Below are 170897 nucleotides of genomic sequence, written 5' to 3' on the forward strand. Positions count from 1 at the left end.
GCTCGATGGCCCAGACCAGCGCCTCAGGCCGCGCCGCCTCGATGGCCGCCGCATCGCTCAGGCCGAAGTGCCGCAACCACTGCGCCACGATGGCCAGGTACTCGTCCTGGCTGAAGGGGTAGAAGCTGACCCACAGGCCGAAGCGCTCGGACAGCGAGATCTTCTCCTCGACGACCTCGCCAGGGTGCAACTCGCCATCGGTGCCGCGCGAGTAGGTCTTGTTGTCCGAGTGGTACTCGGGCAGCAGGTGGCGCCGGTTGGACGTGGCCACGATGAGCACGTTCTCACCACTGGCCGAGACGGTGCCGTCCAGGATGGACTTGAGCGCCTTGTAGCCCGGCTCGCCCTCGTCGAAGCTGAGGTCGTCGCAGAACACGATGAAGCGCTCGGGGCGCGCACTGACCAGTTCGATCAGGTCCGGCAGGTCGATGAGGTCGACCTTGTCCACCTCGATGAGGCGCAAGCCCGCGTCCGCATGGGCGTGCAAGGCGGCCTTGACCAGCGAGGATTTGCCCGTGCCACGCGCGCCCGACAGCAGCACGTTGTTGGCGGTGCGACCGGCCACGAACTGCGCGAGGTTGCGGGCGAAGCGCTCCTTTTGCGTGTCCACCTCTTTCAGGTCGGCGTAGGCGATGTGCGCGACGTGCCGCACCGGCTCCAGCCAGCCTGCGGCCCAGGCCGCGCTGCTGCGCTTGCGGTAGCGAAAAGCCACGGAGGCCGACCAGTCCGGCGCCAGCACGGCCTGCTGCGGCGAGGGCAGCAGGGCGTCGAGCCGGGCCACGAGGGCCTCGGCGCGGTGCAGCAAGGAGCTCAGTGCGGGGTCCGGGACGGATGCGGATGCGGATGCGGATGAGGGCGCAGGAGAGGTCATGCTGCTCAGTTTAGCGGCGGTGCCACGATGGCCTGCAGCGTGGCGCGCAAGAGGCCTTCGTAGAGCTGGTCCACCGGCTGGCGCTGCCCCGTGGGCTCGCTGGCCACCTGGCCAAAGCGCTCGCCGACCACCTGACGCAAGCGCGAGATGGGCACCACGAGCTGTGCGCCATCGGGCACCGGCACGGCCAGACCGAGCAAGCGGCCGCTCATGTCGAGCACCGGCCCGGCGCCCTGGCCTTCGGGCAAGGGGATGCCCAGGCGTCGCCAGCTCACCGGCACAGGCTGGGGTGCGGGCTGGGGTGCAAGCTGGATTGAGGATGCGTTCATGGTCGGCGGGGCAGACGCCGCCTCGAAGGCCGGCGCCGGCACCGGCGCGCCCAGGAAGCCCACGCTCAGCAAGGGCCAGGCGGCGTGGGGCTGGACACTGTGCGCATGGCTCATCACCACGGCGGGCGTGCCAGGGAAGGCATCGCGCAAGGGCACTTGCCACAAGGCGGCCATCGCCTCGTCTTTCGGGTCGGCCAAGGGCTCGCGCAGGTGCACGAGGCGCAGGCCGATGTCGGGGAAGGCCTTCTCAGGCGTGGCCTGCACGGTGCGGCCCAGGCCGTTGCGCAGCCACAGGCGCGTGCCCGGGGCGTCCAGCGGCATGGCGGCCAGGGGCAGCAGGGCGTGCTGGCCATCGGGCAGCAGCCAGGCCGCGCCAGCCACGCGGGCCTGCCCGACGGGCACCGCGCCATGGGGCATGGGCGCCAGCCTCATCGGCGGTTGCAGCAATGTCCCGTCAAGCGCCAACTGCTGCGCTTGCAGGCGCTGCGAGACCTCGGTCAGCAGGCGCACCGACGGCGCCTCGCGCTGCGGCGGGCGCACCTGCGCGAGGGTCTGGTCCAGCAGCTGGCGCGCCACCGCGGGCTGCCCGCCCAGGTGCAGCAACCAGGCGTACAGGCCCAGACCCGAGATGTCTTCCGGGTGAGCGCCGGCCGTGTGGGCCGCGAAAGACAAGGCGCGGCGGTAATCACCGGCCTGCATGTAGGCGCGCACCAGGCCCATCTCGGTGTCGGCGGCGTGCAGCATGCCGGCGGCGCGGTCCAGCGTCTTTTCGGCGGCCTGGGCGTTGCCCTGGGCCAGCTCGCCTTCGGCCTGGGCCAGCAGGTCCGCACGGCGCGACATCGTCCCCGGGTCCAGGCGACGCGGGTCCTGGATGAGCTCCGCCTTGCGCTGCGCGGCGGTCTTGCCCCGAGGCTGGGCGACCGCGCTGGCGGCCGGCGCCATCGGCGAAGCTTTTGGTGCCGATCCGTTCGCGTGGCCGGGCCCGTCATGCGCGTGGTCGTGGTCCTGCTCGGCCGCGCCGGCCGAGGTGCTCACACCCGCCATCACGGCCACCGCGGTCACGGTCGCCAGGGACACCCTCATCGCCCAGACATGCGGCCTCGCCATCCACCCACACAGCTTGCGTTCCAACATCACCCACTCCGATCCACAACGGCAAAGGCCCGGCAGCATGCCAGGCCCTGTGAAACCACCCGGCAGGCAAGGCGTCCGCGAGGACGCCCGCCTGCCCGGCTCAACCCTGCATCACTGCTTGGTGATGCGGGGCTTTTGCAGCGTGGCTGCGGTGGGGTTGTAAGGCGTGACCAGGTAGTCGGCCAGGTACGCCGTCAGCGCGTCGATGTCCTGTGCGCCGCCCACGGGGCTGGTGCCACCGATGAAGGTGGTGAAGCCGTCGCCGCCGGTTTGCAGGAAGTTGTTGATGGTCACGCGGTAGGTCTTGGCGGCATCGACGACTGCACCCGAAGCGTCCACGATCTGCTCGATCACGGCGCCGCTGTTCACGTCCACCAGGCGCATGTTCTGGATGCGGCTGTCACAGGCGTTGGCCGCGACGTAGGTGTACTTGAAGCCAGCCGAGGGCACCAGGATGCGTTGTGTGCCTTGACCGCGGCAGCCCACGAACTGCTGCTCCAGCGCGTTCTTGAGTTGCTGGGCGCTCAGGGTCACGGTGACCAGGGTGTTGCCGAAAGGCTGGGCCGTGAAAGCCTCGCCGTACGTGACGTTGCCGTTGCCTTCACCGGCCGCGCTGGAGGCGAAGGTGAAGCCCGGAGCGCGCACACCACCCGGGTTCATCAGGGCGATGACCGCGCCGCCGAAGTCGGGCGCCGAGGTGGCGGCCAGCTGGGCGTCGGCGATCAGCTCACCGGCGGGCATGTTGCCGGCGCCGTTGCCCGAGGTGTCGGCCGAGTTGGGCAGGTCGGTGGTGATCTTGCCGATCACGCTGTTGGCCAGGGGCGAGACCAGGGCGTCGTAGCCCGTCACCAGGCTGGTGACGGCAGCGGTCGGGGCCACGGTGGCACCCTTGTTCTGCGCCACGAGGCGGTTGGTCGGGTTCACCGCGGTGATGTTGCGCGTGACGGGGTTGATGGTGACGTCGATGTCGGTCAGCACGCGGCCGAAGGCGCTGGCGCTGGTCACGGGGATCAGGCGACCGGCCTTGTTGGGCAGACCGGTGGGACGCGGCGTGACCGAGGTCACGGTGTTGCCAGCGGCGTCCTTGAGGGCCACGCCAGCGGCGTCACGCACGGTGGCGGTGGCGACGGTGGCAGCCGAGCAGTTGTAGGCCGAGTGGGTGTGGCCGCTCACCACCAGGTCCACCGCGTCATCGAGGCGGGCCACGATCTTGGCGATGTCAGAAGGGCTGCCATCGGCGTTCTTCAGCTCGCCGTCGCAGCCGTTGATGTCGCCGAGGTTGGGGCTGGTCTGGAAGCCGCCCTGGTGCACCAGCACCACGATGGATTCGATGCCTTGGGCGCGCAGCCGTGGCACCAGGGCATTGACCGTGTCGGCCTCGTCCTGGAAGCTCAGGCCGGCGACGCCGGTGGGCGTGACGATGGACGGCGTGGCCTTGAGGGTCATGCCGATGAAGGCCACCTTGACGCCGTTGAAGGTCTTGACGCCGTAGGCAGGCAGCAGGGTCTTGCCGGTGGCGGTGTTGGTGACGTTGGCCGACAGCCACTTGAACTTGGCGCCTTCGAAGGGCACGGGGGTGCCAACCTGGCCGCCGCGGCAGCTGTTGGGGTCTTGCTGGCCGCCAGCGGTCAGCTTGCAACCGCCGTTTTGCAGGCGCAGCAGTTCGGCCGCGCCCTTGTCGAATTCGTGGTTGCCGACGGCGTTGAATTCCAGGCCGATGCGGTTGAGTGCTTCGACGGTGGGCTCGTCAAAGAACAGGGCCGAGATCAGCGGCGAGGCGCCGATGAAGTCGCCAGCGCCCACGACCACGTTCAGCGGGTTCTGGGCCTTCAGGTTGGCGATGTAGCCCGCGACGTAGTCGGCGCCGCCCACGGTGGGGCGGTTGGCGGCGATCACATTGGTGTTCTGGCCGAAGGTGCCCGGGCTCTTGAGGGTGCCGTGGAAGTCATTGAAGCCAATGATCTTGACGGTGAAGGGGGCCTTGGTCGCGGTCTGAGCGACGGCGCAACCAGCGAAAGACGAGAAGGCCAGGGCGAGGCTGGCGCAGATCAGACGGACTTGCATGGGGAATTCCTTGGGATGCAGTGGGTTCAGCGTTCGGTGCAGGCGAAAGCAGGCGCAGATCGGACGCGCAGGTCAGCCGCGGGCGCGGCGACGCGACACCACACCGACGACGCCAGCAGCGGCCAGCACCAGGGCCAGGCTGGTGGGCTCGGGCACGGCGGTGACGGACAGGCCGCCAGAGGTGGCGTTCAGGGCGAAGCCGTCCACGGTCACCGACTGCAGCAGCGAACCCGTCACGGTGTAAGTGCCAGCATCCAGCGTCAGCGTGAGCTGGCTGAAGTTGGCGCTGTCGGCGAAGGCGCCGTCGTAGCTGTCGTTGAAGGACGGCGGCACAGCGTCGCTCAGGTCACGGGCGGCCACGCTGCTGGAGGTGTAGGCCGTGCTGCCCGACGCCGAGGCGATGAACAGGTTGTAGGTGTCGCCAGCGGTGTAAGCGTCCACCAGCTTCAGGATGGCCTTGTCGGCCACGGTGAAGGTGAAGCTCAGGGCCTGGAAGTCACCGGCGCCACCGCTCAGGTCGTGGTCGGAATCGATCCATTCCACGCCGCCGGACTGGGCCGACAGGGCGTCCACGGTGAAGGCGTACCAGCTGCCATCTTGCGTCACGGGGATGACGGTGGCGGCTTGGGCGGCGATGGCCGACAGGGCGAAAGACGCGGCGACAAAGGACGAGCGCAGGATGGACATGGACAACTCCGGTGAGGGTGAATTGCCATGGATGAGACCAGAGCGCCGTGACGCCGTCGTGGCGCCCGCGTGAGCCGAAAGCGGCTCCGAAGATCGGCTCAGCAGCGGCGCAGGCCCGCCTGAGCGTGACAGTTCACCCCAACAGCAGGCGCAGCGTGGCGTCGAGGTGCTCGGTGGGCTTGCGCGCAAAACCCGTGCGCGCATGGCGCTGCCAGCGGCCCAGCACCAGGCTGATGGCGGCCGAAGCGGCAGCCTGGGCGTCCACCGTCGGGGACTGCGAACCACGCGCCTCGGCCAGGGCGCGGCAAGGCTGGCGCAAGATGGATTCAAGCCGGTCGATGCACTGGTTGATGCGCAGGTTCAGCCGCGCGTGCTCGAACACCAGCGCGTCGCCGGCCAGCACGCGGCCCATGCCGGGGTTTTTCTCGGCGAACTGCAGCAGGGCCGAGACGATGCGGGCGAGTTGCGCGGCCGGGTCGGGTTCGCGCTCCAGCACCTGGTTGGCCAGGGTGAAGAGGCTTTCTTCGATGAAGGCGATCAGGCCCTCGAACATCTGCGCCTTGCTGGCGAAGTGGCGGTACAGCGCTGCCTCGCTCACGTCCAGGCGGGCGGCCAGGGCGGCGGTGGTGATGCGGTCGGCCTCGGGCGCTTCCAGCATTGCGGCCAGGGCCTGGAGGATCTGCAGGCGGCGCTCGCCGGGCTTGGGGCGGGTGCGCTTGGCCGCAGCGTTGGCCGCGGCATCAGCCGGTGCATCGACAGGGTCAACAGGGACGTCAGGTGTCATGGCCAAGCGTGCAGCGACCTCAGTGATCTGATTCTGGCACACACCCAGGACGGGCGGCCGTGCAGCGAGATGCCCGCATCCGGCCCATGCGGGTTGCGGCTGCCATGGCTGTGCAGGTAGTGCTGCATCCACACCGTGCGCATCCCCAGGCGGCGTGCGCTTTTCAGGTTGGCCACCGTGTCTTCCACCAGCACGCATTGGTGTGCCGGCAGGCGGTGGCGCGCCAGGATGGCCCGCAGGCTGCGCACATCGGGCTTGGGCCGCAAGGCGCCGAACACGCGCATGTGCTCGATGGCGATGATGCCTTCGAAGCACCCGGCCAAATCGAGCGCCGTGAGCACGCGCTTGGCATACGCGGCCGGGGCGTTGGTGAGCAGGAATTTGCGCCCGGGCAGGCGCTTCAAGGCGGCGCGGTCGGCCGGGGGCATGCGCAGGTTGGCCTCCAGCCCGGGCAGGGTGTGGGTCTGCGCCAGGAAGTGGGCCGCGCGCACGCCGTGGTGGCGCTCCAGGCCGAGCAGCGTGGCCCCGTAGCGCCGCCAGTAGTGCAGGCGCAGGGCGTCGGCCTCGGGGCGCGGCAGGCCCAGGTGCTGCTCGATGTAATCCGTCATCGAGCCATTCAGCCTGCCGAACACCGCGTGACTGGCGTCATGCAGGGTGTTGTCGAGGTCGAACAGCCAGATGGGCGTCATGCCAGCTCAATGGCTGCGGATCATCGTGCCGTAAGCGGCCTCGGTGAGGATCTCCAGCAACATCGCGTGGGGCACACGGCCGTCCACGATGTGCACGGCATTCACGCCACTCTTGGCCGCGTCCAGTGCACCGGCGATCTTGGGCAGCATGCCGCCGCTGATGGTGCCATCGGCGATCAGCTCGTCGATGCGGCGGGCCGTCAGGTCGGTCAGCAGGTTGCCTTCCTTGTCGAGCACGCCCTTGATGTTGGTCAGCAGCATGAGCTTCTCGGCCTTGAGGATCTCGGCCAGCTTCGAGGCCACCAGATCGGCGTTGATGTTGTAGCTCTCGTTGTGCTCACCGAAGCCGATGGGGCTGATGACGGGGATGAACTGGTCGTCCTGCAGGGCCTTGACCACGCTGGGGTCGATGGCCTCGATCTCGCCGACCGAGCCCACGTCGTGCTCCTTGGCCGGGTCTTCCAGGTCGATCAGCTTGAGCTTGCGGGCACGGATCATGCCGCCATCGCGGCCGGTCAGGCCCACGGCCTTGCCGCCCGCCGCGTTGATCAGGCCGACGATGTCTTGCTGCACCTCACCGGCCAGCACCCACTCCACCACTTCCATGGTTTCTTCGTCGGTGACGCGCATGCCCTGGATGAACTGGCCCTTCTTGCCGATCTTGTTGAGCGCAGCGTCGATCTGCGGGCCGCCGCCGTGCACCACCACCGGGTTCAGGCCGACCAGCTTGAGCAGCACCACGTCTTCGGCGAAGTCCGCCTGCAGCTCCGGGTCGGTCATGGCGTTGCCGCCGTACTTGATGACGATGGTTTTGCCGTGGAACTTGCGGATGTAGGGCAGCGCCTGCGCCAGGATTTCGGCCTTGTCGCGCGGGGCGATGTGGGCAACGAGGTCGGTGGCGGCCGCGGGGTCGGTGTGGGGCATGGCAGTCGGCAGGCTGGGGTGGTCGAAGCCAGCATTCTAAAAGCCTGCGCGGTGCGTGCCGATGTCATGGCACCGCGCGCGTTTGTCGCCGCATGGTCATGCGGCTTTGGCTACACTGAGGCAATGCGCCATGCTGCACCCGCACGCCACATCGCCCGCCCCCGGCAGCCCGCCGGCTGGCGCGCGGCCTTGCTGTGCCTGCTGATCGCGCTGTTGCCGGTGCGCAGCTGGGCCTGGACGTCCATGGCCGTGCAGACTGCGGTGACCGCGGCAACAGCGGCAGCAACAGCGGCGGTGGCCGAGGCAGACGCCACACCGCCCTGCCACGCGCATGCCGAGGTGGCATCGGCCGAGACGCCATCTTCCGACACCACCCACCCCCCACACCACGGCTGCAGCTTGTGCGACCTCTGCCACGCTGGCGTGCTGCCGCCGCCGATGTGGCTGTGGTCGGGCACCGCTGTGCCACCCGGCAGCGCCCCCGGCTGGACGCCTGCCACCGACACGGGTCGCCAGGGCACCGACGGCCTGTTCAGGCCCCCCCGGGGCTGAGCCCCCCTGCGACGGCGCCCGGCACATGCCCCGGCGCCATCGCCCCCATGCGCGGGCCCCGTGCTGCGACCGCCCATCGGTCGGGCCCATGCCGCGCCCCCGCTCCCGCCACGTGATGTCGCCGCCCTGCGCGGCCCACCCGCCATGACCCACCGCTCCTTCCCCCTTCTGTGGGGTGGCGTGCTGCTGGGGCTGAGCGCCTGCTCCGCCCTCACCCCGCCCGCCCGCCACCCTGCCGAGCAAGCCCTGCGCGATCGCCTGCCTGCCGATGCGACCTCGCCCAGCTCGCAGGCATTGCCCTCTGCCGCCGCCACGGGCCCGAGCCTGCAACTGCCTTGGCCCACGGCGACGCCATCCCATCGGACGAGCGCCGACCCAGCGCCACCGCCCGCGCCCGAAGGCCCGCTCTCGCAAGACCAGGCCGTGCGCCTGTCGCTGCAGCGCAGCCCCGCCTTGCGCGCCCTGCTGGCGCAAAGCCAGGCCCAAGAGGCCCGCACGCGCGCCGCCGCCCGGCCTGGCTTCTTCGGTCTGTCGCTGGAGCGCCTGCGTCAGGGCGACGAGGTCGAGGTCAGCCGCACCGTCACCCTCGGCCTGCTCGACCTGCTGACCTGGCCGCTGCGCGATGCAGCCGCCACACGGCGCATCGAAGCCGAGCAGCAGCAATTGGCTCGCCAGGTGATGGCCCAGGTGCAAAACGTGCGCGTGCAGTGGGTCCACGCGGTCGCCGCAGCGCAGCGCGTGCGATACCTCGGCGACGTGCAAAGCGCCGCGGCCACGGCCGGCGAACTGGCCCGTCGCATGCAGGCCGCTGGCCACTTCAGCCTGGCCCAGGCCAGCGTGCACCAGGCAGCAGAAGTGGAAGCCCGCCTCGCCACCACCCAAGCACGTCGCCAGGCCCTGGCCCAGCGCGAAGCCCTGGTGCGCCTGCTGGGCCTGCAAGGCGAGGAAGCCCAGCGTCTGACGCTGCCCCCGCGGCTGCCCGAGGTGCCGGCCGAAGCCAGCGCCTGGACGGCCGACAGCGTCTCCGAGGCCGCCCGCCAGCGCCACCTGGACCTGCGCCTGGCAGAGGCCCGCTGGCAGGCCACACGGCGCAACGCCACGGCCATCGCCAGCCAGAGCGTCATCGACCTGGAGGCCGGCTGGCAGCGCAACACCGCCAGCGGCCAGCCCGTTCAACGCGGGCCCGAGTTGGGCATCCGCCTGGTGGCCATCGACTTCGGTGTGGCCCGCCGCCAGGCCGCCGCGCTCGACGAACAAGCCGCCCTGGCCCAGTGGCAGCAGACCACGCTGGCGGCCGAATCCAGCCTGCGCGAACGCCTGAGCGACCAGCAGGCCACGCTGGACACCGCCCAGCAAGCCGCCCGCGTGCTCGGCCCCGTGCGCCAGCGCCTGCTGGGCGAACGCCTCAAGCAATACAACGGCATGCTGACCGGGCCCTTCGAGCTGCTCAACGAAGCACGCCTGCACACCGGGGCGGTGCTCACCGCGCTCGATGCGCAACGCGACTTCTGGCTGGCCGATGCCGCCCTGCAAGCCGCCATCGACGGCATCGACATGGCCCCTGCCGCCATGCCTGCCGCACCTTCCGGCAACGTTGCCACCACCCCGCCAGCGAGCCACTGACATGACCTCCCGCCGACACTTCCTCAGCGGCGCCTTCGGTGGCGCTGCACTCACGGCCACCGCCATGGCCACGGCCGCCAGCGCAGAGCGCGTGCGCCGCACCAGCCTGCTCGGCTTGCCCGAACCCGTCGAACAAAGCCACGCCGACACGCAAGCCCCGCTGACGCCCCCCACGGGCCGCCCCTACCGCCCCGTGCTCACCCTCAATGGCTGGACCCTGCCCTGGCGCATGAAAGACGGCGTCAAGGAGTTCCACCTGGTGGCCGAGCCCGTGCTGCGCGAGATCGCCCCCGGCATGACCGCCCGCCTGTGGGGCTACAACGGCCAGAGCCCCGGCCCCACCATCGAGGTGGTCGAAGGCGACCGCGTGCGCATCTTCGTGAGCAACAAGCTGCCCGAAGTCACCACCGTGCATTGGCACGGCCAGCGCCTGCCCAACGGCATGGACGGCGTCTCCGGCCTGACGCAGCCGCCCATCCAGCCGGGCGAAACATGGGTGTATGAATTCACCGCGCGCCGCCCCGGCACCTTCATGTACCACCCGCATGCCGACGAGATGGTGCAGATGGCCATGGGCCTGATGGGCTTTTGGGTCACGCACCCCAAGGCCCATCATCCCCTCATCAGCGAGGTGGACCGCGACATCTGCTTCCTGCTCAATGCCTACGACATCGAGCCCGGCGCCAGCAGCCCCAAAGTCAACACCATGCTGGACTTCAACCTCTGGACCTGGAACAGCCGCGCCTTCCCCGGCATCGACAGCATCAACGTGCGGCACAACGACCGGGTGCGCATCCGCATCGGCAACCTGACGATGACCAACCACCCCATCCACATCCACGGCCACGAGTTCGAAGTGACCGGCACGGACGGCGGCCCTGTCCCGAAAACCGCACGCTGGCCCGAGGTCACCACCGACATCGGCGTGGGGCAGATGCGCCAGATCGAGTTCATCGCCGACGAGTTGGGCGACTGGGCCTTCCACTGCCACAAGAGCCACCACACCATGAACGCCATGGGCCACAACGTGCCCAACCTGATCGGCGTGAAGCAGGACGACCTGGCCCGCGAAATCAACCGCCTGGTGCCAGGCTACATGGCCATGGGCGAGACCGGCATGCACGAGATGACCGAGATGGACATGGCACTGCCCGACAACACCCTGCCGATGATGACCGGCACCGGGCCGTTCGGCGCCATCGGCATGGGCGGCATGTTCAGCACCGTCAAGGTGCGCAAGGACCAGCCTGCGGCCCACCACCCCGATGGCCACCGCGACCCAGGCTGGTTCCGTCATCCGCCGAGCAGCGTCGCGCGTTTGTGGCAAGGTGAAGGCACATCAGCACCCACCGCACCGAGCCCATCGCATCCGACGGATGCATCCCCGTCGCCGGTCGAGCTGACCGTGCGCAAGCCCGCAGGCCACAGCGGCCACGGACACTGACCCCTCACACGCCAAGGAAGCCCACCATGTCACGCATCCGCCACATCGCCACCCTGACGGCCACCCTGGTCGCCACCGCCCTGCTCAGCCTGGCTGCGCACGCCCAATCGGTCGATGGCGAGGTCAAGCGCATCGACCCCGACAGCGGCAAGGTCACGCTCAAGCACGGCGAGATCAAGAACCTCGACATGCCCGCCATGCAGATGTCTTTCCGCGTGGCCGACCCCGCCTGGCTGAAAACGCTGCAGGTGGGCGACAAGGTCAAGTTCGATGCGGCCAAGGTCAATGGCCAGTTCACCATCACGGCCATCACTGTGGCCAAGTGAGCCTGAGGTCTGGGGTCGCCTCAGACCACCCAGAGCAGGAAGCCCGTCATCGTGAGGTAACGGGCGAACTTGCCCACCGCCATGTAGGCCACGCAGGGCCAGAAGGGCAGGCGCAACCAGCCGGCCACGGCGCACAGCGGGTCGCCCACCACAGGCAGCCACGAGAGCAGGCAGGCCTTGGGGCCGAAGCGCGCCAGCCACTGCATGGCGCGTTGATCGGCACGCGAATGCGGGGCCGGCGGCGGTGCTTCGTGGCGGTGGCGCAAGCGATCGGCCGCACGGCGCGCGCCCTCGCCCATCCACCACGTCACGGCGCCGCCCAGGGTGTTGCCCAGCGAGGCCACCAGCACGGCCGGCCAGAACATCTCAGGCTGCAACTTGACCAGACCGAACACCGCGGGCTCCGAGCCCATGGGCAGCAGGGTTGCCGACACGAAAGCGATCGCGAACACCGCCCCCAACCCCACCTGGGGAATGGCCAACCAAGCCAGGGCCGCGTGCATCAGGTCTGTCATCCAAGGTTCCATGAAACCATTCTGGTCGTAAAGAATTGTCATTTCGCTGACTTCAAGATTTTTTACCGTGCAGGCCAGTTCGTTGTCACAACCTTGAAATCTGCAGTCCCATGAAGTACCTCATCGCATCGCTGGCCCTGGCCGCCACCCTCACCCCGGTGGCCCAGGCCGCCACCACCTTCACCCAGGCCTGGACCTTCAACCACACCACCGCCGGCACCGGCCAGACCTCCGAAATCGTCAGCCATGACAGCGCGACCAACACGCTGTGGATCGCCGGCCTGGTCGGCGTGGACGTGCTGAACGCCAGCACCGGTGCCCTGATCGAGCACATCGACACCACCGCCTGGGGTGGCACCAACAGCGTGGCCGTGCACAACGGCATGGCCGCCATCGCCATCGAAAACAGCCTGGACCGCAGCCAGCCCGGCGTGATCAAGCTGTTCGACACCACCACCCGCCAGCTCGCCGCCGGCACCCACTCCATCACCGTGGGCTCCCTGCCTGACATGGTGACGTTCAGCAAGGACGGCAGCCGCCTGCTGGTGGCCAACGAAGGCACACCCAACCTGGTGGGCACCGCTTACACAGGCACAGACCCCGCTGGCAGCGTCAGCATCATCGACATGGCCACCCGCACGGTGACCGCCACCGCAGGTTTCGCCGGCGTGAGCACGACCGGCAGCAATGTGCGCGGCCAGTCCCTGATCGGTGTCGATTTCGAGCCCGAGTACATCGCCGTCAACAGCGCGGGCACCAAGGCCTTCGTGACACTGCAGGAAGCCAACGCCGTCGGCGTGCTGGACCTGCAAACCAACAGCTTCACCAAGGTCATCGGCCTGGGCACGAAGGACTTCGCCCAGCCCGGCAATTACATCGACCCCAACGACCAGGACAGCGTCAAACAATTGCGCTCGACCAACGTCAAAGGCCTCTACCAGCCCGACGGCATCGCCTTGTACGAGCGCAATGGTCAGGCCTACATGGTCATGGCCAACGAGGGCGACACCCTTGAAAGCGAAACCGACAAGAAGCGCGTGTCGGCCGTGACGGCCCTGAAGAACAGCTCGCCGTCCGATGTGCAGCGCCTGAACATCTCGGTGCCCGACTCCAGCGCCGGCAACCTGGTGACCTTCGGTGCGCGCTCGTTCAGAATCACCGATGAGAACGGCAACGAGGTGTTCGACAGCGGCAGCCAACTCGACGACGAAGCCATCAAGCGCGGCATCTACGACGACGCCCGCAGCGACGACAAGGGCGTCGAGCCCGAGGGCGTGACCCTGCTGGAAATCGGTGGCCGCACCTATGCCTTCATCGGCCTGGAGCGCACCACCAAGGGCGCCGTGGCGGTCTATGACATCACCGACCCGGCCCACGCCGCCTTCATCGACATGATCGTGACGAACGGCGACGTGTCGCCCGAAGGCCTGACGACCTTCTTCGCCAACGGCCAGGCATATTTGGCGATCGCCAACGAGGTGTCGGGCACGACCACGGCTTACGCCATCCACTCGGCCGTGCCGGAGCCCGAGACCTGCGCCCTGGTGCTGGCCGGCCTGGCCGTGCTGGCTGGCGTGCGCCGCCGCCAGCGTCAAGGCTGATCAGGCTTGAGCCAGCCTCCTCAGAAGCTGTAGCCCACCGAGGCGGACCACACCGTCGGCGTGAAGCGGAACGACGCTTCCTGTCGGCTGTGTGCCGTCTCGATGACCAGTTTGTTGTCCACACGGGCGGTCAGCACGCTGGCGTGGAGCGACCAGTGGGCGTCCAGCTTGTAGGACACGCCCGCCTGGACGGCCGGGCCGTAGGAATCCGACAGGCGGATGTAGGGGTTGCCGTCGTTGTAAACCTTGTCACCCGCCTCGTTCGTGCTGGACTTGAAGCGCGTGACGTTGAGCCCCACGCCCACGAAGGGGCGCAGGCGCGCCGACGGCTCGAAGAAGCGGTAGTTCACGAAGAAGGTCGGCGCCCATTGGCGCACGGTCGCCACCACCACGCCGTCGTTGCGGTTGAGTTTTTGGGCCGTCAAGGCCGTGGCCGCGTTGGCCGTGGCCGCCCCCACCGCCTGGGTCAGACCCGCCGAGGGTGAGAGTTGGGGCGAGCCGGTGCGCAGCTTCACCTCGTGCTTGGGCGGCGCGCCCAGGATGAGTTCCACACCCCAATGGTCACCGAGCGCACGCTCGATGCTCAGCGTGACCGTGCCCTTGTTCTGCACTTCCAGGCTGGGGCCATGGGCCAGGTTGATGTTGCCCAGGTAGGTCGCGCCGTTCACCGCCGGCAGTTGGCCCCGCAGCGGTGTGCTGGTGGCGTTGGTGTCGAAATAGGCACCGCCGAGCTTGACGGTGTACTGTGCAGATGCGCTGGTGGCGGACAGGGCACACAGGGTGCCGAAGGCCGCAGCAGCGGCCCGGGTGGAAACGAACTTCATGGCAACAGAGAGGGCAGGGGGGGGGACATCTCCGCCACACCGCAGTGAACACGGCCTGGCGGGGCATTCCAGCGCTGGCGCGCGCACAGCCCGGACGCGCCGAGCCGCGACAGCACCCGTAACGCGCTGTAACATTACATTTTACGTGCAATGGTTTGCCCGACGTCATGGCGCGCGCTGCCGGACAGCGTGACAAACCGCACGTCACCGCCCCGCCCCCACGCCCCGCCGCGGCTTTTTTTGTGGGGTCCGGGGCTATCCAGCCAAGCTGTCGCCCGCTATACTCTGCCTCCTTTTTAAGCAGCCCTGAACGCCCTGTCGCTCGGGGCTGCGGCGTCTTGAAGGCGCCACCTTTTGAATGCGCCCTTTTTGAAAGCGCCCCTTCTCGCGGCCACCGCCCAGCCAGCCAGTCCATGTCGCCCACCCTGCCCTCCCTGGTCAGCCCTTTGAAGATCGGTCCACACACGCTGGCGAACCGACTCTTCGTGGCGCCCATGGCCGGGGTGACGGACCGCCCTTTCCGCATGCTGTGCAAGCGCCTGGGCGCGGGCTATGCGGTCAGCGAGATGGTGACCTCGCGCAAGGACCTCTGGCACAGCCTGAAGACGTCGCGCCGCGCCGACCACACCGGTGAAAGCGCGCCCATCTCGGTGCAGATCGCCGGCACCGACGCGGCCATGATGGCCGAGGCCGCCGCCTACAACATCGACCGTGGCGCCCAGATCATCGACATCAACATGGGCTGCCCGGCCAAGAAGGTCTGCAACAAGTGGGCGGGCTCCGCGCTGATGCAGGACGAACCCCTGGCGCTCGAAATCATCGAAGCCGTGGTGGCCGCCTGCGCGCCCCACGGCGTGCCCGTGACGCTGAAGATGCGCACCGGCTGGAGCCAGCAGCACAAGAACGCCGAGCGCATCGCGCGGGCCGCCGAGGCCGCCGGCATCGCCATGCTGACCGTGCACGGCCGCACCCGCGAGCAGGGCTACAAGGGCCAGGCCGAGTACGCCACCATCGCCGCCGTGAAGGCCGCGGTGCAGATCCCGGTGGTGGCCAATGGCGACATCACCTCGCCCGAGCAGGCCCTGGCCGTGATGCGGCAGACCGGCGCAGACGCCGTGATGATCGGCCGCGCCGCCCAAGGCCAGCCCTGGATCTTCGGTGACATCGCGCACTTCGTGGCGCATGGCCAGCACCGCGCCCGCCCGCTGACGCTGGACGTCAGCCAATGGCTGCTGGCGCACCTGCACGACCACCATGGCCTGTACGGCGAGCATGCCGGCGTGCGCACCGCCCGCAAGCACATCGGCTGGGCCGTGCACGCCCTGCCCGGCGGCGAGGCCTTCCGCCGCCACATGAACACGCTGGAGCGGATCGACGAACAGGTCCGCGCCGTGAGCGCATTTTTCGAACAACTGAGCCAGACCCACGACCGTCTCCCGGCGGCACAGGACAACGACGCCCTGTGCACCGCCCACTGAACGCCATGAGCAAGAAAACCATCCAAGACTGCATCCGGGACAACCTCGAAGGCTACTTCCACGACCTGCGCGGCGCCGAACCGCATGCCGTGTACGACATGGTCGTCAACGCGGTGGAGCGCCCCATGCTGGAGGTCGTGATGCAGCGCGCCGAGGGCAACCAGTCCAAGGCCGCCGAATGGCTGGGCATCAACCGCAACACGCTGCGCCGCAAGCTGCTCGAGCACAAGCTCATCAAGTGAATTTTTTGGAAGGAAGAACCATGGCCTTGACCGCCCTGCTGTCCGTGTCCGACAAGACCGGCATCGTTGAATTTGCCCAGGCACTGAACGCCCAGGGCGTGCGCCTGCTGTCCACCGGCGGCACCGCCAAGCTGCTGGCCGACAAGGGCCTGCCCGTGACCGAGGTGTCGGAGATCACCGGCTTCCCCGAGATGCTCGACGGCCGCGTCAAGACCCTGCACCCGCGCGTGCACGGCGGTATCCTGGCCCGCCGCGATGTCCCTGAGCACATGGCCGCGCTCAAGGAACACGGCATCGAGACCATCGACATGCTGGTGGTCAACCTCTACCCCTTCGCGCAAGCCACGGCCAAGGCCGACTGCACGCTCGAGAACGCCATCGAGAACATCGACATCGGCGGCCCGACCATGCTGCGCGCTGCCGCCAAGAACTGGCAGGACGTGGCCGTCATCACCGACCCGGTGGACTACGAACAGGTGCTCTCGGAGATGAAGGCCGAGGGCATCACCCGCTCGACCAAGTTCATGCTGGCCAAGAAGGTGTTCGCCCACACCGCGGCTTATGACGGCATGATCACCAACTACCTGACCTCGCTGGAAGCCGGCTCGGAGCTCAAGACCGAAGCCGTGCCCGCCAAAGAGGCCTACCCCACCGTCTTCAACCTGCAGCTGCACAAAGTCCAGGGCATGCGTTACGGCGAGAACCCGCACCAGTCGGCCGCGTTCTATCGCGAGGCCTCGCCCGCGGTCAGCGTGCTGTCGAACTGGACGCAGATCCAGGGCAAGGAGCTGAGCTTCAACAACATCGCCGACGCCGACGCCGCCTGGGAATGCGTGAAGGCTTTCGAGGCCACCGCCTGCGTCATCATCAAGCACGCCAACCCCTGCGGCGTGGCCGTGGGCGCGACCCCGCTGGAGGCTTACAGCAAGGCCTTGAAGACCGATCCGACCTCGGCCTTTGGCGGCATCATGGCCTTCAACCGCGTGGTGGATGTCGATGTGATCGACGCCATCAGCGCCAACAAGCAGTTCGTGGAAGTGGTGATCGCGCCGAAGTTCACGGACGCAGCCCGCGCGGCCTATGCGTCGAAGCAGAACGTGCGCCTGCTGGAAGTGCCCCTGACGGACGCCACGCGCGGCCTGAGCAACGCGCTGGACTTCAAGCGCGTGGGCGGCGGCATGCTGCTGCAATCGGCCGACAACATCGACCTGGTGGGTGACATCAAGGTGGTGAGCAAGCTGCAACCCACGGCCGAGCAACTCAAGGACATGCTGTTCGCCTGGACCGTGGCCCGCTTCGTCAAGAGCAACGCCATCGTCTTCTGCAAGGACGGCATGACCATGGGCGTGGGCGCCGGCCAGATGAGCCGCCTGGACTCGGCCCGCATCGCCAGCATCAAGGCCGGCCACGCTGGCCTGACGCTGCAAGGCACGGCCGTGGCCTCGGACGCCTTCTTCCCGTTCCGCGACGGCCTGGACGTGGTGGTGGACGCAGGCGCGACCTGCGTGATCCACCCGGGTGGCTCCATGCGCGACGACGAAGTCATCGCCGCGGCCGACGAGCGTGGCATCGCGATGGTGTTCACCGGCACGCGCCACTTCCGCCACTGAGCCCATGCCTGGGCGCGGGCTCGCTCGCCCGAGCTGGCCTGGCGGTCGTGCCAGCCCAGCTCGAGGTCAGACCAGGCTGCGACGGCGAGTGGCCGCAGCCAGGCCCAGGAGGCCCAGGCCCATCAAGGCCCAGGTGCCGGGCTCGGGCACAGCCGCCACAGCGGTGCTGAAGTTGCCGCTGAGGGTCAGGCTGGCCAGGTCAGACCGGCCGCCACTCATGGCGCCACGCACGTTGAAAGCGCTGGAAGTCGAATATGTATTCAACAGCACGGCGTAACGTCCGGCAGCCAGCTGAAGATCGCCAGACGTGGACAGCGCACTCAGGCTGCCATCGGCCAGCACACGGCTGAACGAGACACTGGAATACCCAAGGGGCTGAAAGTTGAAGGAACGGGACACCAGCGTGACCGATGTGTCTTGCAACACGTCAAGATCCCAACGGGCCGTGCCCTGACCCTGCGCCGAAGCCCAGGTGCCGGCGGCCGCGCCACTGTATTCCTGCGTCCAGCTGGCTTCGGCGTTCAGCGAAAAGGCAGCCGAACCGGCGGCGAGCACCACACCAGACTGCACGGCACTGTGGGTCGTGATCCTGCCGGTGGCTTGAAGGGAGTAGTCACTGTCAGCACGAACCTCCAGTGGCGCATCCAGTGCGGTGCCCTCGGGCACAACGAGCACATTGCCATCGGCATTGCCGGTGACGGTTCGGTCGACCAGCACCAATTGGGCGTGGGCTGTGGTGAATGCGCCGAGCAGCAGCGCGCCCAGGGTCATGCGAAGTGCAATGGGCGTGCAAGCCATCGGTTGATGTGTCATGTGAAGCTCCTTGAGGTGTTGATCGGCGTGATGCCAGGTCCAGCCCGCTCGGCTGCACCCGCATCAAGAAGTTGCCTGAGCCAAGACACACCGTCAACTTTCCAACGGCCGAGCGTGTCGTGGCATGACCTGAGGAAAACACCCGGTCGCAGGTTAGAGTCGAGCATCCACGCCCTCCCGCCCCGCCTGTGAAAATCCTCGGCATCGACCCCGGCTTGCAGACCACCGGCTTTGGCATCATCGAGTCCGAAGGGCCGCGCCTGCACTACGTGGTCAGCGGCACCATCAAGACGAAAGAGGCGGCGCAGGGCGACCTGCCCAACCGCCTGCGCCTCATCTACGAAGGTGTGCGCGAGGTGGTGGAACGCTACGAGCCGCAGCAGGCGTCCGTCGAGATCGTCTTCGTCAACGTCAACCCGCAGTCCACCCTGCTGCTGGGCCAGGCGCGGGGTGCGGCCATCGCGGGGCTGATGTCGCTGCCGGCCTCACCGACCGTGGCCGAGTACACCGCGCTGCAGATGAAGAAAGCGGTGGTGGGCCACGGCCACGCGGCCAAGGCGCAGATCCGGCACATGGTGATGCGCCTGCTCAGCCTGCCGCGCGAGCCGCACAACGACGCGGCCGACGCACTCGGCCTGGCCATCTGCCACGCCCACGCCGGTCACGCCATGGCGCAGATGGCGAAAGCCACCGATTTGCAGCGCCGCACCCACGCCCAGATCAAGGGCGGGCGGGTGTACTGAAGCCATTCATTGGCCGTCCTTGATCAGGCGGCCCGCGGTGGGCTGCACCGGGCGGGCGTTCATGGGGTGGAGGCGCGCGAAGGTGGCCATCTGCTCGGTGGAGGCCGACACCGGCTGTTTCATCACCATCCACAGCACACCCTCCTGACACGGCGGCGTGGTCTGCGAGCCCATGTAGGTCACGTACTGGCGCTGCTCGGGCAGGATCTGGCTCAGGTCGATGCTGGCCAGGCCGGGCTGCTCGGTGAACTTCTCCAGCGGCAGGTTGTTCCAGACCTGCTGCACCAGCGGGTGGCCCTTGCCTTCGCTGATCAGGATGGCGACGACGGCCAGCTTGCCTTCGATGTCCTTGTGCTCCAGGTGCACGACCATGTCGAACTGCTTGCCGTTGAGGCGCTCTTCGCTGGGGCGGTGGAAGTGGAACTGCACCAGTTCGTGGCGGCGACCGTTGACGGTGATGCGGTTGCCCGGCGCCATGTTGACCTGCACGGTGTGGCCGGTGTCGATGACGCGGAAGGCCGTGGGTCGGTAGTCGAAAGCGATGGGGTCGAGCTCGACCGGGATGCCGTCGTGGATGTCGATGGGGCTTTGGCGCTGGCCCTTGCCGCACTGGGCGAACTCGGGCTTGAGGGAGGCCCAGTGCGCGGGGCCGGTGTCGCCGCTGTAGGACCACTCACCGCGGGCTTTGGCCGCGCTGGCAACACCTTCGGTCGATGCCGCGGCGCGCCCAGCCGCAGAGGCCGCTGCGGGGGCACCCCTGCCACCGCGGGCGCGCACCTTGACGGCCGGCGCGGCGCTCTGCTTGGTGCGCACCTCGGCGATCTTCTGGTCCAGCACATCGCGCAGCTCGGCCATGGACATCGGGCCCTTGGTGTCGGGTTTGGCGTCAGATCGGGTGTCGGTTTTCGGCTCGGGCTTGTCTTTCGGCTCCGCCTTCTTCTCCGCCGCCTTGGCATCTGGCTTGGGCTCGGACTTCACCTCGCCGCGCACGGCTTTGCCCTCGGTGCGGGCTTCGCTGCCACGCGCACCGGCCTTCAGGTCCGGCTTCAGGTTGGGGCGGATGCTGGGCTCGGCCGCGGACGTGGCAGCCTGAGTGGGCGCGGCATCGCTGGCATGCGTCTCGGCGGCCCACACGGCCAGCGGCGCTGCGGCTGACAAGGCCAGCAAGCCGGACAGCAGCACCTGGACCCACGCCCTCGGCTGCCCGGGATGGCCCGAAGCCTCACGGTCGTCGCGCGGCAAAGCAAGGGGGTCAGGAGCCTGGAAACGAGCTTGGAAACGGTGGGACATGGCCGGGACACATCGAGCGCCCAAGGCGGGCGATGCCGGCATATCGACCAGATGGTGAAAAACTTGAAAAGTGTGAAGTCAGCCGATAGGCCGGATTCTGTGCAGCCCCGCGCCTTGCGACGCGGTGCCGTGACCGCCATTCCTCTGGGCCGCCTGTCGCCAGAGCGGCTCGGTGCCACCTACCCGCACACTCCCCGGGACAGGTCAACGTGTGCCTATTTGGTGTTGCTGCGCGCAGAGATTGCCCGTTTCACCCGGACCTAACCGGCTCGTCTCTGTTGCTCTGATCCTCACCTCGCGGTGGAGAGGTGTTACCTCCTGCGCTACCCTGTGCAGTCCGGACCTTCCTCCAGTGCGCCCTTTCGGGCCTTGCACCAGCGGCGGTCTGGCTGACTTCACCCGCGCATTATCCCGCACCCGCGGCCTCAGGTCCATGCAGCAGGGCCACGTTGACGCGAGGTCGTCATCCGCCGTCTTTAAATTCAGCGGAAACAAACTCCGGGAAGTACCTCCATGACACGCACCCACCACTTGACGGTCAGGGGCCTGATGGGCCTGCTGAGCCTGTCGTCCTGGCTGGCGCTGGGCACCCCCGCAGCCCACGCCGCCGACTACAGCTTCAACTGCATCTCCGGCAACAACGCACAGAGCTGCGCCGACGGCCAGAGCCGCCTGAGCCTGCAGGTCACCCAGGCAGTCGGCAACCAGGTGGATTTCACCTTCCGCAACCTGTCCGTGCTGGGCTCGTCGATCACCGAAATCTATTTCGACGATGGCACCTTGCTGGGCATCGCCTCCGTGATCGATTCGGGCGACGGCGTGACCTTCTCCCAGGTCGGCTCGGCCAACCCCGCCAACTTGCCCAGCGGTGGCAACCTGTCGCCTGCCTTCGTGGCCACCCAGGGCTTCGTGGTGGACACCGGCAATGGCGGCCCCGGCAAGGGTGTGGAAAACAAGCTGGACGGCGGCACCCAGGAGTTCGTGACGATCCGCTTCAACCTGATCAATGGCAAGAACTTTGCCGACACCCTGGCCGCCCTCAACGGCCCTCTGGGCGATGGCAATGACCTGCGCGTGGGCGTGCATGCACGCTCCTTCAGCAACGGCACCTCCGAAAGCTTCGTCACGGCCACCGCCGTGGCCGAACCCGACAGCGGCCTGCTGGCCATCGCGGCGCTCGGCGTGACGGGCCTGCTCGGTGCACGCCGCCGCCCACGCTGATCACCCACGCTGATCAAGCCCTGCCTCCGGGCAGGCTCAGTGCAAGTTCAGCACAGCCTCAGTGCATGGCCGAGGGGGCCGTGCTGCGTTGCAGCCAGCCCCAGGCGAACAAGCCCACCCACATCATCAGCAAACAGGCCACGGCCAGGCTGACGGCGTTGTGCATCACCAGCGGCGAAATGACGCCCGCCACGAAGCCGTTGGAGGCCGCGCCGATGAAGGCCTGCATGGACGCCGCCATGCCGCGCCGCTCGGGGTAGAGGTCCAGCACCATCAGCGTGACGACCGGCGTCATCAGGGCCCAACCCAAGGCATACAGGCCGATGGGAAACAGCGCCCAGCCCACGTGCGGCACGAACAGCAGGTTGGCGATGAGGTTGAGCACCGACACCACCAGCATCACCGCAAAACCCAGGCGGATCTGCCGCTCGGCCGCGATGCGTCCCGCCAGGCGGCCGCTGATGAACGCGCCGCCCATGATGCCGCTGATGGTGCACACGAAGAACCAGAAAAACTGCGTGGGCGCCAGGTGCAGGTGCTCGCCCAGGAAGGTCGGCGCCGACAGCACATACAGGAACATGCCATTGAAGGGCACGCCACTGGCCAGCGCGAGCAAGAGGAAGCGGCCGCTGCTGCCCATGCGCACATAGCCCCTGAGCAGGGGTTTGAACGCGAAGGGCTGGCGCTGCGAGGCGTGCAGCGTCTCGGGCAGCAAGAACCAGTTGGACAGGCCCAGCACCACGCCCACACCGGCCAGGAACCAGAACACCGCGTGCCAGCCGATGTGGACGAAGAGGAAGCCGCCGACGATGGGCGCGATGGCCGGTGCCACGCCGAAAAACAGCGTGACCTGCGACATCACGCGCTGCGCGTCGGCCGGCGGGTAGATGTCGCGGATGACGGCGCGCGAGACCACGATGCCCGCCCCCGTGGACAGCCCTTGCAGCGCGCGGAAAAACACCAGCTGCCCGATGCTCGTGGACACGGCGCAGCCCACCGAGGCCAGCGTGAACACCGCGATGCCCGTGAGCACCACCGGCCGGCGGCCCAGGCTGTCAGACAAGGAGCCGTGGAACAGGCTCATGAAAGCGAAGGCGAACAGGTAGGCCGACAGCGTCTGCTGGATCTGCAGCGGCGTGGCGTTCAGGTCGGCCGCGATGCCCGCGAAGGCCGGCAGGTAGGTGTCGATGGCAAACGGCCCGAGCATGCCGAGCGCGGCGAGCAGCACCGACAACGTCCAGCGCGGCCCCTGCCAGAGCTGATCAGCTTGCGGGTGCACGGCTCACAGCCCCGCTTTCTGCAGGCTCTGGACGAAGTCGTCGGCCTTCTGGAAACCGATGACGCGGGCACCCGTGCGCTCGGCACCCTGGGCGTCGTAGAAGACGATGCCGGGCGGGCCGAACAGGCGGAAGCGCTCCAGCAGGGCGCGGTCCTCGGCCGAATTCAGCGTGACGTCGGCCTGCAGCAGCACGGCCCCCTTCAAGCGCGATTGCACGATGGCGTCGGTGAAGGTGCCGTGCTCCATTTCGAGGCAGGCGGTGCACCAGTCGGCGTAGAAGTCGAGCATCACGGGCCGGCCGTCGGCTTTCGCCTGCGCCAGGGCGGCGTCCAGCTCGGCCACGGTGCGCACGCGCTGGAAGGGCAGCACGCTGCGGTGCTCGGCGCCCGATGCGGGCTGCATGCCCAGCACCTGCGTCTGCAGGTAAGGCCAGGCCGGGCGGCTCACCCACAGCGCCATGCCCAGCATGAGGATGCCGAACAGCGTCTTGACGGCCGTCATCCAGGGGCCGGTGCGCGGCAGCAGGCTGCCCGCCGACAGGCCCACCAGCAGCAGCGGCAGGCTCATGCCCCAGGCCAGGGCGTAGAGCGCGCCTGCGCCCAACCACACGTCGCGCGTCTGGCTGATGTAGAGCAGCGCCCCGGCCAGCGGTGCCGACACACAGGGGCTGACCACCAGGGCCGACACCACGCCCATGGCGAACACGCTGACGAACTTGCCACCGGGCAACCGGTTGCTGCCCCGGCCCAACCAGCTCTGCACCGAGGCCGGCAATTGCAGCTCATAGAGCCCGAACATGGACAGCGCCAGCAGCACCATCAAAAAGCCGAAACCCAGCACCACCCAGGGGTGCTGCAGGTAGGCGGCCAGGCCCTGGCCCAGCAGCCCCGCGGCCACGCCCAGGGCCGTATAGACCAGCGCCATGCCTTGCGAATACGCCAGCGCCAGGGCGAAGCCGCGGCCCCGGCTGACGCGCTCGCGCTGCCCGACGATGATGGACGAGAGGATGGGCACCATGGGCAACACGCAAGGCGTGAGCGACAGCAACATGCCCGCCAGCAGGAAGACGGGCAGCACCGTCCACCACTGGCCCGAGGCCAGGGCGCGCTGGATGCGGTCGTCCGCCCCGGTGTCAAGCGCCGCACCGGCAGGCGAAGTGGCATCACCGTTCGCTGCAGCGGCGCCACCGAGCCCGCCAGCGGCCGCGCCCTTGCGCTCAGGCTGCACCGACAGGATCTGGCCCTGGGCGTCGAGGCTGACCAGGAAGCGGCGCTTTTGCGGCGGGTAGCACAGGCCCGCATCGGCACAGCCCTGGTAGCCCACGGTCAGGATGGCCTCGCCCGGCACACCCGGCATGCCCGAGGGCAGGCCCAGGCTGCCGCTGACATCGCCGTGATAGACCTCCAGGTCCTTGCCGAAGTTGGGGTCGTGCTTGGTCACGCCGGGCGGCAGGTCCCAGCTCAGGGGCAGGGGCTGTTGCCCGGCCGTCTGCAGCATGGCCTCGAAGCGCTCGCGGTAGAGGTAAACCGCCGGCGCCAGGGTGAAGCTCACCTGCAGGGCGCGCGGGCCCGAGGCGCTGACCGCCACGCGGAAGGCCTGGTCCACGGGCAGGAAGTCCTGGGCGCGGGCAGGACCTGCGCAGAGCATGAGCAGCATCAGGCCCAGGCGCCAGGCCAGGGCGAAAATGAACGTGGGATGGAAACGGGGATGGGGCACGGGCGCTTGCATCCGCACATTCTGACCCGGCCCGGCGTATCCTGTGCGCCGTCGGTCCAATCCCCCGGAAATCCCATCGCAGGAGCCTCGTCCCATGAAAGCCCGCCACATCCTCGAGACCATCGGCCAGACGCCGCACATCCGCATCAACCGCCTGTTCGGGAACGCCTCCGGCGCCGAGGTGTGGATCAAGTCGGAGCGCAGCAACCCGGGTGGCTCCGTCAAGGACCGCATCGCCCTGGCCATGGTGGAAGCGGCAGAAGCCAGCGGCGCCCTGCAGCCTGGCGGCACCATCGTCGAGCCCACCTCGGGCAACACCGGCGTCGGCCTGGCCATGGTGGCCGCCGTCAAGGGCTACAAACTCGTGCTGGTGATGCCCGACAGCATGTCCATCGAACGCCGCCGCCTGATGCTGGCCTATGGTGCCTCCTTCGATTTGACCCCGCGCGAAAAAGGCATGAAGGGCGCCATCGCCCGCGCGCAAGAACTGGCCGCAGCCACGCCCGGCGCCTGGATCCCGCAACAGTTCGAGAACCCCGCCAACATCGCCGTGCACGCGCGCACCACCGCCCAGGAAATCCTGGCCGACTTCCCCGAGGGCCTGGACGCGCTGATCACCGGCGTGGGCACCGGTGGCCACCTGACGGGCTGCGCCCAGGTGCTCAAGGCCGCCTGGCCCCAGCTGAAGGTGTTCGCGGTCGAGCCCAAGGCCTCGCCCGTCATCTCGGGTGGCCAGCCCTCGCCCCACCCCATCCAGGGCATTGGCGCAGGCTTCGTCCCCGCCAACCTGGACACCACCTTGCTCGACGGCGTGATCCAGGTGGACGCCGAAGACGCCCGCGAGTACGGCCGCCGCGCCGCCCGCGAGGAAGGCATGCTGGTGGGCATTTCCTCCGGCGCCACGCTGGCCGCCATCGCGCAAAAGCTGCCTGAGCTGAACGCCGCACTGGGTGGCAAAGCCCGGGTGCTGGGCTTCAACTACGACACCGGCGAACGCTACCTGTCGGTCGAGGGCTACCTGCCGGCCTGAACCGGCGCCCACGCCCACGCCCGCCCCCGACACCACCGATGCCCACCCGCCGCCACCGCTTCCACCGCTCGCCCTGGGCCATGCTGATCGCGCTGATCGCCAGCGTGCCGGCCTTCTACGACTCGATGATGCCCACGCCCGCCACCTGGGCGACGTGGATGTACGTGGTCAGCGGCTTCGTGGTGCTGGGCTGGGCCTGGTCGGCGCGGCGGGCGGCGCGGCGCGGCGACAACAGCCACACCTGGGGCATGCGCCCGTCGGAAGAGCGGCTGGACTGGTTCCTGGGCGCCTCGCTGCTGCTGAGCGCGGTGCTGCCGCAAAGCAACGAGTCGGAGCCTGCGCTGGCCTGGCGGCTCGTCATCTCGGTGCTGATGCTCTACCGCCTGCTCAAGATCAGCATGCCGCTGCTGACCGAAACCGGCCTGGCCCGCCTGCTGGTGCTCGGGGCGGCGGTGCTGGGCCTGTGCGGCATCGGTTTCTACTGGCTGGACCCGGGCATCAAGTCGGTCAACGAAGGCCTGTGGCTGGCGTTTTCCACCGCGGCCACCGTGGGCTATGGCGACGTGGTGCCCAGCAGCACGGCCTCGCGCGTGTTCTCGGTCTTCGTGGTGCTGCTGGGCTACGGCGTGCTGTCGCTGGTGACGGCCAGCATCGCGGCCATGTTCGTGGGCACGCAGGAGCGCAAGGTCGAGCGCGAGATCCTGCGTGACATGCACGAACAGCTGAAAACCGTGCACGAGGAGATTGCCGAACTGAGGGAAGAACTGCGCGCTGAGTTGCGCGCCGCCCGACACACATCCCAGGAAGATCAGCGTAAGCGCCAGTGAAGCGTCTCGCCGCCACGCAGCGGCTTGATCTCGGCCTCGCCGAAGGGCAGTGACTCGGGCACCACCCAATCCTCGCGGACCAGGGTGATGCGGTCGGTGTTGCGCGGCAGCTGGTAGAAATCGGGCCCGTGGAAGCTGGCGAAGGCTTCGAGCTTGTCGAGCGCACCCATGGCCTCGAAGGCCTCGGCGTAGAGCTCGATGGCGCAAGGCGCCGTGTAGCAACCGGCACAGCCCGAGGCGTGCTCTTTGAGGTGGGATGCGTGCGGCGCGCTGTCCGTGCCCAGGAAGAACTTGGGGTTGCCGCTGGTGGCGGCCTGCACCAGGGCCAGGCGGTGCTCCTCGCGCTTCAAGATGGGCAGGCAGTAATAGTGCGGGCGGATGCCGCCGGTGAAGATGGCGTTGCGGTTGTAGAGCAGGTGCTGCGGCGTGACGGTCGCGCCCACGAAGCGGTCGGCCTCGGTGACGTACTGCGCGGCCTCCTTGGTGGTGATGTGCTCGAACACGATCTTCAGCTCGGGGAAGTCGCGGCGCAGCGGGATGAGCTTGTCGTCGATGAAGGCCTTCTCGCGGTCGAACACATCGACCTCGCTGTCGGTGACCTCGCCGTGCACGCAGAACACCAGGCCCTCGCGCTGCATGGCTTCGAGCACCTTGTGCGTCTTGCGCAGGTCGGTCACGCCGGCGTCGGAATTGGTGGTGGCGCCGGCCGGGTAGAGCTTGAAGGCCACCGCGCCCATGGCCTTGGCGCGGGCCACTTCCTCGGCCGGGGTGTTGTCGGTCAGGTAGAGCACCATCAGGGGCTCGAAACTCAGGCCAGCCGGCACGGCAGCGCGGATGCGGTCGCGGTAGGCGATGGCCTGCTCGGCCGTGGTCACCGGCGGGCGCAGGTTGGGCATGACGATGGCGCGTGCGAACTGCCGCGCCGTGTCCGGCACCACCGCCGCCATGGCCGCGCCGTCGCGCACGTGCAGGTGCCAGTCGTCGGGGCGGGTGAGGGTCAGGGTGCTGGGCGTGGAAGTCATGGCGTGGGTGCGTGGGTGCCTGGGGGTGGGCGTTCGTCGCGGAAGAAGACCGGCATTTTCGCACTTTGCCGGCTGACACCGGCCCACGCGCTGCCTTAGCATGTCCCCCACCAACGCGATGCATTGCACGGAGGACCCATGGCCGATTTCCCCTCGCCCAGCACCCGCTCTGGCGCGCCCAAGCTCATCAAAGCGATCTTCATCGGCGCGGCGGTGCTGATCGCGCTGTCTGCGCTCAACCCCATCACCGTCATCTCGGCGGGCGAGCGCGGCGTCAAGGCCACCTTCGGCAAGACGGACGACATGGTCTATGGACCGGGCATCCACTTCAAGGTGCCCATGGCGCAGACCATGCACCTGATGGACGTGCGCATCCAGAAGGGCGAGGGCGAAGGCGATGCCGCTTCGCGCGACCTGCAGTCCGTGCACACCCGCATCGCCATCAACTACCACCTGGACCCGGTCCGCGTGGTCGATGTCTTTCGCAACATCGGGCCCAGCACCGAGATGGCGGCCGACCGCATCATCATCCCGGCCGCGCAGGAAGCGGTGAAGGCCATCACCGCCAAGTTCACGGCGGAAGAGCTCATCACGCGCCGCACCGAGGTGCGCGACGCCATCAGCGCCCTGCTGCGCGAGAAGATGCAGCGCCACGGCCTGTTGCTGGACGAATTCGCCATCGTCAACTTCGCGTTTTCGCGCTCGTTCGCCGAGGCCATCGAGGCCAAGGTCAAGGCCGAGCAAGAGAAGCTCAAGGCCGAGCGCGACCTGCAGCGCATCGAGGTCGAGGCCAAGCAGAAGGTGGCCAGCGCCCGCGCCGAAGCCGACGCCCTGGCCCTGCAGCGCCAGCAGATCACCACCGACCTGCTGGCCCTGCGCCGCATCGAGAACGAACGCGACGCCATCCGCAAGTGGGACGGCAAGATGCCCAGCGTGACGGGCGGCAGCGTGCCGTTCATCAACGTCGAAGGCAAGCGTTGATCAGGTGTGCTGGCGGAGCAGTTGCTCCGCAGCCGTCACTGCTCCGATCTTCCTGATGCGTCTTTATCTTCTACCGTAGCGATCAATCCATTAATCAGCACACCAAAGACAAGTATCGATGCAAGGATCCAGAAATTTAGCCCGGTTACCCATGCAGCAACACCTGCCACTGCTGCACACACCACGAGCATCACTGCAAGAACCTTAAGGTTCACTCTCTCTGACAGTTTCATTTGGGACATCCACATTGCGCAGCTCCTGCGCCCCCGACAGCACCGACACCAGTACCATAAGCATTCACACCAAAGTTGGTCTTGCCAGCAGAGGCTCGCAACTGGGCATCTGTTTTGTTTGCCAAATTTGCGGGCCGCCAATGACGACCAACTCCCCCACGGAAAAACGTTTTCAGTCCCGCTCTGAAAGCGCTTGCCTCTGCTCCTGACGAGGCCAACAAGGATCCTGCCTTGGCCAGCCCTGCATATGCAAGGCGTCCGCCGCCTGCAGCAAGCGCGCCCACGCTACCGTAGCGATATGCATCGCTGCAAGGATCGAGTCCGCCATCGATTCCAGCAAGTTCGCGCAAATATCCCCCCGACCCAAGCAGCAGAGCATCACCAAAACCTGCGGAGGCATCGACCAATTCTTGCGGTAGCGGATCGCCCAAAGCCCACAAGCCCATGGGATCTGTGTACATCAGAGGATTACCCCCCACATATGCATACGGATTGACACCCCCCTCCACCCCAATCGGATCCGGCTGCGTGTACCGCCCCACCTGCGGATCGTAGTAGCGATGCCAGTTGTAGTGCAAGCCGCTCTCGGCGTCGAAGTACTGGCCGGGGAAGCGCAGGTTGATGGTGGAGCAACGGGGGCTGCATCAGCAGCCCCCGCGTCATTGCTCAATGGATGGATCACAAAGCAACTGGCAGGTAACCTCCATCTCGACTGGAGGATCGGCGCCCAAGATCTCTTCAAAGTACTTGCTGCCAGCACCGTACTCGATGGAGAACACAAAGCCACCAACCACCCAAACGCTCGCCTCAAGTTGTTGCCCTGCGCCATCAACCCGCAGGCGAACCTTTGCAAGCAAGAGTTCTTCCGTTTTGTTGGGAAATGAGATGGCGGGATCAAAGGTCGCCTTGCCCTTCTCCATCCTGTAGAAATTGACCTCAACACCATCCGGTAACCGTTGGATTTTGTTCACCGCCTGGAGCTGCTTGTCCCAAACAGGTACCGCACCAGGACTGAGGCACTTCCTCACAGCAGTGAGGATCACACGTTCCAACTCTGACGGCTCGGAGCCTGAACCAAACAACTTTGCAATCAAATTTTTCATTGCGAGCACGTGCAATCGTTCATTGCCATACCAGCAGCACCGTATGCACTGCCAGCTCCTGCGCCTTTATACACATTTGGAAGGCGCGTCCATTGCTGAGAAAGTCTGTTTGGCATTGGATTGGCAGCCTTCCACGTCCTGGGCATGAATCGATACCGATATGGATCAGACAATGCATGCACTTCCTTGGTAACGTAGTTGCCATTCCAAAGAGCGCGCGGCCCACCCATTCGATTCGGGATCCAGTGCGAGAACTCCTTACCTGCACCTCGTGTACCAGCCGCACGGAGACCTCCGGCGACCCCTGTTGCAGCCGCAACGCCAGCACCGGCCCACTGTCCCGCACCGTAAGACCCGGAACACTTGTTCACTCCCCCATTGGTCCCCATTTGATCACGCACCCAGTCGGTTAACCCCAGAGATAGCGCGTCCCCCATCCCCGCAGAAAAATCAACCAAGTCATCTGGCAACGGATCACCCCAAGCCCACAAACCATACGGGTCGTAGTAGCTGTTTGGGTTCCCCTCGACATATGCATACGGATTGACACCCCCCTCCACCCCAATCGGATCAGGCTGCGTGTACCGCCCCACCTGCGGATCGTAGTAGCGATGCCAGTTGTAGTGCAAGCCGCTCTCTGCGTCGAAGTACTGGCCGGGGAAGCGCAGGTTGATCGTGGTCTTGATGCCGTCGCCGTCGGGGTCTTCGTTGGGCGCGGTGTTGCCGAAGGCATCGCTGGTCCACGTCCACACCACCTTGCCCGTGCTGTCGGTGCCTCGGCGCGGGGTGTTGAGTTGGTCCACTTCCAGATAAACGATGTGCTGGCTGCTGGCCGTGTCATGGAAGATGACGGCGGCTGGCGTGTCGTCTTTCCAGGCATAGGTCACCAGGGCCTGGCCTGCGCGCGGGCCTGAGCCTGCAATTTCCTGGAACAGGTGGCCGTTGGGGTCGTGGATGTACAGGGTGATGGCGGGGGTTCCGGCGGGCGGGTTGGCCAGGGTTTTCTGGCCACGCAAGCCCAGGTGGTCGTAGAGATAGCTGGCGACCTGCACTCCGTTGATGCTGACCTTGGCAAGCTGGTTGTCGTCGTTGTAGGCCTGCGTGCGGGTCACCAGGCTGCCATTGAGGCGCACGCGTTCGCGGGTGACGTTGCCTGCGGCATCGTGGATCACGTTCTGGCCATTGCGCGTGGCCAGGCGGTTGCTGTTGGCCACCACCGTGTAGCTGCCGCTGGCATCGCCCGTGCGGTTGCCGTTGGCGTCGTAGGTGATGTTTTGGGTGCTGGGGCCGGTTTCTGCCTTGAGGCGGTCCAGCACGTCGTACTGGTAGGTGGCGGCTTGGCCGTCGCGGGTGATGCCTGAGACGTTGCCGCGCTCGTCGTGGGTGATGGTTTCGGTGGATGTTGTGGATGTGGTCTGTGCGTGGGCAGCCTCGGGCTGGGTCAGCGCCCCGATCGTCACAAGCAGTGCCAGCAGCATCGACATCAACCTGGCTGGTCGCGTGTGTTGGGCTTTGGCGTGTTTGCGCAGGGTTGCCATCAGGCCCGCACCCAGGCTCAACAGCGCCCAGGCCGGGATGGGCACGTCGCCATCTTGCACGCTGCCGCTGCCGCCTGCTGGCGCGCTGCGGCTGCCACTGCTCAGGCCCGACCCCATGTCGAAGTCCCGGTCAAAAACACGCTGGTTGCCATAGGTGCTGCGGTCGGCTTCGCCTGTGGCCTGGTAGGTGGTTTCGCTCACCACCACGGCCGCTTGCCCATTGAGCAGGCCCAGCACTTGGCTGGCACGGCCTTCGGCATCGCGCCCCAGGGCCACGCTTTGGTTGCCCGCGCCCACGCTGGCGCTCAGACGGTCCTCACCGTCGTAGCCCCATTGACTGGCCACCTGCTGCGCACTGTTGCTGCCCAGGGCCGCAAAGCGCTGCGCCTGGCCGGTGATGTTGCCGAAGGCGTCGTAAGACAGATAGCGTGTGCCCAAGGCTGTGCTGATCTGGCACAGGCGGCCCTGGCCGTTGCCGCATGCCAAAGGGGCACCCGAGGGGCTGCTGTCCCAGCGCCAGCTTTGGTCCAGGCTGGTGTCAGCACCTGTGCCGGTGTGCTGAACAGCAGTCAGGCGGTTGAGGGCATCGAATTGCTGGGCCATGGTGAGTCCCCGCGCATCCACCCGGCTCACGAGGTTGCCTGCGGCATCGAAGGTTTGCTTGACCGCGCCCGGCGTGCCGGGTGTGCTGCCGCTCGTCTCTGTGCTGGTTTCTTGCAGCACCTGACCGAAGCCGTCGCGCTGGTACGTCCAGCCACCGCCATTGGGGGCGCTGAGCGCTTGCAGTTCGTCGTTGGCCTTCGGTGCAAGCGTGGTGGGCTTGGCTGCGCCATTGATCGCATCTTCGATGGTGGTGAGTTGGTCCAGCGCGTTGTAGCGACGCGCTTCCTTGGGCGGGCTGCTTTCGACATAAGCCGCCACCTGTGGGCGCTGGGTGGTGGTGGGGTTGCCCTGGGCGTCGTAGCCCAGTTCTGTGGCGGCATCTTGCCCATTGATCTGGCGGATGTGGCTGGACAGACGGTTGAGCGCATCGAACTCACGGCGGATGAGTTTGGCGCTGCTGCCGTCGGCGTTCTTCCACTCTTCACGGGTGACGTTGCCTGCGTTGTCCAGGGTGTAGCTGACGGTTTCACCGCTGGCGCTGCGCATACCGATGAGGCGGTGGGCGTCGTCGTACTGGAAGGTGTAGCGGCGGCCCGTGGCGGCCCCTGCTTGGCCCGCGCGGGTGCTGACCACGCCGCCGGGCAGGCCGACTTCATCGAGCAGGCCACGCGGGTCGTAGTGGTAGGTGGTGGTGCGGGTGGCCGCGCCACTGGCGCTGAGGCTGCGGCTGCGGCTGGTGAGGAAACCGCGGGGTGAGTAGGTGTAGGTGGTGCTCAGGCCGTTGGCGTCGCTCATGGCCAGCAGGCGCCCAGCCTTGTCGTACTGGGTGTAGTTGGTGACTTGGCCCAAGGCGTTGGTGACCTGCTTGAGGTCGCCCATGGTGTGGCCCACGGCTTGGGGGTCGGCACCGGTGAAGCTGGTGGCATCCCAGTACTCGTAGGTGGTGGTGTCGGCCACGTCGGTGCGCGGGCCATCTTCGCTGAGCACCTGGCCGTATTGGTTGTAGGTGTAGGTCCAGGTGCGGGTGTCCGGCGTGGTGTTGCCACTCACGCCGTGGCCCACGGTGGCCGCGAAGCCTTGCGCACCCGTGGCGTCGGTGGTGGACTGCTCCACCCGCTTGCACAGCACCACGATCGGTTTGCCATCGGGCAGGTTGGCCACGCTGGTGGCGCCGTACTTGGGGCTGGTGCAGCTGGCCGGTGTGCCGCCGTTGAAGGGGTCGGGCTGGCCGTTGTAGACCCAGGTGGTGAGTTTGTTCGGCTCGGCTTGCTTGGTCTTCAAGGCCCAGTCGGGGTGCCATTGGGTGCTGATTTTGCGGCTTTGGGTGCCGTCTGCGGCCTTGGGCAGGGTTGAGCCCTCGGGCGTGACGCTGGCGCAGTTGGTGCCGCCGCTGCCGCCAGTCAGGCCTTCCACGCGGACCTTCTCCAGGTTGGCTACACCGTCGGCCGTGGTGGTGCTGAGGTAGCAGGCGCGGTGGCCGTTGAAATCAGTTATGGAAGCAATGTTGTTGCGCGTGTCATAGGTGTACGTCTTAGTGGCTGGTAGCGCCCCGGCATCACTGGCAGGCAGATCGACACTGGTGGGCAAAGTTACCCCAAGACTCGTTGAGAAATTGTACTTCCAAGCAGACTGCAATGGATCGGTTATCACCGCCTTCGATATTAACCCAAAGCCATAGCCGCCATTCAACTCATATGAAATCGCAAAACTGTTAACTGGCTGCGATGCGGAACCTGACGGCGCCAAGGCAAATCTCTTCGTATTGATCGCCCTGTTATTTTTATCATAACCAAACGAAGACAGCCTCCAATTATTTTCATCCACCACACCAGTAAGAAGATTTGCCGCACCCGACGAGCGATCCTGAACATAGGAGTACTCGTTGTAATAATACAATAACGCAGCACCATCCGAATACCCCACAGAAGTCAAGTTATTACTTGGCGCAGCACCCGCCTGCACGACAGAACTGGGACCATCATAGCCATACCTAATGACTTCCCCGTTGACGCTGGAAACAGCCTGAATTCGTGATTGCCTGTCATACACAAACGACAGGCTTCGATCAAATGAATCAGACACACCGATCATCAACCCTGGCGCTGGAGCAATAAAAACAGAGGTACCTGAAGTGGAATAATTCAAACGCCGAAACCTACCATCAAACGATGTGATCGATTGGAGATTGCCAGCCAAGTCATACACCTCAATCTCACCACCAAGCAAATCGGTGAACCGATAGCCAACAATGGCACCAGACGTTTTCGCGAGGACCAAACTCCCCTTCACATCAACATCCGAAACATAACCGAGTGCATTTGGCGAAAATTGATATACCTTGCCGTCGTGACGCCAAACATTCAACACCCCCGCCCCAGATCGGCTTGATGTTATCTGTCGATTATAGGTATGCGACCAACCTGCACCCAGATCCCTCTTGTTTCCCGCCATCAGACTCAACCCCGGAACCAAATTGATAGAGTTATAAAACCTTTCAAAAGGGAGGGTGACCGTTGAGACATCAATCACCTCTTCATGTTTGTTGGCAGAGTTAAAGCTAATGGGGTTGCCACACTGCGTACAGGATGGCCCAGCCAATTTTGATGCGGGCAAAGCAGGTGCGTTAAGGCAGTTACCCTTTCCATCATCAGCGCCACCACTGGGGCAGCCTGACCATGCATCCGCACCATAATTGGGATCGACAAAGCCATTACTGATCCAGCGCACCGTGAAATGACACACCCAACCAGCGTATCCGTTGTGTGGAGTGGCGCCATCATAAGAGACATAAGTTCTGTATATATCCTTTTGGTTTCTGTAATTCATTGCAGCAACGCATGCGTCATCTACAGAACGATAGTAAAAAAGATTTGGCTGGCCATCAGCAAACCAGTAAACAGCCGGATAATCAAATGCCCAACTTGAATTTGTTGAAAAAATAACTGCAATAGCTGCAATCAACCTCCACCAATGACACCACCCAGCTACAAAATATATTTTCATGATTACCCACCCTCATTATTTATTTATGAAAACCCAACCGCGCACTGAAAACACAAAAAGGTAGACAACAAGTGAACCCATGTTTTTAGCACACTTGGTTATATATTCTCTTACACCTGCACGCATACATTATGACCACACACATCACGTTCGTATGTCAAGACCAGCCTGGTAGCGATCTACTTGGCTCAGGCGTGAGTGGCCGAAGCATATTTCGTGCAGCAACACATGAAATTCTTGTCCAAGAAACCATGCTTGGCGCGTATCTTCCGCCTCGTCTCACGACAATTTTGTGACTCAAACACGGCTGACGCAAACGCTGCAGGCATGAACACTCGCGGCGATGTCCGCGCCAGCCATGTCTCCCCCGTCCGAAGCGCGCAGCGCTCGCGCGGTGCTGGCCACAAACCTGATCCGATTGCGCGCCACGCGCGGCTGGTCGCAAGAAGCGTTGGCCTTCGAAGCAGGCTTGCACCGCACTTTCGTGGCGCATGTGGAGCGCCAAGCGCGCAACATCTCGCTGGACAACCTGGAGCGCCTGGCCACGGCGCTCGGCGTGCCGACTCACCAGTTGCTCCAGCCCTGAGCTTCACCTGCCGGCCTCACGGCCCCGGTCTTGGCCGGTTGAGCCCCGCCGTTCAGCAGAACCCTGCGGCCCGCCGCACGGCATGCCCCGCACGCCGCCTGGGCCAAGCCAGGTGCCGCGTCACCGCGCCGGGCGGCGGCCCATTCCCAGCGGCCCGCCGCCCATCCCGAGCGGCATCTCGCCTGTTTTGCCTTGCCGGCAAGCCTGGGTGAATGATCCGCCGCTCACTGAGCCTTGCGCACCGCCCCCAACGCCTCGCGCGCCGCACTTCCAGCTTGGAACGGTCACAGCTTTGCGTCTTGCGCCCCGCACAAAAAGCCCGGCGCGCGAAGCTCTCTGGGTTGCAGCTGGCACAAAGTGGCTTGCGCCCGAGGCTCTCTCACGTTGCGCGCGAGGCGAAACAGGCGGCAAGCCGCTCGGCACCCGCGACACGCGACTCACATCGGGCGGCGCGCCAGTGAAAACAGCTTGCGCGCCACGGTGCTTGGCGCGCGGCCCGCAGGCGGAGGCTGGCGTGCGAGCCCAAGCGCCTCGCGCGCAAGCTCACACGCCTTGCGAGCCAGACGCCATGGGCGACCAGCCGCCCCGTTTTCCCACTGGGCCTCGTCAAACACAAGAAAAGATCCACCCAAAATACCAATGCATGGTATTTTTTGGTACCGCAGTCACAGGAGCGCAGCATGGCAAAAAACACCAGCATCGTTTTGGGCGATCACTTTGAGGGCTTCATTGCCCAGCAAGTCAGCGCAGGGCGCTATGGTTCGGCCAGTGAGGTGGTGCGCGCCAGCCTCAGGCTGCTGGAAGAGCATGAGCAAAAGGTTCAAGCGCTCCGTCAGGCCTTGATTGAAGGTGAGAACAGCGGCGAGGCTGGCGCGCTCGACATGAAAGACATCATGCGTGCAGCACGAGACGACGCTGCGGGACATTGATGCTGGATGTCCTCTACCTCCATCGCGCAAGAGCTGATTTGATCGGCATCTGGCGCAAGACACGAGAGACGTGGGGCGAAGCCCAGGCGGACAGCTACCTGCATCGTGCGCATCCTGCACGAGCGCATGGATGTTGCAGGCACCCTTGCCTGAAACAGAGCCGCAAGCTCAACCTTGCGGCCCAAGCTGACCCTGCCCATGCTCCCCCGCCTGCTGCAACCTCCACATCTGCGCATAGCGCCCGTTGGCGCCCAGCAGCAGCGGGTGGGTGCCGCGCTCGATGATGCGGCCATGCTCCATCACCAAAATCTCGTGTGCGTTGACGATGGTGGACAGCCGGTGCGCGATCACCAGCACCGTCTTGCCCTGCGCCACGGCGGCGAGTTCGGCCTGGATGGCGCGTTCGTTGGCCGAGTCGAGGGCCGAGGTGGCCTCGTCGAACACCAGGATGGGCGGGTTCTTCAGCAGCGTGCGCGCGATGGCCACGCGCTGTTTTTCACCGCCTGAGAGCTTCAGCCCCCGCTCGCCGACCATGGTGCCGTAGCCGCCGGGTGTGCTGGTGATGAAGTCGTGGATGCGCGCCGCACGTGCGGCCTGCTCGACCTCTTCGCGCGTGGCCTCGGGCCGGCCGTAGGCGATGTTGTAGGCCACGGTGTCGTTGAAGAGCACGGTGTCCTGCGGCACGATGCCGATGGCGCGGCGCAGGCTGTCTTGCGTCAGGCCCTGCACGTCGTGGCCATGCACGGTGATGCGGCCCTGCTGCACGTCGTAGAAGCGGTAGAGCAGGCGCGCCAGCGTGCTCTTGCCCGAACCCGAAGGGCCGACCACGGCCACGGTTTGCCCGGCCGGGATCTCGAAGCTCACGTCGTGCAGGATGGGCCGCGCCGGGTCGTAGGCGAAGTGCACGTGGTCGAAGCGCACCGAGGGGGCGGCCTGCACGCCGTGGCCTTTGAGCAGCAGCGGGCGCGCATCGGGCGCATCGGCCACCTCGCGCTCGCGCAGCATCAGCGTGAACATCTTGTCGAGGTCGGTCAGCGACTGCTTGATCTCGCGGTAGATGACGCCCAGGAAGTTCAGCGGGATGTAGAGCTGGATCATGAAGGCGTTGACCATGACCAGGTCGCCCACCGTCATGCGCCCAGCCACCACGCCTTCGGTGGCGCGCCACAGCATGGCGATCAAACCCACGGCGATGATGGTCTGCTGGCCCGCGTTGAGCAGCGACAGCGTCTGCTGCGACTTCACGCCGGCACGGCGCAAACGCTCCAGGGCCTCGTCGTAGCGGTGCGACTCGAAGGCCTCGTTGTTGAAGTACTTGACGGTTTCGTAGTTCAGCAGCGAGTCGATGGCGCGGGTGTGGGCTTTGGAGTCGAGCTCGTTCATCTCACGCCGATAGCGCGTGCGCCAGGTCGTGACCGTCACCGTGAAGGCGATGTACACGACGAGCGCGCTCAGCGTGATCCAGGCAAAGGCCATGTCGAACTTGACGGCCAGCAGCGACAGCACCAGCGTGACCTCGATGAGCGTGGGCACGATGCTGTAGAGCGAGTAGGAAATCAGCGAGTGCACGGCGCGGGTGCCGCGCTCGATGTCGCGCGTCATGCCGCCGGTCTGGCGCTCCAGGTGGAAGCGCAGGCTCAGGGCGTGGAGGTGCGAGAACACCTGCAGCGAGATGCTGCGCGCCGCGCCTTCGGTGGCCTTGGCGAACACCAGCTCGCGCAGCTCGGTGAACACCGAGGTGGACAGGCGCAGCAGGCCGTAGGCCACCAGCAAGCCCACCGGCACCACCAGCAGGGCCTGCGGGCTGCTGGCGTTGGGCGCCAGGCGGTCCACCAGGTTCTTGAGCAGCAGGGGCACGCCCACGTTGGCCAGCTTGGCGCAGATCATGAAGCTCAAAGCCGCCACCACGCGCCACTTGTAGGTCCACAGGTAGGGCCACAGGCGCGCCAGGGTGTCGCGGTCGCTGCGCCGCTGGGTGGCGCCTTCTGGAACAATGGGGAGGTTTTTTCGCACCCTTCGATTGTCGATCGCTTTGACCATGCCCGTCTCCCCTCGCCCCCAGACCCTCCTGACCCCGCCCGAGCTGCACCCCGACATGGAGCTCGTCATGCGCGTCATGCCCATGCCCAAGGACGCCAACGGCAATGGCGACATCTTTGGCGGCTGGATCATGTCGCAGGTGGACCTCGCCGGCTGCGTGCTGCCTGGGCGCGTTTCGCGCGGCCGCGTGACCACGGTGGCCGTCAACGAGTTCATCTTCCGCAATGCGGTGTCGGTGGGCGACCTGCTGTCGTTTTACGCCCGCGTGGAGCGCATCGGCAACACCTCGGTGACGGTGCACGTCGAGGTCTGGGCCGAGCGCCAACCCGCCGATCCCATCCTGGTGAAGGTGACCGAGGCCAAGGCCACCTACGTCGCCATCGACCGCGATGGGCGCCCGCGCCCGGTGCTGTCGGTCTGACATCTCACCATTTTCCAGGAGCACCCCATGCGCACCCACCTCCCCCCTGCCACCCACCCCACCTCGCGCCTGTCCGCCCTGCTGGGCTGCGCCCTCGTGGCCGCGGCCCTGAACGCCCCGCTGCAGGCGCAGGCGGCCGCCACGTCCGCTGCGACACCGGCCTCCGGCAAGGCGTCTGGCGCCACGGCGCCGCGCAAAGGCACCGTCACCGACGTGCGCGAAGTGCAGGTCAAGGGCGAGGGCTCGGGCGTGGGCGTGGTGGCTGGCGCGGTGGTCGGCGGCCTGCTGGGCAACCAGATCGGTCGCGGCTCGGGCAACACCATCGCCACGGTAGGCGGTGCCGTGGCGGGCGGTTATGCCGGCAACGAGGTCGAGAAGAACGTCAAGAAGAGCACCCTCTTCAAAACCACCGTCCAGTTCGAAGACGGCAGCGTGCACAGCTACACCCTGGGCCAGCGCTACGCCGTGGGCGCCCGCGTGCAGATGAACGGCAAGAAGGTGACGCTGGCGCCTTGAGCGGCCCCTGGGTCAACCCGTTCAGCGGGTGGGCGGCTTATGATCAGGTGTCCTGACCATCCTGCCGCCAGCGGCAGGCCCCGTCCATGCCCTCCACGCCCCCGTCCGTGACGCCACCTGTGACGCCACCTGCCCCCTGGCAGGACACCCCGCCGGTCAGCGCCCGCGTGATCGACGCCATCACCCGCATCGGCACGGTGATGCGCGCAGGCGTCTGGCAAGCCGCTGCCGCCGAGCACCTGCCGCCGGCACAGGCCGACATCCTCGACCTGCTGGCCGCCCGGCCCGAGGGCGTGCGCCTGTCCTGGCTGGCCGAGCAGCTTTCGGTCAGCGCCGCCAGCGCCAGCGATTCGGTCTCCTCGCTGGTCGGCAAGGGCCTGGTCGTCAAGGTCAAGGCGCCCGACGACGGTCGCGCCGTGGCGCTGCGCCTGACCCCGGCGGGCCGCAAGGTGCACCGCAAGTTGTCGCAGGCCCTGTCCTTCGGGGAAGATGCCGTGGCCCGCCTGCCCGCCGCCGACCAGGCCGCCCTGTTCGAGCACCTGCTGGGCCTCATCCGCCATTTGCAGCACACCGAGCACTTCCCCACTTTGCGCAGCTGCACCAGCTGCCAGCACTTCCGGCCCGGCAAGGGCAACAAGCCCCACCGCTGCCAGCTGGTCGATGCGCCCCTGCCCACGGCCTGGATCCGCCTGGACTGCCCCGAGCACCTGGGCACCGAGGTGACACCGCCTTGAACCACGGCTCCCGGCCCTGAAGACCCCACCCCGCACACCCAGGAGGTTTCGCCATGCCCACACCCCGCCACGCCGTCGTCGTCCAGCACCTGGCTTTCGAAGACCTGGGCAGCTTCGCGCCCGTCTTGCGCGGACTGGGCTGGACGTGGTCCTGCCTGCAAGCCGGGGTGGACGACCTGGCCCCTGCGCGCGAGGCCGAGCTGCTGGTCGTGCTGGGCGGCCCCATCGGTGTCTATGAAACCGACACCTACCCCTTCCTGAACGATGAGCTCGCCCTGCTGCGCGAGCGCCTGGCGGCCCAGCGCCCCACCCTGGGCATCTGCCTGGGCGCCCAGTTGATGGCCGCCGCCCTGGGCGCACGCGTGCACCCCGGCGGCACGAAGGAGATCGGCTGGTCTGCCCTGCAACTGACGCCGCAGGGCGAAGCGTCCTGCCTGCGCCACCTGGCCGGCGTGCCCGTGCTGCACTGGCATGGCGACACCTTCACGCTGCCCGACGGCAGCACCCACCTGGCCAGCAGCGCGGTCTATCCGCACCAGGCCTTCGCGGTAGGCACCCATGCGCTGGGCCTGCAATGCCACGTGGAAGCGCAGGGGGCCGACTTCGAGCGCTGGCTCATCGGCCACGCGTGTGAGCTGGCCTCGACCGGGCTGGACGTGCCCGCCTTGCGTGCCGCGGCGCACCACCACGCGCCCGCGCTGGAAGCCGCCGCTGCCTGTGTGCTGCGCGACTGGCTGGGCGCCTTGCCCTGATCCGCTTGAAGCGCTGACCGGCACACGCGGATACCCCTGAGATTTGTCAGGTTGATGCGCACGAGGGCTTGCGTTAATTGATTAGGATTCCTACATTAATGAGGCCTTGTGAACCAACGCAAGGTGCCTTCATCCACCCCCATCCCCCAGAGAGGATTCCCATGAAAGAAACCGCCACCTTCTATCACGCAGGCTGCCCTGTGTGCATCGAAGCCGAACGCCAAGTGGCCGCCGCGCTCGACCCCCAACGCTTTGACGTCCAGGTCGTGCACCTCGGCGAGCAACGCGGCCTGCTGGCCCAGGCGCGCGCAGCGGGCGTGAAGTCTGTGCCCGCGCTGGTGCTGGGGGGCTTGCCCTTCCACATCAACCACGGCGCCGACCTGAGCGCACTCGGCTGACCTTGCCCTGCCTCAGGCAGGGGGCCGTGTCTTCATGTCATAGTTCTGACATGCGCTCCCTGTCTAACCCCGCCCAGCTTGACGACGTTGGCGCCGCGCTGCGTCACGATGGCTGGGCCCTCATGCCCCGCGACATGCTCCTGCACTGGCTGCCTGCCCAGGCCGCCGATGCCGACACGCTGCACGCCAGCTGGTCCGACCTGCCGCCCGACACCCACCTGCGCGACGGCGGCCACTACCGCTTCCGCCGCCACAGCTGCTTCGTGCTGGACCACGCCAACGATGCGGCCCGCGCCACGCTGACGCAAACGCCGCACCGCGCGCACTGGCAGCCGGTGACTTACAACGCCCTGCACGGCGGCTTTGAGCGCTGGTTCGAACCCATGCACGCAGGCACCACCGCCCACCCGATGTGGCAGGCCCTGCTGACCCGACTGGGCAGCCTGCTGGCCGAGGTCAAACCGGTGAGCACCTGGTTCATCGAGGCCCACCAGTTCCGCGTGGACACCGCTGGCGGCATCGGCCGCCCCACGCCCGAAGGCGCCCACCGCGATGGCGTGGACTTCGTGGCCGTGCTCATGCTGGAGCGCCAAGGCATCAAGGGTGGCGAGACCCGCGTCTTCGAGGCCGACGGCCCCAACGGCGTGCGCTTCACCCTCACCGAGCCCTGGAGCATGATGCTGCTGGACGACGAACGCGTCATCCACGAATCCACCCCCATCCAGCCACTCGGCGACCACGGCTGGCGCGACACCCTGGTGCTCACCTTCCGGCAAGGCGGCTTCCAGGGGCCGTGAAAACCGAGGCGGGACGGTAGCAGGTCAGCGGCAGCCGCTGTCGCGCTGGACCGAGGCGGCGCGCACTTGGCTGGCGCTGACCGCTTCACCTTTGACCTTGAGACAAGGCTCGTTGAACGTCACATTGGCGCCCACAGCCGCGGTGCGGTAATCAATGGTCAGACCGCGCAAGGTGAAGGTCTTGTTGCCGGGATTGTGGAGGCTCGGCGCACCGTACAACTCGGTCTCCCTCGTCCGGGCTTCGTCTTCTTCTTCCAGCTCGGTCGCCACGAGCACGCCGTTCTGGAACCGCCCCTTCACTTCCAGCAAGCCCGTCTGGTTGGACAAGGTCGCGGCCCCCGGGATGGCGCTGAGGTCCACCAGCGTGGTGCCCAGGTAAGCGCGCACCGTGGTGCCCGTCACGCTGTAGCCCGACAGCCGCCCCTCCAGGCGCACTTCGCGCTCACCGGTGAAGAAACTCTGACGCACGTCCAGCTGCGTGGCCCGGAGGTTCTGCAGGTCCACGGAAGGCTGCAAACGGACCCTGAGCAAGCTGCCAGGCTGCACACCCGCCGGCAAGGTCAGCGGCAACAGGTAGCGCACCCTCACATTGCCGGGTCGCAAGGTGATGATGCGGTTGGCCGTGTCGATCGCATCCACCACGCCAGAGAGTTTGTAGAACACCGGTGAGCTCACCACGTCCACCCGCGTGGCCGTGACGCCTGCGCCGCCCTGCACTGGCAAGCCGTGAACCACCACATCGGCGCCATCGCTCAAACCTGCGTCTGGCAGCACGGTGCTGGCATTGACCGTGACCGTCTGCCCCAGGACCACGAAAGACGCCGGCCGGCTCGCCCCCTGCACCAGCGAACCGACCCGCCCGATGAGCTCCGAGGCGTACCGCACCTGGGCCGCTGTGGCTGTGCCTGGGCCGCTGGCCGTGGCAGTGACCGCCGACCCTTCGACCTCGACCGTCACGCCCACCAGCAGGTCATCGGCGGAAGGCAGATCGCCGGTGTCCTTGTCTTCGCCGAGCAGGGTGGCGCTGCCCACGTCGTAGCGCACGCCATTGACGATGATGGAGCCCAGGCCCGAGATGGGCCCGTTGGTGTAGGAGCCCGTGCCGCCGCTGCCGACACCCCCGGTGTTGTTGGAGGCCGTCTGGCCGCCCCCGCCACAGCCGTGCAGCACCCCCGCCAGGGCGATGGCCCACAGCGGTGCGGCCCACACCAGTTTGAGGTGTCGCAACATCACGTTTCCTTCGGCTTGGACGTGGCCTTGGCCGCGCCATCGGCACCCGCGGCCTCATGAGCGGCGGTGTCCTCGTGGTAGGTGAACAGCCCGAGCCTGACGCGGCGGCGAGCCGGCTTGCCGGCCAGCGCGTCTTCCTCGATGCGGTTTTCGAGCAAAGGCACGGCCTCGCTCAACAAGGTCTTCCAGTGGCGGCGGGCCAGGGCGCGCAGCATCTCCACGGACTCGGGCGACAGACCATCGGCGAACACGGCCTGCTCGAAGTGGGTGGACTCTTCGGCCAGCACGTTCTGCACGGCGGCCTGCATGTGGTCGCCCACGTTGGTGCCCAGGAAGCCCAGCATGCGCTGCCAGTCGCCGCGCGGCGTGAAGCCATCCTGGATGAGGGTGACGGTGTCGGCGTCCACATCCCAGCGCGCCAACTGCAGGCGGCAGAGTTCGTCGAGCAGGCTGCGGGGGTGGACGTCTTGGGTGACCGAGCGGGCCAGCGCCTCGAAGCTGGGCGCATCGCCGTGCCGAGGCAAGGGCCGTGGCCTGCCGCGCACGCGCAGGCTGCGATCCGACAACCAACGGGTGAACACCTGGGAAGCCAGCGAGGCCTCGGGCACGGGCGGACCGGCATCGACTGCCTCCACCAGGCGCGTGACTTCGCGGCGGTTGATGCCCGTGACCGTGCTGATGCGGCTGACCAAGCGGTGTGGTGCCTGACCCAGCGCGATCTGTTCGTCGCGGGCGGCGTGCACGAAGGCCTGCTTGAGCGTCTCTTCGGCGCTGGCATAGGTCAGACCGCGGGCCACCGCCAGGCGCGCCAGCGGTGCCATGACCGAGCGCAGGGCGTCGATCAGGACCTCATGGTCGGTGGGCGGTTGAGGGGCGTCGGAAGAGGGCATGGGCGCGGCCGCGACGCCAAAATGGGCGTAGTGCCCATTTTAGCGGGGAAGCGTGTCCCTGTCGGTTGGGCGCCCCTTCAAACGCAGGGCATGGGACGCCCGCTCAGCACTGCGAGAAGTCTGGCTTGCGCTTTTCCATCACGGCGCTGATGGCTTCCTTGGCCGCGGGGCCGCGCAGCAAGGCGCCGAAGAGCTTGAGCTCGTCGCCCATGATCTGCTGCAGGCCGACCTGGCCCTTCTTCATCAAGGCCTTGGTGGCGGCCAGCGAAGCCATGGGCTTGGCGGCCAGCTTGGCGGCTTGCGCCTGCGTGTAGGCATTGACTTCGCCCGGGGGCAGCAGGCGGCTGACCAGGCCCATCTCCACGGCCTCCTCGGCGTAGAAGGGCTCGCCCAGCATCAGCTTTTCGGCGGCGCGCGGGTAGCCCACCAGGGCGGGCAGCAGCAGGCTGGCGCCGGCTTCGGGGCACAGGCCCAGGTTCACGAAGGGCAGGCTGAAGGCGGCGTTGTCGGCGGCATAGACCAGGTCGCAGTGCAGCAGCAAGGTCGTGCCGATGCCCACGGCCGGACCGGCCACCGATGCCAGCAGCGGCTTGGGGAAGGTGCGCAGGGCTTCGAGGAAGCGCACGACCGGCGCGGGTTCGGCGTCTGGCTTGGACGTGTCGGGCGGGTTCTTCAGAAAGTCGGCGAGGTCGTTGCCGGCGGTGAACACCTGCTCGTGGCCTTGCAGCACGACCACGCGCACGGCAGCGTCTTCTGCGGCGGCGAACATGGCATCGGCCAGCGCGTTGTACATGACCGTGGTGATGGCGTTTTTCTTGTCCAGACGGTTGAAGGTCAGGGTCAGGATGCCGTCTTCGCGGTGCTGCAGGATGTCGCTCATGGGGTGTCTCCGTGTCGGTGAACCCGCATTAGAAAACAAAAATCCCGCGCCAGGCGCGGGATCCCCCTGCTCGGCGGCCGAGTCGCTCAGGGCGCACGCAAATCGATGCCCAGGCGCGGCATCCAGGCCGTGCCGCTGACCGTCACGGGCATGACGGTGGCTTGGCGCACATTCAGGCTCAGCGAACCTGTGATGGCGTACTGTTCGTGCGCGCCATAGACGAGCAAAACAAGCTGCGAGCCCGCCGGCAAACGCTTGCCCACGCCGGGCAAGGGCACGTCGTGCGTGCCCAAGCCGCGCAGGGGCTGCAGCTGGTTGTCCACCAGTTCGATCAGGCCGCTGGTGTGGACCACGCCCGTGCCCACGAAGACGATGGGGTCGCCGCCCACCAGGGCACTCAGCGGGTTGGCGGACAGGGTCAGGGCCACGTGCGGCACGCCCGCCACCACGTCGCCACGGCCACCGGTGCGCTCGCCCAGCTTGACGATGGTGGGCACCGCCTGCGCCCCCGCCACCACCTTCGTGGCCGGCACGGTGTAGGCCGTGCCCGAGCGCCCGGTCGTGACCTGGTCCACCAGCACGGCGTCATCGCCCGACAGCGACAGGCAGGTCTGGCGTGGCACCACGTCGGCCGCACCGGCGATGCCCTTGAGGTGCTGGTCGAAGAAGGCGCGACGCGCCACCATGGTCTGCACACGGCCGCACTGGTCCTTGAGCTGGTCCTGCGGGTTCTGGAACAGGTAGGCACCGGGGTCGGGCACCACCTGCAAGGTGTTGTGGCCGGTTTGCGTGGTCATCAGGCGCACGTCGCCGCCCGAGCGCGCCAGGCACTGCTGGTTAGCCAGGCCCGCGTTGAAGTTGAACAGCGTGTCGCGCATGCCCTGGATGAACAGCGCGTGCGTGCGTGGCGCCTGGCGCGGCATCAGCTCGGGGCGGGTGCCAGGGCCACCGTTCGTCAGCACCGGCTTGCCGCTGCACCAGTAGCTGGTGCTGTGGTAAGCGAAGAAGTCGCGCAGGCCGGGCGTGAGCTGGTTTTGCGCGAACGAGATCGCGAACTGCTGCACCAGGAAGGGGTCGGAGGTCGAACCGGTCTTGACGCCGGCGCGGCTGCCCAGCAGCAGCAAGGCCGGGTCCCACAAGGCCTTGGGCACCGAGCCCGGCGCCAGGCTGTAGGGCAGGTCGTGCGGCGCGATTTCGGGGACGATGGCGTCCAGGCGGCGCTTGGGGTCGATGTGGGTCAGCAGCAGCTGGTACATGCCGCCGTAGGAGCCACCCATCGAGCCCAGCACCAGGTTGTGCGGATCGCGCCCGTCGTTGCTGGGACCGTAGCGCAACCAGCCCAGGTTGGCCTCCAGCCAGTCGAGGATCGCCAGCAGGTCCTTGCCCTCGAAGTCCGGGTCCATGACGCGCACATTGCCGCTGCTGTCGCCATGGCCGCGTTGGTCGATGCTGACCACGCCATAGCCGTTGGCGCGCAGGTCGGCGATGGCGGCATCGCCCGTGAGGTCGGGTGCACCCGCGGGCGTGGGCACCGGCACGGGAGAGCCGCTCGCCGTGGCGCGGGAACCGCCGTAACCGTGTCCGTGCAGCACCAGCGGGTAGGTCTGGCCAGGCGTGAACACGGCGGGCTCGAAGATGGTGAAGGCAGCGGTGTCACCCGTGGCCGCGACCTTGATCTTGACGTCGATGGCGCGGCCCGCGCGGCTGTCGCCGGGCGAACCTGTGCCGCCAGCACCCACCGGCAGCGCGGGCAGGTCCAGCGACGCCGACACCGACACGGTGACCGCCGCCTGCAGGGTCGCAGCCTGGGCACGTGGCATCACCGCGAAGGCGGCGCCGACCAGCAGGGTGAAAGCGGCCATCGCCAGCGCCGGTCGCCGAGCCTGGGTGGCGCTCAGCGCTCGGGGGGCAAAGTGAGGCGAGTGGGGGCGGCGGGTGCCGGGGATGCTGCGGGTACTGCGGGCCAGGGCCATGAAACACTCCATCCAAATACAACCAATGGGTTATGCCATGGGCGAAGGATGCAGGAAGTGCGTGAACCAGCCTTGCGAGAAAACCCTTTGAATCGGGCCTGACCCACCCCCCGTTCAGGTTGCCTTGCCCGTCAACCATGCCAGGGCCTGGGGCCACAGCGGCTTGCCGCAGGAGGCGCGGAAAAAGTCGAAATGCCCCACGCGCCGCACGCCATGGTCACGGGGGCGCAGCCTCACGTGCGTCTGCGGGGCCTGGGTGTAATGCGCGTGGTGCTGGCGCACACCGTCGTTGGTGGCCAGCGTGTCGTCGGTGAGCATCACCACCGTCATCGGCGTGCGCACCTGGGCATAGGCCTGGCGCACGGCCGGGCTGTGGCTCACCACGAAATCCGGGTGCAGGGCCCAGCGGCGCCACTGCAAGGCCACGCCGGCCGGCATGTCGCCCACCGCGCCCAGGCGGCGGCCCGCGAAATAGCCATGGCGGCGGATGCTCCAGGGCATGGCCAGGTGCCACAGCAGGCCCACGTAATAACGCAGCGGCCGCGCCAGCCAGTCGCGGTGGCCGTGGCCAGCGGCGATCGTCACGGCGCGGTCGATGGCCGGGTGCGGCGGGATCGCACCGAACAGGATCCCGCCCATGCTGTGGCCGAACCAACTGATGGGCACACCGGGAAAGCGACGCACGGCCTCGTCCACCGCGGCCGGCGCGTCACGCTCGGCCCAATCCAGCAGGTCCGCCCGGTAGCCACGCAACACCTTGGGCGCGGACAGGCCCATGCCGCGCCAATCGAAGGTGATGACGGCACAGCCCTGCTTGGCCAGCCAGCGCGCGTGGTCCCAGTAAAACATCTGCGGCACGCCCAGCGCGGTCGCGATCACCACCACCCGCCGCACCTCGCCAGAGGGTGGCGTGAAGCAACGGGCGGCCAACTTCTGGCCATCGGCGGTGTGCAGGGTCAGGGTGTCCATGCGGGAGGCAACAAGGTGGGGAACATGGAAAAGCCCGCGTCGAGCGGCACTCGATGCGGGCTTTGGGAGGGCCTGTCCAGGGCCTGCGGCAGGCAGGCCCCGAGCTTCAGGCCAGGATCACGAACGGGGTCACAGGCTGTCCACGCGCTCGAAGATGCCAGCAGCGCCTTGGCCCGTGCCGATGCACATCGTCACCATGCCGTACTTGCCGCCGGTGCGGCGCAGGCCGTGCACCACGGTGGCGGCGCGGATGGCACCGGTCGCACCCAGGGGGTGGCCCAGGGCGATGGCGCCGCCCATCGGGTTGACCTTGGCGCGGTCCAGCACGTGGCCCTTGCTGTCGAGGTCCTTGAGCACAGCCAGCGACTGCGCAGCGAAGGCTTCGTTGAGCTCGACCCAGTCCATGTCCGATGCCTTCAGGCCGGCGTACTCCAGGGCCTTGGGGATGGCCTCGATCGGGCCGATGCCCATGATCTCGGGCGGCACGCCCTTGACCGCGAAGGCCACGAACTTGGCCAGCGGCTTCAGACCGTACTTCTCGCAAGCTTCCTTGGAAGCCAGGATCAGGCAGCCAGCGCCGTCGGAGGTCTGCGAGGAGTTGCCGGCCGTGACCGAACCCTTGGCAGCGAACACCGGACGCAGCTTGGCCAGGCCTTCCACCGAGGTGTCAGGGCGGGCGCCTTCGTCGCGGCTGATGACCTTCTTGGAGATGGTCACTTCGCCGGTTTCGAGGTTGGGCGTGCGCACTTCGACCTCGACCGGGGTGGTCTCGGCATCGAAGAAGCCAGCTTGTTGGGCGGCGATGGCGCGGCGGTGCGATTCGGTGGCGAAAGCGTCCTGCTCTTCGCGGGTCACGCCCCACTGCTCGGCCACCTTCTCAGCGGTCATGCCCATGCCGTAGGCGATGCCGACGTTCTCGTCGAGGTTGACCACGGCGGGGTTGAACGAAGGCTTGGAGCCGCCCATGGGGACCATGGACATCGATTCCACGCCGCCAGCGATCATGACCTCGGCTTCACCGACGCGGATGCGGTCAGCGGCCATGGACACGGCGGTGATGCCAGCCGCGCAGAAGCGGTTGACGGTGGCGCCGGCCACGGTCTTGGGCAGGCCCGACAGCAGCGCGGCGATCTTGGCCACGTTCATGCCTTGTTCGCCCTCGGGCATCGCGCAGCCCACGATGGCGTCTTCGATGGCAGCCGGGTCCAGCGTCGGAACCTGCTTGAGGGCGTTCTTGATCGTGGCAACCAGCAGGTCGTCAGGACGGGTGTTCTTGAAGACGCCACGACCAGACTTGCCGATCGGGGTGCGGGTGGCAGCGACGACGTAAACGTCGCGGAGTTGCTTGGACATGTGTGTGTCTCCGATCGATCAGTTGCGGACGGGCTTGCCGGTGGACAGCATGCCCATGATGCGCTCTTGCGTCTTGGGGTTGTCCAGCAGCGCGCAGAAGTGCTTGCGCTCCAGGGCGTGCAGGTACTCCTCGCTCACCAGGGTGCCGGCATCGACATCGCCACCGGTCAGCACGTCGGCGATGCACGAGCTGATGTGGTAGTCGTGGGCCGAGATGAAGCCACCGTCACGCATGTTGATGAGCGACGACTGCAGCGTGGCCTTGACGTTGCGGCCGGCCACGGCGAACAGCTTCTTGGCCGGGGCGCGGTAGCCCGACTCGTACATGGCCTTGGCCTGTGCGATGGCCACGTGCAGGACCTCGTCCTTGTGCGGCACGATGACGTCGCTGTCCAGCAGGTAGCCGAACTTGCGCGTTTCGATGGCGGAGGTGCCGACCTTGGCCATGGCCGCGGCCTGGAAGCCTTCCTTGACAAAGCCCATCAGCTCGGCGCCAACCATGCCGGAGACGCCCTTGGACGCTTCGACTTGCTCGGCAGCACGGCGGGCCAGGTAAGCCAGGCCACCGCCGCCGGGGATCAGGCCCACGCCGACTTCGACCAGACCGACGTAGCTCTCGATGGCGGCCACGCGCTTGGCGGCGTGCACGGCCAGCTCACAACCACCGCCCAGGGCCAGACCGTGCATGGCAGCGACGGTCGGCACGTTGGCGTAGCGCAGCGACAGCATGAAGTCCTGCAGCTGCTTCTCGAACGGGGCGATGGCCTTGCCACCACCGCTCATGAAGGCGGGCATCATGGACTGCAGGTCGGCACCGGCGGAGAACGGGCCGTCTTGCGACCAGATCACCAGGCCCTTGTAGCCAGCTTCGGCGATTTCCAGGCCCTTGGCCAGACCGGCGGTGACCTCACCGCTGATGGTGTGCATCTTGGACTTGATCGAAGCGATGACCACCTCGTCGTCCAGCGTCCACAGGCGGATGGCGGCGTCTTCGAACAGGGTCTTGCCCGCGGTGGCGGCGTTCGGGGCGTTCGAGCCCAGCACGTCTTCGCGGAAATACTGGCGCTGATAGACGGGCAGGTTGCGCAGAGGCACGTACTTGCCGGCCTTGGGCGACCACGAACCTTCAGGCGTGTGCACGCCATCGCGACCGTCGAACACCCAGGCAGGCAGCGGCACGGACGACAGCGCCTTGCCGGCGTCGATGTCGGCCTTCACCCATTCAGCCACCTGCTTCCAGCCGGCTTCCTGCCAGATCTCGAAGGGGCCTTGCTTCATGCCGAAGCCCCAGCGCATGGCGAAGTCGATGTCGCGGGCGCACTCGGCGATCGACTCCAGCGTCACGGCCGAGTAGTGGAAGGCGTTGCGCAGGATGGACCACACGAACTGGGCTTGCGGGTGAGCGGACTCACGCAGGGCCTTCAGGCGCTCGGCGGCGGGCTTGCGCAGGATGTCGGTGACTTCCTTGTCGGCCTTGCCGCCAGCAGCCACGTACTCGCCGGTCTCGGCGTTGAACTGCAGGATGGCCTTGCCGTCCTTCTTGAAGAAGCCCGCCTTGGTCTTCTGACCGAAGTGGCCCTTCTCCAGCAGCTTGTCGAGTGCCACCGGGTTGTTGAAGCAGGCGTTGAAGGGGTCGTCCTTGGCACCGTTCTGCAGGGTCTTGATGACGTGCGCCATCGTGTCCAGGCCCACCACGTCGGCGGTGCGGAAGGTGGCCGACGAAGCGCGGCCCATCTTCTTGCCGGTCAGGTCGTCAACGATGTCGTAGCCCAGGCCCGAACGCTCGACTTCGCGGAAGGTCAGCATCATGCCGGCCACGCCCACGCGGTTGGCGATGAAGTTCGGGGTGTCGTAGGCGCGGATGACGCTCTTGCCGACGGCGGTCGTCGAGAAGGCTTCCAGCTGGTCCACGACTTCCGGCAGGGTGTATTCGGTGGGGATCAGCTCCAGCAGCGCCATGTAGCGCGGCGGGTTGAAGAAGTGGATGCCCAGGAAGCGCGAGCGCAGCTGTTCGGGCAGCACATTGGCCATGGCCGTGATGGACAGGCCCGACGTGTTGGTCGCCAGGATGGCACGGTCGTTCACGAAGGGAGCGATCTTCTTGTACAGATCTTCCTTCCAGTCCAGGCGCTCGGCGATGGCTTCGATGATCAGGTCGCAGCCACGCAGCTCTTCGAGGTGCTCTTCGTAGTTGGCTTGCTGGATCAGCGCCGCGTCTTCGACGATGCCCAGGGGCGCCGGCTTGAGCTTCTTCAGGTTCTCGACGGCCTTCGTGACGATGCCGTTCTTGGGGCCTTCCTTGGCAGGCAGGTCGAACAGCACGACCGGCACCTTGCAGTTGACCAGGTGGGCGGCGATCTGCGCACCCATCACGCCGGCGCCGAGCACGGCAACCTTGCGGACATTGAATCGACTCATGTTCTCTCCTTGAGGAACTCGTTGGATTGGGGCAATGGAAACAGGGAGGTGACCCTCATGGTGCACCTCCCTTGAACAGCCTGTCGATCAGAACAGGGCTTCGTCCATTTCCATCAGGGGCTTCAGGCCGGCCTTGGCCGTGATCATCGCGGTTTCGACTTCAGGCACCAGCTTGGCGAAGTAGAAGCGGGCGGTGGCCAGCTTGGCAACGTAGAACTTGTCGCCCGAAGCCTGGTTGTCCAGGGCGATCTTGGCCATGCGGGCGAACAGGTAGGCATAGACCATGTGGCCCACGACGCGCAGGTAGTCAACGGCAGCGGCACCGACTTCGTCGGGGTTCTGCATGCCCTTCATGCCGATTTCCATCGTGAAGGCCTGCACCTTCTGGCCCAGATCGGCCAGGGGCTTGGTGAACTCCTGCATGGCTTCGTTGTCGGCGTTTTCCTTGACGAAGCGCGCGATCTTCTTGCCGAAGGCGGTCAGCTTGGCGCCACCGTCACCCAGCACCTTGCGGCCCAGCAGGTCCAGCGACTGCACGGTGTTCGTGCCTTCGTAGATCATGTTGATGCGGGCGTCGCGCACGAACTGCTCCATGCCCCACTCGTGGATGAAGCCATGGCCGCCATACACCTGCTGGCAGTGGCGCGTGGCTTCCCAGGCGTTGTCGGTGATGAAGGCCTTGACGATCGGGGTCAGCAGCGCCACGGTGTCGGAGGATTCCTTGCGGACGGCCTCGTCGGGGTGGTTGTGCTCCTTGTCCAGCTCAACGGCCACGTAGTACACCAGGGCGCGGGCGCCTTCGGCGTAGGCACGGGCGATCAGCAGCATCTTGCGCACGTCGGGGTGCACGATGATCGGGTCGGCCGGCAGGTCAGCGCGCTTGGTGCCGGACAGGGAACGCATCTGCACACGGTCCTTGGCGTAGTTCACGGCGTTCTCATAAGCCACTTGGGTCAGGCCCAGGGACTGGTTGCCCACGCCCAGGCGGGCGCCGTTCATCATCACGAACATGGCAGGCAGGCCGCGGTGGGGCTGGCCCACCAGGGTGCCGACGGCGCCGTCCAGCACCATCTGTGCGGTGGCGTTGCCGTGGATGCCCATCTTGTGCTCAAGGCCGCCACAGTAGATGCCGTTGCGCGAACCCAGCGAACCATCGGCGTTCACGTTGAACTTCGGAACAGCGAACAGGGAGATGCCCTTGGAGCCAGCGGGCGCGTCCGGCAGGCGAGCCAGCACGAGGTGGACGATGTTGTCGGCCATGTCGTGTTCACCGGCCGAGATGAAGATCTTGGCGCCGGTCAGCTTGTAGGTGCCGTCGCCCACGGGCTCGGCCTTGGTGCGCAGCAGGCCCAGGTCGGTGCCGCAGTGCGGCTCGGTCAGGCACATGGTGCCGGTCCACTCGCCGGAGGTCAGCTTGGGCAGGTACATGGCCTTCTGCTCGGGCGAGCCGTGCTCTTCCAGGCAGGCGTGGGCGCCGTGGCTCAGGCCGGGGTACATGGTCCAGGCCTGGTTGGCCGAGTTCATCATTTCGTAGATGGCCTGGTTGACCAGCTGGGGCATGCCCTGGCCACCCCACTGCGGATCGGCCGACAGGGCCGACCAGCCGTTTTCGGTGTACTGCTTGTAGGCGTCCTTGAAGCCGTCCGGGGTCTTGACTTCGTGGGTTTCCTTGTTCAGGACGCAGCCCTGCACGTCACCGACCAGGTTCAGCGGGGCCAGGACCTTGGAGGCGAACTTGCCGCCCTCTTCCAGCACGGCGTTGACGGTGTCGGCGTCCAGATCGGCGTAGGCCGGGATCTGCTTGAGGTCATCGACAGCGCCGAGCAGCTCGTGGATCACGAATTGCATGTCGCGCAGCGGGGGGGTATAGGAAGGCATCGTGAAGCTCCTCGGTCAAAAAGGCTTGTGAAGAAACAAGGGGGAAGGGGTCAAACAGGTGCCAAGGGTGCTTTCGCACTCCCGGCGGCAGCCACACCCGAAGGCGAGGCTTGTCCAGACGGCGCCACGGCCGTGCCCAGCGTGTAGTGCTGGATCAGGCGCTCGAAGGCCGTGCGGGCCCGATCCACCGCCCCCACCGAGCGCAGGAAACGCGCGTCGTGGTGGAGGGCCAGGATCAGGCCATGGATTTCAAACTGCATCTGCATCGGGTCGGTGTCCGGGCGCAGGTGGCCCATCGCCATGGCCATGCGGATGGCGCGCACCAGCGAGCCATGCCAGGTCACGACCATGCCGGCCAGGGCGTCGCGCACAGGACCAGGCCGGTCGTCGAATTCCACCGCACCGCTGATGTAGATGCAACCCGAGTCGATTTCCGTGGCCACTTTCGCCACCCAGTTTTCGAACAGGGCGCGCAGGCGCGGCAGCCCGCGGGGCTGGCGGATGGCGGGGACGAACACCTCTTCCTCGAAGCGCTCGTGGTATTCACGGATGACGGAGATCTGGAGCTCCTCGCGCGAGCCGAAGTGGGCGAACACGCCCGACTTGCTCATGCCGGTGACCTCGGCCAGCGCACCGATCGACAGGCCCTCGATGCCCATCTGCGAGGCCAGGCTCAAGGCGGCGTCGAGGATGGCGGCGCGCGTCTGCTGGCCTTTGTGTGCGCCACGGCCACGCTCACGCGCCACATCGGCGGCGGGCTTGGCTTCTTGGGGCAGCGCATGGGACACGGGGACACCTCGGAATAAAACGAACGGTCGTGCTATTTTGCAGAAATCCAGACGTTTGTGTAGAGGGTGAACGTAAATTTTTTGCGCTTTCCTGTCGCGACGGTGTCATCCAGACGCGTCAAAGCCGTTTCGTCAGGTGTTTCACGCCCGCGGCAGCTGCGTCAAGCGCTGAGGGCGGGCTGGATCAGGCGCCACGTTCGCAGAAAGAAATGCGGATCTCGCGTGCATTGCACCGCAAATGGTTGAGAAAGTCACACAAGCTGCACTATCCTTGAGCGGTCATTGTCCTCATGGAGGCCGGATGGACGTGCTGCAACTCGACGTGTCGGGTCGCCCGCAAGCTTGGCTGTCGGCCAAGGAGGCGGCGGGGCTCTACGCCAACGACGGCGTCGCATGGACGCTGGGGGACCCGTTTTTGGTGCTGCGTGGCGGCATCCAGCGCAAGACGGGGCTGCAATCTCGCCTGGAGCTGCACCCCATCATCGCGGTGCACGGGGCCATGCCCAGCCGCGCTTGGCGCCAGGCGCCGGCCATCTCCAACCACAAGCTGTTCGCCCGCGACCGCCAGGTCTGCGCCTATTGCGGCCACCGCTTCCACGCCGATGCGCTCACGCGCGAGCACATCGTGCCGACCTCGCGCGGCGGCCACGACACCTGGACGAACTGCATCACGGCCTGCCGCAACTGCAACGGGCGCAAGGGCAACCGCACGCTCAACGAGCTGGGCTGGTCTCTCTATTACCTGCCCTACGTGCCCAGCCTGCACGAGGACATGATCCTGCGCGGGCGGCGCATCGTGGCCGACCAGATGGAGTTCCTGCTGGCCAGCGTGCCCGCCCACAGCCGGCTGCGCCAGGAGCTGGACCTCGCCTGCGCTTGAGCTTGAGCTTGAGGCCGCGGACGGCGCCGGTCAGACCTTGCGCACGCCCGGCACGCCGCGCTCGATGAGGCAGCGCGCCTGGGTGCGGAACTTCGCCTGCGCCCGCACCGGGTGCAGGGTGCCGCGGAACTCGCACTGGACCTGCTGCGGCGAGACGTCGATGAGCACGTAGCCGCGCTCGTCGCTGCGCATGTGGACGATGTCGGGGTTGCTCGACTTGATCCAGGCATTGGCCAACTCGCTCAGGCCCTTGCTGGTGATGGAACTCGCGACGATTTCGCTGGCCACGATGGGCGAGCTGCGGTCACGCGGGTCCAGGCGCAGGTTGGCGGCCACGTGGCGGTGGACGTCCCCGCCCAGCACGACCACGTCCTGCACGCGCGGCTGGGCGATGGCCTCCATCAGGCGCGCGCGGGCCGCGGGGAACGCGTCCCAGCCCTCTGCATAGACCAGGTCACCGGCCACCGGCACGTGCAGCAAGCCTGGCGACATCTGCGTGGTCTGCACGATGAACTTCCAGCTGGCCATGCTGCCCGCCAGCCCTTCGGCCAACCCATCTTCCTGACCCTGGCCGAGCAGGGTGCGGTTGCCCTCCTCGGCAGCCTTGCAGCGCCAAAGCACCTTGCCGCCCATGGGCGCGTGCAGCACAGAGCCCTGGCAGACACTGGCGTCGCGGTACTGGCGGGTGTCGAGCAGCCACAGGTCGGCCAACTGCCCCCACTGGAAACGCCCCTGCATGGGCATGTCGGCACGGGCCGGCACGCGGTGCGGCGACACGGGCATGTGCTCGAAATAGGCCTTGTAGGCCGCAGCACGCACGGCCAGGAAGGCCTGGGCGTCGTCGAGGTAGGGGTCGTGGTCGCCGGCGTAGTCGGCCAGCACCTCGTGATCGTCCCAGACCATCAACCAGGGGTGCGCCGCATGGGCCGCGCGCAAATCGGCATCGAGTTTGTAGCTGGCGTGGTGGACGCGGTAGTCGGCCAGGGTGCGCGCGGCCAGGTCCTTGGCGAAAGCGTGGGCGTGCTTGCGCACTTGCGCGTGCCTTGGCGCTTCGGTCGTGTAGATGTAGTCACCCACGAACACGACGAGATCGACATCGGCGTCGGAGATCTCGCGGTGCGCCGTGAAGAAGCCGTGCTCGTAGTGCTGGCAGGAGGCCAGGGCCATGCGCAGGTTGCGCACCTTGGCGTCCTTCGCAGGCGCCGTGCGGGTGCGCCCCACCGGGCTGTGCTGCCCACCGGCGCTGAAGCGGTAGAAATAGGCGCGCCCAGGCTGCAGGCCATGGGCCACCACGTGCACGCTGTGCGCCACGGCCGGGTCGGCCACGGCCACGCCCTGGCGCACCACCTGCGTGAAGCGCGCGTCCAGCGCCACCTCCCAGGGCACGGGAATGGCGCGCGCCGGCATGCCGCCGTCGGCCTGCAGCGGACGGGGCGCCAGGCGCGTCCACAGCACCACCGAATCAGGCTGAGGCTCGCCGCTGGCCACGCCCAGCGTGAAAACGTCGGCAGGCTCGCTCCAGGCGCTGGCATCGTCGGGCTGCACGCGCCCGGAAGCTGCAAACACCTGTTGCCAGGCCAGGGCGGCCGCGGCGCGGCTGAGTTGTCGGAAAAGGTCGCGGCGTTGCATGAAGGCGCAGATTATGCGGTGCTGTGACGCGACGCCATGCGCAGCCAGGCCGCCACGGGGCACAATGGGCCGCACGCCTTGCAGGAGATGGCCATGCCGACACGCCCCCCCAGCCCCGACCCCAGCGGTGACACGCCCCGCGCCAGTGCCTTCAGCGGTCTCGGCGCAGGCCTGGATTTTTTCCAGGACTGGCTGAAAGCCGCCGGCAGCGCCCTGCCCAACATGCCCGGCCACGCATCGAACCCGGGCCTGAGCAGCTGGGCCATGCCCACGCTGGACCCGGAGGAGCTCGACAAGCGCATCCAGGACCTCAAGACCGTGCAGTTCTGGCTGGAGCAGAACTCCCGCATGGTCGCCATGACCATCCAGGGCCTGGAAGTCCAGAAGATGACGCTGAGCACGCTCAAGGGCATGAACGTCTCCATGGACAGCCTGCGCGATGCGCTGAAAGCCCGCAACGTGGCGTCCGACATGGCCGCGGCTTTTGCGGCAACAACTGCGCCCCCTGCATCACCCTTTGCATCACCCTTTGCCTCGCGGCCGTCCGCCCCGCCAGCCCCCGAACCAGAAGCCACGGGCAGCGATGACCCGCCCGCAGACACGGCTTCGGCAGCCTCAAGCGGCGATGCCAGCGCGGGTGCGGGTGCTGGCGCCGAGCTCATCAACCCGATGCGCTGGTGGGACACCCTGACCGAGCAATTCACGCACCTGGCATCGCAAGCGTCGCAAACGGCCCAGACGGTCGGCACCTCGATGAGCGACCTGCTCGCCCAAACCGCCCAAACCACCCAGGCGCACCAACCCGCCAACGCCTCCGCGACCGCAGCCACCGAGGCGGCCGCCCCGAAAGCATCGGCGCGCAAAGCTGCTGCGGGCAAGTCGCCTGCGCGCAAGGCTCCCGCCAAGGCACCTGCCAAGCCGGCGGCCAAGCGTTGAAAGTGGCCCCGGCGATGCTGCGCTTCCTCCAGGCCCACGCCACCCACCCCGCGCCCGAGCTGGCACTGGAGATGGTCTGGGCGCAGCTGGCCTCGCAGATGGCCACACTCAGTGGCACGCCAGGCGACGGGCCGCCTGCGGGTGTGCTCGGCCGCGACGCCCCCACCCTGGGCTGGTGCTACATCAGCGATGGCCTGGCCCATGGCGCGCAAGCCGTGCTGGACGGGCTGCGCCAGCGCATGCCGCAGGTGGCCTGGGTCGGCGCCGTGGGTGCCGGCGTGCTGGCCACCCACGTCGAGTACATGGACGAGCCGGCCCTGGTCGTGATGCTGTGCAACCTGCCGCGCGAAGACTTCCGCATCTTCCACGGTCGCCAACCCCTGCACGCGCCGCCACGCGGTCGCCGCCACCTGCCAGACGCCAGCCTCGGTGGCAACCCCGGCTGGCGCGCCCACACCGCGCTGGTGCACGCCGATGCCCGCACCCCCGACCTGCCCGAACTGATCGCAGAGCTGGCATCGCGCACCGACACCGGCTACCTCTTCGGCGGCCTGAGCGCCAGCCAGCACCACCCGCTGCACATGGCCCTGGCCCCGGAAGATGCCAACGCCACCACACAGCGCACCGCAGGCGTCTGGCATGGCGGCCTGTCGGGCGTGGCCTTTGGCGAACGCGTGCGGCTGGTCTCGCGCGTCAGCCAGGGCTGCTCACCCGTGGGCCCGCGCCGCGAGATCACCTTGGCCGAGCGCAACGTCATCTACGAACTCGACGGCGAACCCGCCCTGGCCTGCCTGCTGCGCGACCTGGGCGTCACCGCCACGGTCAGCGGCTCGGGCTGGCAACGCGAAGCGCTGCCCAAGGTGCGCGCCACCCTGGCAGGACTGACCGACGCCGCCAGCGACCTGCTCAGCCACGGCCGCCACTTTGGCGCCGACACCCGCGTGCGCCACATCATCGGACTGGACCCCGGCCGACAGGGCGTGGCCCTGGCCGAGGAGGTCGAGGTCGGCATGCAGATGGCGTTTTGCCAACGCAATGCCCAGGCCGCGCGCCAGGACCTGGTGCGCATCTGCGCCGAAATCCGCGAAGAATTCGACCCGCAAGAGCACCCCGGCAGCCAGGCCGCCGGCGCCATCTACATCAGCTGTGCCGGGCGCGGTGGGGAGCACTTCGGCGCGCCCAATGCCGAGATGGAGATCCTGGCCCACGCCCTCGGCGACATCCCCGTCGTCGGCTTCTTCGCGGGCGGCGAAATCGCGCGCCACCACCTCTACGGCTACACCGGCGTGCTGACCGTGTTCGGGGCCTGAAGCCAAGCACACACTCGGCATGCCCCGCAAGCCCTCAGACACCCTCTGAAGAGGGCCCCACCGAAGGGGATTTTCACATCGCGGACACCCCCCCACACTGCCAGACACCCGATCGCCTTTGATCGCTGTTCTTTGCAGGAGTCCGCCATGATCGCCCGCCCCTTCCCTCGCCCTGGCCCCATCCCGTTCGCCGATGCCGCCCTGCAGGCGCTGATGCCATCTGTCGGCCTGACTCCGGCGTGGATGGCATCACAAGGTCGCGGCCACGGCGGCAACAGCGGCGGCGGCCACGGTGGCGCCAAGGGCCAGGCACCCCACGGGGGCCGTCACCCGGCCCACGCCCACCGACAGGAAAGCGCTTCGCCCCAACGGGGCCGCGACATGCACGCCACCTTCCACGGCCACGGCGTGCTGAGCGTGCGCTCCTCGGCCACAGGCGCGCTTTACCGCTTCGAGGGTCACGGCGCCCGCCTCGCCATCGACCCACGCGATGCCCTGCTGCTCGGCCGACTTTCCGACGTGCACGTGGGCTGAAAACGCTACAGTCGTGCCATGCACGCAGCGACCGCCCCCACACTGCCACCTGCCACCAGCCCCAGCAGGGACGACGCAACCCACCTGCCCGCAGGGCCTGAGCCTCTGACACCCGCGGCCGTGGCCGCACGTCAGCAGGCCGTGGTCGCAGCACTGTTGCGCGTGCTGCCGGCCCAGGCGGTGCTGTGGCACACCGAGGCTGTTGCCCCCTTCGAGTGCGATGGCCTCAGCGCCTACCGCCAGCGCCCCCTCGCGGTGGCCCTGCCCGAAACCCATGCCCAGGTCGGCCAGGTGCTCGCGGCCTGCCATGCGCTCGGCGTGCCCGTGGTGGCGCGGGGCGGTGGCACCGGGCTGTCGGGCGGTGCCCTGCCGGATGCCGCGGGCGTGACGCTGTCGCTGGCCCGCCTCAACCGCATCCAGCACATCGACCCGCTGGCGCGCACGGCCGTGGTCGATTGCGGCGTGCGCAACCTCGCCATCAGCGAAGCCGCTGCGGTCCATGGCCTGTACTACGCGCCCGACCCGAGCAGCCAGATCGCCTGCACCATCGGCGGCAACGTGGCCGAGAACGCCGGGGGCGTGCACTGCCTGAAGTACGGCCTGACCGTGCACAACGTGCTGCGCGTGCGCGGTTTCACCGTCGAGGGGGACGCCTTCGCGCTGGGCAGCGAAGCCCTGGACGCCGCGGGCCTGGACCTGCTGTCCGCCTTCATCGGCAGCGAAGGCCTGCTGGGCGTGGTCACCGAGGTCACCGTGCGCCTGCTGCCCAAGCCCCAGGTGGCGCGCTGCCTGCTGGCCAGCTTCGACGACGTCGGCCTGGCCGGCGATGCCGTCGCGGCCATCATCGCCGCCGGCCTCATCCCGGCGGGGCTGGAGATGATGGACCAGCCCATGACCCGCGCCGTCGAGGACTTCGTGCACGCCGGCTACGACCTGAGCGCCGCCGCCATCCTGCTGGTCGAGAGCGACGGCACGCCGGAAGAGGTGGAAGAGGAAATCGAGCGCCTGACGGCCGTGCTGCAAGCGGCCGGCGCCACGCGCATCGAACTCAGCCAGGACGAGGCCCAGCGCCTGCGCTTCTGGAGCGGTCGCAAGAACGCCTTCCCCGCCACCGGCCGCATCAGCCCGGACTACCTCTGCATGGACGCGTCCATCCCGCGCAAGGCGCTGGCCACGATGCTCGCCGCCATCGCCCGGATGGAAGGCGAATTCGGCCTGCGCTGCTGCAACGTCTTCCACGCGGGCGACGGCAACATGCACCCGCTCATCCTCTTCGATGCCAACGACCCTGACGAGCTGCACCGCGCCGAGGCCTTTGGCAACGCCATCCTGACGGCGGCCGTGGGCCTGGGCGGCAGCATCACAGGTGAGCACGGCGTGGGCGTGGAAAAGCTCGACGCGATGTGCGTGCAGTTCACCGACACCGAGCGCGCCCAGATGCTGGCCTTCAAAGCCGCCTTCGACCCCGAGGGCCGCCTCAACCCGGGCAAGGCCATCCCGATGCTGGCACGCTGCGGCGAGTTGCGCACGCCCCCGGCCCAGGCGATGGGCCAGACACCGGCGCTGCGCGAGGCACTGGCCACGCTGCCACGCTTCTGACCACACGACATGGACCGAACGCCTCACGGTCCACGCGCCCCATCACCTCAGCGGTGACACGCAAGCTGCTTAAGCTGGTCGCGTGTCAGTGATGGCCCGTGGCCGTGTGCCTCGGCTTGATCTGACCAGCGTCCTGGCAGTTTCTGGCCCCCTCCAGCGGACCGACCGCGGCATGTGCCGCGATTCGTTCATGAGAAGACGCTCCAAGCAGTACCCCGCCGAACACATCGACAACGCTATTGCCCTTTGGGAGTTCCCTCATGACCCGCACCCGCATCGCCCTGGCCGCCTGGGCCATCGCCATCGTCTCCGCCACCGTCAGCACGCAGGCTTCGGCCAACGTGATCAACGTGGTCCAGGCCGACTTCGGCGTGATCTCGCCGCTGCCTTATTCGCGCTCCTTCGGTGACACCTTCACCAGCATCGCTGGCACCGCGGGCTACACCACATCGGCAGCGTCCAGCCGCGACGGCTCGACGATCACCAACACCGGCAGCATCGATGGCAGCGTGATCACCCGCAGCCTGGGCCCGCAGTTCCCTGGCGCCACGGCCAACTTCAACTTCTACGACGACTACGTCTTCACGATGCCTGGCGAAGACGCGCACCTGACCGCCTCGGCCGTGAGCGTGAACTTCAACAACCTGCTGGGCATCAACAACCTGCAGGCGCGCTTCTACGCCGTCACCGACGCACTGACGACGGGCACCCCGAACACCACCCTGGCGTATGCCTGGACCACGGTCACGCCCCTGAATGGCGTGACGCTGAATGTGACGGCCTTCGACACCCCGCTGCCGCTGACCGCCGGCGTGCAGTACGCACTGGAAATCCGTGGCCTGGTCTATGGCCCCACCGCCAGCTACGGTGGCAACGTGAACATCACCCCCGTGCCGGAGGCCGACGGCCTCGCGCTGGCACTGGCCGGTCTGACGGTGGCCGGTTGGGTGGCTTCGCGCCGCCGCAGCCTCGCCTGAGATCGACCTGAGCGCCCTGACCGCCAGCGAACCGCCCTGACAGGCGATCAAGCTCAGGCGGTGAGCGCCTCATCGGTCACCGCCTCGGCCAGCACGCCCTCGTCCACCCAGCGTCGCAGGCATTGCGCGGCCAGGGTGGTCGCATCCTGGTCAGGCCAAGCCTGGACCAGGCCCTCGCACAGCGCGGCCCAGGTCTGACCTGCCAACAGCTGCCGCACGGCCCAGGCCTCGGGCGCGGCCATGCTGCGGAAGTGTGGACGGTCGTCGCGCCGCCACACCAGCACCCAGCCAGGCTCGGGCAAAGGCTCGGCATCGGGCACAGGGCGCTCGTCGTCCAGTGCATGCCAGCGCTGCAGCGTGTTGTGGCGCATGCTCAGGCAACGCACGGTGGCATGGGGTCGCAAGCGCACCACGGCCCACACCTCGGGTGCCAGTTGTTGCAGATCGCGCAGGCCCAGCACGGCATCGTCTGGGCCGTCGAAGGCCTCGCGCAAGGCCCAGTCCAGGCGGGCCAGTTCGGCAATGGCCGGGTGCGGTGCAAAGGCACCACCTGAATCAACGGCATCACCGGCATCGATCACGCTGCGGGTGTCTGCACCGGTGTCCGCCAGGAAGTCAGGCCAGGTTTCCCCATACCAGCGCAGGTTGTGGCACGTGGACGGCGACTGCGCGATGTAGGCCAGGGCCAACGCGTCGAAGGCGTGGTCGCCCAGCAAGCGCAAGGTGTGTCCGTAGGTGTCGCGCAGTGTCTCCAGCAGGCGGGCGCGGTAGGCGCCGTGATAGACGCCCAGGCGGCGCAAGGCCACCGATGGGCCGACCTCGGCAGGCCCGCTGCCCGCCACATCGGGCACCGCCGTCTGCACTCCGGCATCCGACTGCAGCAGGTAGGCGGTCATGCGCGTCTGCAGAGCGAGCAGGCCACCAGCGCGGGGCTCGGCGGCGGCGTTCATGCGGCCACCTTGTCTGGCAGGGGCCAGGCGGGTGGCGCCAGCGCCCCCTCGGCCGTGCGGCGCGCCGTGTCCAGCTCGGCCAGCAGCTCGGCCAATGGCGGGATGCGGTCGTCGCGCTCGATCATGGTGGCCACCTGGCCCGTCGGTGCGGCAGCGGCGAACAGGCGGCAGGCTTCGGCGTACAGGGCCCACACCGGGTCGGGCACGGGCTGGTCGTGGGTGTCGATGAGCACATCGCCGTGGTCGGTGTGGCCGGCCAGGTGGATCTGCTGGACGCGGTGCGCAGGCATGGCGCGCAGGTAGGTCAAGGCGTCGAAGCCATGGTTGACGCTGCTGACGTGGACGTTGTTGACATCGACCAGCAAGAGGCAGTCTGCGCGTTCGGCGACCTCGCGCAGGAAATCCCACTCGGTCAACTGTGACTCGGCGAACTGCACATAACTGGAGACGTTCTCCAGCACCAGGCGACGGCCCAGCGCGTCTTGCACCTGGCCGATGTTGCGCACGACCACGTCGAGCGCCTCTTCGGTGTAGGGCAAGGGCAGCAGGTCGTGCAGGTGGCGGCCGTGCACGCCCGTCCAGCACAGGTGGTCGGACACCCAAAGCGGCTCGATGCGTCCGGCCAGCGCGCGCAGTTGCGCCAGGTAGGCGACGTCGGGCCCACCGACCGAACCGATCGACAGGGCCACGCCGTGCAGCGCGATCGGGTAGGCCGTGCGGATGGCGTCCAGCACGTGCATGGGCTTGCCGCCCGGCACCATGTGGTTGTCGGAGATGACCTCCAGCCAGTCCACCGGCTGAGGCGCATTCAGGAAATCGTTGTAATGGGCTGTGCGCAGCCCCAACCCGAAACCGGGCGAGGGCTGGGCCAGGCCACGCACGTCGGCAGTGACGTCGGACGTGACCATGGTGGGCATCACTTGGCGTTGATGTCGCCGATGGTGCCGCCCTTGCTCAGGCAAGACTTGGCGTCCATGGCCTTGAAGCCGTGACCGCCACAGGCGTTCTGGCCCTTGCAGCTGTGTTCTGCGGTCTTGCAGTCGCTGTTGCCCTTGCAGCTGTGCACGCCGTAGCAGTGCACCTTGTCGCTGGCAGCAACGGCGCCACCCATGCTGCCCTTGGGGGCTTCGGCGGCGAAGGCGGCGCTGCTCAGGGCCATCAGGGCGGCGGCGGCGGCGAGGGAGGCGGTACGTTGGGTCATGGCAATTCTCCGGTGTAGATGGAAGTGACGTGGGGAAGCTTGGTGGCAGGCACATCGTTTTGGCGTCTGCCCCATGCAGTGGTCGGCCCAGGTGGGGCTTCCTTACAGCCCGGCTCACATTTCTGTCGATTCAGGGCGACGGCCCCCTTGTTCCGGGGGAGTTGGGGGGGCTGGCATGCCAAAACCCACACGCCCTGCCGGAGACCCTCGACACAAGCCGCGGACTCTGGGGTATAAACGCGCCTGAACTCAAACGACCGTTTGAAATGAACGATCGTTCGATGCCCTGATTTGCCCCACCGCCCCACAGATGGCGGGCCACACACACGGACCGAGGTGACCTATGCCGCAGTACAAAGCCCCTTTGCGCGACATGCGCTTCCAGCTGAACGAAGTGTTTGACTACGCTGGCCACTACGCCAGTTTGTCCAACGGTGGCGACGCCACGCCCGACATGGTTGACGCCATCCTGGAAGGCTGCGCCACGTTTTGCGAAGAGGTGCTGGCCCCGCTGTACGCCACTGGCGACAGCGAAGGCTGCTCGATCACCGACGGCGTGGTGACCACGCCCAAGGGCTACAAGGAAGCTTACAAAGAGTACGTGGCCGGCGGCTGGCAAGGCCTGTCGCACCCGCAGGAATACGGCGGCCAGGGCCTGCCGATGTCGCTGAACCTGCTGAAGTCGGAAATGATGGGCACGGCCAACTGGCCCTTCACCATGTACCCGGGCCTGAGCCTGGGCTGCATGAACACCGTTTTCCAGTTCGGCAACACCGAGCAGAAGAACCTCTACATGCCCCCGCTGGTCAGCGGCGAGTGGACCGGCACCATGTGCCTGACCGAGCCCCAGTGCGGCACCGACCTGGCGCAGATCCGCACCAAGGCCGAACCCCAGCCCGACGGCACCTACAAGCTCTACGGCACCAAGATCTACATCTCGTCGGGTGAACACGACCTGGCCGACAACATCATCCACATCGTGCTGGCCCGCCTGCCCGACGCCCCCAAGGGCACCCGCGGCATCTCGCTGTTCATCGTGCCCAAGTTCATGGTCAATGCCGACCGCAGCCTGGGCGAGCGCAACAGCGTCAAGGCCGGTGCACTCGAGCACAAGATGGGCATCCGCGCCTCGGCGACCTGCGTGATGAACTTCGACGGCGCCACCGGCTTCATGATCAGCGAGAAGAACAAGGGCCTGGAAGCCATGTTCACCTTCATGAACACGGCCCGCATCGGCACCGCGCTGCAAGGCGTGGCCCACGCCGAGCTGTCCTACCAGGGCGCCGTGCCCTACGCCAAGGACCGCCGCTCCATGCGCGCCCTGACCGGCAAGAAGGACGCCGATCACCCGAACGACGCCCTGATCTGGCACGCCGACGTGCGCCGCATGCTGCTGACGCAACGTGCCGTGGCCGAGGGTGGCCGCGCCATGATTTACCACGCCGCCAAACTGGCCGACCACATGGTGGCGGGCGTGGCCGAAGGCAACAAGGCCAAGTACGACGACTACGACGACCGCCTGGGCTTCTACACCCCCATCCTCAAAGGCTTCCTGACAGAGTTGGGCCTGGAGTGCGCCAACCTGGGCATGCAGGTCTTCGGTGGCCACGGCTACGTCAAGGACTACGGCATGGAACAGATCGCCCGCGACGCGCGCATCTCCACGCTGTACGAGGGCACCACCGGCATCCAGGCGCTGGACCTGCTGGGCCGCAAGGTGCTGCTGCAGTCGCGTGGCAAGGTGGTCTTTGGCTTCACCAGCGAGATGATCGACCAGGCCAAGCCCCACCTGCTGGACGGCGGCCCGATCGGCACCATGGCGCGCACCGCTTTCAAGCGCGCCATCCAGTGGAAGGTGCTGACCCTGCGCCTGATGCTGCGCGCCAACAAGGACCGCGACGTCGTCAGCGCCGCCTGCTACGACTTCCTGATGTACTCCGGCTACGTGATGATGAGCCACTTCTGGCTCAAGCAGGCCCTGGTCGCCCACAAGGCGCTGGCATCGGGCAAGGGCAGCGAGTCCAAGGAGTTCTACGCCGCCAAGGTGCAGACCGCCGAGTTCTACTTCGAGCGCCTGCTGCCCCGCGCCGACGGCCACAAGAAGTCGATGCTCTCGCCGACCAGCGCCATCATGCAGATGGACAACGAGCACTTCAGCTTCAACTGACCCACACGGCCGATGGTCGCCGCCCACGCCCCTCTCGTGGCAGCACGCCGTTACGGCGGGGCCTCCGCAGAGGAGCGTGCGCAAGCGCGGCGCCAGCGCCTGATGGCCGCCGCCTTCGAGGTGTTCGGCCAGCACGGTTACCGTCAGACGACGATGCGCCTGATCTGCGCCCAGGCACGCCTGGCGGATCGTTACTTTTACGAGCACTTCGAGAGCACGCACGACTGCTATGTCGCGGTGCACAGCCAAGCCTGCGCAGAAGCGGCGCTGGTCGTGGAGCAGGCCATCCGACGCTTGCCCGGCGACCTCCTGCTTCGGGCGCGCGGCGGGCTGAGCGCGTTCTTCGAGCACATCCGCGCCGACCCGTGCCGAGCGCGCATCCTCATCCTCGACTCATCGGCCAGCGGACTGAGCGCACAGCAGCGCATCGACCAGCAATATGCCTTCGTCATCGAACTGCTGAAATCCAGGTTCAGGCAGCGTTACCCCAACGCATTCCAAAAACCCAATATTGAATATGTGATCCTGGGGTGCATGGGCATGATCACGAGCACCGCCATGCGGTGGATCGAGCGCGGCTTTTCCGACCCGATCGACACCGTGGTGGACCACACCCATTACGCGTGGATGGGATTGGATGATTGGATGACGCAAATGAATGCCACGTCAGCACCAGGCTGATGTGCTGGGCTGGAAAACCATGAAAAGGCCGTCGCCTGTTGCCAGGAGACGGCCTTTTCACATGTGACCGTGGTCGGCCGTGGCTGACGGGCAGCCTGGGCCGACAGACCGGTCAGGGCGCCTTGGGGAAGCCCAGCAACACGGCGAACGTGTTGTACAGGGGGCGACCGTAGGTGTTCCACTCGTTCTTGTGGATGGCGTCGATCAGGGCGATGCCGGTGGGCTTGAACAGACCCAGTTCGGGGTCCAGGGCGCCGCCGCTGACTTGCTTGATTTCTTGCGTGTTCAGAATTTTCATGGTTTTGATCCAGTGACAGGTTGATGCGCGGGTTTTGATTAACCCACCATTGAATTTTATTATCGCGCGCCGTTCATCGAAACGGGAATAACCCACAGAATTCAAATCATCATTCATCTCAGAATGACAGATAGAACAAAACCCCCTGAAAAGGTTAACCAACGGGTTATCACCCCATTTGAATGCGGGGCTCCAAACCCAAATCGTCGCCATTACCTCCCCGCACAAGCAAGCAAACGAAGCCAGGCTCTCATGCACCGCGAAACAAATGGCGACAATGAGGGCAGATATTCCGCGACCGCCCCAACCGCCCCTGGCCGACGTCTTGTGCCCCTCGCGCCCCACCCCAGCAGCATCGGCTTGCAGCTTCACGTGTGTGCCGCCGTGATCGTCACCGCGGCGTGCTGGCACAGCGCGCATGCCCTGACCCTGAGCCAGCACCTGAGCTGGCCATCGGCGCCCACCCGCACCTCGCCCGCCACGGCTGAGGTCATGGCGTCCATCGGAGTCCCCAGCACCCCGCCCACCGCAGCGTCATCACAAGCGGCCACGACATGGGCGGCCCTGCTCGGCGGGCTGGACCAGGCGCCGGGCGTCAAGGAAGCCAAAGCCCGCGCCGAGGCCAGCCAGGCGATCAGCGAACAAAGCCAGGCCCGGGCGTGGCTGCCCCGGGTGGACGCCAGCGTGCGCACCGACGAGCAACGCCAGCGCTACAACGGCCTGGCCACCCGCACCCCCAGTTCGGCCAGCACGCTGCAGGCCACCTTGCCGCTGTGGCGACCGGCAGACCGCGCCAACGCGCGCGCCGATGACGCCGTCGCCGAGCAGGCGCAATGGCAAGCCAGCCTGCGCAGGCAATCGCTGGCGCGGGAACTGAGCCAGAGCTACCTGTCGGCTGTGGAAGCCGCCGAGCAAACCCGCCTGACCCGCGCATACCTGGCCGCCCTGGAGCAGCAAGCGCGCGCACACCAGAAAAGGCTGCAGGCCGGCCTGGGCACGGTGCTGGACGCCCTGGAGACGCGCGCGCGCCAGGAGCAGGCGCTGGCCCAATCAGAGCAGCTGTTGTCCCGCCTGTGCTCCCTGACGCTGACCTTGAACCGCCTCAGCGGCATGCCCGCGGCCCCGCCCGATGGCCTGAACCCGCACAGCCCTGAGGACCCCGACGTGACGTTGCCGCCTTTGCAGGACGCCACCGCGCAAGCGCTGTCCAGCCATCCCGAGGTTCTGGACGCCCGAGCCGGCGTGCGCGGCAGCCTGGAAACCATCCGCGCGCGCGATGCCGAGCGCTGGCAACCCACGCTGGATGCCACTGCCGGACACAGCCGCACCCGCCAGACGCAACGCTTCGAGGGGCAGAGCGACCGCCAGGACATCCGCACCGAGGCCGTCGGGCTGGTGCTGAACTGGCCCCTGTTCAGCTCGGGGTTTCAACAAGCGCGCCAGCGCGAGGCCGCCGCTTTGCTCAGTGCCGCGCAGGCCCGTCTTGACGATGCCGAAGCGCGCGTGGCCACCGAGCTGCAGGATGCCTACCAGCGCCACGAGCAAGCACGGCGCCAGCAAGCCCGCCAGGAGGCCGTCGTGGCGAGCACACAGGCCACCCTGGACGCCGTGCAGAAGGCCTGGCTGGCGGGGCTGCGCGGCACCACCGAGCTGCTGGACGCCCAGCAACGCCTGCACAACGCGCGCATGGCCCACGCCAGCGCCCGGGTGGCCACCTTGCAGGCCGGCAGCGACGCCCTGGCCCTGCTGGGCCTGCTCGACGCCACGCACATCGCCCCGTGGCTCGGCCTGTTCGACGCGGCATCCACCTCCTTCGCCCCCTCGTCACCATGAGCACCCCACCCGACGACACCCCCCTTTTCCGGCCCGAGGTGCTGCACGCCCGCAGCCATACCTCGGACGGCGCACCGCTGCACATCCAGCCCGTGGGCGGTGGCGCGCTCACGCTGTTCGCCGCGGCGCTGTGCCTGATCGTGGTGCTGGTGCTGGCCTTCGGGCAGCACACCAAGAAGGAGCGCGTGCAAGGCAGCCTGCAGCCGCGCAACGGCGTGGCCCAGGTCGCCCCCGGCGACACCGCCGTGCTGCAGCGCCTGCGGGTGCAGGAGGGCCAGCGCGTGCAGGCCGGCGAGGTGCTTGCCGAGCTGCGCCAGGACCGCTTCACCGACGGCGGCAGCGCCTCCGGGCAGATCGAGTCGAGCCTGCAAGGCCAGCGCGAGCGCATCGCCGACCAATCGGAAGGCCAGGCCCAGGCCCTGCGCGCCCAGCTCGACGCCCTGAACCAGCGCGTCCTGCGCCACCAGCAAGACGCCCAGTCGCTGCAGACCGACATCGCGCTGCAACAGGAACAGATGGCCTCGGTGCGCAAGCTGCTCGACCAGATGACCCCGCTGCTGGAAGAGCGCATCGTCTCGCAGGTGCAGTACGAGCAACAGCGCCAGGCCCTGCTGGACCACACCGCGCGCCTGCAAGGTCTGCAGCGCCAGCTGGGCTCGGCGCGCAGCGAGCTGACCCAGGCCCGCCAGGAACAATCGCGCCTGCAGGCCGAGCACCGCGTCAGCCAGGCCAGCCTGGAGCGCGACCGCCTGTCGCTGCAGCGCGAGTCGGTGCAGCAGCGCAGCCAGCAGCTGGCCTGGCTCAAAGCCCCCGTCAGCGGCACCGTGACCGGGCTGCAAGCCGGCGTCGGCCAGGCGGTGGCCGCAGGCGCGCCGGTGCTGAGCATCGTGCCCGACGACTCACCGCTCGAAGCCGTGCTGCACGTGCCCAGCACCGCCATGGGCTTCATCCGCGCCGGCCAGGTCGTGCGCATCGCCTACGACGCCTTCCCCTACCAGCGCTTCGGCCAGCACCGGGGCGTGGTGCGCTCGGTGTCGCAGTCCGATGTGCCGCCGCCACCCGGCGCGGCCGAACGGGGCGACCGCCGCGCCGTCTTCCAAGTGCGCGTGACGCTGGAGCGCAGCAGTGTGCGCGCCTACGACACCGACATCGCCCTGCGCCCGGGCCACACGCTGAGCGCCGACATCGAGCTCGACCGCCGCTCGCTGCTGCGCTGGATGCTCGACCCGCTGTTCGCCTTCAGTGGCCGCCTCTGACCCCCGACCGCCATGGCCGCCACCTCTGCCTCATCGCCCAACACCTTCAGCCCCTTCACGCTGTGGCCGCGCCAGCGCGTGCCCCTGGTCCTGCAGTCCGAAGCCGCCGAGTGCGGGCTGGCCTGCCTGGCCATGGTCGCTGGCGCCCACGGGCTCGACACCGACCTGCCCAGCCTGCGCCAGCGCTTCGAGCTGTCGTCGCGCGGGGCGACGCTGGCCCAGCTCATGGACATCGCCGAGCAGATGGGCCTGTCCAACCGCGCGGTGCGCCTGGAGCTGCAAGAGCTGCCCGAGCTGCGCACGCCCTGCCTGCTGCACTGGGACCTCAACCACTTCGTGGTGCTGGTGCAGGCCGACGCGCGGCACATCACCGTGCACGACCCGGCCCTGGGCGAGCGCAAGCTGACGCTCAAGGAGGCCAGCCCGCACTTCACTGGCGTGGCGCTGGAGCTGGCGCCCGCACCGGGCTTTCGGCCGCGCAAAGAGCGCAGCGACTGGAAGCTGCGTTCGCTCTTCAAGGGCCAGCCCGGCCTGTGGCGGGCCTTCTCTCAGATGGCCGTGCTCTCGCTGGTGCTGGAGGTCTTTGCCATCCTCATGCCGATGCTGAGCCAGTGGGTGATCGACGACGTCATCGTCAGCCGTGACACGCCGCTGCTGGCGGTGCTGGCGACCTCGCTGGGCCTGCTGGCACTGATGTCGCTGCTGACGCGGCTGATGCGCAGCTGGGTCGTGCTGGGCACCAGCCTGAGCTGGAAGCTCAACAGCAGCACGCAGGTCTTTCGCCACCTCATCCGCCTGCCGCTGTCCTACTTCGACAAGCGCCACACGGGCGACGTCATGTCGCGTTTCGCATCGGTCGACACCATCCAGGACACGCTCACGCGCGAGCTGGTCGAAGCCGTGCTCGACGGCATGGTCAGCCTGGTCACGCTGGGCCTGATGTTCGCCTACAGCCCGAAGCTGGCGGCCATCGTCATGGGCGTGGCCACGCTGTACCTGCTGGTGCGGCTGGCCGTGTTCGGGCCCTTCCGGCGGGCCTCGGAAGAGCTCATCGTGCGCGAGGCGCAGGCGCAGACCTTCCTGATGGAGACGCTGCGCGGCATGAACGCCATCAAGTTCTTCTCGCGACCCGGCTGGCGCGTGGCAGGCTGGATGAACCAGCAGGCCAGCATGGTCAACGCGCGCGTCAAGCAAGAGCGCATCAACCTGCTGCACCAGGGCGTCAACGGCGTGATTGGCGCCATCGAGCAGGCGCTGGTGCTTTACCTGGCCGCGCAGATGATCATCGCCGAGCAGTTCTCCATCGGCATGCTGGTGGCCTTCATGGCCTACAAGGGGCAGTTCCTGCAGCGCGCCAACGACCTCATCGAGCGCGTCATCAGCCTGCGCCTGCTGCGCCTGCAGGGCGACCGGCTGGCCGACATCGTGCTCACGCCGACCGAGCCCGCCTCGCCCGCTCAGGCGGGGCACCGGGCGGGTCTGCAGGCGGCAGATCCCACGCCCATGACCCTGAGCCTGCGTGACGTCGTCTTCCGCTACGCGCGCGACGAGGCCCCTGTGCTCGACCACGTCAGCCTGACCCTGCACACCGGGCAGGCGCTGGCCGTGCTCGGCCCCTCAGGCTGTGGCAAGTCCACGCTGATGAAGATCCTGTGCGGCCAGGTCACGCCCGAGGCGGGCGAGGTGCTGCTCAACGGCGTGCCCATGGCCTCGCTGGGCGCCGAAGCCTTCCGCTCGGTGCTGGGCACCGTCTTCCAGGACGACCAGCTGTTCTCGTGCAGCATCCACGACAACATCGCCATGAACGACGCCGAGGCGAGTGCCGAGAAGGTCGAAGCCGCGGCCGCCCTGGCCTGCGTGCACGAGGACATCGCACGCATGCCCATGGGCTACCAGACGCTGGTGGGCAGCATGGGCGCGACGCTCTCGGGCGGGCAAAAGCAGCGCATCCTGCTGGCGCGCGCGCTCTACAAGCGGCCGCGCTTCCTGCTGCTGGACGAGTACACCAGCCACCTGGACTTCGCCACCGAAAAACGCGTGCAGGACGCCATCAACGCCCTGGGTTGCGGGCGCTTCATCATCACGCACCGCGAACATTCGCTGCGCGAGGGCGACGAGGTTCGCGTGCTGTCGCAGGGGCAGCTGGTCGATCCACAGCACCTGGCAGGGCCCGAGAATGCGCCGCACGCCCCTCAGACGCCGCCACAGGGTTGAATCACACGGCCCAGTGCCGCTTCATGAACTCGGCCTGTCGCGCCAACGCCTGCACCGAACTGGGCAGCATGCTGGCGTGCGCCTGGAAAACGTGCCAGCGCTTCATGTAGATCTCCAGCTCGGCGACCCGACCCGCGGCGGTGGCGCGCTCGACCACCCACACGGCGTTGTCGAACAGCACCTCGTCGTCGCCCACCTGCGTGAGCGAGGGCGGCAGCTGGGACAGGTCCTGCGCCATCGGATTGGCCAGCGGGTGGTCGGCAGGCACCTTCATCGCGCGCTCGACGTCATCGGCCCAGGCCAGGCGGATCATGGGGTCGCGGGACACGCGCTCGTAGGCGGTCGTGTCGGGCAAAGGGTGCAGGCTGAGCGCGGGCGACATCATCACCAGCGACGCCGGCGCGGGCAGACCTTGCTTGACCGCGGCAATCGCCGTCATGAAGGTCAGGTTGCCACCGGCGGAATCCCCGGCAATGCTGATGCGGTCGGCCGTGTAGCCTTCTTGCAGCAACTGCTTGTAGCACTGCACGCAGTCGTCGAGCTGCGCCGGGAAGGGCGATTCGGGCGCCAGGCGGTAGTGCGGCACCAGCACCTGGGCACCGGTCAGCGCCGACAAGGCCCGGGTGATGCTGCGGTGGGTGCGCGGGCTGCCGGCCACGAAGGCGCCACCGTGCAAGTACAAGATGGCATGGCGCGGCTGGCCCTTGGCGGCCTTGGGCACGACGCGGTCCACCTCGATGCTGCCGACGCGGTCCACGCGAACATTCGCACGCCCGTCCTGCGGCATCAGGGAGGAGCCCAGCGCCAGCGACATGCGCTGCACCGCGAAGGGCCAGGGCGGCCCCAGGAAGGGCTTGAGCGTGACCTTCAGCGCCACGCGCAGGATGGCCGCCACGATGGACTCCTGCAGCCCGGTGGGCGGCTGGTAGCGGCGGATCACGGGCTGGGCCGAGGCGGTGGCAGGCGTCTTTGGAACGGCGGACATGGGCATCTCCTCAGGGGACTGCAAAGCGGAGCGTGGACGCGAGCCAGGCCGGGCTCAGCCCAGCATGCCCTTCTTGGCGAACAGGGTGATCAGCGGCTGGTACCAGGAGCCCAGCACGCGCACGAGCTTGTCGAGGAACTTGGCGTCCAGGCCGACCAGCACGCGGCGCTGGTTGCCCGCCACAGCGCGCAGGATCTGCAGCGCGGCGCTCTCGGCGGTGGTGGCATTGAGCAGCTTGTCGAACTTGGCGCGGGCCTCTTCGACCTTGCCACCGGTGGCCTTGTGCATGCTCTCGTCCATCTTGGCGGTGCGCGCGATGTTGGTGCGGATGCCGCCCGGGTGCACACAAGTCGCGCTCACACCGCACTTGGCCATGTCGAGTTCCTGGCGCAGCGCTTCGGTGAAGCCGCGCACGGCGAACTTGCTGGCGTTGTACGTGCCCTGCGTGGGCACGGACAACAGACCGAACAGGCTGGAGGTGTTGACGATGTGGCCCTCCCCGGCCTTCTTCAGGTGCGGCAGGAAGGCTTGCGTGCCCCAGACCACGCCCCAGAAATTGATGCCCATGATCCACTCGAAGTCCGAGGGCTTGACGGTTTCCACGAAGGCACCGAGAGCCACACCGGCGTTGTTGAAGATCAGGTTGACCTTGCCGTGGTCACGGGCGGTCTGGTCGGCCCAGGCCACCATGGCCTCGCGGTCGGCCACATTGACTTTGGCGGTGGTCACTTTCACGCCCAGCTTGCTGGCCATGGCGGCCGTCTCGGCCAGGCCCTTCTCGTTGACATCGCTCAGCGAGAGGTGGCAACCGCGGCGCGCCAACTCCAGTGCCAGGGTGCGGCCCATGCCGGATGCAGCACCGGTGATGGCCGCGACTTTGTTCTTGAACTCTTTCATGTCTTTCCTCGGTAGGCACTCACAAGGTCGCCACGGCAGGTGGCCCCAAAAGGCCGCAGGGATGCGAAAATCCCAGGTTGGACACACCGAGTGCCGATCCACCACACCGTTCCACGGACCGTCGCATGGCTGCACGCACACAATGCACGCAGATTTTGACAACGGTCAATTTCAAAATGGTATTTGACAATGACCGTTTCCAAAAACCGGGTTAACCCTGAGCCGCCATCCAACCCGGGGAGCCCCGGGCGGCGCTACGGCGGGGTGGACTCCGACGAGCGCCAGCGCCAGCGCCACCAACGCCTGATCGAAGCCGGCCTGGCCGTTTTCGGAGAGCACGGCTACCACCAGTCCACCGTGCGCGACGTCTGCAAGCAGGCGCAACTGACCTCGCGCTACTTCTACGAATCCTTCGACAGCATGGAAGCCCTCTTCCGCGCGGTCTATCAAGACACCAACCGGCGCCTGATGCAGGCCACCATCATGTCGCTGGCGGCCTGCCAGCCCGACCCCGAAAAGCTCGCCGAAGCCGCGCTGCGCACCTTCCTGGAGTTCATCCGCGAAGACCCCCACCGCGCCCGCGTGGCCCTGATCGACGCCCTCAACGTCGGCGAGACCATGAACGTGCTGGCCGACAAGGCCTCGCAAGACTTCGCCCACCTCATCGCCGGCTTCATGCGCCAGATGTTCCCGCACCTCGAAGAGGCCGGACTGGACTTCCAGATCCTGGGCAACGGCCTGGTGGGCGCCAACACCCGCATCGCCACGCAGTGGGTGGCCGAGCGCTGCAAGACGCCGCTCGAAGACGTGCTGCGCAATGTGCTGATGCTGTTCAAAGCCAGCATCGCCTACGCCCGCGAGCAGGAAGCCGCGCTGGTGCAGCCCCTGAAGCAGCCCCGCAGGGCCTCGGCGGCCTGAGCCAACAGGCGGCAAAGCCTGCCCCCAAAGCACAACGCCCCGCAGCCTGCCGGCCCGGGGCGTTGTCATGTCAGCCAGGCCTCAGAGGAAGAAGCCTTCGAACAGGGCCACCAGCCACTGGATCGGGTTGACCGACAGCACACGCTTGTGATCGCCGACCTGGTCGTACTCGATGGCGCGCATCACAGGCCGGGTGTCGTCGATCAGGTTGTTGTAGAAGTCAGCCACCGACTTGATGCCCTGCTCTTCGATGCCCGTGCCGGTGAAGTCCATGATCGCCATCGTGTGTGACTTCAGGAAAGGCCGCCAGGTGGGCAGGTAAAAGCCGGTGTTGCTGTTGGCCGTGCGCAGCTGGCTGACCCAGTTGTTGAGGTCGCGACGCCACAGGTTGTTCAGCGCTGTGTCCTTGGCACTGCCGCTGAGTGCGGCGATCTCGGGGTAGAAGCTCGTGTACGAGAAGGCCGAGAAAATGCCGTCTTCCTGGAAGGTCATGAAACCGAAGCGGTCCTGGGGGAAAACCTTGGACAGGCCCGTGTTCAGGGTGGACAGGTCGGACACGTCACCCGCCTGCGGGAAGCGCGAGATCAACTCCGTGGCCACGCCGTCTGGGCGGTCCACGCCCCACAGCGAGCGCACCTTGTTCTGCAGCGGCAGCGAGGGGTACTGCTCGGCCGTGCCGCTCTGCGGTGCCGGGAACAGCGGGCCGGAGTCGGCCGCCATGGCGGACTTCACCGGGTTGGTGGCCAGGCGCAGCACGCCGTAGTTGGCCGTGGCGCCCACACCACCGGCGGATGAGCCCGACACCAGCAGGTGCTCCGGCCTGGGCAAGTTGGCCGCCATCCAGTCCCCCAGCGCCTTGGCGTTCTTGTAGCCGCGGTGGTAGTAGGTCAGCGGCTGGCTGGGGTCGCTGTCCTTGTAGATCTGGACGCTGGCGCCGGTGTGGACGTCGCCGGTGCAGTAAGGCACATAGACGAGGTTCCAGTCCTGCGTGTAGATCTTGCCCAGCAGCGGCGTGCGCGTGATGAGCGGCGTGGACAAACCGAAGGCCGCCAGGTTGAGCTGGCTGAAGTAGTTCTCGGACACGCCGTTGGGGTTGGAGGCCACCTCGGTCAGCTTGCCCTTGCCCAGGCAACCCTTCTGGTTCCAGCAGGCACCGCCGCCCTCGAAGTACACCAGCGTTTTGCTGGTCTTGGGCGTGCGGTTGACGAAAACGCGGGCCGGCGTGCCATTGCCACACGAGGCCCCCGAGGCGGCCGGCAGCGTCACCGGGGTCCACTTGTAGTACTCGACGGCGGCTTGGGCCAGCGTGGGTGCGCCCCAGGCCAGGGCCATGACCAGGGCCCAAGGGGCGCCCTGGGCCAGCACTGCGGGGCGACGGTTCAGTTTCAGCATGGACGGGCTCCTTGGAAGGTCGGCTGCGGCGCCCGCAGGCACCCGGTGGCCCACAACAGGGGCTTGCCGCGCATGGTGCCAACCGCAAGCCGTTCAACGCATCAAGACATGCCCTGACAGGGAACTCCCGCCGCTCATCCGCGCGTCGGGTCTGTCTGGGTCATGAAACACGACGCCGCCCTGACGCCTGACAAGCTAGGGAGAACAGGGGCCGCCTCCCTAGTCTGAACTTTGACGGCGTCCGAAAACACCCATAGCATCACGCTGCTTTGGCAAGTTGAATATGAAAAAAGTGCACATACTGTGCCGAACTTGCCTGGCGATCACACAACCTCAGGAAGCCCCATGACACGCAAACCGACGATCGCGCCCTTGCTCGCAGCCACGCTGACCCTCGCGCTGGCCCAAGCTGCACAGGCCCAAACCCTGGACGCCACCAGCACCAGCACCGGCACCACGGCCACCACCATCGACAGCAGCAGCACCCTGCAATCGGTGTCGATCGACCCCAACGTCGCCGCCCTGCGCCAGGCCACCAACACCTTCTCCCGCATGTTCCGCAACCTGCCGCCCTTCGCGCTGCAGTCGGACAGCGTGCGCACGGCCATGAAGCAACTGGGCGCCGCCGGCGGCGTGCTGGATGCCAAGGACGTGCTGACCGACCCCATCCAGTCGATCACCAACCCGGCGGTGTTCAGCCCCAACAACGCCGACAACCCGAACATGACGGCCGGCGTGACCTTCTTCGGTCAGTTCCTGGACCACGACATCACGCTGGACAAGAACTCGCCGCTGAACCAGAACGCATCACCCAGCCGCACCATCAACTTCCGCACCGCCGCCTTTGACCTCGACTCGGTCTATGGCAACGGCCCGGCAGGCTCGCCCGAGCTCTACCAGACCGTCAACGGTCGCATCAAGTTCAAGCTGGAGCGCATCCCCGGCGCAGAGGCTGTGTCGCGCAATGGCGCACCGCGCTATGACCTGCCCCGCAAGGCCGACGGCGCCGCCATCGTGGCGGAAGGCCGCAACGACGAGAACGTCATCCTCTCGCAGTTCCAGGTCGCCATGCTGCGCTTCCACAACGCGGTCACCGACCACCTGGCAAGCCAGCCAGGCAACGCGGGTGCCAAGCCGGCCGCCCTGTTCGCCGCGGCCCGTCGCTACGTCACCTGGCACTACCAGTGGATCGTCGTCAACGAGTTCCTGCCGCAGACCATTGGCCAGGACCGCGTGAACAACATCCTCACGAACGGCACGCGCTTTTTCAACGCACAGGACCCGGCCAACCAGTACTTGGCAGCCGACGGCAGCCGCAACATCCTGCTGCCCATCGAGTTCTCGGTGGCCGCCTACCGCTTCGGCCACAGCCAGGTGCGTCCCAGCTACCGCCTGAATTTCGGCCCCACCGGTGGTGCACCTTTCTTCGCCTTCATCTTCGACGACAACCTGGACCCGACCGACCCGGATCCCGCCGACCTGCGTGGCGCCAAGCGCGCACCCCGTCGCTTCGTGGACTGGCAGACCTTCTTCAACTTCGGCGACGGCAACTTCCGCCCGAACAAGCGCATCGACAGCCACCTGTCCACACCGCTGATGATCCTGCCCGGCGCGAAGGCACCGTCGCCTGGCCTGCCGGCCGACGGCCTGCAATCGCTGGCCTCGCGCAACCTGGTGCGCCACGTGAACTTTGGTCTGCCTTCGGGCCAGGCCATCGCCACCCGCATGGGCGTGACCGCGCTGACCCCGGCCGAGCTGCCTGAACTGGCCAGCTACGTGGTGGACGGCGGCGTGCGACTGGACCAGTCCACCCCGCTGTGGTATTACATCCTCAAAGAAGCCGAGGTCAAGGAAAGCGGTCTGCGCATGGGCGATGTCGGCGGCAACATCGTGGGCGAGGTCTTCGTGGGCCTGCTGAAAGCGGACCCGGCCTCCTACCTCTCGGTGCGCCCGGGCTGGAAGCCCACCCTGCCGTCCGCCACGCCCGGCACCTTCAAGCTCACCGACCTGCTGAAGTTCGCTGGCGCCGTGCCCCCGCTGTGACCTGAAGCCAAGCTCCCTCCCGAGCCGCGGATCAAGCCTGGGGCTTGGGGGGGCTCAGGCGGAACCGGCACACGTTGCCGTTCTTGGCCATGCATTCCTGGTGGTCGATCTGGCGGTCCGTGAACGCGGACATCAGCGCCAGATCGAACTCGCAAACCTCCGGGTGCTTGATGGCCAGGGCATGGAAGACGCAGTTGTCGGCCTCGATCAGGGCGGCGCCCTGGGTGTCACGGCCAGCCCGCGCGACATAGCCCAGTTCGTCCATCAAGGTGGCCAGGACTTCGGAGCGCTCCACATTGGGGCCCAACTCGTGGGCGTGCTGGGCGGCCAGTTGCAAACCGATCTTGCGACCGAGCGCAGCCAGTTGGGCCGACACCCCCGTGGCGCCCGCCTGCTCGACCAGCGTCGTCACCAAGAGCTCGGCGAACCAGGAGTAGTGGCGCGGAAAGCACTCGTGGCCCTTGTCGGTCAGCACGTACAGCTGCTTGGGACGCCCGCCCGTGGCGCAGGTTTCACCGCGCTTGAGCAGGCGTTCGTTTTCGAGCGCGGCCAGGTGCTGGCGCACGGCATTGCGGCTGATGCCGAGCTGTTCGGCGATGTCGTCGGCCGTCAGGCCCACCTTGTTTTTGAGCAACAGGACGAGCAAGTCCTTTTGCCGGGATCCAAGCATTTCGAGCATGGGAGAGCGTCACGACGACAGGGGCAGACATCCGCGACGGCCAACAGGCGACCGTGACGGGACTGGGCGCACAACCCCAAGCGCACGGACTTCACACCAGGGGCGCTTTCATTGTAATGATGCGCATCAAATCACTATAAACACTTTTTCATTGTTTATGTGTTTAAATAACTCCCGCAGCCGCACATGGCCCGATGCCGACGCAGCTGAGGGCGCCACCCCAAGGCGCTGCCCCCGTGTCCCGACCGCCTCAACGCGGTCTTCCTTTGAAGCCCCATCCAGGAGTGAAAGTCATGCACAACATCATCCAATCCCCCCTCCAGTTCCTGCAAACCACCCCGAGCCGCCGCGGCTTCCTGCGCGGCACCTCGGTCGCCACCCTGTCGGCCGGCGCCGTGCTGCTGCTGTCCGGTCAGGAAGCCTCGGCCGCCTCGCATGGCGACATGGCCAACGACGCCGGCATCCTCAACGTCGCCCTGGGCCTGGAGCACCAGGGCATCGCCGCCTACACCCTGGGCGCCAAGAGCGGCCTGCTGCAAAAGGGCGTGCTGGACGTGGCCGTGAAGTTCCAGGACGACCACAAAATCCACCGCGACCTGCTGGCTGCCGCCATCACCAAGCTGGGCGGCAAGCCCGTGGCCGAGAAGTCGCTGGACGACTACGCCAAGGCCCTGAACGCCGGCTCGCTCAAGAGCCAGGAAGACGTGCTCAAGCTGGCCCTGTCGCTGGAACTGGGCGCCACCAACGCCTACCTGAGCGTCATCCCCTCGTTCAAGGACAGCGCCCTGGCCAAGGTCGCCGGTCGCCTGGCCGCCGACGAAACCGCCCACTGGGCCTTCCTGAACCAGGCCCTGGGCATGCCCCTGCCCAAGGCCATGGTGTTCGGCGCTTGATGCCCTGATGCACTCGCATTCATGAGGTGAGGAGCCGCACGTGGGGGCGCGCCTGTGCGCAGGCCGTCCCCACCTCTGCGGCCGCCACCTGCCTTGCGGAAAGCCCACCATGCAGCGACACCCTTCTTCCTTCGCGCACCGCGCCACCCCGCCCAGCATCGGCCGGGCCCTGGCCTGCCTGACCCTGACTTGCCTGACATGGCTCGGCACCGCGCATGCCGCCCCACCCAAAGGCGACGCCAGCCGCGGCCAGACGCTCTACGGCCAGCAGTGCATGGCCTGCCATGCCGCTGACATCAGCCTGGCCGGGCCGCTCCACCGCGGCGTGGTCGGACGCCCATCCGCCAGCGTGCCGGACTACCCCTACAGCCCGGCCCTGCAGCGGCTCAAGCTGACCTGGACCGAGCGCACGCTGGACACCTGGCTGCGCGACCCCAACCGCATGGCGCCTGGCAACCGCATGGGCTTTGCCGTGTCCAGCGCCCAGGACCGCCTGGACCTCATCGCCTACCTCAAGACCCTCCAGCCGCAGGCCGCCACCGGCAGCAGCAAGCCCTGACAGCGTCATCCCCCCGAGCACTCTGCGAGCCCTCACCGAACTCACCCTCGAGACCCACCATGAACGCACCCGAACTCCTGCCCCTGATCGACATCCAATCCCAGATCGACACCCGCCAGTTGCCCATCCAGGCGGTCGGGGTCAAGGGGGTGCGCTACCCGGTGCGCCTGCGGGCGGGCCATGCAAATCACATCGGCCAGGGTCGCAGCACCGACACCGTGGGCCACTGGACGATGTCCGTCGGTCTGGCCGCCACGGTCAAGGGCACGCACATGTCGCGCTTCATCGAGCTGCTCGAAGCGCCGCGCGACGCGCTCGACCTGCCCGGCTTCGCCGCCATGGCCCGCGAGATGCTGCAGCGGCTCGGCGCCGACAGCGGCCGCATCAGCGTGCAGTTCCCCTATTTCCTGCGCAAGGCGGCGCCGGTGTCTGGCGTCGAGAGCCTGCTCGACATCGACGCCACCTGGGCCTGCCACATCCCCACCCAGGGCGCCGAGCCCGAGCTGTCCATGACGCTGACCGTGGCCGCCACCAGCCTGTGCCCTTGCTCCAAGGAGATCTCGGCCTATGGCGCACACAACCAGCGCTCGCACATCACCCTGAACGTGCAGCTGCGCCAGGCGATGTCCATCGAGGAACTGGCCCGCGTGGCCGAGGACAGCGCCTCCTGCGCCGTGTACGGCCTGCTCAAACGCGTCGATGAAAAGCACGTCACCGAACGCGCCTATGACAACCCCAAATTCGTCGAAGACCTGGTGCGCGACGTCGCGCTCGCGCTGGCGGCCGAGCCCCGCGTGAAGGCCTACGAGGTCGAGGTCGAGAACTTCGAATCCATCCACAACCATTCTGCATTCGCAACCATCGGAGGACACCGTGACGATTGACTTGCACAGGGGGCGCTCGGCCCTGCCCTTGACGGCCACCGGCCTGATCGCCGCCTGCCCCACCGGCGCCCAGGCCCACGTGAAATGGTTTTCCAACGTGGTGAATTGCGCCAACACCCCGCTGCCGCCCTGGAGTGTGATCGGCACCCCCCTGTTCATCGCCCTGCTCGTCGGCGCGGTGCTCGCGCTGCTGGGCGTGTTCACGGTCGAGCGCCGCGTGCTGCCGCGCTTCGAAACCCTGCACCAGGTCCACGCCGACTGGAAGCAGCGCTTCAACCGCAGCGCCGCCTGGCTGCTGCGCATCGGCGTGTGCGTGTACTTCCTTTCGCTGTTCACCCAGGACAGCGCTGCCCGCATGGTGTTGACCCCCGAGCTCAAGGCCGCGGGCGCATGGGTGGGCATCGTCCAGCTGCTCATTGCCACCCTGGTGCTGTGGAAGCGCACCGTGCCCCTGGCCGTGCTGGGCATGCTGTCGCTCTACGCCTATGGCGTGTGGGCTGCCGGCTGGTTCCACATGCTGGATTACGTTTATTTCCTCGGTGCCGCCGCCTTCCTGTGGCTGGACGCGACGCGCGGCGCCTCGCAACACTACGTCGCCTTCACGCTGCTGCGCGTGTCGGCCGGCTTCAGCTTCATGTGGGTCAGCATCGAGAAATGGCTGTACCCGCAATGGACCTACGACATCCTCGACCACGAGCTGAGCATGGTCACGATGGGCCTGGACAAGGCCTTCTTCGTGAGCTCGGCCGGCATGGTGGAGTTCTGCCTGGCGCTGCTGCTCGTGCTCGGACGCCTGTCGTCACAGGTGGCCTCACTGATCCTGCTGGTGCTGATGGTGGCGGCCGTGCCCCTGGTGGGCCTGATCGACGCCATCGGGCACGCACCGCTGATGATCGTGCTGTTCATCTTCTCGGCCAGCCAGAACCGCATCGGCTACCGCACCGAAGCGGCCCGCAAAGGCGCCGACCTGGGCCATGTGCTGACCTTCGCGCTGGCGGTGCCGGGCTTCATGGGCCTGTACGTGCTGACCCACGCGCTGGCCTACCCTGCAGCCGGCGAGCTGTGGACCGGGCGCACCTTGCTGGGCCTGGCCATGACGCTGCCCTTGCTGTGGCGCTTGGTGCGGACCTCGCCCCAGCTGTTCCCGGTGCGCCGCCGCAGCTGGCGTGACCTGGGTGGGATGACCGCGCAGGCGGGTTGAGGCGATGGGCTGAAGCGATGGCTTGAAGCAATGGGTTGAGGCGGCATGCGGGCCGCAAACCCATGAGCGAGTTAGGGATGTCCAAACCGCCGGCAGGCACGAATGATGCGCACTTTCCAACCAGAGAGAGCATCCTTCGTGAACCTGATCGTCGCATGGAACAACGTCGCCCTGGAGGCCATCCGGGCCCTGGGCAAACTGCCCTTCACCAGCCGTGACCGCGAGCGCGGCGGCCCGCCGCAGGTCGCGCGCTCGCTGGGCGTCATCTACACCACGGTGTACGACGCCTGGGCCGCTTACGACGATGTGGCCAAGCCGCTGCACAGCGGCACGCCACGCCGTCCGGCCGCCCAGCGCACCGACGCCAACCGCCGCAAGGCCGTGAGCCAGGCGGCTTACCGCGCCCTGATCGACCAATTCCCCCCCGTCATCTACCCAGAACCGTTCCGCACGGCCTACACGGCCCTGCTGAACGACCACCTGCTGGCCGAGGGACTCACCCCCGGTGACACCAACACCAACGCCAACAACCCTGTGGGCGTGGCCAACCTGGCCGCCAACGCCGTGCTGGCCTTTCGCCACGCAGACCACGCCAACCAGGCCAACCTGTACGCCGACAACAGCAGCCCGGCCTACGCCACGGTCAACCCACCGATGGTCGCTGCCCTGCCTGCGCCCCACGACAGCACGCCGCACGCCGGACGCTGGCAGGCGTTGAGCTACCTGACCCTGGACCACGAGCTCAAGACGCCCCGCTTCATCGCGCCGCACTGGGGCGGTGTGGCGCCCTTCGCCATGGCCAACGGCCAGCAATTCCGCCCGGTGACGCCGCCGCAGCACCCGCTGTCGCAAGGCTTCCTGGACCAGGCGCGGTACGTGATGGACGTGCAGGTGCGCCTGACGGCCGAGCAGAAGGTCACGGCCGAGTACTGGGCCGATGGCCCCAAGTCGGAGCTGCCGCCCGGCCACTGGACGGAATTCGCCGCCTTCGTGGCCGAGCGCCCGGCCCTCACCGGCTTGCCGCAAAGCGGTGCGCTCGACCTCGGCCAGACGGTGCGGCTGTACTTCGCGCTGGCCAACGCCATCCTGGACGCCAGCATCGCCACCTGGGATGCGAAGCGCCATTTCGACTACGTGCGCCCCGTCACGGCCATCCGCCACCTGTTCCGCGGCAAGCGCGTGCAAGGCTGGGCGGGCCCGGGCCGTGGTGTGCAGGACATCGCCGGCGAGGCCTGGCTCCCGTTCCAGGTGCCGACCTTCCCCACCCCGCCGTTCTCGGAGTTCACCTCGGGCCACAGCGCCTTTTCGATGGCCGCGGCCACCGTGCTGCGCCAGTTCACCGGCAGCGACCGCTTCGGCTTCTTCTACGCGCAGACCGAAGCCCTGAAGGCCGATCCGAGCGAGGACGTGGGCGGCATCATCCTGTCGTGGCCCACCTTCACGGCGGCCGCACGCGAGGCGGGAGAGTCGCGCCTGTACGGCGGCATCCACTTCTACGAGGGCAATGTGGTGGGCCTGGACATCGGCGAGAAGTGCGGCAACGCGGCTTTCGCCAAGGCCCAGGGGCTGTGGACGGGCGCCTGAGCCGCGTCCTCATCCACCCGTCAACGCCCCCGTCGGCTCACACCACGCCGGCTTGCATCGCTTGCTGGTCGGCGTGGTAGCTGGAGCGCACCATCGCACCCACGGCCGCGTGCGTGAAGCCCATCTTCACGGCCTCGGCCTCGAACATCTTGAAGGTGTCCGGGTGCACGTAGCGCTTGACCGGCAGGTGGTGCCCCGAGGGCGCCAGGTACTGGCCGATGGTGATCATGTCGATGTGGTGTTCGCGCATGTCGCGCATCACCTGCAGCACTTCCTCATCGGTCTCGCCCAGGCCGACCATGATGCCGCTCTTGGTCGGCACGTCGGGGTGCAGGGCCTTGAACTTCTTGAGCAGGTTCAGGCTGAACTGGTAGTCGGAGCCCGGGCGCGCTTCCTTGTAGAGGCGCGGCGCGGTTTCCAGGTTGTGGTTCATCACGTCGGGCGGCGCGGCCTTCAGGATCTCCAGGGCGCGCTCGTCGCGGCCGCGGAAATCGGGCACCAGGATCTCGATGCGCGTGGCGGGCGATTGCGCGCGCACCTGCTGGATGCACTCGACGAAGTGGCCGGCACCGCCGTCGCGCAGGTCGTCGCGGTCCACCGAGGTGATCACCACGTACTTGAGCTTGAGCGCCGCGATCGTTTTGGCCAGGTTGGCCGGCTCGTTCACATCGAGCGGATCCGGGCGGCCGTGGCCGACGTCGCAAAACGGGCAGCGGCGCGTGCACTTGTCGCCCATGATCATGAAGGTGGCCGTGCCGTGGCCGAAGCACTCGCCGATGTTCGGGCAGGAGGCTTCCTCGCAGACCGTGTGCAGCTTGTGCTCGCGCAGGATGTTCTTGATCTCGTAGAAGCGCGTGCTGGGCGATCCGGCCTTGACGCGGATCCAGTCGGGCTTCTTCAGCACTTCACCGGCCGGCACGATCTTGATGGGGATGCGCGCGGTCTTGGCTTCGGCTTTCTGCTTGGCAGACGGGTTGTAAGCGGCGGCCTGGGGCGCTGCGGAACCGGCTTGTGGCTGGCTGGCGGGCACGTCGGCCTGATCTCGGGAGGGGGTGGACTCGGACATCCCGTCACTTTAGCCCATCGGGCTGGGCCCTGGCGTGCGGATGGCCACATCCACCCACCGCTGGCTCGGTGCTCGGCGATGGTTTCAGGGCGCCAGGAAGCTGTCGAGGTGCTGGACCAGGCGGCCCGCGGCTTCGTCCCACGACACCGGCACGCCCAGGCTGGCGAGGTCCACCGTGTTCAGGCCGTTGTAGCCGCAGGGGTTGATGCGGCCGTAGGGGGCGAGGTCCATGGCCACGTTGAGCGCCACCCCGTGGTAAGTGCAGTGCCGCGAGACCTTGATGCCCAAAGCGGCGACCTTGCCCAGGCCGCGGAAGGGGGCGGCGGGGTCGGTCGGCCCGGTGAGCGCGGCGTGGGCGAAGGGGTCGTCCAGGCGCACGTAGATGCCGGGGGCGCCCGCCACGCGGTGGCCGGTGACGCCCAAATCCTGCAGCGTGCGCAGCACGGCCTGCTCGACGCGATAGACGTACTCTTTGACGAAGTAGCCGCGGCGCTGGAGGTCCAGCAGCGGGTAGGCCACGACCTGGCCCGGGCCGTGGTAGGTCACCTGGCCACCGCGGTTGGTCTGCACCACGGGGATGTGGTCGGGCCCGGGCGGATTGAACAGCAGGTGCTCGGCCTTGCCGGCCAGGCCCTGGGTGAAGACGGGCGGGTGCTGGCACACCCAGATCTCATCGGGCGTGTCCTCGCTGGGCTTCGCGGTGCGCTGCTCGGTGAAGGCCTGCATGGCGGCCATCGTCGGCTCGTAGGGCGCCAGGCCCAGGTTCAGTGTCTTCGTCACGCAGCGATTGTGCAGCAGACCCGTGCAGCAGACCCGTGCAGCAGTTCTTCAGGCCCGGCCGACGCGCTGGAACAGCTGTCCCGGCAGGCGGGCGACCTCGCCCAGGAGTTCGAGCTCCAGCAGGCGCACGCCGAGCTCGGCCGGCCCCATGCCGGTGCGCGCCGAGAGCGCCTCCTGGCTGACCGGGTCGAAGCCAAGGGCGGTGAGGACAGGATCGGCGTGACCTGGCGCATCGGCATCGGCGAACACCGCATCGGCCGCATCGGCCGCATCGCCCGCCTCGGCTGGGTGGCGCACAACAGCGACGTCCAGGCGCAGCTCTTCCATCACGTCTTGCGCGGTCTCCACCAGCTTGGCGCCCTGCTTGATGAGGGCGTGGCAGCCGCGGGCCTGGGGCGCGTGGATGGAGCCGGGGATGGCCAGCACCTCCCGACCCATTTCTGCGGCGAGGCGGGCGGTGATGAGCGAGCCCGATTGCACCGCGGCCTCCACCACCAGGGTGCCGCGCGACAGGGCCGCGACGATGCGGTTGCGCTTGGGGAAATTGGCGCGCAGCGCGGGGGTGTCGAGCAGGAACTCGCTGAGCAAGAGGCCGTGCTGTCCAATGCGGCGCGCCAGCGCGGTGTGGCCCTTGGGGTAGATCTGCAGCAAACCCGTGCCCAGGACGGCGATGGTGCTGCCGCCGTCACGTCCGCCTTCTGCCACGGCGGCCAGGCCCCCTTCATGCGCCGCCGCGTCGATGCCACGCGCCAGGCCGGACACGACCGTCACGCCCGCCTGGCTCAACACCTCGGCAAAGGCCCGGGCGTTTTCCTCTCCTTGCGTGGTGGCGTGGCGGCTGCCCACGATGGCCACGGCCGGTGTCTGCAGCAAGCGCAAATCGCCCTCGGCGAACAGCAGCAAGGGCGGGTCGGCCGCCTCCAGCAGCGCGGCCGGGTAGCGCGGGTCGGCCAGCGTCAGGATGGTGCGCTCGGCGAGGGCCTCGCCCTGCCACCAGTCCCAGCTGAGGTCCAGCTGCTCGGCCAGGCCCTCGGGCGGGGTGGACAGGGAGGCGATGTCACGCGACAGCACCGCCCGCCGCGCCGAGGGGCTGGCATCGAACACCGCCTGGGGCGAGCCGAAGGCCGCCAGCAGCTTGCGCGCGCTCAGTGGCCCGACACCGGGCGTCATCAGCAGGCGCAGCCAGGCGCTCAGTTCAAGGCGGTCCATCGGGCAAGTGCATCTGGCAGGTCCATCGGACACACCGGGGCCAACGCCGCGGTCGCCTCCGGCGATCTCCGGGATCGGTCCTGGGTCAGGGCTGGGTCAGGGCTGGGTGAAACGGTCGCCCGCCTTGACCGGCTCTTTCACGTTGAGGATCAGCGCGTAGGACATGCGGTCGAACACGCGGAACACCAGCAGCAGGCCATGGCGCTCATCGGGCAACTTGATCGTGGGCTTGTCGGCCAGGGTCATGTCGCGGATGGTGCGGCCGTCGCGCCAGAGGGCCAGGATGGCACCGCGGTCCAGGCCATCTCGGCTGCCACGGTTGAGCGCGACGATCTGGTTCTGGCCGGCGCTGAGCGCATCGCCGTAAATGGAGACCAACTGCCCCGCGACGTCCTGGCGCGGTGCGTGCGGCGCCATGTTGTTGAAGTCGCGCGGGGGCACGGGGGCCAGGCGGTCACCCACCGCGGCTTCCTGGCGGATGCTGTTGACGGTGAAGGTGGACGGCACGACCAGCGGCTGGCCATCGGCACCCGTGCCTTCGGCGCCTTCACGCACCAGGGCCAGCGTGCCCACGAACTGGGCTTCGTAGCCGAGCACCTCGCGGGTGGCCGGGTCGCGCAGGGGCTTGGGCTCGCGGAACAGGCGCCAGTCGCGGCGGCCGCCCAGCTCTCCGCGCACATAGGCGGTTTCGCCGCGCGATAGCAGCACGCGGCCTTCTTGCGTGGCCACCAGGCGCGGGGCCTTGAGCAGCTCGTCGCTGCTGTCGAAGATGACGGCCTCGTTGAAGAAGGGCTCCAGCAGGTGGAGGGGCACCGTGGCGATGGCATCGTCGAGGTTGCCCTCGCGCACGCGCGGCGACAGCCTGGCGTTGCCGCTGCTGTCGCTCAGGACCTGGCCCACGCGCAGGCGGGCGCGGCCGTTGCTCTTGTCGAGGTAGAGCATCTGGCCGGGGAAGATCAGGTGCGGGTTGCGGATTTGCTGCAGGTTCATGCCCCACAGCTCGGGCCAGCGCCAGGGCGACTTCAGGAAGAGGCCCGACACGCCCCAGAGGGTGTCGCCGCGCTTGACGGTGTGGCTGTCGGGCGCGTTGGGCGAGAGTTCGGACAGCGGCACGCCGGCTTCGGCCACCTGCTGGGCGGTGCTGCGCTGCTGCGGGGAGATGGGGAAGTTGGGCTCGGCACGGGCCGACGATGCCAAGGTGGCCACCAGCAACCCGCTCACGGCGGCGGCCACGGCAGCGGCGCTTCGGGCAGGCGCGCGCAGGTCAGGACGCGAGGGGGTGTGCGCAGCTTGGGGCAGCGATCGCTGGGTCATCAACACGGTCTCCAATGAACAGCAGGTGCACGGACGCGCCAGACACGGCAAAATCCAGGCAATGATCAAATGATTCTGCCCGCAAACGTTGACCCGTCGCAATCAGTATTGCGCGGTGTTACGACGGGTGATGTCCCCTTCGGCGCGCCTGCCGTTGTGCGGGTTCCACAATCATCGACCGCCCTCCAGCCCCTTTCTGCCTGACCTGGCACCGACCCGACATGGCCCTGCTGCCCATCCTCCGCTACCCCGACCCCCGCCTGCACACCGTCGCCAAACCGGTGGCCGAGGTGAACGACCGCATCCGCCAGCTCGTCGATGACATGCTGGCCACCATGTACGAGGCCAAGGGCGTGGGCCTGGCCGCCACCCAGGTCGATGTGCACGAGCGCGTGGTCGTCATCGACACCAGCGAGGAGCGCAACGATGCGCGCGTGCTGATCAACCCGGAAATCATCGCGGCCAGCGACGAGATGATCGTCTGGGAAGAAGGCTGCCTGTCGGTGCCCACCATCTACGACAAGGTGGACCGCCACGCCCGCGTGCGGGTGCGCGCGCTGAACCGCGACGGCCAGCCTTACGAGTTCGATGCCGACGAGCTGCTGGCCGTGTGCGTGCAGCACGAGCTGGACCACCTGCTGGGCAAGGTCTTCGTGGAATACCTCTCGCCGCTCAAGCGCAACCGCATCAAGACCAAGATGGTCAAGCGCGGCAAGGACGAGGCCTGAGCGCCGCCCCATGAGTGCAACCGCCCTGCGCGTGGCCTTTGCCGGCACGCCCGAATTCGCCGCCGTGGCGCTGGACGCCATCCTGGCGGCCGGCCACACCGTGCCCCTGGTGCTGACCCAGCCCGACCGCCCCGCCGGGCGCGGCATGAAGCTGCAGGCCTCGCCGGTCAAGCAGCTGGCGCAGCAGCACGGCATCGCCGTGGCACAGCCGCACAGCCTCAGGCTCGATGGCAAGTACCCCGATGAAGCGGCCGCCGCGCGCGAGGCGCTGCAGGCGGCGCACGCCGATGTGATGGTGGTGGCCGCTTACGGCCTGATCCTGCCGCAATGGACACTGAGCCTGCCCCGCCAGGGCTGCCTGAACATCCACGGCTCCCTGCTGCCGCGCTGGCGCGGGGCCGCGCCCATCCACCGCGCCATCGAGGCCGGTGACGCCGAAACCGGCATCACCATCATGCAGATGGACGCGGGCCTGGACACGGGCGACATGCTGCTGATCACGCGGGAAGCCATCGGCGCGGACGACACCACGGCCGCGCTGCACGACCGCCTGGCCGCGCTCGGTGGCCGCTGCATCGTCCAGGCGCTGGCCCAGGCTGCCGCGGGCACGCTGCAGGCCACGCCCCAACCGGCCGAGGGCGTGAACTACGCCCACAAGATCGAGAAGGCCGAAGCGGCCATCGACTGGCACCTGCCCGCCACCGAGATCGAGCGCCGCGTGCGCGCCTTCGACCCCTTCCCCGGCACGACCTTCACGGTGCACACCGCCCCCGGCAAGGACAAGGACGAGGTGGTCAAGCTCTGGCGCGCCAGCGTGGTGCCGGCCAGCGGCCAGCCCGGCGAAGTGCTGCGCGCCGAGGGCGACACCCTGGTGGTGGCCTGCGGCGAACAGGCGCTGGCCTTGCACACGCTGCAACGACCGGGGGGCAAGCGGGTGGCTGCACGTGAATTTCTGCAAAGCTGCACCCTGCCGGCCTCATTGGCTTGAAACGCGGTCGATGCGCCGCACATGTGCATCTGCCACCATGGGGTGGTGTGCCCTCACACTTGACGGGTCAGGAGGCCCGATGACATGTTCAACCTGATGAAAACCGCCGTCCTGATGGCGGCGATCACCGCCCTGTTCATGGCCATTGGCGGCATGGTCGGCGGTCGCACCGGCATGATGCTCGCGCTGGTCGTGGCCGTGGGCATGAACTTCTTCAGCTACTGGTTCTCGGACCAGATGGTGCTGAAGATGTACAACGCCCGCGAGGTGGACGAAACCACCGCGCCGCGCTTCTACGCCATGGTGCGCGAGCTGGCCCAGCGCGCCGAGTTGCCCATGCCCAAGGTCTATCTGATCGACGAGGCCGCGCCCAACGCCTTCGCCACCGGGCGCGACCCCGAGCACGCCGCCGTGGCCGCGACCACCGGCATCCTCAACGTGCTGACCGAACGCGAACTGCGCGGCGTGATGGCGCACGAACTGGCCCACGTCAAGCACCGCGACATCCTCATCAGCACCGTCAGCGCGACCATGGCCGGTGCCATCTCGATGCTGGCGAACTTCGCCGTGTTCTTCGGTGGCCGCGACTCGGAAGGCCGTCCGGCCAACCCGCTGGCCGGCATCGCCGTGGCCATCCTGGCACCGCTGGCCGCCAGCCTGATCCAGATGGCCATCAGCCGCGCGCGCGAGTTCGAAGCCGACCGCGGTGGCGCCGAAATTTCGGGCGACCCGGCCGCCCTGGCCAGCGCGCTCGACAAGATCCACCGCTACGCCCAGGGCATCCCCCTGGGCCCGGCAGAGGCCCACCCCGAGACGGCGCAGATGATGATCATGAACCCGCTGTCGGCCGGTGGCATCAAGGGCCTGTTCTCGACGCACCCGGCCACCGAGGAGCGCGTCGCGCGCCTGATGGCCATGGCCCGCGGGCAGTGAGCCACCCCGTGTGGCCGTGACCTAACGCACGAACCGGGGCCCACTTTCGCGCAAGAGGGTGCCTGCCGCGACACGCAGGCATCAAGACCGACCGCCCCCCCGCCGATACCCGAGGACGCGCCTTGCCACGCCGTGCGGCTGGGCGCCCCTTGTCCGAGGATCGGGATGCAGTCGGAATTTCAAGAAACCCAACAAGAATCGCTGCGCTGGAAGCAGGCTTCGTGGCTGATGCTGCTGGCCGGGCTGCTGCTCAGCGGTCTGGGCTGGTGGTACGCCGGACAACGCCTCCAGCGGGACGCAGACGCCGCTTTCGCGGCCGACGCGCGCGAGCTCGCCCTGCACCTCGACCAGTTGGTGGACCACCACCTGGACGTGCTGGTGAGCTTCCAGTCGATGTTTGCGGTCAACGGGCAGGTGTCGCGCAAGACCTTCCACGAGCACTACCGCAACCTGCATGCCGAGAGCGAGTACCCGGCGCTGCTGGCCGTGCAGTACGCCCCGCTGCTCAAGCACAGCGAGAAAGCCGCCTTCGAGGCGCAGATGCGCAACGACCGCAGCGTCGCACCCGAGGGCTACCCGGATTTCCGTGTCCACCCCGCCGGGGAGCGCGCCGACTACATGCCCATCGCGTACCTGGAGCCGATGGCGCGCAACCGCAGCGCCTTCGGCTACGACCCGGCCCAGAGCGTCGTGCACCGCGAGCTGATGGAAAAGGCCCGAGACAGCGGTGCCATGCAGGTGTCGCCCCCCATCCAGCTGATCCAGGGCGGCAAAGACCCGCTGGGCCTGGTGGTGCGGCTGCCGGTGTACCGCCACGGCGATCGCCCCGAGACCGTGGCGGGCCGCCGCGCGGCCTTCCAGGGCCTGGTCAGCGGTGCCATCCGCATGAGTGACATGGTGGCCCAGGCCGACAACGGCGCGGCGTGGCAGCACCTGCACCTGCGCATCGACGACCCCGCGGCAGACACCCCGACGCTGTTCGACAGCGCACGCCTGCCCAAGGCCTTGCGCCCCGTGGCCGACAGCGACCCCAGCGATGTGCAGGTCCACACGCTGGAGGTGGCCGGGCGCCACTGGCGGCTGCAGTTCACGCGCGCCCCCGTGCAAGCCCTGGCCCAGGCCTACCCGCTGGCACTCTTGCTGGGTGGCGGCGGCTTCACCCTGGCCATCTGCCTGATGATGCGCAGTGCCGCAGGTCGGCATGCGCGCGCCGCCGAGATGGCGCAACGCATGAGCAAGCAGGCGCGCGACAGCGAGCAGCGCCTGCGCTCGGTGGTGGACCACACCGTGGACGGCATCCTGACGGTGGCGCCCTCGGGCCGCATCCTCAGCGCCAACCAGGCCGTGTGCCGCATGTTCGGGCACAGCGAATCGGCCATCGTGGGCCAGCACCTCAAGCTGCTGCTGCCGGAGGCGGGCTCACAGGAAGCGGGCATGCGCGTCGAGGGCTTCCTGCAGACGCAGCGCGTGGGCATGGACGGCCTGGGCCGCCACACCGAAGGCCTGCGCGCCGGTGGCCAGCGCTTCCCGCTGGAGCTGTCCATCAGCACGATGTCGCTGAACGGCGTGCGTCAGTACATCGGCGTGGTGCGCGACCTCAGCGCCCAGCAAGCGGCCGAGCACGCCGTGATGGAGGCACACCGCCAGCTCAACGAGGTCGATGAGATGCGCCGCGTGATCGTGCACAACGCGCCCTACGCCATCTTCGTGCTCAGCCAGCACGGCATCGTGCAGACGGTCAACCCCGCGGGCGAGCACCTGCTGGGCTACAAGGCCCACCAGCTGGTCGGGCGTTTCTCCATCGAACGCTTTTTCGATGAACAACAGGTGGCCGAGCGCGCGCGCCTGCTGACCATGCGCCTGGGCCAGGCGGTGCAGACCCTGGACGTGCTCAACCACGTGGCCCAGGCCTCGCCGGGGCTGGCCGCGGAATGGACGCTGGTGCGCCAGGACGGCTCCAGCCTGCTGGCCGAGCTGCTCATCACGGAAATGAACAGCGAGTACGGCACGCAAAGTGGCTACCTGGTGATGGCCCACGACGTGACCTCGCGCCGCGAGGCCGAGAACCAGGTCCAGCACATGGCCTTGCACGATGCGCTGACCGGCCTGCCCAACCGCAACATGCTGCAAGAGCAGCTCAAGCACAGCCTGGTGGCGGCCGAGCGCGAAGGCCACTTCATGGCCATGATGTTCCTGGACCTGGACCGCTTCAAGAAGATCAACGACAGCCTGGGCCATCACCTCGGCGACGCCGTGCTCATCGAAGTGGCACGCCGCCTGCGCCAGGCCATGCGCACCTCGGACACCGTGGCCCGCCTGGGTGGCGACGAATTCGTGGTGCTGCTGCCCTGCATCACCGCCATCGAGGACGGCGAGCGCGTGGCCCAGAAAGTGATGGAGCAGTTCGCCGAGCCGCTGCGCCTGGACGGCCACGAGCTGCGCGTGACGCCCAGCATCGGGCTGGCCCTCTACCCGCAGCACGGCAGCGACGCCGTCACGCTGATGCGCCATGCCGACCTGGCCATGTACCAGGCCAAGAGCCGTGGCCGCAACCGCGTGCAGGTGTTCAGCGACAAGATGGTCAGCGTCACGCCCGACACGCTGCTGCTGGAAAACGACCTCTACAAGGCGCTGGAGCGCGACGAGCTGCGCCTGCACTTCCAGCCGCAGTTCGACTGCCGCAGTGGCCGCATCACCGGCGCCGAAGCCCTGCTGCGCTGGGATCATGGCGGCCGCCTGATCCCCCCCTCGGACTTCATCCCGCTGGCCGAAGAAACCGGCCTGATCGTGCCCATGGGCGAGTGGGTGCTCCAGCGCGCCTGCACCATGGCCCAGCAGTGGCGTGAGCTCAGCGGCTGGCCCCTGCGCATCGCGGTGAACCTGTCGGCGCTGCAGCTCGACCAGCCCGACCTGATCGACACCGTGGCGCGCACCCTGGCCGAGACCGGCCTGCCTGCCACCGCGCTGGAGCTGGAGATCACCGAGAGCGTGGTGGTGCGTGAATCGCTGCGCGCCGCCGATGTGCTGATGCAGCTGCGTGCACTCGGCGTGGGCATCGCCATCGACGACTTCGGCGTGGGCTATTCCAGCTTCGCCTACCTGCGCGAGTTGCCGGTGGACCGCTTCAAGCTCGACCGCAGCTTCCTGAGCGCCGTGCCGCAATCCGGTGGCGACAGCCGCCTGGTGGCCGCGCTGATCGCCATGGGCCACCGCCTGGAAGTGGGCATCGTGGCCGAGGGCGTCGAGACCCAGGCGCAGGCCGACTTCCTGAAAGCCCACGGTTGCGACGAAGCCCAGGGCTACCACCTGGGCCGACCCATGAAGGAAGAAGCTTTCGAGGCCTTGCTGATGGCGCACAGCAGCGAAGTGGCGCAGGACAACGCCGCGCCGGGCGACGCTCAGCGCGCGTCCACCGCCTGCACTTCCTGACGCCGCTCGACGTAGCCGGGGCCAGCCACCGAGCCGGCGTCCGGACAGGTGTTGGCCGCGCCATTGCAGGCCACGGCCGTGAGCGTGTAGAGGCGGATGGTCTGCGGCGTGCCCGACACCGACTCGCCCTCGCTGTAGTCGGTCGAGGCGCAGCTCACGGTGACGCGAAAGCCTGTGTCGGCGCGCAGGTCCAGGGTCTGAGCCGCGCCGCAACTGGTTTTCCAGCCAGACTTGAGCGCCTGGTAGAGGCCCCACTGCACGCCCGCCTGCGCCGCCTGGGCCGCGCGCGAGGCACCGATGTCTTGCGCGCTGCCCATTTGCTGCGTCCAGTTCAACCGCACGATGGCCGCCGCCAAGGTGGCCAGCAAGACCAGCACGATCATGGCCGCGACCGCACCGAAGCCCCTGGCTGAAGTGCGACCGCAGCCCATCGCACGGCGCCACGCACGCGGCGGGCGCGGGCTGTGCAGATCGTGGACGGGCATGGCCATGGCGAGGAACTTTCGAAGGCGATGCGCTCAGGGCGCGTTGGAGACGTGCGCACCCATCGTCAGGTGAACGGCCTCCGCGTTGCGGGACAGGTCCAGGTCCAGCAGCAGGTAGCCGCTTTGCTGGGTGGAACCCTGGTTCGGGTTGTAAGTCACCGTGCAGTTCACGATGCCCTTGAGGATCACGTCCGCGCCCGCCACGCTCGGGCAGGCCGCCGGGTAGGTCGGGTTGAAGCCGTAGTTCTTCAGGCGGTAGAGCACGCCCTTGCCATTGCCGGCGGTGTCGGTGCTGCCATCGGCGCCACTGCACACGTAAAACACCGCACGCTGGTTGTTGGGCACGACGAGGTAGCGCCCGCCGTCGTAGCCCTGGGAGAACTGCTTGGCGTTGATGCTGATGCGGTGTGCGCCCATCCAGGCTGCCGGTGCCGCCGCAAAGCCGGTGATGGCCGACCGGTTGTAGCCGTCATAGACATCGTTGCTGTTCTGGTTGTTGACGACGATCCAATCCCCGATGGCGGGCGTGAGGGGCAAGGCGCTCAGGCTGTCGAAGACCGAGGTGGACTGGGTCGTGTCCAGCGGCGCGGAACAGGTCGTGCTGGGCGAACAACCGGCGCTGTCGTGCCCGGGCGAGGTGTCAGCGGCCATGCGGTAGCGGCCACCGGCCACCGCGGGGATCAGCTCGAAGCACTTGTTGGTGGACGGCGCGCGGATGGAGTTGGGCACGGCGCGCTGGACGTCGTTGACCATGCGGCGCACCGCCGTGTCCGCCTCGTCGGTCATTTGCGCGCGCAGCTTGACCGCGCCGTACGACTGCACGCTCGGGCCCACGATGGACGCCACGCCCGCGGCGACCACCGCGACCAGCACCATCACGACCACCAGTTCGATGATGGTCAGGCCGCGCTGTGAGGCCGGACGGGCGCCCATCATGATGCGTAGTCCGTGCGCCAGCCGACCAGGACGTAGTTCTCGGTGCCCCGCGTCACGGTCACGGTGATCTTGCGTGCCGCCGTCACGCCATTGAGCGTGGTCGCCACCACATCGACTTTCAGCGAGTAGCCATCGAGCGCCGCGATCGCCACGCCATCGACGTCGCAGATCTTGCCGGTCGTGGTGTGGCCGTTGTAGGCCGCCACGTCGTAGAACTGGTTGCGCGCACAGCCGACCGACGCGCTGGTCGCCGTCGAGTTGTAAGGCTTGAGCAGGATCTCTTCCATGATTTCGTCGGCCACCACCTGGCTCTGCTTGACCTGCATGGGGTCGGCGCTGTTGCGCACGCTCATGCTGAAGGCCGACAACAGCCCCGCCACGCCCACGCCGATGACGACGATGGCGACCACCATTTCGATGATGGTGAAGCCACGCTGCGCCACGCGTGCGGTGAACACCGGCGCGCGAGAGGCCTTTTTCGAGGCCTCACTCCGCATGGCCGGTCTCCCCGGTGATGGCGATGGCCGTGCCCACGCCCGTGATGGTCACGGTGCGTGCGGACACGGTGGCGCCTGCGCCGTCGGTGGTGGTGCGGCCGTCGGGCTGGAAATAGATGGTGCCCGCGGGTGACACGGCCGTCTGGGTGCTGCCGCTGCCGCTGGTGGCGAACACGCCGGTGCTGCGCGGCCCGATGAGGTCGGTGTCGCAGGCCGTGGCCGGGTTGACCGAGGCAATTTGCAGGGAGATTTGCGTGTCGCTGACGGTGGCGCACACCAGCCTGCGGTGCGACACCGCCGACTTCTGTGCGAAGCGCAGGCCGGACAGCAGCCCGTCGCGCCAGATGTCATCGCGCACGTTCGTGGCCACGTCCAGCTTGGGCAGGGCCACCGCCGCCAGGATGCTGGCCAGGATGATCACCATGACCAGCTCGACCATGGTGTAGCCGCGGCCACACTGGCGCTCGAGAGGGTTCACATGGCGTCGTCCTGGCTCAAAACACATTGCGGATGTTGACGGTCTTCTTCGATTCCGGAGAGTACACCCCGAACGAAGCGCGCGCCTTGGGGTTGCACACCGTGTTGGTCCCGCAGGCGTCGTCCAGGGACTGCAACCACGGCAGGTTGGCGCCCGAGGCCGTCAGGTCCAGCTCGACGTCCACGGTGCCGGTCTTGCCCGCACCTGGCGCCGTCAGCGTCAACTTGCCCACGCCACCCGTCAGGGTCACAGACGAAGCCGTGGTGGCCCAGGCCGACGACACCGCACCGGCGTGCGACTTGTAGGCATTGCGCTTGAGGGCACCGGTCGTCACCACCGAGGCGTTGGTGCAACTGTCGTTCGAGGCCGTCCACGACTTGCCCGTCCAGTACTGCACCTGGATGGGCATGTCGAGCACGGACTTCTCGGAGCCAAAGGCGTTCGACAGCTTGATGCGGCCGCTGCGCACCAGCACCGCAGGCGTGCTCTTGACGGTGTTGACGTCGGCGTCCGAAGCGGTGAGGGTGACGGTGTCAGGCGCCGACAGCTTGTTCGTCATGCCGTAAGTGATGGTGCCACTGCCCGAGCCGTTGGCGAAGGCCGTGGCGGCCAACACGGGGCTGCCACCCAAGGTGCCGCTGTTGGCGCCACCGGCCGTGGCGATGCTCACGCTGTTGGCCAGACGGTCCGTGGGGCTGGCCGCCGTGCCGTCGTAGTTTTGCGTGATCACGCCGTCGGCGTTCAGGGCCGTGACGGTGACGTCGATGGGTTGACCGGCATAGGCAAAAGCGATGTTGCTGGCACCTTCTGTGGCCGAGCAACGCGGGGTGGCGCTCAGACCGAACTTGGCGGGCACCAGGCGCAAGCCCGGAGGCACGGTGTCGGTCAGCTTGCCTTCGACCGACTTGCCTGAGCCCAGGTAGTCGGCCAGCGACGCCACGAAGTCCAGCGAGCCCACCTCGTCCCAGGACAGGGTCAGCAGCGAAATGCCGTTGTTGAAACTGATCAGGCCCATCGCCAGGTCAGGGTTGTTCTTGAGCGCAGCGCCCGCAGGCTTGAGCAATGCCTTGGTGAGGTTCACCGCACCCAGGCCCGGCTCGGCGCCAAAGTTCTTCAAGATGGCCCCCGCCTTGTTCAAGGCCGTGATGCGCAGCTGGAAATCACCCCCGGCCGCCAGCTTCGGGTTGGTCAGCACGATGTTGCCACCGATGACCGGCTCGACCTTGAGTGCCGCCGGCACCACCGTGGTCACCACGCTGTTCTTCACGCCCAGCAGGCTGCTGAGGGTGCCTGACAAGCCCGTGACGGTGACGTCCAGTTGCACCTGACCCGAATCGGCATAGCTGAAGGTGTTGGTGCCCACGGCCGAGCTGACGCCCGTGGTCAGGCCGGTGATGGCCGAGCCGCTGGTCAGCGTTTTCAGCGTGCTGCTGCTGCCGGAGCTGAGCAAGGTGGCCACGGTGGTGTTCGTGGCCACGCCGTACTTTGCCGTGACGGTGGACGTCAGGCTGCCCGAGCCCGAGGGCGAGGTGCACGCGCCGAACAGGTTCTCTGACACCAGGGTCGCGGTCAGCGTCTGCGGGTCACCGGCGATGCCTGCGGGCAAGGAGAGCAACAAACCGGTCTTGTTGGCCGTGAAGGCGCACGCACTGCTGCCCACCAAAGTGCCGAAGGCGCACATCGACGACGCGGCCGCGACCGGCACCGACGTGGCGGCGGTGTTCCAGGTGGTCGAGCTGCCCCAGTTGGACGGCATGCTCACCGACAAGTCGCCCGAATAGGCCGAGCCGCTGGCGATGCTGTAGGCCACCGCGCGCGAGGCGCCGCCGTCCGAGCGCGTGAAGTTCACCGTGCCCGTCACGCCCTTGGTGTAAAGGGTGGTGCAGGCCGCGTTGGCGCAGGCACGCACTTTGAAGGTGTTGTTCTGGCAGGTCAGGCCCGAAGCGTTGCTGGCCACCACCTCGACGTGGTCCAGCACCATCAAGGGCGCGCCATCGGTGTTGTCGTCGTAGCTCAGGTTGTCGATGCTGAGGTTGCGGTTGTCCCAGGAGCACAGGAACCAGAACGCGCAGACCTGGTGGCGCACGGCCGTCAGTTGCACCGAGGTCACCAGCACGCCGGCGGGCGGGGTGTACACGACCCGCACGGACTGGGTCTCGTTCACCTGCCCCGTCAGACCGAGCAGGACGTTGAAGAAGCCCTGGAAGAAGTTGACGGTGTCGTAGCCGCCCACGCAGGTGGTGCTGGCGTCCGGGCAGTTGGTGAGCGTGCGGTAGTCACCATTGCTCAGGTTGATGCGGATGGTGTTGTCGCTGTCGCCCGTGCCCAGGTGCCACAGGAAGCTGACGTAGCCCGTGCCATTGGTGAAGCTGAGCTGCGTTTGCGATGAGCCACTGGTGCCCGACGCCACGCGTGCGAATTTGCTGGCAAAACCGGTGGGCGCAGGGCTGGCCGTCGTCGTGGTGCTCCAGCCCCCACCGCCCGTGGCCGACGTGCTGCCTTGCGTCACACCGGCGGTGTTGGTCAGCAAGGTGGTGTCGAAGTCCACCGTCTTGAGGTTGGCCGAGGTGTAGGCCTGCGGGCTGAAGCCCGTCTGACTGGGCACCAGCACCTTGAGCGTGCCCGCGGTGGTGGCCGCAGCCTGCGCCAGCGTTGCACAGCAGCCCAAGGCCAGGCCCACGGCCACGCCCTGGCTGGCGGACTTCAACCGCCCCAGCACTTGCTTGAACAACGCACTCATCTTGGCACCTCTTGGCTTGACATGGATCACGTCGTCACTGTGCTGGCGGGTTCGCCCCTTGTCCAGACGGTAACGATGTGTAACCGAGGCATATGACCGGCTGCTTTGAAAAAATTGAACAAAGACGCAGAAAGCCCGGCACCCGCGGCCCGGCCTTCCGCGCAAGCTCAGGCTCAGTTGCCTGCGCCGATGCCGGTGAACTTCGCGGTCGGGGCGTAGTCGGCCATGGACAGCACGCACTCGGCGGTGGCGCCGTTGGTGGCCAGCGCGGCCGCGGTCACGGTGAACTTGGTGGGCAGGCCGCCTTGCAGGATGGCGGTGAGCTTGTTGCAGTCATCGACCTTCGTGCACTTGGCGGCATCGGCACCGGCGGTCTTGTGGCCCGTCGCCGAGCAACCGGCGTAGTTCAGCGACATGGCGCTGGAGGCGGTGCCTGCCATGCCGTCCAGTGCCGACTGCTGTGCATCGGACTTGAGGTCCAGGAACTTGGGCAGGGCGGTGGCGGCCAGGATGCCCAGGATGACGATGACCACGATCAGCTCGATCATGGTGAAGCCGGCTTGACGACGTTGTTGCATGGTGAAGACCTCGTGCGGGTGGGGAAAAAAGAAAGCTGTCTTGGTTTTCGGCATGTGCGATCAATGCTTGATGGTGGCGCGGCCCATTTCCCACATCGGCATGAACACGCCAAGTGCCAACAACAGCACGATTGCGCCCAGAAAGATCACCAGGATGGGTTCGATCTGCTGGGCCAGGGTTTTCAGGGAATACTCGACTTCGCTGCCATAGACCTCGCCGATCTCGTCCAGCAGCTCGTCGAGCATGCCGGTCTCTTCGCCGATGGCCAGCATCTGCAGCACCATGGGCGTGAACACGCCCGTGGCCACGGCCGCGCGGGTGAGCGAGTCGCCCCGCGTGATGGCCTCGCGCATGCCGTCGATGCGGGCGCTGATGTATTTGTTGTCGGCCGTTTGCGCCACGCTGGTGAGGGCGCGCTCCAGTGGTACGCCGCTGCGCAGCGACAGCGAAAAGGCGCGGGCAAAGCGCGACAGCGCCGCCTGCGTGACGATGGGCCCGACCAGGGGCATGTTGATGAGCAGGCGGTCCCAGACCATGCGGCCTTCGACCGAGGCGATCCACTGCTTGAACAGGAAGGCGCCGGCCACCGCCCCACCCAGCAGCCACCAACCGTAATTGAGCGTGAGGTTGGAGCTGGCGATCAGGATTTTCGTGGGCACCGGCAGGTTGGCGCCCAGGCTCTTGAACACGCCTTCGAAGGCGGGCACCACCATCACGTTGATGACGGTGATCGCGCCGACCATGGCCATGATGACGAAGCTGGGGTAGCGCAGGGCCGACTTGACCTGCTGCTTCATGAACTGTTCGAAATCCAGGTGCTTGTACAGGCGCATGAAGACCTGGTCGATCTGGCCCGAGGCCTCGCCCACCTTGATCATGGCCACGTAAAAGCTGTCGAAAATCTTCGGGTGCGTGGCCACCGAGGTGGCCAGGTCCACGCCCGACTCCAGGCTGCGGCGCAGGTCCAGGATGACGGCCTTCATGGCCGGGTTGGTCGTGGTTTCCTGCAAACCCGCCAGCGCCCGCAAGATGGGCACGCCGGCCTTGAGCAGGGTGTGGATCTGTCGGCTGAAGAGCATCACGTCCGAGCGCTCCACCTTGGGCGCAAAGAGCTGGATGCCCTGCTTGCCGCCCAGGTCCACCATGCTGCCGCCCACGCCCAGGTTGCTGGCCAGTGCGGCGGCGGTGGCGGCATCGGCCGAAATCTTCACCGGGATGAGGCCTTTGCTCTTGAGGATGGCGGCCACCTGCGCGGTGGTCGCGGCCTCCTGCACGCCTTCGACCTGGCCGTAGGGCCCGCGGGCTTTGTAAACGAAGCGTCCCATCTCGGTGCACCCTGCCTCAGTCGATCTGTGCGCTCACGCCCATGGCCTCGGCCACGGTGGTGCGCCCGCTCAAGGCCAGGCGCACGGCGTCGCGGCGCAAGGTGTTGCCGGCCATCTGCTCGCGCGCGGCCTTGGAGAAGGCCGTCGGGTCCTGCGCGCTCATGGCGTCCACCAGGGGCAGCGTCATCTGCAGGAATTCATAGACGCCGGTGCGGCCCTTGTAGCCGGTCTGGTTGCACTCGGGGCAGCCTGGTCCGTGGGAGACGCCGCTGGTGTCCACCTCGGCGCCCAGCTCGTTCTTGAGCCACACCAGCTCCTGCGGCGTGGGCTCGCAGTGGGTGGTGCACATGGGGCAGATGGTGCGCACCAGGCGCTGCGCCACCACGAGTTGCAGCGACAGCGCCACCATCCACTGCGGCACGCCCATGTCGATGAGGCGGGCGGGTGTGGAGGACGCGTCGTTGGTGTGCAGGGTGGACAGCACCAGGTGGCCGGTCATGGCCGCGCGCATGCCGATTTCGGCGGTGGTCTTGTCGCGCATTTCGCCCACCAGGATGACGTCCGGGTCCTGGCGCAAGGCGGAGCGCAGGATGCGCTCGAAGGTCATGTCGATCTTGTCGTGCACCTGCACCTGGTTGAGGCCGGGCAGGCGGTACTCGACCGGGTCTTCGACGGTGATGATCTTGCGCTCGGTGCTGTTGAGCGCGTTGAGTGCGGCGTACAGCGTGGTCGTCTTGCCCGAGCCGGTGGGCCCGGTCACCAGGATCATGCCGGCCGGCTTGGCGATCGCTGCGGTCAGGGCGTTGCGCATGCCCGCGGGCATCTGCAGCTTGTTGAGGTCGAGCATGCCGGTGCTCTGGCTCAACAAACGCATCACCACCGATTCACCGTGCTGCGAGGGCAGCGTGGAGATGCGCACATCGACGTTGCCGTCCTTGAGGCGCACGGCGAAGCGGCCGTCCTGCGGCAGGCGCTTCTCCGAGATGTCCAGGCCCGACATGAGCTTGAGGCGCAGGGCCACGGCGCTGGCGATCTTGGCATCGGCCTCGGTCTGCACGTGCAGCACGCCGTCGATGCGGAAGCGGATGCGCAGGATCTTTTCCTGCGGCTCGATGTGGATGTCGGAGGCGCGCATGCGCAGGGCCTGCTCGAACACCGAGTACAGCAGGCGCACCACGGGCGCGTCTTCGTTGCTGGTCGAGTCGATGCCCAGCAGGTCGCCCAGGTCGCTCTCGATGCCGGCGAGTTCGCTGGTCAACTCGCGCGCCAGGCCTTCGATTTCCTTGGTGCTGCGGTAGGCGCGGTCCAGCGCCGTCAGCAGGTGCGACTCGGTCACCACGGCGATGTCCACGTTGCGCTTGAGCAAGCGGGCGATCTCGTCGTAGGCGTAGATGTCGGTCGGGTCGGCCATCCCGATCATCAGGCCGGCCGGGGTTTCGTCCAGCACGATGGCGCGCATGCGGCGTGCGTGGGTTTCGGGCAGCAGTTGCGCCAGCTCGGGCTTGAGCGGGAAGTGCACCAGGTCCACGAAGGGCGCATGGATCTGCCGCGCCACGGCCTTGGCGATCTGGGCCTCGGTCAACCACTCGCGGTCGATGAGCACGCGGCCCAGCTTGCGCCCGCTGTTGCGCTGCTCCTGCAAGGCTTCCTGCAGTTGCGCATCGGTGATCAGGCCGGCCTGAACCAGCAGGTCGCCGAGTCGGAATTTCTGGGGCACGGGCATGTCGGACCTCACTGCGGCTTGAGCATGACGGGATCGGGCTGGTCGCCCTCGAAACCGTTGCCGTCGTCACCGATCACGGTGGGTTTGATCAACACCACCAGCTCGCGCTTGAAACGGGTCGAGTCGCGTTGCTTGAACAGGTTGCCGAACACCGGCACCTCGCTGACACCCGGCACGCCGGAGCGGTCGGACGTGGCCTGCTGCGTCATCAAGCCGCCGATGGCAACGATCTGGCGGTCCATCACCCGCACGATGCTGTCGGTCTCGCTGATGGAGGCCACCGGCAAGGGCAAGGAGTAGGAACCTTGCAGGCCGAGGGTGAGGTCCTTGTTGCGCTCGGTGACGACGCTGATGGACGGGTGCACGTGCAGCATGATGGCGCCCGAGGCGTCGATCTGCGGGGTCACGTCCAGCACGATGCCGCTGAAGAAGGGCTTGAGCTCCACCGTGGGCACGGCCGAGGTGTTGCTGGTGTTGCCGGTGGTGGTGACCGACTGCACCGCCGTCACGTTGACCACGTAGAGCTCGTCGCTGCCGACCTTGAGCACGGCCTTCTGGTTGTTCAGCGTGGCGATGCGCGGGCTGGACAGCACCTGCACCTCGCCCTGGGTTTCCAGGAAGTTCAGCAGGGCCGAGAAGTTGGCCGCCTGGAAGGCCAGGCCGTAGAAGCCTTTGCCCAGCGCCGTGGTGGTGATGCTGGCGCCCGGGTTGATCGTCACACCCGGTGCGCTGATGGCGCCCGTGCCGCTGATGGTGGCGCCCGGCGCGACGATGCCGATGCCGGCTTTGTGGCCGCTGGCGTTGCCGCGGAAGAGCTGCCAGTTGATGCCGGCCTGGCTTTCCGTTTTCAGCGAGACCTCGATGATCTTGGCCTCCAGCATCACCTGGCGTTCGATGGTCAGCTGCACGGCCTTGAGGTAGTCGCCCACATGGCGCAACTCGGCGGGGGTGGCACGCACCACGATCACGCCGGACCCGGCGTTCAGCACCACGCCACGGCCATCGGCGCTGCCTACCATGCTGGTCAAAGAAGTCTGGACGTCGCGCCAGAAATCGGCGTCCGAGGAGGTGCGCACCTGCGCGGTGTTGTCGCCCTGCACATTGCCCGCACCCTGGGGGTTGCTGCTGAGGGTGCTGCCCGTGCTGCCCGGCGTGCCAGGGGTGCTGCGGTTGGTGGAGATGGAGGTGGAGCTCACGCGCAGGGACGAATCGCCCTGGCGGCGGCCTGGCAGGTAGTTGACACGGAAGATGCGCGTCTGCACGGTGTTCGGATAGACGAAGACGCGGCTGCCCGAGTAGCGGAAGTCGTAGCCGTAGAGCTCGCGCAGGGCCTCCAGGGCCTCGGGCAGGCTGGTGCCGCGCAGGTTGAGCGTGACGTTGCCCGAGACCTCGGGCGGCACCAGCACGGTGAAGCCCGAGCCCGCGCCCAGCTGCAGGAAGACCTGCGCGGCCGGCGCGTTGTTGACGACGAGGTCGAAGCGGGTGGTGTCGCGTGCGGGGTCGCGTGCAGCGGCAGGGCTGGCCGCCACGTTGGTGGCCGCGCCGGCGTTCACGCTGGGTGCGGGCAGGATGGCGGCGGGCAAGGCTTGCTGGGCGCCGGTCGCGCTCGGCAAAGCCTCGGAGCGGCGGCTGCGCGGGCTGGCTTTGGCCAGGCGGGCGCTGCTGCGCTCCAGGCTGGAGGGCACCAGCGGCACCGCGTCCAGCGAGGGGTCAGGCACGGGCTCGGCCACGGGCGCGGCCAACGGTGCGCTCACCGGGGCCCCCAACGGCGCGCGGGCGTCCAGGCTGGCCAGGTTGAAGCTCAGGCGGGCGTTGTCACCGGCGAAATCGGCATCGGCTGGGGTGACCACGCGGCGCTTGCCGGCCCAGCCCAGGCTGGGGTCGCACAAGGTCAGGGTGACCAGGGCCACGGCGGTGAGGAGCTGCTTCATGGCGTGTCCTTGTCGGGGCGGGCCCCGTTCTGCAGAGAGGGGAAAGCGTTGGCCTGGCCTTGCGGCATGGCGGTGGGTGCGGCCTCCGGCTGGGCGGAGCCCCCAGGGGAGGCAGGGCCCTTGTCCTTTGCATGGTTCGCGCTGGGTGCGGAGGCCGCCCCTTCGGGCTGGCGCGCGAACAGCGACAAGCGGGCGGCGCCCTTGCCACTGCCCAGAAGCACACCGGTGGCGTCGATGGCCGTGAGGGTCGCGCCTTGCACTTTGTCACCCACGCGGTACACCTCGCCGTCGATGATGGCGACGCTGCGGCCAGCGCCATTGCCCAGCATCACCGACGTCAGCCGGTGGCGGGGCTTCGGGGGCGGTGGGGGCGCGGCGCGCGTGGCGGCCTCGCCGGCAGACTCACCGGCCAAGGCGCCCGCGGGCACGCCGGCCTGACGCAGCAGGGCGGCAGTGGCCGGGTTGAGCCCGGCGGCACCCGGGCTGGGCGCGGCGTTGCGAGGCAGCACGTAGGGCGCGCGGGTCGGGTCGGCCAGTTGGGCCAGGGTGGGCGACGGTGTGCTCACGGCAGCCAGGGCACCCACCGCGGCCACGGTGGCCAGGGCCACCGACACGGCGCGCTGCGCCCGCAGCGTCTGTGCGAAGGAAGGGGGGCGCGTCATGGTGCAGAGATCTCCAGGGGCACGGCATCGGGGCTGAGCGTGATCACGCGCACCGACAGGAACAGTCGCTGCTCTTCGTCCAGCTCCAGACGCAGGCCGGACCACAGCAGCCGGCGCGGCAGGCGCTCGATGCTGGCCAGCCATTCGTAGAGGTCGTTGAAGCCGCCGGTCACGCGCACGTCCAGGCCGTGCCGGTACATGCCGGGCACGTCCTGCACGCCCGGCGTCAGCTTGGCCGTGTCCTCTGGCGACAGGGTCTTCATCGACACCAGGCGCACGCCGTCAGTGCGCGCCAGCAGGCCTTGCAGCACCTGGCGCATCTCGCGCGCGGGCACCAGACCGCTCTGGAAGGAGTCGATGTCCTTCTTCTGGCCGGCCACGCGCTGGCGCACCGCCTCGACCTCGTCCTTGAGCTGGGCGGTCATCGCCTGGATGTCGTTGCTGACGCGCTGGTTCTCAGCACGCTTGCTGTTGAGCTCGGAGCGCACCTTGTTGTAGCGCGCCGAGGTTTGTTTGAAGCTGGCGTAAGAAGGGCCAATCAGCAAGGTGTCCGAGATGAACCAGGCGATGGCGACGGCACCCAGCACCAACAGCCTGCGCTCGCTGGCCGTGCGGGCGGCGTGGGCACGCTTGAGGCGACGCCAGTGGCGCAAGGCCAGACCCGTCCACTCCTGCCAGCTGGCGGTCAAGGCCGGCACAGCGGCCAGCGCCGAGGCAGACTTCTGGGATGCCGGGGACGCCGATGCCCGCGCCATGCCCTCGGGCGGAGGGGTGGTGGGCCCTTTCTGGCGCCGCAAAGCCGCCAGGCCTGCGGTGACGCGTGCGGGCAAGGCGAACTTCATGGGCGGGCCCCTTCCTTGCCATCCGCCGCATCGGCCGAAGACGCCGCGGCGGCCGCACCGTTGGCACGTGCACGCAGGCTGAATTCGCTGACGTTCGCGTGGGCCGTCTGCTCGCTGGTGGCGAGGGATTTGATCTCCAGCTGCGCAAAGCGCCGACCGCGGAACAGCTGCTCGGCGGCCAGGTGCTCCAGGTACACCGGCAGTTGACGCGGGTCGGTCATGCGGCCGCGCAGCTCGACGTCCAGGCCGTTGGGCTGCACCGTCAGCCCGGTGATCCACAGCGAGCCCTGGCTCTGGCGCGACAAGGCCTTGAGGTAGCCCGAGTAGCTGCCCACCGCCTCGGCAGACATCCGCGTGAGCGCATCCTTGATGGCACGCTGGCGCTGCTCGGTTTCGCGCAGTTCTTCCAGCTCGACCAGGATGCGCGGGCGCGGCGCGGTGCCCGTGGTCGTGCCACCCAGGCCAGCCACCGACTTCTCCAGCTCATCGGCCAGGCGCTGCTGGCGCATGCCCCACAGGTTCAAACCGACGGATGCCACCACGGCCACGGCCACGAGGGCCCCGGCCCAGGTCGCGCCCTTCTCCAGGCCCCAGGAAGGCTCGGCCAGCGCACCCTGCGGCAGCTGCATCGAAATCTGCAAGACGCCACGGCGCTCCGACCAAGGCCGCAGCGCAGCCCCGATCGCGCACAGTTCGTTGAACGAAGCCACCTGACCGATGCGCTCGCCCTGCTCGCCCATGCGACTCAGGTCGAGGTGCTCGGACAGCTGCAGGCACTTCAGGGGCTGATAGACCAGATCGCGCAGCACCTCGATGGCGTTCTCGAAGCCTTGCGGCAGCGCCACCGACACATGCGCCAGCACGACCTGGCTGTGGATGCGCTCGAAGGTGTCCAGGGTGCGCAGGATTTCCAGGCCGGCGCGGCCGATGGCGGCGCTGCGGCTGCCCTCGTCCTGGGTGTCCGACGACAGCGCCACCTCGATGGTGCGCGCCATCAGCAACTCGCCCTGGAAGGTCACGACCAGCACGCTGTAGTGCTCGCCGAACACCATCAGGGCGTGGGCCTTGCCATCTTCCTCGCCCAGGGCGCAGATGTTGCGCAGGGCGGTCTCAGGCACCTCGATGGCCGACCAGACCATGCCCTCGTCGGCGGCTTCGGTGTCCAGCTGCAAGGCTTGCTGGTGCGAACACATCAGCACGATGCTGGCGTTGCTGGCGCGCAGCTGGGTCGCTTCCGGCACGGCCAGCAGCTGCAGCACGGCGTCATCGACGGGGTATTCGACCAGGTCGGACAGCTGCCAGCGCAGGGCCTCGGCCCACTCCTCGCGGGGCACGTCGGGGGCTTCGGTGGCGGCCAGGCTGTACTGACCGCGGTCCAGCACCAGGGCGGTCGCGGGCACGCGGCGCTTCCACTCGCGCTGCAGCACGTGGATCACGTCTGCCTGGGTGTCGGCGTGCTGGGTGAACAGGCGGCTGAGCACAGGCAAGCCGTCCTCGGCGGTTTCCACGGATGCGCAGGACACGAGCGAGCCCGACCGGGCTGCCCCGACCATGTCTGCGCGTTCGATCCGTTTCCGTTTGAAAAGCATTCCGGCTCCAATGTCTGGCCATGCAATGCTCTCAAAAAGCCATTCCACCAAGTGGAAGGATAAGGACGCAGATCGTGTCTTATTTCTCGCAACTTGTCCCGGGGTGAGGCGGGTCACCGGGGGAGATGCAGGCGGGCCTGGCCGCGGGGGTCTGGCTCAGTTCAGCAGGCGCGCCGGGTCGGCGTCGAGCTTGGCCAGGGCCTGGCGGGTCGCGCGGGTGGTCAGCGACTCTTCCTCCAGCGGCAACAGCAGGCCGGCCTGCAGGAAGGCGCCCAGGCGGTGCATCTGGAACAGCACGCCCCGGCCCTGCGGCGTCACGAACAGGCTGAGCTGCTTGTTCAGGCCCTGCCAGGCCAGTTGCACCTGCTCGCGCCGGCCGCGGTAGTCGAGCTGGAACCAGGCGCCAATCTGCAACTCGCGGGCCCAGGCCTGCATGGCCGGCGTGGGCATGGTGCCGCCCTCGGCCACCACTTCGAGGTTCTCGGACTCGTGACCGGAGAGGTCGCGCAGGGTGTCGGCGTCCAGCTCCATGGCGGCGATGTCGGGCAGCAGTTCGTCCAGGGCTTCCAGGCGCTGCGTGACCTCGCGCAGGTGCGCCGAGGACAGCGGCGCCGAGCGCGCCGAAAACGCCGCGGCCAGGGCCGTGTTCAGGGCCTGGATGTGCGCGTCCTGCGCGTCGGCACCCAGACCGGCACGCACCATCCCCTCGCGCACCAGCTTGAGCAGCGGCGGCAGGCGGCGCAGCACCTCGGCGCGCTCCTCGCGCGAGGTCTTGGCGCTGGCCGACCAGATCAGGTCGGCGGCAGCGCGCTTGAGCTCGCGCGTGGCCTCGCTGGCCTGGCCCGTCTGCACGGCGCTGTGGGCCAGCACATCGGCCCAGACGCGGAAGAGGAACTCGCGCACGCCGTCGTGCACGGGCACGGTCTCCAGCATCTTGCGCAGCTCGATGGTGTACTGGATGGCCCAGGTCTCGCGCTGCTCGACCTGCTGCGCCAGGGACACGCCCATGCGGCTGGCCTGGTTCTGGTCACGGAAATAGGTTTCCAGGAAGCGCTCGAACTCGCCCAGCACGGTCTGGAAGACGCGCCGGCCGGTGTCGGGGTAGGCCTCGACCACCTGCACCACGCGCTTGATCTCGTCGTGCAAGGCGTCTTCGCTGTCGTGCTCGCCGGCCACGAAGCCCATCACGCAGGCGCCCATGCGGTCGATCAGCATGCGCGCCGGGTGGCTGGTGGCGGCGAAGAAATCGGGCTCGGTCACGGCCACGCGCAGCACCGGCATCTGCAGGCGCGCGAACCACACGCGGATCGCCGCGGGCAAGCGCTCTTCCTGCAGGATGGACTGGAACAGCAGGGCCACGATCTCGATGGTGGCGCGCTCCACCGGCGTGGCGGCGGCGTCTTTGAGGGCCTTCTGGCTGTGGCGCAGGTCCTGCAGGACGGCGTCCGGCGTGGCGGGCGCGGTGCCCGGCTGGGTGTCGGCCTGGCGGCGCACCACCTCGGTGACGCGCTGGATGGCCTGGCCCAGACCCGGCGACACCCTTGCAGCAGACGGCGACGCCTGACCCGAGGACGATGACGGCATCGGCGCCGTGGCCGCAAAACCCGGCACCTGGCGCGACACCAGCGCCGCCAGCTTGCCCAGCATGGCCTGCGACTGCAACTGGCCGCGCCCCATGGCCGGCGTCTGCGTCATCAAGCGGGTTTCTTCGTAAGGCCGGCCCAGCGGCTGCAAACCGCTGTTGCCCGCAGGGGCGGTGCGGGCCGGTGCGCCTGAATGTGTGCCCGAATGTGCGCCCCAATGTGCCCCTGAGTGCGCGAAACCAGCACCCCCGACGTCGTCCACATCGCCCGGCCGGGTCAACGCCACGCCCGCATCGCGCGCGCGGCGGATGAAAGGCCGCAGGTCGATCTCCGGGCGCACGCCCTGGTCGAGCAGCGCCTTGTTGGCCACGTGGTAGGCCTCTTGGGCCCACTGCGCCACCTCGTGCTGCAGCACGTTTTGCAAGGTCTGCCAATGCGCGGCGGCCAGGCCACCGTCGTGCCAGCTGTCCACCACGCCACGCGCCAGCCAGCCCACGCTGAGCACATCGACCTGGGTGCCGCTGGACTCCACCGGACCGCCCACGGCCTGCAGCCGCGCGTTGAGGTCGGTGTACTCGGAGCCGGTCAAGTCGGCCACCGCCTGCGCCAGCCGCGAGGCCGAGAGGTCGCGCTCCATGACGTGGTCGTCAACCAGCGTCAGGGGGATGTCCACGGCGTCCGCACCCGCCACCCGCGCGAGCAGGCTGCGGCCCAGGCGCAGGTCGCGCAAAGCCAGTTGCAAACGGGTGTCGAGGGCGGCTTCCCAGGCCGGCACGGCGCGGGGCAGGTCCAGCACCAGGTCGCGGCGGCGGGTGTAGAGGCCCGGTTCGGCCGACTGGCTGGCCAGCAGGCGGGCACCGTCGGTGCAAGCCTGCACCAGCCCATGCACCCCTTTGATCAGGGCATCCAGGTAACTGACGCGTGCGGTCAGCGCCAGGGCACGGTGGGGTCCCAGGGACATGAGGCGGTTCAGACGGTCAGCCCGCCCTCAACCCTGGAGGGACAAGACCCGGCAGGGGCAGGCAAGGCTGACGCGCAAAGTTCGATTGACTTTGACTCTACACCACCGCACCCGCGTGCGGGTCGTTCGGGTCGATGTCTTTTTTGCCACCCTTGACGAGGTCTTCGCGCTTGACGCCCAACCACATCGCGATGGCCGCGGCCACGAACACCGAGGAGTAGATGCCGAACAGGATGCCGATGGTCAGGGCCATGGCGAAGTAGTGCAGCGTCGGGCCACCGAAGATCAGCATGGCCAGCACCATCATCTCGGTGCAGCCGTGGGTGATCATGGTGCGGCTCATGGTGCTGGTGATGGCGTGGTCGATGGCCTGGCGCGTGTCCATCTTGCGCATCTTGCGGAAGATCTCGCGGATCCGGTCGAAGATCACCACCGACTCGTTCACCGAGTAACCCAGCACCGCCAGCACCGCCGCCAGCACCGACAGCGAGAACTCCCACTGGAAGAAGGCGAAGAAGCCCAGGATGATGACCACGTCGTGCAGGTTGGCGATCACGCCAGCCACGGCGAACTTCCACTCGAAGCGGATGGCCAGGTAAATCATGATGCCGATGACGGTCGCCAACAGCGCCTTGGCGCCATCGGTGGCCAGCTCGTCACCGACCTGCGGGCCGACGAACTCGCTGCGCTGCAGGGTCAGGGGCTCGGTCTGCGCGCCATCGGCCGCACCGGCTTTCGCCCCACCTGAGGCGACCAGGCACACCTGGCGATCGCCCTTGTCGGACGACTGCACCGACACCTTGCCCGACTCGCTCTGGCACAGGGCGTCGAACACCTTGGTGACCAGCTCGGTCTGCTTCATCGTGCCGCGCAGGGGCAGGCGGATGAGCACATCGCGCGAGGTGCCGAAGTTCTGCACCTGCACCTCACCGAGCTTGAGGCCTTCGACGGCCTCGCGGGCCTTGTGCAGGTCGGCCGCCTGCGCGTACTGCACCTCGATGAGCGAGCCGCCCGTGAACTCGATGGACAGGTGCAGCCCCCGCGTGACCAGGAAGAACACGGCCAGCGCGAAGGTCAGGAAAGAGATGATGTTGAAAACCAGCGCATGCCGCATGAACGGGATGTCGCGCTGGATGCGGAAAAATTCCATGGTGTCTTGCTCCGCTGGGGTGCTGATGCGGTGTGCTTATTCGACCGAGGGCGCCGGGGCGGTGGTCGAAGCCTGCGGCTTCCAGACCTGCCCGATGGACACGCCCTTGAGCTTTTTCTGACGGCCATACCAGAGGTTGACCAGGCCGCGCGAGAAGAACACGGCCGAGAACATCGAGGTCAGGATGCCCAGGCAGTGCACCACGGCGAAGCCGCGCACGGGTCCTGAGCCGAAGGCCAGCAGCGACAGGCCGGCGATCAGGGTCGTGACGTTCGAGTCCAGGATGGTCGCCCAGGCGTGCTCGTAGCCGGCCGCAATCGCCGACTGCGGCGCCGCACCGTTGCGCAGCTCTTCGCGCACCCGCTCGTTGATCAGCACGTTGGAGTCGATCGCCATGCCCAGCGTCAGGGCGATGGCCGCGATGCCCGGCAGCGTCAGCGTGGCCTGCAGCATGGACAGCACGGCGATCAGCAGCAGCAGGTTGACCGACAGGGCCACGGTGGAAAACACGCCGAACAGCAGGTAGTAAAACACCATGAACACCGCGATGGCAGCGAAGCCATACACCAGGGAGTTGAAGCCCTGGGCGATGTTTTCTGCGCCCAGGCTGGGGCCCACGGTGCGCTCTTCGATGATCTCCATGGGCGCGGCCAGCGAACCGGCGCGCAGCAGCAGGGCCGTGTCGGCGGCTTCCTCGGTGCTCATGCGGCCCGAGATCTGCACGCGGCCACCGCCGATTTCAGCGCGGATGACCGGCGCGGTCACGACCTCGCCCTTGCCCTTCTCGAACAGGATGATGGCCATGCGCTTGCCGACGTTCTCACGCGTGACGTCGCGGAAGATGCGCGCGCCGCGGGCGTCCAGCGTCAGGTGCACGGCACCTTCCTGGTTCTCGTCGAAGCCGGGCTGGGCGTCGGTCAGGTTGTCGCCGGTCAGCACCACCTGGCGCTTGACGATGATGGGCTCGCCGCTGCGCTCCAGATAACGTTCGGAGCCAAAGGGCACCAGGCCACCGCTGAGCAGCGCGGTCTGCGCCTCGGCACTGTCGTCGGCCATGCGCACTTCCAGCGTGGCGGTGCGACCGATGATGTCCTTGGCCTTGGCCGTGTCCTGCACGCCGGGCAACTGCACCACGACGCGGTCCAGGCCCTGCTGCTGGATCACGGGCTCGGACACGCCGAGTTCGTTGATCCGGTTGTGCAGGGTGGTGATGTTCTGCTTGAGCGCCTGCTCCTGGATGCTGCGCTCGCTTTGCGGCTTGAGCGCGCCGACCAGGGTCAGGTCGCCGCTGGCATCGGTGCCATCGGTCCAGAGCAGGTCCACCAGGCCGTCTTGCAGCAGCGGGCGGGCGGCCTGGCGGGTGGCCTCGTCGCGGAAGCGCACGGTCAGCGCCTTGTCATCGCGGCGGATGCCACTGTGGCGGATGTCCTTGTCACGCAGCAGGGTGCGCACATCACCGGCCAGGCTCTCGACCTTCTGGGTCAGCGCGGCCTTCATGTCCACCTGCATCAGGAAGTGCACGCCACCGCGCAGGTCCAGGCCCAGGAACATGGGGTGGGCATGCAGGCTGCGCAGCCACTGCGGCGAGCGCGACACCAGGTTCAGCGCCACGATGTAGCGCGGGTCGGCCGCATCGGGGTTGAAGGCGCGGCTGAGGGCGTCACGCGCCTTGATCTGGGCGTCGGTGTCCTTGAAACGGGCGCGCACCGAGGTGCCGTCCAGCTCGACGAAGTCGGCCTGGACGCCGGCCGTCTCCAGGACGGACTGCACGCGCTTGACGGCATCGGCATCGAGCTTGACCGTGGCCTTGCCGCTGGACAGCTGCACCGCCGGCGCCTCGCCGAACACGTTGGGCAGGCTGTACATCAGGCCAATGAACACCGCCAGGGCAATGATCAGGTACTTCCACAAGGGGTAGCGGTTCATGCGGTCCTCGACACCTTTGCTGCTGTGCGCGCTTTGCGGGGCACGTGATTACTTGTAGGTGCCCTTGGGCAGCACCTGGACGATGGCCGCGCGCTGCACCTGCAGCTCCACACCGCTGGCGACTTCCACGCTGACGAAGGTTTCGCCCAGCTTGCTGATCTTGCCGATCACGCCACCTTGCGTGACGACCTCGTCGCCCTTGGCCAGCGCGTCGAGCATGGCCTTGGTTTCCTTCTGCCGCTTCATCTGCGGGCGGATCATCACGAAGTACAGGACGACGAACATCAGCACCAGGGGCAGCATGCTCATCAGGCCACCAGAGGCACTGGCAGCAGGGGCGGCGGCTTGGGCGTAGGCTTCGGAAATCAACACGTTCAGGTCCTTCAAACAAAGGGCCGAGGCACCGGGCCCACGCACAAGCGTGGACACAGGCACACCGGCCAGGGAGCGCTCAGACCTGGCGGGCCAAGTCTGCTGCGGGATTGTATGCGGGCGCCGTGACGGCCTGTCACACAGGCGCTCAGGCTCAGAGCACGTACTTGACGTGCGGCAGGCTGGTCAAAGCGCGGTAGATGGCGTCAAGCTGCTCGCGGCTGGTGGCCGTGACCGTGACGGTCAGGCCCAGGTAGGTGCCGCTGCTGCTGGGTCGGCGCTCCAGGGTGGCGGCGTCGAAGTCGGGCGCGTGCTGTACCACCACGCCCAGCACCGAGGCCACGAACGCCTCGTGATTCGGCCCCATCACCTTGATGGGGAAGGCGCTGGGGTACTGGATGAGGGACTCTTGCGGCGGGATCGCCGGGTTCACAGGCTGGTGGGGGGTCATGGGGTCGCTCCTCTCACCGTCGCTCACTGGATGCCCAGGCGCAGGGCGTCCCACATCCGGCCCACGAAGCCGGCCTGGGGCACCTCGTCCAGGGACAGCAAGGGCAGCGTCTGCCAGGGCTGGGTGCCCAGCGTGATCTGGATGCTGCCCACGGCCTGGCCCTTGCTCAAGGGGGCGATGAGCGGGTCATTGCGCGTCACTGCCGTCTTCACCGACGCCCCCTGCCCGCGCGGCACCACGACCACCACGGGCGTGCTGCGGCCCAGGCGGGCGGTGTTGGCCTGGCCCTTCCAGACCTGGGCGGTGGTGACGGGCTGGTTGGCGTCGAACAGCTTGACGACGTCGAAGGCGCTGTGGCCCCAGTTCAGCAGCTTCTGGCTTTCGTTGGCGCGGGCCTCGGGCGAGGCGGCACCCAGCACCACGCTGAGCAGGCGGCGCTCGCCACCGGCGGTCGGGCGCCTGGAGGTGGCGATCAGGCAGTAGCCGGCGGCGTCGGTGTAGCCGGTTTTCAGGCCGTCCACCGTGGCGTCGCGGAACAGCAGCAGGTTGCGGTTGCCCTGCTTGATGCCGTTGAAGGTGAACTCCTTCATCGAGTAGTACGGCAGCGAGTTCGGGAAGTCGGTGATCAGGCGCGTGGCGATGATGGACAGCTCGCGCGCCGTGCTGACGTGGCCCGGCGCGGTCAAGCCTTCCGGGTTGGCAAAGCGCGTGCCTTTGAGGCCGAACACCTGCGCCTGGCGGTTCATCATCTCGACGAAGACCTCGACCGTGCCACCCACGCCTTCGGCCAGGGCCACGGTGGCGTCGTTGCCGCTCTGCACGATCATGCCCTTGATCAGGTCATCGACCTTCACGCGGCTGTTGAGGTTGATGAAGGAGCGGGAAGCGCCGGTCATGCCGGTGCGCCAGGCGCGCTCGGAGACGGGCAGCTCCTGGCTGAGGCTGAGCTTGCCGCCTTGCAGCGCCTGGAAGACCAGGTAGGCCGTCATCAGCTTGGTCAGGGACGCGGGCTCGACGCTCTGGTCGGGGTTGCGCGAGGCCAGGGTCTGGCGGGTGGAGAGGTCCTGCAGGATGAAGGCGCGCGCAGCCACTTCGGGCGGCTGCGGCATGGCCGTCGAGGGCTCGGCGAACAAGGCCGCTGGCGACGCAGCAGCAGGCGCTGCGGCATGGGATGCGACCGGCACGGCGGCCGACAGGACCGAGGCCAGCAAAGAGAGGGTCGCGCTCAGGACGAGGCGACGGGAACGAAAAGCAGTCATGCCGTCAATATGGAGTGAGAACAGGGGAAACGCAAGAAAGGAAATGTGCACAGACCTGGGCGCGGGCGCCATGCCGCGCGGCCCCATCTCCGCCGCACCGTCAGCCAGCGGCCTCGGCGCGCAGGTGCTTGAGCACCACCTCGCGCAGCAAGGCCAGCTGGCCATGGAAAAAGTGGCCGGCGCCGGGCACCACCGTCACGGGCAGGGCCTGGGGGCGGGCCCAGTCGAGCACGCTGGCCAGGGGCACGACGTCGTCGGCCTCGCCCTGCACCACCAGGGTGTGGCCCGGCACCACCGGCACTTCGAAGCGAGAGGTCGCCGGGCTGACGAGCACCAGCGTGGTCGGCGCGCGCACCGACGGCTGGTCGGCCGCAGCCTGGCTCAGGCGGGAGGCCGCCTGGGCGGCCACGTAGCCACCGAACGAGAAACCGGCCAGCGCCAGCGGCAGGCCGCGCATGGCAGGGTCGGCCAGGTGGTGGGCCACCACGGCCAGCATGTCGGAGGTCTCGCCCCGGCCCTCGTCCCAGGCCGACTCGGATTGCCCGACGCCCCGGAAATTGAAACGCACGGCACGCCAGCCCGACAGCACGAAGGCGCGCACCAGGGTGTGCACGACCTTGTTGTCCATGGTGCCGCCCATCAGCGGATGCGGGTGGGCGATCACGGCCAAACCGCGCGGGGCGCCCTGGTCGGCAGGCGGGTCTTCGACCACGACCTCCAATTGGCCGGCAGGGCCGTCGATGGTCAGGGAAGCGGGACGTCCAAGCATGGGCGGCCTTGCCTCAGCGACCGACGTCGTCGGGCAGCACCAGGCGCTCGACCACTTGGCCGCCGACCAGGTGCTGGTCCACGATCTCGTCGATGTCGGCCTGGTCCACGAAGGTGTACCAAGTGCCTTCCGGATAGACCACGGCCACCGGCCCACCGGCACAGCGGTCCAGGCAGCCGGCCTTGTTGACGCGCACGCCGCCCGGGCCGTTCATGCCCGCGGCCGAGATGCGCGCCTTGCAGTGGTCAAACCCTGCCTTGGCACCGTGGTCGCCGCAACTGGACTCGCCGTTGACGCGCTGGTTCAGGCAGAAAAAGATGTGGCGTTGGTAATAAGAAGCCATCCGCCCATTCTAGGCCTAGGCTTGCCGCGGCACCGGCGCGTCGGCCTCATGCCCCCACCAGCGCCCCAGCAACCAGGCCAGGGCCACATAGGGCCACAAGATGCCGAACCAGCGCGACAGGCCGTGGAAGCGGATGAAGCGGCCGTTCTCCCAGGCCTGCAGCGTCTGCGCGTAATAGGCATCGGGCGGCGCCAGGTGGATGAGCACCACCAGGGTCAGCACCACCCCCACGCCCAACGCGGCGCAGGTCCGCCGCCGCCAGGCCACCATCGGCACGGCGGCGGCCGCACCCAGCAGCAAGCCCGCCATGGCCTGGGTCGTGACCCAGCTGAACGCATGCACCGGGCCGAAGTTCAGCGCCGACGACAGCGCCGACATGCCCACCCCGATCAGCACCAGGCCGCTCAGCATCGCGATGCGCAGCACCCGCGGGCGCGCCACCGCACAGGCCACGCACAGCGGCGCCAGCATGCCGGCGGCCACCGTCAGCACCTCCACCCCATCGATCCATGGCGAAGCCACCACGCGCGCGTGCACCGAACTCCACAGCGTCAGCGGGTCTTCGGGCAGCAGCCAGGCCTGCCAGGGGGTGTCCCGGGTCAGCTCGACCAGGCCGATGCGCAGATGCGGCCACAACTGCCCCTGCCCCAGCGGCAAGGGCGGCGGGAACAGCAGGCCGAGCGGCCACAGGCTCAGCAGCGCCAGGCCATGGCCGGCTTGCGGGATGAACCAGCGCTCGCGCAGGCGGTGCCAGGCGTCCACCAGCCCCAGCGCATGCACGGTGATGGCCCCCAGCACGCCCCAGGCGGAGCCGAGGCTGTTGAGCACCCAGTCCGACATCGACGGCACCCGGCCCGGCACGGTGAACTGCAGCAACTCCAGGCTGTAGGACAGCGCCACGCACAGCGCCAAGGTGCGCAACGCCGCCCAGGGCGCCTGCCAGCGCGAGCGCAGGTGCGCCAGGCACAAGATGAAGCCCAGCGGCAGGTAACCCAGCAGGTTGGCCACCACATCGTCCATGAGCTCGTTGGGCTGCTTGGGCAGGACCCAGCTGAACACATGGCTGTCAGGCCAATGCCAGCCCGCCATCGGGTGCAAGGTGGCATAGACGATGAGGGCAGCTGCCGCCCACGACAGCGGCCAGGCAGAACTGCGGTGCAGGCTCATGGCACCGCGCGGCTCAGCCCAGCGACGGCTTGAGCACCACCAGGAAGGTGATCACGGCGAACAGCACCACCGACACCTCGTTGAACACACGGTACCAGCGGTGGCTGCGGCGGTTCTGGAAGCCTTCGAAGTCGCGCAGCAGCTTGCGGCAGACGTGGTGGTAGCCGATGGCGCCCAGCACCAGGGTCAGCTTGATGTGCAGCCAGATCTGGCCCGGCCCCTTGCCCATGCCGAAGTACAACCACAACGTCAGGCCGAAGACCAGCGCAGGCACCATCAGCAGGGAGCTGAAGCGGTAGAGCTTGCGCGCCATGAGCAACAGCCGTTCGCGCTCGGCGTGGCTGTCGCCCGGCACCATGGCCAGGTTGACGAACAGGCGCGGCAGGTAAAACAGCCCGGCGAACCAGCTGGCCACGAAGATGATGTGCAGGGATTTGACCCAGAGGTAAGCGTTGCTCATGGTGGGATTATGAACAGGCCTCGGCGCAAATCTCAGCGCAAATTCCGGGCAAAAAAGAGCCCCGGCAAAGCCGGGGCTGTGAAGCCTTGACGCTGTCATCACGTAAGGCACCTGCTCAGGGAGGAAAAGCAGGGAATGCAGAGGCCTTGCGGCGTATCATTCAGCTGTGATTATAGGGGGGTTGTGATGCCATGGTGTCGGGGCTTGTCCGAAAAGCCCTGCCCCCGGTGGTTTTTTTGGCAGCTTTGCAAAGGTTCACACACTTTCCCGTGTGGGCAGTCCAACATCCCGCGCTTGCCGCTCAGCCATTCGCTCCGCATGTCCTCGTCATCCAGCACCTCCCCCCTCGCCGCTTTCCCGGCCCACCGCCCGCGCCGCCTGCGCCGCGACGACTTCTCCCGCCGCCTGGTGCGCGAGCACAGCCTGACGGCCAACGACCTGATCTACCCGGTGTTCGTGCTGGACGCCGACAGCGCCCACCAGCCCGTGGCCTCGATGCCCGGTGTCAGCCGCATGGGCCGCGCGGAGCTGTTCGCCACCGCCGAGCGCTGTCTGGACCTCGGCGTGCCGGTGCTGGCCCTCTTCCCCGTGATCGACGCGGCCCTGAAAACGCCCGATGGCGCCGAGGCCCTCAACCCGGACGGCCTGGTGCCACGCACGGTGCGCGAGCTGAAAAGCCGTTTCCCCGAGCTGGGCATCATGACCGACGTGGCGCTCGACCCCTTCACCAGCCACGGCCAGGATGGCCTGCTCGATGACACGGGTTACATCCTCAACGACGAGACCGTGGCCGTGCTGACCCGCCAGGCGCTGGTGCAGGCCGAAGCCGGCGTGGACATCGTCGCACCGTCTGACATGATGGACGGCCGCATCGGCGCCATCCGCGCGGCGCTCGAATCGCAAGGCCTGGTCCACACCCGCATCATGGCCTACAGCGCCAAGTACGCCAGCGCCTTCTACGGCCCCTTCCGCGACGCCGTGGGCTCGGCGGGCAACCTGGGCAAGGCCAACAAGAAGGTCTATCAGATGGACCCGGGCAACAGCGACGAGGCCCTGCGCGAAGTCGCCCTGGACATCGCCGAGGGCGCCGACATGGTCATGGTCAAGCCGGGCATGCCTTACCTGGACATCGTGCGCCGCGTGAAAGACGCCTTCCGCGTGCCGACCTTCGCCTACCAGGTCAGCGGTGAGTACGCCATGATCCAGGCCGCCGCGCAAAACGGCTGGCTGGACCGCGAGGCCACGATGATGGAGTCCCTGCTGGCGTTCAAGCGCGCCGGTGCCGACGGCGTGCTGAGCTACTTCGCGCTGGATGCCGCCGCGCTGCTGAAGGCCTGAGCACCACGATGCGCTTCTTCCTGATCCACGACCAGTTCACCGAGCTGCCCGCCTGGCCCACCAGCCTGCCGGCCAACGGCTTCCTGTGGGTGACGACCAGCCGGCGCGTGTTCGAGGTGCACCTGCCCGAGGTGCAGCAACACCTGCAGCGCCTGGCCGGTGGCAGCCTGATGGACCTGCACGTCACCGACCTGCTCAACCCGCAGCTGCCCTCGCAGTACGACTACACCTCGTGGTACGACCTGCTGGTGTTCCGCCGGCTGGCCGCGGGCCAGGGCACCGAGCGGCTGTTCCTCGACGAGGCGCACGGCACGGCCTCGTCGGCGCGCCAGGCCATGGCCTCCATCGACACCAGCCCGGTGGGCTTCGCCGTCTTCGACCGCGTGCTGCTGACCGTGCACCCGGCCGATTGCTCGGTGCGCGACTTCTTCGAGGCCCGCCTGAGCCAGATGATCCCGCAGGGCGTGCGCAATGCCGATGGCGCCGAGGTGGCAGCGCCCTCCCCCCTGGCCAAGGGCCTGTTGGGCGAGACGGAAGATGCCGTCGCCGCCGACACGCCCGCGGACCTGCCCACCGACCTGCCTGAAGCGCAGGAAGGCAGCGACGCCGCCACACCGCGCTTCCACGAAAGCCGCGGCAGCACCTCGCGCCTGCCGCCCAACCCGGCCGACCTGATGCTGCGCATCGTCAACCACATGGTGGACAGCTACCTGGACCTGCGCCGGCTGCTGACGCGCCAGTTCGGCTACCTGCAGCAGGAGCTGTTCAGCAACCGCAACCAGTTCAACCACTGGCAGGCCCTGCTGGACGCGCGCAACACCCTGCACATGCTGGAAGACACCTGCGAGGACCAGCGCAGCGCGGTGCAGGAATGGATCGACGCGCTGGAAGAATGGCCACTGTCGCCTGACCCCCACGTGACGCGCGAGCGCGAAGTGCTGCGCGTGCGTTCGCGCGATGTGCACGAGCATGTCGAGCGCGTGCTGGCCCACGTGCGCCGACTGGAGAGCTCGGCCGAAAGCGCTGTGCAGATCCATTTCTCCGCGCAGGGCAGCCGCGCCAACGACATCATGCGCACGCTGACGGTGCTGACCGCCGTGTTCCTGCCGCTGAACCTCATCACCGGCATCTTCGGCATGAACTTCGAGCAGATGCCCCTGCTCGCGCGCCCGGAGGGCTTCTGGCTGGCCATGCTGATGATGTTTGGCGTGGCGGTCGGCCTGATCTGGTGGTTCCGCCGCAGGCGCTACATCGGGCCGGAGTGAGTGCCTGAGCGTGCCGCGGCGCGGCTGAGTTGCAGCTCGCGCGCCCGGCACAGGTCGTCCCACACCAGGGCCTTGTCGGCCGGGTTGCGCAACAGGTAGGCCGGGTGGTAGGTGACCACCACCGGGATGCCCTGGACCTCGTGCACACGGACGCGCAGCTTGCCGATGGGCTCGCTCGTCTTGAGCAGCGACTGCACGGCGAAGCGGCCCATGGCGAGGATGAGGTCGGGCTGCACCAGGGCCATCTGGCGGAGCAGGAAGGGCTCGCACTGTGCGACCTCCTGCGGCAGCGGGTTGCGGTTGGCCGGCGGGCGGCACTTGAGCGCGTTGGCGATGTACACCTGCTGCTCGGGCGGGGCTTCGCTGCGCGTGAGGCCCACGGCAGCCAGCATGCGGTCGAGCAACTGGCCAGCGCGGCCGACGAAGGGCTCGCCCTCGCGGTCTTCCTGCTCGCCGGGGGCTTCGCCGACCAGCATCCAGCGGGCCTGGACATGGCCGGTGCCGAACACCGTTTGCGTGCGGCTTTGGCACAGGCCGCAGGCCTGGCAGCTGGCCACGGTGTCGCGCAGGGTGCGCCAGTCCATGGTGTCAACGCCGGTGGGGCGGGGGCCAAGGATGGCCTCTGCGGCTTGGGCTGGCGCCGGGGGGGTGGCAGGCCGCACAACGAGCTGTGTGCGGGGCGGGGTGCGGGGCGGCTGCGCAGAGGTCTGCGGGCGCGGTGCGTCCTGCGGCGCGGCTGCGAAGGCGGCGGGTGCGCGGGCCGCCGCGCCCAAAGCTGCAGCAGGTGCAGCAGGTGCAGAGAAAGCGGCTTCGGCCGGCGCTGCATCGGGTGTGGCCACGGGCACGGTCGCCGCGGCAGCCACCGGCTCGGTCGGCCAGAACGGCGGCACGCCCATCTCGCGCAGCATGGCGAGTTGTCGCTCAGTCCAGCGCATGCGGTGCCTCGCTGGGGTCGCTCGCGCAGATCTCGCGGCGCATGACCACCGCGTCCTCCCGGCCCGTGGCGGCGGGGTAGTAATGCTTGCGCACACCGATGTCCACGAAGCCTTCGCGCAGGTACAGGGCCCGCGCGCGCTGGTTGCTGGGACGCACCTCCAGCCACAGGGCCTCGGCACGGTGCTGCTGGCACCGCGCGTACAACGCTCGCAACAAGGCCTGCGCATGGCCCTGGCCATGCTGCTCGCGCGCGACCGCGATGTTCAGCAGGTGCACCTCGTCCACGCCGTCCATGGCCACGCAGACGGCGACGATGCGGCCCGTGGCGGCGTCGCAGCGCACGCGCGCCCAGTAGCCGGCGCGCAGCGAGGAGCGGTAGTTGTCGTCGGTCCAGGCGTGCAGCGGGTGGGCGCAGGCCAGGCGCTCCATGGCCGTCACCTCGGGGATGTCGGCGTCGGTGAGGATGCGGTCGATGACCTCACCCGCGGCGTCGGCGAGCGCCTGCGGGTGGGTGGTGGGGGTGTCCAGCATGGGCATGGGCAAGCTCACGGGGCTCAGGCCTGCGCTGCGGCGGCGCGCTCGGCGGTGGTCTGGGCCACCTTGTCGCGGACGTAGCGCGGCAAGGCCAGGGCGGCGTCCACGCGGCGGCCCGCGCGCCAGGCCTGTGTGGCCAGCGCGGCCAGTGCGGCACCCGAGGGCACGGCCTGGGCGCCATCCGGCAGGCACAAGGCCTCGGGCAGGCCGGCCAGCGCCTGGGCGCACTGCCGCAAGGCGTTGCCGCACAGTCGCACGGTGCCCGGCGCGGCCTCGGCCCAGCGGCGCAAGGGTTCGCTCAAGGGCCACAAGGCGGGACCTTCGGTGGCCTGCCAGGACTGCCCGTTCCAGGTGAAGGCGGCGACGTAGAGCTCGTCCATGCGGGCGTCTTGCAGCACCCACAGGGTCTGCCCGGGCGGGCAGGCTTGCGGGTCGGCCGCGCAGGCGCGCTGGCGGGCATCTTCGGCCACGGCCATCAGGGTGTCGAGCACGATGACGGGGCAGTCCAGGCCCAGCGCCAGGCCTTGGGTCACCGAGCAGGCGGTGCGCAAGCCGGTGAACGCACCGGGCCCGCTGCCAAAGGCGATGGCATCGACATCGGCCCAACGCAGGCCGGCCGCGTCCAGCAAGGCCTGGCAAGCTGGCAGCAAGGTGGCCGAGGCCTGGGCGCCACCGGGGAGGTCTTGCGCGTGCACGGCCTCGCCCGCCACCAGGGCGATGTGCAGGCGCTCGGTGGCAGTGTCCAGCGCCAGCAGGACGGGCGCCGCAGAGGGGGTCGGGAACACGCTGTCAGACATCGCGAGAGTGTAGCCCGCAGCCTCCCCCTATGATGGCCGCCATGCGCGCCGCCCTGCCCTTGCCTCACCCACCGCTCTCGCCGCCTCCGCAAGCGACGACCCGCCTGGCAGGGGCGCGGCGGGTCGCCGTGGCGTTGGGCCTGGGCGCGGCAACGGCCGTCACCGCCGCAGGGACCGGCCCCGGTGCCCTGGCGGTCACACAAGCCCCACAAGCCCCACAGGCTCCACAGGCCCAGAAGGCATCCCAGGCACCCCAGGCCCCGATCAGCCCAACGCCCTGGCCACCCACGGTCGCCGCGGCACTGCAGGCCAGCGGCTTGCCGGCCGAGGCGTTTTCGCTGCTGGTCTGGCCGGTCGATGGCGTTGCGCCGCGCTGGCAGCACCTGGCCGCATCGCCCCGCCTGATGGCTTCGGTGATGAAGCTGTTCACCACGGGCGCCGCGCTGCGCAGCCTGGGGCCGGCCTACACCTGGCGCACCGAGGCCGGGCTGGGCGGGCCGCTGCTGCCCAACGGCGCACTCGACGGGCCGCTCTACCTGCGCGGCGGTGGCGACCCCAGCCTGGTCATCGAGCGGGTGCAGCTGATGATGTCGCGCTGGCGGGGCGCCGGGCTGCGCGACATCCGCGGCGACCTGCTGACCGACCGCAGCGCCTTCGAGCTGCCGCCGCACGACCCCGCGGCCTTCGACGGCCAGGTGCTCAAGCCCTACAACGCCGGCCCCGACGCCCTGCTGCTCAACCACGGCGCGGTCACGCTGCGCCTGCTGCCCGATGCGGCCCAGCCCGGTCAGGTGCGGGCCAGCCTGGCGCCGACGTTGGACGGCGTCGAGCTGGTCAACCACCTGTCGCCCCAACCCAAGCTGCCGTGCGGCGACTGGCGCGAGGCCCTGAACCTGACGATGGCGCCCGTGCTGGGCTGGCACCACCTGGGCCGGCAGCGCTGGCGCGTGACCGTGCAAGGGCCGTATCCCTTGAGCTGCGGCGAGCGCGAGTGGCCACTGCTGTGGCGCGGCGATGGCCCCGACGACCACGGCGCGCGGCTGCTCAGCCAGGCCTGGCAGGATGGCGGCGGACGCCTCGGTGGCACGGTGCGCAACGGCACGTGGCCCGCCGGCCTGCCGGTGTGGCAGACGTGGACATCGCCACCCCTGGCCACCGTGGTGCGCGACATCAACAAGTTCAGCAACAACGTGATGGCGCGCCAGCTTTTCCTGACGCTGGGCGCCGCCCCTGCCAACCGCGATGCCAGCCGCGATGCCAACGAGCCACCGCGCCCGGCCACGCTGGCCTCGGCGCGCGGCGCCACGGCGCAGCTGGTGCTGGAAGCCACCCGTGCGGGCAATCGCAATGGCAACGGCAGTGGCAGGGGCCAACCCAGCGCCTGCGAAGGCGAGGCCCTGCAGCTGGACAACGGCGCGGGCCTGTCGCGCAGCGAGCGCAGCACGGCGCTGTGCCTGGGCCAGTGGCTGCAGGCCCTGTGGCGCAGCCCGGTGATGCCGGAGTTCGTGGCCTCCCTGCCCGTCAATGGCACCGATGGCACGACGCGGCGCTGGCAGGCCGCGGCGGGCCGCGCCCACATCAAAACGGGTTCGCTCGATGGCGTCGCGTCGATGGCGGGCTACGTGGACGCCGCCGACGGCAGCACCCGCGTGATCGTCGTCGGTGTGGTCAACCACCCGCGTGCCGATGCCGGCCGACCCGTCCTGCAAGCCCTGACCGACTGGGCGCAACACCTGAACACCTCTGACGCGAGCGCACCATGACCCTGTCACCCGACACCATCGAGTGGATCGGCGGCCTCGCGGCCATGCTGACCACGGCCTCCTTCGTGCCTCAGGTCTGGCTGACGCTGCGCACGCGCGATGTCAGCGGGATCTCACTGGGCATGTACAGCTGCTTCACCCTCGGGGTGGCGCTGTGGCTGGTCTATGGCCTGTCGATCGGCTCGCTGCCCGTGACCATCGCCAACTGCGTCACCTTGACGCTGGCGCTGGCCATCCTGGGGATGAAGCTGTGGTTCGGGCGCAGGCGCTGATCAGAATCAGAGCTGCTGGCGGGCACGGTTGTAGGCCACCGAGCCGATGAGGCTGTGGCCCAAGGGCGCGTAGTGGATGGCGTCGGCCCAGATGTAGGTGCTGGTGCTGCCGTTCAGGCTGATGCTGGTGTTGCAGAAGCGGACATTGGCGTCGGCATCGGGTTCCAAACCAGTGGTCGTGGTGCCATCGGGCCTGACCAGGCCAGTGGTGTTGCACAGCGCACCCACGTTGCCGTGGACATAACTGGTGCTGCGCGTGCTGCTGTTGGTGAAGGAGTCGGGGTTGACGCCCACCAGGTCACGGCCAGAGACATTGCCCAGGCCGCGCACGTACAGGCGGTCGTTGTAGGCCACCACCAGGCGCGACATCAGGGCCGCGTCGGTGGCCACGCCCCGGGGCGAATCGTTCAGCGAGGGCGTCAGGGCCAGCACCACCTTGGCGCCCGCGCCGATCACGTCCTTGACGGCTGCGGCCATGCGGTCTGCGCGGGCCTGCAGCGTGGCGATGGCGGTGGCCTCGTCCGTGGTGGCCGGGGTGGCGCGCAGCGCGTTGAACTGCTCCAGGATGTCGTTCTGGCCGACCATGATGGTGACCAGGGTGCTGCCGTTGAGCTCACCGCGGTGGGCCGCGATCTGGGCGATGACGTCGTCGGTCTTGGCGCCGAAGGCGGCGTAACTGACGGCACCGCCGCGGGTGTCGAGCGCACACTGGCTGGTGTAGCCGCGGCCATAGGCTCGGGCCAGCACCTGCACCCAGATGCTGGGCGAACCGCAGTTGTAGGCGGTGGTCGTGGTGCGCTGATTGGGGCTCTCAACCTCCAGTTTGGTGGAGGAGTAGAAATCGAAGGCGTAGTGGCCGTTGAGCGTGGGCGAGGTCACGGTGGCGCCATTGGACGCCACGCAGTCACGCGCAGGGGTGCCTGGTTGGGCGGCGGTGGTGTCAGCGCACACCACGGGAGAGCCCACCAACGCCGACTGCACCGTGTACGTGAGGCCCTTGATCTCGGCCCCCGCGCTGCCATCGGGTTTCTTCAGGTCATTGCTGGTGAAGGCGCTGATGGCGCTGTTCTCATCGCCAAATGACACCACGCTGTTGGGCGCAAAGAAACTGTTGCGGCTGCCGCCCCCGCAGGCCGACAGGCCCAGCGCCAGGCCGGCTGCCGAGCAGGCCAGCGCGACCCAGCCCAGGCGGCGGCGGTTCACGGGCAGGCGGGATGCGGCAACAGGGAACATGGTCTCTCCAGGGGATCCAGGGGTCGGGGGATGTCAGGGCGGCGGCGGATCACCGTGACCCGCGCGCCAGGGTGGCAGTCTGCCACGGGATTGCCCTCGCCCGCGCGGTGCCGGGGTGAAGGGCGGTGAAGTGCCAGGGTTGCGCCAGGGTTGCGCAGGGAGGTGAGCGCCGCGGCTCAGGCGGCCGCAGCGCGGCTCAGGCGGTCGCGCACGCCGTCCCACGCGGGGCCTTCGGGCGGGGCTTCCACCCAGATCTGGGCGACGCCGGTGGCGTCCATCTCGCGCAGGTCGGCGAAGAGGTCGTGGGCCGCCGTGACGGCGTCGCCCGGCATGGACAGGTGCACCACGCCCGGGTGGCGCGGGTGGTGGGCCCACAGGCTGCGCGAATAGACGGCCACGCGCGGCGCCACGCCCGGCGTGGCCAGGTGCTGGGCGGTGAGTTCGGGCTCGATGACGTCCAGGCCGACGGCCAATTGCGCGTCGCTCATCAAGACGACACGGGCGCGCGGCGCGTAGTGCGACAGCAGCGTGCCCGAGGCCTTGGGCGCGTTCGGGTCGGGCGCCTCCGGCCTGGACCACAGCAGCGGCTCGCCCGCGGCCGCTTCCAGCTCGGCCATGGTGAGGCGACCCGGGCGCAGCAGCACGGGCTGGCCGCGCGAGCAATCCACGATGGTGGACTCGATGCCGACTTCGCAGGGGCCGCCGTCGAGCACCCAGACCTCGTCCAGGCCCTGGCCTTGTCCGGCGAACTCTTCGGCGACGTGCGCCGCCCGCGTCGGGCTGATGCGACCGAAGCGGTTGGCGCTGGGCGCGGCCACGCCGAGGATGTCGCGCTGGGCACAGGCATCGAGCAACTGGCGGGCCACGGGGTGGTCGGGACAGCGCAGGCCGATGGTGTCCTGGCCACCGGCCGCCGCACGGGCCATGTCGGGGTGACGCGGCACGATCACGGTCAGGGGCCCCGGCCAGAAGGCGCGCACCAGGCGCTGGGCCACCGGCGGGAAGGCGCTGACGAAGTGCAGGGCCGCGGCCTCGTTGGGCACGTGGACGATGAGCGGATGGTCGGCCGGCCTGCCCTTGGCCGCGAAGATGCGGGCCACGGCGGCGTCGTCATCGGCCCGGGCGCCGAGGCCGTAAACGGTTTCGGTGGGCAGGGCCAGCAGGCCGCCATCGGCCAGGCGCTGCGCGGCCTGTTCGATGGCGTCGGGCTGCAGGGCGGGGTCGAGCAGGCGCATGGTGGGCATCGGGGTGTTCAAGACCTGGCGATCAGAACGGCGCGATGCCCAGAATGGCCGCGGCCTGCAGCGCCGTGGCGCGGGCGGCTTGCGGCGTGGCACCGGTGACCGTCAGGTGGCCCATCTTGCGGCCAGCACGCGCTTCGGCCTTGCCGTAGAGGTGCAGGTGGGTGCCGGACAGGGCCAGCACGGCGGCCCAGTCCGGCTCTTGCTGGACCGTCACGCCACCGGGGAACCACAGGTCGCCCAGCAGGTTGAGCATCAGGCAGGGGCTGTGCAGCACGGGCGCGACCAGGGGCAGGCCGGTCATGGCGCGCACCTGCAGCTCGAACTGCGACACGTCGCAGGCGTCGATGGTGTGGTGACCGCTGTTGTGCGGGCGCGGGGCCATCTCGTTGGCGACGATGCGGCCATCGGCCAGCACGAAGAACTCGGTGCACAGCACGCCGACGTAGTCCATGGACGCGGCGATCTGGTGCGCCGAGGCACAGGCCTGTTGCGAGACCGCTTCCGTCACGTTGGGCGCGGGCACCGTGGTCACGGCGAGGATGCCGTCACGGTGCAGGTTCTGCTGCAGCGGGAAGTGCACGATCTGGCCGTCGCGGCCTCGGGCCACGATGACGCTGACCTCGTAGGCCAGGGGCAGCATCTTCTCCAGCACGCAGCCCACGCGCTGCAAGTCGTCCCAGGCCGCGATGAGCTCGGCGCGCGTCTTCACGCGGACCTGGCCCTTGCCGTCGTAGCCCATGCGCGATGTTTTGAGGATGCCGGGCAGCAGGTCGTCGGTGACGGCGGCCAGTTGCTCGGGCGTCTCGATGATGGCGTGCGGGGCGCAGTCCACGCCGCAGCCGACGAAGTGGGCCTTCTCGCGGGCGCGGTCCTGGCAGATGGCCACGGACGCTCCGGCGGGCGCCACCGGACGGGTCTGAGCCAGTTGCTCGAGGGCCGCGGCGGGCACGTTCTCGAACTCGGTGGTGATGGCGTCGGCCACGCGGGCCAGCTCGGTCAGGCCGGCGGCGTCGAGGTAGGCCGTGCGGATGTGTTCGTGCGACACGAGCCCGGCGGGGCTGGTGGCATCGGCATCGAGCACGGCGGTGCGGTAGCCCATGCTTTGCGCGGCGTGCACGAACATGCGGCCCAGTTGGCCGCCGCCCATCACGCCCAGGGTCGCACCCGGCAAGATCACGGGCAGGATCACGTCCTTGGCGGCGCTCATGCCTGGCCGCCTTCCGGTGCGGGCATCGTCAGGTCGTTCGTCATCGCGCGGGCGACTTCGGTCTGGCGGGCGCGGAAGGCGTCGAGCTTGGCGCGCAAGGCGGGATGGCTGCCCGCCAGCATGGCCACGGCGAACAGCGCCGCGTTGCCCGCACCGGCCGTGCCGATGGCAAACGTCGCCACCGGGATGCCCTTGGGCATCTGCACGATGGAGTGCAGCGAATCCACGCCCTGCAAGTGGCGCGAGGGCACGGGCACGCCCAGCACGGGCACCGTGGTCTTGGCCGCCAGCATGCCAGGCAGGTGGGCGGCACCGCCAGCGCCGGCGATGATGGCCACCAGGCCGCGGTCGGCGGCGGCTTCGGCGTAGCGGAACATGTCGTCGGGCATGCGGTGGGCCGAAACGACCCGGGCCTCGAAGGCGATGCCGAACTCGGTGAGAATGTCGGCAGCGTGGCGCATCACGTCCCAGTCGCTGCTGGAGCCCATGACCACGCCGACCTGGATGGCTTGCTGTTCTGTCTGCATCGGGCTGCTGGACGTCGTGTGGGGGGCTGTGCTCACCGCGGGCTCCTGTCTCGTCAAACCCTGGATTTTAGGCGCTGCCCACGTTCTGCGCTGCGCAAGCCGCCACACCTGTCGCCCTCACTTTTGCTGACCCATGATCGACATCACCCTCGCGAACTTCGAATCCGACCTGCTGGCCGCCTCGCAGCAGGTGCCGATCCTGCTGGACATCTGGGCGCCGTGGTGCGGCCCGTGCAAGCAGCTGGGCCCGGTGCTGGAAGGCCTGGAGACCGAGTACCAGGGCCGCTTCACGCTGGCCAAGCTCAATGCCGATGAGCAGCAGGAGATCGCCGGCCAGCTCTCGGAGATGTTCGGCGTGCGCTCCATCCCGTTTTGCGTGATGTTCGTGGGCGGCCAGCCGGTGGACGGCTTCGTCGGCGCCCTGCCCGCCGAGCAGATCCGCGGCTTCCTGGCCAAGCACGTGCCCACCGAGGGCGAAGTGGCGGCCGAGGCCGAGGTGGCGCAGGCCGAGGCCCTGGCCGAGGACGGTCAGACCGGTGGCGCGGTGGACTTGCTGCTCGACGCCCTGGCCAAAGACCCGAACAACGACGAGGCCCGCTTCGACCTGATCGCGCTGATGCTGGCCGAGGGCTCGGACAACGCCCTGCAGCACGCCCAGCTGGTGGCCGAGCCCCTGCGCCCGCGCGCCACCGGTCTGCTGGTGGAGGCCCGCCCCGCCGCCTTCGTGCGGGTGCTGGACGCCGTCGTCGGTGTGCGCGCCAACGGCCGCCCGCTGAACACGCTGCAAGACACCATTGCCGCCAACAAGCGCGACTTCGCCGCCCGCCTGGAGCTGGCCTCGCTGCACCTGGCCATGGGCCGCCAAACCGAGGCCATGGACGAGCTGCTGGAAGTCATCATGCGCGACAAGGCCTGGAACGACGAGGCCGCGCGCAAGCTCTACGTCGCCATCCTGGAGACGATGACCCAGCCGCAGCCCAAGGCCGCAGCACCGGCCCCGGGCAAGGCCGGCGGGCCAGGCACTCACCCGGGAGCTCACCCGGGAGCTCACCCGGGTGCAGCCCCCGACGGCAAGCCCAAGCTGGAAATTGCCGGCAAGGTGGAGGTGGCCGGGGCCGACCCCGTCATCGACGCCTACCGCCGCAAGCTCAGCATGGCGCTGTTCTGAGCCACCGCCGAGCACCTCCGCACGGAACGCCGACACCATGAGCATCGCCGCAGCCCCCTCGCCTGCCCTGCCCGCATTGATCGACGCGGCCGAGCTGCGCGCCTTGCTGGCCGCCCCCGGCGCCGAAGACCTGCTCCTGCTGGACTGCCGCTTCAACCTGGCCGATGCCAACGCCGGCGAAGCGGCCTGGCGCGCGGGGCACATCCCCGGAGCGCTGTACGCCCACCTCGACCGCGACCTCTCCGGGCCGAAAGTCGGCCAGGGCACGCCCGCCTTCACCGGCCGCCACCCCCTGCCCTCGCCCGAGGCCCTGGCCCGCACCCTGGGCCAATGGGGCCTGCGCCCCGAGACCCGCGTGGTGGCCTACGACGACGCGGGTGGCATGTTCGCCGCGCGCGCCTGGTGGCTGCTGCGCTGGCTGGGCCACGAGCGCGTGCAGGTGCTCGATGGCGGCTGGCCGGCCTGGCTGGCCCTGGGGCCTGGGGGTGGCCCCATCGACACCACCGTGGCCACACACACGCCCGTCACAGTCACGCCCGTCACACTCACGCCCGTCACCGTCACGCCCAGCACGGTCAACCCACAGGCGCGCAACGGCTGGCTCGTGACGGCAGACGAGGTCCTCGCATCTTTGCAAACCTCGCTGCAAACCTCGTCGCAAACCGTGTCGCAAACCGTGTCGCAAACGCCACCCGGCACGCCCGGGCGCCTGCAACTGCTGGACGCCCGCGCCCCCGACCGCTTCCGCGGCGAAAACGAAACCCTGGACCCGGTGGGCGGCCACATCCCCGGCGCCTGCAACCGCTTCTTCCAGCACAACCTGCAAGACGGCCGCTTCAAGCCGGCCGAGGTGCTGCGTGACGAATTCACGGCGCTGATGGCCCAGGCCGGCGCCAGCACCAACACCCTCGTGCACCAGTGCGGCTCCGGCGTGACCGCCTGCCACAACCTGCTGGCGATGGCCCATGCCGGCTTTCCCCCCACCCGCCTGTACGCCGGCTCCTGGAGCGAGTGGTGCGCCGACCCGGCCCGCCCGGTCCAGACCACGGCGCCCGCATCGCCAACGGCCCCCAACGGTCAGCCCTGACAGACGAACGGTGGGGCCCGACGACGGGCGGCCACGCCGCGCCCTGTAACAAGACGCAAGCTGGCGCGACTGCGTGGGTTTTGTCACGCTGATCCGGCCTTCGCCCCGCTCAACGCGAACCCAGAATTTCCCGATGTGGACATCATGGATCCACAGCAAGGGGTTTCTGGCATGCAGGCACACACATCCACACCGACCGCGGGCGGTTTCCCGCTCGGCACACAGCGCAAGGTGGCGCGCGGCTTCACCCTCATCGAAGTGATGATCGTGGTGGCCATCGTCGCCATCCTGGCCTCGGTCGCCGTGCCCGCCTACACGCAGTACATCCGCCGCGGCGCCATGCAGGAGGCCTTCACCAACCTGGCCAGCCAGCGCGTGCGCCTGGAACAGTTCTACCAAGACAACCGCGCCTACGGCCCGACCGCCGCCACCACCTGCGGCAGCGCTGCCGCCAACGCCCTGGTCGTGGCCGACAGCAAGTACTTCGACTACAGCTGCACCACCAGCAACAGCGGCCAGAACTACACGATCACGGCCACGGGCAAGAGCAGCAGCACGGTCAACGGCTACGCCTACACCCTCAGCGACAGCGGCGCCAAGGGCACCACGCAGTTCGCCGGCACCACCGCCACCTCGTCGTGCTGGGCCGTCAAGTCGGCCTCGGACTGCTCCTGAGCCACAAGGACACCGAGAGGACACCGCCATGACGCACACACCGCGCGCCCCCCGCCCCGCACAACGCGGCTTCTCCATCATCGAAATCGCCGTCACCCTGGTGGTGCTGGGCATGCTGCTCGCCACCGCCGTGCCCAGCATGAGCGCCTGGGTGCGCAATGCCAAGCTGCGCAACCAGGCCGAATCCCTGCAGACGGGCTTGCAACAGGCCCGCAACGAAGCCGTGCGGCGCAACCGCCCCATCACCTTCTACATGGTGGACAACGGCACGGCCACGGCGCTGAACAACAGCTGCACGGTGTCCGCTGCTGGCGCCTCCTGGGTGGTCAGCGTGCGTGACCCGGGCGGCGCCTGTGCGGCCGCGCCGACCAACGCCAGCACGGACGCCACCAACCCGCTGATCGTCGTCAAGCGCCTCGGCACCGAAGGCAGCGCGGGCGTGTCGGTTGCTGGCCTGGCCGCCGACGGCAGCACCGCCGCCAGCAGCGTGACCTTCGACGCCCTGGGCCGCCGCTCGGGCAACCTGACGCGCCTGACGGTGAGCTACGCCTCGGCCCAATCCGAGGACCGCCCCCTGCGCGTGGACATCACCCCGGCCGGCATGGTGCGCTCCTGCGACCCGCTGATCACCAGCACCAGCGACCCGCGTCGCTGCCTGTGAGGTTCGCCATGAACAGACGCCCCCCCCGCATGCCCAGCCAGCGCGGCATGATGCTCATCGAGGTGCTGGTCTCCATCCTCATCTTCAGCATCGGCGTGCTGGCGCTGGTGGGCCTGCAAGCGCGCATGACGGCCGCCCAGTCCGATGCCAAGTACCGCGCCGACGCCAGCTACCTGGCCAACGAGGTGGTCGGGACGATGTGGGGCGACATCAGCCACGTGGCCAACTACAACGGCACGGCCTGCACGTCCAACACCCGCTGCAGCGACTGGCAAAGCAAGGTCAGCAACACCCTGCCCAACGGCAGCGGCAGCATCGTCGTGGACGCCACCACGCAGATGGTCACGGTCACCGTGACCTGGCAGCACGGCAGCGACGACCAGCACAGCTACACCACCCGCACGCGGCTGAGCGCCGCCAGCTGAAGGCCACCCCGATGCGCACCCCCCACACCCACGCCAGCGCGCATGCCCGCGCGCACACCCACGGCTTCACCCTGGTGGAGCTGATGGTCGGCATGGCCCTGGCCCTGATCACGACGGTCATCATCGCGCAGGTGGTGGTCAGCTCGGAAGGCCAGCGCCGCACGACCAGCTCGGGCTCGGACGCCCAGGTCAACGGCTCCATCGGCCTCTACACCGTCAGCCGCGACGTGCAGGGCGCAGGCTACGGCATCATCAGCCACAGCGCCGCGCTGGGCTGCCCCATCCAGGCCAAGTACGGCAGTGCCGCCACCCTGGCCTTGACGCTGGCGCCGGTCACCATCACCGTCAATGCCAACGGCGTGCCCACGCTGCGCACCTTCAGCAGCGGCCGCAGCAGCTTCTCGGTGCCCATGGTCGTCAAGGCCAACCACGCGGCGGTGGACACCAGCTTCACCGTGAACTCCAGCACCGGCGTGAGCAATGGCGACACGATGATGGCCATCCCCGGCAGCTGGAGCAGCACCAACTGGTGCACGGTGTTCCAGGTGGCGGGCTCGGGCGCCAACGTGCTGTCCAGCACCGTGGTGCCCAACGTCACCGTGACCGCGGGCTGGAACCCGGCGTCCACGGCGTCGCTGATGCCCACCACCGGCTACCCCGCCGACACCAGCTACCTGGTCAACCTGGGCAGCATCGTGCTGCGCGAATACACCGTTGCCAGCGAGGCCCTGGTCATGCGCGAACTGCAAGCCAACGGCACCTGGGGCGCCAACCAGGTGCTGGCCTCGGGCGTCGTGGCCATGCGCGTGATGTATGGCAAGGACACCAGCACCCCCAAAGACGGCGTGGTGGACCAGTACGACACCACCACCCCGACCGCCGCCGACGACTGGTCGCGCGTGCTGAGCGTGCGCATCGCCGTGGTGGCGCGCAGCGAGGTGCGGGAAAAAGATGCCGTCACCACCGCTGACCCGGGCTGGGACGTGGGCACCGCCACCACCGTGTCAGGCACCGCCGCCTGCAGCACGGGCAGCGAACGCCAGTGCCTGACCTTGACCATCCCCAAACCCAACGCGACCGACACCGAGTGGCAGCACTACCGCTACAAGGTCTATGACACCGTCGTGCCGCTGCGCAACGTGGTGTGGAGTGCCGTATGAAGCAGCAGCGCGGCCTCTCCCTCATCTTCGCCCTGCTGGCGCTGCTGGCCCTGTCACTGGGCGCCGTCGCCCTGGTGCGCTCGGTGGACAGCGGTACCACGGTGCTGGGCAACCTCGGCTTCAAGCAGGAGACCGTGGCCTCGACCGAGCGGGCCACGCAAACCGCCATCGAGTGGCTGGCCGCCAACGCCACGGCGCTCGACACCGACAACACGGCCGTCGGCTACTACGCCTCGGCCACCGACAACCTCGACGCCACCGGCCAGCTCAGCAGCAACAACAGCCGCGTGCTGGTGGACTGGAACGGCGACACCTGCGCCTACGCCAGCGGCACCGTGACCGGCAAGTGCACCCTGGCGGCCCGCACCGTGGCCTCGGCCGGCGCCACCGAGCCGGTGACGCTGCGCTACGCCATCTTCCGTTTGTGCTCGGCCACGGGCGCCCCCACCGCCACAGGCAACTCCTGCGCGGCACCGGCCAACTCGGGCGCCGGCGTGGCCAACGACAAGGGCAGCCTGGACTACAGCAAACCCGCACCGCTGACGGGCACGGCCCAAGGCACGTACTACCGCATCGTGGTGCAGGCCGTGGGTGCGCGCAGCACGTCGTCCATCACCGAGACCATCGTTCAGTTCTGATGTCGGAGGCGACATGACACATCCTTTTGCTCCCCACACGCCGCGCGCTCAGCGTGTCGCCGTGGCCGCCGCCCTGTTGCTCGCCGGCATGGCCCCGGACCAGCCGAGCTGGGCCGCCAGCACCGACATCAGCAACTCCCCGCTGATCAATGCCACCGTGTCGGTCAAGCCCAACCTGATGTTCATCCTGGACAACTCGGGCTCGATGGCCAGCGACTACCTGCCCGATGACACCGGTGACCGCGGCGCCTACAGCGTGTGGTCGTCTCATTGCAATGGCGCAGCGTTCAACCCTTCCACGGAAACCTCGCCCTACGCCCTGCCCAAAACAGCCGATGGGCGCAACTACCCCCAGCAGAAGCTGGATGCCGCGTGGCCCGATGGCTTTCAGCCGACGCTGTCATCGTCGGCCAGCGTCACCAAGTCCCTCAACACCGACACGCCCGACCCGGACGCCACCACGCCCGTCGTGCTGACGGACACCATCACGACGAATGGCGTGTCGCTGGCGGTCAATGACATGGTCGCCGTGTACGAAAGCGGCGACGACACCCACTGGATGGTCGGCAAGGTGGTGGACAAAGACCTGGTCTCCTTGTTCACCTTCCCCTACACGTACAAGTACACGATCACCTTCACCTTCTCCAGCGTCCGCAAAGGCAGCGTGTCGAACTGGGTGCTGGGCAAGCTGCGCACCACCAACCTCTCGGCCACCAACAACAGCCCGGCCACGCACTATTACTACAGCTACACGGGCACGCAGACGCCCCAGTCCTGGGCCTACGACAGCGCGGGCAACTTCGACACCACCAACACCTTCGTCAACGAATGCCTGAGCAACATCGGCTCAGGCCCCGGCAGCAGCAAGTTCAGCCAGGTGCTCATCAGCAGCCTGTCCGCGGCCGACCAGCAGCGCTACGCCAACTGGTACGCCTACTACCGCACCCGCATCCTGATGATGCGTTCGGCGGCCGGCCGCGCCATGTTCGCGCTGGACAACCGCTACCGCGTGGGCTTCACCACCATCAACAAGAGCGGCAACTTCAACACCGACTTTTTGCCCAACCTGGGCAGCTTCGCCGACATCGCCGACTTCGGCGCCGACCAGAAAACGCTGTTCTTCAGCAACCTCTACGGTGCGCCGGTCAGCGGCTCGACCCCGCTGCGCCGCGCCCTGGCCAAGGTGGGACGCTACTACGGCAACAAGCTGGCCGACTCACGCACGGGCCAAAGGCAGACCGACCCCATCCAGAACGCCTGCCAGCGCAACTACAGCATCCTGACCACCGACGGCTACTGGAACGAAGGCACCCTGCCCACGCAGCTCGATGGCAGCACCGCCGTGGGCAACCAGGACTCGGACATCAATGCCACGCCGCGCCCGCAGTACGACGACAGCACCAACTACACCGCCACCTACGTGCGCACCAGCTACCGGGCGGGCAGCACCAGCGGCTGCTCCAACGGCCGCAGCACCTACATCCCCTACACCGAACAGCGGGTGATGACGGTCACGCCCACCGGCACGACATACACCGATTGGGTGGTGCTTCAGGATCCCTCGGGTTCGACCACCAACTGCCGCTCGTCACAACCCCAGGCCAGCACGGTGGAAACCGCCAGCACCGGCGGCCCCGCCCTCAACACCCTGGCCGACGTGGCCGCCTATTACTACAACACCGACCTGCGCACCGACCTGGTCAACAGCGTGCCGTACTCGGACACCGACCCCAACCGCAAGCAGCACATGACGACCTACACGCTCGGCCTGGGCCTGAGCGGTCGGCTGCGTTACGACGTCAACTACCTCACCGGCGCCTCCAGCGACTTCAACGCCATCAAGGCGGGCACCAAGAAGTGGCCCATCCCACCGCTGGACACCTCCAGCGACCCGGCCAAGATCGACGACCTCTGGCACGCCGCCGTCAACGGCCATGGCCGCTACTTCTCCGCCGGCAGCGCGGACACCCTGGTCTCGGCGCTGAGCACGGCGCTCTCCGACATCACCGCCCGTGACGGCGCCGGCGCCTCGGCCGCATCCACCTCGCTGCGCCCGGTGCTGGGCACCGACCAGGTCTTCATCGCGTCCTACCGCACGCAGAGCTGGAACGGCGAACTGGAAGCGCGCACCATCACCGTCAACGCCGCCACCGACACGGTGTCCGTGGGCACGGAGAACAGCAACTGGAAGGCCAGCACCCTGCTGGACGGCCGCGAGTACAGCAGCCGCACCATCTACTACGCCCGCAAAGCGACCTCGGGCAGCACCACCAGCCAGAGCCTGGGCACCTTCACCTACGCCAACCTGTCGTCCGATGTGGACGGCACCCTGCTGACCGGCTACTTCAACAACTACTGCAGCCAGTCGCCCCGGCCCACGCAGTGCTCGGCGCTGACCTCCACGCAACAGACCAACGCCTCGGGCGCGGCCCTGGTGAACTTCATCCGCGGCGACCGCAGCAACGAAGGCACGCTTTACCGCAGCCGCCGCAGCGTGCTGGGCGACATGGTGGACGCCTCGCCCGTGTACGTGGGCAAGCCGCCCTTCTCGTACACCACCCACGACTACCCCACCTACCAGACCAACAACGCCAGCCGCTGCCCCATCGTCTATGCCGCGGCCAACGACGGCATGCTGCACGCCTTCTCGGCCAAGTCCAGCAGCAGCGCGACGTCCTGCCCCACGGCCGGCAGCGAGGTGTGGGCGTACATACCCCGCGCGGTGATGCCCAAGCTTTACATGCTGGGCGACAGCGACTACGCCAACCAGCACCGCTTCAGCGTCAACGCCACCCCCGTGGTCGCCGACATCTCGCAGGAAACCGATGGCGCCCATGTGTGGCGGACCATGCTGGTGGGCGGCCTGGGTGCCGGCGGCAAGGCCTACTACGCGCTGGACGTGAGCTCGCCGAGCAGCCCGACCCTGATGTGGGAGTTCACCGACGCCGACCTGGGCCTCACCTACGGCAACCCCGTCGTCACCCAGCTGCCGGACAGCACCGGTGCGATGGTCTGGGCCGTGGTCTTCACCTCCGGCATCAACAACAGCGGCAACGGCTACCTGTACGTGCTGAACGCCCACACCGGCACCGTGATGCACAAGGTGCCCACGCTGGTGAACAACGCGGCGGTGGGCTCGTCGGGCAGCCCCAGCGGCCTGAGCAAGCTCAACGCCTGGATCTCGACGCCGTCGGACAACGAGGCCGTGCGCTTCTACGCCGGCGACCTGCTGGGCAACCTGTGGCGCTTCGACGCCAACAACCTCGCCGCACCCGCAGGCACCACCGCCGACACCCGCGCCGTGCGCCTGGCCCAGTTCGTCAAGGACGGCACGGCCCAGCCCATCACGGTCAGGCCCGAACTGGCCGAGGTGCGCTACGGCGGCTACAACTACCCGGTGGTGCTGGTCGGCACGGGCCGCTACCTGGGCGCCACCGACGCCATGGACACCACCACGCCCGCGTCCATCTACGCCGTCAAGGACCCGCTGACCTCCACCGGCTGGAGCAACATCCGCAGCAGCATGGTCGCCCAGACCCTGACCACCTCCGGCAACAACCGCACCGTCACCAAGAACGCGGTGGACTGGAGCAGCAGCACCGTGGCCGGCTGGTACATCGACCTGCCCGATGCCGGCGAGCGCGTGGCGGTGGGCATGAGCCTGGCCTACACCACGCTGACCGTGGCCAGCATCGTGCCGGCCACCGACGTGTGCAGCGGCTCGGGCTACTCGTGGCTCTATGACCTGGACATCGCGACCGGCTCCTATGTGCTGGAACAGGCCAGCACACAGCTGGCTGGCTACAAGCGCTCGGTGGCCACCATGGGCATCAACACGCTGCAGTTCCAGGGCCGCTCCAAGTCGGGCCAGATCATCACCAACGCCGATGGCTCCACCGAGGTGCGTGACCACGTCAAGGCCCCGACGTCCACCGGCACCATGCGCCGCACCTCCTGGCGCGAACTGACGCAGTGAGCGCCATGCACGGCACCGCGCCCCTCCTGACGCCGCCAGGGCCCCTCGGCCCCCCGGGCGGGTCACGCCGGTCACGCCGATCAGGGCGCGTGGGCTGGTGCGTGCTGGCGGCGCTGGGCTTGCATGCCGCCTTGGGGCTGGGGCTGTTCCTGCGCACACAGGCCTTGGTGCCGGGCCACAGCGCGGCGGTGTCGGGCGGTCACGCGCACACGGCCATGCACGTGCGTTGGGCCTTGTCGGCCCCCACCCGGGTCTCGGCAGTCTCGGCGGAGCAGCCCATGTCCGACGCGGCAGCGCCGGCCGACACCTCGGAAGCCATCACCGCAGAGGCCATCACCGCCAGCGAGCCAGCAGGCCCGGCCGTGGAGACGCCTGTGTCAGACGCCGCAGCCTCGTCCCAGGCCCCCACCTCCGCCGACAGCGCCGCCACCTTCACCGGCTACGCCCGCCGCGACATGCTCGACCGCCCGCCGCAGGCCCTGGGCATCGTCCAGATCGGCTACCCGGCTGGCGTCGAGCCTGGCCGCGTCCGCACGGGCCGCCTGACCCTGTTCATCGACGAGGCCGGTGCCGTGCGCAAGGTGATGGTGGCGACGCCACAGAACGCCGAAGACGCCCTGCCCGCGCCCTTCGTCGAAGCCGCCCGCGAAGCCTTCCTGCAAGCCCGCTTTGCCCCCGGCGAACGCCAGGGCATGCCGGTGAAATCGCGCATCGACGTCGAAGTCAGCTTCGATGGCCGCGAGACCGAGCCGGTCGATACCGCCCAGCAGCCGAACGCCCCCGCCGGCACCGACCGCGCGGTTTGACAGACCCGGACGCCCCGAGCGTTGAGCTCGGTGCATGCGGTTCGGAGCTCCGCGCGCGCACCGAGCAACAGCCCCTCGGACCCGTGATCAGCGCGACAGCGCCTCGTCCAGCAGCTCGATCCAGTGCTTGACCGGCGTGTCCGTGCCCGATTGCAGGTGGGTGATGCAGCCGATGTTGGCGCTGGCGATCACCTGCGGGCCGGAGGCCGCACTTTCTGCCCCGCTTCCTGTCCCATTTGCGGGCTGCAGCGCCTGGAGCTTGAGGTCGCGCAACTGCCGCGACATCTCCGGCTGCAGCACGCTGTACGCCCCACCGGCGCCGCAGCACTGGTGGCTGTCCTGGCGGGCCAGGCGCACCTCGAAGCCCAGCTCGCGCAAGCTGGTTTCGATCGGGCCCGGCTTGGCGGCACTGCTCAGGCGCTGGGCGTGGCTGAGGCTGCACGGCGGGTGGAAGGTGAAGCCGCCCAGCGCGCCGGCCGCGGCCTGGCGGCCCAGCTTGCGCTTGAGCACGGGCAACCAGGCCGGCAGCATCTCGCCCGGGTCGCGCACCAGGGCGACGAGGCGCTTGGCCTTGTCGGCATAGGCCGGGTCGTCGGCCAGCAGGCTGTCGTAATCCTTGACCCAGGCGCCGCAGCCCGAGGCATTGACCAGCACCGCCTCCACCGGCGTGGCCGACACGATGTACGGCCACCACGCGTCGATGTTGCGGCGCGCGCGCACCTTGGCCCCATCGACATCGCCCATGTGGCCCTGCACGGCCCCGCAGCAACCGGACGATGCGGCCACTTCGGCGCGGATGCCCAGCGCATCGAGCACGCGCGCCGTGGCCGCGTCGATGTGCGGGCGCAAGCCCGGCTGCACGCAGCCCTTGAGCATCAGCACACGCCGGGCATGCAGGCTTTGGCGCGCATCGGGCCAGGCGGGCGGCGCGAGGGGCGAACGCGCCGGCACCTGCGCGCGCAAGGCCTCGGGCAAGAGCCCGCGCACGGCCTGGCCCACGCGCAAGGCCGGGGTGAACAGCGGCGATGGCATCAGGGTGCGCAGGCCCCAGCGCAGCAGGCGCTCGCGCCAGGGGCGGGCCACGGCGGCGTCCACCACCGGCTGGCCCACCGCGAGGAGCTCGTGGTAGGGCACGCCGGAGGGGCAGGTGCTTTCGCAGTGGCGGCAACCGATGCAGCGGTCCAGGTGCTGCTGCGTGGTGCGCGTGGGCGCCTGGCCCTCGAACACCTGCTTCATCAGGTAGATGCGGCCGCGCGGGCCGTCCAGCTCGTTGCCGGTCAGGCGGTAGGTCGGGCAGGTGGCGTTGCAAAAGCCGCAGTGCACGCACTGGCGCAGCACGGCCTGGGCCTGCTGGCCGGCGGGGGTGGACTGGTGCTCGGGTGAGAGGCGGGTCTGCATGGGTGAGTCCGTGGGCGCCAACTCAGGCGGAAAGGGGCAGGAGGCGACCGGTGGCGAACACGCCCTGCGGGTCGAAGGCCCGCTGCACTTGCCGGTGCAGGCGCAGCAGCACCGGCGACAAGGCGGCCTCGTCCACGCAAGGCAGGGGCTGGGCGCTGCACACCGCCTGGGCATGGCCGCCCACGCGCGCCGCCAGGGCGTGCACGGCCGCCGCCGGCGCAGGCGTGCACACCCAGCGCTGGCCGCCGAACCACTCGATGAGCTGCTCGCCGTGCACCTCCAGCGGCGCGGTGGTGGGCGGCACCGAGAGGCGCCACAGCGCGACCCCCTGGCCGCCCGCCTGGGCCACGGCCTGGCGCGCACGCTGGAAGAATTCGTCGCTCTGGTCGCGCATGCCTTGCCAGAAAGCGTCGGCCACAGGCGGCGCCAGCAGCTCGCCACGGCGCTCGCGGTACAGGCGCTGCACCGCGCTGGCCACGGCCGCGCGCGCGCCCCGCAGGCGCAGCACGAGCAGGCCGTCCCACCAGGCGGAGGCGTCCAGCGGCAAGGGCTGGGCCGCCCATTGGTTGACCTGGGCCAGGGCCTCGGCCTGGGGCATCTCGAAGCGCATGGTGGCCGACACCACCGGCTGCGGCATCACCTTGAGCGTGACCTCCAGCAGCAGGCCCAGCGTGCCCATGGAGCCCGCCATCAGACGAGAAAGGTCGAAGCCCGCCACGTTCTTCATCACCGCACCGCCAAAGCGCATCACCTCGGCGCGGCCGTTCATCAACGTGCAGCCCAGCACGTGGTCGCGCACGGCGCCGCGGCTGACCCGGCCCGGCCCGCTCAGGCCGCTGGCCACCACGCCACCGAGGGTGGCCGCGCCAGCCCCTGCGCCGCTGCCATCGGCATGGAAGGCAAAACGCGGCGGCTCGAAAGCCAGGTGCTGCCCACGCTCGGCCAGCGCGGTTTCGACCTCGGCCAGCGGCGTGCCGGCACGGGCCCGGATCACCAGTTCGCTGGGCTCGTAGGCCACGATGCCCTGGCAGTCGCGGGTGTCGAGCAGCTCGCCGCGGGTGGTGTCACCCAGGTGGTCCTTGCTGCCGCCGCCGCGCACGCGCAGGCAGGCCCCGCGCGCGGCGGCATCGTGCACACGCTCGGCCCACTCACGCCAAACGGCAGGGTCGGCTGGCGCGATGGGTTCTGACAACAGCGCGCCTTGCGCCGGGGGATCGAGTTCGGCCATGATGTGCCCAAGCATACGGCAAGGCCGGCTGCCCACGCCCCTGTCGGGATCCCTCATCAGCCCAGACCACCCCATGAAAGTTGCAGCCGTGCAGATGGTGTCCACCCCCCGCGTGGACGAGAACTTCGAGGTGGCGCGCGGCCTGATCGCCGAGGCCGCCGCCGCGGGCGCCGAGCTCGTCGCCCTGCCCGAGTACTTCTGCCTGATGGGCCAGCACGACAGCGACAAGCTCGCCATCGCCGAGCCCCTCGCCGACGCGCTCATCCCCGGCACCCACAGCACGCCGATGCAGCACGTGCTGTCCGAGACCGCCCGCGAACACGGCATCTGGCTGATCGGCGGCACCTTGCCCATCCGCGGGCCCGGCTCGGACAAGGTCTTCAACACCACCCTGGTCTATGGCCCCGACGGCGCCCGCGTGGCGCGCTACGACAAGGTCCACCTCTTCTGTTTCGACGATGGCCAGCGCCGCTACGACGAGGCCGCCACACTGCGCCCGGGCAGCGCGCCTGTGGCCTTCGACCTCACCGACCGATCAGGCCAGGCCTGGCGCGTGGGCCTGAGCGTCTGCTACGACCTGCGCTTCCCCGAGCTGTTCCGCCAGCTCGGCGCCCAGCAGCCGCTGGACCTCATCGTTCTGCCCGCGGCCTTCACCGACACCACGGGCCGCGCCCACTGGGAATTGCTGCTGCGCGCCCGCGCCGTGGAGAACCTCTGCCACGTGCTGGCGCCCGCGCAAGGCGGTTTGCATGAGAACGGTCGCCGCACCTTCGGCCATTCGCTGGCCGTGGGGCCCTGGGGCGAGGTGATGGCCTGCCGTCGCGAAGATGGCAGCGGCGTGGTGCTGGCCGAGCTGGGCAAGGCGCGCCAGACGCAGGTGCGCACCCAGTTGCCGGCCTTGGCGCACCGGGTGTTCTGAGGGCGTTGGGCGCCTGGGTGGCGCTCAGTTGGGGTCGCTCAGACCTTGAAGTCGCTGTTGGCCCAGTCGAAGGGCACCAGGTCGGACATGGCCCCCGTGGCCGAGTCCTCGCCCATGCTGGCCGGGCTCTGTGCCTGCTGACCGGCGTACAGGTTCAGCGCGTGGGACTGCAGGTTGTCGCGGAAGTGCTTGCGTTCGAACAGCTTGACCTGCGCTTCCAGCGGCAGGTCGGTGATGCGGAACACATTGCGCCGCAGGAGCACGTCGATCAAATCCTCCAGCACCCGGACCAGGTCGGCGTCCATGGCCGCGAACGATTTGCCGTCCGTGCCGGTCAGGAAGGCCTGCACATCGGGATGGCTCAGCGGCAGCAGGTCGGAGCCCGGCACCGGCTCGCGGTGCAGACTGACGATGCTTCCCTTGGTGTCACGAACGACGTAGCGCATGGCTTGGACCCGACAAAACATTCCTGAGTCGGTTATCGGCCATGCAGGCGCCTTCTTGAACGGGAAAAGGGCGGTGGAGGCCGCCCTTTTCGTCACAGCTGCCCGTACGAGTGCAGCCCCGACAGGAACATGTTGACGCCCAGGAAGGCGAACGACGTCACCAGCAAACCGCCCAGCGCCCACCAGGCGGCGAACTCACCGCGCAGGCCCTTCATCAGGCGCATGTGCAGCCAGGCCGCGTAGTTCAGCCAGACGATCAGCGCCCAGGTCTCCTTCGGGTCCCAGCTCCAGTAGCCGCCCCAGGCCTCGGCCGCCCAGAAAGCGCCCAGGATGGTGGCGATGGTGAAGAAGGCAAAGCCCACGGCGATGGCCTTGTACATCACGTCGTCCAGCACCTCGAAATCGGGCAGCTGGGCCGCGATCTTGCGGCGCGCCGCGATGATGCCCGCGACGATCAGCGCCGACACCCCGAAGTAAATGGCCCAGTAGGTGCCCACCATCTGCTCGGCGCCCGGCTTGGCGCGGAACACGATGGGCTCGAAGCACAGCACCACGCCGACCAGCCACAGCGGCGCCAGCTTCCACCACTGCGTTTCACCGGCGCGCAGCTTGATCAGGTAGGCAAACGCCACCATGGCCGACATCGCGAACGTGCCGTAACCGATGAAGTTGGCCGGCACGTGCAGCTTCATCCACCAGCTTTGCAAAGCCGGCACGAGCGGCTGGATTTCGCTGGCGCCACGCACCACGGCGTACCACAGCAGGAAGCCCACGGCAGCGCTCACCACCAGCATCACGAAGGCGCCCAAGGAGCCCAGCGACTGGCCCATCTTCTCGAAACGGTCTTCGTAGTACAGCCAGAAGGCCGTGGTCAGCCAGGCGAACAGCACGAAGACTTCGTAGAGGTTGCTCACCGGGATGTGGCCGATGTCGGGCGCGATCTGGTGGCTCTCGAACCAGCGCACCAGCGTCCCCGTGACGGCCATGAAAACGCCCGCCCAGGCGATGCGCGAACCCAGCCTGGTGCCCGTGGCACTGCGCGACAGCAGCCCGATCCAGTAAAACACCGTGCTCATGAAGAAGAGCACGCTCATCCACAAAATGGCACTCTGGCTGGAGAGGAAATACTTCAGCCAGAAAATCTGCTCGCCTTGGGCCAGGTCGGCGCCCCAGTCGTCCGTGGTGCGCAGGTACAGGGCGGCCGCGCCCCAGGTGGCCAGGCCGCTGGCCAGCAGCAGCAGGCGCACCGGGCGCCAGAACCAGCCCATGGCGATGACGCTGGGCGCCGCCGCCAGCAAAATGGCCTGCTCATAGACGTCCATGGCGTCGCCGAAACGCCAGAAGGCCCAGCCCGTCAGCGCCAGCACCACGACGGCGAACAGCCAGTCGCTGGGCGGACGCTTCAGGTCGGTGAGGCCGGTGGGCAGGTCGTCGGCGACACCCACCGAAGGGGAAGTGCTCATGTCGTGGGTCCTTGAAACTCAGGGCGAAGCTGCGGCTGTGGTGCCCAGCAAAGTGCGCTGCAAACGCTCGAACTCGCGGTCGGTGTCCAGCGTCTGGCGGGTGGACGACAGCGCCATCTTCACGCGGGTGGCGCCAGCGCCATCCTCCTGCAACCACACCCACAGACGCCGCTCGCGGATGTAGAGCATGGCAAACACGCCGACGATCAGCAGCACGCAGCCCAGATAGACCACATTGCGCCCCGGGGTTCGCGTCACCTGGAAAACGCTGGCCTGCTTGGGCACGAAACCTTCCAGCACCAGCACCATGGGCACCGGGTAGAACATCGCGTCCGACAGCGACAGCACCGAGGCCGTCATGAAGCGACGCGCCTCGTCCTGCTCGGGCGACAGCGGCGCCACGCCCGCGCGTTCGCGGCTGAGGTTGAGCAGCTCGAACAGCGCGCCATTGAGGATGCGCACCAGCGTGGCCGAGGTGCGTTCGCGCTGCTCGGCGGGCACGGCCTGCTCGATGAAATCCGACAGCGCCGGCAAGCCGCCCACCAGGGGCTGACTTGGCTGGCCCGGCTTGGCCGGCGTGGCGCGTATGGCGCCAGCGAACAGGTCCAGCGCCCGTTGCGCCGAGCCCCCCAGCTGCGCCTGCAACTCGGCGCGGTCGGCCGGCGCGGCCATGCGGCCGAAACGCTGGGCCGCCTCGGCGCGCATGGCGCCGTCGTTCAAGGCCTGGCGCAGGCGCAACCAACCTTGCACGCCCATGTCCTCGTCGGCTGGCACGCGCAGGTAGCGGAAGCCTTCGGCCGGCGTGTCGCGCACCCCGAACAGGAAGACCTGCTGCCCGTCGAGCTTCACCGGCGCCATGTAGTTCTGGTACTCACGCGCCTGGCCGGCGGCATCGCGCAGCTTGTAGATGACGGACGGCCCGATGTTGACCAACTGCTTGTTGCCCGCCGGCTTGGCGCCCGAGCCCAGGTGCTTGCTCAGCTCGGCCAGGTTCACGCCGCGGACGTCGTTGCTTCCTGCAGATGCGGTGCCATCGGCCGCGGACGACTTCTGCGCCTGCGCCACGTCCTCGACGTTGATGACGCGCAGCCCGGTCACCTCCAGCTGCAGATCGCCCGCGGGCGCAGACAGCATCTGCGGTGCCCCGCCGACCACGGCAGCCACGCTGCTGGCGCTCTGTGCAGCCTGCGTGGCTTGCCCGGCACGCGCGACCTGGGCCGTGCCCAGGTCCAGGCGCAAGGGCTTGAGCTGCACCGACGAGCCGCCATCTTCGAAGCTGGACTGGAAGATCGTCACGCCGTCATAAACCACCGGGTGGTTGACCTCGACCGTGAAGGCCTTGTCCACGCCCTTGCGCGCATCGTGGATGACGATGTCGCTGGCGAAGCGCTTGGGCATGCCGGTGGCGTAGTACTCCACCGAGAACTTCTTGAGCTCGACCTCGAAAGGCAGCGGCTGCACCAGCATGCCCTCGTTCAGGTTCACCACGGCCGCGTTGCTGCGCGCGCCTTCGGGCACGAACAACTGCGCGCGGTAAGCCGGGTTGCCCTCGCCCAGGCGGCCGCGCTCCGGCTCGGTCATGCCGCCCTTGAAGGGCTGCAGCTTCTGCGCCCACACCTGGGCATTGACGATCAGGTCACCGTCGAACAAACCGCCCAGGCAGATCAGCACGATGGCGCTGTGCGCCGCGATGTAGCCCAGCTTGTTGGCCGCACCCAGGCGCGCACCGATCATCACGCCCTCGCCGATGGCCGCCGTGCCCGAGGCACCGTCCTGGGCGGCGGCCTCGCGGCGCTGCGTCTTCACCGACCAGCCCTGCTGCGCCAGCGTGCGCAGCACCGCAGCTTGCGCCTCGCCCAAGGGTTGCGTCAGCACGCCGGTGGCGCGGTGGCGGAAGGCCTGCAGGGCCTGTTCGCGGATGTGCTCCTTGTGCGTGCGCCAGTCGGCCAGGATCTTGGGCGTGTTCCGCGCAATGCACAGGCTGGTGGACACCACCAGGAAGGCCAGGATGGTGAGGAACCAGCCCGAGCTGTAGATGCGGTACAGGCCCAAAGCGCCGAACACCTCGGCCCAGAACGGCCCGAACTGGTCCACGTAATTGACCAGCGGCTCGCCCTGCTTGACCACCGTGCCGATGGCCGAGGCGATGCAGATCACCGTCAGCAGCGCGATCGCAAAGCGCATCGACGCCAGCACGTCCAGCACCTGGCGGCGCACGCTGTGTGCAGCAGGGGTGACGGGAGGGGTCCCGGGGGGAGTCTGTGGCAGGGCCGCGGTGCGCATGTCGGTGATTGTCCGTGGAAGCCTCAAGGGGCCGCGGCGCCATCCCGCGCCATGCCGACCTCAAGCGACAGCCCAGGAAGGACAAAAGCGGGTCAGCCCGGAGAGGGCCGCCCGCTTGTGGGTCCGGAGCTGCGGTGGATGCGGGTGACGCGGCTGACGCGGCTGAGCGGGGCTCAGCGCAGGCCGGCCACGTAATCGGCCAGGGCCTCGATTTCCTTGTCGCTCAGGTTCGCGGCAATCGCCGACATCTGGGCGCTGTTGTTGCGCTCACCCTGGCGGAAGGTCGTCAGCTGCGTCTTGGTGTAGTCGGCGTGCTGGCCGGCCAGGCGCGGATACTGCGCCGGGATGCCCGCGCCGTTCGGGCTGTGGCAGGCCGCGCAAGCAGGCACACCCTTCTTGGCGATGCCGCCGCGGAAGATGCGCTCGCCCACGGCGACGAGGTCCTTGTTCTTGGCCGTGCCATCCTTGGCTTTCTTCGACGCGTAGAAGGCGGCGATGTTGCGCATGTCGTCGGGCGACAGCGCAGCGGCCATGCCGTTCATGACGCTGTTCTTGCGCTTGCCTTCCTTGAACTCGGTCAATTGCTTGACCAGGTACTCAGGGTGCTGGCCCTGCAAGATGGGGAAGGTTGGCAGGCCACGCGAGCCGTCGGACGTGTGGCAGGCAGCGCACACGGCGGCAGCCTTGGCCTCGCCAGCTGCCAGGTCCGGCTTGGTCGCCTTGGCGCCAGATGCCTGGGCAGCACCCGACAGAGACAGGGCCACCGAGGCGACGGCGATCAGGTGAGCGGTCAGTTGAGAAAAGCGCTTCATGACGTTGCGGATGAGTCCGGGCTCTGGTTGGTTTGGCGATGAAACCCAGAGATTTTACAATGTCCCATGACCCGTTCGACGCCATCTCGCCCCAAGGCGAGCACAAACCCCGGCCCCAAGCGCCGCCCGCGACCCGCGACACCTGCTGGACAGGCTGGACAACCCGCACAGAAAGCCCCGCTCAAGGCCCCCAAAAGCCCGGTGAAAGAGGCCGCGAAACAGGCCGAACTCGACGTCGGCAAGCTCGCCCTGAACTGGGCCCACTCGGCGCGCTTCTTCACCACCGCCGCCCAACTGCACCAGTTGCCGGCCAGCGAATTGCCCGAGGTGGCCTTTGTGGGGCGCTCCAACGCGGGCAAATCCACCGCCATCAACACCCTGGCGCAGCAACGCCAGCTGGCCTATGCGTCCAAGACGCCTGGGCGCACCCAGCACATCAACCTCTTCCACCTGGGCGCCAAGGCCGCCCCTGACCAGGTCTGGACCGACCTGCCCGGCTACGGCTACGCCGCCGTGGAGCGCACCGCCAAGCTGCGCTGGCAGGAAGTCATGGCCGAGTACCTGGCCTGGCGCCGCAACCTGTGCGCCGTGGTGCAGATGGTGGACTCGCGCCACGGCTTCACCGAACTCGACCGCACCCTGCTGGAGTTCGTCGCGCCGCGCGTGCGCAACGGCGAAGTGCGCCTGCTGGTGCTGCTGACCAAGGCCGACAAGCTCAACCGCAAAGAGCAGGCCGAGTCCCTGCGCGGTGCCCAGGCCGTGCTGGCCGAGCTCGCCACCGACGAAGCCGACATCGGCGTGGCGCTGTTTTCCTCGCTGAACAAGACGGGCATCGGCGATGTGAGCAACATCCTGCACAGCTGGGCCTTGCCTGCGGAACAAGCCGAGGCCCTGGCCGCTGCGGCCCTGGCGGCCGCCGAAGCTGCGGCAGAAGCCGATGCCACAGGGGCTGCAGGCATCGATTTGGACAACCCACCCCCGGTTCACGGGGAAGACGGCGCCGATCAGCCCATGTGACAGGCTGTCACGTGATCCGTTCAGACGGATCAACCCTGCGTGACGCTCTGGTAATGGTGGAGACGCGTCATGTGATCTGCCTAGAATGAATTCGAGACGGATCCGTGACGTTGTTCACAATCCATGGCCACTTGGCCCAGATTCACACAGGGGAATTCACATGAGCTTCAAACAACTTGGCGCGTTCGGCGTGGCTGCCGGCATCGCCATGACACTCGGTTCGTCCGCCTGGGCGGCGACCACTTCGGTGTCCATCACCTTTTCGACCCCGCTGAACACGCTGCCCTCGGCCAGCGTGCAACTGCCTGAGCCCAACGTCGCGCGGACGGTTCAGGCGCGCGACACCTTCATCGACACCTACTTCTTCAGCCTCACCGAGACCAGCGATGTGTTCGGCGGCGTGAGCTCGCCGCTGGCCTTCTTCAAGGGCTTGACGGTGAAGGGCCTGGCGTTTGACAGCATCACGCTGGTCGCCGTGGGTGCTGTGGGCGGGGCCTCCAGTGCCTCCAGCAGCGCCTTGCCCTCCTTCACCTTCGAGGGCCTGACGGCTGGCAACTACCAACTCACCATCGCCGGCCACGCCATTGGCAGCCAGGGCGGCAGCTACATCGGCGAGTTGGCCGCCATGCCGGCCGTGCCCGAGCCCGGCAGCATCGCGCTCGTCTTGTCGGGCCTGGCCCTGGTGGGCGCCATCGCCCGCCGTCAGAAGGCCTGAGCCCCCCGGGAACCGCGCCGGCTCAGGCCTGGCCCGTCAAGCGGGTCAGCGCTTCCTGGTACTTGGCCGCGGTTTTGGCGATCACCTCCTGCGGCAAGGCCGGCGAAGGCGCGGTCTTGTCCCAGGGCTGGCCGTTGACGGTGGCCTGCTCCAGCCAGTCGCGCACGAACTGCTTGTCGTAGCTGGGCGGGTTCTGGCCCGCAGCGAACGCGGCTTCGTAACCCTCGATGGGCCAGAAGCGCGAGGAATCCGGCGTCAGCACCTCGTCCATCACGGTCAGGGTGCCGTGCGCGTCGAGGCCGAACTCGAACTTGGTGTCGGCGATGATGATGCCCTTGGTCAGCGCGAAGTCCGCCGCCTTTTTGTACAGGGCGATGGCCAGGTCGCGCACCTTGGCGGCCATGTCGGCGCCGATGATCTCGGCCATCTTGTCGTAGCTGATGTTCTCGTCATGGTCGCCCACGTCGGCCTTGGTGGCGGGCGTGAAGATGGGCTCGGGCAGCTTGCTGGCGTTCTTCAGGCCGGCGGGCAGCTTGACGCCGCAGACCTCGCCGTTGTCCTGGTATTCCTTCCAGCCGGAGCCCGCCAGGTAGCCGCGCACCACGGCCTCCACCGGCAGGGGCTTGAGCTTCTTGACCAGCATGGCGCGGCCTTCGACCTGGGCGCGCTCGGCCGCGGTCACGGCGCTGACGGGGTCGTCACCCGTGAGGTGGTTGGGCGCCACGTCTTTCAGCAGCTCGAACCAGAACAGCGCCATCTTCGTGAGCAGCGCGCCCTTGCCGGGGATGGGCTCGCCCATGATGACGTCGAAGGCGCTGATGCGGTCGGAAGCCACCATCAGGATGCGGTCGTTGCCGACGGCATAGTTGTCGCGCACCTTGCCGCGGGCCAGCAGCGGCAGGGAGGTGATGGCGGAGGTGTGCAGGGCCGCAGGTGTGGCAGAGGTCATGGCAGGCGGGGCGCTTCTGAGGCGCCGAGGTCGGTCTTCAGTCCGCCATTATCCCGCGTTGGCAGGGCTTGTGCTTGTGTTCGCGGGCCCGCAAGTTGTCCTCAGGGCACGAGCTTTTCAGCGCGCGCGGCGGCCATCGAGCGCGCCTGGTCGGCCTTGCGGTCGGCGGCGATCTTCTGCGCTGCGGGGCGCTGCTCGATGAGGCCCACGTAGGCCTTCCAGTCGATGCCCGCTGCGGCCACGAGGTCCTCGCCGATCACCAGCTTGGACGCCATGGCGGCCAGTGGCAGGCTGACGTACACGGCGCAATCGGCCTGGGTGAAGGTGTCACCTGCGGCATAAGGGGCGAAACGGGCCAGTTCCTTGAACGCGGCGATGTGCTTGGTGAGCTGGGCCTTGACCCGCTCGATGTCTTCCGGCGTGAGCTTGCCGCCGAAGAAAGCCTGCTTGTAGAGCTGGCGGGCGCAGAGCTCGACGTGCAGGTCGCAGTAGGTGATGAGCTCGCGCACCTTGGCCGCCTGCCAGGGGTCGGACGGCATCAGGGCGGGCGTGGGGAAGCGCACTTCCAGGTAGTCGGCGATGGCCTGGCTTTCGCTCAGGAAGCCGTGCTCGGTCTCGATGAAGGGCACCTTGCCCAGCGGCGATTTGCCGTCTTCGCTGGCGGCGGCGCCCGGGCGCACCGGCACTTCCTCGAAGTCCACGCCCTTCTCCAGCAGGATGAACTTGACCTTGTTGTGGTAGTTGGACAGCGAGAAACCGAAGAGCTTGATCACGGGTGCGTCTCCATGTGCGGCCGATCTTGGCCGCCCGAAGCTTACTGCTTCACAGCCCCAACTGGCGCAGGCGCTGGGCGTGGGCCACGAACAAGGTCACCGGATCGACCTCGCTGCTGTGCAGGCCGGGCAGCTGGTTGACGATCTGGAAGTGGTTGAGCGGGTGGTCGTCGCGGATGACCTCGCCCAGGTGGCTGGCGCAACGCCCCACCAGGCCGTCGCCGGCCTCCCGCTTGAACGCCAGGCCGGTGAGCGACATGACGTAATCCGGCAGGTTGAGCGCGTGGTGGAAGGTGCCCACGCCGCTCCAGGAAAAATAGCGCACGCCCTGCACCTCGGCCGCGCCCTGGCCGCAAGGCTGGGCGGGCACGCCGGCGGGGAAGCGTCGGTTGAAGTCGGCCGCACCGCGGCTGTTCAGCGAGGCCAGCGCCGCGGGCACATCCTGCACGAAACTCGCGCCCGAGGCCCAGTTCACGAAGCGCCCGGCACCCCGGCCCATCGCCAGGATGGCCGAGGCAGCCCAGGTGCCCTGCTGCACCTGCGCGTCCATCCAGTCTGCGAACTCGGAGCCCGCCACCGGCGAGGCGACCACCGTGACCGAGGCCACCAGGTCGGGCCGAAGCGCCGCCACGTAGCGCACGGCATGCCCGCCCTGGCTGTGCCCAATGAGGTTCACCTTGGCCGCACCGGTGCGCGCGACGATGTCCCGCACCTGCGCCAGCAACTGCTCGCCACGCACCTCGGAGGACTGGAACGCCGCCATGCGCGTCACGTGCACGTTGGCACCATGCGCCTGCAAGGCCTCGACGATGCCCGGCCAGTAGGTCAGCGGCCCCATGTGGTCGAAACCCATCATGCCGTGGGCCAGGACGATGGGGTGGCGGGTGCGGGCGTCTTCGTCCAGGGCTTGGGTCAAGGCGCCGGGCTGGGGCAAGGGCTTGAGGGTCAGCCACCACCAGGCGACCGCCAGCAAGGCCGCGGCGCACAACACGCCCAGCCCACGCACCACCCACAGGGCCACACCACGCAAGGACACCATCATCTTCATCCGTTGAACGATGCGCATCATCGCGATGGCATCAAAAAAGCCGACCAGGAAATGCCCCGGCCGGCCTGTGCGCGCGTCACCCGGGGTGCGCGCAGCCTGAACGCAAGGCGTCAAGCCACCACTTGGGCCAGCTTGCCGCTGGCGTACAGGGCGGCGATGTCCACCATGGTGATCGCCTTGATCTTGCCAGCCTGACCTTCGCAGCCGAACTCGATGTAGCGCTGCTTGCAGACCTGCTTGGCGGCTTCGCGGGCGGGCTTGAGCCACTCGCGGGCGTCGAACTTGTCGGGGTTCTCGAACAGGAACTTGCGCACGGCACCGGTCATGGCCAGGCGGATGTCGGTGTCGATGTTGATCTTGCGCACGCCGTGCTTGATGGCTTCCTGGATTTCCTCGACGGGCACGCCGTAGGTTTCCTTCATCTTGCCGCCGTACTGGTTGATGATGGCCAGCAGCTCGGCGGGCACGGAAGACGAGCCGTGCATCACCAGGTGGGTGTTGGGGATGCGCTTGTGGATTTCCTTGACGCGGCTGATGGCCAGGATGTCGCCCGTGGGCTTGCGCGAGAACTTGTACGCGCCGTGGCTGGTGCCGATGGCGATGGCCAGGGCGTCCAGCTGGGTTTCGCGCACGAACACGGCGGCTTCTTCGGGGTCGGTCAGCATCTGGCTGTGGTCCAGCTTGCCTTCGGCGCCGATGCCGTCTTCCTCGCCGGCTTCACCGGTTTCCAGGTTGCCCAGGCAGCCCAGTTCGCCTTCCACCGTCACGCCAACCTTGTGGGCCATGTCCACGACCTTGCGGGTCACTTCGACGTTGTACTCGAACGAAGCGGGCGTCTTGCCGTCTTCTTTCAGCGAGCCGTCCATCATCACCGAGCCGAAGCCCAGGTCGATGGCGCCCTGGCAAATCGCGGGCGACTGGCCGTGGTCCTGGTGCATGACCAGGGGGATGTGGGGGTACATCTCGACGGCGGCCTGGATCAGGTGCTTGATGAAAGCCTCGCCGGCGTACTTGCGGGCGCCTGCGCTGGCCTGCAGGATCACGGGGGCGCCGACCTCGTCAGCGGCCTGCATCACGGCCTGGACCTGCTCCAGGTTGTTCACGTTGAAAGCCGGAATGCCGTAGTTGTGCTCGGCGGCGTGGTCCAGCAGCTGGCGCATGGAAACGAGTGGCATGGAATTCCCCAGAAAGACGGTGATGACGGAAACAAGGCCGACGCGTCCCTTTTGGGGCGGCTCGGCCGCGAACTGCGCAAGATTCTACCGAGGCGCGCGTGACACGCCCATCCCGGGTTCAGGCGCCGGTTGGCGTGGCCTGCGGCTTCAGCGAACCTCGCAGACCTTCAGCATGTTGGTGCCGCCCGGGTGGCCCATGGGCTCGCCGCAGGTGATGGCGTAGGTGTCGCCCGGGCGCAGCACGCCGCGCTCGACCAGCAGCGCCTCGGCCTTTTGCAGGGCCTCGTCGCGGTCCGAGTAGCTGGGGATCAGCAGCGGGCGCACATTGCGGTAGAGCGCCATCTTGCGCTGCGAGATCGGCCGGGCCGTCAGCGCGAAAATCGGCACGTGGATCTTGTGGCGGCTCATCCACAGCGCGGTCGAGCCCGACTCGGTCAGCGCGATGATGGCCTTGCAGCCCAGGTGGTAGGCCGTGAACAGCGCGCCCATGGCGATGGACTGGTCGATGCGGGCGAAGGTCTGGTTGGTGAAGTCCGCGTCCAGCGAGACCTCCTCGGCGCGTTCGGCCTCCAGGGCGATGTTGGCCATCTGCTCGACGGTTTCCACCGGGTATTTGCCAGCGGCGGTTTCGGCGCTCAGCATCACGGCGTCGGTGCCGTCCAGCACGGCATTGGCCACATCGGACACCTCGGCGCGCGTGGGCACCGGGTGGACGATCATGGACTCCATCATCTGCGTGGCCGTGATGACGACCTTGTCCATCTGGCGCGCCAGCTTGATCATGCGCTTTTGCAGCGCGGGCACGGCGGCATTGCCCACCTCGACGGCCAGGTCGCCGCGCGCCACCATGATGCCGTCCGAGGCCTTCAAGATGGCCTCCAGGTTCGGGATGGCCTCGGTGCGCTCGATTTTGGCGATCAGCGCGGGGCGGTGCTTCCATTGCTCGCCGGCCACGTTGCACAGCTGGCGCGCCATCTCCATGTCGGTGCTGTTTTTCGGAAAGGACACGGCGATGTAATCGCACTGGAAGCTCGCAGCCGTCTTGATGTCCTCCATGTCCTTGGCCGTCAGCGCGGGCGCCGTCAGCCCGCCGCCTTGCTTGTTGATGCCCTTGTTGTTGGACAGCTCGCCGCCCAGCTTGACCACGGTGTGCACCGCCTCGCCCTGGACGGCGTCCACCGTCAGCACGATGAGGCCATCGTTGAGCAGGAGGATGTCGCCGGCGCGCACGTCGCGGGGCAGCTCCTTGTAGTCCAGGCCGACGCCGTGGATGTCACCCGGCTCGGTGCGGCTGGCGTCCAGGATGAAGGCCTGGCCCGGCTCCAGCATGACCTTGCCTTCGGCGAACTTGCCCACGCGGATCTTGGGGCCCTGAAGGTCGGCCATGATGGCCACGACCTTGCCCACGCGGGCCGCGGCCTCGCGCACCAGCTGGGCGCGGTCGATGTGGTCCTGCGCCTTGCCGTGCGAGAAGTTCAAGCGCACCACATCGACCCCGGCTCTCAACATCGCATCGAGCACCTCGGGGGTGGACGATGCAGGGCCCAGGGTGGCGACGATCTTGGTGGCACGGGGCATGGTCAGCGCATTTCGGTGGTGAGGGTGATGTGAGTGTCACACCAAACCACGCCGCCCGAATGACGGATTTGCGTCACCATCCCGGCTTGTGGGCAGGCATCACGGCCCTTACACTGCGCTCGCACCTTCCGTTCGACACCGGCATGCCGTCGCACACACGCACCCTCGTCTTCTCGCACGCCAACAGCTTCCCGGCCAGCACCTACCGCACCTTGTTCGAGGGTTGGCGGGCGGCGGGCTACGAGGTCCACGCCATCGACAAGATCGGCCACGACCCGCGCCACCCCGTCACGACCGATTGGCCCCACCTGGTGGACCAGCTCGCCGCCTTCATCGAAGAGGAAGTCGGCCAGCCCGCCTGGCTGGTCGGGCACTCCCTGGGCGGCTACCTGAGCATGATGGTGGCCAACCGGCACCCCCACCTGGCGCAAGGCGTGGTCGTCCTGGATTCGCCCCTCCTGCACGGCTGGAAGAGCGCCGCCATCGCCATGGCCAAGCGCACCCACACCATGGGCAGCGTGATGCCGTCGCGCATCTCGGCGCAACGCACCCACGAGTGGCCCAGCCTGCACGCGGCCCAGACGCACTTCTCCGACAAGCCCAAGTTCGCCCGCTTCGACCCCGCCGTGCTGGCCGACTACCTGCACAGCGGCACCGAAGGCCAAGGCGACGGCCGCAGCCGCCACCTGAGCTTCCGCCGCGAGGTCGAAACCGCCATCTACAACACCATGCCGCACACCCTGCTGCAGGAGTTCCGCCGACACCCCTTCCAGTGCCCGGTGGCCTTCATCGGCGGCACCCGCTCACGCGAAAGCCGCACCGTGGGCCTGTCGGGCACGCGCCAGGTCGTCGGCCCGCGGCTGTCCTGGATCGAGGGCTCGCACCTCTACCCCTTCGAGCGCCCGGCCGACACGGTCGCCGAGGTGCTGCGCTGCCTGCGGTCTTTCGAAGCCGAGGCGCCGTGAGCCTGAGCCCCGCCACGCCCGAGCGCCAGCAGCGCATCCCCTTCGTCACGGTGACGAACTGGGTGCGCGCGGCCCGCCTGTGCGGCATCGACATCGAGGCCATCTTCCGCCGCGAAGGCATCGACACCGGCTTGCTGCACCCCGAAACGGCCACCATCGACCGCCTCACCATGCAGCGCGTCATGCACCACTGCGTGGCCGAAACGCGGCGCATCGGCAGCCCGCAGCACTTCCCGCTGGTGCTGGGCGAAACCTTCGCCTTCGAGTACCTCTCCGACGTCGAAACCTTCATCACCACCAGCGCCACGCTGCGCGACGCCACCCGTTCGCTGGAGTGGATCCCACCGCTCATCAACCCCTTCATGCGCTTCTCGCTGGCCGAGCACGGCGACGACGCCCGCATCGCGCTGCGTTTCGACGTGGTCGACGACGTGCCCGACCTCGCCTGGCCCTTCACCGAGGGCGTGTTCACCACCGTCGTCAAGTTCAGCCGGATGCTGTTGGGCGGCCAGCCACTGATCGGGCGGATCACCATGCGCCACCCCGCCCACCAGGATGCCGACAAGGTGGCCGCGCACTTCCAGGTGCCCATCGACTGGGGCTCGGAAGTCGATGCGCTGTGGTTCTCCCGCCGGCTGCTCGACCAGCCCCTGCGCGGCGCCTTCCCCAGCCTGCACGAGCAGGCCGCACAGCGCGTCGTCCAGCAGGTGGCGCAGCGCAGCCACGCCGCGGGCCAGGGTGGCGAGCCCGGGCACCCCGGGCAACAACTGGCCAGCCAGATCGAACAGGCCTTCCTCGACAAACCCCGCCTGCTCGGCCTCGGCCTGGAGGCCCTGGCCGAGGAGCTCGGCCTGCATGCCCGCACCCTGCAGCGGCGCCTCAAAGACATCGGCGACAGCCACTCCGCCATCCAGGGCCGCGTGCGCTACCGCCTGGCGCAGCAATGGCTGCAAGACCCCACACTGGCCATCGAAGACATCAGCGAGCGCCTGGGCTTCACCGACCGCCGCAGCTTCACGCTGGCCTTCACGCGCTGGTCGGGCCAGACCCCCAGCCGCTTCCGCCGCGGCGCCTGAGGCGGTCCAAGGCGTCCGCCGGTCCCGTGGACGCAGATGAACGCGTCCCGTTTTGCGCGTTTTCCCTAGGCCGCAGCTGTCGCGAAATTCACCTTTGTGTCGTGCGCTTGCATGGCGCTGGCGCGGGCTCGTCCCTACAGTTCGGACACGGCAGACCGATGCTCACAAAAGCCACACAAGTCACACAAGCGACCGCATCGGTCCCGAGGAGACAGCCCCATGAACGCACAGCAACTCACCCCGCCCCCGATCGTTCCCCGCGAAAAGCTGGACTTCGGCCTGGACGGCGACATCGCCAAGTACTGGCTGGACAACGACCCGTTCAAAACGCGATTTTTTGACGCCCTGTCCACGCTCTTCCCCGTCGGCGAGAAGTTCTTCATCACCTGTGTGCGCGACTTCAAGGACCGCATCACCGACCCCAAGATGCTGCAGGACATCAAGGACTTCACCCGCCAGGAAGGCCAGCACGGCATCCTGCACACGCAGTACAACAACCGCCTGAAGGCTCAGGGCATCGCGGTTGACGCCATCCTCGAAGGCCAGGAGAAGCGCCTGTTCGGCATCATCCGCAAGCACTTCTCGCGCGAGTTCACGCTGGGCATCACCGCTGCGTCCGAACACATCACGGCCATCATGGCCGACTGCTTCGTCGAGCGCCCCGAGATCTTCGCCAACGCCGACGAGCGCATCCGCGCCCTCTACGTCTGGCACGCCATGGAAGAGATGGAGCACAAAGGCGTCGCTTACGACGTCCTGACCGGTGTTGCCCAGGCCAGCTACCGCACCCGCATCGCCTCGATGCTCTTAGTGACTTTCCTGTTCCCTTTCCACGTCTTCCGCATCATGTCCCACATGCTGCAGGTCGATGGCTTCAGCCGCTGGGAGCGCACCAAGATCTGGGCCAAAGGCCTGTGGTGGCTCTACAAGCCCGGCGGCATCTACCTGCCCATGATGGGCAAGTACTTCAGCTACCTCAAACCCAACTTCCACCCCTGGCAAGAGCCGGTGGTGGCCAGTTATGAGCCCTGGCTGAAGCTGCTCAAGGAGACCGGCAACCCGGTCGAAGCCGGCAACCGCCTGACCGCCGACGCCCTGGCCCGCGCCTGACAGCCAAGTCACGGTCTCAGCCTCACGTCGTCGCCCACCGCACACAGGAGCCCCCATGAGCCACGCCCACCAGATCGTCCCCCGCGAAAAGCTCGATTTCGGGCTCGACGGCGACATCCCGAAGTACTGGTTCGCCAACGACGCCTTCAAGTCGCGCTTTTTCGACGCCATGTCCACCATCTTCCCGGAGGGTGAGCGTTACTTCATCTCCTGCGTGCGCGACTACCGCGACCAGGTCACCGACCCGAAGCTGCTGCAGGACATCAAGGACTTCATGCGCCAGGAAGGCCAGCACGGCATCGTCCACACGCAGTACAACGACCGCCTCAAGGCCCAGGGCATCGACGTGGACATGCTGGAGAAGACCCTCAAGCACTTGCTGTTCGGCGTCATCCGCAAACACCTGCCGGCCGCCGTCACCCTGGCCGACACCGCCGCGTCCGAGCACATGACGGCCATCATGGCCCACGGCTTCTTCGAGCGCAAAGAGGTCCTGGCCAATGCCGACCCGCGCATGCGCGCCATGTACGCCTGGCACGCCATGGAAGAAATCGAGCACAAGGCGGTGGCCTTCGACGTGATGCAGAAGGTCGCCAAGGTCGGCTACCTGCGCCGCGTCATGGCGATGGCGATCGTGACGATTGCCTTCAACATCCACGCCCTGCTCATCACCCGCTACATGCTCAAGGTCGATGGCTTTTCGCGCTGGCAGCGGTTCAAGCTGTTCGCCAAGGGCCTGGCCTGGATCTTCGGGCCCGGTGGCCTCTACATGCCCATCTTTGGGCACTACATCCAGTACTACAAGCCCGGCTTCCACCCTTGGCAAGGTGGCCAGATGGAGAGCTACGGCCTGTGGCTCGACACCTTCAACCGCACCGGCGACCCCATCGCCGCGGGCGAGGTGCTGCACGCTGCGGGCGCCTGACGCGACCTCACCTTCGCAGCCCCATGCAAAAAGCCTCTCCGCGGAGAGGCTTTTCTTTGTCCGCGCCCAGCGCGGCCCAGCAGATCGGGGCGAGCCCGGCTCAACCAGCAGCCCGCTTGCTCAGGATCTCGAACGCCGGCAGCGTCTTGCCTTCCAGCACCTCCAGGAAGGCGCCACCGCCCGTGGAGATGTAGCCCACCTTGTCTTCGATGCCGTACTTGGCGATGGCCGCCAGCGTGTCGCCACCGCCAGCGATGCTGAACGCGCTTGACTCGGCAATGGCTTGCGCGATGGCCTTGGTGCCCTGCTCGAAGGCCTCGAACTCGAAGACGCCCACCGGGCCGTTCCACACCACGGTGCCCGCGGACTTGAGTTGGGCGGCGAGCTTGGCCGCCGTCTTCGGTCCGATGTCCAAGATCATGTCGTCGTCGGCGACGTCGGTGGCGGCTTTGACGGTGGCCGGCGCATCGGCGGCAAAGGTCTTCGCCACGACCACATCCTCAGGGATGGGCACGGCCGCGCCACGGGCCTTCATGCCCTCGATCACGGTCTTGGCCGCACCCACCAGATCGGCTTCCGCCAGCGACTTGCCGATCTTCAGGCCGGCGGCCAGCATGAAGGTGTTGGCAATGCCGCCGCCCACGATCAGGCCGTCCACGTTCTTCGACAGCGACTCCAGGATGGTCAGCTTGGTGGACACCTTCGAGCCCGCCACAATCGCGATCAGCGGACGCTTCGGTGCTTCCAGGGCCTTGCTGATGGCGTCGATCTCGGCGGCCAGCAGCGGGCCAGCCGACGCGACCTTGGCGAATTGCGCGATGCCATAGGTCGTGGCCTCGGCGCGGTGGGCGGTGCCAAAAGCGTCGTGCACGAAGATGTCGCACAGCGCGGCCAGCTTCTTGGCCAGTTCTTCGCTGTTCTTCTTCTCGCCCTTGTTCAGGCGGCAGTTTTCCAGCAGCACGACCTGCCCCGGGGCCACGTCCACACCATCCACCCAGTTGCTCACCAGCTTGACCTCGCGGCCCAGCAACTCGCCCAGGCGCTTGGCCACCGGAGCCAGCGAATCCTCGGGCTTGAACTCACCCTCGGTCGGGCGGCCCAGGTGCGAGGTCACCATCACAGCGGCACCGGCCTTCAACGCCAGCTCGATGGCTGGCACCGAGGCGCGCACGCGGGTGTCTTCGGTGATGTTGCCGGCGTCGTCCAGCGGCACGTTCAGGTCGGCGCGGATGAACACGCGCTTGCCCGCAGCTTGGCCTTGGGCAACGAGGTCTTCGAATCGGATGATGTTCATGGTGACAGCCGCGACCGCGGACGGTGAAAGGTACAGGGAAATCTCAGGACAAAACCCGTCGATTATAGGAAACCCATCCCCCGCACCGGCTCACCAACCCACCCCCAGCTTGAGCGCCAGGAAAATGGCCATGCCCACCACGATGGTGCTCAGCATGTCCTTGCGCCACCAGGCCCAGGCCGCCGCGACGGGCGCCGCCACCCAGCGGGCGTCCTGCCACCCCACCGGCGCCTGCCCCTGCACAAACCACAGGTCCGGCACGATGATGGCCGCCAGTGCCGCCAGCGGCGCGTACTTCAGGCCACGCACCACGGCGTCGGGCAGGGTCAGGGGCCGTTCGCTGAGGAAGAAGAACGCACGGGTCACCGCCGTGAGCACCACCAGACCCAGCACCGCCAGGTACATGAGCCACTCGGCCATCATCGCGCGGACCTCGCTGACGTCTGACGCTCCAGCCACAAACCGGCGCCCACCGCGACCAGCACCGCCACCAAGATGTGCAGCCTGAAAGGCACGCCATGGCAAGCGATGGCCGCCACGCCCGCCAAGGTGGTCGCCACCGCACTGATGCGGTCCTTCAGCAGCGTGATCAACAGCGCCAACAAGGCCAAGGTGCCTGCGAACGCCAAACCCCAGGCAGTCGGCACTTGCGCAGCGAACGCGATGCCCGCCAACGAGGCCAAATTCCAGCTCGCCCAGTTCACCAACGCAGCACCCGCGAAATACGCCAGAGGCGCCGGATGCTGCGGCCCGGCGGGTTCGCCTTGGCCATGCCGGTGCACGGTCAGCACATAGGTGACATCGGCGCTCAAGTACCCGGCCACCAAACGCCACCGCAGGGGCAGGCACTGCATGTGCGGCCGCAACTGCGCGCTGAAGATGACGAAGCGCAAGTTCACGCAGAGCGCGGTCATCCAGACCACCCACAGCGGCGCGCCAACCATCATCAAGGGCACCGCAGAGAGCTGGGCACTGGCCGCAAACACCCCCAGGCTCATGCACAGCACGACGCCCAAAGGCAGGCCCGAAGTCGTCATGGCCACACCTGTGACCAGTCCCCAAGCCATCATCCCAGGCGCCACCCGCGCCATGTCGCGCATGCCTTGGTGGCATTCAGGGTCACGCCAGATCCGCGCGTCCAGGAGAGAGCGCAAAGGCGCAACCGTGCTCATGCAGGCATTGTGCCGCGTTCAAGCCACGTGCCGAGCAGACGTCCTCAATGCCCCGACGCCTTGCCCTTGCCTGCCTTGGCGGCTTTGGGCTCCTCTTCGGCATCTGCATCTTCTTCGTCGTCCGCAGACTTCTTGGGTGCGGGCTTGGACGCGCCGAGCGCAGGGCGAGGGACCACAGGCGCCACACCTTCCAGCTTGTTCTCGCGCATGTACTCGTCCATCTCTCGCCAGCCGGCGAACACCGAAGCCTTGTCGGCCTTGGGGTTCAGCGTGTAGCAATCTTCGATGGCCCGAAGGGCGTGTCGGCAGGCGCTGCCCACGGCCCTGGCGTCGGCCACCTGGCGCTCCGCAGCCTTCTGTGGTGTGTCAATGCCCAACTGGTCACAGGCCGCCAACAACGGCCCGAAGACCGACAGCAGCAACATCAATCCAGCCCGACGCGTGACGGAGCGCCAAGTCGGTACGAGAGCAAGGAAGGAAACAGACATCGACACCACCCAGAGGGCGCGAATGCCCTCCCATGCAGTGATGTCGGCAGCGCGGGCCGAGGCTTGAGCCTCAGTGGATCAAGCGATCCTCGTCGTCCACGAAGAGTTCGTCCAGGATGAGCGCATCGGGCTCTTCGCCCAAACTCCAGAAAACCAGCAACACCAGGACTTTGAAGTCATCCAGGGCGACCGGCCCGCGAGGCACCGCGAGCACGCGGTCAAGCACGACCTCACGCAAGGTGGGCGTCAACACACCGGCGCCAACCAAAAAGTGCAAGAAGCCCAAAGCCTCAGGGCCCAACCGATCCAACTCAGCATCCACAAAGACGCGGATGCTGTTCGGGGCCGGCAAGCACGCAGTGCCCTGCGTCAGCGCGTTCAAACCATCCAACCACGTCAGGGCTTCGCTGATCTCATCAGGCTCAAAGCCCACCGCAGACAACTTGCGCGTCAACTGTCCAGATTCAGGACAGGCGTCAGGGCGCCAGTAGTGCTCGTACAGGTAAACAAGGACGTCGAACATGGATCCACTATAGCGCAAGCACCCTGCTACCGGCCCTCGGAGGGCATCTCATCCGCACCTCTCACAGGTGCTCTCAACAAGCGGCAAAGGTGAACCGGAGATCGGGCCCACAAAGACAAAAGCCCCTGCGATGCAGGGGCTTTTGGTCTGTATAAGTAGCCTGACGATGTCCTACTTTCACACGGGAATCCGCACTATCATCGGCGCTGAGTCGTTTCACTGTCCTGTTCGGGATGGGAAGGAGTGGGACCAACTCGCTATGGTCATCAGGCTTAAACTGTTCACTGCGCCTGGCTTGTTAACCAGGTGCAGTTCATTCGCAGAGTCGATTTCATGTCTTGATTGCGCGACCTGTTCGGTTTTCACCCACAGGTCTTCACAGAGGGCAGCTGTTGCCAGCCTCACCCATCGGTTCACGTCTTATCAAATCAGTCCTTTGAGACCAGGTTTTCCAACCGATCCATCAAAGTTATAGGGTCAAGCCTCACGGGCAATTAGTATTGGTTAGCTTAACGCATTACTGCGCTTCCACACCCAACCTATCAACGTCGTGGTCTACAACGACCCTTCAGGGGGCTCAAGGCCCCGGCAAGACTCATCTTGAGACGAGTTTCCCGCTTAGATGCTTTCAGCGGTTATCTCTTCCGCACTTAGCTACTCGGCGATGCCACTGGCGTGACAACCGATACACCAGAGGTGCGTCCACTCCGGTCCTCTCGTACTAGGAGCAGGCTCTCTCAATCTTGCAGCGCCCACGGAAGATAGGGACCAAACTGTCTCACGACGTTTTAAACCCAGCTCACGTACCTCTTTAAATGGCGAACAGCCATACCCTTGGGACCGGCTACAGCCCCAGGATGAGATGAGCCGACATCGAGGTGCCAAACACCGCCGTCGATATGAACTCTTGGGCGGTATCAGCCTGTTATCCCCAGAGTACCTTTTATCCGTTGAGCGATGGCCCTTCCATACAGAACCACCGGATCACTTTGTCCTACTTTCGTACCTGCTCGACTTGTCAGTCTCGCAGTCAAGCACGCTTATGCCAATGCACTATCACCACGATTTCCGACCGTGGCTAGCGTACCTTCGAACTCCTCCGTTACACTTTGGGAGGAGACCGCCCCAGTCAAACTGCCCACCATACACTGTCCCCAACCCGGATAACGGGCCAAGGTTAGAACCTCAAACACACCAGGGTGGTATTTCAACGTCGGCTCCACACAAACTAGCGTTCATGCTTCAAAGCCTCCCACCTATCCTACACAGATCTGTTCAAAGTCCAATGTAAAGCTACAGTAAAGGTTCATGGGGTCTTTCCGTCTTTCCGCGGGGAGATTGCATCATCACAAACATTTCAACTTCGCTGAGTCTCTGGAGGAGACAGTGTGGCCATCGTTACGCCATTCGTGCAGGTCGGAACTTACCCGACAAGGAATTTCGCTACCTTAGGACCGTTATAGTTACGGCCGCCGTTTACTGGGACTTCGATCAAGAGCTTGCACCCCATCAATTAATCTTCCAGCACCGGGCAGGCGTCACACCCTATACGTCGACTTTCGTCTTTGCAGAGTGCTGTGTTTTTATTAAACAGTCGCAGCCACCGATTCTCTGCGACCTTGTTCGGCTCCCCTTGTACAGGTTCACCTACTTAAGGCACACCTTCTTCCGAAGTTACGGTGTCAATTTGCCGAGTTCCTTCTCCAGAGTTCTCTCAAGCGCCTTAGAATACTCATCTCGCGCACCAGTGTCGGTTTGCGGTACGGTCGTCTATAGCTGAAGCTTAGTGGCTTTTCCTGGAAGCAGGGTATCACTCACTTCGTCTGCAAGCAGACCCGTTATCACCCCTCATCTAAGCCCGGCGGATTTGCCTACCAGGCACGACTACAGGCTTGAACCAACTATTCCAACAGTTGGCTGAGCTAACCTTCTCCGTCCCCACATCGCACTATAGATCGGTACAGGAATATTAACCTGTTTCCCATCAGCTACGCATCTCTGCCTCGCCTTAGGGGCCGACTCACCCTACGCCGATGAACGTTGCGTAGGAAACCTTGCGCTTTCGGCGAGGGGGCTTTTCACCCCCTTTAACGCTACTCATGTCAGCATTCGCACTTCTGATACCTCCAGCATCCTTCTCAAGACACCTTCTCAGGCTTACAGAACGCTCTCCTACCACTCACAGTAAACTGTGAATCCGCAGCTTCGGTAACTGGCTTGAGCCCCGTTACATCTTCCGCGCAGGACGACTCGATCAGTGAGCTATTACGCTTTCTTTAAATGATGGCTGCTTCTAAGCCAACATCCTGACTGTTTTAGCCTTCCCACTTCGTTTCCCACTTAGCCAATTTTAGGGACCTTAGCTGGCGGTCTGGGTTGTTTCCCTCTTGTGTCCGGACGTTAGCACCCGGTGCACTGTCTCCCAAGCTGTACTCATCGGTATTCGGAGTTTGCATAGGTTTGGTAAGTCGCCATGACCCCCTAGCCTAAACAGTGCTCTACCCCCGATGGTAATACTTGAGGCACTACCTAAATAGTTTTCGGAGAGAACCAGCTATTTCCAAGTTTGTTTAGCCTTTCACCCCTATCCACAGCTCATCCGCTAATTTTGCAACATTAGTCGGTTCGGACCTCCAGTGCGTGTTACCGCACCTTCATCCTGGCCATGGATAGATCACTTGGTTTCGGGTCTACACCCAGCGACTAGACGCCCTATTCGGACTCGATTTCTCTTCGGCTTCCCTATTCGGTTAACCTCGCCACTGAATGTAAGTCGCTGACCCATTATACAAAAGGTACGCCGTCACCTTGCGGCTCCGACTTTTTGTATGCATGCGGTTTCAGGATCTATTTCACTCCCCTCCCGGGGTTCTTTTCGCCTTTCCCTCACGGTACTTGTTCACTATCGGTCGATTACGAGTATTTAGCCTTGGAGGATGGTCCCCCCATCTTCAGACAGGATTTCTCGTGTCCCGCCCTACTTATCGTCCACTCAGTTCCACACCAAACTTTTCTCATACGGGGCTATCACCCACTATGGCCAGCGTTTCCAAGCTGTTTTGATAAGTTCGATGCTAAAGAGGACTAGGCTCCTCCGATTTCGCTCGCCACTACTTTCGGAATCTCGGTTGATGTCTTTTCCTCGAGTTACTTAGATGTTTCAGTTCACTCGGTTCGCCTCGCATGCCTATGTATTCAGCATGCGATACCCCTAAGGGTGGGTTTCCCCATTCGGATATCTCCGGATCAAAGCTAATTTGCCAGCTCCCCGAAGCTTTTCGCAGGCTATCACGTCCTTCATCGCCTGTAATCGCCAAGGCATCCACCACATGCACTTAGTCACTTGACCCTATAACTTTGACGGCCTGACGGGTCCGTCGGTCAAGGACTGTTTGAGTGACACATGCCGGTTTGAAGCATGTGTCTTCGCGTTTGCCGATCTTCAATGTACTTGCATTGAAGTCTGTTTTGACGCAATCAAGATGTTGCTGACGGCACGGTGCGACCCATTCCTTTACAAAGAATGAACCGCTTTCCGCCAGCAACGCTGATTTCGACTCTACGAATTTTTAAAGAACAAGCGACTTTGCAGCCGCAAACCTCAACATCTCCCACCCACTGGGCTCGCCCACATGGATTCAGATGCTCAGGTTTGCAACCTCTCAAGCTCTCAGATACAAGGTGTGTGGTGGAGGATGACGGGATCGAACCGACGACCCCCTGCTTGCAAAGCAGGTGCTCTCCCAGCTGAGCTAATCCCCCAGGCCATGTCGTCCAGGTGGGTCGCCCTCAAGTTGGTGGGTCTGGTTGGATTCGAACCAACGACCCCCGCCTTATCAAGACGGTGCTCTAACCGACTGAGCTACAGACCCAACTGCATTCACTCTTGCCTACTCACGCTTGTACTGCGCTTTTCTCAACAACCGATAAGTGTGGGTGCCTGGCCTTTTGAAGGCCACTCTGATGACTTCCATCTCTTCATCTGCCCGAAGGCAAGCAAAGGACTTCCGTATTTTCCAGAAAGGAGGTGATCCAGCCGCACCTTCCGATACGGCTACCTTGTTACGACTTCACCCCAGTCACGAACCCCGCCGTGGTAATCGCCCTCCTTGCGGTTAGGCTAACTACTTCTGGCGGAACCCGCTCCCATGGTGTGACGGGCGGTGTGTACAAGACCCGGGAACGTATTCACCGCGGCAAGCTGATCCGCGATTACTAGCGATTCCGACTTCACGCAGTCGAGTTGCAGACTGCGATCCGGACTACGACCGGTTTTCTGGGATTGGCTCCCCCTCGCGGGTTGGCAGCCCTCTGTACCGGCCATTGTATGACGTGTGTAGCCCTACCCATAAGGGCCATGAGGACCTGACGTCATCCCCACCTTCCTCCGGTTTGTCACCGGCAGTCTCATTAGAGTGCCCTTTCGTAGCAACTAATGACAAGGGTTGCGCTCGTTGCGGGACTTAACCCAACATCTCACGACACGAGCTGACGACGGCCATGCAGCACCTGTGTTCAAGTTCTCTTTCGAGCACTTCCACATCTCTGCAGAATTCTTGACATGTCAAGGGTAGGTAAGGTTTTTCGCGTTGCATCGAATTAAACCACATCATCCACCGCTTGTGCGGGTCCCCGTCAATTCCTTTGAGTTTCAACCTTGCGGCCGTACTCCCCAGGCGGTCAACTTCACGCGTTAGCTTCGTTACTGAACAGCAAGCCGTCCAACAACCAGTTGACATCGTTTAGGGCGTGGACTACCAGGGTATCTAATCCTGTTTGCTCCCCACGCTTTCGTGCATGAGCGTCAGTACAGGTCCAGGGGATTGCCTTCGCCATTGGTGTTCCTCCGCATATCTACGCATTTCACTGCTACACGCGGAATTCCATCCCCCTCTACCGTACTCTAGCCTTGCAGTCACAAATGCAGTTCCCAGGTTGAGCCCGGGGATTTCACATCTGTCTTGCAAAGCCGCCTGCGCACGCTTTACGCCCAGTAATTCCGATTAACGCTCGCACCCTACGTATTACCGCGGCTGCTGGCACGTAGTTAGCCGGTGCTTATTCTTCAGGTACCGTCATCCCCCCGAGGTATTAACCCAGAGGATTTCTTCCCTGACAAAAGCAGTTTACAACCCGAAGGCCTTCTTCCTGCACGCGGCATTGCTGGATCAGGCTTGCGCCCATTGTCCAAAATTCCCCACTGCTGCCTCCCGTAGGAGTCTGGGCCGTGTCTCAGTCCCAGTGTGGCTGGTCGTCCTCTCAGACCAACTACAGATCGTTGCCTTGGTAGGCCTTTACCCCACCAACTAGCTAATCTGATATCGGCCGCTCCAATAGCGCGAGGTCTTGCGATCCCCCGCTTTCACCCTCAGGTCTCATGCGGTATTAATCCGGCTTTCGCCGGGCTATCCCCCACTACTGGGCACGTTCCGATATATTACTCACCCGTTCGCCACTCGTCGCCAGGTTGCCCCGCGTTACCGTTCGACTTGCATGTGTAAGGCATGCCGCCAGCGTTCAATCTGAGCCAGGATCAAACTCTTCAGTTCAATCTCTGTAAACTCACTCAACGGAATTGAAGTGAACTTCAACAAGTGAATTTCATCTTCATCTACCGTGAGTGTTTGGTCCAAGGACCTGCAAGTCTTGCGACTTGCTGCGGCCTTCTCTTGCCAAACACCCACGCTTATCGGCTGTTGATTTTTAAAGAACGTTTGCTGATTCGTTATCAGCACAGAGGCGAGATTATGTCTCGCTTTCACTGTCTTGTCAAGCACCTTGGCAAACATTCCTGCTTGCCTGCGTTCGCTGCAGCTATCGCTGCGCGTTCGCATCGGTACTTCACAAGACAGCCTTCTCCGCCCTGCGCGCCTGCAGCCAATGCTGCAGCCCACACAACAGAGAAGCAAAAGCCCCTGCGATGCAGGGGCTTTTGGTCTGTATAAGTAGCCTGACGATGTCCTACTTTCACACGGGAATCCGCACTATCATCGGCGCTGAGT

At 67.4% G+C, this 170897-nt stretch carries 149 protein-coding genes, 2 tRNA genes, 3 rRNA genes and 1 other RNA gene (1 of these 155 cut by a window edge); 63 read left to right on the forward strand and 92 right to left on the reverse strand.

What is annotated here, in order from left to right; all coding sequences use genetic code 11:
• From EV672_RS12485 to argB, 7 genes are all read right to left on the reverse strand, one after another.
• Positions 1 to 871, reverse strand: the 5' portion of a protein-coding gene (locus EV672_RS12485) for an ATP-binding protein (protein ID WP_133609724.1). Its footprint begins 104 nt before the window's first position; only the first 871 of its 975 coding nucleotides appear in the window; its start codon is at positions 869 to 871; its stop codon lies off the left edge, out of view.
• A 5-nt stretch (positions 872 to 876) separates the two neighbouring features.
• Positions 877 to 2283, reverse strand: coding sequence for a tetratricopeptide repeat protein (locus EV672_RS12490; RefSeq protein WP_133609726.1), 1407 nt, complete (start codon positions 2281 to 2283; stop codon positions 877 to 879).
• A 162-nt stretch (positions 2284 to 2445) separates the two neighbouring features.
• A complete protein-coding gene (locus EV672_RS12495; protein WP_133609728.1) occupies positions 2446 to 4398 on the reverse strand; it encodes a bifunctional metallophosphatase/5'-nucleotidase in 1953 nt (650 codons plus the stop codon).
• Between the two features lie 72 nt (positions 4399 to 4470).
• A complete protein-coding gene (locus EV672_RS12500; protein ID WP_166643562.1) occupies positions 4471 to 5085 on the reverse strand; it encodes a PEP-CTERM sorting domain-containing protein in 615 nt (204 codons plus the stop codon).
• Between the two features lie 133 nt (positions 5086 to 5218).
• Positions 5219 to 5869: a nucleoid occlusion factor SlmA gene (gene slmA, locus EV672_RS12505; RefSeq protein ID WP_133609732.1), complete on the reverse strand. Its 651-nt coding sequence runs from the start codon at positions 5867 to 5869 to the stop codon at positions 5219 to 5221.
• Positions 5866 to 6558 carry a pyrimidine 5'-nucleotidase gene (locus EV672_RS12510; protein ID WP_133609734.1) on the reverse strand — a complete coding sequence of 231 codons (693 nt, stop codon included), beginning with the start codon at positions 6556 to 6558 and terminating at the stop codon, positions 5866 to 5868. Before EV672_RS12510 ends, slmA begins: the two co-directional genes overlap by 4 nt.
• A 6-nt stretch (positions 6559 to 6564) precedes the next feature.
• On the reverse strand, positions 6565 to 7482 hold the full coding sequence (gene argB / locus EV672_RS12515; RefSeq protein WP_133609736.1) for an acetylglutamate kinase: 918 nt from the start codon (positions 7480 to 7482) through the stop codon (positions 6565 to 6567).
• A 123-nt stretch (positions 7483 to 7605) separates the two neighbouring features.
• Here argB and EV672_RS12520 point away from each other — a divergent pair, with 123 nt between their 5' ends.
• From EV672_RS12520 to EV672_RS12535, 4 genes are all read left to right on the forward strand, one after another.
• The gene (locus EV672_RS12520) at positions 7606 to 8034 is read left to right on the forward strand and encodes a hypothetical protein (RefSeq protein ID WP_133609738.1); all 429 of its coding nucleotides are present in this window, start codon (positions 7606 to 7608) and stop codon (positions 8032 to 8034) included.
• A gap of 144 nt (positions 8035 to 8178) precedes the next feature.
• The gene (locus tag EV672_RS12525) at positions 8179 to 9657 is read left to right on the forward strand and encodes a TolC family protein (RefSeq protein ID WP_133609740.1); all 1479 of its coding nucleotides are present in this window, start codon (positions 8179 to 8181) and stop codon (positions 9655 to 9657) included.
• Position 9658: 1 nt separating this feature from the next.
• Positions 9659 to 11101 (forward strand): multicopper oxidase family protein, encoded by a 1443-nt coding sequence (locus EV672_RS12530; protein WP_133609742.1) that lies wholly within the window; start codon positions 9659 to 9661, stop codon positions 11099 to 11101.
• 26 nt (positions 11102 to 11127) lie between these two features.
• Complete coding sequence (locus EV672_RS12535) at positions 11128 to 11427, forward strand: copper-binding protein (protein ID WP_133609744.1); 300 nt, start codon at positions 11128 to 11130, stop codon at positions 11425 to 11427.
• A gap of 20 nt (positions 11428 to 11447) precedes the next feature.
• Here the strand turns inward: EV672_RS12535 and EV672_RS12540 are convergent, their stop codons facing one another.
• The gene (locus EV672_RS12540; RefSeq protein WP_133609746.1) at positions 11448 to 11954 is read right to left on the reverse strand and encodes a YqaA family protein; all 507 of its coding nucleotides are present in this window, start codon (positions 11952 to 11954) and stop codon (positions 11448 to 11450) included.
• A 98-nt stretch (positions 11955 to 12052) separates the two neighbouring features.
• On the opposite strand from EV672_RS12540, the gene EV672_RS12545 reads away from it, so the two are divergent.
• Positions 12053 to 13543, forward strand: a complete 1491-nt coding sequence (locus EV672_RS12545; RefSeq protein ID WP_133609748.1) for a choice-of-anchor I family protein — start codon at positions 12053 to 12055, stop codon at positions 13541 to 13543.
• A gap of 20 nt (positions 13544 to 13563) precedes the next feature.
• Here the strand turns inward: EV672_RS12545 and EV672_RS12550 are convergent, their stop codons facing one another.
• Positions 13564 to 14367 (reverse strand): OmpW/AlkL family protein, encoded by an 804-nt coding sequence (locus tag EV672_RS12550; protein WP_166643563.1) that lies wholly within the window; start codon positions 14365 to 14367, stop codon positions 13564 to 13566.
• A gap of 413 nt (positions 14368 to 14780) precedes the next feature.
• On the opposite strand from EV672_RS12550, the gene dusB reads away from it, so the two are divergent.
• The 3 genes from dusB to purH are packed head-to-tail and all read left to right on the forward strand — an operon-like array spanning position 14781 to position 17697.
• Positions 14781 to 15845 carry a tRNA dihydrouridine synthase DusB gene (gene dusB / locus EV672_RS12555; protein ID WP_424923154.1) on the forward strand — a complete coding sequence of 355 codons (1065 nt, stop codon included), beginning with the start codon at positions 14781 to 14783 and terminating at the stop codon, positions 15843 to 15845.
• A 5-nt stretch (positions 15846 to 15850) separates the two neighbouring features.
• On the forward strand, positions 15851 to 16087 hold the full coding sequence (locus EV672_RS12560; RefSeq protein ID WP_133609752.1) for a Fis family transcriptional regulator: 237 nt from the start codon (positions 15851 to 15853) through the stop codon (positions 16085 to 16087).
• 20 nt (positions 16088 to 16107) lie between these two features.
• A complete protein-coding gene (purH, locus tag EV672_RS12565) occupies positions 16108 to 17697 on the forward strand; it encodes a bifunctional phosphoribosylaminoimidazolecarboxamide formyltransferase/IMP cyclohydrolase (protein ID WP_133609754.1) in 1590 nt (529 codons plus the stop codon).
• 66 nt (positions 17698 to 17763) lie between these two features.
• Here the strand turns inward: purH and EV672_RS18845 are convergent, their stop codons facing one another.
• On the reverse strand, positions 17764 to 18510 hold the full coding sequence (locus EV672_RS18845; RefSeq protein ID WP_208110768.1) for a PEP-CTERM sorting domain-containing protein: 747 nt from the start codon (positions 18508 to 18510) through the stop codon (positions 17764 to 17766).
• Between the two features lie 188 nt (positions 18511 to 18698).
• Between EV672_RS18845 and ruvC the strand changes: the two genes are divergently transcribed.
• Positions 18699 to 19253 (forward strand): crossover junction endodeoxyribonuclease RuvC, encoded by a 555-nt coding sequence (gene ruvC / locus EV672_RS12575; RefSeq protein WP_133609756.1) that lies wholly within the window; start codon positions 18699 to 18701, stop codon positions 19251 to 19253.
• A 6-nt stretch (positions 19254 to 19259) separates the two neighbouring features.
• Here ruvC and EV672_RS12580 read toward each other — a convergent pair whose 3' ends face one another.
• Together EV672_RS12580 and rnpB are read right to left on the reverse strand one after the other, a co-directional pair.
• Positions 19260 to 20543: a carbonic anhydrase gene (locus EV672_RS12580; protein WP_243738675.1), complete on the reverse strand. Its 1284-nt coding sequence runs from the start codon at positions 20541 to 20543 to the stop codon at positions 19260 to 19262.
• A 70-nt stretch (positions 20544 to 20613) separates the two neighbouring features.
• Positions 20614 to 20940: RNase P RNA component class A (gene rnpB, locus EV672_RS12585), an RNA gene on the reverse strand.
• 116 nt (positions 20941 to 21056) lie between these two features.
• Between rnpB and EV672_RS12590 the strand changes: the two genes are divergently transcribed.
• Positions 21057 to 21764: a hypothetical protein gene (locus EV672_RS12590; protein ID WP_133609758.1), complete on the forward strand. Its 708-nt coding sequence runs from the start codon at positions 21057 to 21059 to the stop codon at positions 21762 to 21764.
• A gap of 58 nt (positions 21765 to 21822) precedes the next feature.
• Here EV672_RS12590 and EV672_RS12595 read toward each other — a convergent pair whose 3' ends face one another.
• Both EV672_RS12595 and dsbD read right to left on the reverse strand, forming a co-directional pair.
• Entirely contained in the window at positions 21823 to 23043 is a 1221-nt protein-coding gene (locus EV672_RS12595; protein WP_133609760.1) for a multidrug effflux MFS transporter, read from the reverse strand.
• Between the two features lie 3 nt (positions 23044 to 23046).
• Positions 23047 to 24759 (reverse strand): protein-disulfide reductase DsbD, encoded by a 1713-nt coding sequence (gene dsbD / locus EV672_RS12600; protein ID WP_243738676.1) that lies wholly within the window; start codon positions 24757 to 24759, stop codon positions 23047 to 23049.
• Positions 24760 to 24853: 94 nt separating this feature from the next.
• Between dsbD and cysK the strand changes: the two genes are divergently transcribed.
• On the forward strand, positions 24854 to 25789 hold the full coding sequence (cysK, locus tag EV672_RS12605) for a cysteine synthase A (protein WP_133609762.1): 936 nt from the start codon (positions 24854 to 24856) through the stop codon (positions 25787 to 25789).
• Between the two features lie 38 nt (positions 25790 to 25827).
• A complete protein-coding gene (locus tag EV672_RS19080; protein ID WP_243738677.1) occupies positions 25828 to 26616 on the forward strand; it encodes a potassium channel family protein in 789 nt (262 codons plus the stop codon).
• Here the strand turns inward: EV672_RS19080 and pyrC are convergent.
• Positions 26598 to 27638 (reverse strand): dihydroorotase, encoded by a 1041-nt coding sequence (gene pyrC / locus EV672_RS12615; RefSeq protein WP_133609764.1) that lies wholly within the window; start codon positions 27636 to 27638, stop codon positions 26598 to 26600. The two genes, EV672_RS19080 and pyrC, sit on opposite strands and share 19 nt — an antisense overlap.
• 138 nt (positions 27639 to 27776) lie before the next feature.
• Here pyrC and EV672_RS12620 point away from each other — a divergent pair, with 138 nt between their 5' ends.
• Entirely contained in the window at positions 27777 to 28619 is an 843-nt protein-coding gene (locus EV672_RS12620; protein ID WP_133609766.1) for a prohibitin family protein, read from the forward strand.
• A 35-nt stretch (positions 28620 to 28654) separates the two neighbouring features.
• Here EV672_RS12620 and EV672_RS12625 read toward each other — a convergent pair whose 3' ends face one another.
• The 4 genes from EV672_RS12625 to EV672_RS12640 are packed head-to-tail and all read right to left on the reverse strand — an operon-like array spanning position 28655 to position 35099.
• On the reverse strand, positions 28655 to 28852 hold the full coding sequence (locus EV672_RS12625) for a hypothetical protein (RefSeq protein ID WP_133609768.1): 198 nt from the start codon (positions 28850 to 28852) through the stop codon (positions 28655 to 28657).
• Entirely contained in the window at positions 28849 to 29475 is a 627-nt protein-coding gene (locus tag EV672_RS19315; RefSeq protein WP_133609770.1) for an RHS repeat-associated core domain-containing protein, read from the reverse strand. The genes EV672_RS12625 and EV672_RS19315 overlap by 4 nt, the downstream gene beginning before the upstream one ends.
• Before the next feature lie 36 nt (positions 29476 to 29511).
• Positions 29512 to 29955: a hypothetical protein gene (locus tag EV672_RS18850; protein ID WP_208110769.1), complete on the reverse strand. Its 444-nt coding sequence runs from the start codon at positions 29953 to 29955 to the stop codon at positions 29512 to 29514.
• Positions 29952 to 35099: an RHS repeat-associated core domain-containing protein gene (locus tag EV672_RS12640; protein WP_133609772.1), complete on the reverse strand. Its 5148-nt coding sequence runs from the start codon at positions 35097 to 35099 to the stop codon at positions 29952 to 29954. Before EV672_RS12640 ends, EV672_RS18850 begins: the two co-directional genes overlap by 4 nt.
• Before the next feature lie 358 nt (positions 35100 to 35457).
• Here EV672_RS12640 and EV672_RS12645 point away from each other — a divergent pair, with 358 nt between their 5' ends.
• Both EV672_RS12645 and EV672_RS12650 read left to right on the forward strand, forming a co-directional pair.
• The gene (locus tag EV672_RS12645; protein WP_133609774.1) at positions 35458 to 35685 is read left to right on the forward strand and encodes a helix-turn-helix domain-containing protein; all 228 of its coding nucleotides are present in this window, start codon (positions 35458 to 35460) and stop codon (positions 35683 to 35685) included.
• Between the two features lie 680 nt (positions 35686 to 36365).
• Positions 36366 to 36614: a type II toxin-antitoxin system ParD family antitoxin gene (locus EV672_RS12650; protein WP_133609776.1), complete on the forward strand. Its 249-nt coding sequence runs from the start codon at positions 36366 to 36368 to the stop codon at positions 36612 to 36614.
• 168 nt (positions 36615 to 36782) lie between these two features.
• Here EV672_RS12650 and EV672_RS12655 read toward each other — a convergent pair whose 3' ends face one another.
• Positions 36783 to 38627: an ABCB family ABC transporter ATP-binding protein/permease gene (locus tag EV672_RS12655; RefSeq protein ID WP_243738678.1), complete on the reverse strand. Its 1845-nt coding sequence runs from the start codon at positions 38625 to 38627 to the stop codon at positions 36783 to 36785.
• Between the two features lie 25 nt (positions 38628 to 38652).
• Between EV672_RS12655 and EV672_RS12660 the strand changes: the two genes are divergently transcribed.
• From EV672_RS12660 to EV672_RS12685, 6 genes are all read left to right on the forward strand, one after another.
• Positions 38653 to 39075, forward strand: a complete 423-nt coding sequence (locus EV672_RS12660) for an acyl-CoA thioesterase (protein WP_243738679.1) — start codon at positions 38653 to 38655, stop codon at positions 39073 to 39075.
• 27 nt (positions 39076 to 39102) lie between these two features.
• Positions 39103 to 39591, forward strand: coding sequence for a glycine zipper 2TM domain-containing protein (locus tag EV672_RS12665; protein WP_133609780.1), 489 nt, complete (start codon positions 39103 to 39105; stop codon positions 39589 to 39591).
• 86 nt (positions 39592 to 39677) lie between these two features.
• The gene (locus EV672_RS12670; protein WP_133609782.1) at positions 39678 to 40325 is read left to right on the forward strand and encodes a MarR family winged helix-turn-helix transcriptional regulator; all 648 of its coding nucleotides are present in this window, start codon (positions 39678 to 39680) and stop codon (positions 40323 to 40325) included.
• A gap of 53 nt (positions 40326 to 40378) precedes the next feature.
• Positions 40379 to 41077, forward strand: coding sequence for a glutamine amidotransferase (locus EV672_RS12675; protein WP_133609784.1), 699 nt, complete (start codon positions 40379 to 40381; stop codon positions 41075 to 41077).
• 161 nt (positions 41078 to 41238) lie between these two features.
• Complete coding sequence (locus EV672_RS12680) at positions 41239 to 41475, forward strand: thioredoxin domain-containing protein (RefSeq protein WP_133609786.1); 237 nt, start codon at positions 41239 to 41241, stop codon at positions 41473 to 41475.
• Positions 41476 to 41525: 50 nt separating this feature from the next.
• On the forward strand, positions 41526 to 42272 hold the full coding sequence (locus tag EV672_RS12685; RefSeq protein ID WP_133609788.1) for a 2OG-Fe dioxygenase family protein: 747 nt from the start codon (positions 41526 to 41528) through the stop codon (positions 42270 to 42272).
• 24 nt (positions 42273 to 42296) lie between these two features.
• Here the strand turns inward: EV672_RS12685 and EV672_RS12690 are convergent, their stop codons facing one another.
• The 9 genes from EV672_RS12690 to EV672_RS12730 form a co-directional block, all read right to left on the reverse strand.
• Positions 42297 to 43502, reverse strand: coding sequence for a DUF5666 domain-containing protein (locus tag EV672_RS12690; RefSeq protein WP_133609789.1), 1206 nt, complete (start codon positions 43500 to 43502; stop codon positions 42297 to 42299).
• A complete protein-coding gene (locus EV672_RS12695; protein WP_208110771.1) occupies positions 43502 to 44392 on the reverse strand; it encodes a DUF6502 family protein in 891 nt (296 codons plus the stop codon). Before EV672_RS12695 ends, EV672_RS12690 begins: the two co-directional genes overlap by 1 nt.
• Positions 44393 to 44495: 103 nt before the next feature.
• A complete protein-coding gene (locus EV672_RS12700) occupies positions 44496 to 45272 on the reverse strand; it encodes an enoyl-CoA hydratase (RefSeq protein ID WP_133609791.1) in 777 nt (258 codons plus the stop codon).
• Positions 45273 to 45358: 86 nt separating this feature from the next.
• Complete coding sequence (locus tag EV672_RS12705; RefSeq protein WP_166643565.1) at positions 45359 to 47245, reverse strand: CocE/NonD family hydrolase; 1887 nt, start codon at positions 47243 to 47245, stop codon at positions 45359 to 45361.
• A 114-nt stretch (positions 47246 to 47359) separates the two neighbouring features.
• Positions 47360 to 48214, reverse strand: coding sequence for an alpha/beta hydrolase family protein (locus EV672_RS12710; RefSeq protein WP_133609795.1), 855 nt, complete (start codon positions 48212 to 48214; stop codon positions 47360 to 47362).
• Between the two features lie 129 nt (positions 48215 to 48343).
• Positions 48344 to 49567: an acetyl-CoA C-acyltransferase gene (locus EV672_RS12715; RefSeq protein ID WP_133609797.1), complete on the reverse strand. Its 1224-nt coding sequence runs from the start codon at positions 49565 to 49567 to the stop codon at positions 48344 to 48346.
• Between the two features lie 18 nt (positions 49568 to 49585).
• A complete protein-coding gene (locus EV672_RS12720) occupies positions 49586 to 51985 on the reverse strand; it encodes a 3-hydroxyacyl-CoA dehydrogenase/enoyl-CoA hydratase family protein (protein ID WP_133609799.1) in 2400 nt (799 codons plus the stop codon).
• An 87-nt stretch (positions 51986 to 52072) separates the two neighbouring features.
• Entirely contained in the window at positions 52073 to 53863 is a 1791-nt protein-coding gene (locus EV672_RS12725) for an acyl-CoA dehydrogenase C-terminal domain-containing protein (protein WP_133609801.1), read from the reverse strand.
• A 50-nt stretch (positions 53864 to 53913) separates the two neighbouring features.
• On the reverse strand, positions 53914 to 54651 hold the full coding sequence (locus EV672_RS12730) for a TetR/AcrR family transcriptional regulator (RefSeq protein ID WP_424923155.1): 738 nt from the start codon (positions 54649 to 54651) through the stop codon (positions 53914 to 53916).
• Positions 54652 to 54952: 301 nt separating this feature from the next.
• Here EV672_RS12730 and EV672_RS12735 point away from each other — a divergent pair, with 301 nt between their 5' ends.
• The gene (locus EV672_RS12735; RefSeq protein WP_133609805.1) at positions 54953 to 55531 is read left to right on the forward strand and encodes an HNH endonuclease; all 579 of its coding nucleotides are present in this window, start codon (positions 54953 to 54955) and stop codon (positions 55529 to 55531) included.
• Positions 55532 to 55561: 30 nt separating this feature from the next.
• Here EV672_RS12735 and EV672_RS12740 read toward each other — a convergent pair whose 3' ends face one another.
• Positions 55562 to 57160, reverse strand: a complete 1599-nt coding sequence (locus EV672_RS12740) for an alkaline phosphatase D family protein (RefSeq protein WP_133609807.1) — start codon at positions 57158 to 57160, stop codon at positions 55562 to 55564.
• A gap of 93 nt (positions 57161 to 57253) precedes the next feature.
• Between EV672_RS12740 and EV672_RS12745 the strand changes: the two genes are divergently transcribed.
• The 5 genes from EV672_RS12745 to EV672_RS12765 all read left to right on the forward strand — a co-directional run bounded on the left by EV672_RS12745 (position 57254) and on the right by EV672_RS12765 (position 62516).
• On the forward strand, positions 57254 to 58096 hold the full coding sequence (locus EV672_RS12745; protein WP_133609809.1) for a PhaM family polyhydroxyalkanoate granule multifunctional regulatory protein: 843 nt from the start codon (positions 57254 to 57256) through the stop codon (positions 58094 to 58096).
• Between the two features lie 14 nt (positions 58097 to 58110).
• Positions 58111 to 59406, forward strand: coding sequence for an FIST signal transduction protein (locus EV672_RS12750; RefSeq protein ID WP_133609811.1), 1296 nt, complete (start codon positions 58111 to 58113; stop codon positions 59404 to 59406).
• A gap of 147 nt (positions 59407 to 59553) precedes the next feature.
• Positions 59554 to 59940, forward strand: coding sequence for a hypothetical protein (locus tag EV672_RS12755; RefSeq protein WP_133609813.1), 387 nt, complete (start codon positions 59554 to 59556; stop codon positions 59938 to 59940).
• 18 nt (positions 59941 to 59958) lie between these two features.
• Positions 59959 to 61539: an FAD-linked oxidase C-terminal domain-containing protein gene (locus EV672_RS12760; protein WP_133609815.1), complete on the forward strand. Its 1581-nt coding sequence runs from the start codon at positions 59959 to 59961 to the stop codon at positions 61537 to 61539.
• A 260-nt stretch (positions 61540 to 61799) separates the two neighbouring features.
• A complete protein-coding gene (locus EV672_RS12765) occupies positions 61800 to 62516 on the forward strand; it encodes an FxDxF family PEP-CTERM protein (RefSeq protein WP_133609817.1) in 717 nt (238 codons plus the stop codon).
• A gap of 53 nt (positions 62517 to 62569) precedes the next feature.
• Here EV672_RS12765 and EV672_RS12770 read toward each other — a convergent pair whose 3' ends face one another.
• The 3 genes from EV672_RS12770 to bufA2 are packed head-to-tail and all read right to left on the reverse strand — an operon-like array spanning position 62570 to position 64667.
• Positions 62570 to 63466, reverse strand: coding sequence for an HvfC/BufC N-terminal domain-containing protein (locus EV672_RS12770; protein ID WP_133609819.1), 897 nt, complete (start codon positions 63464 to 63466; stop codon positions 62570 to 62572).
• Entirely contained in the window at positions 63463 to 64374 is a 912-nt protein-coding gene (gene bufB / locus EV672_RS12775) for an MNIO family bufferin maturase (RefSeq protein ID WP_133609821.1), read from the reverse strand. Before bufB ends, EV672_RS12770 begins: the two co-directional genes overlap by 4 nt.
• A gap of 8 nt (positions 64375 to 64382) precedes the next feature.
• Positions 64383 to 64667, reverse strand: a complete 285-nt coding sequence (gene bufA2 / locus EV672_RS12780; RefSeq protein WP_133609822.1) for a BufA2 family periplasmic bufferin-type metallophore — start codon at positions 64665 to 64667, stop codon at positions 64383 to 64385.
• A 343-nt stretch (positions 64668 to 65010) separates the two neighbouring features.
• Here bufA2 and EV672_RS12785 point away from each other — a divergent pair, with 343 nt between their 5' ends.
• Together EV672_RS12785 and EV672_RS12790 are read left to right on the forward strand one after the other, a co-directional pair.
• Complete coding sequence (locus EV672_RS12785) at positions 65011 to 66834, forward strand: acyl-CoA dehydrogenase C-terminal domain-containing protein (RefSeq protein ID WP_133609824.1); 1824 nt, start codon at positions 65011 to 65013, stop codon at positions 66832 to 66834.
• A gap of 12 nt (positions 66835 to 66846) precedes the next feature.
• Positions 66847 to 67515, forward strand: a complete 669-nt coding sequence (locus tag EV672_RS12790) for a TetR/AcrR family transcriptional regulator (RefSeq protein ID WP_133609826.1) — start codon at positions 66847 to 66849, stop codon at positions 67513 to 67515.
• 112 nt (positions 67516 to 67627) lie between these two features.
• Here the strand turns inward: EV672_RS12790 and EV672_RS12795 are convergent, their stop codons facing one another.
• Complete coding sequence (locus tag EV672_RS12795) at positions 67628 to 67813, reverse strand: hypothetical protein (RefSeq protein ID WP_133609828.1); 186 nt, start codon at positions 67811 to 67813, stop codon at positions 67628 to 67630.
• 327 nt (positions 67814 to 68140) lie between these two features.
• Between EV672_RS12795 and EV672_RS12800 the strand changes: the two genes are divergently transcribed.
• The 3 genes from EV672_RS12800 to EV672_RS12810 are packed head-to-tail and all read left to right on the forward strand — an operon-like array spanning position 68141 to position 73116.
• Positions 68141 to 69646 (forward strand): TolC family protein, encoded by a 1506-nt coding sequence (locus EV672_RS12800; protein ID WP_166643566.1) that lies wholly within the window; start codon positions 68141 to 68143, stop codon positions 69644 to 69646.
• Positions 69643 to 70902: an HlyD family secretion protein gene (locus tag EV672_RS12805; RefSeq protein ID WP_133609832.1), complete on the forward strand. Its 1260-nt coding sequence runs from the start codon at positions 69643 to 69645 to the stop codon at positions 70900 to 70902. The genes EV672_RS12800 and EV672_RS12805 overlap by 4 nt, the downstream gene beginning before the upstream one ends.
• A 12-nt stretch (positions 70903 to 70914) precedes the next feature.
• Complete coding sequence (locus EV672_RS12810; RefSeq protein ID WP_133609833.1) at positions 70915 to 73116, forward strand: peptidase domain-containing ABC transporter; 2202 nt, start codon at positions 70915 to 70917, stop codon at positions 73114 to 73116.
• Position 73117: 1 nt separating this feature from the next.
• Here EV672_RS12810 and EV672_RS12815 read toward each other — a convergent pair whose 3' ends face one another.
• Both EV672_RS12815 and EV672_RS12820 read right to left on the reverse strand, forming a co-directional pair.
• Complete coding sequence (locus EV672_RS12815; RefSeq protein ID WP_133609835.1) at positions 73118 to 74101, reverse strand: alpha/beta hydrolase; 984 nt, start codon at positions 74099 to 74101, stop codon at positions 73118 to 73120.
• 54 nt (positions 74102 to 74155) lie between these two features.
• A complete protein-coding gene (locus EV672_RS12820; RefSeq protein ID WP_133609837.1) occupies positions 74156 to 74998 on the reverse strand; it encodes an SDR family NAD(P)-dependent oxidoreductase in 843 nt (280 codons plus the stop codon).
• Positions 74999 to 75187: 189 nt separating this feature from the next.
• Between EV672_RS12820 and EV672_RS12825 the strand changes: the two genes are divergently transcribed.
• Positions 75188 to 75916 carry a TetR/AcrR family transcriptional regulator gene (locus EV672_RS12825; protein WP_133609839.1) on the forward strand — a complete coding sequence of 243 codons (729 nt, stop codon included), beginning with the start codon at positions 75188 to 75190 and terminating at the stop codon, positions 75914 to 75916.
• Positions 75917 to 75997: 81 nt separating this feature from the next.
• On the opposite strand, the gene EV672_RS12830 is transcribed toward EV672_RS12825, so the two are convergent.
• Positions 75998 to 77308: a pectin acetylesterase-family hydrolase gene (locus EV672_RS12830; RefSeq protein ID WP_133609841.1), complete on the reverse strand. Its 1311-nt coding sequence runs from the start codon at positions 77306 to 77308 to the stop codon at positions 75998 to 76000.
• A 345-nt stretch (positions 77309 to 77653) separates the two neighbouring features.
• Here EV672_RS12830 and EV672_RS12835 point away from each other — a divergent pair, with 345 nt between their 5' ends.
• A complete protein-coding gene (locus EV672_RS12835; protein WP_133609843.1) occupies positions 77654 to 79351 on the forward strand; it encodes a peroxidase family protein in 1698 nt (565 codons plus the stop codon).
• Between the two features lie 31 nt (positions 79352 to 79382).
• On the opposite strand, the gene EV672_RS12840 is transcribed toward EV672_RS12835, so the two are convergent.
• Positions 79383 to 79997 carry a helix-turn-helix transcriptional regulator gene (locus EV672_RS12840; protein ID WP_166643567.1) on the reverse strand — a complete coding sequence of 205 codons (615 nt, stop codon included), beginning with the start codon at positions 79995 to 79997 and terminating at the stop codon, positions 79383 to 79385.
• A 326-nt stretch (positions 79998 to 80323) separates the two neighbouring features.
• Between EV672_RS12840 and EV672_RS12845 the strand changes: the two genes are divergently transcribed.
• The 5 genes from EV672_RS12845 to EV672_RS12865 all read left to right on the forward strand — a co-directional run bounded on the left by EV672_RS12845 (position 80324) and on the right by EV672_RS12865 (position 85151).
• Entirely contained in the window at positions 80324 to 80923 is a 600-nt protein-coding gene (locus EV672_RS12845; protein ID WP_133609847.1) for a ferritin-like domain-containing protein, read from the forward strand.
• Positions 80924 to 81032: 109 nt separating this feature from the next.
• A complete protein-coding gene (locus EV672_RS12850) occupies positions 81033 to 81482 on the forward strand; it encodes a c-type cytochrome (RefSeq protein WP_133609849.1) in 450 nt (149 codons plus the stop codon).
• Between the two features lie 59 nt (positions 81483 to 81541).
• Complete coding sequence (folE2, locus tag EV672_RS12855; protein ID WP_133609851.1) at positions 81542 to 82366, forward strand: GTP cyclohydrolase FolE2; 825 nt, start codon at positions 81542 to 81544, stop codon at positions 82364 to 82366.
• A complete protein-coding gene (locus EV672_RS12860; RefSeq protein ID WP_133609853.1) occupies positions 82356 to 83567 on the forward strand; it encodes a DoxX family membrane protein in 1212 nt (403 codons plus the stop codon). Before folE2 ends, EV672_RS12860 begins: the two co-directional genes overlap by 11 nt.
• A gap of 138 nt (positions 83568 to 83705) precedes the next feature.
• Entirely contained in the window at positions 83706 to 85151 is a 1446-nt protein-coding gene (locus tag EV672_RS12865) for a vanadium-dependent haloperoxidase (protein ID WP_133609855.1), read from the forward strand.
• A gap of 37 nt (positions 85152 to 85188) precedes the next feature.
• Here the strand turns inward: EV672_RS12865 and lipA are convergent, their stop codons facing one another.
• The 4 genes from lipA to EV672_RS12885 form a co-directional block, all read right to left on the reverse strand.
• Complete coding sequence (lipA, locus tag EV672_RS12870) at positions 85189 to 86217, reverse strand: lipoyl synthase (protein ID WP_133609857.1); 1029 nt, start codon at positions 86215 to 86217, stop codon at positions 85189 to 85191.
• An 84-nt stretch (positions 86218 to 86301) separates the two neighbouring features.
• Positions 86302 to 86952, reverse strand: coding sequence for a lipoyl(octanoyl) transferase LipB (gene lipB, locus EV672_RS12875; protein WP_133610067.1), 651 nt, complete (start codon positions 86950 to 86952; stop codon positions 86302 to 86304).
• Between the two features lie 93 nt (positions 86953 to 87045).
• Positions 87046 to 88206: a DNA-processing protein DprA gene (gene dprA / locus EV672_RS12880; protein ID WP_133609859.1), complete on the reverse strand. Its 1161-nt coding sequence runs from the start codon at positions 88204 to 88206 to the stop codon at positions 87046 to 87048.
• Between the two features lie 96 nt (positions 88207 to 88302).
• On the reverse strand, positions 88303 to 89520 hold the full coding sequence (locus EV672_RS12885) for a LysM peptidoglycan-binding domain-containing protein (protein WP_133609861.1): 1218 nt from the start codon (positions 89518 to 89520) through the stop codon (positions 88303 to 88305).
• A gap of 221 nt (positions 89521 to 89741) precedes the next feature.
• Between EV672_RS12885 and def the strand changes: the two genes are divergently transcribed.
• From def to EV672_RS12905, 4 genes are all read left to right on the forward strand, one after another.
• Positions 89742 to 90248 (forward strand): peptide deformylase, encoded by a 507-nt coding sequence (def, locus tag EV672_RS12890; RefSeq protein ID WP_133609863.1) that lies wholly within the window; start codon positions 89742 to 89744, stop codon positions 90246 to 90248.
• Between the two features lie 25 nt (positions 90249 to 90273).
• Positions 90274 to 91236, forward strand: a complete 963-nt coding sequence (gene fmt / locus EV672_RS12895) for a methionyl-tRNA formyltransferase (RefSeq protein WP_133610069.1) — start codon at positions 90274 to 90276, stop codon at positions 91234 to 91236.
• 84 nt (positions 91237 to 91320) lie between these two features.
• A complete protein-coding gene (gene htpX, locus EV672_RS12900; RefSeq protein ID WP_133609865.1) occupies positions 91321 to 92169 on the forward strand; it encodes a zinc metalloprotease HtpX in 849 nt (282 codons plus the stop codon).
• A gap of 165 nt (positions 92170 to 92334) precedes the next feature.
• Positions 92335 to 95598: a bifunctional diguanylate cyclase/phosphodiesterase gene (locus EV672_RS12905; protein WP_133609867.1), complete on the forward strand. Its 3264-nt coding sequence runs from the start codon at positions 92335 to 92337 to the stop codon at positions 95596 to 95598.
• On the opposite strand, the gene EV672_RS12910 is transcribed toward EV672_RS12905, so the two are convergent.
• The 22 genes from EV672_RS12910 to EV672_RS13015 all read right to left on the reverse strand — a co-directional run bounded on the left by EV672_RS12910 (position 95568) and on the right by EV672_RS13015 (position 119826).
• A complete protein-coding gene (locus EV672_RS12910) occupies positions 95568 to 96089 on the reverse strand; it encodes an MSHA biogenesis protein MshP (protein ID WP_243738680.1) in 522 nt (173 codons plus the stop codon). The genes EV672_RS12905 and EV672_RS12910 overlap by 31 nt on opposite strands.
• Positions 96090 to 96116: 27 nt before the next feature.
• Positions 96117 to 97019, reverse strand: coding sequence for a prepilin-type N-terminal cleavage/methylation domain-containing protein (locus EV672_RS12915; RefSeq protein ID WP_133609869.1), 903 nt, complete (start codon positions 97017 to 97019; stop codon positions 96117 to 96119).
• The gene (locus tag EV672_RS12920) at positions 97016 to 97516 is read right to left on the reverse strand and encodes a prepilin-type N-terminal cleavage/methylation domain-containing protein (RefSeq protein ID WP_133609871.1); all 501 of its coding nucleotides are present in this window, start codon (positions 97514 to 97516) and stop codon (positions 97016 to 97018) included. The genes EV672_RS12915 and EV672_RS12920 overlap by 4 nt, the downstream gene beginning before the upstream one ends.
• On the reverse strand, positions 97506 to 97994 hold the full coding sequence (locus tag EV672_RS12925; protein ID WP_243738681.1) for a pilus assembly FimT family protein: 489 nt from the start codon (positions 97992 to 97994) through the stop codon (positions 97506 to 97508). Before EV672_RS12925 ends, EV672_RS12920 begins: the two co-directional genes overlap by 11 nt.
• Before the next feature lie 16 nt (positions 97995 to 98010).
• On the reverse strand, positions 98011 to 100734 hold the full coding sequence (locus EV672_RS12930; RefSeq protein WP_133609874.1) for a DUF8613 domain-containing protein: 2724 nt from the start codon (positions 100732 to 100734) through the stop codon (positions 98011 to 98013).
• A 173-nt stretch (positions 100735 to 100907) separates the two neighbouring features.
• Positions 100908 to 101312: a type II secretion system protein gene (locus EV672_RS19270; protein ID WP_133609875.1), complete on the reverse strand. Its 405-nt coding sequence runs from the start codon at positions 101310 to 101312 to the stop codon at positions 100908 to 100910.
• Between the two features lie 60 nt (positions 101313 to 101372).
• Positions 101373 to 102638: a type II secretion system F family protein gene (locus EV672_RS12940; protein ID WP_133609877.1), complete on the reverse strand. Its 1266-nt coding sequence runs from the start codon at positions 102636 to 102638 to the stop codon at positions 101373 to 101375.
• Positions 102639 to 102654: 16 nt separating this feature from the next.
• Complete coding sequence (locus tag EV672_RS12945) at positions 102655 to 104361, reverse strand: GspE/PulE family protein (RefSeq protein ID WP_133609878.1); 1707 nt, start codon at positions 104359 to 104361, stop codon at positions 102655 to 102657.
• A gap of 8 nt (positions 104362 to 104369) precedes the next feature.
• Positions 104370 to 106292, reverse strand: coding sequence for a pilus (MSHA type) biogenesis protein MshL (mshL, locus tag EV672_RS12950; protein WP_243738682.1), 1923 nt, complete (start codon positions 106290 to 106292; stop codon positions 104370 to 104372).
• Positions 106289 to 106954: a hypothetical protein gene (locus EV672_RS12955; RefSeq protein WP_133609880.1), complete on the reverse strand. Its 666-nt coding sequence runs from the start codon at positions 106952 to 106954 to the stop codon at positions 106289 to 106291. The genes mshL and EV672_RS12955 overlap by 4 nt, the downstream gene beginning before the upstream one ends.
• Positions 106951 to 107796 (reverse strand): hypothetical protein, encoded by an 846-nt coding sequence (locus EV672_RS12960; protein WP_133609882.1) that lies wholly within the window; start codon positions 107794 to 107796, stop codon positions 106951 to 106953. The genes EV672_RS12955 and EV672_RS12960 overlap by 4 nt, the downstream gene beginning before the upstream one ends.
• On the reverse strand, positions 107793 to 109319 hold the full coding sequence (locus EV672_RS12965) for a type IV pilus biogenesis protein PilM (protein ID WP_133609883.1): 1527 nt from the start codon (positions 109317 to 109319) through the stop codon (positions 107793 to 107795). The genes EV672_RS12960 and EV672_RS12965 overlap by 4 nt, the downstream gene beginning before the upstream one ends.
• A gap of 222 nt (positions 109320 to 109541) precedes the next feature.
• On the reverse strand, positions 109542 to 111929 hold the full coding sequence (locus EV672_RS12970; RefSeq protein WP_133609885.1) for a DUF1631 family protein: 2388 nt from the start codon (positions 111927 to 111929) through the stop codon (positions 109542 to 109544).
• 97 nt (positions 111930 to 112026) lie between these two features.
• A complete protein-coding gene (secF, locus tag EV672_RS12975) occupies positions 112027 to 113079 on the reverse strand; it encodes a protein translocase subunit SecF (RefSeq protein ID WP_133609887.1) in 1053 nt (350 codons plus the stop codon).
• 36 nt (positions 113080 to 113115) lie between these two features.
• Positions 113116 to 115005 (reverse strand): protein translocase subunit SecD, encoded by a 1890-nt coding sequence (secD, locus tag EV672_RS12980; protein WP_133609888.1) that lies wholly within the window; start codon positions 115003 to 115005, stop codon positions 113116 to 113118.
• Positions 115006 to 115053: 48 nt separating this feature from the next.
• Complete coding sequence (gene yajC, locus EV672_RS12985; RefSeq protein WP_133609890.1) at positions 115054 to 115377, reverse strand: preprotein translocase subunit YajC; 324 nt, start codon at positions 115375 to 115377, stop codon at positions 115054 to 115056.
• Positions 115378 to 115531: 154 nt separating this feature from the next.
• Positions 115532 to 115828: a YbeD family protein gene (locus EV672_RS12990; RefSeq protein ID WP_133609892.1), complete on the reverse strand. Its 297-nt coding sequence runs from the start codon at positions 115826 to 115828 to the stop codon at positions 115532 to 115534.
• A 23-nt stretch (positions 115829 to 115851) separates the two neighbouring features.
• Positions 115852 to 117087, reverse strand: coding sequence for a D-alanyl-D-alanine carboxypeptidase family protein (locus EV672_RS12995; protein WP_133609894.1), 1236 nt, complete (start codon positions 117085 to 117087; stop codon positions 115852 to 115854).
• Between the two features lie 100 nt (positions 117088 to 117187).
• Entirely contained in the window at positions 117188 to 117856 is a 669-nt protein-coding gene (locus EV672_RS13000) for an alpha/beta hydrolase (protein ID WP_133609896.1), read from the reverse strand.
• Between the two features lie 13 nt (positions 117857 to 117869).
• Positions 117870 to 118199, reverse strand: coding sequence for a (2Fe-2S) ferredoxin domain-containing protein (locus EV672_RS13005; protein ID WP_133609898.1), 330 nt, complete (start codon positions 118197 to 118199; stop codon positions 117870 to 117872).
• Between the two features lie 15 nt (positions 118200 to 118214).
• Positions 118215 to 119366, reverse strand: a complete 1152-nt coding sequence (locus EV672_RS13010) for a VanZ family protein (RefSeq protein ID WP_133609900.1) — start codon at positions 119364 to 119366, stop codon at positions 118215 to 118217.
• 13 nt (positions 119367 to 119379) lie between these two features.
• Positions 119380 to 119826, reverse strand: coding sequence for a CopD family protein (locus EV672_RS13015; protein WP_133609902.1), 447 nt, complete (start codon positions 119824 to 119826; stop codon positions 119380 to 119382).
• Positions 119827 to 120144: 318 nt separating this feature from the next.
• Between EV672_RS13015 and hemB the strand changes: the two genes are divergently transcribed.
• Both hemB and EV672_RS13025 read left to right on the forward strand, forming a co-directional pair.
• A complete protein-coding gene (gene hemB / locus EV672_RS13020; protein ID WP_133609904.1) occupies positions 120145 to 121164 on the forward strand; it encodes a porphobilinogen synthase in 1020 nt (339 codons plus the stop codon).
• Between the two features lie 8 nt (positions 121165 to 121172).
• Positions 121173 to 122429 (forward strand): magnesium transporter CorA family protein, encoded by a 1257-nt coding sequence (locus EV672_RS13025; protein WP_133609906.1) that lies wholly within the window; start codon positions 121173 to 121175, stop codon positions 122427 to 122429.
• Here the strand turns inward: EV672_RS13025 and EV672_RS13030 are convergent.
• From EV672_RS13030 to tsaB, 3 genes are read right to left on the reverse strand one after another with little or no spacing between them, the layout of a single operon-like run.
• Positions 122411 to 123364 carry a uracil-DNA glycosylase gene (locus tag EV672_RS13030; protein WP_133609908.1) on the reverse strand — a complete coding sequence of 318 codons (954 nt, stop codon included), beginning with the start codon at positions 123362 to 123364 and terminating at the stop codon, positions 122411 to 122413. The two genes, EV672_RS13025 and EV672_RS13030, sit on opposite strands and share 19 nt — an antisense overlap.
• Complete coding sequence (gene rimI / locus EV672_RS13035) at positions 123351 to 123914, reverse strand: ribosomal protein S18-alanine N-acetyltransferase (RefSeq protein WP_279536193.1); 564 nt, start codon at positions 123912 to 123914, stop codon at positions 123351 to 123353. Before rimI ends, EV672_RS13030 begins: the two co-directional genes overlap by 14 nt.
• A gap of 5 nt (positions 123915 to 123919) precedes the next feature.
• On the reverse strand, positions 123920 to 124696 hold the full coding sequence (gene tsaB / locus EV672_RS13040; protein WP_133609909.1) for a tRNA (adenosine(37)-N6)-threonylcarbamoyltransferase complex dimerization subunit type 1 TsaB: 777 nt from the start codon (positions 124694 to 124696) through the stop codon (positions 123920 to 123922).
• A 41-nt stretch (positions 124697 to 124737) separates the two neighbouring features.
• Between tsaB and EV672_RS13045 the strand changes: the two genes are divergently transcribed.
• Positions 124738 to 126459 carry a D-alanyl-D-alanine carboxypeptidase/D-alanyl-D-alanine-endopeptidase gene (locus EV672_RS13045; RefSeq protein WP_166643568.1) on the forward strand — a complete coding sequence of 574 codons (1722 nt, stop codon included), beginning with the start codon at positions 124738 to 124740 and terminating at the stop codon, positions 126457 to 126459.
• Positions 126456 to 126731, forward strand: coding sequence for a SemiSWEET family sugar transporter (locus tag EV672_RS13050; protein ID WP_133609913.1), 276 nt, complete (start codon positions 126456 to 126458; stop codon positions 126729 to 126731). The genes EV672_RS13045 and EV672_RS13050 overlap by 4 nt, the downstream gene beginning before the upstream one ends.
• A gap of 6 nt (positions 126732 to 126737) precedes the next feature.
• Here the strand turns inward: EV672_RS13050 and EV672_RS13055 are convergent, their stop codons facing one another.
• From EV672_RS13055 to purE, 4 genes are all read right to left on the reverse strand, one after another.
• Positions 126738 to 127964 (reverse strand): SGNH/GDSL hydrolase family protein, encoded by a 1227-nt coding sequence (locus tag EV672_RS13055; protein ID WP_133609915.1) that lies wholly within the window; start codon positions 127962 to 127964, stop codon positions 126738 to 126740.
• Positions 127965 to 128140: 176 nt separating this feature from the next.
• On the reverse strand, positions 128141 to 129208 hold the full coding sequence (locus tag EV672_RS13060; protein WP_424923157.1) for an L-threonylcarbamoyladenylate synthase: 1068 nt from the start codon (positions 129206 to 129208) through the stop codon (positions 128141 to 128143).
• Positions 129209 to 129230: 22 nt separating this feature from the next.
• A complete protein-coding gene (locus EV672_RS13065; RefSeq protein WP_133609917.1) occupies positions 129231 to 130415 on the reverse strand; it encodes a 5-(carboxyamino)imidazole ribonucleotide synthase in 1185 nt (394 codons plus the stop codon).
• Positions 130412 to 130942, reverse strand: coding sequence for a 5-(carboxyamino)imidazole ribonucleotide mutase (gene purE / locus EV672_RS13070; protein WP_133610078.1), 531 nt, complete (start codon positions 130940 to 130942; stop codon positions 130412 to 130414). The genes EV672_RS13065 and purE overlap by 4 nt, the downstream gene beginning before the upstream one ends.
• A gap of 133 nt (positions 130943 to 131075) precedes the next feature.
• On the opposite strand from purE, the gene EV672_RS13075 reads away from it, so the two are divergent.
• The 9 genes from EV672_RS13075 to EV672_RS13115 all read left to right on the forward strand — a co-directional run bounded on the left by EV672_RS13075 (position 131076) and on the right by EV672_RS13115 (position 141538).
• The gene (locus EV672_RS13075) at positions 131076 to 132110 is read left to right on the forward strand and encodes a tetratricopeptide repeat protein (RefSeq protein WP_133609919.1); all 1035 of its coding nucleotides are present in this window, start codon (positions 131076 to 131078) and stop codon (positions 132108 to 132110) included.
• Positions 132111 to 132147: 37 nt separating this feature from the next.
• Entirely contained in the window at positions 132148 to 133197 is a 1050-nt protein-coding gene (locus EV672_RS13080; RefSeq protein WP_133609921.1) for a sulfurtransferase, read from the forward strand.
• 171 nt (positions 133198 to 133368) lie between these two features.
• Positions 133369 to 133872 (forward strand): type IV pilin protein, encoded by a 504-nt coding sequence (locus tag EV672_RS13085; RefSeq protein WP_133609923.1) that lies wholly within the window; start codon positions 133369 to 133371, stop codon positions 133870 to 133872.
• 28 nt (positions 133873 to 133900) lie between these two features.
• Entirely contained in the window at positions 133901 to 134533 is a 633-nt protein-coding gene (locus tag EV672_RS13090) for a GspH/FimT family pseudopilin (protein ID WP_133610080.1), read from the forward strand.
• A gap of 8 nt (positions 134534 to 134541) precedes the next feature.
• Positions 134542 to 134958: a type IV pilus modification PilV family protein gene (locus EV672_RS13095; RefSeq protein WP_133609925.1), complete on the forward strand. Its 417-nt coding sequence runs from the start codon at positions 134542 to 134544 to the stop codon at positions 134956 to 134958.
• A gap of 11 nt (positions 134959 to 134969) precedes the next feature.
• Positions 134970 to 136118, forward strand: coding sequence for a PilW family protein (locus EV672_RS13100; protein WP_133610082.1), 1149 nt, complete (start codon positions 134970 to 134972; stop codon positions 136116 to 136118).
• Positions 136115 to 136756, forward strand: a complete 642-nt coding sequence (locus EV672_RS13105; protein ID WP_133609927.1) for a hypothetical protein — start codon at positions 136115 to 136117, stop codon at positions 136754 to 136756. The genes EV672_RS13100 and EV672_RS13105 overlap by 4 nt, the downstream gene beginning before the upstream one ends.
• A gap of 13 nt (positions 136757 to 136769) precedes the next feature.
• A complete protein-coding gene (locus EV672_RS13110) occupies positions 136770 to 140732 on the forward strand; it encodes a pilus assembly protein (RefSeq protein ID WP_133609929.1) in 3963 nt (1320 codons plus the stop codon).
• A gap of 89 nt (positions 140733 to 140821) precedes the next feature.
• On the forward strand, positions 140822 to 141538 hold the full coding sequence (locus EV672_RS13115) for an energy transducer TonB (RefSeq protein WP_133609931.1): 717 nt from the start codon (positions 140822 to 140824) through the stop codon (positions 141536 to 141538).
• An 87-nt stretch (positions 141539 to 141625) separates the two neighbouring features.
• On the opposite strand, the gene glcF is transcribed toward EV672_RS13115, so the two are convergent.
• Positions 141626 to 142936, reverse strand: coding sequence for a glycolate oxidase subunit GlcF (gene glcF, locus EV672_RS13120; protein ID WP_133609932.1), 1311 nt, complete (start codon positions 142934 to 142936; stop codon positions 141626 to 141628).
• 22 nt (positions 142937 to 142958) lie between these two features.
• Complete coding sequence (glcE, locus tag EV672_RS13125; protein ID WP_133609934.1) at positions 142959 to 144164, reverse strand: glycolate oxidase subunit GlcE; 1206 nt, start codon at positions 144162 to 144164, stop codon at positions 142959 to 142961.
• A gap of 73 nt (positions 144165 to 144237) precedes the next feature.
• Here glcE and EV672_RS13130 point away from each other — a divergent pair, with 73 nt between their 5' ends.
• Positions 144238 to 145083 carry a carbon-nitrogen hydrolase family protein gene (locus EV672_RS13130; protein WP_133609936.1) on the forward strand — a complete coding sequence of 282 codons (846 nt, stop codon included), beginning with the start codon at positions 144238 to 144240 and terminating at the stop codon, positions 145081 to 145083.
• A 38-nt stretch (positions 145084 to 145121) separates the two neighbouring features.
• Here EV672_RS13130 and EV672_RS13135 read toward each other — a convergent pair whose 3' ends face one another.
• From EV672_RS13135 to EV672_RS13150, 4 genes are all read right to left on the reverse strand, one after another.
• Positions 145122 to 145529: a hypothetical protein gene (locus tag EV672_RS13135; protein ID WP_208110772.1), complete on the reverse strand. Its 408-nt coding sequence runs from the start codon at positions 145527 to 145529 to the stop codon at positions 145122 to 145124.
• Positions 145530 to 145621: 92 nt separating this feature from the next.
• On the reverse strand, positions 145622 to 146992 hold the full coding sequence (gene ccsB, locus EV672_RS13140) for a c-type cytochrome biogenesis protein CcsB (protein WP_133609938.1): 1371 nt from the start codon (positions 146990 to 146992) through the stop codon (positions 145622 to 145624).
• Positions 146993 to 147010: 18 nt separating this feature from the next.
• On the reverse strand, positions 147011 to 149176 hold the full coding sequence (locus tag EV672_RS13145; protein ID WP_133610084.1) for a cytochrome c biogenesis protein ResB: 2166 nt from the start codon (positions 149174 to 149176) through the stop codon (positions 147011 to 147013).
• A 272-nt stretch (positions 149177 to 149448) separates the two neighbouring features.
• Positions 149449 to 150087 (reverse strand): c-type cytochrome, encoded by a 639-nt coding sequence (locus EV672_RS13150; protein WP_133609940.1) that lies wholly within the window; start codon positions 150085 to 150087, stop codon positions 149449 to 149451.
• A 201-nt stretch (positions 150088 to 150288) separates the two neighbouring features.
• Between EV672_RS13150 and yihA the strand changes: the two genes are divergently transcribed.
• Together yihA and EV672_RS13160 are read left to right on the forward strand one after the other, a co-directional pair.
• A complete protein-coding gene (yihA, locus tag EV672_RS13155) occupies positions 150289 to 151104 on the forward strand; it encodes a ribosome biogenesis GTP-binding protein YihA/YsxC (RefSeq protein ID WP_341770490.1) in 816 nt (271 codons plus the stop codon).
• Positions 151105 to 151264: 160 nt separating this feature from the next.
• Positions 151265 to 151819 (forward strand): FxDxF family PEP-CTERM protein, encoded by a 555-nt coding sequence (locus tag EV672_RS13160; RefSeq protein WP_166643569.1) that lies wholly within the window; start codon positions 151265 to 151267, stop codon positions 151817 to 151819.
• A gap of 22 nt (positions 151820 to 151841) precedes the next feature.
• On the opposite strand, the gene EV672_RS13165 is transcribed toward EV672_RS13160, so the two are convergent.
• From EV672_RS13165 to pyk, 5 genes are all read right to left on the reverse strand, one after another.
• Positions 151842 to 152768: a phosphoribosylaminoimidazolesuccinocarboxamide synthase gene (locus EV672_RS13165; RefSeq protein ID WP_133609946.1), complete on the reverse strand. Its 927-nt coding sequence runs from the start codon at positions 152766 to 152768 to the stop codon at positions 151842 to 151844.
• Between the two features lie 101 nt (positions 152769 to 152869).
• The gene (locus tag EV672_RS13170; RefSeq protein WP_133609948.1) at positions 152870 to 153541 is read right to left on the reverse strand and encodes a glutathione S-transferase family protein; all 672 of its coding nucleotides are present in this window, start codon (positions 153539 to 153541) and stop codon (positions 152870 to 152872) included.
• Positions 153542 to 153590: 49 nt separating this feature from the next.
• Positions 153591 to 154610, reverse strand: a complete 1020-nt coding sequence (locus tag EV672_RS13175; protein ID WP_133609950.1) for a lipase family alpha/beta hydrolase — start codon at positions 154608 to 154610, stop codon at positions 153591 to 153593.
• Between the two features lie 89 nt (positions 154611 to 154699).
• Positions 154700 to 155764, reverse strand: a complete 1065-nt coding sequence (gene fba / locus EV672_RS13180; protein WP_133609952.1) for a class II fructose-bisphosphate aldolase — start codon at positions 155762 to 155764, stop codon at positions 154700 to 154702.
• Positions 155765 to 155911: 147 nt separating this feature from the next.
• Complete coding sequence (gene pyk / locus EV672_RS13185) at positions 155912 to 157342, reverse strand: pyruvate kinase (protein WP_133609954.1); 1431 nt, start codon at positions 157340 to 157342, stop codon at positions 155912 to 155914.
• 143 nt (positions 157343 to 157485) lie between these two features.
• On the opposite strand from pyk, the gene EV672_RS13190 reads away from it, so the two are divergent.
• The 4 genes from EV672_RS13190 (at position 157486) to EV672_RS13205 (ending at position 161418) form a co-directional block, all read left to right on the forward strand.
• Complete coding sequence (locus EV672_RS13190; RefSeq protein WP_133609956.1) at positions 157486 to 158307, forward strand: alpha/beta hydrolase; 822 nt, start codon at positions 157486 to 157488, stop codon at positions 158305 to 158307.
• Positions 158304 to 159383 (forward strand): AraC family transcriptional regulator ligand-binding domain-containing protein, encoded by a 1080-nt coding sequence (locus tag EV672_RS13195; RefSeq protein ID WP_166643570.1) that lies wholly within the window; start codon positions 158304 to 158306, stop codon positions 159381 to 159383. The genes EV672_RS13190 and EV672_RS13195 overlap by 4 nt, the downstream gene beginning before the upstream one ends.
• A 219-nt stretch (positions 159384 to 159602) precedes the next feature.
• Positions 159603 to 160493: a metal-dependent hydrolase gene (locus EV672_RS13200; RefSeq protein ID WP_166643571.1), complete on the forward strand. Its 891-nt coding sequence runs from the start codon at positions 159603 to 159605 to the stop codon at positions 160491 to 160493.
• Positions 160494 to 160548: 55 nt separating this feature from the next.
• Positions 160549 to 161418, forward strand: coding sequence for a metal-dependent hydrolase (locus tag EV672_RS13205; protein ID WP_133609962.1), 870 nt, complete (start codon positions 160549 to 160551; stop codon positions 161416 to 161418).
• Between the two features lie 100 nt (positions 161419 to 161518).
• On the opposite strand, the gene EV672_RS13210 is transcribed toward EV672_RS13205, so the two are convergent.
• From EV672_RS13210 to EV672_RS13255, 10 genes are all read right to left on the reverse strand, one after another.
• Entirely contained in the window at positions 161519 to 162712 is a 1194-nt protein-coding gene (locus EV672_RS13210; protein WP_133609964.1) for a phosphoglycerate kinase, read from the reverse strand.
• A 90-nt stretch (positions 162713 to 162802) separates the two neighbouring features.
• A complete protein-coding gene (locus tag EV672_RS13215) occupies positions 162803 to 163132 on the reverse strand; it encodes an AzlD domain-containing protein (RefSeq protein WP_341770491.1) in 330 nt (109 codons plus the stop codon).
• The gene (locus EV672_RS13220; RefSeq protein ID WP_133609968.1) at positions 163132 to 163884 is read right to left on the reverse strand and encodes an AzlC family ABC transporter permease; all 753 of its coding nucleotides are present in this window, start codon (positions 163882 to 163884) and stop codon (positions 163132 to 163134) included. The genes EV672_RS13215 and EV672_RS13220 overlap by 1 nt, the downstream gene beginning before the upstream one ends.
• Positions 163885 to 163928: 44 nt before the next feature.
• Positions 163929 to 164309 (reverse strand): hypothetical protein, encoded by a 381-nt coding sequence (locus tag EV672_RS13225; protein ID WP_133609970.1) that lies wholly within the window; start codon positions 164307 to 164309, stop codon positions 163929 to 163931.
• 133 nt (positions 164310 to 164442) lie between these two features.
• Entirely contained in the window at positions 164443 to 164895 is a 453-nt protein-coding gene (locus tag EV672_RS13230) for a Smg family protein (RefSeq protein ID WP_133609972.1), read from the reverse strand.
• A gap of 158 nt (positions 164896 to 165053) precedes the next feature.
• Positions 165054 to 165166, reverse strand: a 5S ribosomal RNA gene (gene rrf / locus EV672_RS13235).
• A gap of 202 nt (positions 165167 to 165368) precedes the next feature.
• A 23S ribosomal RNA gene (locus EV672_RS13240) occupies positions 165369 to 168244 on the reverse strand.
• Positions 168245 to 168581: 337 nt separating this feature from the next.
• Positions 168582 to 168657 (reverse strand) — tRNA-Ala (locus EV672_RS13245).
• 33 nt (positions 168658 to 168690) lie between these two features.
• A tRNA-Ile gene (locus EV672_RS13250) sits at positions 168691 to 168767 on the reverse strand.
• 148 nt (positions 168768 to 168915) lie between these two features.
• Positions 168916 to 170444 (reverse strand): 16S ribosomal RNA (locus EV672_RS13255).
• The 16S, 23S and 5S rRNA genes sit together here with 2 tRNA genes alongside, the layout of an rRNA operon.
• Positions 170445 to 170897: the final 453 nt, after the last annotated feature.

The sequence above is a fragment of the Aquabacterium commune genome (genome assembly GCF_004362855.1).
GTDB classification, from domain to species: Bacteria; Pseudomonadota; Gammaproteobacteria; order Burkholderiales; family Burkholderiaceae_C; genus Aquabacterium; species Aquabacterium commune.

Excerpts from the sequence above, each read along its gene's own strand:
- EV672_RS12995 (WP_133609894.1), bottom strand. The coding sequence starts at position 117,087 with ATGACTGCTTTTCGTTCCCGTCGCCTCGTCCTGAGCGCGACCCTCTCT.
- EV672_RS12810 (WP_133609833.1), top strand. The coding sequence starts at position 70,915 with ATGGCCGCCACCTCTGCCTCATCGCCCAACACCTTCAGCCCCTTCACG.
- EV672_RS13130 (WP_133609936.1), top strand. The coding sequence starts at position 144,238 with ATGAAAGTTGCAGCCGTGCAGATGGTGTCCACCCCCCGCGTGGACGAG.
- EV672_RS12490 (WP_133609726.1), bottom strand. The coding sequence starts at position 2,283 with ATGAGGGTGTCCCTGGCGACCGTGACCGCGGTGGCCGTGATGGCGGGT.
- EV672_RS12675 (WP_133609784.1), top strand. The coding sequence starts at position 40,379 with ATGCCCACACCCCGCCACGCCGTCGTCGTCCAGCACCTGGCTTTCGAA.
- EV672_RS12670 (WP_133609782.1), top strand. The coding sequence starts at position 39,678 with ATGCCCTCCACGCCCCCGTCCGTGACGCCACCTGTGACGCCACCTGCC.
- EV672_RS12545 (WP_133609748.1), top strand. The coding sequence starts at position 12,053 with ATGAAGTACCTCATCGCATCGCTGGCCCTGGCCGCCACCCTCACCCCG.
- hemB (WP_133609904.1), top strand. The coding sequence starts at position 120,145 with ATGTCCTCGTCATCCAGCACCTCCCCCCTCGCCGCTTTCCCGGCCCAC.
- EV672_RS13165 (WP_133609946.1), bottom strand. The coding sequence starts at position 152,768 with ATGACCTCTGCCACACCTGCGGCCCTGCACACCTCCGCCATCACCTCC.
- EV672_RS13220 (WP_133609968.1), bottom strand. The coding sequence starts at position 163,884 with ATGAGCACGGTTGCGCCTTTGCGCTCTCTCCTGGACGCGCGGATCTGG.
- EV672_RS12710 (WP_133609795.1), bottom strand. The coding sequence starts at position 48,214 with ATGGACACCCTGACCCTGCACACCGCCGATGGCCAGAAGTTGGCCGCC.
- EV672_RS12530 (WP_133609742.1), top strand. The coding sequence starts at position 9,659 with ATGACCTCCCGCCGACACTTCCTCAGCGGCGCCTTCGGTGGCGCTGCA.
- EV672_RS13005 (WP_133609898.1), bottom strand. The coding sequence starts at position 118,199 with ATGGCTTCTTATTACCAACGCCACATCTTTTTCTGCCTGAACCAGCGC.
- glcF (WP_133609932.1), bottom strand. The coding sequence starts at position 142,936 with ATGCAGACCCGCCTCTCACCCGAGCACCAGTCCACCCCCGCCGGCCAG.
- EV672_RS13090 (WP_133610080.1), top strand. The coding sequence starts at position 133,901 with ATGACGCACACACCGCGCGCCCCCCGCCCCGCACAACGCGGCTTCTCC.
- tsaB (WP_133609909.1), bottom strand. The coding sequence starts at position 124,696 with ATGTCTGACAGCGTGTTCCCGACCCCCTCTGCGGCGCCCGTCCTGCTG.
- EV672_RS12495 (WP_133609728.1), bottom strand. The coding sequence starts at position 4,398 with ATGCAAGTCCGTCTGATCTGCGCCAGCCTCGCCCTGGCCTTCTCGTCT.
- pyk (WP_133609954.1), bottom strand. The coding sequence starts at position 157,342 with ATGCCCCGTGCCACCAAGATCGTCGCCACCCTGGGCCCTGCATCGTCC.
- EV672_RS12735 (WP_133609805.1), top strand. The coding sequence starts at position 54,953 with ATGGACGTGCTGCAACTCGACGTGTCGGGTCGCCCGCAAGCTTGGCTG.
- EV672_RS12510 (WP_133609734.1), bottom strand. The coding sequence starts at position 6,558 with ATGACGCCCATCTGGCTGTTCGACCTCGACAACACCCTGCATGACGCC.
- EV672_RS13015 (WP_133609902.1), bottom strand. The coding sequence starts at position 119,826 with ATGAGCAACGCTTACCTCTGGGTCAAATCCCTGCACATCATCTTCGTG.
- EV672_RS13095 (WP_133609925.1), top strand. The coding sequence starts at position 134,542 with ATGAACAGACGCCCCCCCCGCATGCCCAGCCAGCGCGGCATGATGCTC.
- EV672_RS12695 (WP_208110771.1), bottom strand. The coding sequence starts at position 44,392 with ATGCCCTCTTCCGACGCCCCTCAACCGCCCACCGACCATGAGGTCCTG.
- EV672_RS13055 (WP_133609915.1), bottom strand. The coding sequence starts at position 127,964 with ATGTTCCCTGTTGCCGCATCCCGCCTGCCCGTGAACCGCCGCCGCCTG.
- EV672_RS12745 (WP_133609809.1), top strand. The coding sequence starts at position 57,254 with ATGCCGACACGCCCCCCCAGCCCCGACCCCAGCGGTGACACGCCCCGC.
- EV672_RS12785 (WP_133609824.1), top strand. The coding sequence starts at position 65,011 with ATGCCGCAGTACAAAGCCCCTTTGCGCGACATGCGCTTCCAGCTGAAC.
- EV672_RS12835 (WP_133609843.1), top strand. The coding sequence starts at position 77,654 with ATGACACGCAAACCGACGATCGCGCCCTTGCTCGCAGCCACGCTGACC.
- htpX (WP_133609865.1), top strand. The coding sequence starts at position 91,321 with ATGTTCAACCTGATGAAAACCGCCGTCCTGATGGCGGCGATCACCGCC.
- EV672_RS12955 (WP_133609880.1), bottom strand. The coding sequence starts at position 106,954 with ATGACGCGCCCCCCTTCCTTCGCACAGACGCTGCGGGCGCAGCGCGCC.
- EV672_RS18850 (WP_208110769.1), bottom strand. The coding sequence starts at position 29,955 with ATGAAAAATTTGATTGCAAAGTTGTTTGGTTCAGGCTCCGAGCCGTCA.
- EV672_RS12740 (WP_133609807.1), bottom strand. The coding sequence starts at position 57,160 with ATGCAACGCCGCGACCTTTTCCGACAACTCAGCCGCGCCGCGGCCGCC.
- EV672_RS12795 (WP_133609828.1), bottom strand. The coding sequence starts at position 67,813 with ATGAAAATTCTGAACACGCAAGAAATCAAGCAAGTCAGCGGCGGCGCC.
- EV672_RS12715 (WP_133609797.1), bottom strand. The coding sequence starts at position 49,567 with ATGTCCAAGCAACTCCGCGACGTTTACGTCGTCGCTGCCACCCGCACC.
- EV672_RS12755 (WP_133609813.1), top strand. The coding sequence starts at position 59,554 with ATGATCGCCCGCCCCTTCCCTCGCCCTGGCCCCATCCCGTTCGCCGAT.
- purH (WP_133609754.1), top strand. The coding sequence starts at position 16,108 with ATGGCCTTGACCGCCCTGCTGTCCGTGTCCGACAAGACCGGCATCGTT.
- EV672_RS13145 (WP_133610084.1), bottom strand. The coding sequence starts at position 149,176 with ATGCGCTTTGCGATCGCGCTGCTGACGGTGATCTGCATCGCCTCGGCC.
- fba (WP_133609952.1), bottom strand. The coding sequence starts at position 155,764 with ATGCCACTCGTTTCCATGCGCCAGCTGCTGGACCACGCCGCCGAGCAC.
- lipA (WP_133609857.1), bottom strand. The coding sequence starts at position 86,217 with ATGTCCGAGTCCACCCCCTCCCGAGATCAGGCCGACGTGCCCGCCAGC.
- EV672_RS18845 (WP_208110768.1), bottom strand. The coding sequence starts at position 18,510 with ATGACACATCAACCGATGGCTTGCACGCCCATTGCACTTCGCATGACC.
- EV672_RS12920 (WP_133609871.1), bottom strand. The coding sequence starts at position 97,516 with ATGCGGAGTGAGGCCTCGAAAAAGGCCTCTCGCGCGCCGGTGTTCACC.
- EV672_RS19270 (WP_133609875.1), bottom strand. The coding sequence starts at position 101,312 with ATGCAACAACGTCGTCAAGCCGGCTTCACCATGATCGAGCTGATCGTG.
- EV672_RS12650 (WP_133609776.1), top strand. The coding sequence starts at position 36,366 with ATGGCAAAAAACACCAGCATCGTTTTGGGCGATCACTTTGAGGGCTTC.
- EV672_RS12580 (WP_243738675.1), bottom strand. The coding sequence starts at position 20,543 with ATGTCCCACCGTTTCCAAGCTCGTTTCCAGGCTCCTGACCCCCTTGCT.
- EV672_RS12685 (WP_133609788.1), top strand. The coding sequence starts at position 41,526 with ATGCGCTCCCTGTCTAACCCCGCCCAGCTTGACGACGTTGGCGCCGCG.
- EV672_RS12620 (WP_133609766.1), top strand. The coding sequence starts at position 27,777 with ATGGCCGATTTCCCCTCGCCCAGCACCCGCTCTGGCGCGCCCAAGCTC.
- EV672_RS12705 (WP_166643565.1), bottom strand. The coding sequence starts at position 47,245 with ATGGCCCTGGCCCGCAGTACCCGCAGCATCCCCGGCACCCGCCGCCCC.
- EV672_RS12665 (WP_133609780.1), top strand. The coding sequence starts at position 39,103 with ATGCGCACCCACCTCCCCCCTGCCACCCACCCCACCTCGCGCCTGTCC.
- EV672_RS13100 (WP_133610082.1), top strand. The coding sequence starts at position 134,970 with ATGCGCACCCCCCACACCCACGCCAGCGCGCATGCCCGCGCGCACACC.
- EV672_RS12820 (WP_133609837.1), bottom strand. The coding sequence starts at position 74,998 with ATGAAAGAGTTCAAGAACAAAGTCGCGGCCATCACCGGTGCTGCATCC.
- EV672_RS13210 (WP_133609964.1), bottom strand. The coding sequence starts at position 162,712 with ATGAACATCATCCGATTCGAAGACCTCGTTGCCCAAGGCCAAGCTGCG.
- EV672_RS13175 (WP_133609950.1), bottom strand. The coding sequence starts at position 154,610 with ATGATGCGCATCGTTCAACGGATGAAGATGATGGTGTCCTTGCGTGGT.
- EV672_RS12750 (WP_133609811.1), top strand. The coding sequence starts at position 58,111 with ATGCTGCGCTTCCTCCAGGCCCACGCCACCCACCCCGCGCCCGAGCTG.
- EV672_RS12660 (WP_243738679.1), top strand. The coding sequence starts at position 38,653 with ATGCCCGTCTCCCCTCGCCCCCAGACCCTCCTGACCCCGCCCGAGCTG.
- EV672_RS12500 (WP_166643562.1), bottom strand. The coding sequence starts at position 5,085 with ATGTCCATCCTGCGCTCGTCCTTTGTCGCCGCGTCTTTCGCCCTGTCG.
- EV672_RS12760 (WP_133609815.1), top strand. The coding sequence starts at position 59,959 with ATGCACGCAGCGACCGCCCCCACACTGCCACCTGCCACCAGCCCCAGC.
- EV672_RS12625 (WP_133609768.1), bottom strand. The coding sequence starts at position 28,852 with ATGAAACTGTCAGAGAGAGTGAACCTTAAGGTTCTTGCAGTGATGCTC.
- EV672_RS13200 (WP_166643571.1), top strand. The coding sequence starts at position 159,603 with ATGAACGCACAGCAACTCACCCCGCCCCCGATCGTTCCCCGCGAAAAG.
- EV672_RS12845 (WP_133609847.1), top strand. The coding sequence starts at position 80,324 with ATGCACAACATCATCCAATCCCCCCTCCAGTTCCTGCAAACCACCCCG.
- EV672_RS13105 (WP_133609927.1), top strand. The coding sequence starts at position 136,115 with ATGAAGCAGCAGCGCGGCCTCTCCCTCATCTTCGCCCTGCTGGCGCTG.
- EV672_RS13075 (WP_133609919.1), top strand. The coding sequence starts at position 131,076 with ATGATCGACATCACCCTCGCGAACTTCGAATCCGACCTGCTGGCCGCC.
- EV672_RS12960 (WP_133609882.1), bottom strand. The coding sequence starts at position 107,796 with ATGAAGTTCGCCTTGCCCGCACGCGTCACCGCAGGCCTGGCGGCTTTG.
- EV672_RS13160 (WP_166643569.1), top strand. The coding sequence starts at position 151,265 with ATGAGCTTCAAACAACTTGGCGCGTTCGGCGTGGCTGCCGGCATCGCC.
- EV672_RS13110 (WP_133609929.1), top strand. The coding sequence starts at position 136,770 with ATGACACATCCTTTTGCTCCCCACACGCCGCGCGCTCAGCGTGTCGCC.
- EV672_RS12590 (WP_133609758.1), top strand. The coding sequence starts at position 21,057 with ATGACACGCACCCACCACTTGACGGTCAGGGGCCTGATGGGCCTGCTG.
- EV672_RS12550 (WP_166643563.1), bottom strand. The coding sequence starts at position 14,367 with ATGAAGTTCGTTTCCACCCGGGCCGCTGCTGCGGCCTTCGGCACCCTG.
- EV672_RS12930 (WP_133609874.1), bottom strand. The coding sequence starts at position 100,734 with ATGAGTGCGTTGTTCAAGCAAGTGCTGGGGCGGTTGAAGTCCGCCAGC.
- slmA (WP_133609732.1), bottom strand. The coding sequence starts at position 5,869 with ATGACACCTGACGTCCCTGTTGACCCTGTCGATGCACCGGCTGATGCC.
- EV672_RS12720 (WP_133609799.1), bottom strand. The coding sequence starts at position 51,985 with ATGAGTCGATTCAATGTCCGCAAGGTTGCCGTGCTCGGCGCCGGCGTG.
- cysK (WP_133609762.1), top strand. The coding sequence starts at position 24,854 with ATGAAAGCCCGCCACATCCTCGAGACCATCGGCCAGACGCCGCACATC.
- EV672_RS13050 (WP_133609913.1), top strand. The coding sequence starts at position 126,456 with ATGACCCTGTCACCCGACACCATCGAGTGGATCGGCGGCCTCGCGGCC.
- EV672_RS12680 (WP_133609786.1), top strand. The coding sequence starts at position 41,239 with ATGAAAGAAACCGCCACCTTCTATCACGCAGGCTGCCCTGTGTGCATC.
- mshL (WP_243738682.1), bottom strand. The coding sequence starts at position 106,292 with ATGAAGCAGCTCCTCACCGCCGTGGCCCTGGTCACCCTGACCTTGTGC.
- EV672_RS12645 (WP_133609774.1), top strand. The coding sequence starts at position 35,458 with ATGTCTCCCCCGTCCGAAGCGCGCAGCGCTCGCGCGGTGCTGGCCACA.
- EV672_RS12690 (WP_133609789.1), bottom strand. The coding sequence starts at position 43,502 with ATGTTGCGACACCTCAAACTGGTGTGGGCCGCACCGCTGTGGGCCATC.
- ccsB (WP_133609938.1), bottom strand. The coding sequence starts at position 146,992 with ATGAGCACTTCCCCTTCGGTGGGTGTCGCCGACGACCTGCCCACCGGC.
- EV672_RS13230 (WP_133609972.1), bottom strand. The coding sequence starts at position 164,895 with ATGTTCGACGTCCTTGTTTACCTGTACGAGCACTACTGGCGCCCTGAC.
- EV672_RS13065 (WP_133609917.1), bottom strand. The coding sequence starts at position 130,415 with ATGAGCGCCGCCAAGGACGTGATCCTGCCCGTGATCTTGCCGGGTGCG.
- EV672_RS12525 (WP_133609740.1), top strand. The coding sequence starts at position 8,179 with ATGACCCACCGCTCCTTCCCCCTTCTGTGGGGTGGCGTGCTGCTGGGG.
- EV672_RS13190 (WP_133609956.1), top strand. The coding sequence starts at position 157,486 with ATGCCGTCGCACACACGCACCCTCGTCTTCTCGCACGCCAACAGCTTC.
- def (WP_133609863.1), top strand. The coding sequence starts at position 89,742 with ATGGCCCTGCTGCCCATCCTCCGCTACCCCGACCCCCGCCTGCACACC.
- EV672_RS12915 (WP_133609869.1), bottom strand. The coding sequence starts at position 97,019 with ATGATGGGCGCCCGTCCGGCCTCACAGCGCGGCCTGACCATCATCGAA.
- EV672_RS12560 (WP_133609752.1), top strand. The coding sequence starts at position 15,851 with ATGAGCAAGAAAACCATCCAAGACTGCATCCGGGACAACCTCGAAGGC.
- EV672_RS12805 (WP_133609832.1), top strand. The coding sequence starts at position 69,643 with ATGAGCACCCCACCCGACGACACCCCCCTTTTCCGGCCCGAGGTGCTG.
- EV672_RS13215 (WP_341770491.1), bottom strand. The coding sequence starts at position 163,132 with ATGGCCGAGTGGCTCATGTACCTGGCGGTGCTGGGTCTGGTGGTGCTC.
- EV672_RS12830 (WP_133609841.1), bottom strand. The coding sequence starts at position 77,308 with ATGCTGAAACTGAACCGTCGCCCCGCAGTGCTGGCCCAGGGCGCCCCT.
- EV672_RS13060 (WP_424923157.1), bottom strand. The coding sequence starts at position 129,208 with ATGCCCACCATGCGCCTGCTCGACCCCGCCCTGCAGCCCGACGCCATC.
- secD (WP_133609888.1), bottom strand. The coding sequence starts at position 115,005 with ATGAACCGCTACCCCTTGTGGAAGTACCTGATCATTGCCCTGGCGGTG.
- dusB (WP_424923154.1), top strand. The coding sequence starts at position 14,781 with ATGTCGCCCACCCTGCCCTCCCTGGTCAGCCCTTTGAAGATCGGTCCA.
- EV672_RS12770 (WP_133609819.1), bottom strand. The coding sequence starts at position 63,466 with ATGAACGCCGCCGCCGAGCCCCGCGCTGGTGGCCTGCTCGCTCTGCAG.
- EV672_RS12885 (WP_133609861.1), bottom strand. The coding sequence starts at position 89,520 with ATGACCCAGCGATCGCTGCCCCAAGCTGCGCACACCCCCTCGCGTCCT.
- EV672_RS12945 (WP_133609878.1), bottom strand. The coding sequence starts at position 104,361 with ATGCCCGTGCCCCAGAAATTCCGACTCGGCGACCTGCTGGTTCAGGCC.
- EV672_RS13010 (WP_133609900.1), bottom strand. The coding sequence starts at position 119,366 with ATGAGCCTGCACCGCAGTTCTGCCTGGCCGCTGTCGTGGGCGGCAGCT.
- glcE (WP_133609934.1), bottom strand. The coding sequence starts at position 144,164 with ATGGCCGAACTCGATCCCCCGGCGCAAGGCGCGCTGTTGTCAGAACCC.
- EV672_RS19080 (WP_243738677.1), top strand. The coding sequence starts at position 25,828 with ATGCCCACCCGCCGCCACCGCTTCCACCGCTCGCCCTGGGCCATGCTG.
- EV672_RS12725 (WP_133609801.1), bottom strand. The coding sequence starts at position 53,863 with ATGCCTTCCTATACCCCCCCGCTGCGCGACATGCAATTCGTGATCCAC.
- argB (WP_133609736.1), bottom strand. The coding sequence starts at position 7,482 with ATGCCCCACACCGACCCCGCGGCCGCCACCGACCTCGTTGCCCACATC.
- EV672_RS12640 (WP_133609772.1), bottom strand. The coding sequence starts at position 35,099 with ATGAAAATATATTTTGTAGCTGGGTGGTGTCATTGGTGGAGGTTGATT.
- pyrC (WP_133609764.1), bottom strand. The coding sequence starts at position 27,638 with ATGACTTCCACGCCCAGCACCCTGACCCTCACCCGCCCCGACGACTGG.
- EV672_RS12790 (WP_133609826.1), top strand. The coding sequence starts at position 66,847 with ATGGTCGCCGCCCACGCCCCTCTCGTGGCAGCACGCCGTTACGGCGGG.
- EV672_RS13080 (WP_133609921.1), top strand. The coding sequence starts at position 132,148 with ATGAGCATCGCCGCAGCCCCCTCGCCTGCCCTGCCCGCATTGATCGAC.
- EV672_RS12850 (WP_133609849.1), top strand. The coding sequence starts at position 81,033 with ATGCAGCGACACCCTTCTTCCTTCGCGCACCGCGCCACCCCGCCCAGC.
- EV672_RS13135 (WP_208110772.1), bottom strand. The coding sequence starts at position 145,529 with ATGCGCTACGTCGTTCGTGACACCAAGGGAAGCATCGTCAGTCTGCAC.
- EV672_RS13085 (WP_133609923.1), top strand. The coding sequence starts at position 133,369 with ATGCAGGCACACACATCCACACCGACCGCGGGCGGTTTCCCGCTCGGC.
- EV672_RS12910 (WP_243738680.1), bottom strand. The coding sequence starts at position 96,089 with ATGGCCATGCCCGTCCACGATCTGCACAGCCCGCGCCCGCCGCGTGCG.
- EV672_RS12535 (WP_133609744.1), top strand. The coding sequence starts at position 11,128 with ATGTCACGCATCCGCCACATCGCCACCCTGACGGCCACCCTGGTCGCC.
- EV672_RS12765 (WP_133609817.1), top strand. The coding sequence starts at position 61,800 with ATGACCCGCACCCGCATCGCCCTGGCCGCCTGGGCCATCGCCATCGTC.
- EV672_RS13205 (WP_133609962.1), top strand. The coding sequence starts at position 160,549 with ATGAGCCACGCCCACCAGATCGTCCCCCGCGAAAAGCTCGATTTCGGG.
- EV672_RS12815 (WP_133609835.1), bottom strand. The coding sequence starts at position 74,101 with ATGTCCGCCGTTCCAAAGACGCCTGCCACCGCCTCGGCCCAGCCCGTG.
- EV672_RS12990 (WP_133609892.1), bottom strand. The coding sequence starts at position 115,828 with ATGACCCCCCACCAGCCTGTGAACCCGGCGATCCCGCCGCAAGAGTCC.
- EV672_RS13025 (WP_133609906.1), top strand. The coding sequence starts at position 121,173 with ATGCGCTTCTTCCTGATCCACGACCAGTTCACCGAGCTGCCCGCCTGG.
- lipB (WP_133610067.1), bottom strand. The coding sequence starts at position 86,952 with ATGGCCGCCATGCAGGCCTTCACCGAGCAGCGCACCGCGAAGCCCAGC.
- folE2 (WP_133609851.1), top strand. The coding sequence starts at position 81,542 with ATGAACGCACCCGAACTCCTGCCCCTGATCGACATCCAATCCCAGATC.
- bufB (WP_133609821.1), bottom strand. The coding sequence starts at position 64,374 with ATGGTCACGTCCGACGTCACTGCCGACGTGCGTGGCCTGGCCCAGCCC.
- EV672_RS13045 (WP_166643568.1), top strand. The coding sequence starts at position 124,738 with ATGCGCGCCGCCCTGCCCTTGCCTCACCCACCGCTCTCGCCGCCTCCG.
- secF (WP_133609887.1), bottom strand. The coding sequence starts at position 113,079 with ATGGAATTTTTCCGCATCCAGCGCGACATCCCGTTCATGCGGCATGCG.
- EV672_RS12970 (WP_133609885.1), bottom strand. The coding sequence starts at position 111,929 with ATGTCCCTGGGACCCCACCGTGCCCTGGCGCTGACCGCACGCGTCAGT.
- EV672_RS13225 (WP_133609970.1), bottom strand. The coding sequence starts at position 164,309 with ATGTTGCTGCTGTCGGTCTTCGGGCCGTTGTTGGCGGCCTGTGACCAG.
- bufA2 (WP_133609822.1), bottom strand. The coding sequence starts at position 64,667 with ATGACCCAACGTACCGCCTCCCTCGCCGCCGCCGCCGCCCTGATGGCC.
- EV672_RS13150 (WP_133609940.1), bottom strand. The coding sequence starts at position 150,087 with ATGAAGCGCTTTTCTCAACTGACCGCTCACCTGATCGCCGTCGCCTCG.
- dprA (WP_133609859.1), bottom strand. The coding sequence starts at position 88,206 with ATGGACCGCCTTGAACTGAGCGCCTGGCTGCGCCTGCTGATGACGCCC.
- purE (WP_133610078.1), bottom strand. The coding sequence starts at position 130,942 with ATGCAGACAGAACAGCAAGCCATCCAGGTCGGCGTGGTCATGGGCTCC.
- EV672_RS12825 (WP_133609839.1), top strand. The coding sequence starts at position 75,188 with ATGACCGTTTCCAAAAACCGGGTTAACCCTGAGCCGCCATCCAACCCG.
- EV672_RS12940 (WP_133609877.1), bottom strand. The coding sequence starts at position 102,638 with ATGGGACGCTTCGTTTACAAAGCCCGCGGGCCCTACGGCCAGGTCGAA.
- EV672_RS12905 (WP_133609867.1), top strand. The coding sequence starts at position 92,335 with ATGCAGTCGGAATTTCAAGAAACCCAACAAGAATCGCTGCGCTGGAAG.
- EV672_RS12540 (WP_133609746.1), bottom strand. The coding sequence starts at position 11,954 with ATGGAACCTTGGATGACAGACCTGATGCACGCGGCCCTGGCTTGGTTG.
- EV672_RS12700 (WP_133609791.1), bottom strand. The coding sequence starts at position 45,272 with ATGAGCGACATCCTGCAGCACCGCGAAGACGGCATCCTGACCCTGACC.
- EV672_RS12520 (WP_133609738.1), top strand. The coding sequence starts at position 7,606 with ATGCGCCATGCTGCACCCGCACGCCACATCGCCCGCCCCCGGCAGCCC.
- EV672_RS13030 (WP_133609908.1), bottom strand. The coding sequence starts at position 123,364 with ATGCGCTGGACTGAGCGACAACTCGCCATGCTGCGCGAGATGGGCGTG.
- EV672_RS13000 (WP_133609896.1), bottom strand. The coding sequence starts at position 117,856 with ATGCTTGGACGTCCCGCTTCCCTGACCATCGACGGCCCTGCCGGCCAA.